The 230,686-nt window shown below is 46.7% G+C and carries 202 protein-coding genes, 2 tRNA genes and 6 rRNA genes (2 of these 210 only partly in view); 73 read left to right on the plus strand and 137 right to left on the minus strand.

Annotated elements, in window-relative coordinates; translation table 11 throughout:
• On the minus strand, nt 1-120 hold the beginning of the coding sequence (locus tag AABA11_RS14480) for a TRAP transporter substrate-binding protein (protein ID WP_265727239.1). It extends 912 nt beyond the left edge of the window; 120 of the gene's 1,032 nt are visible here — the first part of the coding sequence; it begins with the start codon at nt 118-120; its stop codon lies off the left edge, out of view.
• Between the two features lie 515 nt (nt 121-635).
• Here AABA11_RS14480 and AABA11_RS14485 point away from each other — a divergent pair.
• The gene (locus AABA11_RS14485; protein ID WP_265727238.1) at nt 636-968 is read left to right on the plus strand and encodes a PBPRA1643 family SWIM/SEC-C metal-binding motif protein; all 333 of its coding nucleotides are present in this window, start codon (nt 636-638) and stop codon (nt 966-968) included.
• Nucleotides 969-1,061: 93 nt separating this feature from the next.
• Here the strand turns inward: AABA11_RS14485 and pobA are convergent, their stop codons facing one another.
• A complete protein-coding gene (pobA, locus tag AABA11_RS14490) occupies nt 1,062-2,264 on the minus strand; it encodes a 4-hydroxybenzoate 3-monooxygenase (protein ID WP_265727237.1) in 1,203 nt (400 codons plus the stop codon).
• Nucleotides 2,265-2,560: 296 nt separating this feature from the next.
• Here pobA and AABA11_RS14495 point away from each other — a divergent pair, with 296 nt between their 5' ends.
• From AABA11_RS14495 to AABA11_RS14510, 4 genes are all read left to right on the plus strand, one after another.
• A complete protein-coding gene (locus tag AABA11_RS14495) occupies nt 2,561-3,451 on the plus strand; it encodes a helix-turn-helix domain-containing protein (protein WP_338269052.1) in 891 nt (296 codons plus the stop codon).
• A 106-nt stretch (nt 3,452-3,557) separates the two neighbouring features.
• Nucleotides 3,558-3,740 carry an RSP_7527 family protein gene (locus AABA11_RS14500; protein ID WP_265727235.1) on the plus strand — a complete coding sequence of 61 codons (183 nt, stop codon included), beginning with the start codon at nt 3,558-3,560 and terminating at the stop codon, nt 3,738-3,740.
• 322 nt (nt 3,741-4,062) lie between these two features.
• Nucleotides 4,063-5,835 carry a GGDEF domain-containing protein gene (locus AABA11_RS14505; RefSeq protein ID WP_338269054.1) on the plus strand — a complete coding sequence of 591 codons (1,773 nt, stop codon included), beginning with the start codon at nt 4,063-4,065 and terminating at the stop codon, nt 5,833-5,835.
• A gap of 89 nt (nt 5,836-5,924) precedes the next feature.
• Entirely contained in the window at nt 5,925-6,728 is an 804-nt protein-coding gene (locus AABA11_RS14510) for a UDP-2,3-diacylglucosamine diphosphatase (protein WP_338269055.1), read from the plus strand.
• Nucleotides 6,729-6,840: 112 nt separating this feature from the next.
• Here the strand turns inward: AABA11_RS14510 and AABA11_RS14515 are convergent, their stop codons facing one another.
• Complete coding sequence (locus tag AABA11_RS14515; RefSeq protein ID WP_338269058.1) at nt 6,841-7,503, minus strand: 3'-5' exonuclease; 663 nt, start codon at nt 7,501-7,503, stop codon at nt 6,841-6,843.
• Entirely contained in the window at nt 7,504-9,393 is a 1,890-nt protein-coding gene (locus AABA11_RS14520) for a DUF294 nucleotidyltransferase-like domain-containing protein (RefSeq protein ID WP_265727231.1), read from the minus strand. It abuts the gene before it with no gap.
• A gap of 350 nt (nt 9,394-9,743) precedes the next feature.
• Between AABA11_RS14520 and AABA11_RS14525 the strand changes: the two genes are divergently transcribed.
• From AABA11_RS14525 to AABA11_RS14570, 10 genes are all read left to right on the plus strand, one after another.
• Nucleotides 9,744-10,760 carry a TRAP transporter substrate-binding protein gene (locus tag AABA11_RS14525; protein WP_338269062.1) on the plus strand — a complete coding sequence of 339 codons (1,017 nt, stop codon included), beginning with the start codon at nt 9,744-9,746 and terminating at the stop codon, nt 10,758-10,760.
• Nucleotides 10,761-10,848: 88 nt separating this feature from the next.
• On the plus strand, nt 10,849-11,424 hold the full coding sequence (locus tag AABA11_RS14530; protein WP_265728596.1) for a TRAP transporter small permease subunit: 576 nt from the start codon (nt 10,849-10,851) through the stop codon (nt 11,422-11,424).
• Nucleotides 11,417-12,733, plus strand: coding sequence for a TRAP transporter large permease (locus tag AABA11_RS14535; RefSeq protein ID WP_265728597.1), 1,317 nt, complete (start codon nt 11,417-11,419; stop codon nt 12,731-12,733). Before AABA11_RS14530 ends, AABA11_RS14535 begins: the two co-directional genes overlap by 8 nt.
• An 82-nt stretch (nt 12,734-12,815) precedes the next feature.
• Nucleotides 12,816-13,316 (plus strand): gluconokinase, encoded by a 501-nt coding sequence (locus AABA11_RS14540; RefSeq protein ID WP_338269064.1) that lies wholly within the window; start codon nt 12,816-12,818, stop codon nt 13,314-13,316.
• A 222-nt stretch (nt 13,317-13,538) separates the two neighbouring features.
• Entirely contained in the window at nt 13,539-14,549 is a 1,011-nt protein-coding gene (gene gntR / locus AABA11_RS14545; RefSeq protein ID WP_420915704.1) for a gluconate operon transcriptional repressor GntR, read from the plus strand.
• A 110-nt stretch (nt 14,550-14,659) separates the two neighbouring features.
• Nucleotides 14,660-15,547 carry a Fe(3+) dicitrate ABC transporter substrate-binding protein gene (locus AABA11_RS14550; RefSeq protein ID WP_338269067.1) on the plus strand — a complete coding sequence of 296 codons (888 nt, stop codon included), beginning with the start codon at nt 14,660-14,662 and terminating at the stop codon, nt 15,545-15,547.
• Nucleotides 15,548-15,556: 9 nt separating this feature from the next.
• Nucleotides 15,557-16,564: an iron chelate uptake ABC transporter family permease subunit gene (locus AABA11_RS14555; RefSeq protein ID WP_338269069.1), complete on the plus strand. Its 1,008-nt coding sequence runs from the start codon at nt 15,557-15,559 to the stop codon at nt 16,562-16,564.
• Entirely contained in the window at nt 16,561-17,520 is a 960-nt protein-coding gene (gene fecD, locus AABA11_RS14560) for a Fe(3+) dicitrate ABC transporter permease subunit FecD (RefSeq protein ID WP_265728602.1), read from the plus strand. The genes AABA11_RS14555 and fecD overlap by 4 nt, the downstream gene beginning before the upstream one ends.
• A 3-nt stretch (nt 17,521-17,523) precedes the next feature.
• The gene (fecE, locus tag AABA11_RS14565; protein WP_338269071.1) at nt 17,524-18,291 is read left to right on the plus strand and encodes a Fe(3+) dicitrate ABC transporter ATP-binding protein FecE; all 768 of its coding nucleotides are present in this window, start codon (nt 17,524-17,526) and stop codon (nt 18,289-18,291) included.
• Between the two features lie 180 nt (nt 18,292-18,471).
• A complete protein-coding gene (locus tag AABA11_RS14570) occupies nt 18,472-19,806 on the plus strand; it encodes an aminotransferase class I/II-fold pyridoxal phosphate-dependent enzyme (protein ID WP_338269073.1) in 1,335 nt (444 codons plus the stop codon).
• 114 nt (nt 19,807-19,920) lie between these two features.
• Here the strand turns inward: AABA11_RS14570 and AABA11_RS14575 are convergent, their stop codons facing one another.
• The 13 genes from AABA11_RS14575 to AABA11_RS14635 all read right to left on the minus strand — a co-directional run bounded on the left by AABA11_RS14575 (nt 19,921) and on the right by AABA11_RS14635 (nt 35,780).
• Nucleotides 19,921-20,478 carry a cysteine hydrolase family protein gene (locus AABA11_RS14575; RefSeq protein ID WP_338269074.1) on the minus strand — a complete coding sequence of 186 codons (558 nt, stop codon included), beginning with the start codon at nt 20,476-20,478 and terminating at the stop codon, nt 19,921-19,923.
• Nucleotides 20,479-20,505: 27 nt separating this feature from the next.
• A complete protein-coding gene (locus AABA11_RS14580; RefSeq protein ID WP_338269077.1) occupies nt 20,506-20,865 on the minus strand; it encodes a hypothetical protein in 360 nt (119 codons plus the stop codon).
• Between the two features lie 142 nt (nt 20,866-21,007).
• Nucleotides 21,008-22,870, minus strand: coding sequence for a methyl-accepting chemotaxis protein (locus AABA11_RS14585; protein ID WP_338269079.1), 1,863 nt, complete (start codon nt 22,868-22,870; stop codon nt 21,008-21,010).
• Between the two features lie 375 nt (nt 22,871-23,245).
• Nucleotides 23,246-23,878: a response regulator transcription factor gene (locus AABA11_RS14590; RefSeq protein ID WP_338269081.1), complete on the minus strand. Its 633-nt coding sequence runs from the start codon at nt 23,876-23,878 to the stop codon at nt 23,246-23,248.
• 23 nt (nt 23,879-23,901) lie between these two features.
• Nucleotides 23,902-25,257 carry a cache domain-containing protein gene (locus AABA11_RS14595; protein WP_338269082.1) on the minus strand — a complete coding sequence of 452 codons (1,356 nt, stop codon included), beginning with the start codon at nt 25,255-25,257 and terminating at the stop codon, nt 23,902-23,904.
• A 132-nt stretch (nt 25,258-25,389) separates the two neighbouring features.
• Nucleotides 25,390-26,679, minus strand: coding sequence for a TRAP transporter large permease (locus AABA11_RS14600; RefSeq protein ID WP_265728624.1), 1,290 nt, complete (start codon nt 26,677-26,679; stop codon nt 25,390-25,392).
• 32 nt (nt 26,680-26,711) lie between these two features.
• Nucleotides 26,712-27,251, minus strand: coding sequence for a TRAP transporter small permease subunit (locus AABA11_RS14605; protein WP_338269085.1), 540 nt, complete (start codon nt 27,249-27,251; stop codon nt 26,712-26,714).
• A gap of 56 nt (nt 27,252-27,307) precedes the next feature.
• Nucleotides 27,308-28,393, minus strand: coding sequence for a TRAP transporter substrate-binding protein (locus AABA11_RS14610; protein WP_265728625.1), 1,086 nt, complete (start codon nt 28,391-28,393; stop codon nt 27,308-27,310).
• A 152-nt stretch (nt 28,394-28,545) separates the two neighbouring features.
• Nucleotides 28,546-29,211 (minus strand): GDSL-type esterase/lipase family protein, encoded by a 666-nt coding sequence (locus tag AABA11_RS14615; protein ID WP_338269087.1) that lies wholly within the window; start codon nt 29,209-29,211, stop codon nt 28,546-28,548.
• Nucleotides 29,212-29,388: 177 nt separating this feature from the next.
• A 5S ribosomal RNA gene (gene rrf, locus AABA11_RS14620) occupies nt 29,389-29,503 on the minus strand.
• Between the two features lie 235 nt (nt 29,504-29,738).
• A 23S ribosomal RNA gene (locus tag AABA11_RS14625) occupies nt 29,739-32,628 on the minus strand.
• Between the two features lie 329 nt (nt 32,629-32,957).
• Nucleotides 32,958-34,497: ribosomal RNA gene (locus AABA11_RS14630) — 16S ribosomal RNA — on the minus strand.
• The 16S, 23S and 5S rRNA genes sit together here, the layout of an rRNA operon.
• Before the next feature lie 419 nt (nt 34,498-34,916).
• The gene (locus AABA11_RS14635; RefSeq protein WP_338269089.1) at nt 34,917-35,780 is read right to left on the minus strand and encodes an urea carboxylase-associated family protein; all 864 of its coding nucleotides are present in this window, start codon (nt 35,778-35,780) and stop codon (nt 34,917-34,919) included.
• A gap of 106 nt (nt 35,781-35,886) precedes the next feature.
• Between AABA11_RS14635 and AABA11_RS14640 the strand changes: the two genes are divergently transcribed.
• A complete protein-coding gene (locus AABA11_RS14640) occupies nt 35,887-36,747 on the plus strand; it encodes a LysR family transcriptional regulator (RefSeq protein WP_338269091.1) in 861 nt (286 codons plus the stop codon).
• 60 nt (nt 36,748-36,807) lie between these two features.
• On the opposite strand, the gene purL is transcribed toward AABA11_RS14640, so the two are convergent.
• Nucleotides 36,808-40,707 (minus strand): phosphoribosylformylglycinamidine synthase, encoded by a 3,900-nt coding sequence (gene purL / locus AABA11_RS14645; protein WP_338269093.1) that lies wholly within the window; start codon nt 40,705-40,707, stop codon nt 36,808-36,810.
• 117 nt (nt 40,708-40,824) lie between these two features.
• Nucleotides 40,825-41,313: a tRNA adenosine(34) deaminase TadA gene (gene tadA, locus AABA11_RS14650; protein WP_265730299.1), complete on the minus strand. Its 489-nt coding sequence runs from the start codon at nt 41,311-41,313 to the stop codon at nt 40,825-40,827.
• Nucleotides 41,314-41,448: 135 nt separating this feature from the next.
• Between tadA and AABA11_RS14655 the strand changes: the two genes are divergently transcribed.
• Nucleotides 41,449-41,871: a CBS domain-containing protein gene (locus AABA11_RS14655; protein ID WP_265730300.1), complete on the plus strand. Its 423-nt coding sequence runs from the start codon at nt 41,449-41,451 to the stop codon at nt 41,869-41,871.
• An 8-nt stretch (nt 41,872-41,879) separates the two neighbouring features.
• On the opposite strand, the gene AABA11_RS14660 is transcribed toward AABA11_RS14655, so the two are convergent.
• From AABA11_RS14660 to AABA11_RS14675, 4 genes are all read right to left on the minus strand, one after another.
• Nucleotides 41,880-42,137 (minus strand): cold-shock protein, encoded by a 258-nt coding sequence (locus AABA11_RS14660; protein WP_265730301.1) that lies wholly within the window; start codon nt 42,135-42,137, stop codon nt 41,880-41,882.
• Nucleotides 42,138-42,226: 89 nt separating this feature from the next.
• Nucleotides 42,227-45,010, minus strand: coding sequence for a valine--tRNA ligase (locus AABA11_RS14665; RefSeq protein WP_265730302.1), 2,784 nt, complete (start codon nt 45,008-45,010; stop codon nt 42,227-42,229).
• A gap of 131 nt (nt 45,011-45,141) precedes the next feature.
• Entirely contained in the window at nt 45,142-45,546 is a 405-nt protein-coding gene (locus AABA11_RS14670; RefSeq protein WP_265730303.1) for a hypothetical protein, read from the minus strand.
• A 279-nt stretch (nt 45,547-45,825) separates the two neighbouring features.
• Nucleotides 45,826-47,289, minus strand: coding sequence for a leucyl aminopeptidase (locus tag AABA11_RS14675; protein WP_265730304.1), 1,464 nt, complete (start codon nt 47,287-47,289; stop codon nt 45,826-45,828).
• 121 nt (nt 47,290-47,410) lie between these two features.
• Between AABA11_RS14675 and lptF the strand changes: the two genes are divergently transcribed.
• Nucleotides 47,411-48,538, plus strand: a complete 1,128-nt coding sequence (gene lptF, locus AABA11_RS14680; protein ID WP_338269100.1) for an LPS export ABC transporter permease LptF — start codon at nt 47,411-47,413, stop codon at nt 48,536-48,538.
• Nucleotides 48,535-49,596 carry an LPS export ABC transporter permease LptG gene (lptG, locus tag AABA11_RS14685; RefSeq protein ID WP_265730306.1) on the plus strand — a complete coding sequence of 354 codons (1,062 nt, stop codon included), beginning with the start codon at nt 48,535-48,537 and terminating at the stop codon, nt 49,594-49,596. Before lptF ends, lptG begins: the two co-directional genes overlap by 4 nt.
• Nucleotides 49,597-49,630: 34 nt before the next feature.
• Here lptG and AABA11_RS14690 read toward each other — a convergent pair whose 3' ends face one another.
• Nucleotides 49,631-50,800, minus strand: a complete 1,170-nt coding sequence (locus tag AABA11_RS14690; protein WP_265730307.1) for an aminotransferase class I/II-fold pyridoxal phosphate-dependent enzyme — start codon at nt 50,798-50,800, stop codon at nt 49,631-49,633.
• 158 nt (nt 50,801-50,958) lie between these two features.
• Here AABA11_RS14690 and dksA point away from each other — a divergent pair, with 158 nt between their 5' ends.
• The 8 genes from dksA to pgi all read left to right on the plus strand — a co-directional run bounded on the left by dksA (nt 50,959) and on the right by pgi (nt 59,647).
• On the plus strand, nt 50,959-51,393 hold the full coding sequence (dksA, locus tag AABA11_RS14695) for an RNA polymerase-binding protein DksA (RefSeq protein WP_409371116.1): 435 nt from the start codon (nt 50,959-50,961) through the stop codon (nt 51,391-51,393).
• 5 nt (nt 51,394-51,398) lie between these two features.
• Complete coding sequence (gluQRS, locus tag AABA11_RS14700) at nt 51,399-52,298, plus strand: tRNA glutamyl-Q(34) synthetase GluQRS (RefSeq protein ID WP_265730309.1); 900 nt, start codon at nt 51,399-51,401, stop codon at nt 52,296-52,298.
• A 96-nt stretch (nt 52,299-52,394) separates the two neighbouring features.
• Nucleotides 52,395-53,786, plus strand: coding sequence for a sigma-54-dependent transcriptional regulator (locus AABA11_RS14705; RefSeq protein WP_265730310.1), 1,392 nt, complete (start codon nt 52,395-52,397; stop codon nt 53,784-53,786).
• A 556-nt stretch (nt 53,787-54,342) separates the two neighbouring features.
• Entirely contained in the window at nt 54,343-55,797 is a 1,455-nt protein-coding gene (pcnB, locus tag AABA11_RS14710) for a polynucleotide adenylyltransferase PcnB (protein ID WP_265730311.1), read from the plus strand.
• A gap of 14 nt (nt 55,798-55,811) precedes the next feature.
• Entirely contained in the window at nt 55,812-56,294 is a 483-nt protein-coding gene (gene folK / locus AABA11_RS14715) for a 2-amino-4-hydroxy-6-hydroxymethyldihydropteridine diphosphokinase (protein ID WP_265730324.1), read from the plus strand.
• 3 nt (nt 56,295-56,297) lie between these two features.
• On the plus strand, nt 56,298-57,122 hold the full coding sequence (gene panB, locus AABA11_RS14720) for a 3-methyl-2-oxobutanoate hydroxymethyltransferase (RefSeq protein WP_265730312.1): 825 nt from the start codon (nt 56,298-56,300) through the stop codon (nt 57,120-57,122).
• Nucleotides 57,122-57,973, plus strand: coding sequence for a pantoate--beta-alanine ligase (gene panC / locus AABA11_RS14725; protein WP_265730313.1), 852 nt, complete (start codon nt 57,122-57,124; stop codon nt 57,971-57,973). The genes panB and panC overlap by 1 nt, the downstream gene beginning before the upstream one ends.
• Nucleotides 57,974-58,000: 27 nt before the next feature.
• The gene (pgi, locus tag AABA11_RS14730) at nt 58,001-59,647 is read left to right on the plus strand and encodes a glucose-6-phosphate isomerase (RefSeq protein ID WP_338269107.1); all 1,647 of its coding nucleotides are present in this window, start codon (nt 58,001-58,003) and stop codon (nt 59,645-59,647) included.
• Between the two features lie 261 nt (nt 59,648-59,908).
• Here the strand turns inward: pgi and AABA11_RS14735 are convergent, their stop codons facing one another.
• Together AABA11_RS14735 and AABA11_RS14740 are read right to left on the minus strand one after the other, a co-directional pair.
• Nucleotides 59,909-60,163, minus strand: a complete 255-nt coding sequence (locus AABA11_RS14735; protein ID WP_338269109.1) for a Txe/YoeB family addiction module toxin — start codon at nt 60,161-60,163, stop codon at nt 59,909-59,911.
• Nucleotides 60,160-60,411, minus strand: coding sequence for a type II toxin-antitoxin system Phd/YefM family antitoxin (locus AABA11_RS14740; protein ID WP_338269699.1), 252 nt, complete (start codon nt 60,409-60,411; stop codon nt 60,160-60,162). The genes AABA11_RS14735 and AABA11_RS14740 overlap by 4 nt, the downstream gene beginning before the upstream one ends.
• Before the next feature lie 289 nt (nt 60,412-60,700).
• Between AABA11_RS14740 and AABA11_RS14745 the strand changes: the two genes are divergently transcribed.
• Together AABA11_RS14745 and AABA11_RS14750 are read left to right on the plus strand one after the other, a co-directional pair.
• Nucleotides 60,701-60,886 (plus strand): type II toxin-antitoxin system RelE/ParE family toxin, encoded by a 186-nt coding sequence (locus tag AABA11_RS14745; protein WP_338269111.1) that lies wholly within the window; start codon nt 60,701-60,703, stop codon nt 60,884-60,886.
• Complete coding sequence (locus AABA11_RS14750; protein WP_265730317.1) at nt 60,886-61,179, plus strand: HigA family addiction module antitoxin; 294 nt, start codon at nt 60,886-60,888, stop codon at nt 61,177-61,179. Before AABA11_RS14745 ends, AABA11_RS14750 begins: the two co-directional genes overlap by 1 nt.
• A 28-nt stretch (nt 61,180-61,207) precedes the next feature.
• Here the strand turns inward: AABA11_RS14750 and AABA11_RS14755 are convergent, their stop codons facing one another.
• From AABA11_RS14755 to AABA11_RS14785, 7 genes are all read right to left on the minus strand, one after another.
• Nucleotides 61,208-61,702, minus strand: a complete 495-nt coding sequence (locus AABA11_RS14755) for a Fic family protein (RefSeq protein WP_338269114.1) — start codon at nt 61,700-61,702, stop codon at nt 61,208-61,210.
• Between the two features lie 67 nt (nt 61,703-61,769).
• Nucleotides 61,770-62,246 (minus strand): transcription elongation factor GreA, encoded by a 477-nt coding sequence (gene greA / locus AABA11_RS14760; RefSeq protein ID WP_265730319.1) that lies wholly within the window; start codon nt 62,244-62,246, stop codon nt 61,770-61,772.
• Complete coding sequence (gene carB, locus AABA11_RS14765) at nt 62,246-65,461, minus strand: carbamoyl-phosphate synthase large subunit (protein WP_265730320.1); 3,216 nt, start codon at nt 65,459-65,461, stop codon at nt 62,246-62,248. The genes greA and carB overlap by 1 nt, the downstream gene beginning before the upstream one ends.
• A gap of 23 nt (nt 65,462-65,484) precedes the next feature.
• Nucleotides 65,485-66,615, minus strand: coding sequence for a glutamine-hydrolyzing carbamoyl-phosphate synthase small subunit (carA, locus tag AABA11_RS14770; protein WP_338269117.1), 1,131 nt, complete (start codon nt 66,613-66,615; stop codon nt 65,485-65,487).
• Nucleotides 66,616-66,878: 263 nt separating this feature from the next.
• Nucleotides 66,879-67,430 (minus strand): DJ-1 family glyoxalase III, encoded by a 552-nt coding sequence (locus tag AABA11_RS14775; protein WP_338269119.1) that lies wholly within the window; start codon nt 67,428-67,430, stop codon nt 66,879-66,881.
• Nucleotides 67,427-67,924, minus strand: coding sequence for a GNAT family N-acetyltransferase (locus tag AABA11_RS14780; RefSeq protein WP_338269121.1), 498 nt, complete (start codon nt 67,922-67,924; stop codon nt 67,427-67,429). Before AABA11_RS14780 ends, AABA11_RS14775 begins: the two co-directional genes overlap by 4 nt.
• Nucleotides 67,925-67,955: 31 nt before the next feature.
• On the minus strand, nt 67,956-68,777 hold the full coding sequence (locus AABA11_RS14785; RefSeq protein WP_338269123.1) for a hypothetical protein: 822 nt from the start codon (nt 68,775-68,777) through the stop codon (nt 67,956-67,958).
• A 214-nt stretch (nt 68,778-68,991) separates the two neighbouring features.
• On the opposite strand from AABA11_RS14785, the gene AABA11_RS14790 reads away from it, so the two are divergent.
• Together AABA11_RS14790 and AABA11_RS14795 are read left to right on the plus strand one after the other, a co-directional pair.
• Nucleotides 68,992-69,780, plus strand: coding sequence for a transporter substrate-binding domain-containing protein (locus tag AABA11_RS14790; protein WP_338269124.1), 789 nt, complete (start codon nt 68,992-68,994; stop codon nt 69,778-69,780).
• 112 nt (nt 69,781-69,892) lie between these two features.
• Complete coding sequence (locus tag AABA11_RS14795; RefSeq protein WP_338269125.1) at nt 69,893-70,699, plus strand: amino acid ABC transporter permease; 807 nt, start codon at nt 69,893-69,895, stop codon at nt 70,697-70,699.
• A gap of 350 nt (nt 70,700-71,049) precedes the next feature.
• On the opposite strand, the gene AABA11_RS14800 is transcribed toward AABA11_RS14795, so the two are convergent.
• The 8 genes from AABA11_RS14800 to AABA11_RS14835 form a co-directional block, all read right to left on the minus strand.
• Nucleotides 71,050-72,054, minus strand: a complete 1,005-nt coding sequence (locus tag AABA11_RS14800; protein WP_338269127.1) for a TIGR03842 family LLM class F420-dependent oxidoreductase — start codon at nt 72,052-72,054, stop codon at nt 71,050-71,052.
• Nucleotides 72,055-72,088: 34 nt separating this feature from the next.
• The gene (gene npdG, locus AABA11_RS14805; protein WP_338269129.1) at nt 72,089-72,787 is read right to left on the minus strand and encodes an NADPH-dependent F420 reductase; all 699 of its coding nucleotides are present in this window, start codon (nt 72,785-72,787) and stop codon (nt 72,089-72,091) included.
• Nucleotides 72,784-73,557, minus strand: a complete 774-nt coding sequence (gene cofE, locus AABA11_RS14810) for a coenzyme F420-0:L-glutamate ligase (protein ID WP_338269131.1) — start codon at nt 73,555-73,557, stop codon at nt 72,784-72,786. The genes npdG and cofE overlap by 4 nt, the downstream gene beginning before the upstream one ends.
• Nucleotides 73,550-74,266, minus strand: coding sequence for a 2-phospho-L-lactate guanylyltransferase (gene cofC / locus AABA11_RS14815; protein WP_338269134.1), 717 nt, complete (start codon nt 74,264-74,266; stop codon nt 73,550-73,552). Before cofC ends, cofE begins: the two co-directional genes overlap by 8 nt.
• Nucleotides 74,266-75,225, minus strand: a complete 960-nt coding sequence (gene cofD, locus AABA11_RS14820) for a 2-phospho-L-lactate transferase (protein ID WP_338269136.1) — start codon at nt 75,223-75,225, stop codon at nt 74,266-74,268. Before cofD ends, cofC begins: the two co-directional genes overlap by 1 nt.
• Nucleotides 75,225-76,430, minus strand: coding sequence for a 5-amino-6-(D-ribitylamino)uracil--L-tyrosine 4-hydroxyphenyl transferase CofH (cofH, locus tag AABA11_RS14825; protein WP_338269138.1), 1,206 nt, complete (start codon nt 76,428-76,430; stop codon nt 75,225-75,227). Before cofH ends, cofD begins: the two co-directional genes overlap by 1 nt.
• Nucleotides 76,427-77,557, minus strand: coding sequence for a 7,8-didemethyl-8-hydroxy-5-deazariboflavin synthase CofG (cofG, locus tag AABA11_RS14830; RefSeq protein WP_338269140.1), 1,131 nt, complete (start codon nt 77,555-77,557; stop codon nt 76,427-76,429). The genes cofH and cofG overlap by 4 nt, the downstream gene beginning before the upstream one ends.
• Nucleotides 77,558-77,828: 271 nt before the next feature.
• Nucleotides 77,829-78,476: a TetR family transcriptional regulator C-terminal domain-containing protein gene (locus tag AABA11_RS14835; protein ID WP_338269142.1), complete on the minus strand. Its 648-nt coding sequence runs from the start codon at nt 78,474-78,476 to the stop codon at nt 77,829-77,831.
• A gap of 248 nt (nt 78,477-78,724) precedes the next feature.
• On the opposite strand from AABA11_RS14835, the gene AABA11_RS14840 reads away from it, so the two are divergent.
• From AABA11_RS14840 to hydA, 3 genes are all read left to right on the plus strand, one after another.
• A complete protein-coding gene (locus tag AABA11_RS14840) occupies nt 78,725-79,969 on the plus strand; it encodes a Zn-dependent hydrolase (protein ID WP_338269144.1) in 1,245 nt (414 codons plus the stop codon).
• Between the two features lie 77 nt (nt 79,970-80,046).
• The gene (locus tag AABA11_RS14845; RefSeq protein WP_338269145.1) at nt 80,047-81,531 is read left to right on the plus strand and encodes an NCS1 family nucleobase:cation symporter-1; all 1,485 of its coding nucleotides are present in this window, start codon (nt 80,047-80,049) and stop codon (nt 81,529-81,531) included.
• A 64-nt stretch (nt 81,532-81,595) separates the two neighbouring features.
• The gene (gene hydA / locus AABA11_RS14850) at nt 81,596-83,038 is read left to right on the plus strand and encodes a dihydropyrimidinase (protein ID WP_338269147.1); all 1,443 of its coding nucleotides are present in this window, start codon (nt 81,596-81,598) and stop codon (nt 83,036-83,038) included.
• A gap of 110 nt (nt 83,039-83,148) precedes the next feature.
• On the opposite strand, the gene AABA11_RS14855 is transcribed toward hydA, so the two are convergent.
• From AABA11_RS14855 to nrdR, 9 genes are all read right to left on the minus strand, one after another.
• Nucleotides 83,149-83,631, minus strand: a complete 483-nt coding sequence (locus AABA11_RS14855; protein WP_265727180.1) for a phosphatidylglycerophosphatase A family protein — start codon at nt 83,629-83,631, stop codon at nt 83,149-83,151.
• A 29-nt stretch (nt 83,632-83,660) separates the two neighbouring features.
• A complete protein-coding gene (gene thiL, locus AABA11_RS14860; protein WP_338269150.1) occupies nt 83,661-84,611 on the minus strand; it encodes a thiamine-phosphate kinase in 951 nt (316 codons plus the stop codon).
• Nucleotides 84,612-84,781: 170 nt separating this feature from the next.
• Nucleotides 84,782-85,075, minus strand: coding sequence for a DUF6172 family protein (locus AABA11_RS14865; protein WP_265727178.1), 294 nt, complete (start codon nt 85,073-85,075; stop codon nt 84,782-84,784).
• A gap of 188 nt (nt 85,076-85,263) precedes the next feature.
• Nucleotides 85,264-86,553 (minus strand): MFS transporter, encoded by a 1,290-nt coding sequence (locus tag AABA11_RS14870; RefSeq protein WP_338269152.1) that lies wholly within the window; start codon nt 86,551-86,553, stop codon nt 85,264-85,266.
• Between the two features lie 231 nt (nt 86,554-86,784).
• A complete protein-coding gene (locus tag AABA11_RS14875; RefSeq protein ID WP_338266799.1) occupies nt 86,785-87,627 on the minus strand; it encodes an IS3 family transposase in 843 nt (280 codons plus the stop codon).
• Entirely contained in the window at nt 87,627-88,127 is a 501-nt protein-coding gene (locus tag AABA11_RS14880) for a hypothetical protein (RefSeq protein ID WP_338266801.1), read from the minus strand. Before AABA11_RS14880 ends, AABA11_RS14875 begins: the two co-directional genes overlap by 1 nt.
• 81 nt (nt 88,128-88,208) lie before the next feature.
• On the minus strand, nt 88,209-88,721 hold the full coding sequence (gene nusB / locus AABA11_RS14885; RefSeq protein WP_338269154.1) for a transcription antitermination factor NusB: 513 nt from the start codon (nt 88,719-88,721) through the stop codon (nt 88,209-88,211).
• A gap of 306 nt (nt 88,722-89,027) precedes the next feature.
• The gene (gene ribD, locus AABA11_RS14890) at nt 89,028-90,182 is read right to left on the minus strand and encodes a bifunctional diaminohydroxyphosphoribosylaminopyrimidine deaminase/5-amino-6-(5-phosphoribosylamino)uracil reductase RibD (RefSeq protein WP_338269155.1); all 1,155 of its coding nucleotides are present in this window, start codon (nt 90,180-90,182) and stop codon (nt 89,028-89,030) included.
• Entirely contained in the window at nt 90,179-90,691 is a 513-nt protein-coding gene (nrdR, locus tag AABA11_RS14895; RefSeq protein WP_338269157.1) for a transcriptional regulator NrdR, read from the minus strand. Before nrdR ends, ribD begins: the two co-directional genes overlap by 4 nt.
• A 162-nt stretch (nt 90,692-90,853) precedes the next feature.
• Here nrdR and AABA11_RS14900 point away from each other — a divergent pair, with 162 nt between their 5' ends.
• Both AABA11_RS14900 and ettA read left to right on the plus strand, forming a co-directional pair.
• On the plus strand, nt 90,854-91,759 hold the full coding sequence (locus AABA11_RS14900) for a DMT family transporter (protein ID WP_338269158.1): 906 nt from the start codon (nt 90,854-90,856) through the stop codon (nt 91,757-91,759).
• 115 nt (nt 91,760-91,874) lie between these two features.
• The gene (gene ettA / locus AABA11_RS14905) at nt 91,875-93,536 is read left to right on the plus strand and encodes an energy-dependent translational throttle protein EttA (protein ID WP_338269161.1); all 1,662 of its coding nucleotides are present in this window, start codon (nt 91,875-91,877) and stop codon (nt 93,534-93,536) included.
• 82 nt (nt 93,537-93,618) lie between these two features.
• Here the strand turns inward: ettA and AABA11_RS14910 are convergent, their stop codons facing one another.
• Together AABA11_RS14910 and AABA11_RS14915 are read right to left on the minus strand one after the other, a co-directional pair.
• On the minus strand, nt 93,619-94,566 hold the full coding sequence (locus AABA11_RS14910; RefSeq protein WP_265727709.1) for an Abi family protein: 948 nt from the start codon (nt 94,564-94,566) through the stop codon (nt 93,619-93,621).
• A 187-nt stretch (nt 94,567-94,753) separates the two neighbouring features.
• Entirely contained in the window at nt 94,754-95,710 is a 957-nt protein-coding gene (locus AABA11_RS14915) for a DMT family transporter (RefSeq protein ID WP_338269163.1), read from the minus strand.
• Nucleotides 95,711-95,846: 136 nt separating this feature from the next.
• On the opposite strand from AABA11_RS14915, the gene AABA11_RS14920 reads away from it, so the two are divergent.
• Complete coding sequence (locus AABA11_RS14920; RefSeq protein WP_338269165.1) at nt 95,847-96,311, plus strand: Lrp/AsnC family transcriptional regulator; 465 nt, start codon at nt 95,847-95,849, stop codon at nt 96,309-96,311.
• Between the two features lie 62 nt (nt 96,312-96,373).
• Here AABA11_RS14920 and AABA11_RS14925 read toward each other — a convergent pair whose 3' ends face one another.
• The gene (locus AABA11_RS14925; RefSeq protein ID WP_338269168.1) at nt 96,374-97,987 is read right to left on the minus strand and encodes a methyl-accepting chemotaxis protein; all 1,614 of its coding nucleotides are present in this window, start codon (nt 97,985-97,987) and stop codon (nt 96,374-96,376) included.
• A 267-nt stretch (nt 97,988-98,254) separates the two neighbouring features.
• Here AABA11_RS14925 and AABA11_RS14930 point away from each other — a divergent pair, with 267 nt between their 5' ends.
• Together AABA11_RS14930 and AABA11_RS14935 are read left to right on the plus strand one after the other, a co-directional pair.
• Nucleotides 98,255-99,577, plus strand: coding sequence for a DUF2868 domain-containing protein (locus AABA11_RS14930; RefSeq protein ID WP_338269169.1), 1,323 nt, complete (start codon nt 98,255-98,257; stop codon nt 99,575-99,577).
• Between the two features lie 3 nt (nt 99,578-99,580).
• Nucleotides 99,581-100,939, plus strand: a complete 1,359-nt coding sequence (locus AABA11_RS14935) for a DUF3482 domain-containing protein (RefSeq protein WP_338269170.1) — start codon at nt 99,581-99,583, stop codon at nt 100,937-100,939.
• 24 nt (nt 100,940-100,963) lie between these two features.
• Here the strand turns inward: AABA11_RS14935 and AABA11_RS14940 are convergent, their stop codons facing one another.
• The 4 genes from AABA11_RS14940 to AABA11_RS14955 form a co-directional block, all read right to left on the minus strand.
• Nucleotides 100,964-101,683, minus strand: a complete 720-nt coding sequence (locus tag AABA11_RS14940; RefSeq protein ID WP_338269171.1) for a 1-acylglycerol-3-phosphate O-acyltransferase — start codon at nt 101,681-101,683, stop codon at nt 100,964-100,966.
• Nucleotides 101,684-101,734: 51 nt separating this feature from the next.
• Nucleotides 101,735-104,041: a putative bifunctional diguanylate cyclase/phosphodiesterase gene (locus tag AABA11_RS14945; protein WP_338269173.1), complete on the minus strand. Its 2,307-nt coding sequence runs from the start codon at nt 104,039-104,041 to the stop codon at nt 101,735-101,737.
• A gap of 298 nt (nt 104,042-104,339) precedes the next feature.
• Nucleotides 104,340-105,323, minus strand: coding sequence for a 23S rRNA (adenine(1618)-N(6))-methyltransferase RlmF (gene rlmF / locus AABA11_RS14950; RefSeq protein ID WP_417537608.1), 984 nt, complete (start codon nt 105,321-105,323; stop codon nt 104,340-104,342).
• A gap of 74 nt (nt 105,324-105,397) precedes the next feature.
• Nucleotides 105,398-106,330, minus strand: coding sequence for a LysR family transcriptional regulator (locus tag AABA11_RS14955; RefSeq protein WP_338269176.1), 933 nt, complete (start codon nt 106,328-106,330; stop codon nt 105,398-105,400).
• Nucleotides 106,331-106,444: 114 nt separating this feature from the next.
• Between AABA11_RS14955 and AABA11_RS14960 the strand changes: the two genes are divergently transcribed.
• Nucleotides 106,445-107,410 carry a DMT family transporter gene (locus AABA11_RS14960; RefSeq protein WP_338269178.1) on the plus strand — a complete coding sequence of 322 codons (966 nt, stop codon included), beginning with the start codon at nt 106,445-106,447 and terminating at the stop codon, nt 107,408-107,410.
• Between the two features lie 15 nt (nt 107,411-107,425).
• Here AABA11_RS14960 and AABA11_RS14965 read toward each other — a convergent pair whose 3' ends face one another.
• The 10 genes from AABA11_RS14965 to AABA11_RS15010 all read right to left on the minus strand — a co-directional run bounded on the left by AABA11_RS14965 (nt 107,426) and on the right by AABA11_RS15010 (nt 116,130).
• On the minus strand, nt 107,426-107,776 hold the full coding sequence (locus tag AABA11_RS14965; RefSeq protein WP_265727621.1) for a DUF6164 family protein: 351 nt from the start codon (nt 107,774-107,776) through the stop codon (nt 107,426-107,428).
• A gap of 89 nt (nt 107,777-107,865) precedes the next feature.
• Nucleotides 107,866-109,428, minus strand: a complete 1,563-nt coding sequence (locus tag AABA11_RS14970; protein ID WP_338269182.1) for an EAL domain-containing protein — start codon at nt 109,426-109,428, stop codon at nt 107,866-107,868.
• A gap of 294 nt (nt 109,429-109,722) precedes the next feature.
• Nucleotides 109,723-110,268 carry a DUF3833 domain-containing protein gene (locus AABA11_RS14975; protein WP_265727623.1) on the minus strand — a complete coding sequence of 182 codons (546 nt, stop codon included), beginning with the start codon at nt 110,266-110,268 and terminating at the stop codon, nt 109,723-109,725.
• 31 nt (nt 110,269-110,299) lie between these two features.
• Nucleotides 110,300-111,010, minus strand: coding sequence for a hypothetical protein (locus AABA11_RS14980; RefSeq protein ID WP_338269184.1), 711 nt, complete (start codon nt 111,008-111,010; stop codon nt 110,300-110,302).
• A 1-nt stretch (nt 111,011) separates the two neighbouring features.
• Nucleotides 111,012-111,548: a DUF2878 domain-containing protein gene (locus tag AABA11_RS14985; RefSeq protein ID WP_338269186.1), complete on the minus strand. Its 537-nt coding sequence runs from the start codon at nt 111,546-111,548 to the stop codon at nt 111,012-111,014.
• A 14-nt stretch (nt 111,549-111,562) separates the two neighbouring features.
• Nucleotides 111,563-112,828 carry an SAM-dependent methyltransferase gene (locus AABA11_RS14990; protein WP_265727627.1) on the minus strand — a complete coding sequence of 422 codons (1,266 nt, stop codon included), beginning with the start codon at nt 112,826-112,828 and terminating at the stop codon, nt 111,563-111,565.
• A gap of 47 nt (nt 112,829-112,875) precedes the next feature.
• Entirely contained in the window at nt 112,876-113,655 is a 780-nt protein-coding gene (locus AABA11_RS14995; RefSeq protein ID WP_338269188.1) for a DUF1365 domain-containing protein, read from the minus strand.
• A complete protein-coding gene (locus tag AABA11_RS15000) occupies nt 113,649-114,899 on the minus strand; it encodes an NAD(P)/FAD-dependent oxidoreductase (protein ID WP_338269190.1) in 1,251 nt (416 codons plus the stop codon). The genes AABA11_RS14995 and AABA11_RS15000 overlap by 7 nt, the downstream gene beginning before the upstream one ends.
• Before the next feature lie 22 nt (nt 114,900-114,921).
• A complete protein-coding gene (locus AABA11_RS15005; protein ID WP_338269192.1) occupies nt 114,922-115,686 on the minus strand; it encodes an SDR family NAD(P)-dependent oxidoreductase in 765 nt (254 codons plus the stop codon).
• A 15-nt stretch (nt 115,687-115,701) separates the two neighbouring features.
• Nucleotides 115,702-116,130 carry a nuclear transport factor 2 family protein gene (locus AABA11_RS15010; protein ID WP_338269194.1) on the minus strand — a complete coding sequence of 143 codons (429 nt, stop codon included), beginning with the start codon at nt 116,128-116,130 and terminating at the stop codon, nt 115,702-115,704.
• 196 nt (nt 116,131-116,326) lie between these two features.
• Here AABA11_RS15010 and AABA11_RS15015 point away from each other — a divergent pair, with 196 nt between their 5' ends.
• From AABA11_RS15015 to AABA11_RS15025, 3 genes are all read left to right on the plus strand, one after another.
• A complete protein-coding gene (locus AABA11_RS15015) occupies nt 116,327-116,902 on the plus strand; it encodes a sigma-70 family RNA polymerase sigma factor (RefSeq protein WP_265727632.1) in 576 nt (191 codons plus the stop codon).
• A 5-nt stretch (nt 116,903-116,907) separates the two neighbouring features.
• Entirely contained in the window at nt 116,908-117,603 is a 696-nt protein-coding gene (locus AABA11_RS15020; protein WP_338269197.1) for a ChrR family anti-sigma-E factor, read from the plus strand.
• 130 nt (nt 117,604-117,733) lie between these two features.
• Nucleotides 117,734-117,916, plus strand: a complete 183-nt coding sequence (locus AABA11_RS15025) for a hypothetical protein (RefSeq protein WP_024025667.1) — start codon at nt 117,734-117,736, stop codon at nt 117,914-117,916.
• Between the two features lie 84 nt (nt 117,917-118,000).
• On the opposite strand, the gene AABA11_RS15030 is transcribed toward AABA11_RS15025, so the two are convergent.
• On the minus strand, nt 118,001-118,843 hold the full coding sequence (locus AABA11_RS15030; protein ID WP_148830836.1) for a MurR/RpiR family transcriptional regulator: 843 nt from the start codon (nt 118,841-118,843) through the stop codon (nt 118,001-118,003).
• Nucleotides 118,844-119,041: 198 nt separating this feature from the next.
• Between AABA11_RS15030 and AABA11_RS15035 the strand changes: the two genes are divergently transcribed.
• Nucleotides 119,042-119,236 carry a hypothetical protein gene (locus AABA11_RS15035; protein ID WP_148830835.1) on the plus strand — a complete coding sequence of 65 codons (195 nt, stop codon included), beginning with the start codon at nt 119,042-119,044 and terminating at the stop codon, nt 119,234-119,236.
• A gap of 64 nt (nt 119,237-119,300) precedes the next feature.
• The gene (locus AABA11_RS15040) at nt 119,301-120,335 is read left to right on the plus strand and encodes a LacI family DNA-binding transcriptional regulator (RefSeq protein WP_338269207.1); all 1,035 of its coding nucleotides are present in this window, start codon (nt 119,301-119,303) and stop codon (nt 120,333-120,335) included.
• A gap of 196 nt (nt 120,336-120,531) precedes the next feature.
• Here the strand turns inward: AABA11_RS15040 and AABA11_RS15045 are convergent, their stop codons facing one another.
• The 3 genes from AABA11_RS15045 to AABA11_RS15055 are packed head-to-tail and all read right to left on the minus strand — an operon-like array spanning nt 120,532 to nt 124,144.
• Entirely contained in the window at nt 120,532-121,554 is a 1,023-nt protein-coding gene (locus AABA11_RS15045) for an ABC transporter permease (protein WP_409371070.1), read from the minus strand.
• Between the two features lie 52 nt (nt 121,555-121,606).
• A complete protein-coding gene (locus AABA11_RS15050; protein ID WP_265727636.1) occupies nt 121,607-123,157 on the minus strand; it encodes a sugar ABC transporter ATP-binding protein in 1,551 nt (516 codons plus the stop codon).
• Nucleotides 123,158-123,217: 60 nt separating this feature from the next.
• Nucleotides 123,218-124,144: a sugar ABC transporter substrate-binding protein gene (locus tag AABA11_RS15055; RefSeq protein WP_265727637.1), complete on the minus strand. Its 927-nt coding sequence runs from the start codon at nt 124,142-124,144 to the stop codon at nt 123,218-123,220.
• Nucleotides 124,145-124,587: 443 nt separating this feature from the next.
• Between AABA11_RS15055 and AABA11_RS15060 the strand changes: the two genes are divergently transcribed.
• The 8 genes from AABA11_RS15060 to olsF all read left to right on the plus strand — a co-directional run bounded on the left by AABA11_RS15060 (nt 124,588) and on the right by olsF (nt 136,132).
• Nucleotides 124,588-125,394 (plus strand): TIM barrel protein, encoded by an 807-nt coding sequence (locus AABA11_RS15060; protein WP_187424832.1) that lies wholly within the window; start codon nt 124,588-124,590, stop codon nt 125,392-125,394.
• Between the two features lie 51 nt (nt 125,395-125,445).
• The gene (locus tag AABA11_RS15065; protein WP_148830830.1) at nt 125,446-126,342 is read left to right on the plus strand and encodes a sugar phosphate isomerase/epimerase family protein; all 897 of its coding nucleotides are present in this window, start codon (nt 125,446-125,448) and stop codon (nt 126,340-126,342) included.
• A 52-nt stretch (nt 126,343-126,394) separates the two neighbouring features.
• Nucleotides 126,395-127,405: a bifunctional inositol 2-dehydrogenase/D-chiro-inositol 1-dehydrogenase gene (iolG, locus tag AABA11_RS15070; RefSeq protein ID WP_265727639.1), complete on the plus strand. Its 1,011-nt coding sequence runs from the start codon at nt 126,395-126,397 to the stop codon at nt 127,403-127,405.
• 440 nt (nt 127,406-127,845) lie between these two features.
• Nucleotides 127,846-129,783, plus strand: coding sequence for a bifunctional 5-dehydro-2-deoxygluconokinase/5-dehydro-2-deoxyphosphogluconate aldolase (locus tag AABA11_RS15075; protein ID WP_265727640.1), 1,938 nt, complete (start codon nt 127,846-127,848; stop codon nt 129,781-129,783).
• 11 nt (nt 129,784-129,794) lie between these two features.
• Entirely contained in the window at nt 129,795-131,645 is a 1,851-nt protein-coding gene (gene iolD / locus AABA11_RS15080) for a 3D-(3,5/4)-trihydroxycyclohexane-1,2-dione acylhydrolase (decyclizing) (RefSeq protein ID WP_265727641.1), read from the plus strand.
• Between the two features lie 40 nt (nt 131,646-131,685).
• Complete coding sequence (gene iolE, locus AABA11_RS15085) at nt 131,686-132,585, plus strand: myo-inosose-2 dehydratase (protein ID WP_265727642.1); 900 nt, start codon at nt 131,686-131,688, stop codon at nt 132,583-132,585.
• A gap of 84 nt (nt 132,586-132,669) precedes the next feature.
• Entirely contained in the window at nt 132,670-134,172 is a 1,503-nt protein-coding gene (locus tag AABA11_RS15090) for a CoA-acylating methylmalonate-semialdehyde dehydrogenase (RefSeq protein ID WP_338269214.1), read from the plus strand.
• 241 nt (nt 134,173-134,413) lie between these two features.
• Nucleotides 134,414-136,132 carry a bifunctional ornithine lipid synthase OlsF gene (gene olsF / locus AABA11_RS15095; protein WP_338269216.1) on the plus strand — a complete coding sequence of 573 codons (1,719 nt, stop codon included), beginning with the start codon at nt 134,414-134,416 and terminating at the stop codon, nt 136,130-136,132.
• A 15-nt stretch (nt 136,133-136,147) separates the two neighbouring features.
• Here the strand turns inward: olsF and AABA11_RS15100 are convergent, their stop codons facing one another.
• Nucleotides 136,148-136,285 carry a hypothetical protein gene (locus AABA11_RS15100; RefSeq protein WP_187424830.1) on the minus strand — a complete coding sequence of 46 codons (138 nt, stop codon included), beginning with the start codon at nt 136,283-136,285 and terminating at the stop codon, nt 136,148-136,150.
• A 311-nt stretch (nt 136,286-136,596) separates the two neighbouring features.
• Here AABA11_RS15100 and AABA11_RS15105 point away from each other — a divergent pair, with 311 nt between their 5' ends.
• The 3 genes from AABA11_RS15105 to betA all read left to right on the plus strand — a co-directional run bounded on the left by AABA11_RS15105 (nt 136,597) and on the right by betA (nt 140,355).
• Entirely contained in the window at nt 136,597-136,902 is a 306-nt protein-coding gene (locus AABA11_RS15105; RefSeq protein ID WP_265727644.1) for an isoamylase early set domain-containing protein, read from the plus strand.
• A gap of 277 nt (nt 136,903-137,179) precedes the next feature.
• Nucleotides 137,180-138,637 carry a betaine-aldehyde dehydrogenase gene (betB, locus tag AABA11_RS15110; RefSeq protein ID WP_338269220.1) on the plus strand — a complete coding sequence of 486 codons (1,458 nt, stop codon included), beginning with the start codon at nt 137,180-137,182 and terminating at the stop codon, nt 138,635-138,637.
• Between the two features lie 35 nt (nt 138,638-138,672).
• On the plus strand, nt 138,673-140,355 hold the full coding sequence (gene betA, locus AABA11_RS15115) for a choline dehydrogenase (protein ID WP_265727646.1): 1,683 nt from the start codon (nt 138,673-138,675) through the stop codon (nt 140,353-140,355).
• A gap of 116 nt (nt 140,356-140,471) precedes the next feature.
• On the opposite strand, the gene AABA11_RS15120 is transcribed toward betA, so the two are convergent.
• Nucleotides 140,472-142,406 (minus strand): bifunctional 2',3'-cyclic-nucleotide 2'-phosphodiesterase/3'-nucleotidase, encoded by a 1,935-nt coding sequence (locus AABA11_RS15120; protein ID WP_338269222.1) that lies wholly within the window; start codon nt 142,404-142,406, stop codon nt 140,472-140,474.
• Between the two features lie 159 nt (nt 142,407-142,565).
• Nucleotides 142,566-143,243, minus strand: coding sequence for a zinc metallopeptidase (locus tag AABA11_RS15125; RefSeq protein ID WP_265728779.1), 678 nt, complete (start codon nt 143,241-143,243; stop codon nt 142,566-142,568).
• Nucleotides 143,244-143,356: 113 nt separating this feature from the next.
• Here AABA11_RS15125 and AABA11_RS15130 point away from each other — a divergent pair, with 113 nt between their 5' ends.
• Together AABA11_RS15130 and mltA are read left to right on the plus strand one after the other, a co-directional pair.
• A complete protein-coding gene (locus AABA11_RS15130) occupies nt 143,357-143,935 on the plus strand; it encodes a DNA-J related domain-containing protein (RefSeq protein WP_265728778.1) in 579 nt (192 codons plus the stop codon).
• A gap of 150 nt (nt 143,936-144,085) precedes the next feature.
• Nucleotides 144,086-145,273, plus strand: coding sequence for a murein transglycosylase A (mltA, locus tag AABA11_RS15135; RefSeq protein ID WP_338269226.1), 1,188 nt, complete (start codon nt 144,086-144,088; stop codon nt 145,271-145,273).
• A 59-nt stretch (nt 145,274-145,332) separates the two neighbouring features.
• On the opposite strand, the gene AABA11_RS15140 is transcribed toward mltA, so the two are convergent.
• The 9 genes from AABA11_RS15140 to AABA11_RS15180 all read right to left on the minus strand — a co-directional run bounded on the left by AABA11_RS15140 (nt 145,333) and on the right by AABA11_RS15180 (nt 153,263).
• Complete coding sequence (locus AABA11_RS15140) at nt 145,333-146,247, minus strand: energy transducer TonB (RefSeq protein WP_338269228.1); 915 nt, start codon at nt 146,245-146,247, stop codon at nt 145,333-145,335.
• Nucleotides 146,244-146,675: an ExbD/TolR family protein gene (locus AABA11_RS15145; protein ID WP_338269230.1), complete on the minus strand. Its 432-nt coding sequence runs from the start codon at nt 146,673-146,675 to the stop codon at nt 146,244-146,246. Before AABA11_RS15145 ends, AABA11_RS15140 begins: the two co-directional genes overlap by 4 nt.
• Complete coding sequence (locus AABA11_RS15150; RefSeq protein ID WP_338269232.1) at nt 146,672-147,094, minus strand: ExbD/TolR family protein; 423 nt, start codon at nt 147,092-147,094, stop codon at nt 146,672-146,674. Before AABA11_RS15150 ends, AABA11_RS15145 begins: the two co-directional genes overlap by 4 nt.
• Nucleotides 147,084-147,761, minus strand: a complete 678-nt coding sequence (locus AABA11_RS15155; protein WP_265728772.1) for a MotA/TolQ/ExbB proton channel family protein — start codon at nt 147,759-147,761, stop codon at nt 147,084-147,086. Before AABA11_RS15155 ends, AABA11_RS15150 begins: the two co-directional genes overlap by 11 nt.
• Before the next feature lie 206 nt (nt 147,762-147,967).
• Nucleotides 147,968-148,921: a magnesium/cobalt transporter CorA gene (gene corA, locus AABA11_RS15160; protein WP_265728771.1), complete on the minus strand. Its 954-nt coding sequence runs from the start codon at nt 148,919-148,921 to the stop codon at nt 147,968-147,970.
• Nucleotides 148,922-149,026: 105 nt separating this feature from the next.
• Nucleotides 149,027-149,608 (minus strand): LysE family translocator, encoded by a 582-nt coding sequence (locus tag AABA11_RS15165; RefSeq protein ID WP_265728770.1) that lies wholly within the window; start codon nt 149,606-149,608, stop codon nt 149,027-149,029.
• A gap of 62 nt (nt 149,609-149,670) precedes the next feature.
• Nucleotides 149,671-150,501: a helix-turn-helix domain-containing protein gene (locus AABA11_RS15170; RefSeq protein ID WP_338269237.1), complete on the minus strand. Its 831-nt coding sequence runs from the start codon at nt 150,499-150,501 to the stop codon at nt 149,671-149,673.
• Between the two features lie 91 nt (nt 150,502-150,592).
• Nucleotides 150,593-151,918 (minus strand): MATE family efflux transporter, encoded by a 1,326-nt coding sequence (locus tag AABA11_RS15175; protein ID WP_338269239.1) that lies wholly within the window; start codon nt 151,916-151,918, stop codon nt 150,593-150,595.
• A gap of 100 nt (nt 151,919-152,018) precedes the next feature.
• Entirely contained in the window at nt 152,019-153,263 is a 1,245-nt protein-coding gene (locus AABA11_RS15180) for a multidrug effflux MFS transporter (protein ID WP_338269241.1), read from the minus strand.
• A 150-nt stretch (nt 153,264-153,413) separates the two neighbouring features.
• Here AABA11_RS15180 and AABA11_RS15185 point away from each other — a divergent pair, with 150 nt between their 5' ends.
• Nucleotides 153,414-155,000, plus strand: coding sequence for a cation:proton antiporter family protein (locus AABA11_RS15185; protein ID WP_338269243.1), 1,587 nt, complete (start codon nt 153,414-153,416; stop codon nt 154,998-155,000).
• A gap of 49 nt (nt 155,001-155,049) precedes the next feature.
• On the opposite strand, the gene AABA11_RS15190 is transcribed toward AABA11_RS15185, so the two are convergent.
• From AABA11_RS15190 to AABA11_RS15230, 9 genes are all read right to left on the minus strand, one after another.
• Complete coding sequence (locus AABA11_RS15190; RefSeq protein WP_012071773.1) at nt 155,050-155,220, minus strand: DUF6435 family protein; 171 nt, start codon at nt 155,218-155,220, stop codon at nt 155,050-155,052.
• A 158-nt stretch (nt 155,221-155,378) separates the two neighbouring features.
• Nucleotides 155,379-156,800: an FAD-dependent oxidoreductase gene (locus AABA11_RS15195; protein ID WP_338269247.1), complete on the minus strand. Its 1,422-nt coding sequence runs from the start codon at nt 156,798-156,800 to the stop codon at nt 155,379-155,381.
• A 128-nt stretch (nt 156,801-156,928) separates the two neighbouring features.
• Nucleotides 156,929-161,380, minus strand: coding sequence for a glutamate synthase large subunit (gene gltB, locus AABA11_RS15200; RefSeq protein WP_338269248.1), 4,452 nt, complete (start codon nt 161,378-161,380; stop codon nt 156,929-156,931).
• Between the two features lie 451 nt (nt 161,381-161,831).
• The gene (locus AABA11_RS15205; protein ID WP_265728762.1) at nt 161,832-163,370 is read right to left on the minus strand and encodes an SPOR domain-containing protein; all 1,539 of its coding nucleotides are present in this window, start codon (nt 163,368-163,370) and stop codon (nt 161,832-161,834) included.
• Nucleotides 163,371-163,397: 27 nt separating this feature from the next.
• Entirely contained in the window at nt 163,398-164,510 is a 1,113-nt protein-coding gene (gene aroB, locus AABA11_RS15210; RefSeq protein ID WP_265728761.1) for a 3-dehydroquinate synthase, read from the minus strand.
• Nucleotides 164,510-165,058, minus strand: coding sequence for a shikimate kinase (locus AABA11_RS15215; RefSeq protein WP_265728760.1), 549 nt, complete (start codon nt 165,056-165,058; stop codon nt 164,510-164,512). Before AABA11_RS15215 ends, aroB begins: the two co-directional genes overlap by 1 nt.
• Before the next feature lie 42 nt (nt 165,059-165,100).
• The gene (locus tag AABA11_RS15220; protein WP_265728759.1) at nt 165,101-166,282 is read right to left on the minus strand and encodes a type IV pilus secretin PilQ; all 1,182 of its coding nucleotides are present in this window, start codon (nt 166,280-166,282) and stop codon (nt 165,101-165,103) included.
• Nucleotides 166,275-166,985, minus strand: a complete 711-nt coding sequence (locus AABA11_RS15225; RefSeq protein ID WP_265728758.1) for a hypothetical protein — start codon at nt 166,983-166,985, stop codon at nt 166,275-166,277. The genes AABA11_RS15220 and AABA11_RS15225 overlap by 8 nt, the downstream gene beginning before the upstream one ends.
• The gene (locus AABA11_RS15230; RefSeq protein WP_338269251.1) at nt 166,957-167,922 is read right to left on the minus strand and encodes a hypothetical protein; all 966 of its coding nucleotides are present in this window, start codon (nt 167,920-167,922) and stop codon (nt 166,957-166,959) included. The genes AABA11_RS15225 and AABA11_RS15230 overlap by 29 nt, the downstream gene beginning before the upstream one ends.
• Nucleotides 167,923-168,071: 149 nt before the next feature.
• Between AABA11_RS15230 and AABA11_RS15235 the strand changes: the two genes are divergently transcribed.
• A complete protein-coding gene (locus tag AABA11_RS15235) occupies nt 168,072-170,516 on the plus strand; it encodes a penicillin-binding protein 1A (protein ID WP_338269253.1) in 2,445 nt (814 codons plus the stop codon).
• An 80-nt stretch (nt 170,517-170,596) separates the two neighbouring features.
• Here the strand turns inward: AABA11_RS15235 and AABA11_RS15240 are convergent, their stop codons facing one another.
• The 3 genes from AABA11_RS15240 to rpmE all read right to left on the minus strand — a co-directional run bounded on the left by AABA11_RS15240 (nt 170,597) and on the right by rpmE (nt 173,042).
• Complete coding sequence (locus AABA11_RS15240) at nt 170,597-171,865, minus strand: malic enzyme-like NAD(P)-binding protein (RefSeq protein ID WP_265728754.1); 1,269 nt, start codon at nt 171,863-171,865, stop codon at nt 170,597-170,599.
• 170 nt (nt 171,866-172,035) lie between these two features.
• The gene (locus tag AABA11_RS15245) at nt 172,036-172,818 is read right to left on the minus strand and encodes a thermonuclease family protein (protein ID WP_265728753.1); all 783 of its coding nucleotides are present in this window, start codon (nt 172,816-172,818) and stop codon (nt 172,036-172,038) included.
• Nucleotides 172,819-172,826: 8 nt separating this feature from the next.
• The gene (gene rpmE, locus AABA11_RS15250) at nt 172,827-173,042 is read right to left on the minus strand and encodes a 50S ribosomal protein L31 (RefSeq protein ID WP_114411483.1); all 216 of its coding nucleotides are present in this window, start codon (nt 173,040-173,042) and stop codon (nt 172,827-172,829) included.
• A 267-nt stretch (nt 173,043-173,309) separates the two neighbouring features.
• Here rpmE and AABA11_RS15255 point away from each other — a divergent pair, with 267 nt between their 5' ends.
• From AABA11_RS15255 to AABA11_RS15280, 6 genes are all read left to right on the plus strand, one after another.
• Entirely contained in the window at nt 173,310-175,541 is a 2,232-nt protein-coding gene (locus AABA11_RS15255; protein WP_265728752.1) for a primosomal protein N', read from the plus strand.
• 65 nt (nt 175,542-175,606) lie between these two features.
• Nucleotides 175,607-176,218, plus strand: coding sequence for an SPOR domain-containing protein (locus tag AABA11_RS15260; RefSeq protein WP_265728751.1), 612 nt, complete (start codon nt 175,607-175,609; stop codon nt 176,216-176,218).
• A 119-nt stretch (nt 176,219-176,337) separates the two neighbouring features.
• Nucleotides 176,338-176,889 carry an ATP-dependent protease subunit HslV gene (gene hslV, locus AABA11_RS15265; RefSeq protein WP_265728750.1) on the plus strand — a complete coding sequence of 184 codons (552 nt, stop codon included), beginning with the start codon at nt 176,338-176,340 and terminating at the stop codon, nt 176,887-176,889.
• A 70-nt stretch (nt 176,890-176,959) separates the two neighbouring features.
• On the plus strand, nt 176,960-178,282 hold the full coding sequence (gene hslU / locus AABA11_RS15270; RefSeq protein WP_265728749.1) for an ATP-dependent protease ATPase subunit HslU: 1,323 nt from the start codon (nt 176,960-176,962) through the stop codon (nt 178,280-178,282).
• Nucleotides 178,283-178,337: 55 nt separating this feature from the next.
• Nucleotides 178,338-178,721: a gamma-butyrobetaine hydroxylase family protein gene (locus AABA11_RS15275; RefSeq protein WP_265728748.1), complete on the plus strand. Its 384-nt coding sequence runs from the start codon at nt 178,338-178,340 to the stop codon at nt 178,719-178,721.
• Between the two features lie 36 nt (nt 178,722-178,757).
• Nucleotides 178,758-179,372, plus strand: coding sequence for a ubiquinone biosynthesis accessory factor UbiJ (locus AABA11_RS15280; protein ID WP_265728747.1), 615 nt, complete (start codon nt 178,758-178,760; stop codon nt 179,370-179,372).
• A 48-nt stretch (nt 179,373-179,420) separates the two neighbouring features.
• Here the strand turns inward: AABA11_RS15280 and AABA11_RS15285 are convergent, their stop codons facing one another.
• The 11 genes from AABA11_RS15285 to ilvA all read right to left on the minus strand — a co-directional run bounded on the left by AABA11_RS15285 (nt 179,421) and on the right by ilvA (nt 190,809).
• On the minus strand, nt 179,421-180,557 hold the full coding sequence (locus AABA11_RS15285) for a murein transglycosylase domain-containing protein (RefSeq protein WP_338269265.1): 1,137 nt from the start codon (nt 180,555-180,557) through the stop codon (nt 179,421-179,423).
• A 46-nt stretch (nt 180,558-180,603) separates the two neighbouring features.
• Nucleotides 180,604-181,197 (minus strand): LPP20 family lipoprotein, encoded by a 594-nt coding sequence (locus tag AABA11_RS15290; RefSeq protein ID WP_265728745.1) that lies wholly within the window; start codon nt 181,195-181,197, stop codon nt 180,604-180,606.
• Between the two features lie 12 nt (nt 181,198-181,209).
• A complete protein-coding gene (locus AABA11_RS15295; protein ID WP_265728744.1) occupies nt 181,210-182,223 on the minus strand; it encodes a hypothetical protein in 1,014 nt (337 codons plus the stop codon).
• A 47-nt stretch (nt 182,224-182,270) separates the two neighbouring features.
• Nucleotides 182,271-183,218 carry an LPP20 family lipoprotein gene (locus AABA11_RS15300; RefSeq protein ID WP_338269268.1) on the minus strand — a complete coding sequence of 316 codons (948 nt, stop codon included), beginning with the start codon at nt 183,216-183,218 and terminating at the stop codon, nt 182,271-182,273.
• Nucleotides 183,218-183,970, minus strand: a complete 753-nt coding sequence (locus AABA11_RS15305; protein WP_338269269.1) for an ETEC_3214 domain-containing protein — start codon at nt 183,968-183,970, stop codon at nt 183,218-183,220. The genes AABA11_RS15300 and AABA11_RS15305 overlap by 1 nt, the downstream gene beginning before the upstream one ends.
• Before the next feature lie 277 nt (nt 183,971-184,247).
• Nucleotides 184,248-184,694 carry a DMT family transporter gene (locus AABA11_RS15310; protein ID WP_338269270.1) on the minus strand — a complete coding sequence of 149 codons (447 nt, stop codon included), beginning with the start codon at nt 184,692-184,694 and terminating at the stop codon, nt 184,248-184,250.
• Between the two features lie 149 nt (nt 184,695-184,843).
• Entirely contained in the window at nt 184,844-185,818 is a 975-nt protein-coding gene (locus AABA11_RS15315) for an IS5 family transposase (protein ID WP_338269637.1), read from the minus strand.
• A gap of 44 nt (nt 185,819-185,862) precedes the next feature.
• Entirely contained in the window at nt 185,863-186,303 is a 441-nt protein-coding gene (locus AABA11_RS15320) for a DMT family transporter (RefSeq protein WP_338269272.1), read from the minus strand.
• A gap of 23 nt (nt 186,304-186,326) precedes the next feature.
• The gene (locus AABA11_RS15325) at nt 186,327-187,310 is read right to left on the minus strand and encodes an asparaginase (RefSeq protein ID WP_338269274.1); all 984 of its coding nucleotides are present in this window, start codon (nt 187,308-187,310) and stop codon (nt 186,327-186,329) included.
• A 125-nt stretch (nt 187,311-187,435) separates the two neighbouring features.
• Nucleotides 187,436-189,169: an arginine--tRNA ligase gene (gene argS, locus AABA11_RS15330; RefSeq protein ID WP_338269275.1), complete on the minus strand. Its 1,734-nt coding sequence runs from the start codon at nt 189,167-189,169 to the stop codon at nt 187,436-187,438.
• Between the two features lie 134 nt (nt 189,170-189,303).
• On the minus strand, nt 189,304-190,809 hold the full coding sequence (ilvA, locus tag AABA11_RS15335) for a threonine ammonia-lyase, biosynthetic (protein WP_265728737.1): 1,506 nt from the start codon (nt 190,807-190,809) through the stop codon (nt 189,304-189,306).
• 267 nt (nt 190,810-191,076) lie between these two features.
• Here ilvA and rpiA point away from each other — a divergent pair, with 267 nt between their 5' ends.
• Entirely contained in the window at nt 191,077-191,748 is a 672-nt protein-coding gene (rpiA, locus tag AABA11_RS15340; RefSeq protein ID WP_265728736.1) for a ribose-5-phosphate isomerase RpiA, read from the plus strand.
• A 66-nt stretch (nt 191,749-191,814) separates the two neighbouring features.
• On the opposite strand, the gene AABA11_RS15345 is transcribed toward rpiA, so the two are convergent.
• Complete coding sequence (locus AABA11_RS15345) at nt 191,815-192,783, minus strand: zinc transporter ZntB (RefSeq protein ID WP_265728735.1); 969 nt, start codon at nt 192,781-192,783, stop codon at nt 191,815-191,817.
• A 146-nt stretch (nt 192,784-192,929) separates the two neighbouring features.
• On the opposite strand from AABA11_RS15345, the gene AABA11_RS15350 reads away from it, so the two are divergent.
• Nucleotides 192,930-193,889, plus strand: a complete 960-nt coding sequence (locus AABA11_RS15350; RefSeq protein ID WP_338269279.1) for a class 1 fructose-bisphosphatase — start codon at nt 192,930-192,932, stop codon at nt 193,887-193,889.
• Nucleotides 193,890-194,206: 317 nt separating this feature from the next.
• On the opposite strand, the gene rrf (AABA11_RS15355) is transcribed toward AABA11_RS15350, so the two are convergent.
• The 11 genes from rrf (AABA11_RS15355) to murJ form a co-directional block, all read right to left on the minus strand.
• A 5S ribosomal RNA gene (gene rrf / locus AABA11_RS15355) occupies nt 194,207-194,321 on the minus strand.
• Nucleotides 194,322-194,530: 209 nt separating this feature from the next.
• A 23S ribosomal RNA gene (locus AABA11_RS15360) occupies nt 194,531-197,420 on the minus strand.
• Nucleotides 197,421-197,756: 336 nt separating this feature from the next.
• Nucleotides 197,757-197,832 (minus strand) — tRNA-Ala (locus AABA11_RS15365).
• Nucleotides 197,833-197,852: 20 nt separating this feature from the next.
• Nucleotides 197,853-197,929, minus strand: a tRNA-Ile gene (locus AABA11_RS15370).
• A 97-nt stretch (nt 197,930-198,026) separates the two neighbouring features.
• Nucleotides 198,027-199,566, minus strand: a 16S ribosomal RNA gene (locus tag AABA11_RS15375).
• Between the two features lie 369 nt (nt 199,567-199,935).
• Complete coding sequence (gene ispH / locus AABA11_RS15380; RefSeq protein ID WP_338269281.1) at nt 199,936-200,889, minus strand: 4-hydroxy-3-methylbut-2-enyl diphosphate reductase; 954 nt, start codon at nt 200,887-200,889, stop codon at nt 199,936-199,938.
• The gene (locus AABA11_RS15385) at nt 200,886-201,317 is read right to left on the minus strand and encodes an FKBP-type peptidyl-prolyl cis-trans isomerase (protein ID WP_338269283.1); all 432 of its coding nucleotides are present in this window, start codon (nt 201,315-201,317) and stop codon (nt 200,886-200,888) included. The genes ispH and AABA11_RS15385 overlap by 4 nt, the downstream gene beginning before the upstream one ends.
• On the minus strand, nt 201,317-201,820 hold the full coding sequence (gene lspA / locus AABA11_RS15390; RefSeq protein WP_338269285.1) for a signal peptidase II: 504 nt from the start codon (nt 201,818-201,820) through the stop codon (nt 201,317-201,319). The genes AABA11_RS15385 and lspA overlap by 1 nt, the downstream gene beginning before the upstream one ends.
• Nucleotides 201,820-204,642, minus strand: a complete 2,823-nt coding sequence (gene ileS, locus AABA11_RS15395; RefSeq protein ID WP_338269287.1) for an isoleucine--tRNA ligase — start codon at nt 204,640-204,642, stop codon at nt 201,820-201,822. Before ileS ends, lspA begins: the two co-directional genes overlap by 1 nt.
• Nucleotides 204,643-204,674: 32 nt before the next feature.
• A complete protein-coding gene (ribF, locus tag AABA11_RS15400; protein ID WP_338269288.1) occupies nt 204,675-205,604 on the minus strand; it encodes a bifunctional riboflavin kinase/FAD synthetase in 930 nt (309 codons plus the stop codon).
• Nucleotides 205,605-205,732: 128 nt separating this feature from the next.
• Entirely contained in the window at nt 205,733-207,301 is a 1,569-nt protein-coding gene (murJ, locus tag AABA11_RS15405) for a murein biosynthesis integral membrane protein MurJ (protein ID WP_338269289.1), read from the minus strand.
• A gap of 230 nt (nt 207,302-207,531) precedes the next feature.
• Between murJ and rpsT the strand changes: the two genes are divergently transcribed.
• Nucleotides 207,532-207,795, plus strand: a complete 264-nt coding sequence (gene rpsT / locus AABA11_RS15410; RefSeq protein ID WP_111608659.1) for a 30S ribosomal protein S20 — start codon at nt 207,532-207,534, stop codon at nt 207,793-207,795.
• A gap of 64 nt (nt 207,796-207,859) precedes the next feature.
• On the opposite strand, the gene AABA11_RS15415 is transcribed toward rpsT, so the two are convergent.
• The 5 genes from AABA11_RS15415 to rplU all read right to left on the minus strand — a co-directional run bounded on the left by AABA11_RS15415 (nt 207,860) and on the right by rplU (nt 211,281).
• Nucleotides 207,860-208,222: a diacylglycerol kinase gene (locus AABA11_RS15415; protein WP_338269295.1), complete on the minus strand. Its 363-nt coding sequence runs from the start codon at nt 208,220-208,222 to the stop codon at nt 207,860-207,862.
• Nucleotides 208,223-208,233: 11 nt separating this feature from the next.
• A complete protein-coding gene (gene proB / locus AABA11_RS15420; RefSeq protein WP_338269296.1) occupies nt 208,234-209,358 on the minus strand; it encodes a glutamate 5-kinase in 1,125 nt (374 codons plus the stop codon).
• A gap of 26 nt (nt 209,359-209,384) precedes the next feature.
• Nucleotides 209,385-210,575 carry an Obg family GTPase CgtA gene (gene cgtA, locus AABA11_RS15425; protein ID WP_338269298.1) on the minus strand — a complete coding sequence of 397 codons (1,191 nt, stop codon included), beginning with the start codon at nt 210,573-210,575 and terminating at the stop codon, nt 209,385-209,387.
• A 108-nt stretch (nt 210,576-210,683) separates the two neighbouring features.
• On the minus strand, nt 210,684-210,941 hold the full coding sequence (gene rpmA / locus AABA11_RS15430) for a 50S ribosomal protein L27 (protein WP_265730332.1): 258 nt from the start codon (nt 210,939-210,941) through the stop codon (nt 210,684-210,686).
• Between the two features lie 31 nt (nt 210,942-210,972).
• The gene (rplU, locus tag AABA11_RS15435) at nt 210,973-211,281 is read right to left on the minus strand and encodes a 50S ribosomal protein L21 (RefSeq protein ID WP_012071898.1); all 309 of its coding nucleotides are present in this window, start codon (nt 211,279-211,281) and stop codon (nt 210,973-210,975) included.
• Between the two features lie 282 nt (nt 211,282-211,563).
• Here rplU and ispB point away from each other — a divergent pair, with 282 nt between their 5' ends.
• Nucleotides 211,564-212,544: an octaprenyl diphosphate synthase gene (gene ispB, locus AABA11_RS15440; protein WP_265730333.1), complete on the plus strand. Its 981-nt coding sequence runs from the start codon at nt 211,564-211,566 to the stop codon at nt 212,542-212,544.
• Nucleotides 212,545-212,606: 62 nt separating this feature from the next.
• On the opposite strand, the gene AABA11_RS15445 is transcribed toward ispB, so the two are convergent.
• Nucleotides 212,607-213,500, minus strand: coding sequence for an alpha/beta hydrolase (locus AABA11_RS15445; RefSeq protein WP_265730334.1), 894 nt, complete (start codon nt 213,498-213,500; stop codon nt 212,607-212,609).
• Between the two features lie 299 nt (nt 213,501-213,799).
• On the opposite strand from AABA11_RS15445, the gene fabA reads away from it, so the two are divergent.
• On the plus strand, nt 213,800-214,315 hold the full coding sequence (gene fabA / locus AABA11_RS15450; RefSeq protein WP_110577393.1) for a 3-hydroxyacyl-[acyl-carrier-protein] dehydratase FabA: 516 nt from the start codon (nt 213,800-213,802) through the stop codon (nt 214,313-214,315).
• Nucleotides 214,316-214,341: 26 nt separating this feature from the next.
• The gene (gene fabB, locus AABA11_RS15455; protein WP_265730335.1) at nt 214,342-215,556 is read left to right on the plus strand and encodes a beta-ketoacyl-ACP synthase I; all 1,215 of its coding nucleotides are present in this window, start codon (nt 214,342-214,344) and stop codon (nt 215,554-215,556) included.
• Between the two features lie 74 nt (nt 215,557-215,630).
• On the opposite strand, the gene AABA11_RS15460 is transcribed toward fabB, so the two are convergent.
• The 6 genes from AABA11_RS15460 to AABA11_RS15485 form a co-directional block, all read right to left on the minus strand.
• Complete coding sequence (locus tag AABA11_RS15460; RefSeq protein ID WP_265730336.1) at nt 215,631-216,386, minus strand: lysophospholipid acyltransferase family protein; 756 nt, start codon at nt 216,384-216,386, stop codon at nt 215,631-215,633.
• Between the two features lie 19 nt (nt 216,387-216,405).
• Nucleotides 216,406-217,512 carry a 1-acyl-sn-glycerol-3-phosphate acyltransferase gene (locus AABA11_RS15465; protein WP_265730337.1) on the minus strand — a complete coding sequence of 369 codons (1,107 nt, stop codon included), beginning with the start codon at nt 217,510-217,512 and terminating at the stop codon, nt 216,406-216,408.
• Between the two features lie 51 nt (nt 217,513-217,563).
• Complete coding sequence (locus AABA11_RS15470) at nt 217,564-220,485, minus strand: insulinase family protein (protein WP_265730338.1); 2,922 nt, start codon at nt 220,483-220,485, stop codon at nt 217,564-217,566.
• 168 nt (nt 220,486-220,653) lie between these two features.
• Complete coding sequence (gene smrA, locus AABA11_RS15475) at nt 220,654-221,280, minus strand: DNA endonuclease SmrA (RefSeq protein ID WP_338269306.1); 627 nt, start codon at nt 221,278-221,280, stop codon at nt 220,654-220,656.
• A gap of 73 nt (nt 221,281-221,353) precedes the next feature.
• A complete protein-coding gene (gene ssb, locus AABA11_RS15480; protein ID WP_265730340.1) occupies nt 221,354-222,073 on the minus strand; it encodes a single-stranded DNA-binding protein in 720 nt (239 codons plus the stop codon).
• A 37-nt stretch (nt 222,074-222,110) separates the two neighbouring features.
• Entirely contained in the window at nt 222,111-223,469 is a 1,359-nt protein-coding gene (locus tag AABA11_RS15485) for an MFS transporter (protein ID WP_265730341.1), read from the minus strand.
• Nucleotides 223,470-223,626: 157 nt separating this feature from the next.
• On the opposite strand from AABA11_RS15485, the gene uvrA reads away from it, so the two are divergent.
• Nucleotides 223,627-226,449, plus strand: a complete 2,823-nt coding sequence (gene uvrA, locus AABA11_RS15490; RefSeq protein ID WP_338269309.1) for an excinuclease ABC subunit UvrA — start codon at nt 223,627-223,629, stop codon at nt 226,447-226,449.
• A gap of 144 nt (nt 226,450-226,593) precedes the next feature.
• Here the strand turns inward: uvrA and rplQ are convergent, their stop codons facing one another.
• The 7 genes from rplQ to secY form a co-directional block, all read right to left on the minus strand.
• Nucleotides 226,594-226,971: a 50S ribosomal protein L17 gene (rplQ, locus tag AABA11_RS15495; RefSeq protein WP_110577384.1), complete on the minus strand. Its 378-nt coding sequence runs from the start codon at nt 226,969-226,971 to the stop codon at nt 226,594-226,596.
• A 42-nt stretch (nt 226,972-227,013) separates the two neighbouring features.
• A complete protein-coding gene (locus tag AABA11_RS15500) occupies nt 227,014-228,018 on the minus strand; it encodes a DNA-directed RNA polymerase subunit alpha (protein ID WP_265730343.1) in 1,005 nt (334 codons plus the stop codon).
• A 33-nt stretch (nt 228,019-228,051) separates the two neighbouring features.
• A complete protein-coding gene (gene rpsD / locus AABA11_RS15505) occupies nt 228,052-228,672 on the minus strand; it encodes a 30S ribosomal protein S4 (RefSeq protein WP_265730344.1) in 621 nt (206 codons plus the stop codon).
• A 16-nt stretch (nt 228,673-228,688) separates the two neighbouring features.
• Complete coding sequence (gene rpsK / locus AABA11_RS15510) at nt 228,689-229,081, minus strand: 30S ribosomal protein S11 (RefSeq protein ID WP_009836290.1); 393 nt, start codon at nt 229,079-229,081, stop codon at nt 228,689-228,691.
• A gap of 64 nt (nt 229,082-229,145) precedes the next feature.
• Nucleotides 229,146-229,502, minus strand: coding sequence for a 30S ribosomal protein S13 (rpsM, locus tag AABA11_RS15515; RefSeq protein ID WP_110577381.1), 357 nt, complete (start codon nt 229,500-229,502; stop codon nt 229,146-229,148).
• A 128-nt stretch (nt 229,503-229,630) separates the two neighbouring features.
• Complete coding sequence (gene rpmJ / locus AABA11_RS15520; protein WP_110577380.1) at nt 229,631-229,744, minus strand: 50S ribosomal protein L36; 114 nt, start codon at nt 229,742-229,744, stop codon at nt 229,631-229,633.
• A 19-nt stretch (nt 229,745-229,763) separates the two neighbouring features.
• Nucleotides 229,764-230,686 carry the 3' portion of a preprotein translocase subunit SecY gene (secY, locus tag AABA11_RS15525; RefSeq protein ID WP_265730345.1) on the minus strand. The gene runs 409 nt beyond the window's last position, so only the last 923 of its 1,332 coding nucleotides appear in the window; its start codon lies off the right edge, out of view; its stop codon occupies nt 229,764-229,766.

Genomic DNA, 230,686 nt, shown 5'->3' on the forward strand with positions numbered 1-230,686 from the left:
AACTTCTGGGAAAAAGTGACTAAAGCGCAACGTATATTCTGCGGATGCGTTTGCTTGAACACTGACAATTGCGGAAGCAGCGACTGCCGTGATGGCAGCATGCTTTATTATTTTTATCATGATCGACTCCAAAGTAGTCATGTTGTTTTTATTAACCAAACTTTTAGAACTTTCTGCGTTTTTGTAGACTAGCAAGCCACTCTTCAAAAAGGTAATTGATTATAAATGTAAGATATTGAAAAATTGGATAGCCACATTGTTTTTTTTGAGAAACGAAGCGTTTTCAGTCAATTCAAAAACAAAACACCGTGACATAAGCTATTGATATAAATTAATAAAAAATAAAAAAACGTTATTTAAAAAGAGACAAACACCTTTCATTTTTTCGCAAATTTAAATCAAAAAATGCCATTTAGCCCCCATTTTTATCGACAAAAATGACTCGTCCAAACAACAAAAACGCCGCTATCCTAGTCGGAATCGCTGTTGCGCCTTGCTAAATGCACCTGAAAAACGGCCCTATCAACGCCAAAATCTGCGCTTTCAAGACACGCGCTAAACACGGCAAATTCTGCTAAACTCCGCGCCATTAAACCGCTCGCCGTGAGTGGTTTTACACATCATTAGGAACAGCAGTGTCTAAATTCTTCTATCGTGGTCGACCCGATATCATGGGTAAACATAATCTAGGCAACTACCAGCCTAAACCCAACGTAAAATCTGGCAGTGAAGAAAACCCGCTGATCTTACACGTCCAAAGCACCGAGCGTGAAAGTGAAATCAACGCCCTATTATTAGCGAACGACTTAGTCGCAATTATTCATATTGACAGTGAAAAAGCGGAAGATATTACCGCGCTGGATATCGTACTGAATAAACCCACGACCAAAATAGTCGAAAAAACACCCCAGCGTAACGATCCCTGTTCCTGTGGAAGCAATAAAAAATACAAAAAGTGCTGCGGCTAAACACGCCAGCCAAACAACGGTTTCATTAACAACCTAACAAGAGACTGCCGCCGACGGTATAACATTTCCGGTGCAATCTCTTGTTATGGCTATTTAGGACAAATCCTCGTAAGGCAAGCCAACGTATTGCATCGCAATCACGCGACGACCTTCTTCGTTGTCGGTGTAAAAATTCAGCTCCGAACTCATGAATTTTTCATGCGTAGCGGCATCCGTATCGTGCACATCGCCCTGACCAAAATCGTGCAGCATACTGGTCATCCACCATGAGAAACGCTCACCGTGCCAAACACGACGTAAACAAATGTCGGAATATTGAGAGATACACTCTTTGTCGCCTTCTTTGTAAACGCGAGTCATCACTTTATACAAGGTCGCCACATCGGACGCGGCCAAGTTCAACCCTTTTGCCCCGGTTGGCGGTACGATATGCGCCGCGTCACCCACTAAGAACAAATTTCCGTATTGCATCGGTTCACACACAAACGAACGCAATGGCGCGATGCTTTTTTCGATACTTGGCCCGGTGACCAATTTTGCCGCCACATCATCCGGTAGACGACGCTTTAGCTCTGTCCAGAAGTCATCATCGCTCCAGTTTTCGACTTTGTCCGTTAACGGAACCTGAAGGTAGTAACGAGAACGTGTGGCAGACCGCATGCTGGTCATGGCAAAACCGCGATCCGTTTTGCAATAAATCAACTCATCATTCACCGGTGGTGTGTCAGACAGCACACCCAACCAGCCGAACGGATACACGCGTTCGTACTCCTTACGGGACGATTCCGGAATCGTTTGGCGAGACACACCATGGAAGCCATCACAACCGGCAATATAGTCACAATCAAGACGATGCTCGACGCCATTTTGCTCAAACGTCACATAAGGTGCATCGCTTTTCACATCGTGCAGCACCACATTACTGGATTCGTAATAAGTGGTTAGCCCCGCACTGTCACGCGCGTCCATTAAATCGCGGGTCACTTCGGTTTGGCCGTACACCATTACCGTGCTACCACCGGTTAATTTTTCTAGCTCAATTTTGACGCGCTTATTATTGAACGCCAGCTCGACACCATGATGCACTTGGCCTTCACGATCCATGCGTTCACCAACACCCGCTTCGCGCAATAAGTCCGTCATGCCTTGTTCTAATACACCGGCACGGATACGCCCAAGAATGTATTCACCGGACACACGTTCAATAATGATGTTGTCAATACCCTGTTTTGCTAACAATTGCCCCAACAACAAACCTGATGGGCCAGCACCAATAATGGCAACTTGTGTTTTCATATCTCTTCTCCAATTTATTGTTATTTTTCTATGCCCAAAGCCAGCAGCACAGGAATGAGGCCAATAATGAAAGATAAAAAACCAAGACGTTAGGTGATTTATGATCAAAAAATTGTACTTTTTGATCATTGGAGTGCTTTAATAAATTCATCTAATCTGTTTAAAAATGTTATTTTTCGATGTTTTTAGCCGATAAAACCCGCTTAAAAGGCGTATTTTCATCCAATCAATAAGATTGAATCATTAAAATAATAAAGTGCACATACTGTACATTGAGAGAGACAGCGACGAAAAATATGAAGCAATCAACGATCCCTCATTTCGGTCTGTACGGTGAATCCAGCTGGATCAACGACCCAGAGTTTTTTCATATCGAAGACATCGAATACCGCAGCAGTGACCTTGGTTGGAAAATAACCCCGCACCGCCATGCTCAGTTGTTTCAAATTCTGATATTGAAATCGGGCGAAGTAAAAGTACAACTCGATGAAAAACAGCACAAATTACAAGGCGCCTGGGCCATCATAGTACCGGCAGGCGTGGTGCATGGTTTTCGGTTTGCACCAGACACGGATGGCCGAGTGATCAGCATTGCCGAACCCCTTTTAGAAGAAACCCATCAAGAAAAAGCCACCAGCTTCATCAAACCTTTGCTTAGCCAGCCTTGCTACATAGACTTTAACGGACATCGCAACCTGTTTTCTGAACTCTGGCCGCTGATCCAGCAGTTAGAAAGTGAATCGACACGGATTCGTGAAGGTCGGGCCTTAATGAGTGAATATCTAATAAAAGCCATTCTGATTTTGCTGTACCGGCAGTTCCGTCATGACAGCAACAACACGACCAACAAAACCGAAACCAGCCATGCGCATCAGTTGAAAGAATTGATCGAAGCGCACTATCGCGAACACTGGACAAGCCACCAATACGCGGACGCACTGAGCATCTCTACCAGCCGCTTAAACCGCCTAAGCAAAACCACCTTTAACCAAAGTGTGCTCGACTTAATTCACGACCGAGTATTGTTAGAAGCGAAACGCAGCCTGATATACACAGCACGTTCGGTGGAAGAAATAAGTTACGATTTAGGCTTTAAAGACCCAGGGTATTTTTCGCGGTTTTTCAAGCGCTCCGCAGGGGTACCGCCCGGTAAATTTAGAGTACTGAGCAACCAACCTTCGATATGATGAATTTTTCTAACCTATCAACTGAAAATTGATCGTTTGCTGAATGATTGGTCAGATCCTATCATTAGCAACATCGAATACAACTTCACTTTTTAGGAGATTTACTATGAAAAACGATCTTAAATACGACGCATTCGGCAACCTTGATGCAGACTACTACGTAGAAAAAGCCTACGAATTACGCCGTGAATATTACGCTGAAATTGCTAAAAAAATGACCGCGAGCGTCAAAGCATTTTTTGCTAACCTAAGCGCTTCACGTTCTTTGAAATCTGCGTCTCAGCACTAAGTTAAATAGTATTTTGTCGTCTTTATTTGAACTGACTGTTACCGTTATCTCACGTTAAACAAAAAACCAAAATAGCCGTTTCAGCCGCAAACAAAGCAGCGACACAAAGAACCCAATGTTCCCGATGATCGAAAGGCAATAATAAAAAATCGATCCGGTAACGGGGCTTCCTCTTACTAGATCTCTTGTTTTCCCCTGTTTACTTTACCTATATTACTTATTACTTCGTCGTTTTCCTCTTAAAACCCGTCATCAAAATGTCACAAATATGACATAAAATCACTCTATACCCCTTGTTCAATTAAGAAGTATTAGAGAAATAATGAGCCCAACAAACAACATTACCTTGCTTGAAAAAATCCTTTCTAATGGGTTAATCACGCCATATTTCCAACCTATCTACGATTTGAACAACGGTGAAATCTACGGCCACGAAGCACTCTCACGCGGTCCAATGAACTCAGCTTTATTTTCTCCTGACCCTTTATTTACCCTGGCTCAGCAAGAAGGCAAGTTGCATAAATTAGAATTATTATGTCGAGAAAAAGCCTTATCAAAATTCGCGAAGCTAGCCTTAAAAGGGCGACTATTTCTCAACGTCAGTGCGTCCCTTTTGGGTTCCCCAGAACACCAATCTGGCATGACCCTCGCGATATTGAATGAGCTGGGGTTAGACCAAAAAGACATCGTCATTGAGCTGTCCGAACAACACCCATACGACCACAACGGGCTGCCACGAAGCAGTGTCGAACATTATCGGGAAATGGGCTTTCAAGTCGCCATCGACGACCTAGGTGTGGGGTATTCTGGGTTACAACTCTGGTCTGAATTGCAGCCCGACATTGTAAAAGTCGACAAGCATTTCATACAAGGCATCGACAAAGACGAAATAAAACGCGAGTTCGTGCGCTCTATTTTAACCATCGCCCAACGACTCAACTGCATCCTGATTGCTGAAGGCATAGAAACGCAACAAGAACTGGATCAATTGATCGAAATAGGCGTCACCTTAGGCCAAGGTTACTTCCTTGGTCGCCCAGTGGAAAACCCCGCTTTTTCCACGCACCCGTATTTGCAAAAGCAGGCTCAGAGGCGTTCACAATTTCAGGTGGATCACTCCGAGACTGTGCAGACATTGTGTCGCCCAACACCGTACTTACAAGAAAAGAACCTACTAGAAGACGCATCACAGCTCTTTAAGAAGCAGCCTGATTTAGTGGCTATTCCAGTGTTAAATAACAGCCAGCAGCCTCTTGGCGTAGTACGTCGTCACCAGCTGCACGAGTTGTTCTCTACACCGTATGGCCGAGCATTATACGAACACAAACCCGTGACTAATTTGCTCAGCACCGATGTATTGATTGTTGAAAGCAACGTGAGCTTATCCAGCGTGTCCACCCAAATGACCGACCAAGAAGCCGACACGCTAAATAATGAAATCATTGTCGTCAGAGAAGGGAAATTCATTGGCACAGGGCATTTAAAAGACCTGCTCAAGCGCATCACCGAATTAAAAATTCAAAACGCCACCTACTCCAACCCGCTTACCTTGCTACCGGGCAATGTGCCAATTCATCGAGAGGTCAGCCGCCGCTTGTCAGCGAATGAAGACTTCTATGTCGCGTATTTTGACCTTAACGACTTTAAACCCTTTAACGACTTTTTTGGCTATTCGATCGGGGACGAAGTTATACAGTTGGTTGGCGCCTTGATAAAAGAAGTGGTCTTACCCGACAATAACTTTATCGGACACATTGGCGGTGACGATTTTGTGGTGATCTTTGGTGATGACAATTGGCACCAACAATGCGAAGACATCCTAACGAAGTTTTCCCAACAAATACGCGCTTTCTACACAGAAGACACCTTACAAGAAGGGGGAGTGTGGACCAAAAACCGTCAAGGCGAAGTGCTATTTCACCCACTTCTGAGCCTCGCAATTGGCGTGGTTCACCCCAACCCAAGACAATGCAACAACCATCACCAAGTGGCGGAAATGGCGGCGCAGTCGAAAAAATCCGCCAAACAAAAAGGCGGCAATCACATCTTTTTGCAGCCTTACCAACAGGCCCAATCTCAAGAGCTAGCCTGCTAATATCTCCTTGTGACCGAACTGTCACAAAGCCCTCACAAGTCTGTCATAAAGTCACTTTACTCTGACTTTAGACAGTCTAGGAGGCGCTTATGCAGACGACATTTCGATCGGTTTTCATTTCTGATGTACACCTCGGCACAAAATCTTGCCAAGCCATACACTTACTCGATTTTTTGCAAACCATCAAAACCGATACCTTGTATCTGGTCGGTGACATTATCGACCTGCAAGAAATGCGTCATAAAGCTTACTTTGTCGATGCTCACCATCGCATCGTTGAACACATACTCGAAATGGCGAAATGCGGCACCAAAGTCATTTACATTCCGGGCAATCACGACGCCTTCTTTCGTCAGTTCGCGGGTCAAACCTTGTCGGGCATAGAGATCAAACTCAACGCGCGTCACAAAACCGCCAACGGGCGCACCTTTCACGTAAGCCACGGTGATGAATTTGATCAGATGGTAAAAATCAGCCCTCTGATGCTAGCCATCGGGGACAAAGCCCACGGGCTTATGTTGTCACTGAACCAATGGATAAACGGCGTGAGACGCTTTATCGGCTTACCGTATTGGTCACTGGCGGGTTACTTAAAAAGTCACATCAGCAAAGCAAAAGAATTCATCGATCGTTTTGAAACCGCTGCCATCAAATCCGCCAAAAACCAAAAAGTCGACGGCTACATTTGCGGCCACATCCACTTCGCCTCGTTCCAACAAAAGGACAACATCCTCTACTGCAACGACGGCGACTGGGTTGAACACTGCACCGCCCTAACCGAATCCGCCAGAGGCGAAATGAGCCTAATACATTGGTCGGAAAACCCAAGAGTCTTAGCCACCGAGCCAAAAGAAGAGAACTGGGGGCTGTCACCGCAACCAGCTCGGAGTTAGGAGTTAGGAGTTAGGAGTTAGGAGTTAGGAGTTAGGAGTTAGGAGTTAGGAGTTAGGAGTTAGGAGTTAGGAGTTAGTGGCTCAGGGTTACTAACACAAGGATCAGTTTCCCTTAGCGCGTCGCGAACCTGACCCTTCCCCCGCCAAGTTGTTTTAAATCTTGTAACCGGCAGTCGCGGCCTTGGTAAGCAATTTGAGCAAGCAGTAACTCTGCGGTGGCCAAGGCGTCGGTTAACGCGTCATGGCCTTGGTACTCGGGTAAACCGTAGCGCTCTCGGCAGGCGCCAAGGCGAAAGCCGCCATCTTGAATGGGTTGTTGAGATCGGTTGGCTTTGGTGCGCTCAATAGCGAGGGTGTCTAACCAACTGGCGGAAAACGCGGGCAAGGTTTCGTTTTGCCACGCCTGCTTTAAAAAGCTCAATTCCAATGGCGCATGATGCATCACCAAAACACGTTCCCGTAAGAGCTGCCTCAGGTATCGCAGTACGCTTTCTTGTTTTTTGCCCTGCTGACGCACATCGGCATCGGTGATCATGTGAATGCCGACATTGTCGCCAATTTCAGCACTGTCCAACACAATATGACGCGCGCTATCTAGGTCGATCACCCCGTTATGGATGCACACCCAACCAAAGCTGACGATGTGATCTTGCTTGGAATCTAATCCCGAGGTTTCGATGTCCAAGACGAGATAATCCCATTGCGACCACACTCGCTTGGCCGCTTGGCGAGACACATTCCACGCGGTGAGTGCCTGTAGGACATTAAACGCCATTTAGCTGTAACCTCTTAAAAATCGCTGCTGGGCGACGTCTTGCACATCACTGATGATGCCAAAGGTGGTCTTTAAATGTTTGCGCTCTAATGGGCTCAAGTCTTTCGGATCCAGATACGCGCTGGCTTTACCCGTAGCTTGCCAGTGGCGACTTTGCGCTTCAAGCCGCAAGCCGTTTAATTTGTCCCAAGCATCGATTAGGTTACGCGCGGTGTCAACGCTGATGAGTTTTTCTCGAATCGCTTGCTCGATTCGATCCAAGGTGCCTGCTCGGTAAGTTTTGCAGGATAAGCCATACAGGCGCGCGACGTCGTTGATGAGCGCCAAGCCTTGGTGTTTCAGGTCTAGCTGGTTTTTATGTTCACCTGACGATTCCAGTAAAAAATGACGAAAGAAACCCAATGGCGGTTTGGTCACCAGCGCGCTACGCGTCAAGGTCGCTAAAAACACGCTGTTTTGGGCAACGTATTGCTGCATGCTCTTAATTAAGCTTTTTACGGCCTCGCTGTCTCCTTTGTCTGTTAGCTGACGGCTGTCATACACACAACGGATGTCGAAGAAGATACTCGCATTCAGTAATGCGCTTGGCGCACTGCTTTTGATCCATTTTTCGAACGCTTTTCGCCAGCCTTCCTGAGTGCGTCGCCATTCTGGATTGCTCGCCATGATATTGCCAGGACACAAACGAATACCGCACAGCGCCAACCCTTGGCAGATGACGTCCGACAACGTCGCAAAATAGTGGTTTTCTTCTGCGGTCGGTTCGCGCTCTAACATCACACCATTGTCTTGATCACTGCCCAACGATTGATCGCGCCTTGCTTGTGATCCAAACACCAAAAACTGAAAGGCCATTGGCGCAGGACCGCATTGGTCCATGGCCAGTTCAATCACTCGTCGCGTCAGGTTGTCGCTCACGGTTGCCAACACTTTTCCGATATCGGCGGGTTTCATGTCGGTGACGATCAGATTGATGATCAAGGTCGGCCATTGTTTGCAGACTCGGGCGAGGCTTTCAATGGATTGTTGACGATGAATTTGATTGATCAAAAGTAAGGGACTGAGCTCTTGATGTCGCAGCAAGTCCGCCGCGGTTAACATGCCGACGGCGCGCTGCTCTTCGTCCACGATGGGTAAATGGTGGATGTTGCTTTCACTCATGATGGTTTGCGCTTGCATCACCAACGCATCAGGGCGCACATTGACTGGATCCACTGTCATGGTGTCTTTCACCAAAGAATCGGCTGAGCCGCCTAGCGCCAAAATGCGCGAACGTAAATCTCGATCCGTCACAATGCCAAGCAATCGCTCGTTTTCCACCACCAAAATAGAACTCACCCGCGCCGCGGTCATGCGCATGGCAATGGTTTGTATGGTTTCGTCCGGCGTCGCCAACACCAGCTGGCGCGTCATGATATTCGACACAGGGGTAGAAAGTTGTAACGCCGGCGACGCCAGTTCGTTGCTTTGACTACGAGACAATTTGCGCAGGCGATTGTGTTGTGTGTGCTCGAAGAACAGACCCAGCGCTTCGCTCTTTTCCAACAGTGCCATAAAATGCGCTTTGTCAAAGCGATACACCAAGCTGTCTTCCATCGCGACGACCTGCAAACCGTCTGGATTTTGCGCCATCACGCTGGACACACCAAAGCATTCCCCATCGGCAATTTGATCCACCAGCCCACCTTTTGGGGTGCGGATTTCACACGCTCCCCGACGAATCAGATGCAAAGTGGCCGCTTCGTCTTTTAACGCCAAGGTTTGGCCTTGCCTTACATACAGCATAGATACGCCAGTGAGTAACTGCTTACGTTCGAGCAAGTTTAAGCTCGAAAAAGGCGGCGTGGCTTCAATAAATTTATGAACTTCAGGAATGTCGATGGCGGCCATTTTATTATTCTCATTAAGGCGAGTTCAGCGACCCAAACTCATTTACCGATTGTCCAGAGTGTGCGCTTTTATCATAGACAACAAAACGCTTCTTAGACCAATGTCTAAAGCAAGGCTGCCGCATCGCGATGTTGCTCCTGTCGATTCGCCCCAAAAAAAGATCCCTTTAAATATCAATCATCTATCATTAACCGACGTTATTGCATGAATAAGGGGCTTGACTCAGGCAAAATGTTATCGGTAACATTACACCTTAGTTACCGGTAACATTTTCCGTAACTGATAAGCTATCGTTTAAAAACCGTTCTAACTAATGGCTTTTTCAAAAAATAATAATGGGAAGCAATACCATGAATAAATTCAGCACCACGCTATTGACCGCCACTATGGCCGGCATTCTATCTACGTCTGCAATCGCAGCGGATTACAACTTCAAGTTTCAATCCTCTGATCCTGCGGGCGACAAAAACTTCCAAGTACAAAAAGAATGGACGAAACGCGTCGAAACAATGACTGGCGGCCGTGTTCATATCGACTTGCTTCCTGTTGGCAGTATTTTCAAACACACTGAAACCCTAGATGGCATAAAAATGGGCATCCTAGATGGCCAGATCACAGCGACCGAATTTTTCTCGGGCAAAGATCCCGCTTTTGGCCTAATTGGTAACACAGTTGGTGCGTGGTCAAACACTCAGCAATTATTGCAATACGTTAACTACGGTGGCGGTTACGAGCTAATGAACGAACTTTACGCTCCTTATGGCGTGAAATTCATTGGCGGTTCTACGACCGGTGTGGAATCGTTTGTGTCTCGCGTGCCGCTTGATGGCGTTGAAGACCTAAAAGGTTTGAAGCTTCGCGCTCCTGAAGGTTTGGTTCAGCGCGTGTTCGCAGCAGCCGGTGCCGCACCCGTTAACCTACCAGGTTCTGAAGTGTTCACAGGGCTAAGCAAAGGCGTTATTGACGCGGCTGACTACACGGTTTTCTCTACTAACCAAAAAGCCGGTATGAACGACATTGCTCGTCACCCAGTTCAGCCTGGTTTCCACTCTTTGCCATTGATCGATATTTCAATGAACAAGAAAAAATGGGACAAGCTGCCAGCCGACATTCAAGCCATCTTAACCGTGTCTGTTCGTGACTTCGCAGAAGACATGACAACACAGTTACGCATTGCTGACCAAGCCGCGGTTAAAGCTGCGAAAGCCGATCCAAACATCACGATCCACGACTGGTCTGCGGATGAACGTAAGAAATTCCGTGCGATTGCTCGTACTCAGTGGGAAGAGTTCGCAAAAGGTTCTGCCAACGCTCAAAAAGTCTACGATTCTATTACGACGTACTTAGAAGCGAACGGCCTTCTTTAATTTTTCCTAGAAGCCTTTTTAACCCTGCAAAACAGGCGCGATGCATTGTCAGATGTTATCTGCGCCTGCTTTTCATTGGATCATGATCATGAAAAACGACACTCATCCAGACATTCTTGATAACGCAGAACAAATAGACCATTCGGAACAGCCCAGAAACGCGTTAGACCGTGTTATTTTCAATATTGGGAATTTCATCAGTTTGCTGTTTGTTTTTACGGTGGGCATTTCCTTTTACGAAGTCCTCATGCGTTATGTGTTTAACGCCCCGACTATTTGGGTACACGAAACCGCCTCATTTCTTGGTGGTTGTTTGTTCGTTTACGGCGGCATTTATGCGTTGTCGATTAACAAGCACGTTCGCGTGGTATTGATTTACGACATCGTGTCTGACCAAACCCGTCGTTGGTTAAATGTTTTTCATCACATCATGGGGCTGCTGTTTTCTGGCTTATTAAGCTGGGCAGCGTATCAAATGGTGCAAGACTCATGGTTTACGCCATTTGGTGATGTTCGTTTAGAGACCTCTGGTTCCGCTTGGAATCCTGTTTTCCCTGCCTTGGTAAAAGGCATGATATTCATGACGCTATGTATCATGTTTGTGCAGTTTTTCTTGCACCTAGTACAAGAATTAAATGGTTTAAGGAAACGCAAAGATGTTTGATTTATCCGCAATGGGCATCGGCTACGGCAGCCTGTTAATGCTCGGCTCTATGATTGTGTTGCTGTTAACCGGCATGCAATTGGCTTTCGTTACCGCTTTGGTGGCCTTGGTGTTTGCCATCGGTTGGTTCGGTGTGGGCGCATTGCCTTTGATCACCAGCCGTTTATACAGCTTTGTCGGGGGGTATGTTTTCCTTGCGGTGCCGATGTTTGTGCTGATGGCCGCCTTGTTGGATCGCTCCGGTATCGCCCGAGACCTGTTCGACGCGATGAAGGTATTTGGCCGTAAATTGCGCGGTGGCGTGGCGGTTCAAACGCTATTGGTTGCTATCGTTCTAGCGTCTATGTCTGGCGTTATCGGTGGTGAGACCGTGTTGCTAGGCATCTTAGCCTTACCGCAAATGCTGCGTCTTGGTTACAACCGCAAATTGGCTATTGGTGTGACCTGTGCTGGTGGCGCATTAGGCACCATGCTACCGCCTAGTATCGTGTTGATCATTTATGGCTTAACCGCCAGCGTGTCCATTGGCGACTTATTCAAAGCGGCGTTCTTGCCTGCGTTTATTCTGGCCTTCGCTTACATGGCGTATGTATTGGTCATTTGTCGACTTAATCCAGACTACGCGCCACTGCCAAGCGAAGAAGAATTGGCCTCTGAACGCGACGTCAATTATTTCAAAGCGCTGCTGTTTCCATTGCTGACGGTAATGATGGTGCTAGGCAGTATTTATACCGGTGTGGCCTCGGTGACAGAAGCGTCTGCGCTTGGTGTAGTCGGCATTATGATCAGTGCGGCGATTCGTGGCGAGCTGAATATAGCCATGCTAAAAGACAGCGCCAAAGCCACCATGAGCACCTGCGGGATGATCATTTGGATCGGTATTGGCGCCACGGCCTTGGTTGGCGTTTATAACTTAATGGGCGGCATCGACTTTGTTGAAGAAACCATTCTCGCCCTAAGCGGCGGCAGCGTGATGGGCACCATCATGATCATGATGCTGATTCTACTCGTCTTAGGCATGTTCTTAGATTGGGTCGGTGTGGCGTTATTAACCATGCCCATTTTCGTACCAATTATTACAGGCCTTGGCTTAGACCCTATTTGGTTTGGTGTGGTGTTCTGCTTAAACATGCAGGTGTCATTCTTGTCTCCTCCGTTTGGCCCAGCGGCGTTTTATTTGAAATCAGTGGCGCCAAAAGACATCAGTCTTGGCGAGATATTCAGCTCGTTGCTGCCTTTTATTGGTCTGCAAGTATTCGTGCTCGCGTTGGTCATATTCTTCCCTGAGCTGGCCCTTTGGTGGAAATAACCCATTGCGACCATGCCGTTCAATACGGCTTTTTGAACGACACAGCCTTGCTGGCTTCAGCAAGGCATGAGGACTAAAGAAGATGACAAAAAGAATTGTAGTATTAGGCGTATCAGGCTCTGGTAAATCCCTTATTGGTAAGAGCATCGCCGACACATTGGGCTATCCCTTTTTTGATGGCGATGACTTTCACAGCCAAGCCAATGTCGACAAAATGCGCCAAGGCACACCACTGAACGACGATGACAGAAAAGGTTGGTTAGCAACACTGAACGCTATATTGACCGACAACCCAAGCGCGGTAATTGCCTGTTCAGGGCTGAAACCAGAGTATCGTGCCATGCTTCGAAATGGCTTAGATGATGTCACCATGATCTACCTAAAAGGCAGCATCGACACCATTTGGCAACGCCACCAAAAGCGCGATGGCCATTATTTTAATGGTCGAGAAATGCTCGAAAGCCAGTTCGCGACCCTAGTTGAGCCAACAGAAGACGAAGCTTTAGTCATCGACATTTCTCAAAATGCCGATGCCGTATTGAAGGAAGCGCTCACGCTGTTAGCGAACTCGCCCACGCACTAAATCGCACAAAAGAGACACAACCTAGCGGTTCGTGTCTCTTTTATTTAAGACCAAATTCGATCCGCTTTTGCAGCTAACAAAGGCAAGATAGTAAACACTTACTTTCCCATTAATCTCTGTTTTTATTGCTTTTTCGCAAAGATATACGCACTTTTTTGTTTCTAGCCAAGAACGGCTTATGATAATGTTACTCGTAACAAAACATGGATATGTCCCTTTAATATGAAAAGCTCAGATATGAAAAAGAAGCGCCCTACCCTACAAGATGTTGCCGACTTAGTTGGTGTCACGAAAATGACGGTGAGCCGTTTTCTTCGTAATCCAGACCAAGTCTCTGTGCCCTTGCAGAGTAAAATCGCTGACGCTTTAGAAGATCTGGGCTACATTCCAAACCGAGCCCCCGACATCCTCTCCAAATCCAAAAGCCATGCGATTGGCGTCTTGCTGCCGTCATTAACCAACCAAGTCTTCGCTGAAGTCATTCGCGGGATTGAAACCGTTCTCGAACCAGCGGGTTACCAAACCATGTTGGCGCACTATGGTTACAGCAAAGAAGCCGAAGAAGCGCGCATCGCCACTCTGCTTTCCTACAGTGTCGATGGTTTGATTATTTCCGAGAGTTATCACACTGAGCGAGTGAGAAAAATGCTCGCCGTAGCAGGCATTCCGGTTATCGAAATCATGGACTCCGTGTCGCCGCCCATTGAACAAGCCATTGGTATCGACAACGAAGCCGCGGCCTACGCCATGACCGATTTTATGATCAAACGCGGGCGCCAAAAAATCGTTTATTTCGCCGCCCGAATGGACCAACGAACCCTCTTCAAAATCAAAGGTTACGAAAGCGCCATGCACGACAACGGCTTAACGCCTTTGTGCTTGAAAACCAATAGCGCGTCCTCTTTCACACTCGGCGCGACCTTCTTAAAAGACGCCCTGCAACAACAACCTGATACCGACGGCATCTTCTGCACCAACGATGACTTGGCCATCGGTGCGCTGTACGCGTGCCAGAAATCGGGAATTAAAGTGCCTGACGACATTAGCATCGCGGGGTTTCATGGCCACGACATTTCCCGTGCCATGGTGCCTTTGCTCGCCACGGTTATTACCCCTCGCGAAGAAATGGGACGTCTCGCGGCGGAGCACCTTTTGTCGCGCTTGCAAGGTCATCCTGTCTCCGAAAAAATCATCGATTTACCGTTTCAAATCGAGGCGGGCGAAAGTATTTAATCGCACCCCGTGATAAAAAGCTTCAAAACGCGTTTCGGCTAAGAAAACACTTAACACAGAAATGAGAAGTGTTACTATTATCGAAACTTTTAATAATGAAGACCTTGTCTATGAAACGTCTGCTGTCCCTTGCTGTTACCGCGCTCACGCTCTGTTTGTGTTCATTAGCTCATGCCGTCACCGTAGAAGACAGCAAAGGCCGTTTTTCGCTCGACTACACCCCAAAGCGTATTGTGGTTTTAGAGTTTTCTTTCGCTGACGCATTGGCAGCAGTGGGCGTCAGTCCTATTGGTATTGCCGACGACAAAGACCCTCAACGTGTGCTGAAACAAGTGCGAGACATCATTGGCGATTTTCAATCCGTAGGCACCCGCTCACAACCCAGCCTTGAAGTCATTGCGTCGCTAAAACCCGATTTGATCATTGCCGACATTGGCCGCCACGAAGGCGTGTATGACGATTTGAAAAAAATCGCCCCAACATTGATTTTACCATCACGCCGCGAAACCTATGAAGACAACTTAATAGCCGCAGCCACCATTGGCAAAGTCATCGGCAAGGACCAAGAAATGCAAGCGCGTTTAGCCAAACACAAAACTCTTATGCAAGGCTATGCAAAGCAACTGCCTAATAACGCGGAAGTGCAATTTACTGTGGCACGAAAAGATGATTTGTTCATTCACACTGCCGATTCTTACGCCGGTGGCGTTATCCATGCACTCGGGCTGAAAAACCCCGAGTTAAACCGCAGTGACAAACAGGCCAGCCGCCAAATTGGCTTGGAACAATTATTAGCCATTGACCCTGACTATTTAGTAGTGGGCGAATATGTCACACCAAACATCATCAATAAGTGGCAAAACGAACCTTTATGGTCGGTTTTACAAGTCGCTCGTAATCATCGCGTTTATAGGGTTGATGGCAATGTTTGGGCGCGCTGTCGTGGCATTATGGCGGCAGAAAGCATGGCCGAGGACTTGGTCAAGGTGTTTAATTAACCCACCTCCATGAAATCATTTTTGCAAAAACTGCCCTTTTTAGGACAATGCATCGCATTGTCCTTTCTGCTTTGTGTATTCGCTTGGCTGTCTCTTTTTACCTGGTCCATTATCCCCATCAGCGGGACACAAGCCTTATCAGCTCTCACGTCACCTAACCCTAACAACATCGCCCATCGCATCATTTTAGATTTACGTTTACCCAGAGTTCTGATTGCTGGCACGGTGGGAGCTTGCTTAGCGGTAGCGGGTGCCATCATGCAAGGACTCACTCGAAACCCATTGGCTTCGCCTTCTGTACTTGGTGTGAACGCTGGCGCCGCGTTGGGCATGGCAACCGTGTCGACTGTCGCGCCGTGGTTAGGGGTATTCGGCACCTCTGTCGCGGCCATCATCGGTGGGGCAATAACGTGGAGTCTGGTCATGATTCTGGGAACCGCATGGCGTGGTGGCAATGAACATGGTCGCCTTGTGTTAGCTGGAGTGGCTATTTCCGCCCTTTGTGCGGCCTTAACCAAAGCCATGATCATGCTGTACGAAGATCAAGCCGTTGGCGTAATGACATGGTTAGCAGGCAGCGTGGCTGACGCACGCTGGAATGATTGGCAACCACTGTGGCCTATGGCTCTGTTTGGATTAAGCGCGGCTTTTTTGGTCGGTCCAACCTTAAACTTACTGAATTTAGGCGAAGACAGTGCGCGCAGCCTGGGCGTAAAACTGGGTCTGGTTCGGATGATTTGCAGTGTTTTAGTATTAATACTTGTGGGGGCAGCGCTCAGCGCGGCAGGGGCCATTGCGTTCGTTGGCTTACTGGTTCCGCATATCGCCAGAGCCTTAACTGGGCAAGACTACCGCAAGATATTGCCATTGACCGCTATCATGGGCGCCACGTTAGTGGTGCTTGCTGACATAGTGAGTCGCGCCATTATTTTTCCGATGGAAACCCCAGCTGGAGCCATTATTGCGTTAATTGGCGCGCCTTTTTTCATCTATATGGTCAGGTCGAAAACGTCATGAAAACGCTGTCGCTCTCTGCTCTTTTGTTGTGTGTAATGTGTGTTTTGGTCATGATGAACCTGTCTTTTGGCGCGGTCAGCTTGACTTTCAATGACCTGCTATCAGGCTTTCAGCCAACATCAGAATTCTATTTCACCATTCATGAATACCGTTTACCTAGAACCCTGTTGGCCATGTTAGTCGGCGGTATGATGGCGCTGTCTGGCACCTTGGTACAAGGCGTCATTCGCAACCCGCTGGCCTCTCCCGATGTATTAGGTGTCAGTCATGGCGCTGGTTTGGCAGCGGTATTGCTCATGACCTTATACCCTGATGTGTCTGTGTATTGGCTACCTTGGACTGCCCTGTGCGGCGGATTGCTCGCGGCCTTGGTGTTGTGGCTGTTATGCGGTTCACACAGCAGTGCGATCAAATTAGCCATTACTGGTATTGCCTTAGCCACTTTGTACGGTAGTTTGGTCGACTTTCTCATGCTGACGCGCCCCTTAGAAATCAACAACGCGTTGTTGTGGTTAACGGGCAGTTTATGGGGGCGCGGATGGGATCAGGTCACCATGATCTTACCTTGGCTGATCTTAGTTCCCGTTGCTTTTTGGCTGGCAAAACGCATCAACCTTGTACAACTAGGCGATGATGTCGCCACCAGCTTGGGAGTTTCAATTCCCGTCACGCGTTTAGCGGTATTGGCGATTGCGGTGGGCATGACGGCGGCGTGCGTGTCTATTTGTGGGCCTATTGGATTTTTAGGTTTGGTCGCACCGCATCTGGCACGACGTTTGGTTGGTGGTCGTCATCAAATTCTTTTACCTTGCGCCATTCTAGTTGGCATGACCTTGTTGTTGTTAGCCGATCTGGTGGCACGCACGATTGATCCACCCATTGAATTGCCCGCAGGCATCATGACCGCCATTCTCGGCGCGCCGTATTTTCTTTGGCTACTGTTTAGGACGAAATGAATCATGTCTCTTAGCACGCATAATTTGTCTGTCGGTTATCACGATCACGTCATTGTGAAGCAGGTCAATCTCAACATTCCGGAAGGAAAAATCATTGCTCTGCTTGGACCCAACGGATGCGGTAAGTCGACTTTACTTAAATCATTGGCTCGCATTCTAAAGCCCATGTCAGGGGAAGTACGCTGGCAAGACAATAACTTGCATACACTTCCTGCCAATTTTCTCGCCAAAAACTTAGCATTGTTACCACAAACGCAACCGATTCCAGAAGGAATCAGCGTCCGGGATTTGGTGGCTTATGGTCGAAGTCCGTATACAGGGTTTTGGGGACGCCTTAACGCCGAAGACAAACGTATTATTCAGCAAGTTATGCAAGAAACAGAGATCATCAAGCTGGCAGACCAATGGGTCAGCGAGCTGTCTGGCGGGCAGCGCCAACGTGTCTGGCTCGCCATGACGCTGGCACAAGACACACCGTATTTATTGCTCGACGAACCCACTACCTACATGGACTTGAGCCATCAAGTTGAGCTTATGCACCTGTTGCGCAAGTTAAATTTGCAAGGCAAAACCATCATCACCGTGCTCCATGACATCAACCAAGCCGCACGATATTGCGACCACCTTATCGTAATGAAGCAGGGTCAAATCATCACCCAAGGTTCACCAGAGTCAGTACTCACTAAGGCCATGTTGAAAGACATATTTGCCTTGGATGCGCAGATTCACCAAGATCCCATTGCGAAGACGCCAATGTGTGTCGTAGAGTAAATCTCCAAAAAAGCAACGAGATACTGCTCACAGGACACATTCCCCTAAACCAAAATCTCACATCAATTTTTGAAATGATTACGTGAGAAATCCTCGCATTGAATGTCCAAAAGCTTTGTTTTATATGGGGTAACATATTCTCATTCGTTACGTTCACCCTTTATAAAGACGAGCAAAATAATGACAGCATTCTTTACAAATACAACAACACCGATTGATTTTGATAAGGTAACCCATGTGCTAAAAGAGGCTAACATCCCCTCTTTGGCACGAGCCTCCATACGAGAGCTCGTCGCGCTGGTCAATCGCATTGAAACGGCAACGGACCAATCGTTCATTCGTATGGAAATGGGCGTTCCTGGCTTGCCTGCGCCCTCTATTGGTATCGATGCCGAAATCGCGGCACTGAAAAGCGGCGTTGCTTCTAAATACCCTATGCTAGAAGGTATCCCATCGTTAAAAAATGAAATCAGCCGCTTCTGCTCCCTGTTTATGAACGTCAACGTCAGCCCAACAGGCTGCTTCCCTACGGTGGGTTCTGCTCAAGGCGCGTTGGCTTCATTTTTAGTCGGTAATCGCACCAAAGAAAACGGCGCCACCTTGTTTATTGATCCAGGATTCCCCAACCAGAAACGTCAACTGGATATGATTGGCCAACCGTGGGGCAGTTTTGATGTTTACCGTCACCGCGGCGCAGCGTTACGACCAGAGTTAGAAAAGCATTTATCCTCTGGAAAATACGCCACCTTGCTGTATTCCAATCCGAATAATCCTGCGTGGATTTGTTTTAATGAAGAAGAGTTACAGATCATTGCGGACGTCGCTGGCCGTTACAATGTTATCGTGATTGAGGACTTGGCTTACTTTGGTATGGACTACAGAGAAGACTATACCCTTCCCGGACAAGCACCTTATCAGCCAAGCATTGCGCATTATACGGACCAATATATTTTGCTGATTTCCAGCTCAAAAGTATTCAGTTACGCAGGACAACGCGTCGCCAGCTTGGTGATTTCTGATGCATTATTCCAGCAAGATTTCCCAACATTGAAAACCAACTTTGGGCAAACACAATTTGGTAAAGCTTTTACCTTCGGTGCCATGGGAGGCCTTTCGGCGGGCGTTACCCATTCTACCCAATACGGTTTAGCCGCCATGCTAAAAGCCGCCAATGATGGCGAATTGCCTTTTTTAGATTTGACCAAAGTCTATGGAAAACGCGCCGCGATAATGAAGACGCTGTTTGTCGAGCATGGTTTTGACATCGTGTACGCAGAAGACAATGGCAAAGCGCTGAGCGATGGATTCTATTTTACCTTTTCTTACCCAGGAATGGACGGTGACACATTGCTAGAAGCCTTGCTGTATCATGGAATCAGTGCAATTTCATTGACCAATACTGGATCAGAAAGAAGAGAAGGCGCTCGCGCGTGCGTATCGCAAGTCAGAGACGAGCAGCTGGCTGACCTAGCAACACGCTTAGCGGCGTTTCAACATCGATTCAGCCAAGCGTAAACAAGCACTCCCATTGATCGCGATGTGTTCTGTGTAGACAAAACGTTTTCTCTACACAGAAACATCGTGTTTTTTTGAAACCTATTAAGCGCAATAAATTAAAAACCTAAGACGCTAAGACACCAAACCAAAAGCGTCATCTTGACCAATGACCGTGGCGTATTCACCATGCAAGTTGGCCAGCGACATTGCATGAACCTCTTCAGCGCTGCGCGCTTGTCCAAAGAAATCTTCCTTCTCAAAAGCAAAGCACGCACTGCCAACCACATACGTCGTGAAGCCGAGATTACCCGCACTGCGAACGGTGGATTCCACCGAATTATTTGTGCTGCCCCCCACAATCACTAACGTTTGAAAATGTTGGTCGCGCAACCAATCGGCTAAGTCGGAATGGGTAAACGCATCGGGAACAGATTTTTCAATGACCTTTTCATCTAGCAAAGGCTGAAACGCGTCTTGAAAAAGCACCCCTTCTTGGTCTGGCCAAAACAATGAATCCGGCTCAGTCGAGAGGTGGCGAACATGAACAATTGGCGCATGGTTGGCTCGCCAATGTGCAATCAGCTCGGCCATTTCACGTTCCGCATTGGGGTTGTTGCGCACGCCAGCTTGTGGCCAAGACATACCTTGTTGCATATCAATGATGATTAATACCGCTGGTTTTTCTGTCATTGTCCGCTCCCTTGTCATGGTTTTAAGTTAATCGTCTTTATTCACAGCGCCAATCTCTTGGCGGTCTAAACGGCTTTCCAGCGCCGCTAAGCGTTTCTGTTGATGACGTAACCTGAAGAAGAAAACCACCAAAGACATACACAATAAAAAGGTCAAATTGCCTAAAAAATTCACACGGTATTCCAATGATTTAACGTGTGCCATTTTGGTAGACAGCGACTGATAATCGCCTAAAGACGCCGTAGATAATTGCAAAATGGCCACGCTGCGTTCAAGTTCAAACACCGTCTGTGCCAATTTTTTCTGATCCGCCGTGACGTCTTTTGCGGCCATAGAAGAAGACATAAAACCTGCTAAACACAGGCACAACACTATTTTATGTAACATGAGTCAGTCCTAACATCGCATCCAGTGATGTTCGCATCATAACGGTATCGTGACGCTAATAGCTAGAGTGGAACGTGAGTAGATAACTCACGTTCCAAGCAACGTAGACTAAGCCCTGTTCCATTCTGGCGTCGCAGATGCGTCAGACCCTGAAAATAGAAATGCTGCGATTCAAGGATTCTGCTTGGTTGGCAATGGCTTGACTCGCTTTGGAGTTCAAAGCCACCGATTCGGTGGTGTCTTCGGTAATTTCTCGAATGGTGTCGACGTTTTTGCTGATTTCATTGGCGGCAATCGTTTGCTGTTCGATCGCCGTCGATACTGACCCCGCCATGTCAGAAATCTCAACCACGTCCGTGATGATTTGCTCTAGAACACTGCCCGTTATGACGGCTTCGTCTCGGCTCAACGCACCATCCTGACGACACGCTTCCATCAAGGTGACAATCCCTTTGGTGCGTTCTTGCAAGGTTACTATGATGTCAGAAATTTCTTCCGTGGCGGAGTGCGTCCGGCTTGCCAGTGCTCGCACTTCATCGGCCACCACCGCAAAGCCTCGCCCTTGCTCACCAGCCCGAGCGGCTTCAATGGCTGCGTTGAGTGCCAGCAAATTGGTTTGTTCGGCAATGCCTTGTATCACGCTCAATACCGTGCCGATGCTCTCGCTTTCTTTGGCTAAAGCGCCGACGGTTTCCACCGAGCCCTCTAATCGATCTGACAATTGACGAATACGATCGATCGCAGAGTTCACTTTGGCTTGACCTTCACGAGCACTGCCTTGAGTAGAAAGCGCTTTTGACGCTGCCATTTCCATGCTACGAGAAATGTCTTCCACAGTACCAACCATTTCGGTCACGGAAACCGCTACCATATCGGTTTCTGCTCGTTGTTTGTGGGCGTCATCTGATGTTCTAGCGGCGTTTTTAGACAATTCAAGCGTGGTCGAATTCATCTCTTTTACGGTCTGATTGGCATTGGCGATCACTTGACTAAAATCCACCAACATATCGTTGATGCTCGCCGCGACAAATCCGATTTCATCATTAGGAGGCAGGTCAACACGCAAGCCAATGTTGTGCGTTGTTTGGATGTCTCGCATGGTGCTTTGGATCGTCTCAAGCGCGGCATTGATGGTTCGGTTAATTACCCAAGCAACCATGACGCCAATGATGATGATAACGCCACATAAAATTGTCGTGAGTAGCATGGCAAAAGAAGATTTATCGTCAATCACTTTGCTCAGCTGTGCTTCCAACGCATCCAATGCCGTTTCTGTTTTGTGAATCGATTCACGCATGACCAGCAGTTTTCCTTCTTTGCTGGTTAACCCCAGCGCTTTTTTGCCGTCAGCATACTGCGTGAAACCTTGACGATATTGATCCGCTAACGACAGCAAAAGCTGTGTTTTGTCTGCAGGCAAAGACGCACTGCGCAATGCGCTTTCCAGTTGGTCTAAGGTCTTGTTAAAAGATGCAATGTATTTTGGGTTGCTGCGCAACATAAAGTCTTTTTCATGGCGGCGAAGTTGCAGCATCATTACCAATAGAGCGTCTTGATTGAGGGCTGATAATTCGCTTTCAATGTTGTGAACCGCACCACGCAGCACTCCTTGCAACCCCGTTTCTGGCGTTAAACCTAATTCTGTCGAGGCATTGACCACAGCGTTAAAGTCGGTTTGATATTCTTTAAAGTCTTGAGTCAATTCAGACAAGATATTGGTGTCGATGGAAAACTCGGCCATGACGTCTGCGAGCTGATCCTGATCGGCAAACAAAGCGCTGATGGTCTCGTTAAATTGCTTTTCGTAGGACAAATCCAGACGCGCTAAAAAGTCTTTTTCATGTCGTCGTAAGGTAAGCATATTAACTTGCTGGTGAACAACCAAGTTCTTAGCGGAGTTGAGTTTTTCTAAGTTGCTCTCTGTGTTGTAAAACAATCCCAACATAGCGACTAAGGCCACTACAAGCAACGCGGTATTCAAAATCAGTTTGTGTTTAATGAGCACATGTGGCTCCTTTGCTTGAAAAAAGAAAACGATTCCTTACCTTTGTAAAAACCAATTCCTTCTTAACTCTAATGGTAGCTTAGAATAGGCTAAAGGTATTCGATAAATACCCTGCCAAAAAAACTTTCTACAAAACCACAACAATAAAAGCAAAGTGTGACAAAAATATTACAGGCTATTGTTTATCTCGTTCATTACACACCATCAACCCCAATCAAACACCATCAACCCCAATCAAACACCATCAACCCCAATCAAACACCATCAACCCCAATCAAACAAAATCATGCCATCTAAAATTGCCTCTATTTGCGCTTTTAACACCTCATATTTTGGGTGAGGTAACAAACCTTAAAAGGTCAATTTAACCCTAAATCAGTCAATCAAATGTTGTGCCAACGCATATTTTATCAAGCCTGCCGAGGTATGAATATCTAACTTGTTTTTTATATTCTGTCGGTGCGTTTCCACCGTTCTCACGCTGATATTCAATGCCTGCGCAATCTCTTTATTGGATAAACCAATGGCCAGCTCTTTCAGAACGGCGGTTTCTCGCTTGGTTAATTCTTCACACGGTGTGGAGGAAGATGCGAGCGAGAAGAGCGAGTCGGATGCGCCTGAGCTAAAATACGTTCCGCCTTGATACACGGTATTAATCGCTTGCACCAACTCTTCAGAAGACACATCTTTTAGCACGTATCCGTTTGCACCTGATTGCACTAAGGACAAAATATACTCTTTATCATTGTGCATACTGAGCATCAGTATTTTGACGTTTGGCTGCTCTACTTTAAAACGTTTGGTTGCTTCTAGACCATTTAACACTGGCATAGAAACGTCCATTAATATCAAATCAGGCTGCGTTTGCTTGGCTTTTTCCAGCGCTTCCAAGCCATTTGAAGCCGTTGCGATAATGTCGATATTGCCTTCCAGTTCCAAGCGAGCTTGCAGCCCGTCCAGCACCAAAATATGATCATCGACCAAAAGAACTCGAATATTTTTTGTCATTATTGTCTCGTTTCGCTCATGGGTTATGCGCGTTGTTCTAGTGGCAACAGTGCGTGTATTTTTGTACCTTTGCCCCGTTGTGATTCCAGCATGAAATCACCACCAATCAATTCTAGCCGTTCTCGCATGTTGATCAGACCAATCCCTGCTGTCAGCTCCGATTTGTGTGAAAAGCCTTTGCCATCGTCCAAGCATTCAAACACAACGTGTCGATAAGACTGGGTGACTTGCAGCGAAATGTGTTTGGCTTGTGCGTGCTTTTCAATATTGGTCAATGACTCTTGCGTCAAGCGGTATACCGTCATTTCAATTTCATCCGGTAAGGTAGAGGAAACCTCAAAACGATACGTAACTTGCACACCCGTTCTTTCCATAAACTGGTCAATTAAGGCTTTTAATGCGGTATCTAATCCTAAGTCGTCCAACAGCGTTGGTCTTAAATTGTGTGAAATTTGCCGCACTTCACTGATTGTTTGATTCATCAATTCACCGGCTTTAATCAGCTCTTGATGGATGACATCTTTGTCATGATCGCGCTTCAATTTGTTGCCCGCCAGCTCAATGCGAAACTTACAGCTCACCAACAATTGATTGATGCCGTCGTGAAGCTCTCGCGAAAAGCCCCGTCGTTCATTGACCTGAAAACGCATAAAGCGCTGAGCAAGCTCTTTTAATCTTGAGTCAGCCAGCTTGTGCTCATGCAAGTTTATCGCCAATCCCAATAAGATAACCAACACCACGGTCACCACAACAACAACGATCACCGTAAAAAAGCTGCGCTCTATATTGTCGTTCATGATGGCTTTGGTTTTTGCCAGCTCCGCGTAAATATCGTCCAGATACAGACCCGTCCCCATGATCCAGTTCCAACGATCAATCGCCTCCACGTAGCCCAGTTTGTCCTCTTGCTTCATCTGCGGCGGTTTTTCCCAAATATAGCGATGGTAGCCCCCACCTGCCTGTGCAGCACGAATCAGCCCCTGAATTAAGTAGTTACCAGTGCGATCCTGAAAATCCCAAAGGTTTTTTCCGACAAAATCAGGCTGAGTAGGATGAACCAAATTCACCCCTGTCATTTCATAGGCAAAGAAATAGCCATCGTCTTCATAGCTGAGTCCCGCCAGAATTTTTTTAACTTGCGTCTGTGCTTCGACATCGCTCAGTGCCGTGTCTTCTAAAATGGGACGAATCGCTGACATGGCGATATTGACGTGGTTTTTTAGTGCCAGTTTTTTTGCATTGACCAAATTAAACTCGTAAATGGACAGCTCTTGCGAGGCTAGGTCACGAGCAGACTGAAAACCCAAATAGGTGATGATGACGGTCGCGACAATCAATGGCGCCACAGCCAGTAAGATAATTTTGCTTTTTAACCCCACAAAGAAAGACCTTTTTTATTATTTTTGAGCCCGAGCTTCCCGGCAACATAGAGTAATCAGCGGCATAGAAAGGCCAACAAAAAAGCGGGAAATCATCCCCGCTTCTTTTTCGACTGCTTAGGCTCTTATAGATTAGTTCATTCCATACCATTCAGGAAAGACCATAATGCTGATCAAAACGAGGATCTGGATCAATATAAATGGCATTACGCCCTTATAAATATCCACAGTACGTATTGAACTCGGTGCTACCCCTTTTAAGTAGAATAAACTAAAGCCAAAAGGCGGGGTTAAGAACGACGTCTGTAAATTCATCGCAATCAAGATCGCAAACCACACCATGTTAATGCCTAACGCTTCAGCCACAGGCGCCAATATAGGAACGATGATAAAAGCAATCTCAACAAAATCGATGAAGAAGCCCAGTATTAAAATGGCAATCATCGCTAGAATAATAAAGCCCCATTTCTCACCTGGAAGATTCAGTAAGACTTCTTCCACGATGGCATCGCCACCCGTGTAGCTAAACGCCATTGAGAACGCGGTTGCCCCCATCAATATCGCAAACACCATCGCCGTAACTTTGACGGTTTCTAATCCGCTGTCATAAAGCATTTTCCAGCTGAATTGACGATACAGCAGAGCCAATACAATAGCGCCCATGCCACCCAATGCGGAAGATTCCGTTGGCGTTGCAATACCGGTAAAAATAGACCCAAGTACAATAAGCACCAACGCTAATGGTGGAATAATGGCTTTCAGAGCACTAATAACCTGTTGCGCACGTGTTTCATCCCCCAAGTCTTGAGGCATCGCTGGCGCCATATCGGGCTTCAAAAAGGTCAGGATCAAGATATAAACAATGTAGCAGCCAATCAAAATCATGCCTGGGAAAAGCGCAGCATGAAACAAATCGCCAACAGGAATGCCTAAAACATCCCCCAAAATGATCAAAATAATAGACGGCGGGATAATTTGTCCCAAGGTACCAGACGCACAAATAGTGCCGCACGCTAACGATTTGTTGTATTTGTATTTCAGCATAACCGGCAAGGAAATTAGCCCCATTGCCACCACACTCGCGCCAACCACGCCAGTCGATGCGGCTAAGAGCGCCCCCACTAAAATAGTCGAAATCGCTAAACCGCCACGAACACCACCAAACAGTTTGCCCATGGCCTCTAATAACTGCTCTGCTAGCCTCGTCTTTTGTAACACAATACCCATGAATACAAACAATGGCACAGCCATCATCACCGTATTTTCCATGTAGCTTTGAATGCGGAACGGCATAAAAGCGAACATGTCAAAACCTTCGGCAAACACACCAAAGATAAGCGCTATACCACCAAAGGTAAAAGCCACAGGAAACCCTAGTAACAACATCACCAGAGCAACAAAGAACATGATTATTCCAATCATAAAAAACCTATAAACTTAAAATGGAAACAGAATCAATGTTGAATAGGCGGATGTGAAAAACCGTCTTTACTGACGCCCCGCAATGCATTGATACAGCGAATCATCATTCCTAAACCACTGATGGTCATAGAGAAAAAGGCAAAAGGAATAACCGCTTTTATAATCCAGCGATAAGGCAAACCACCCGGATCACCACTGGTTTCACCAAGCGTAAAAGCCTCGTAAGAAAATCCAATGCCGTAATAACCAACCAACAAAGTAAAAGGCAAAAGAAAAAACACGCAACCACATAAGTCAATCCATGCTTTACCACGGATGGATAGGTTCTCGTAAATCAAATCAACACGCACATGACCGCCATGTTGAATACCATATGGTATGCCTAACAGAAAAATCGCCGCATACAAATGCCACTCTAATTCTTGCATGCCAATCGACACGTCATTAAAGGCGTAACGCATCAACACATCGTAAAAAACATTACACAGCAAGATAAGAAACAATACGGTAGAGACGACACCGAGTAGATTTGAAAAACGAGCAATGCCTCGTTCTAGGTGGATTAAAAACATTTCGAACTCCTAGAAAAAATCGGACAGATGCCAATCATCTGTCCGATTTAGAGGTTTTATTCCGCTAAGCTATCGACACTATCAAGGTAGGCACGATCAGAAATATTGGTCCAGACACGTACTTTTTTCATGTACGCGGCTTGGGATTCCAAAATTTCTTTCGCTAAAGGATCTTCGGCCGCTTTTTCGTCCAGCAGCTCTTGATTGGCTTTTTTCATTGCCACCAATACTTCTTTAGGGAAGGTTTTCACTTGGACATTTGGGTATTCCGTTTTCATTGTCGCCCAGTTTTCAGCGCTTTCATGATAAGACTGGATATACATGTCGTAGGAAGCCAATTTCATCGAAGTACGAAGAATTTCACGAAGATCGTCAGGTAGCTTTTTCCAAGTACGTTCGTTCACTAGGAATTGCAACTCGGTTGCTGGCTCATGCCATCCCGTGTAGTAGTACGGTGCGATTTTATGGAAGCCCATTCGTAAATCAAGAGAAGGTCCAACCCATTCCAACGCATCAATTGTACGACGCTCAAGCGCCGTGTATAGCTCACCTGCGGCAATGTTAGTCGGCTTAGCACCTAACTTCGCTAGAACTTCACCAGCAAAGCCAGGAATACGCATCTTCAGACCTTGAAGGTCATCAAGCGAGTTGATCTCTTTTTGGAACCAACCGCCCATTTGGTTACCTGTGTTACCGCCAGGGAAGGACAACAGGCCAAACGGCTGATATACCTTCTGCATCAGTTCCATACCACCACCGTAATAGAACCAACCGTATTGTTCCGGTGTGATCATGCCAAATGGCATTGTTGTAAAGTACAGAGTATTAGGGACTTTGCCTTTCCAATAATAGGATGCCGAGTGACCCATATCATATTGACCAGAACGAACCATATCAAACACACCCAAAGGCGCTTTGTGTTTGTTGGCGGAGTCGATAGTGATTTTCAAACGTCCATTAGACATTTCATCGGCGATACGCGCCATATTTCGTGGGGCATCACCAAAGATAGGAAAATTAGATGCCCAAGTTTCAGCCATCTTCAACTTATAAACTTTTTCTGCAGCAAGAGCAGGCAAAGAAAAAGCACTTAAAGCAACTGCGGTTGCAGCGACGAGCGTTGTGAGTTTTAAGGATTTCATTGTTTTTATCATCCTGTGGTCTTATTTTTTGTTATTTAAGATCGAGCAGGGGTGATAATCGCGCGGATAGAAAGTGCAAACAATTCGTACGAATACCGAATTGTAAGGTGGAAACTACGCATTGAAAGTAAGTATTTTTACGTAGATGTAAATCAGCTTTCTGACATAAGCCTAGCAATAGTCGGCTCAATCGCCTCAGCAAAAATTTGATACTGATTACGATTAGGGTGCAGAAAGTCGTTCATAATATCACTGGTCAAGCGCCCTTCTTCATCGAGAAAGCAGTGATTGATATTAAGAAAAGATACCTGATCATTGTCGCCAAACGAGCAAATGCGTTGGTTCACCTCTTCATTCAAAACTCTTAGTTTTTGGGTTGGTTTAGCGCTACGCGGAAATATTGCCAACAGTAGGATATTAGTCGTGGGAAGCTTTTCCACCAATAAAGATAAAATCCGCTTAATCCCTTCTGCAGTGTCTTCCGCACTGTCCATTCGGTGGCCAGTGTTATTGGTGCCAATCAATAAAATCAATAGCTTAGGTTGAATGTTATCGATTTCTCCATGCAAGAGTCGCCATAAAACATTCTCTGTTCTATCGCCATTGAAGCCAAGGTTCAATGCTTGCCTTGATTTATAAAAAGCATCCCACACAAGCGCCCCTTCTGTTTCCCATGCTTGCATAATAGAGTCTCCAAGAAACACCAAATCTACCTGCTCCATGGACACGCTTTCGGCAAGCTTACGTTCATGTCGAGGTAGCCACCAAATGGCATCCTGTTGAGCTGGCAGCACAGCCAATGCGTCTTGTTTAATCATACTGAGAGTTACTCTTTCTAAATAATGTGATTCGTCTTTTAATAGACAAACCTATCATAGAATCTTCTGATAAAACAAAATGAAGTCAGAGTAAGTAAAGCGAAGGAAAAATGAATATTCGCCCATAACGAAAAAACCCCACCCTGCATAGCAGGATGGGGTTTCTCTTTGTTTAAAGCTTGACGACGACCTACTCTCACATGGGATCTCCCACACTACCATCGGCGATGGCGCTTTTCACTTCTGAGTTCGGGATGGGATCAGGTGGTTCAACGCCTCTATGACCGTCAAGCAATTCGTTTTGCGTTTGTTCTGAGCTGCACTGTGTTGTGCGCTGACCTTTTAAGGTTAGCTTGACTCAAAACACGCGAATACGTGCTTGGATCTTTAACAATTCATTTTGAAATAGTGATAACCAAGTATCAAACCGATGCTCATCATTGCTGATGTTGTATCGTATCTGTGTCTTTGTCATTTTGATGATCTTGAGCTTTCACTCTCTTCATCTAAAACCACTTTGGTGTTATATGGTCAAGCCTCACGAGCAATTAGTATTGGTTAGCTCAATGCCTCACAGCACTTACACACCCAACCTATCAACGTCCTAGTCTCGAACGGCTCTTTAGGGGACTTATGTCCCAGTGAGATCTTATCTTAAGGGAGGCTTCCCGCTTAGATGCTTTCAGCGGTTATCCCGTCCGAACATAGCTACCCGGCAATGCCACTGGCGTGACAACCGGAACACCAGAGGTTCGTCCACTCCGGTCCTCTCGTACTAGGAGCAGCTCCTCTCAAATCTCAAACGTCCACGGCAGATAGGGACCGAACTGTCTCACGACGTTCTAAACCCAGCTCGCGTACCACTTTAAATGGCGAACAGCCATACCCTTGGGACCGGCTTCAGCCCCAGGATGTGATGAGCCGACATCGAGGTGCCAAACACCGCCGTCGATGTGAACTCTTGGGCGGTATCAGCCTGTTATCCCCGGAGTACCTTTTATCCGTTGAGCGATGGCCCTTCCATACAGAACCACCGGATCACTAAGACCTACTTTCGTACCTGCTCGACGTGTCTGTCTCGCAGTTAAGCGTGCTTTTGCCTTTACACTCTATGCATGATTTCCGACCATGCTGAGCACACCTTCGTGCTCCTCCGTTACTCTTTGGGAGGAGACCGCCCCAGTCAAACTACCCACCACACAGTGTCCTCGATCCGGATTACGGACCTGAGTTAGAACCTCAAACATACCAGGGTGGTATTTCAAGAGTGGCTCCATGCAAACTGGCGTCTGCACTTCAAAGCCTCCCACCTATCCTACACAAGTAGGTTCAAAGTTCACTGTGAAGCTATAGTAAAGGTTCACGGGGTCTTTCCGTCTAGCCGCGGATACACAGCATCTTCACTGCGATTTCAATTTCACTGAGTCTCGGGTGGAGACAGTGTGGCCATCGTTACGCCATTCGTGCAGGTCGGAACTTACCCGACAAGGAATTTCGCTACCTTAGGACCGTTATAGTTACGGCCGCCGTTTACTTGGGCTTCGATCAAGAGCTTCGCTTGCGCTAACCCCATCAATTAACCTTCAAGCACCGGGCAGGCGTCACACCCTATACGTCCACTTTCGTGTTTGCAGAGTGCTGTGTTTTTAATAAACAGTCGCAGCCACCTGGTATCTTCGACCGACTAGTGCTTACGGAGCAAGTCCTTCACACCGGCCGGCGTACCTTCTCCCGAAGTTACGGTACCATTTTGCCTAGTTCCTTCACCCGAGTTCTCTCAAGCGCCTTGGTATTCTCTACCTGACCACCTGTGTCGGTTTGGGGTACGGTTCCTGCATATCTGAAGCTTAGAAGTTTTTCCTGGAAGCATGGCATCAACCACTTCGCCCAAAAGAGGGCTCGTCATCAGTTCTCGGTCTTAAAAGGGCCCGGATTTGCCTAAGCCCTAAACCTACCGCCTTAAACACAGACAACCATCGCTGTGCTGGCCTAGCCTTCTCCGTCTCTCCATCGCAATATGCACGAGTACAGGAATATTAACCTGTTTCCCATCGACTACGCATTTCTGCCTCGCCTTAGGGGCCGACTCACCCTGCCCTGATTAACATGGGACAGGAAACCTTGGTCTTCCGGCGGGGGAGTTTTTCACTCCCCTTATCGTTACTCATGTCAACATTCGCACTTCTGATACCTCCAGCCTGCCTTACAGCTTGACCTTCAACGGCTTACAGAACGCTCCTCTACCATGCCTAGTAAACTAAGCATCCGTAGCTTCGGTGGCCAGTTTGAGCCCCGTTATATCTTCCGCGCAGGCCGACTCGACTAGTGAGCTATTACGCTTTCTTTAAAGGATGGCTGCTTCTAAGCCAACCTCCTAGCTGTCTAAGCCTTCCCACATCGTTTCCCACTTAACTGGCACTTTGGGACCTTAGCTGACGGTCTGGGTTGTTTCCCTTTCCACGACGGACGTTAGCACCCGCCGTGTGTCTCCCGTAATTGCACTCATTGGTATTCGGAGTTTGCATGGGGTTGGTAAGTCGGGATGACCCCCTAGCCCAAACAGTGCTCTACCCCCAATGGTGAGATACGAGGCGCTACCTAAATAGCTTTCGAGGAGAACCAGCTATCTCCGAGCTTGATTAGCCTTTCACTCCTATCCACAAGTCATCCCCAGCCTTTTCAACGGATGTGGGTTCGGTCCTCCAGTTAGTGTTACCCAACCTTCAACCTGCTCATGGATAGATCGCCCGGTTTCGGGTCTATTCCCAGCAACTAAACGCCCTATTAAGACTCGGTTTCCCTACGGCTCCACTAAACGCTTAACCTTGCTACTGAAAATAAGTCGTTGACCCATTATACAAAAGGTACGCAGTCACGGAACAAGTCCGCTCCCACTGCTTGTACGTACACGGTTTCAGGATCTATTTCACTCCCCTCACAGGGGTTCTTTTCGCCTTTCCCTCACGGTACTGGTTCACTATCGGTCAGTCAGGAGTATTTAGCCTTGGAGGATGGTCCCCCCATATTCAGACAGGATAACACGTGTCCCGTCCTACTCGTTTTCATGATTAAGGTGTTTTCGTATACGGGGCTATCACCCTTTACAGCGGCACTTTCCAGAGCCTTCTACTAACACCAAAACCACTTAAGGGCTAATCCCCTTTCGCTCGCCGCTACTTAGGGAATCTCGGTTGATTTCTTTTCCTCCGGGTACTTAGATGTTTCAGTTCCCCGGGTTCGCCTCCTCACAGCTATGTATTCACTGTGGGATACTCTACAAGTAGAGTGGGTTTCCCCATTCGGACATGTTCGGATCAAAGTCTGTTTATCGACTCCCCGAACCTTTTCGCAGATTACCACGTCCTTCATCGCCTCTGACTGCCAAGGCATCCACCGTGCACGCTTGGTCACTTGACCATATAACCCAAAATAGTTTTCACTCCGAGGAGTGTCATACTCAGATCACATACCAAAGGGCTTTTGTACCCCTCTGGATTTACGATTTAGAAAGTCACCTAGGTTAAAGGTGCTTTCCACCGGTTTGACGCTTGATTATCGTCTATTTCAAAATTTGAATTGTTAAAGAGCAAGTTTAGTGCAAAGCACTAAGTCAGATGCTTGATGGTGAGACCATTCAAACCTCTTGCTTAGAACTCTGTGCCACTGCTTTTAAGATAGATATCACTATGAAGAACTCATAGTCATCAGATAATTTGTGTGAACGCTCACCAGAGGTTTCTATCGTTTAAGGAGGTGATCCAGCCCCAGGTTCCCCTAGGGCTACCTTGTTACGACTTCACCCCAGTCATTGACCACTCCGTGGTAACCGCCATCCCCGAAGGGTTAAGCTAGCTACTTCTGGAGCAATCAACTCCCATGGTGTGACGGGCGGTGTGTACAAGGCCCGGGAACGTATTCACCGTGACATTCTGATTCACGATTACTAGCGATTCCGACTTCATGGAGTCGAGTTGCAGACTCCAATCCGGACTACGACGTACTTTCTGGGATTCGCTTACTCTCGCAAGTTCGCAGCCCTCTGTATACGCCATTGTAGCACGTGTGTAGCCCTACTCGTAAGGGCCATGATGACTTGACGTCGTCCCCACCTTCCTCCGGTTTGTCACCGGCAGTCTCCTTAAAGTTCCCACCCGAAGTGCTGGCAAATAAGGATAAGGGTTGCGCTCGTTACGGGACTTAACCCAACATTTCACAACACGAGCTGACGACAGCCATGCAGCACCTGTCTCAGTGTTCCCGAAGGCACCAAAGCATCTCTGCTAAGTTCACTGGATGTCAAGAGTAGGTAAGGTTCTTCGCGTTGCTTCGAATTAAACCACATGCTCCACCGCTTGTGCGGGCCCCCGTCAATTCATTTGAGTTTTAACCTTGCGGCCGTACTCCCCAGGCGGTCTACTTATTGCGTTAGCTGCGCCACTAAGTCATTACAACCCAACGGCTAGTAGACATCGTTTACGGCGTGGACTACCAGGGTATCTAATCCTGTTTGCTCCCCACGCTTTCGCACCTCAGTGTCAGTATCAGTCCAGGGTGTCGCCTTCGCCACTGATGTTCCTTCCTATATCTACGCATTTCACCGCTACACAGGAAATTCCACACCCCTCTACCGTACTCTAGCCTGCCAGTATCGGGTGCCATTCCAAGGTTGAGCCCTGGGATTTCACATCCGACTTAACAAACCACCTACGCGCGCTTTACGCCCAGTAATTCCGATTAACGCTTGCACCCTCTGTATTACCGCGGCTGCTGGCACAGAGTTAGCCGGTGCTTCTTCTGGGGCTAACGTCAAGATAATTGGGTATTAACCAATCACCCTTCCTCACCCCTGAAAGTGCTTTACAACCCTAAGGCCTTCTTCACACACGCGGCATGGCTGGATCAGGCTTCCGCCCATTGTCCAATATTCCCCACTGCTGCCTCCCGTAGGAGTCTGGGCCGTGTCTCAGTCCCAGTGTGACTGGTCATCCTCTCAGACCAGTTAGAGATCGTCGCCTTGGTAGGCCTTTACCCTACCAACTAGCTAATCTCACGCAGGCTCATCTAATAGCGGAAGGCTCCGAAAAGTCCCCTCCTTTCCCCCTCAGGGCGTATGCGGTATTAGCATGCGTTTCCACATGTTGTCCCCCTCTACTAGGCAGATTCCTACGCGTTACTCACCCGTCCGCCGCTCGTCAGCAGGAGCAAGCTCCCCTGTTACCGCTCGACTTGCATGTGTTAAGCCTGCCGCCAGCGTTCAATCTGAGCCATGATCAAACTCTTCAGTTAAAAAGTTTGCTTACTCAAAATCTATTACACTAACAATAACTTAATCATTTCATCGTCCCGAAGAACAACAAAACAACATAAAGCGAATTGACGTGTTAGACGTTTCGCAAGACTTCAATTTTTTTGATCGCTCACCCGCTAACAAGTTAGCCAATGTCGATCTTCTGAAGCCTCTAGCGAGCGCCCACACAAATTATCTGATTATCTATTTTAAAGAGCGTTGCCGTTACACTTAAGCCGCTTCGTTTCTCTGTGAGAGTGAAGCCCTGTCCGTGTCAGCGAGGGCGTATATTAAGGATCTACAGATTTTGTGCAACCCTTTTTCGAATATTTTTTAAAAATAATAGAAAAACCACCACACCTGATCGAATTTCAAACAACTCGATGTCATTTTGCTCATTTAACAAACAAAACGAGGCTCACAAGCCTCGTTTGACGCTCTCCCAATCTGTTGCAGGCGTCTGTAAACCATGACGCCCTTTATAGTCAGGACTTTTTGGCGATTGCCATTGCACCAAAGCAGCAGACTCTAATTTGTAGATATCCACTTCAAGCGGATGACAGGTAGAAAGAGGATCCACCCCATCCCGACCAAGAAAATCGACCGACAAGTCACCCCCAGGACAACAAGACATCGCGCACAACAAATCTATCTCCGCAAAAAATTCGAGATAATCACCTTTTTGAGCAGGGCATGGCTTCATAAAGTACTGATCGTCATTATTTAGACCTGTACACTGAAAAACATTCAAAACGTCATGCACATCAAACTCCGTTAAACCATGAGGAAGAATGGCTCTAACCAAGTTTGAATGACAATGGAAGTCAAAATCCTCCCCTGTAAGTAGGTAATTTATATATGGATCACAACGAGTACCTAATAAATCATGTACTCGTCCGCCGTCTTCATCCTTTCCATAATCTTCCAAAGTATCTTCAATAATGGTGGCCATAGGGCGCAAGAAAGGCAATGTCGACCACAATCTGTCATAGGTACTTACATGGGCACGCTGCAATTGACGAGTGCGCGACGCCCACATTCTTTCTCTTGGGTCATGCAAGTTCCACATATTGAAATCCCCTACTTGCGGCCCTTCCGAAACACGGATGCGAAACACATGCCCTGCGGGTACCTTCCACGCCAATCCTGAACGCATAGGAACCTTAACCGTTTCAACTAAAGTACGTTTGGCACCGCCTTCTTTTAACGAATCATAAAATGCGTTATTGACAGCAAGTGCTGACCCTTCACCCGACCTGTACGCCGCTTCTATATTGGCCATATTTTTCTCCAGATTGTATTTCCGTTTGACTTAGAGTAAAAAAAGCAAACACTGAAAAAAATAGACTTTTATCTTCAATACATGACAAAAATTTAAGAGTGACGTTATGAGTCTTCCCTACACTGCATTACACACCTTTCACCTCGCCGTCCGGTTCGGCAATCTAAAGCAAACCGCAGACCATTTAAACTTAACCGAATCCGCAGTTAGCCATCAGATAAAACGTCTAGAAGCGCAATTGGGCTACGCTCTTTTTTATAAATCAGGCCGACAACTTAAAACCACACCAGAGGGAACTCATCTTGCACAGGAGCTCGCCCACCCGTTTGATCATATTGACCAAACGCTTTCAAACACTAAAAGGCAAGCACACAACACCATTACCATTTATTGTCTACCTTCTTTAATAGAGCTCTGGTTACTCCCTAAATTACTGACGTTCAAGCAACACTATCCAGAATACAATTTGATTATTCGCTATCACTCCTCTTCCCCAGACTATCTGGATGAGCATTGCCTAAGAATCGGCAGCCATGAAAAAGAGAGCCATTCACCTTATCTCACACACACTCTCTTTTCGGCCGAAACCATCCCTGTCTGCAGCCCCATTTATTTAAGCCAACACGCAGAACTGTCCGATGAACGCCACTTACGAAAAGCCGACCTATTACACGACCATTCAGAAGCAAGTTGGTTCGACTGGTTTTTAAAGCAAGGCCTCAGCGCACCACCTTCCTCAAAAATCTTATATGAAGACTTTCATTTGTTAAAAATGGCCACCCTTGCCGCACAAGGCGTTGCACTTTGCCCAGAAATATTGATTCAACAAGACCTAAAAAGCGGCGCACTCATCGCACTATCCTCGCAAAAAGGCAACATAGGTCGCTACTATGCAATAGAGCAAAACCGTTACGCCCATTCCAATGTACGCTTGCTGATCGACCATATTGGTCTTGACCAAGCATAAAAAAAGCCCCCTAACTTACGTTAGAGGGCTTTCATCAAAAAGAGGCATTAATCTAATCGATTAACCCAACCACTTTCTCGCATTTTGGAACAAACGTAGCCAAGGTGCTTGCTCTTGCCATTCGCTTGGGTGCCAACTGTGCTGAACCGTACGATAAACACGCTCTGGGTGAGGCATCATAATCGTCACTCGACCATCTTCTGACGTCAATCCAGTCACGCCTTGAGCAGAACCATTCGGGTTAAATGGGTAACGCTCTGTCGCTTGGCCGTAGTTATCCACATAGCGCAAAGCGATTTGATTCGCCGCTGCCAACGCAGACATATCCTGGTCATCACGGTATTCCGTTTGACCTTCACCGTGAGCCACAGCAATGGGCATACGTGAACCTTCCATACCAGCAAGCAAGATAGAGTTCGATTTTTGAACTTCTACTTGCACAAGACGTGCTTCAAACTGAGAAGATTGGTTACGAACAAACTTCGGCCAATGCCCTGCACCAGGAATCAATTCATATAAATTCGACAACATCTGACAACCGTTGCACACACCAAGTGTGAAGGTATCAGGACGATTGAAGAATGTTTCGAATTGCTCACGAGCAATAGGGTTGAAAAGAATAGACTTCGCCCAACCTTCACCCGCCCCCAATACGTCACCGTATGAGAAACCACCACAGGCGACCAAACCGCTGAATTGATCTAGCGTAGTACGACCAGACAAGATATCACTCATGTGAACATCCACTGGCGTGAAGCCCGCTTTATGGAAAGCGGCTGCCATTTCCACTTGACCGTTAACGCCTTGCTCACGTAGAACAGCAATCTTAGGCTTAATACTAGAAGCAATAAATGCCGCAACAATGTCTTCATTCTGATCAAAGCTTACCTTAGCGGATAAGCCTGGGTCTTTCGCGTCTAGCAAATTATCAAATTCTTGCTGTGCAGAATCAGGGTTATCTCGTAGTGCCTGAATACGGTAGCTAGTTTCAGACCATACTCGCTGCCAGTTAATACGCGATTCTTCCAATACCGTTTCACCTGAGAAACGCACTCGAATGCTATCATCACCAGACAAGGTCGCAATAGAGGTCACTGTCACACCCGCTTTTGCATAAGCAGCAACAATAGCGGCTACATCGGATTCATTAACCTGAATCACTGCACCCAATTCTTCGTTAAACAAAGCAGGGGCTACATCGGAACGATTTGCTACTGTTGCATCAAGATCGATATTCAATCCCAGATGACTGGCGAAAGACATTTCCGTTAATGTGGCAAACGCACCACCATCAGATCGGTCATGGTAAGCCAACAATTTTCCTTCCGCGTTCAATGCTTGCGTGGTGTCAAAGAAGCCAGCCAATGCCGCAGCATCATCCACATCAGGAGCCTGCTGACCCAGCTTGTTGTAAACCTGAGCAATAACAGAACCACCAAGACGATTTTTACCCGCACCCAAATCAATCAATAACAAACGCGTATCCGCTTTGTTTTGCAATTCTGGCGTCAATGTCTTACGAACATCAGCGACAGGAGCAAAGGCCGAGATAACCAAAGAAAGCGGAGACGTCACGGCTTTTTCTTGACCGTCTTCTTTCCATACAGTTTTCATCGACATGGAGTCTTTACCCACTGGAATGGCGATATCCAATGCTGGACACAACTCCATACCAACAGCCTTAACCGTTTGATAGAGTTTTTCGTCTTCACCTTCGTGACCCGCCGCCGCCATCCAATTCGCAGACAACTTAATGTTGCTACGCTTAGTAATCAACGCGGCAGCCAAGTTCGTTAACGCTTCACCGACAGCCATACGGCCAGAGGCTGGCGCGTCCAACAAAGCAACGGGCGTACGTTCGCCCATTGTCATGGCTTCACCCGTGTAGCTTTCTAGGGAAGACGTTGTTACCGCCACATCCGCGACTGGCACTTGCCAAGGCCCCACCATTTGATCACGAGCAACCATGCCTGTGATTGAGCGATCACCAATAGTGATTAGGAAATTTTTGCTAGCCACCGTTGGTAGGCTAAGAACACGGTTTGCCGCATCCGCAAGATCCACGTCAACCGCAGTAAAATCATCACCCGCAATCACCGCTTTGGTTGCTTCGCGATGCATTTTAGGTGGCTTGCCAAACAACACAGACATCGGCAAATCAACAGGATTGTTACCAAAATGCTCATCCGCCACTTGCAAATGCAGCTCTTCTTTGGCATCACCAACGATAGCGAAAGGGCAACGCTCGCGTTCACAGATCGCAGTAAACTCTTCAATACGATCAGGAGAAACAGCCATCACATAACGCTCTTGCGATTCGTTACACCAGATTTCTAATGGCGACATGCCAGGCTCATCATTAAGAACCTTACGCAAATCAAAGTTACCGCCGCGCTCGCCGTCTTTTACCAACTCAGGCAAAGCGTTAGACAAACCACCAGCACCCACATCATGAATAAAACTGATTGGGTTCTTATCGCCAAGCTGCCAACAACGGTCGATCACTTCCTGACAACGACGCTCCATTTCTGGATTACCACGCTGTACAGAGGCAAAATCAAGATCTTCATTACCGTCAGCAGACGCCATGGAAGACGCCGCGCCGCCACCTAGACCGATCAACATGGCAGGGCCACCAAGCACAATTAACTTAGCACCCACTTTGATCTCTTGTTTTTCCACGTGCTCACGGCGAATGTTACCAATACCACCCGCTAACATGATTGGCTTGTGGTAACCGCGCACTTCTTCTTGCGAAGCGCCTTGGATTTTTTGCTCGTAAGTACGGAAATAGCCCAATAAATTAGGGCGGCCAAATTCGTTGTTAAACGCAGCGCCACCGATAGGCCCTTCGATCATAATATCCAAAGGCGTCACGATACGAGAAGGCTTACCGTAGTAACTTTCCCATGGCTGTTCAAAACCAGGAATTTTAAGGTCGGATACTGTGTAACCACTCAACCCCGCTTTTGGTTTAGCGCCAATACCCGTCGCGCCTTCATCACGAATCTCACCACCAGAACCGGTTGCCGCCCCAGAAAACGGTGCAATCGCCGTTGGGTGGTTATGGGTTTCTACCTTCATCAATATATCGATGTTTTCATGACTGAAATCGTATTCGCGAGTTTCAGCCGATGGGAAGAAACGTCCACCAAAGTGACCTTCCATCACAGCGGCGTTGTCTTTGTATGCTGACAAGGTGCCATGTGGATTATGCTCGTGGGTATTCTTGATCATCTTAAACAAAGAGCGCTCTTGCTCTTCGCCGTCAATGGTCCAAGACGCATTAAAAATTTTGTGACGACAATGCTCTGAGTTTGCCTGTGCAAACATCATTAGCTCAACATCGATTGGATTGCGACCCAACTCAATGAAAGACTCAACAAGGTAATCAATTTCGTCGTCAGCAAGAGCAAGACCTAGCGTTTGGTTTGCCTCAACCAACGCCGCTCGTCCACCTCCTAATACGTCAACACTGGCCATCGGCGCAGGTTCCGCATGAGAAAACATGTCAGTCGCGTCGCTTAATGCCGGAAGCACGCTTTCTGTCATGCGGTCATGCAACATAGCCGACAGCAGATCTAGCTCTTCAAGCGCCAGTGGCGCAGAGCTATGAATAAAATACTCAACGCCACGTTCGACGCGAGAAACGGCGGCAAGACCGCAGTTATGAAGAATATCGGTTGCTTTCGATGACCAAGGTGAAATTGTTCCTAAACGAGGAACCACAAGAACACTTTGATCAGATGAACTGACTTGGGAGGATTTAGGACCGTAGGCCAAAGCACGTTGAAGAACAGTTTCCTGTTCTGCGGTCAGCGTTTGATTATCAGCCAACTCCACGAAATGGAGAAATTGAGCGTCAACATCCGTAACAGACGGAATAGATGCTTGCATATTGGCTAATAACTTTGCCTTGCGAAACGCTGAAAGCGCTGCGGAACCATGCAGGGTTAGCATGTTGAGTATTGCCTCACTTGGTAGTTTTGGGGAAATGGTGCGGGTATTTTAAATCAATGAGGCAAATAGAGGCTAGCAGAGTATGAAATTTCTACACAAAATGACGGAATAATTCGTCTAAATCGCCTTTTTTGCCTGTTCTTTGAGCTTCTTTTTTTGCTCTCGACGGTATTGGAAGAACTGGGTGAGCTGCATAGACGCTGTTTCAGCCAAAACGCCAGACTCAGTAAACACTTTGTGATTCAGAAAGGGCAAATCGAAAAACGCCGACTGACTTTCGACTACGCCACTTTTAGGTTCAGTTGCCGCATACACAACTCGATCAATACGCGAATGCACAATTGCACCAGCGCACATGGAACAGGGCTCCAAGGTGACGTATAACGTTGCACCAGGCAATCGATAATTATTCATCGTTTTACACGCCATACGGATGGCTTGGATTTCAGCGTGGGCGGTTGGGTCACACAAGGATATGGGCGAGTTATAGCCTTCGCCTATGATGTTATCGTTCAAAACCACAATAGCACCAACCGGAATTTCGTTTTCCGAAGCGGCTACGCTGGCCAATTCAATCGCCCGCGCCATCCATTCTTGGTCTGTCATTCTTGATCTACCTCAAGGCGGCTAAATTGCCTCAATTACACGATTGCCTTCGATGGGCAATCCGCTCTACACTCAATAATAGTGTCAAATATCACGCTAGAATAACAACGCAGAGAAACAAAAGGAGATTCATTCATGCGCACAGTGGCCGACCTGATGATCACCAACTTGGTGACCTTGAAAGAAAACGACTCTTTAGCAAAAGCCAAAGCGTTAATGCAGGAAAAAAACATTCGTAACATTCCCATCGTAAACGACGACAATGAATGCGTCGGCATGCTAACGCAACGAGAATACTTGCGTCATGCCTTTCATCTGGTTAGTCAGTTCGGCACACAACAAATATCCAAAAAAGAACAACAGACGCCCATCGCCAATGCCATGAACAAAGACATTCTAACCGTCAGCCCAGACACCGATTTAGACATGGCCGCTGAGTTCTTTATTGAAAACAAATACGGCAGCCTTCCCGTTACCGAGAACAACAAACTCGTTGGCATTATCACACCCGTCGATTTTGTGAAGCTGGCTCACAAGATGCTACAAGAATCCAAATAATGCCCGAGTTAAGCATCAACTAACTGCTTATTAGAGTGAGAGGCCAGTGATGACGCCTCTTTCTCTAATTGCACATCCATTGCTTGCAAGCCGAAATCCGTAGTGGACAAAAAGAAACTCACCGACTGCCCTTTTCTTAGGCTTTTATGACCATCACAAGCAATCGACTTGTAATGCACGAACACATCACTGTCTTCTTCTCTCTTGATAAAACCCACGCCTTTTGCGTCGTTAAACCACTTCACTTTTCCAGTTAATCGTTCCATTACAGAATCGCCTCTTTTTTATTTTTATTAAGTAAGCGAGAGATCAGAAGTCGAGTGACTTCTGATCTCTGGGTAACAGCACTGTCTATTTATAAAGACTCAATGCTGCTTTTTTGTTCTTCCAACTTAGTCACCGCAAGCTGCAAATCGTCACACTTAGCACGCTCTTTCTCAACCACTTCAACTGGCGCTTTCGCCACAAAGCTGTCATTCGAAAGCTTGCCTTGAATGCGCTGCAATTCTTTGGATGCTTTGTCGATTTCTTTCTGCAAACGTGCCAGTTCTGCTTCTTTATCAATCAAACCGGCCATTGGCACCAACACTTCCATATCACCCACCAACGCCGTTGCCGACATTGGCGCTTCATCGCCCGCATTCAACCAAGTCACAGACTCTAATTTCGCCAAAGTTTGCAAGAAGGTTAAATTCGCTTCCAAACGCGCTTTATCTTGCTCAGAACCATTTCGGAACAAAATAGTCAGAGGCTTAGAAGGAGAAATATTCATTTCACCACGGATATTACGAATCCCTTCAATCACCCCTTTCAGCCACTCAACATCGGCTTCTGCTTGCGAATCCACTTTGGCGTCATTGGCAACAGGATACTCACCCAACATGATGGTGTCACCTTCGATACCAGCCAGCGGTGCAACACGCTGCCAAATTTCTTCGGTCAAGAATGGCATCATTGGGTGAGCAAGGCGAAGGAAGGCTTCCAACACACGAACCAAAGTACGACGCGTGCCCGTCAATTGCGCAGCCGTTGCGTTTTCGTCCCACAGTACCGGCTTAGATAACTCCAAGTACCAATCACAGTATTCGTGCCACATAAATTCATAAAGCGCTTGAGCCGCCAAATCAAAGCGGTGCGTATCGAATGCGCGGTTTACCGCTTCTTCTGCGTGCTGTAAGCGAGAAATAATCCATTTATCAGCAAGAGACAATGCTACTTCTGCGCCATTTTGACCACAATCCTGATCCTCTGTGTTCATCAAGACATAACGCGTCGCGTTCCAAATCTTGTTACAGAAGTTGCGATAACCTTCCAAGCGATTCAAATCAAATTTGATATCACGACCACCGGACGCCAATGAACAAAGCGTAAAACGCAAAGCATCCGTACCGTAGGCCTGAATGCCTTCTGGGTAAGTTTCACGAGTATTCTTTTCGACTTTTTCAGCCAATCGTGGCTGCATCATGCCGTAAGTTCGCTTCGCCACCAAAGACTCGATATCAATACCATTGATCAAATCTAATGGATCAATAACATTCCCTTTGGACTTCGACATTTTATCGCCGCGCTCATCACGAATAAGCCCTGTGATGTAAACGGTTTTGAAAGGAACTTTATTGGTAAACTTCAGCGTCATCATGATCATTCTGGCCACCCAGAAGAAAATAATATCAAACCCTGTTACCAACACATCCGACTCACTGAATTCAGCAAAATCTTGTGTTTCTTCTGGCCAGCCTTGTGTAGCAAAGGTCCAAAGTGCAGAAGAAAACCACGTATCCAATACGTCTTCGTCTTGCGTCAATTCAACGTCGGCGCCTAGGCTGTATTTGGCACGAACCTCTTCTTCGTTCTTACCAACGTAATGTTTGCCTTCCGCATCGTACCAAGCAGGGATTTGATGCCCCCACCAAAGTTGACGAGAGATACACCAATCCTGAAGATCGCGCATCCAAGCAAAGTAGGTGTTTTCCCATTGCTTAGGGACAAATTGAATGTCGCCATTTTCAACGGCTTCGATCGCAGGCTTAGCCAAAGACTCGACCGCCACATACCACTGTTGTGTCAGGTAAGGTTCAATAACGGTATTACCTCGTTCACCGCGAGGCACTTTCAACTTATGGTCGGCCACTTTTTCAAGCAAACCAAGTGCATCAAAATCGGCAACAACCGCTTTACGCGCATCAAAGCGATCCATACCACGGTATTTTTCGGGCGCCGTATCATTGATTGCTGCATCGTCAGTGAAAATATTAATCAATGGCATATCGTGGCGCTTGCCCACTTCATAGTCATTGAAATCGTGAGCAGGCGTGATTTTCACACAACCCGTACCGAATTCTTTGTCTACGTATTCGTCAGCCACAATCGGAATACGACGACCAACTAGTGGCAACTCTACAAACTTACCTACCAAATCCGTGAAACGCTCATCGTCTAGAGCCACCGCAACCGCCGCGTCACCAAACATCGTTTCTGGGCGCGTAGTGGCCACAACAATGTAATCTTTGCCATCGGCTGTTTTTACGCCATCCGCTAATGGATAACGGAAGTACCACATGAAGCCGTTTTCTTCTTCAGAAACCACTTCAAGATCAGAAATTGCCGTGTGCAAAACTGGATCCCAGTTTACCAAGCGCTGACCTCGGTAAATGATGCCTTCATCAAACAAGCGAACAAACACTTCCTGAACGGCCGCAGACATACCAGGGTCCATCGTGAAGCGCTCTTTATCCCACGCAACCGAGTCGCCCAAAACACGCATTTGGTCTGAAATAGTACCGCCAGATTGCGCTTTCCATTCCCACACTTTTTCAAGGAATTTTTCACGGCCAAGGTCATGACGAGTCACATTTTGTGCTGCCAATTGACGTTCAACCACCATTTGCGTAGCAATACCCGCGTGGTCACAGCCCGGCTGCCACAATGTACGGCTGCCTTTCATACGCTCACGACGAATCATTGCGTCCATCAAGGAATGCTGGAAAGCATGCCCCATGTGCAAACTTCCTGTGACATTTGGTGGTGGAATCATGATGGAGAAAGGCGTTCCGTTGCCTTGAGGTGTGAAATATCCACTCTCTTCCCAACGTTGATAAATAGGTTGTTCAATACTCTGAGGTTGGTAGGTCTTTTCCATTATGGTGTCTTAAGGCTCTTATGTAGCGGTCAATTGTAATGTGAAGAATTATAACGTGTCATAACAAGATAAAGAATAACACGCACATAATTAAGACGTTCGTCTGGCAATTGATTGCCTGATCGCGCGGTCTACTCTTCGCTGTGTGGTTCTTGTTTACTTGGCGTAGTTGTCATGGACGATGTTTGCAGCACCTGCATCACCTCTTGAACGATCTCAGGCAGACGTTTGGCCAGTACTTCAGAAATAGCGGCGGCTATACACTCTAGTGATGCTACTTCGTGAATCTGTGCTTGTTGTGAAGACGCCTTCGCTTCAGAGCAGGAAGTCACTAAAGAATCAGCCTGCGTATCTTGCTCAGGCGCATCGCTCAAAGACTGGGCAAAATGCGCTTCTTGGCTTGTGGAAATGGACACTTGCTCTTCAACAACATCCATTAAAATCGGAATATCGTCCTGATTTCGTAAAGCTGACATCAATGTTTCTTCATCTGGTTCGAAAACACCATCATCATGCTGCGTAGCGAGATTTGACATAGGAAAAACCAACGTTAAGAACACACAATACAACACGCAAAATACCGCAGACGGTTTTGCACATTGCTCTTAATAGCCCTCAACTTTCGCACTGACAAACACAAAAGTCCACCCTCTAACCACATAGGCTGCGCTCTATTCGAATCAGAGTAAAAATAACACCTTGATCAGGCTAATGTTTCCTTGGATATTTCCTATAAAAAAAGCAGTGATGAAACCTCATCACTGCTTTAGAAAACAACGAATACCCTTGTCAACACCCGTATTGCTGTTAAAAAATTACGCCTCTTTGCTAAGCAAATAACGCGTCAACAAGGCAACAGGGCGACCACTTGCGCCTTTCGTTGCGCCGCCAGCCCATGCCGTCCCAGCAATATCCAAATGCGCCCAAGGGTAAGAACCCGTAAAGCGAGAGAGGAAACACGCCGCCGTCACCGAGCCCGCTTCAGGACCGCCAATGTTGGCAATGTCTGCAAAGTTGCTGTCCAACTGCTGCTGGTATTCTTCATCTAAAGGCATTTGCCAAAGCTTATCGGCAGACACTTGGCTCGCTGTTTTCAATTCTGACGCCAAATCATCGTTGTTTGCGTACATGCCGGAGTTAACACTTCCCAACGCAACCACGCAAGCGCCCGTTAGAGTCGCGATATCAACCACCGACTTAGGCTTGAAGCGCTCGATGTAAGTCAAAGCATCGCAAAGCACCAAACGACCTTCTGCGTCGGTATTCAATATTTCTACCGTCTGGCCAGACATGGTTTTCACAATATCGCCTGGCTTCGTCGCGCGACCGCTTGGCATATTTTCAGCGGCGGCAATAACCGCCGTGAAGTTTAGCTTTGGTTTTAGCTCGCAAATCGCTTTCATCGTGCCAAAGACACTGGCCGCACCACACATGTCGTACTTCATCTCATCCATTTTTGGGCCAGGTTTCAAAGAAATACCGCCCGTGTCGAACGTAATACCTTTACCAAGCAACACATGAGGCGCATCGCCCTCTTCGCCACCACGGTAATTCATCACGATCAAGTAACTTGGTTGATCGCTACCATGCCCCACAGACAACAGACAGTGCATGCCCAGTTCGTCCATTTTACTTTCATCCAATAACTCAACACCGATACTGTATTCTTCGCCCAGCTGTTGTGCTTTGGACGCAAGATAGCTTGGCGTACACACGTTACCAGGAAGATTCCCCAGTTGACGCGCAAAGGCCGACCCTTTCGCTGTCGCCGTACCAATAGCCAATGCGGCTTCATCTGTGCCTTCTAGCAACAAAGACGTCACTTTGGTGGTTTTCTCGGCATCGTCTTTTTTGAAGCCAAGAAAGTTGTAAAAACCTTCATTTAGCCATTGCGCCACTAGCGCCAACGTGTCAGATTCTGAACGCCGCTTAATCGCAAGACCCGCGTTTGCTACGGCAACGGACGCAAACGGTAAACCTTTAATTTGAGCGGCAATCGCGGCCACCACTTTGCGTGCCTGCATATCACTCAGCGTCGCATCTTTACCAATACCAACCAACAACACCGCTTGTGCAAACTCTTGCGACACGCCTGGCAACAATAACGTTTGCGCCACGCCGCCTTTAAAAACACCACTTTCACGTAACTGAGCAATCTGCCCATTGGCATTTGCGTCAAGCCACGCGGTGGACTCAGAAAAATCCCCTTCACTCGGCACAAAGGCAACGAGCAAATCAGCTTGTACTGTCGACAAGCGATCAAATAACGCCATATTCATGAAAAAACCCTCAAACAATAACTTTTTAAAAAAAACTGGATAATGTCCTTCTTACCACGAGATAATGGGGGCTTTAGATGTGTAATCAACTCTACGCTTAGAAAGCAAGATTCATCCAGAGGTGACTTTGAGACTATTCAAATACTTAGCGAAAGAAGTGCTGGTGTCAACAGCAGGCGTGACGCTAATTTTACTGCTCGTCATTCTAAGTGGCCGTTTTTCGTTTTACTTGAGTCAAATTGCCGACGGCAACATGACGTTCGAATTTTTGTTCATCATACTTGGCTATCACATCCCCAGCTTCATTCAGATGATTTTACCGCTGGCCTTCTTTCTGTCGTTATTACTCGCTTTTGGTCGGCTTTACATTGAAAACGAAATGTCCGTGTTATTTTCCAGCGGCATCAGCAAGATCAAATTAGCAGGCTACACGCTCGGCATCGCTTGTTTGATTAGCCTTGCCAGCGCCACGATTAACCTTTGGCTTGCACCCTATAGTGAATACAAAGCCGCCGAAGCGTACCAAGCAAAGAACCAACTGTCTGCCTTTGACTTTTTAAAGCCCGGCCGCTTCGAAGGCAGCGGACAACGCACTACCTATATAGACAGTTTTACCCCGAAAGAAGGCTGGATGAATCAGGTGTTTTTATCTGACATTGTGCGCAAAAAAGAAGGTAACATTCCCATCCAGACATTAGCCGCCTACGCGGAACAGCTGGAAGTCAGCTCAGAAGACAATCAGAAATACCTCGTTTTTAAAAATGGCACACGCTATGAAGGCAAGCCTGGCTCGGCGAACTACCGTATTACCCAATTCGACACGTATGCTGTTCGCATGGAAAATAAAGACGCCAGTGTCATTGATGAACCTTACACCAAAAGCACACTTAGCCTTATTCAAAGCGACAATCGATTGGAAAAAATAGAACTACAGTGGCGCATTTCTCTGGTGGTTATCATTCCTATTTTAGCCATCATTGGCTTGTCACTGAGTCAAGTAAACCCAAGACAAGGTCGATTCTTTAAAATGCTTCCGGCCATTCTGTTGATGATTTTTTATATTGCCATGCTAATTTGGGGGCGAACGGCACTTGAAAAAGAAAAGCTCCCAATGACGCTGGGACTATGGTGGATTCATGGCATTTTCATCGTCATTGCCGCACTGTTGTTTGCTCAGTTCAACCAGTTATTTGAAAGACGTAAAGCCCGACTTCCCAAGATTGACGATAAAAGCGAGCAACCCCTATGACTAAAATAGACCGATACATTGGCAACAGTGTTTTGTGGGCTTTCTTGATCGTCGCCGTTGTGCTGCTTGGGCTCGATTTTGCACTGACCTTTATCGAACAAATCAAAAAGGTCAACGACCACTATACCCTTCAGTCTCTACTGCAAGTGATTCTGTACCGTCTGCCGGGAAAACTGGCTGAATACATACCAATCGCCTCCCTTATCGGCACATTAATGGGGCTAGGCACTCTGGCTGCCACCTCCGAGCTAACGGTGATGCGTGCCGCTGGCATGCCCATTTGGCGAATCGGTTTTGCGGCTTGCCAGCCGATCTTGCTTGTGTCTTTGTTGGGCATGGGCATTTCTGAATATATCGCCCCAGCAGCCGCGCAAAAAGCCAACCTGATCGAAAAATTTAAAAACCAAGAAAGCGGCACATTTTCACTAACTGGTGGCGTTTGGCTAAAAGCAGACAATAACTTCGTCTATATCGATGCCGTGGATGGCAACGGCAAACTCTATAACATTCAGATTTTCTCTCCCGAAGGGCAAACACTTCAAAACATCAAAACCGCCAGCAGCGCAGAACACATCGAAGGCACTCAATGGCAATTAAACAACGTCACCGAAACCCTCTTTGCGGCCGATCATGTCGAGAAAAAGACCATGGCAAAAGCAAATTGGGACGTCAGTATAACGCCAGAACACCTGTTTCTGGCGGCTCAAGATCCTGACACACTGTCTTTGAGCCAACTGAAAAACTATCAACACTATTTAAGGGAGCAAAAGCTCGACAGCTCACAATACGAACTGGAGTTTTGGATAACGGCATTACGCCCGATCGCCTCATTGGCTCTGGTATTGGTGGCGCTGTCCAGTGTGTTCGGCCCACTTAGATCGTCGACTATGGGCAGCCGTATTTTCTCAGGGGTTATTATCGGGCTGGCGTTTCAAAACGCCCTCAACTTGTTTGGCCGTATGAGTGTCGCCATTAGCTTTCCACCTGTGATTGGTGTCAGCATTCCGATCATTATTTGTTTGCTGGCTGGCATCGTACTAATAAGACGCAGAGGCTAACTCTGCGCCTTTAATTAGTACGTAAAGACTGTTCCTATTTACACTCGATAAAGCGTTCAATTCTTGCCAACGCCTGCTTTAACCTTTCCTCATCGCAAGTATAAGCAAAGCGAACGTATTTATGAGCGTCCTTAACCCCAAAATCCGCGCCCGGAGTTAGCGCTACTTTTTCTTGTTCAAGCAAGGCCAAGCACCAGGTCATGGCATCTTGAGTAATACCGGAAACATCCACATACACATAAAATGCGCCATGCGCGGGTGCAACCACAGGCAAACCTAACTCACGCAAACCATCAAGCAATACCCGTCGACGCGCGTTTAGTGTCTGCCTGCGCGCTTCACACTCCGCCAACACATCGGCATTAAATGCGCGAACTGCAGCGTATTGCGACACACTGGGCGCCGAAATGAATAAATTTTGCGCCAGCTTGGTTGCGCCTTCAATCGCCCACTCTGGGACAACAATCCAACCGAGTCGCCAGCCAGTCATCGCAAAATATTTTGAAAAACTGTTAATCACAAAAATATCGTCTGCTACAGACAAGGCCGAGAAATCCTCACCCTCGTAAACCAAGCCTTGGTAAATTTCATCCACCAATAAATGCCCGCCTAACGACCGTACTTTTTGCCACGCTTCTTCTATATAAGCCCTGCTCAACACCGCACCGGTCGGATTCGAAGGGGATGCCAACCAAAGCCCAGACGTTTTCTCAGACCAATACCCAGCCAGCTTTTGCAATGACAACTCAAAGCCATTTTTAGCGTCTGTGTCCACCAACGTAGCCATTGCGCCAACCTGCGTTAAGAAATGTCGATTACAGGGATAGCATGGATCTGGCATCAGCACTTCATCACCGGCGTTAACCATCAAGGACGCCATCAGCAACAGCGCACCAGAAGCGCCAGGCGTAATAATAATCCTCTCTGGAGAAACATCGACTTGATAGCGACGCAGATAATCTTCGCTAATCGCCTTCTTTAACTCAGGCAGCCCTGTGGCGGAGGTATAACCCGTTTTTCCCTCTTGAATGGCCGACACACCGGCATCACCTACCGCGTCCACAGCCACAAAATCGGGCTCACCAATTTCAAGATGGATGACATCGTCACCCTGAGCTTCCAGCTGTTTCGCACGCGCCAGAACCGCCATGACTTGAAAGGGCGCAATTTGCCCTACTCGTGTCGCCAACTTCTGCTTTTCCATTCCACTTTCTCTACTTAATTCAAAAATATCGCGACATTTTGCGCAAAAAATGTGGTTAAGCGCCACATTATCTGGTAAGTTTCCGCCCGAAAATAAATCACCTAATTTTATTGGTTACAGGCTACCACAATGGAAACCTGCGAAGTGAGGCAATGCGTATGCCAAAAATGAACCCTGAGTCATTAATGAAAGACTTCACTCCTTATGTTGCTAAGGATGGCGAAGAATACATGAACGAGAACCAGTTGGCGCACTTTAAAAGCATCCTACTCAACTGGAAGCAAAACCTTATGGAAGAGGTTGACCGTACTGTTCACCACCTAAAAGAAGAAGCGGTGAACTACGCGGATCCAAATGATCGTGCTAGCCAAGAAGAAGAATTTAGCCTAGAACTTCGCGCTCGTGATCGCGAACGCAAGCTGGTTAAGAAAATCTCTCAGACGATTGAGCTTATCGACGCTGATGATTATGGCTATTGCGAAGAGTGCGGCATTGAAATCGGCATTCGCCGACTAGAAGCGCGCCCAACAGCCACTATGTGTATCGATTGCAAAACATTGGCTGAAATCAAAGAGAAGCAAATCGGCGGCTAACTCTGGTGTCTCACCATGTTACCCCCACACCGACTCTCTATCGTGGCCGATTTGCACCATCGCCAACCGGCCCACTCCATTTCGGCTCGCTAGTCAGCGCATTAGCGAGCTATCTGGATGCAAAAAAACACCAAGGCTGCTGGATCATTCGCATCGAAGATGTTGATGGAACACGTTGCAAACCTGTGTTCGCAGAACAAATCCTAGAGACATTAAACAGCTACCAGCTTTTTTCTGACGAACCCGTTCGCACCCAAAGCCACCACACAGACACCTACGAACAACACCTGCAACATCTAAAAGACCAACATCAAGCTTTCCCCTGCAATTGCACTCGTCAGTCTCTTGCTCAATCTGCTGGCAATCATCCACTCGAATGCGATAGCACCACCGCAGAGCCCCACTCATGGCGTCTCAAACCCAGCGATCTGGTGTACCAATATAAGGATGAAATACAAGGCACGTTAGTCTTCACTGACGACCTAAAAAACAATAGCCCCGTTCTAAAAAGAAAAGACGGTTACTTCTCTTACCAAATCGCCGTGGTTGTCGACGACCACTTACAGAACATCAACCATCTAGTAAGAGGCGCCGATCTAATAGAAACAACAGCTCAACAGCTTCATCTCTATCACCTTTTTGGCTGGACGCCGCCCAGCATTTGCCACATTCCACTCATAACCAATGATGTTGGCGACAAAATCAGCAAGCAAAATCACGCCAAAGCCATACCAAATGGCGACCTACCCACATTACTGCGCGCATTGCATTACCTAAAGATCGACCTAAACCAGCCAAAAAACATTCATGAAGCCCTTACCTTAGCGATCAAGGCGTGGAATCCAAGCCAATTGACCGGTATTCAATCTTCCCCACTAGAAGAACAAGACCTACCTCTTATCTAACGTTGAAAAACAGTCTCTCGCTATCCCGTCATCCACCTCGACCAAACAGACCGTTTGTGTATAATCGTTACACTAGTTACAAGAGGTGACAACACCATGCACAGCATCATGATCATTTGCCCAGACAACTCACCACTAAAAGAATCCGAAAAGTGGCTGTCTCGCTATGGTTTTCAGGTCAATACAAGCCACTCATTAGAACAAGCCAACCGATATTACGAGCTTACTGAGTTTCACCTTTTACTGATCGATAACGACACCATCAAAGATCAAAAAACAGACATTCAATCGACGCCTCCAAGAATCATTCTGGACGCAAAGCCCAGCCTTAGCACTGGCGTCAACAGCATGTCAAAAGGAGCCCTTTACTACCTTCCGCTTCCAACCGACTCAGAAACGCTACTGAATCATGTCGTCAACGCACTAGAGCAGCAAGATCATCCCGCAACAGCCCTAGCCGAAGCGACCCCAACCACCACGTCCCGCACACCAAAAGAAGAAACGCTCACATTAGGAACGGAAGGCAGCGGCATCATTGGCCAATGTCAGCCGATGCAAGAGCTCTTTAGTGACATGCGCAAGATTGCTGGCACCGATGTAACCGTATTGATTCGAGGGGAATCGGGCACAGGTAAAGAACTGGTTGCCAAAGCGCTTCATAATTTAAGCCTTAGACACAATCACCCAATCATCAGTGTTAACTGTGCTGCCATTCCAGAAAACCTCATCGAATCCGAGCTATTCGGCCACGAAAAAGGCGCTTTCACTGGTGCTAGCGCGGCACACGACGGTCTTATCTTCGCGGCAGACAAAGGCACGCTATTTCTAGATGAGATAGGCGAATTACCACTGGAAGCCCAAGCAAGACTATTGCGCGTTTTGCAAGAAGGCGAGATACGCAGAGTGGGTGCCACTCAATCAACAAAAGTAAACATCAGACTCATTACCGCCACCCATAGAAACCTCATGGCCATGGTAAAACAAGGGCTGTTTCGTGAGGATTTATACTACCGACTTTACGTCATGGAACTCTTACTTCCACCACTAAGAGCAAGGGGAGACGACATTTCCATACTCGCCAAAAGTTTGCTGGAGAAGACCTGCCAAAAACACAACAAGCCCATTTACCAGTACAACAAAGCCTTCGACAAAGCCATACGTTCGCATGACTGGCCAGGCAATGTTCGAGAGCTTGAAAACGCCATAGAACGAGCCGTCATTCTAAGCCCTCAAGAGCGCGTAGACGCGTCAAACCTAAAACTGGCAAGCAAACAGAACACAAACACTTCAGAAGGACAGACAAGCGCTCACAACAGCGACACATTAGTAGGGACAACCCTTGATGACTACTTCAAGCACTTTGTTCTTACGCACCAACACAAGATGACAGAAACACAACTTGCACATTCTTTGGGCATATCCAGAAAAAGCCTCTGGGAAAGACGACAGAAGCTCGCCATACCCAAAAAAGTAACACCAGAAAAGTAACACTTGATACCAAAATACCCAAAAAATAAGCAAGAGTTTGTAAAGAAAACGAACAAAAATACACCTAAAGGCAATAAAATCAGTAGTTTATGTTTTTTGGCACAACAAATGCCTTATACATGGCACAACGATAAGAAGATTGACCAAGAATAAAAATAAGTTAATCGTCGTATGTGAGTTCTTAAGAATAAAAACAACAAATAGGAACACCGTGACCTCTTCAAACAAAAATAAAAATTTGAGGTCATGGATGGAAAATCGCTTTGGATAATTGATTTTTTTAGATATATAAGCCTTCGGGCAATGAAAACAATGCAATAATAAAAATAAAACCTGAGTAGAACTGCAGAAGCAGCACCCACTTTGTTTTCGGAACTAGTATCTTCATGTATCCAAAGCGATTATTTTATTTACTCTCTTGTAAATCCCAATCGCTTCCGTCATCTCTTCACAACAGCAACAAACCAATTTCAAACAAACAACCCCTTTATTCGTGTAATTTTAGTACCATCACGTGTAGAATGCCCTTTTCGTTAACTTTAAAATTTGTTGTCTAATGCTCACAGGATTAAAATCTCTGGTACGTAAAGCTACCTCTCTGTTCGCCTCCCCAAAGGCACAGACTTACCCTATTATCATACCTCGCAGCGAGCACAGCTTATCTCGACAAGACTTAAGCCCCAATGCTGTCAAAGTATTGTATCGCCTTAATAAAGCAGGCTATGACGCCTACCTAGTCGGTGGCTGTATCCGAGATCACCTAATTGGCATTGAACCAAAAGATTTCGACGTTGTAACCAACGCGACACCAGAACAAGTTCACAGTATTTTTTCGAACTCCAGACTCATTGGTCGTCGTTTCAAACTGGTTCACGTTACCTTCGGACGTGAGATCATCGAAGTATCTACTTTCAGAGCCAATACAGCTCAAGATGACAACGACGATGAAACTGAAAACACCTCACAAAAATCGTTGAAGGGACTCGACTCCGCGCGCTCTGCTCATGGCATCGTACTGCGTGACAATGTCTATGGCAGCATTGAAGAAGACGCCGAACGTCGCGACTTCACTTTCAACGCACTGTACTACAATGTTCAAGACTTCAGCATCCACGACTATTGTGGCGGCCTAAAAGACATTGAAAACAAACAAATTCGCATCATTGGTGACGCTCGCCAGCGCTACCAAGAAGACCCCGTTCGAATGCTCCGCGCCATCCGTTTTGCCGGCAAACTTGGGTTTCAAATCGAAGCCGAAACCGCGGCGCCTATCAAAGAAATGGCTCACCTGCTGGATCACATTCCGCCGGCACGTTTATTCGAAGAAGTATTAAAACTGTTAGGCAGCGGTAATGGCATCGAAACGTTTGCCCTACTTCGCCAGTACGGCTTATTCCGTTATTTATTCCCAGACACAGACGCCCTTTTGCAAAGTGGCTGGAAGCGCAATGACATCGACCCTGAAGCGTTCATTTTGCAAGGTCTAAAAAATACCGACGACCGAATCCAAAGTGGAAAAACGACAGCGCCTTACTTCCTATACGCCGTTTTGCTATGGCCAAGCGTTGCGCTTCGCCACGAAGAGTTTCAAGCGCAAGGTATGCCAGCCACACCCGCATTGCACCAGGCGGCCAACATGGTATTGGACAACCAAGTCGCCTCCACGGCCATTCCACGTCGATTCTCTACACCAATGCGTGAAATCTGGGACATGCAATACCGCTTACCAAAACGCTATGGAAAACGTGCATTTCTGCTATTAGAACACCCTCGTTTTCGTGCTGCTTTTGACTTCTTATTGATTCGTGAGTTAAGCGGCACTGAATTGGATGGACTGGGCGATTGGTGGGAAAAATTCCAGCACGGCACAGAAAACCAGCAAAGGGACCTTATTAAAAGTATCGACTCATTTGCAAAAGAAAAAGATGGCCCCAAAAAACGCCGTCCACGTCGTCGCAGAAAGAGCAACAGCAATACCACATCGCCACAAAGAGAAACCTTTGACGAATAAGAGGATGCGTCTTGATACACGCTTATATTGGTCTTGGCAGCAATCTTGAAAACCCAATGGCGCAACTCGATTGCGCCATTAGCACATTAAAGAATCACGACGACCTGCACAATGTTCGCATCTCTTCTATATACGGAAGCAAGCCGGTTGGCCCTCAAGACCAACCAGACTACATTAACGCCGTCGCCACATTCGACACACACCTTTCCCCTATCGACCTACTTGACCTACTGCAAAGCATTGAACAGTCGCAGCGCAGAGTCAGAGAACGCCATTGGGGACCACGCACCCTAGACTTAGATCTGCTATTGTATGGCCAAGAAACAATAGCGCTACCTAGGTTAACCGTCCCACATCCATTTATGTTGGAGCGCGGTTTTGTTATAAAACCCCTTAGCGATCTGGCACCAGATATGCTCTTAACAAATGGCAACACCGTTACCGAGCAGTTACAGCAACTTGATACCAGTGATTTGGTCTTTATCAAAGAAGAATAAACTATGTATTCAGATAACTCTCAACGAAAACTCACCAAACCAGTAACCCTCTCTACGCTGAAAAAAATGAAAGCGGAGAAAGAGAAAATCACCTGCCTAACAAGCTATGACGCCTCGTTTACGAATGTCATGAACGTGGCCGGTGTGGAAACTATTTTGGTCGGGGATTCTTTAGGCATGGTCGTACAAGGCCAAGACAGCACGTTACCCGTTACCATCGAAGACATGTGCTATCACACCGCCGCCGTAAAACGAGGCAACACCAACGCCTTCATTCTCGCGGATATGTCTTTTATGAGTTACAGCAAGCCAGAGCAAGCGCTTGATAACGCCGCAAAACTCATGCAAGCCGGCGCCAACATGGTCAAACTGGAAGGCGGCAGCTGGCTCGCAGACACAGTAAAACTGTTAAGCCAACGCGGCATTCCAGTGTGTGCGCACCTAGGCCTTACACCTCAATCTGTGCATAAATTTGGTGGCTACAAAGTCCAAGGCAAAAGCCAAGACGCCGCCGATTTGCTTCTGCAAGAGTCTCTGGATCTTGTCGCCGCTGGCGCAGACATCCTACTGTACGAATGCATTCCAACAGAGCTCGGTAAAACATTAACCGAAGCGGTTCCTGTCCCTACTATCGGCATTGGCGCGGGACATCATACAGACGGACAAGTCTTGGTCATGCACGACATGCTCGGCATCAACCTAGGCCACACACCCAAATTCGTTAAAAATTTCTTAACCGATGGTCGCAATGTCACCGAAGCCTTTGAAGCCTACGTCAAAGAAGTAAAAGACATGACATTCCCAGGACTTGAGCACGGATTCAAATAATGCACACTTTTCACACGGTTGCTGAGCTGCGCGCTGCGCTAAAAAAAGAACGCCTACAAGACAAGCACATTGCCTTTGTTCCAACGATGGGCAATTTGCACGACGGCCACATGTCATTGATCCGTAGAGCAAAAGAAGAAGGCGACGTTGTTGTATCGTCAATCTTTGTTAATCCGATGCAATTCTCGGCCAACGAAGATTTAGAGCGCTACCCCAAGACACTAGAAGAAGACAAAAAAGTTCTAGAAGCCAATGGTTGTGATTACCTATTCGCACCAGATGCCTTGGAAATGTACCCAGACGGCAAACGCAGCCAGACTCAAATCGAAGTCATGGGCTTATCCGACATTTTGTGTGGCGCGTCACGCCCAGGCCATTTTGTCGGTGTTTCTACCGTCGTGACAAAATTGTTTAATATTGTTCAGCCAGACTGTGCCATATTCGGAAACAAAGACTTTCAACAACTGAAAGTCATCGAAGACATGGTCAGAGACCTCAGCTCCAATGTCAAAGTGATCGGCGTTGACACCGCTCGAAATGACGATGGCCTAGCAATGAGCTCACGAAATGGCTACTTAACAGAAGAAGAAAGACGCATTGCACCGACAATGTATCAAACCCTGCTATGGGCGAAAGAGGCGCTTCTAGCAAACCGTGCGAGTCACGAGGACATACGCGAACAAGCTCAACAGAAGCTTGAAGCGGCTGGTTTCCGTCGTGATTATTTCGAAATCCGCGCACAAGACAATTTACAAACACCGTCAGAGGAAGAGAAACGCCTAGTCATTTTGGCTGCGGCACAACTTGGCAGCGCACGCTTAATCGATAACTTGCGTGTTGAACTTGCTTAATTCACTTTGAGATCTAGGGAGATTGTAATGAGCTCACCCACAGAATTGGCTGCTTGGCAGGCGCTAACAGCACACCAACAAGAAATGGCGTCTGTTAGCATGACATCCTTGTTTGAAAACGACGCTCACCGCGCAGAGAAATACTGCGCTCACGCTGCTGGCTGGACATTGGATTACGCAAAAAACCGCGCCAACGACAAAACCCTCTCGCTACTGACCGAATTGGCAAAAGAAGCGGGGCTTGAAAGCGCCATCAAAGGCATGTTCAGCGGTGCGCACATCAACAACACCGAAGATCGTTCCGTATTGCACATTGCGTTGCGAGCAAGCCAAGCACAAGAAACACTCATGGTCGACGGCGTTAACGTCTTGGCCGAAGTGCGTGCGACACTAAAGCAAATGGAACAGTTTGTTGCGCAACTACACAGTGGTGAATGGAAAGGCTACAGTGGTAAAACTATCACAGACGTTGTCTCCATCGGCATCGGCGGCTCGTACCTTGGCCCCAAAGTAGTTGCCGAAGCCCTTACGCCGTACAAAAAAGACGGCATCAAGGTTCACTTCGTAGCCAACATCGATGGCTCAGACATCACCGGCAAACTGAAGCAACTGAACCCAGAAACCACGGTTTTTGTGATTTCGTCTAAAACCTTCGGCACGTTAGAAACCTTATCAAACGCCAACGCGGCGCGTGATTGGTTCCTAAGCAACGGAGGCTCACAAGACAACGTCAGCAAACACTTTGCTGCGGTTAGTTCCAACGTGAAAAAAGCCGTTGATTTTGGCATGGCAGAAGAAAACATTTTCCCAATGTGGGACTGGGTTGGCGGACGCTACTCCCTTTGGTCTGCGATTGGCTTGCCAGTTGCTATTGCCGTTGGCATGGACAACTTCTATGCCTTGTTAGATGGCGCTCACCAAATGGACGAGCACTTCCGTACCGCTCCATTTGAAGAAAACCTACCCGTCATCATGGGCGCGCTTGGCGTGTGGTATATCAACTTCCACAATGCGCAAACGCACGCCTTGATTCCTTACGACCATTACCTACGCGCCATGCCTGCTCACATCCAGCAGCTTGATATGGAAAGTAACGGTAAGGCAAATCTTTTGAATGGCGACGGCGTAGCAACCGACACAGGCCCAATCATCTGGGGCGGTGCTGGCACCAACGGCCAACACGCTTACCACCAGCTATTGCATCAGGGTACCCGCCTTGTGCCAGTGGACTTCATTGCACCACTGACCAGCCACAATCCAATTGGTGAACATCACGTTCATTTAATTGCTAACTGCCTAAGCCAATCGCAAGCCTTAATGGTCGGCAAAACCTTAGAGCAAGCCAAGCAAGAATTGCGTGATGCAGGTGCCAGCGAAGATCAAGTGGAAGCGGTTGCGCCACACAAAGTAATTCAAGGTAACCGTCCTAGTAACACTCTGTTTACGGATAAAATGACACCAGCCACCGTTGGTGCCTTGATCGCCCTCTACGAGCACCGTACTTTTGTACAAGGCACCATCTGGGGTATCAACTCATTCGACCAATGGGGCGTAGAACTAGGAAAAGTATTGGGCACAGACATCTACAACCGCCTTGTTAGCAACAGCGACAACAGCGCACTGGATGCTTCTACCCAAGCACTGATCAAAGCGTTCAAAAAAGCTCAACCTTAACCGTTTAGCTTTTTATACAGCGCTAACAAAAACACCAGCCTCGGCTGGTGTTTTTGTTTTTATACCCTCCCCTTCTCTTCAAGGGTTAGGGAGGGGTTCTGAAAGCGAAGCTTTCATGCAAGTCGCGCCTTCAGGCCGACACAGACGTTTGTACATGACACCAAGCCAAGCGGCGTTTCTCTCTCGAAACTAGCGCCTACCTCATCGAAACGCCGCTTGGCTTAATGAAAATAATTATCAGCAACGAGCTAAAATAAAAACCTAATAGTGATATCTTAACTGAGCGATCAAAATCGCATCATCTTGATATTTATAAACAATTCGGTGCTCATCATTGATGCGACGAGACCAATAACCAGCAAGGCCATGCTTTAAAGGTTCTGGTTTGCCAATCCCTTCATAAGGCTCTCGTTGAATATCTTTGATTAGTAAGTTTATCCGCTCTAATACTTTCTTATCTGTGCTCTGCCAGTAAAGATACTGATCCCACGCAGCGGTTGAAAAAGTGAGTCTCACTCGACTAACTCTCTTTCAACACCCTTACCCGCTTCCAATTCAGCAATAGACTCCAACAAAATTCTGGCGTTCGCTGGTGAACGTAGCAAGTAGGTAGTTTCTTGCATGGCCTCATAATCTTCTAACGACATCATCACAACTGGGCTCTCACTTTTGCGCGTGATAATCACTGGCGAGTGATCATCACAAACCTTAGCCATTGTCTTAGCCAAGTTAGCCCGAGCAGTGGTATAACTGATCGCATCCATCATTCATTTCCTGTACTTAATTCTGTACCACTGAGTATAAAGTAAACACCCAAAGCAAATCAACAACTCACCCGTAGGTAGTTATCAGTAAAACCAGCCTAATCAGGTAGCGCTCCTGCTACCACCTTCTAGGCGACATAAACAACTTTTTAAACCAAGTCTCCAAATTCATGGGGCTTTAGCTACAGTCAATAACATGATCTTTTTCATTGAGTAGTGATGCGCATCACGCTACACTTTATACATGATTAAATCATTTAAACACAAAAAGCATAAAGGTAAGTTACGTATGCAACTTACTGCGGTTGATACCGCCCAAGAAATTGATGATATCGATTTACCCGGTTTTAAGTTACATCCCTTAAAAGGTGATCGTGATGGGATTTGGTCTATTACTGTAAACGGTAATTGGCGCATTACTTTCGAGTTTATTGATGGCAATGCTTATATTCTCAACTATGAGGACTACCACTGATGAGTATGCATAACCCTCCGCACCCAGGTGAGTTCATATATGAGGTCTATCTTGAGCCAGCAGGCTTAAGTTGTCGGTATTTAGCCAAACAACTGGACGTAGCCTCTTCGACGTTGAATCGAGTTTTAAAAGGTCAAAGTGCTGTATCACCAGAAATGGCCTTGCGTTTATCAAAAGCATTAGGTCGAACACCCGAAAGCTGGTTAGCTATGCAAGACAATTATGATCTCTGGCATGCAAAGCAGCATCTAAATTTAGCCAATGTACATGAAGTCAATTTTACAATGACTTGAACCTTAGAAAGCTAGGCTATTAGCTCATTCAAATAGCCAATCCATGCCTCGCGTTTCTGCCACCACCTTCTAGGCGATATAAACAATCTTTCTCGACTGAGTCGCTGAGGTCTAGGGTGGCAGTGGCTTTGGAGCTACTGGTGATGCTGATGTATTTTTTGGCGCTGAGTCCGCCTTCAAAGCCATCCGGTCCTGCGTTGTCGACGAACCATGTCACCCAGTCGGTAATATCTAGATTAAATTGGCTGGCTTTGTTTAGTCCATCGTAATAGGCGTTTTTGTCTTTCTCGATTATCGTCGACAAGCTGAGCAATAGCGGTCGGTTGAGGTCTTGAGCCAATGCCATTTCGGCAATGGCTCGCCCTACTCGGCCGTTGCCATCTTCAAATGGGTGGATGGTTTCAAACCATAAATGCGCGATGGCTGCGCGAACCGGTACAGCAAGAGCAATGTCTCGCTCTGCGTTTAATGGGTTAGAAGGATTAAGCGAATCATTCGACTCATATTGATGTATGTATGCCACAAAATTCAGGCATAAAAAAACCACGATACTTTCGTACCGTGGTTTTTAAAAGCTCGTATTACATTCATTAAATGTATTCGACGCTTTCGATTTCGTATGTTGCTTCACCACTTGGAATTTTAACGATGACTTCGTCACCTTCTTGTTTCCCAATAATGGCTTTTGCAATCGGTGATGCGTAAGAGATTTTCTTGTCTTTTACATCCGCTTCGTCATCGCCTACGATGCGGTACGTTACCGTTGCTTCAGTATCCACGTTAAACAAGGTTACCGTGGTACCAAAAACCACTTTGCCAGTCGCTGGCATGGTTTTCACATCAATCACTTGTGAGTCAGCAAGTTTGCCTTCGATCTCTTTAATTCGACCTTCAGCAAAGCCCTGCTCTTCACGAGCTGCATGATATTCTGCGTTTTCTTTTAAGTCGCCGTGCTCACGTGCCGTTGCGATGTCAGCAATTACGCGAGGACGAACGACGGTTTTTAGGTGGTTTAGCTCTTCACGAAGACGAGCCTCACCTTCAACCGTCATTGGTACTTTTTTCATTATTTCCCCAAGTGCAAATCTTGCAGTCTTCTGACTTTGGTTTCCCCTTTCAAGCTGATTGCCATACTAGCAGCTTCAGCTCCGGCCAATGTCGTAGTGTAACAAACCTTGCGCTGCAATGCTGTACGACGAATCACAGAAGAGTCTGCAATCGCTTGCGTACCAGACGTGGTGTTAATAATGTAGTCGATTTCGCCGTTTTTCATCATATCAACGATGTGCGGACGACCTTCGTTTACTTTGTTCACTTTGCGAACATCAACACCATGGTCAGTTAGGTATTTCGCCGTGCCTTCTGTACCAACAAGGTCAAACCCTAGCTCAGCCAAGCGACGCGCAACGTCTACCGCCCCTTCTTTGTCCATATCGCGAACACTGATGAAAGCACAACCAGACGTTGGCAATTCAGTACCACCACCAAGCACCGCTTTACCGAACGCTTCAGCGAAAGTATCGCCTACACCCATTACTTCGCCCGTAGACTTCATTTCAGGCCCAAGAATCGGGTCAACGCCTTGGAACTTGTTGAATGGGAAAACGGCTTCTTTCACGCTGTAGTAAGAAGGGATGATTTCTTCTGTGAAACCAAGCTCTTCCAGTGTCTTACCCGCCATAACCAAGGCCGCCACTTGCGCCAAAGAGCGACCAATACACTTAGACACGAAAGGCACAGTACGTGATGCACGAGGGTTCACCTCGATCACATAAATTTCGCCATCTTGAACCGCAAGCTGAGTGTTCATCAAGCCCACAACGCCAAGCTCTAGCGCCATGTTCTTAATCATCTCACGAATGTCGTCCTGTACTTCTTTTGACAAAGAGTAAGGTGGCAAAGAACACGCCGAGTCACCAGAGTGAACACCCGCTTGTTCAATGTGCTGCATAATGCCGCCGATAACCACTTGATTACCATCGCTGATACAGTCGATATCGATCTCAATCGCCGCATTCAAGAAGTGATCTAGCAACACAGGGCTGTCGTTAGACACTTTCACAGCGCTGGTCATGTAACGCATCAATTCTTTTTCGTTGTACACGATTTCCATCGCGCGGCCGCCCAATACGTAAGATGGACGAACCACAAGTGGGTAGCCGATAACAGCCGCTTTCGCTGCCGCTTGCTCAACGCTGCGCACAGTCGCGTTATGAGGCTGTTTGTAACCCAAACGCTGGATCATGCTTTGGAAACGTTCACGGTCTTCTGCACGGTCGATAGACTCAGGCGTTGTACCAATGATTGGCACGCCTTCGTTTTGCAATGCACGAGCGATTTTCAGTGGCGTTTGACCACCGAACTGAACGATAACGCCTTTTGGTTTTTCTTTGCGAACGATTTCTAACACGTCTTCTAGCGTTACTGGCTCGAAGTACAAACGGTCAGAAGTGTCGTAGTCAGTCGATACGGTTTCAGGGTTACAGTTCACCATGATGGTCTCGTAACCGTCTTCACGTAGACCTAGTGCCGCGTGCACACAGCAATAGTCAAATTCGATACCTTGACCGATACGGTTTGGGCCACCGCCAAGAATGATCACTTTCTCGCGATCCGTTGGCGCCGCTTCACACTCGTCTTCGTACGTTGAGTACATGTACGCGGTGTTAGTGGCAAATTCTGCCGCACACGTATCCACGCGCTTATACACTGGGTGAACGTTCATCAAGTAACGGCGTTCACGCATGGACTTTTCAGTCACACTTAAAAGGCTAGCAAGACGCGCGTCAGAGAAACCTTTACGCTTCAAACGACGAATCACGTCGTAGGTCATATCGACAAGGCCTTTATCAGCCAACGCTGCTTCTTCTTTGATCAAGTCTTCGATCTGTACCAAGAACCAGTGATCAACACCGGTTGCGTCATACACTTCGTCAACGGTCATGCCAGAACGGAAGGCATCGCCAATGTACCAAATACGGTCAGAACCCGGAGATTGAAGCTCGTAAGCCAATTTCTCTTTGCTGTTTTCTTCCGCGAAATCCAACTGAGGATTGAAACCATCTGAACCCACTTCCAAACCGCGTAAGGCTTTTTGCAAAGACTCTTGGAAAGTACGGCCAATCGCCATGACTTCACCAACGGATTTCATTTGCGTCGTTAAACGATCATTAGCGGTTGGGAATTTCTCGAAGGTGAAACGAGGAATCTTAGTGACAACGTAGTCGATTGCTGGCTCGAAGCTCGCTGGAGTTTGGCCACCTGTGATGTCGTTTTGCAACTCATCAAGCGTGTAACCAATCGCCAATTTCGCCGCGATTTTTGCAATTGGGAAACCGGTTGCTTTCGATGCCAACGCAGACGAACGCGATACACGAGGGTTCATCTCGATAACCACAAGACGACCTGTTTTTGGGTCCATACCGAACTGTACGTTAGAACCACCCGTTTCTACGCCGATCTCACGCAATACCGCCAAAGAAGCGTTACGCATGATTTGATATTCTTTATCTGTCAAAGTTTGTGCTGGCGCAACCGTGATGGAGTCACCCGTGTGAACCCCCATTGCGTCGAAGTTTTCAATCGCACAAACGATGATGCAGTTGTCTTTTTTGTCACGGACAACTTCCATTTCGTACTCTTTCCAACCGATCAAAGATTCATCGATTAGCAATTCGTTGGTTGGAGACAAATCCAAACCACGAGTACAAATTTCGTCAAACTCTTCCATGTTGTACGCGATACCGCCACCAGTACCACCCATGGTGAAGGAAGGGCGAATGATACAAGGGAAGCCTACTTCCGCTTGAACTTTAAGCGCTTCTTCCATGTTGTGAGCAATGCCCGCACGTGGACACTCAAGGCCAATGGACTTCATGGCTTTATCGAAACGATTACGGTCTTCCGCTTTGTCGATCGCGTCAGCCGTCGCACCAATCATCTCAACATTGTATTTTTCGAGCACGCCGTGACGTTCAAGATCCAACGCACAGTTCAATGCAGTCTGGCCACCCATAGTCGGTAGAACCGCATCTGGACGCTCTTTTTCAATGATTTTCTCTACGGTTTTCCACTCGATTGGTTCGATGTAAGTGGCATCCGCCATCACTGGATCTGTCATGATGGTCGCTGGGTTTGAATTCACCAGAATAACGCGAAAGCCTTCTTCACGAAGTGCTTTACATGCTTGCGCACCAGAATAGTCAAACTCACAAGCCTGACCGATAACAATAGGACCTGCACCTAAAATTAAGACGCTTTTTATGTCAGTACGTTTTGGCATAATATTTCGCTCCGCTCCTACTTTTAGGCTTTAGTGACTTTGATGTTTTCAATGAACTGATCGAACAAAGGTGCAACATCGTGTGGACCTGGGCTCGCTTCAGGGTGACCTTGGAAGCTGAAGGCGCTCTTATCTGTACGTGCGATGCCTTGCAAAGAACCATCGAACAACGACTTGTGCGTCATCACAAGGTTCGCAGGCAATGTTGTTTCATCAACCGCAAAACCGTGGTTTTGGCTGGTGATCATCACTGTGCCTTTTTCGATCGCTTGTACTGGGTGGTTGGCACCGTGGTGACCAAACTTCATTTTCTTCGTCTTCGCACCAGACGCCAATGCCAATAGCTGATGACCAAGACAGATACCAAAGACAGGAATGTCAGTCTCTAAAATCTCTTTAATGGCTTGAATAGCATAGTCACAAGGCTCTGGATCACCTGGTCCGTTGGACAGGAATACGCCATCTGGTTTCAGCGCCAACACATCACTTGCTGGTGTTTTCGCAGGCACAACCGTCAAGCGGCAACCGCGCTCAACCATCATACGAAGGATGTTACGTTTCACACCGAAATCATAAGCAACAACATGGAACTCAGAAGAGTCTGGCGTTGTGTGTCCGTCAACAAGATCCCACGTTGATTCTGTCCACTCATAGGCTTTCTCAACGGTGACTTCTTTGGCTAGATCCATGCCTTTCAAACCAGGAAACGCTTTCGCTGCAGCAACCGCCGCCGCCTCATCTAGGTTTTCACCCGCCATGATGCAACCTGCTTGCGCGCCTTTTTCACGTAGAATACGAGTCAGCTTACGAGTATCGATATCGGCAATGCCAACCACGCCTTTGCGCTTCAAGTAAGAATCTAAAGACTCTTCTGAACGCCAGCTGCTAGCAACCAAAGGAAGATCACGAATGATCAGACCTTCACACCACACTTTATCGGATTCTTCATCTTCAGAGTTAACGCCAGTATTCCCGATGTGGGGATAGGTCAAGGTGACCATTTGTCGAGCATAGGAAGGATCAGTAAGAATTTCTTGATAACCGGTCATCGAGGTGTTAAATACTACCTCGGCCGTTGAGGAGCCATCTGCTCCGATCGACACCCCTTTAAAAATAGTGCCGTCTTCCAGAGCCAGAATCGCTGATGTTGCCAAAGGAACCTCCCATTTAGAGACTATCAGGTTGCAAAAAAGCGAGACAAACCGGCGGCTCATCTCGCTTTTAAGAAATTGCGTTTTTGCCGTTCTTTCATCGATGGATAATCAATGAAACTCGCGTTCAAAAAATCTGCCTAATTCTACTCTGATACAGCTTTTGCGTCCACCGAATTGCCGAGAAAACAGGCAAAAACACACAATTTGACCACATTTTTTCTTGACTTATTAGTCAGGAATAATATCAACCTAATCGAACCCGATTAACACAACAAACCATCAGCCACACTTTGTGCTGTTTCATAGCCTTTTAGATTGCCTAACACCGTCAATGCGAAAATCATCGCGGTCGCTGGCCCTTTGGCTGTCAGGACATTACCATCCATCACCACAGGTTCGTTAGGCATATATTCAGCGCCTGTTAAACCACTCTCAAAACCGGGATAGCACGTGGCTTGTTTGTCGACCACAAAACCATGAGTCCCGAACACCACCGCTGGCGACGCACAAATCGCCGCGAGCAGCGAATCTTGAATGTCATGCTTTTCCAACATATCAATCAAGAGATCGCAATCTCGCAAATGCTCCGCTCCCGGCATGCCACCTGCCAACACAACCGCATCAAAAATTTGATCCGCAACGTCTGTCAGCAACACGTCGGCTTCAACTTTATTACCATGCGCCATTTCGACCTGTTTCGATTCATGAATGCTGGCAACCGTGACCGCCACACCACCACGACGCAATACGTCAATGATAGTAATCGCTTCGATGTCTTCGTTGCCATTGGCAATAGGGACCAGTACTGTGCTCATAGTTCGCCTCTTTCACAGGAGATTGTTAACGTAAACAGGCACGCCGCTTCGCGACCTGGCTCTGTTTGTCCTTTTTTGTCTATTTGATAGTAATTTTTACGACGACCCACTTGCTCAAATCCCAACGATTCATACAAGGCGATCGCCGCTTCATTCGATTCTCGGACTTCCAACAAGCATTCGCAAACGGCTTGCTGCGCGCTGGACTCCAACCAAGACATCATCAACTTTCTGGCCAGCCCTTGTCTACGGACAGAGCAATCAACCACAATTAATTCTAATTCGGATTGATCCAGTACCACCGATGCCGTTAACCAACCAACCAGCGATTTTTGCGTCGCATCACCCAGCTCAACCACCCAATTTTTACGTGTTTGTAGAGCATCGGCAATCAAGCCGCGCCCCCAAGGATAAGGGTTAGATAAAGCATCCAGTTGGGTAATAGCAGGCAAATCTGACTCAGTAGCCAGACGCATAACAATAGAAGGAATCATAAAATTGAACGCCTCATTACAGGCAAATACATTAACGGAAAAAGCGCGACTGCATTTCTTGCCACGCTTCTTTACGCAATTCTGGAATGCGATACAATTCAGGCAAACTCACAATACGCGCGGTGGGATAACGCTTTAATGGACTTTCGGGGGGTAAATCGGCCACCAGCTGAGTTACGTTCGCCCCCGCTAGCACCAACATTGGGGCATCTGAAAAGCCTTTCACTAAACGCCCCACATAACTTTCCAGCGCGCCAAACAACCAATCCGTGCGCGTCAGAAAATGTGGATTTTTTAAGGCTCCCGGCCAAGAAAACGCACTGCCCTGCCATTCATCTATAGGGTGTTTTAACAAAGCTTGCGCCATTTTTAACGCCAAACGCTCAACCTCTTCCGCTTGCGTAAACACATGCGGAACATCGCTTAAAATCAGCAATTTATTCGACAAAGCATAAGCACGTATATCGAGGCGAGTAATCTGAGTATTGACCGCCAGATCTGGTTCAATATCAATATCCACAGCCAATTCTTCGATTGGCTGCAAATCTTCCACAACGATTTCTGGCCCCGCGTTTAACTGCTCACGAAGATGGTGAACCAGCGGTTCTGCTTCCTCAGCAGGACGACTTTTAGACGGCGCTGGCTCCGTATCCTTAAAGCCGGTCGAACGCGACGAAGGGGCTTGACTTGTGGCAGACAAAGACTCCGTTTGCACCACATTCATCGGCCAAGGCTGCACAGGCATAAAAACCGTACCAGACACAGTGTCCGTGGACGACAACCAAGACACCACCCCCATTTGCGCTAAGCAATGGGTCTGAAAAGCGTGTTGAGAAGATAATTCACGAGACATAAAAACCTTAATCGCCACCTATAAGCAGAGGACTGCAACAGATGCATTCATCGATTTGAACAAGAAGCTGCAAATATACTCGTTTACGTCTCGACTTGCCACTTGATGGCCTAAAGCTTGCTAGAGATCTTTGCTTAACGGCTGTGTATAATCGCTGGCCAAATTGCATACAAGCATCGTCTTTTATCGAACACATTATAAAAGGTAAAAACTCATGGTTTCTCTTCTCTCTCGTTTGGTCGCTATTGCCGTTATTGCAATGAGCAGCCACAGTTTCGCAGACAGCTTGCCCGATCTAAAAGGTCGTACTATTTTAGCCGTCACCGAAAATGCCTACACGCCACTTAACTTTGTCGACCCAGCAACAGGCGAAGGCATAGGTTGGGAATACGACGCCATGAACGAAATTGGCAAACGCTTAAACGCCAACATCGAATGGCACCTAAGCAGCTGGGACACCATGATCCAAGCCGTCAAACAAGGCCAATATGATGTCGGTATGGACGGAATTACCATTAATGAAGAACGTGCCGAACAAATCGACTTCACTATTCCTTATATGACGTCCCAGCAGTTCATGTTGGTTCGCGCTGATGAAGACCGTTTTAATGATGCAACATCCTTTGCCGCCAACCCAGACCTGCATTTTGGCGCACAAGCAGGAACCACCAACTTTTATGTGGCCGTTTACGATGTACTGGATGGTGACGAAGGCAACCCTCGCATCACCTTGTTAGACACTTTCGGTGCGTCCGTTCAAGCGCTTAAATCGGGCGACGTCGACAGCGTACTAATGGACGCCGCATCGGCTCGTGGTTACATCGGTGCCAACCCGGGTTCGTTTAAAATCGTTGGTGGCCCGCTGGGTTCGGAAGACTTTGGCTTTATCCTAACGCCGGGATCAGACCTTTTAGCCCCAATCAACGCTGCTATCGAAAGTATGAAACAAGACGGCACCTTAGAAGCACTGAACAAAAAATGGTTCTTCGACTATAACCAGTAAGAAGCACAGCCCTAAAAGAGTGATATAACACACAGTAACGGATCGTCTATTTATTAGACTGTCCGTTTTTTACTTAAAGACGACCAAGGAATGGTCTAGCTATGAATTGATTATGCCCTTTAAAAAAACCGTAGAACGCACGCCTTGGTGGCTCGTCACCATCCTTATTATCGCTCTGATTCTGTTATGGAATATGGTGGCGGACGAAAGCTACCAACGCATCGCGGGCGCACTAAGTGAAGGCTTGCTGACCACAATTGGCGTCACCTTCACCGCTTTTATATTAGCAAGCTTACTTGGGTTATTAATTGCACTGGCAGGATTTTCTCGTCATCGTATTCTGCGTGAATTCGCCCGTTTTTATGTCGAAATCTTCCGCGGCGTACCCGTTCTCGTACTGCTGTTCTACATCGCCTTTGTTGGCGCACCCGAAATGGTCAAACTCTACAACTGGGCGTTACAAATACCGATTGAAGCGGGCTGGATAGAAAAAGCTCGCACACGAGATTTCACCCTACTGTGGCGCGCCATCATTGCCCTAGCCATCAGCTACAGCGCCTTCATTGCCGAAGTCTTCCGCGCAGGCATTCAAGAAGTTGGCAAAGGCCAAATCGAAGCCGCCAAAGCCCTCGGCTTATCCAACTGGCACCGCTTCCGCCTTATCACCCTGCCCCAAGCCATGCGCAAAATCTTACCGCCCCTTGGCAACGACCTCGTCGCCATGATCAAAGACTCCGCACTCGTCTCGGTATTAGGCGTACAAGACATCACCCAGCTTGGCAAAGTCTTCAGCTCCTCCACCTTCCAATTCTTCGAAACCTACAACGTCGTCGCCTTCATGTACCTTGTACTCACACTCAGCTTATCGCTAATGATCCGCGCCTTTGAAGCACATCTAAGACGTAATGATCATCATTGAGTAAAGACATATCCGCTGATGGCCTAAACATCATGAGCGAATAACATTTCGGCGAGGGAGGCGGTAGTTTCGAGAAGGAATGTTATTCGGTCGGTGGAAGCCAAAGCAGTTCAAGTAACAAGAGCAACCCCATCCTAACCTTCCCCTTGGAAGAAAAAAGGGGAAGGAACAGAGACGTATTCGCAGACAACCTAAACATCATGGGCGAATAACATTCCGACGAGGGAGGCGGTAGTTTCGAGGAGGAATGTTATTCGGTCGGTGGAAGCCAAAGCAGTTCAAGTAACAAGAGCAACCCCATCCTAACCTTCCCCTTGGAAGACAAAAGCGGAAGGGACAGTGACAGCAGCTTAGCCATTAAACACGGGGATGATCTCTCTGCCGTATTTGGCGATGATTTCTTCTTCATCACCGCTGTCTAGGTAGATGTTAAATTGCGTAGTGCCTGCTGTTTCTAGGTCTTTGATCTTGGCAATATGGTCTTCAACGGTTCCCAATACACAGAAGCTTTTCACTATGTCTTCGGTGATGAAGTCCAAGAATGGGTTGTCGCTTTGACCATGTTTCGAGTAATCGTAACCACGACGTTTTTCGATGTAATCCGTTAAGCTTTTCGGCACTAAACCAGAATCACTGCCGTATTTTTCAACGATGTCTGCTACGTGATTGCCGACCATGGCAGGGAACCATTTGGTATGTTCAATACAATAATCCATGTCACCAAAATACGCAGGTGCCGCGGCTTGGACTTTGAAGTTAGACATATCACGTCCAGCCGCTTCACCTGCAGCAAGAGATTGATCTTTAAACCATTTAACCAAATCTGGGTCGCCAATTTGCAAAATCAAACCATCACCCACTTCACCAGCAGTAGCCAAGGCTTTCGGGCCATAAGCGCCAATCCAAACAGGTAATTCATAGCCTGTCGCCCAAGGCAGTTTAACGGGTTCAGGACATTCGCCATATTCCACTTCTTCACCGCGCACCATGGCTTTTACCTTTGTGGTAAATTCCGCAAGACGCGCGAGTGTCGCTGGTTTTTTTCCCATTACTCGCATGGAAGAATCGCCACGACCAAGACCAATGTCGAAACGACCGTTACTTTGATGCGCCAAACTCGCGTATAAGCTGGCTGACAAAGACCAATCACGAATATTCGGGTTGGTTACACAAGGGCCAAAACGCATGGTTTTAGTGTGCTCCATGCACATTGCCATAGCGACAAACGACTCACGCCAAAGAATGTGAGAATCGTAAAACCAGCAATAAGTGAAGCCAGCCGCTTCCGCCTGACGAACCAGATTTCGCGCGCGATCTGGGCTGACGAAGCCTTTAAACGTAATGCCAAATTCCATAATGTGTTCCTCTTGTGATTATGTTTTTAATAAATTAATGCGCAACGTTTGGAGGGGAAATTCGTATTCCCGCGTGCGAAAACGGCACCTCTTTCGAAATATTCAATCGAATCAAAATTGGCGTGAGTGCTTCTACACAGCGAGCACTTTCTGCCAAGCCTGCGTTGTAGGCTTTGGTGCCCATTTTTTCGATCAAGTCCATAACGCGTTTTTTCGCGTCAAGGTCATTGCCACACACCAAGATGTCGCAGTTGATGCCACGTGATAAATCATTCAAGGTCACCGCGGAGACATTATGTAAGGCTCCGACAACTGGGATGTCATCACCCAATAACAACTGAGCCGATTCTGTCACCGAGCCGGCTTCTGGCATTAGCACGGCTTTCGGATTGCCTGGTGCCAATGGCACGACGATATCGACCAAGGTTTTACCAACCAGCAATGGTGCCAACATCATTAGGGTGTCGTCATGCCCACTGTAAGGCACAGACAAAATGACTAAATCGTCTGCGGCTTTGGTGGCGTCTTTCATCGACAGGCCCGTAATGTCTGCCTGACAATCCTGTTCCGCCAATATCGCAATAAGTTGCTGTGCGGTTTCTTCTGCCTTGGCAGGATCACGAGAACCTAATACCACGCTGACACCAGCCAGCGCCAAACGCAGGGCCAGTCCTTTCCCTTGCGGGCCAGTTCCGCCAATAATGGCGACTTTATTACTTACGTCGTTTTTCATCTAAAAAGATCCTCGTTATGAGCACGAATCAGGTCACGGCTCGAACTGTCGGTTTTTGACCAAGATAGGCCACGAAAAATAATCACTGGCGATTTCGCACTTTTCTCCATTAACAACCCAGACGCCGCCGCAACCTCATCGGCAAAGGCGGGCGCGGTAACACTCAAAGGTCGTCCATACGCATCTAACTCACCCAACATGTGCATCACGCCCGGCACATTCGCCAAGCCAATCGCCACGTTGGTTTGCCCTAATCGCCAAGGTCGACCAAAGGTATCACTGATAATCACACCCAAATCACAGCCAAAATGGGCTTCTAATTTGTGACACAACAAACGCGCACTTTTGTCAGGATCGTCGGGTAATAAAATCAGCTGACCAGGATGGTCGGCATTGGATTCATCCACCGCTGCGTTGGCGCAGATGTAACCATTTTTGTGTTCGGCGATCAGTACGCCTTCTTCTTGATCTGGCCGTTTCATTGCTCGCACAATTCGGTTTGATTGAGAGAGAATCACCTCGACTTTTCGTGGGTCTTTATTAACGGTTTTTGCCAGTTCTATGGCTTCTTCGCTGGGGGTAATGTCGTCCAAATAGGCAAAAGCACCTTCGCTTTTTGACACTACTTTTTGAGCAATCACCAAGATGTCGCCAGCTACCAGCGTTTGATTTTGTGCCGTTAAGGTATCAATAATTTTTTGCGCTAAATCATCACCCGCCTGAAAATTGGGCAAGCCCATTAGGCGGAACATACTCATAGAATCAGGCATAGTGGCGCTCCTTAATGAGCGATTTTTTTATGAATGGCGACACACTGTCGCGCCATGCTTTGAAGCGTTCGGGCTGGCGAGTCACAGCGACATTAAGGTCGTCGCCTCGATCAATATCCAAGGCAAGATTGCGAAGGTGAAGACTGCGACAAGCCAGTCGGTTATTCAGTGCGTTGGCTTGGTGAGCCGATGCGGAATCACAACCGTATTCAAATTGAATGGCATCCGGTGGCGATGTCAGCAAGGCATTGGTGCCGCCATCTTTGGCGACTGCTATAACGACGCTGGCGTCATTTGCAGCCGACATCAGCGCGACAAACTCCGCAGGATCGAGCATGGCAATATCGCTCGGTACAATCAACATGCTGTCGTAACCCGTCTGTTTTACCCAATCACAAGCAAAATCCAACGCGCCGTTTAAGCCATTTTCCCCATCATCAAATAAGGTATTGGCTTCATAAGTCTGAGCAATCGCCAACACATCAAGAGACTCGCTGACCACCAGCACATCTAACATGGGAAAGTGACGTTGGAAAAACACCAAGGTGTTTTCAAAAAGCGTTAGAGACAAACTTTCACGGGCTGTATCAGACAAGCTACCAACCAGTCTTTGCTTGGAGCGCATTGGCGATTTCATCGGAATCACCACGCAGAGCTTGTCTATAAAAAAAGGCGCCATTAAAGAAGGTGTTTTTAAAAAAGAAGTCATTAGGCTGCCCTCTGCTTTTTATGAGACAAAGCAAACTCAACCACCTTGGTAAGTAACGCCGTTTTGTCTTCAGGGTTTGTCATTAGGGTTGGCGTTACCAACACATCCAGACTTTGCCCTTGCAACCACGCGGCATCTTGCTGATCAATATCGTCAATCACCATGGCCTGCAAGAAGGTGTTGTAACAGTCGTAAATACCTTTCGAATCGATACTTTTCCCAGCGCTTTCGAGCATTTTATCCGCTGGGCCTTTTACTGTTTTTCCGCCAATTAAAGGCGAAATAGCAATAATATAAGCGCCGCTTTTTTCCACCGCTTGCTGAATTTCCGGCACAGCGAGAATGGCGCCAATACTGACAATAGGATTGCTCGGCGCGATGATAATCAGGTCACTATTGGCAATTTGCTCTAAAGCTTGGGGGGTTGGTTTGGCATCGGCAATGCCGTGATATTCGATATCCAGCACGTCAGACTGACAATGCTCGCGCACAAAAAATTCTTGGAAAGACAGCCAGCCTTGTGGTGTCTTCACTCGAGTTTGCACTACATCGTCCGTTGGCAACAAAATCGGTACGCTAACTCCATGACGTTTTGCCAATTGTTCGGTTATGTCACTAGCGCTGACGCCTTGGTGTTTTAAATTCGTTCGGTAAATATGCGTGGCGAGATCCAAATCGCCCAAGGTCATCCAAGTGTCTTGCCCTAAGGATTTTAGCTCAGTCAGCACTTGGTGAGTTTCGTTTTTACGTCCCCAGCCTTGCTGGCGGTCGATCTGATCGCCCAAGGAATAAATCAGCGTATCGATATCTGGCGAGACCCAAAGACCGTGAAATTCATCGTCGTCAGCAATGTTGCCAATGATCTTGGTCGCGCTGGCGTATTGGCTTTTTGCCAAACCTTCGGCAGCTTTTGCGCCACCAACACCGCCCGCTAGCAATGTGATATTTAAACCACTCATTACGCCACTCCTTGAATCGCAATGCGGTTCGTCAATGGCGCTTTGATAGTATTGGCGACGATTGGATAGTCTTTTACGACGTCATATTTGGTGCTGCGCTGTACCGCATGCAAACCCGCCGCTTGGATATTGGCGACCATGTCTTCTGGAAACACTTCTTGCCCATGAGTGGCTCCTGCTGCGCGGGAAATACTTTCATTCATCAAGGTGCCGCCCAAATCATTGGCTCCTGAACGCAGCATCCTAGCGGCTACATCGGGGCCCATTTTTACCCATGACGCTTGAATATTATCGATATGACCTTGCAGCATCAGGCGAGCAATGGCGTGCATTTTAAAATGCTCGTCTTGCGTTGGGCCAGGACGAACCTTGTCTGGGTTGTCCTTGTATAAACGGGTTTCGTAATGGATAAAGCCCAACGGTACGAACTCCGTAAAACCGCCAGTTTCCTTTTGAATATCGCGCAATAATTTGAGGTGATTCGCCCAATGAATCGGCTGATCCACATGGCCGTACATGATGGTAGAAGTCGTCGGCACGCCAACAGAATGGGCAGCTTTGATAATGCGCACCCACTCTTCTGTGGTGAGTTTATTCTTGGTCAATTGCTTGCGCACTTCAGTGTCTAGAATCTCTGCCGCCGTGCCCGGCATAGAACCCAAACCAAGATTTTTTAACTCGGTCAAAAAGGCTTCTGGCTCAAGGCGGCCTTTTTTACAACCGTACCAAATTTCAAATGGAGAAAAGGCGTGAATGTGAATCTCTGGCACTCGTTTTTTCACTGCGATGATTAACTCACGGTAATAATCTGCACCAATGTCTGGGTGCAATCCGCCTTGAATACACACTTCTGTCGCACCGCGATGCCAAGCCTCTTCCGCTCGATCAGCCACTTGTTCGACCGTTAGGAATTCCGCTTCTTTGTCGCCTTTTTCTTTGGCGAAATTACAAAATCGGCAGCCCATGTAACATACGTTAGTGAAATTGATATTGCGCGTAATAACAAAGGTTCCGACATTGCCGACGCGTTTTTCACGTACTTTATCAGCGGTGTCTAACACGGCTTGGGCTTCTGCACCTTGCGTAGCAAACAGAACACAAGCGTCTTCGATACTCAGCTCTTCGCCCAATAAAGACTTATCCAAAATTGTTCGAACGGATTCGCTCACTTGGGCATTGTTTGGTGTTAAAGGAAATAGGTTCATGCGATGACTCCTCCACTTACTTGAGCAGCACGGTTAACCAGCGACGCGACTCGTTGCGTTAAATTAGGGGTTAGATATTTGCTGTCCTGATGCTGGAAACGGTCATAAATGGTCAATCGTTCAGCCAGCGAATAACCCAGTCCTTTACAAGCTTGCGCGACACTGCTGATCTGCGGCCAGGCTCTTTCTGGATTGATAAAGTCTTTGGTCAAAGGCGAGATGCCGCCCCAATCGTTGATGCCCGCATTGATGTAACTGCCGTACTCCACTTCCAAATTAGGCGGGGCCTGTATGCTGATGTCGTCAGGTAAAATCAAACGAGCAATAGCGATGGTGCGTTTCATGTCGTCTAAATTCGGCTCTTGATAATCGGCCATGGCGGTGCCTGCTTTGGCACGAAAATTCTGAATGATGACTTCTTGAATGTGACCATAAGCAAGATGACGGTCACGTATGGCGATAAGACTCTTCACTCGATCTGTCCAGCTTTCACCGATGCCAATCAAAATTCCTGTGGTAAAAGCGATATCAAGGCGACCTGCTTGCTCTATGGTGTCGAGTCGACGTTTTGGGGTTTTGTCTGGGCAAGCATGATGGGCTTGGCCTTTTTTGAGTAAATCATTGGAGACGTTTTCCAACATCATGCCCATGCTAGCGGCAACCGGCTTTAGGCGTTTCAGCTCATCGAAAGACAAAGCACCTGCATTGATGTGAGGTAATAAACTGGTGTGCGTTAAAACACTTTCACATTGGTCATGCAGATAATCCAAGGTGCTGACGTAGCCAAGATTGGCCAACTTATCGCGCGCTTTCTGATGACGTTCTTCTGGTCGCTCGCCCAAACTAAACAAGGCTTCTTTGCAATCTAACGCGGCGCCTTCGTGCGCGGTTTTTAGCACTTGCTCTGGCGTCATGTAATTGGCGTGAGGGGAATCTGGCGACTGTACAAAGGTGCAATAACCGCAGGTGTCGCGACACATATTCGTCAGCGGAATAAACACTTTTTTTGAATAAGTCAGCTGTTTACCCCACGCATTGTCACGCGCTGTCGCGGCTTCTTGGCAGAGTGAATATAAGTCTGGCCCAGTCGCAAACTCATAAGATATGGCTTCAGAATCAGAGATCATAGTCACTCCACGCTTTAATAATTAGATGAGATAAATTAACTTTTTTACCATTTGGTATAAAAATTAATAGCAATCATTTTGCGTAGAGTAAATTGTTTTTATTAGTGCAAAACACGCACCGATAAAGGGCTAGCGCCCTAACGTTCAGTTAAGTAAAAAGTTAACCAAGAGGTTAAGATGATGAAAAGTGGCGTTTTTTTGCACATTTAAACCGTACAAAAAACACACACCAAACCATATGGCAAAGAAGAAAATCAGCCTGAAATTATTTTTAACTATTTTTTTTGGCACCAAGAGCGCGCACAACAAAGTCGGTCACCGCTAATTCCGCTCGCTCAAAGTCTTCTTCATCCAAACGATGTTTGCCTAATAGCACTTCCATTTGTACCGAAAAATCCGCATAGGTTTGTGTCGCCGCCCAAATAGTAAAAAACAAATGCTCTGGGTCTATATCATCGACTAATCCCTTATTTATCCATGACTTAACCAATTCCACGTCACGATCAAACTGAGGTTTTAAATGGCTAATGAGGTACTCTTTTAAGACCGGCGCGCCGCTGATAATTTCATGGGCGAAGACTTTGGATCCGTTCGGATAGAGTCGTGAAAGCTGCATTTTTTCACGCACATAACGACGTATCACCGCTTCGGGTGTGTCGCCTTGAGTTTCTAGGAAGGAAAGCTTTTCTATCCAGATATCGAGCATTTCTTTCAACACTCGTTGGTAGAGTAACTCTTTGTTTGCAAAGTAATAAATCAGGTTTTGTTTGGAAATACTGGCGGCAGCCGCAATGGCTTCCATCGACGAACCGTTATAGCCTTTTTCGGCAAACACCACCTCGGCACAACGCAATATCCGCGACTCTAATTCTTCTCGATTAATCGACTGCTTGGTACGTTTTGTTTTCTTCTCGAGCAAAATTCGATCCGCCTATTATAAAAACATTCACATTACTAATGAGTATTATAAGACCCTGTTTTTATTGCACATTATCTTATTTTTAAATTTTAAAATAGCACACTCGGATGACTCAACGAAGTTTTTATCAGCAAACTTGATTAAAACTTGGCCTGCTTATTGCTGACCAGAAAGACAAGTTGTTTATATTTTTTTATCGACATTTTTTACCTTTTGGTAAAGGTATTGAAAAGCAGTAGGAGCAAGCTATGCAAGACCTTCGTATCAACGAGCAGCGCCTTTGGGACACCTTAATGGAAATGGGCGACATTGGCGGTACAGAAAAAGGCGGTTGTAACCGTCTTGCAGGAACAGACTTAGACAAGCAAGCCCGCGACCTTTTTGTCTCTTGGTGCAAAGCCTGCGGTTGTACAATTGACGTTGATAAAATCGGCAATATCTTCGCCCGTCGCGCGGGAACAAACAATGATTTACCTGCTGTCGGCACTGGCAGTCACCTTGATACTCAACCAACAGGCGGCAAGTTCGACGGTGTCTTCGGCGTTCTTTCTGGCGTTGAAGTCTTACGCACACTTCATGAAAACAACATTGAAACGCCCACCGCAATGGAATTCTCCGTTTGGACCAACGAAGAAGGGTCACGTTTCCAACCCGCTATGCAGGGCTCAGGAACCTATGTCGGTCGCTTCGATCTGGAAACCGAATTAAACAAAACCGACGTCAATGGCATTCGCCTTGGCGACGAACTGGAACGCATTGGTTACTTGGGGGAAATGGAACTGGGTAGCCGACACATGGGCGCATTTTTCGAAGCGCACATCGAACAAGGACCAATTTTAGAAGACGAAGAAAAAGCCATTGGCATAGTGCGACTAGGCCAAGGCATTCGCTGGTACAACATCGAAGTAGTCGGTCGCCCTTCTCACTCTGGCACCACGCCTATGCATCTTCGCAAAGATGCCATGTTAGTGGCCTCAGCCATTGTGACCGAAATGAATGCCATCGCACTTCGCCATGAAAACGGCTTAGGCACGGTAGGCTTTATGCAAGTTTGGCCAAACTCACGCAACACCATTCCAGGCAATGTGAAATTCAGCGCAGACCTGCGCAACCCTAAACCGGATGTCTTGCTCACCATGCACGAAGAACTCGTGACGTTTTGCAAGGAAATCGCCCTCAATCATGGCGTTGAAGTGAACGTCGATCCTTTCTGGTATTTCGCACCTGTTGAGTTTAACGCTTCCGACGACGTAAAAGCCGCCACAGAAAAGCTTGGTTATAGCCATATGGACATCTACGCTGGAGCAGGACACGACGCCTGCTACATGGCGGATCTCGTTCCCACAGGAATGATTTTTACACCTTGTTTGAATGGCATCAGTCATAACGAAGCAGAATACAGTTCGCCAGAAGAATGTGCCGCTGGCGCCAACGTGCTACTGCACGCCATGCTCGAAGCCAGTGAGCGCATCGCTAAAGAACATCAAAAATAAGCAATGCTAAGAGAAGAAAACAAAGAACCATTGAATGAACACAACCCCATAATCAAAAAGTAGAAGAGGTGGAAATCATGACCAGCAAGTCGGTTAAACAAGGTGAGTTTTATGAGCTGGAGATCGACAGCGATCTCCAGCAAAGTTCAGCGTATAACGACGATTTAGCACCAACCAAAGTAAAAGATCGCACATGGAGCAAATGGAATATCGCCGCGTTATGGGTCGGTATGTCGATTTGTGTGCCGACTTATACCTTGGGCGGAGTGTTGACCGCCTACTTCGGATTGTCGGTAATGGAGGCCTTATTTACCATTCTTATCGCTAACATTATCTTGCTGGTGCCACTGACACTAAACGCTTACCCAGGCACAAAGTTCGGTATCCCCTTCCCTGTGTTATTACGTTCATCCTTTGGCATGATTGGTTCTAACATTCCTTGTTTGATCCGAGCCTTGGTAGCCTGTGGTTGGTTCGGTATTCAAACCATGTTCGGTGGTTTGGCGATTCATTTATTCTTGTCTGCCGTGTCTGATGGCTGGGCAAGTTTGGGTGGTGTCGGCGAGGTCATTGGCTTCTTCATTTTCTGGGCGCTGAACATGTACGTAGTGATCCGTGGTGCAGAGTCGATTAAATGGATGGAAACCTTATCCGCGCCACTACTATTGCTCGTTGCCATTGGCCTAATGTTTTGGGCAAGCGACAAGGTATCTTTTACTGAACTACTGGCCACACCAGCAAGCCGTCCTGAAGACGCTGGTTTTATGGGGTATTTTCTAGGCGGCCTAACGGCCATGGTTGGCTTCTGGGCGACCTTGTCGCTGAACATTCCAGACTTTAGCCGCTATGCAAAATCACAAAAAGATCAGGTCATTGGGCAGATCGTTGGCTTGCCTATCACCATGTTCCTCTTCGCCGCTTTAGGCGTGGTACTCACCGCAGCATCGACAACGTTGGTGGGTGAAACCATTTCAGATCCGATATCGTTGATTGGTAAAATCGATAGCCCATTTTGGGTGGCTGTTGCGATGATCTTGATCGTCATTGCGACACTGTCTACCAACACCGCTGCTAACGTGGTTTCCCCTACTAATGACTTCCAAAACATTGCACCAAAGCTGATTAATCATACTCGTGGCGCTTTGCTCACAGGCTTGATTGGCATTTTGCTGATGGGTTGGGAATTACTCAAAAAGTTAGGTCTATTGGAATCTGATGTCAGTGTTGAAGGCATGTATTCCAACTGGCTGCTGGGCTATTCAAGCTTACTTGGCCCTATCGCTGGTATCATGATTGTCGATTACTTTTTGATAAAACGTCAGCATTTGGATTTGGTTGCACTGTATACCAAAGACAGCCTTTACCCTGCCTTCAATAGCGCAGGTCTGATTGCTTTTGCGGTTCCGGTATTGATTACGCTCGTAGCACTGAATATGCCTGCGCTTGGCTGGTTCTACAACTACGGCTGGTTCACTGGCGCATTTACGGGTGCGATTGTGTACTTCGTACTGGCCAACATGCAAACCGCTTCTGCCACTCAAACTGACGCATTGCAGTCATAACCCTCACTCCCTCAGCGGCATCGCTTGATGCCGCTTGTATTTTTCAACTGGAAAAGGACGACACATGAGTAGTCTATTAATAAAAGGTGGGACGATCGTCACCCACGAAGAAAGCTTCAAAGCGGACATTCTTTGCAAAGACAGCAAAATCGTCGAGATTGGCGACATCAGTGTACTGCCAAAAGACGTTGAAACCATTGATGCCACGGGCAAACTCATTATGCCCGGCGGGATTGATCCACATACTCACATGCAATTGCCTTTTATGGGCACAGTCGCAAAAGACGACTTTGCTTCGGGCACCGTCGCTGCGTTGGCAGGCGGTACCACGACGATAATCGACTTCGTGATTCCCAATCCTCAACAGTCATTATTAGATGCCTACCATCAATGGCGTGATTGGGCGAAAAAAGCCCATTCAAACTACACCTTTCATGTGGCGATTACATGGTGGGATGATACCGTTGCAGAAGAAATGAATATTCTGGTACGCGATCATGGCGTAAACAGCTTCAAACATTTTATGGCTTACAAAAATGCCATCATGGCAACCGACGACATTCTAGTGTCGAGCTTCACCAAATGCTTGGAACTTGGCGCTATTCCTACTGTTCACGCCGAAAATGGTGAGCTAGTTTATCACTTACAAAACAAACTCATGGCCGAAGGCCTGACGGGGCCGGAAGCGCATCCTCTGTCTCGCCCTTCTTCAGTAGAAGGGGAAGCCGCGAACAGAGCCATTAGCATCGCCAACACACTCGGCGCGCCTATTTATCTTGTCCATGTTTCCACCGAAGAAGCGGTCGACGCCATTCGCTATGCAAAAGATCACGGTCAAACCGTATTCGGCGAAGTGCTGGCGGGACACCTTACGGTAGACGAAAGCGTTTATCAGAACCCCGATTGGGCAACGGCCGCAGCGCATGTGATGAGTCCTCCGTTTAGACCCAAACACCACCAAGACGCGCTTTGGAAGGGTGTACAAGCGGGAACATTGCAAACCACCGCCACCGACCACTGCGCCTTTTGTGCCGAACAAAAAGCCATGGGCAAAGACAACTTCGCGCAAATCCCTAACGGCACAGCGGGGGTAGAAGAACGCATGATGGTATTATGGGAGAAAGGCGTCAACGAAGGCAAAATCACCATGAATGAGTTTGTTGCCTTAACCTCGACCAACACCGCCAAAATCTTCAACATGTATCCAAACAAAGGCTGCATTCGTGTCGGCGCTGATGCCGATTTGGTGATTTGGAACCCTGACGCAAGCAAAACGATTTCAGCAAAAACCCACCACTCGAAAATCGAACACAGTATTTTTGAAGGCATGGAAATCCACGGTGTGCCTGAAACGACTATTTGTAACGGCAAACTTGCGTGGCATGACAATGTGCTACTCGCGCAATCTGGCGATGGAAAATACATAGATCGTCCAGCTTACGCGCCTTACTACGAAGCTCTAAGAAAACGTAAAGAATTGAATAAACCTAGAGCGGTTGTGCGTTAAAGATAAGCAAAAACAACCCCATCCTAGCCTTCCCCTTGGAAGTAATAAGGGGAAGGAACAGTTCAGGTCTGCTCCTCCCCCTTGTGTCTTTAAGGGGGAAGAACTAAGAACTAAAAAACGAAGGTAACCAAAGCTTGCAGTACGATAAAAGACATAATGCCGGCCAAGATATCATCCAGCATGATGCCGAAGCCGCCGTGGACGTTTTTATCCACCCATGAGATAGGCCAAGGTTTCAAAATATCGAATAAGCGAAACAACACAAAGCCGAGCACGATATAGAACCAACCCGCTGGCGCTAGCCACATGGTAATCCAAAAGCCAACGAATTCGTCCCAGACGATGCCAGCATGATCATGAACACCCATGTCTTTTGAGGTTTTGCCGCATAGGTAGATTCCTACCAACGACGTTACCACCAGCACAGCAAGATACGCCATTGCACTTAAGTCTTGTAATAACCAAATAAAAATTGGCACGGCTGCCAGCGTACCAAAAGTACCTGGGGCTTTTGGCGCGGCACCAGAACCAAGACCAAATGCCAAAAAGTGAATTGGGTTACGCCATACCGACGCTGGGGCAGAGTTTGCCATTTATTGTCACCTATCAGTAAAATTAAAATTTAGAAGTGTTGCCAACCGGTTACCTCACCATCATAACGCTGAATGTTAAAACCGTCTGAGGTGATTTCCCCTATTTTGCTGCATGACAAGCTTAGAGTCTGCGTAATTAACGCGATCTCAGCGGCTTGTTCTTTGGGCGCCGTAAAACACAATTCGTAGTCATCTCCCCCCGTCAAAGCCAGTGTCAGCGCAGATTCAGGTTGCCACTGGCTTAATTCCGCTGAGATGGGCAAACGGCTCGCGTCTATGTTCGCACCTACGCCGGAGGCTTTGAGTATATGTTGGATATCTTGAGCCAGACCATCGGAAATATCCATCATCGAATGCACCACACGTTTTAAGGCCATCCCAACGAATAAGCGAGGTTTTGGGCGCCAGAAGCGCTCATAAAAATAATCAAAGCGTTCACTTGATACTTGTAATTCACCCGTCACAATCGGCACCGCAGCCGCAGCATCGCCGAGCAATCCCGTAACATAAATATCGTCACCCACTTTTGCGCCACTGCGTTTTACCGCCATGTCCGGTTCTACATAGCCATGCACTTGCAGCGTAATGGTTAACGGTCCTTTGGTGGTATCACCGCCCACCAAGGCCAATCCGATTGGCTCCGCCAGTTCGGCCATACCTTGCGCCAACCCCGCTAACCACTGTGGGTCAGAATGTGGAATCGTCAATCCCAAGGTAAAAAATGCCGGCTTCGCCCCCATGGCCGCCAAATCACTGACACAAGTCGCTATCGCACGATAACCAATATCTACGGGGTCGGCATCAAAAGGAAAGTGTCGCCCCTCGACCAAGGTATCCATAGAAAACACCAAGCTCTGACCTTGTGGTACTTGCACCTGGGCACAATCATCACCAATACCCAATAAAAGATCTCCACGCCCCTGTGTGCTTGCCATCACAGACGCTTGGAAGATGTTTTGTATCAACTCAAATTCTTTCAAAAAACGGTCCTTTTATTGATCCTTTTATGGCAACAGCACGGCACATAGAACACCGAAAAGACAACCAAGAGGATACCGTATTACAGACGGGATGTCAGAAGCAAAACAGGGCAGATTACACATCGTAATCTGCCCTGTTTTAATTGTACTTTTTAACGCCAAGTACGCGCTTAATCTTCTGAGCGTTTGGCTCGAGTCTTTGGTGTTGGAATCACTTCTAAATAAAAAGACTTCCAATGCTGACTTTGCGCAGAGCTAATATTGGTATTGATGTCGCCCTCATGAATGGATCTTGCTTTGTCAGCCGTTTGACCAAACTTACAGTTGAATCCCCAAAAATCCGCGCCTTCTGGCAATGCCTTAGTGCGTTCTTGCTTGATGTATTTTTTCACCTCATTTTTCGCTTCTTCGACAATGCGCTGATACGGTTTTTTTGGGTGAGACAAAACAAAGTTCTTTTTCATTATGATCCTAAAAATATTGAGTAAGGCAGCGTAACAACCACCTTGATACCCTTCTATGATAGCGGGTTAAGAATAAACCAGCCATTCATATGAAGAATATTCCCAACTTTTCTTTGCGCTTTGCTCTGACTTGGTGAAACCCAAAGAAACAGTAACGCGCAGCGTATTTTCAAAGAGGGAAAATCACCTTAATTAGAGCGGTTTTCCTCATTTTGCCGTTCTTCCACATCCGCTTGATGCTCAGCATGATCAATGGCCCATTCATTGGCCGCCTCTACCGCAACCACAGAAGTCGTCGGTAACACGCCAAGATAACTGTCCGTATCTTCAACGGCAATTTGTTCGCCCTGCTGAGCCATGCTAAACATGGCAAAACTTGCAATACCTAAGAACGTTATTCCAAGCACAATCCAAAATGCGTCAGGCCCAAGTACCTGCATACACCAACCGCTTAGCAAAGGGCCTGCAATAGCGCCTAAACCAAAGGTAAACACCAATCCGCCAGACGCTGCAGGCATATCACTGGGGGAAAGAGAGTCGTTGGTATACGCCAGAAATAACGCATACAGTGGCGTTGTTACACCCCCCGCAAAAAATGCGGACGCCATCAAAGGCCAAAAAGCCCCATGACTCATCCAACCAAACGCACACGAAGCACCACCAAGACAAGAAGCCCAAAAGATCAATTTGCTGCGGCTTACTCGGTCAGACAACCACCCAATTGGGTACTGCATCACCAGAGCGCCAGCAAACAACATGGCAACAAACAGAGCGATGCTGTTTGCAGAAAGCCCTACTTGGCTGCCGAAAACAGCCCCCATGCCTGATTGCGTGGCATAAACACACCCCAATAAAAATATGCCGACGGTTCCCAGCGGCGAGATTTTGAGTAACGCCCAAAGTGACATGGGTTTTGACACCTCGACCGCTGGAACAACGGCGGCAGACAACAAAATGGGAGCAAAAGACACCGAGACCAAAATAGAAGCGCCAATAAATAATACCGAGGTGCCCGCGTCTCCTAGCATCAGCAGACCTTGAGCGCCGATAATGCCCAGTGTCTGCGCCATCATGTAAGCAGAAAGCACCTTGCCTCGGGTGTCATTTGTGGCGGCATCATTCAACCAACTTTCGGCCGCAACATAAATGCCTGACATACAAAAGCCCAATAACACACGAATCAGCGTCCACGCCCAAGGGTCAGTCATCAATGGGAAAGAAATAAGCCCTGCAGACATAAAACTGCCCAGCGCGGCAAAGACACGAACATGGCCTACTCGACGAATCAATAAAGGCGTAAACCGAGCACCGGACAAAAAACCAACATAGTAACCCGAGGTAATGATCGCCAGTTCCGCGGACGAGAACCCCTCAATCCCACCTCTTAGGCCGATCAAGGTGAAATGCATACCATTGCCCAACATAATGAGCACGATTCCAAGCAACAAAGCCCAAACCTTTGTCAGTACCTGAACCATTTTTCCAACCCCGCCGTTTATACAGACCGCCCACTATCAGGCTTCACCCATTCGTCATTCAGGTGGCATCTCGTATTACGACACTATTCCTATTTCTCCCCGCATTACCGCCCAACAACGCCATAATATTGTTCACAAACGCCAAAACCTTCCACGCCATCGCAAAATAAAAGCATAAAAAAACCCCGTTATTAGCTATGTTGAAGTGACCCCATAAAGTTGGACTCATTTCTAAGCAGCTAGCAAGGCCTGATTTCGATATTCAATCGGACTCAGGCCTTTTAGTTTCTGTTTAATTCGCTCGTTGTTATAGTAATCGATGTATTCTTTGATTTTCTCAATAAGATCATCGGCATTTCTAAACACGTTATTGTGGAACATTTCTGTCTTCAGTATGCCGAAAAAGCTCTCTGCAACGGCATTATCCAAACAGTTTCCTTTGCGTGACATACTTTGTATTAATCCCTTTTCTCTAAGCTGGTTTTGATACTGTCGATTCTGATATTGCCAACCTTGATCTGAGTGAACAATGGGCTTCTCATGCGATTTTAATTTATCTGTCGCGCTCTTCAACATATCTGTGACTAAGGAGAGCTTCACCGATTGACGTACTTCATAGCTCACTACTTCTCGGTTAAAAAGATCAATAATAGGAGACAGGTAAACCTTCTTGTCTCCCACTTTAAATTCAGTGACATCCGTTACCCATTTCTGGTTAGGCCTATTTGCCACAAATTCTCTATTAACGAGATTTGGAGCTATTCTTCCTACATGCCCTTTATAAGATCTATATCGCTTCGGTCGAACTTTTGATTTGAGCCCTAGTTCATTCATAAGGCGTTGAACTCGCTTATGGTTAATAAGAGTACCTGCTGAACGTAATGCCAGTGTGATTCTACGGTATCCATATCGACCTTTGTGTTGATGGTAAATATCTTGTATTTGCGCCTTTAGCCCTGCATCAGACCCAACAACAGCTAGCATCTTACGATGATAGTAGTAAACGCTTCTAGGTAACCCTGTCGCTTTAAGCAAACAAGATAAGTTAAATTCTGCCTTGAGCTCATTGACCACTAGAGTCTTTTCTTTGCTTTTTTCTTTTTGGCTTGAGCCAAGGCTTCTAACTTTTTTAAAACGGCATTCTCAGCACGTAAATACTCTAATTCTTCTCTCAGTTCTTTTTCGGTCATTTGTTCTGAGGGAGTTGGAGTAGTCGAAGAATGATTCATGTTAGATTTGCCTTTTTTTCGTGAAGTAAGTCGTAGAGTACCTTCACGAGAATAAAGGGATCGCCATTGAAATAAAATACCTGGAGAAGATAAATCAAAGTACGCACAGCAGTAAGCAAGAGACCATTTATTTGCTTGCATGGACTTCACTGCGTTTAACTTGAAGTGAGATGAATAAGGATGGCCTTCATGACGAAAACTTTCAACGCCATGTATTTGAAAAACTAATGACCAGTAACGGATTTGTCCTGATGACACTCCGAATTTACGACCGAGTTCTCTTGAACTTTCATGTTGAGCAAGTTTGGCTAATTTTAACTTAAACGCTCTGTGGTATTTAGACATAAAAAGACCCCCAGTAATTGGATAGTCCAACTATTGGGGGTCACTTCATGTAATAACGGGGTTTTTAGTGATCTTATTTGCTTATTTGTTGGCTTCACGACGAGCGGCGATTTCTTCGCGGCGCACGCGCTGTGCAAGCTTATCTAGAATGCCATTCACGTATTTGTGGCTCTCTGTCGCACCGAAACCTTTTGCAAGCTCAACACTTTCGTTGATCGCAACTCGGTATGGTACATCCAAACGTTGAGACAACTCATATGAACCAATACGCATTACCGCCAATTCGATTGGGTCCAGTTCGCTCAACGGGCGATCTAGTAGCTCTTCAAATAAAGCGTCCAATTTTTTGGCGCTGGCTGTTACACCTTGTAGTAATTCGCGGAAGTAGACTTTGTCACAAGAATCCATTTCTTGATCTTGATTCATCACGAATTGAGTTTCGATCTCGCTCACCGCAGATTGGTTCATCTGCCATTGGTAGACCGCTTGTAATGCCAAACGACGAGAAGCACTGCGCAATTGCGAACGTGAAGGTTTTTTGTCCTTACGTTTTGGTGCTGGAGTTTGGTCGTTGGTTGTTTCCACTTCGCTCATTTTTTGCCTCAATTGTCCAGACTACGCCGCCTTATGGGCTGACGCTTTGGCCTGTTTGGCTTTTGTCTGTTTGGCTTTTGTTTATTTAGAAAATACCCTTGGTTGTTAAAGAGCTACCAAATACGGCTTTTAGACAGCATCTGAGTCATATCGACCAAAGGTACGAATATATGGGTTATCTTGGTCGGCGATTATAGCAACATTTATTCTAGGATTCTCGGCAAAATTGGCGAAATATAAGTAAGAAAAACCTATTTTCAGGCTTTTCTTAAAAAAAGCCTGAAAAAGCAATCACTCAGCTTTTGGCTATTCCTCAAAATCGTCTTCAAAATCTTCGTCTAGGTATTTGGGTACATACACCAAACGCACATCTTGCCCAACTTGGCGAACGGATTTAAGCGTTAGCTCAACCGCTTCATCCATTTCTTCTAAGGGCAATTTAAACAAAGGTCGCGCGCTGGAACCCAGTAATTTCGGAGCCATGTACACGACGATTTCGTCTATTAAACCGGCTTCTAAAAAACCACCAGCCAACTCAGCGCCCGCTTCCAACAAGACTTCATTAATGCCTGCGTCAGCAAGTTGTTCCATGGCATCCAACAAGTCCAACCTACCATCCAGCCCGCGAGGGGCAAATCGAACCGTCACGCCTTTTTTCGTCAGCAGAGCAAGGTGCTCTTCTTCCACCTCTTCTTCCACAGAAAACACCCATGCTTGATTCGTTGGGTAAAGAATTTTTGCTTCTGGAAGAACAGACAAAGCCGTGTCCATTACCACACGAATCGGCTGACGCACGCTTTTCGGGTCGGCTTCTTGATCGTTATTATCAATGCGAACCGTCATGCTTGGATTGTCAGCCAACACCGAACCAATGCCCGTCACGATCGCGTCACTTTGCGCACGCAAACGCTGAACATCCAAACGCGCCGCTGTGTCGGTAATCCATTGGCTTTCGCCAGATTCCATTGCTGTGCGGCCGTCCATACTCATGGCAAGCTTAACGCGAACATAAGGAAGCCCCTCGCGCATGCGTTTGATAAAGCCAGGGTTAAGCGCTTCGCATTCCGCTTCCAAAACAGGACCTATAATCTCGATGCCGGCTTTTTTGATTTTCGCTAAGCCGTTGCCAGACACTTCTGGATTCGGATCTTGCATACCGTAGACCACGCGCGCGACGCCCGCTTTGATCAAGGCATCGGCACAAGGCGGCGTTTTGCCTTGGTGACTGCACGGCTCCAAGGTGACATACGCGGTCGCACCAACAGCGTCTTGGTTGGCGTCCGCCAAAGCATTGACCTCGGCATGACCTTCGCCGGCTTTCACATGAAAGCCTTGACCGATGATTTGTTGGTCTTTTACCAACACGCACCCAACGCGAGGATTAGGGTGAGTGGTGTAGCGACCTTTTTTCGCCAGTTGAATGGCTTTGGCCATCCAGTATTCGTGATTATAAACGGTCATGCTTTGTCTTCTTGTTCCGATTCTGGGGCGTTTTGTTTTGCATCTGGAGCAATAACGCAGTGGTTTTCTAGGCGGTCTATCGCTTCGCGGAATTCGCTGATGTCTTTGAAGCTTCTGTACACAGAGGCAAAACGCACATAAGCCACTTGATCGAGGCGTTGTAACTCTTCCATTACGGCTTCGCCTGTCCAACGAGACGGCAACTCGCGCTCGCCCGTAGCTTGCATTTTTTCTTTGATTCGAGTGATGGCGGTTTCGACTGCTTCAATGCTGACAGGGCGTTTCTCGATGGCTTTGATAATGCCATTGCGCAGTTTGTCTTCGTCAAAGGCTTCTCGGCTGCCATCGCTTTTGATCAATTTAGGCATTTGCAATTCAGCCACTTCAAAGGTGGTGAAGCGCTCTTGGCAATGTATACAGGTTCTGCGACGGCGAACTTGTGCGCCTTCAGACACCAGTCGAGAGTCCACTACTTTAGTATCTTGAGTTCCACAAAAAGGGCATCGCATGGCGCTTCCAATATGACTAATTTGGTGTAAGAATGCCTCGAATAAGGCCTTCACTTTCTGGCTCAAATAATAACAACCCCGCCATAATTTAGCTACCAAGCTACCGTGTGCGCTTGAATCATTCCTAAGTATTGTGGAATGAGTAAGTTTATAAGGATTTATATGCCGTTCGCAGAATTATCAGGCTTGGTTGCCGCCCTGTGTTGGACCGTTTCAAGCCTGATGGCGCCAGGGCTTATTCAACGCTTTGGCACCATGCGCTTTAATACTTTTCGTATCGTTATCGCCAGCTCCATATTGGTATTAATTTGCCTTGTCACACAACGTTTCAATGCGACACTGTGGCTGCACGCCGAGGTCGTCATGCTGTCTGGGCTATTGGGCATTTTCATTGGCGACACCATGCTGTTTACCGCCGTGCACCGCCTTGGCCCTCGCCGTACAGGGGTGCTGTTTGCCACCAATGCGCCGATGTCGATTCTATTGAGTTGGTTGTTTTTAGGAGAAAACCTTTCTTTCGGTCAGCTCTTTGCCTGTGGCTTAGTTTTGATCGGCGTGGTGATTGCCATTTTGTTTGGTCGCAAAAATAACCTTCATGCGTGGGAGCAAACCAAGGGCAAATTAAGCAGTGGCATTCTTCTGGCTCTTGGTGCGGCGTTAGGGCAAGCCAGTGGTGCGTTGTTAAGCAAACCGGCTTTGCTTGATGGCGCTGATCCTATTGCCGTTTCAGCCTTGAGGGTGGGCACCGGAGCCTTAGCACTTGTTTTGGCTTATGGCTTGTTCTATCGACACAAACAACCTGCTGACGCCGTTCCTTTTACACAGCTGACACGCTTTGACTTTATGGGCATCGCGACCCTTGCCACCATTGGTATGGTCATCGGCATGAGTGTCTTGGTGTGGGGCGTCGGCAACGCCAACGTCGGCATTGTCACGACATTGTCCGCCGTTGTTCCCGTATTGATTTTACCGGGGTTGTGGATCACCACAGGACAACGCCCTGCTGTTGGCGCGTGGATTGGGGCTATTTTCGTTGTCGCTGGCGCCGCGTTGATTATTCTGAAATAGCCACGATTGTGCTATTCTTAACGCACTCAATTTTCAATCGGCTCTCCATTGATTCACCCGTTTTGTATTTGGCGAATCATGGAGCGTTTTTTAATCTAGGATAAGTGGCATTTCTATGGCTCAGTTCGTATACAGCATGAACCGCGTTGGGAAAGTTGTTCCCCCAAAACGCGAAATTCTTAAAGACATTTCCCTTTCATTCTTCCCGGGCGCTAAGATCGGTGTATTGGGTCTTAACGGTTCTGGTAAATCGACGCTACTTCGCATCATGGCGGGTGTGGATACCGAGCATAACGGTGAAGCACGCCCAATGCCTGGCATCAAAATCGGCTACTTGGAACAAGAACCTCACCTTGATCCAGAAAAAAACGTGCGCGGCATTGTGGAAGAAGCGTTCGCTGACGTGATTGAAGCCATGGCACGTTTGGATGCGGTTTACGCAGAATACGCAGAGCCAGACGCAGACTTTGATGCCCTAGCAAAAGAACAAGGCCAACTTGAAGCTTTGATCGAAGCGAAAGAAGGTCACAACCTAGAACGCGCCCTTGAAGTAGCTGCTGATGCGCTACGCCTTCCTCATTGGGATGCAAAAGTAGAACATCTTTCTGGTGGTGAGCGTCGTCGTGTTGCGCTTTGTCGTTTGCTATTAAACAAGCCTGATATGATTCTTCTAGACGAGCCAACCAACCATTTGGATGCTGAATCCGTCGCTTGGCTAGAGCGCTTCTTAAAAGATTACCCAGGCACCGTTGTGGCGATTACCCACGACCGTTACTTCCTAGATAACGCCGCTGGCTGGATCCTAGAACTTGACCGTGGCCACGGTATTCCATACGAAGGTAACTACTCTTCTTGGTTGGAACAAAAAGACGCGCGTCTACAAACCGAAGCGAAGCAACAAGCCTCTCACCAGAAAGCCATTAAATCGGAACTTGAGTGGGTTCGCCAAAACGCCAAAGGCCGTCAGTCTAAATCCAAAGCCCGTTTGGCTCGATTCGAAGAAATGAACTCGCAAGAGTTCCAAGATCGTAACGAAACCAACGAATTGTACATTCCACCAGGACCACGTCTGGGTAACAAAGTCATCGAAATCGAAGGCGTTAGCAAAAGCTTCGAACACAAGATGCTACTAGAAGACTTCAACATGGTGGTGCCACAAGGCGCGATCGTTGGTGTTGTGGGTGGTAACGGTGCGGGTAAATCAACCCTATTCAAAATGATCGCTGGCATCGAGCAACCAGACACAGGCACTGTCACCATAGGTGAAACCGTACAGCTTGCTTACGTTGATCAAATGCGCGAACTCGACGGCGACAAAACGGTCTTTGAAGAAATCGCTGATGGCCAAGACATGATCACGGTTCACAACTACAAAGTGCCGTCTCGTGCTTACATTGGTCGCTTTAACTTCAAAGGGTCGGATCAACAAAAATTGGTTAAGCATTTGTCAGGTGGTGAGCGTAACCGTTTACACCTTGCAAAACTGCTTAAAGAAGGCGGCAACGTATTGCTACTGGATGAGCCGACCAACGACCTTGACGTAGAAACCTTACGTGCACTGGAAGACGCGCTACTGGCCTTCCCAGGCGCCGCGATTGTTATTTCCCATGACCGTTGGTTCCTAGACCGTATCGCGACACACATCCTAGCGTACGAAGGCGATTCTAAAGCCGTCTTCTTCGAAGGTAACTACGCAGAATACGAAGCCGACTACAAAGCTCGTACTGGTAACGAAGCGACACCAACTCGTATCAAATACAAACGTATTGATGCGTAATTATATTTACTAGGATTGGTTGGCTTAAATGGAAAGCCGCTTATCGGAAGGTAAGCGGTTTTTTTATTGCAGAGCATTAAGATCAAGACCAAATAGGATCATCATACCAATCTACTGGAAAACCAGCAGAATGAGCTCTAGCTTTGGACTCAGGGTACTTGTCAAATAAACTCAAAAGATAGTGCTTCACCTGAAACCGCATTGATAAATGGTCATCCATTCTCTTAAGTAAAATACAAAACAAATAGATTTTATTCGGGTTCGTTGGCGGGTAACTAGAATGTAACCTATTTAATACTCCACTAGCCTGCCTATGATTAGCGTTCCAAACCCTAGAATGGTGTGCACATCTATTACGGACGTCTCGTATGGCTATAATCCAATTATTAAGTTCTTTTAAATTTCTTGCCCCAAATTCATTAGCTAAAGCATCTAACTTATTCGAATTCTTAACACCTTGAAACTGAGCCTTATCTAAAGAATTGTAAATAATGGGAATTTGCCCAAAAGTCGCTAATTCACTAATCACCCAGAAAGGTGGTAATTGCTTAAAGTCACTATTTGTGTCGTTATAATAGTTGTTTTTAAAGTGGTTAGAGAAATCGTCTTTTGACCGAAGAAAGTTAGCGGACAGATTTGTCCTAACGCCATCAATGGTACGATGGGTGTTTTTAAGGAATAACGTATTATCTAGATACCAAAACGGATTATTAGTATGAGAAGCAACAACCTGATCTAGCTTAGAGCGCAGCTTAATCTCGATTCGACAAATTATAGAAAAGATATAATTACGTAGCTCCTCATCGAAACGATAAAGCTCGACACCTTGTTCAAAGCTTGATGGCGATAAGTAAAACGCCAAATTTTCATCGAGAAAAGGCCAAAGGTAGGCTTTAAAACGATAGTAATTAACATTTTCAATAAATCGCTTTGCTTCATATTCACTCGCTACAGACAATCCCTTTGTTTGCATATATAGCACGAGCTCTTCAGGGGATTTATACTCTTTATTGTAATAACGATATGGCATGATATTTCCCTTATCATAGACATAAAAAAGCCCACTGACTTCTTAAGAATAAGAGTAGCGGGCGTTGTTATTACTCATAATATACTCGGTCTAATAGACTGTCAAACTGAGCAAACATACAATAACGACTTACCTTATAAGTTCAGTCGTTGACTTCTTAACTTGCTCAGGTGTGAAACCAACAAAACTACCGCTTCCTCAAGATCCCGCTAGCAATAACAACACCGATGCTGACTAGAATGAGTCCGGCGATGGAGTAGCCTTCTAGCTGTTCGCCAAGTACAGGGATGGCGATGAGAGCAGCAAGCACTGGGGTGAAGGCGCCGATGGCGGCCATGTTTTCAGCGCCGAGTTTTTGGATGGCGTAGCCGTAGGAAAATCCTGTCATTAAGCCAACCAGTAGGCTTTGTACTAATACTTGTCCGGCGATCATTTCCCATGAGGCTTGCGCTAGACCGCTGGATACCAGCCCCGTTGCCCCAAGAACTATCAGTGCAAGCAGCGAGACCAACCCCATTAGAGCGGTTGATACCAGCGGCGGCAATCCTGCGATTCGTAAACTGACGGTGTAAACAGCCCAAAAGAAGCTAGCAGCCAATAACAACAGATCGCCTTTCCATGTGCCTTCAGGTGCGGTTAATAGCGACAAACTGAGCAATACCACAACGCCAAAACACACCAAACTCAAGCCAATTTTTCGTTCCCGACTGACTTTCTCTTGATAGAAAAGAACGGCTAACAACGTCACAAAAAAAGGAAACGCGCCCAAAATTAACAGACCAGCATGAGATGCTGGAGCGTATTTCAAACCGGTCGCGCTCAAATAGAAAAACGGCAGTCCAGCACCACACACAATACCCAACAGCAAAATCGGCGACACCGCTCGAACTGTCGCGCGCGCGCGCCACAAGAAAGGAAACAACAGCAATGCCGGTGGCGAATAACGCAGCACACCCAGATCAAAAGCCGTCAAGGTGTTCGTTACGCCAGCGCGCATACTCACCAACCACGAAGCCCAAATAAGGATACTGACAAACGCAGCCAGCAAGCCCAAACGAAAACCCCAACCAGTGGCGTATTGTTTGTATTGTGGTGGCGTTTGCGTCAACGTGGATTGAGAGTCGTGTGAATAAACTTGGGACATAGCTACCTCGAAGGAAATCATCAAGCTAATTATCAACCCTGAAGCGCGAGCATGTCCTTGCTATTTACCCTTAAAAAAGGCGAGTATTTAGCACATAACGCCCCTAAAAATTAAATATGATACCAAGTGTGCCAATATGGATAAAATCGACTTAGACATTCTTTCTCATCTGCAATCTGATGGCCGCCTTACCAATGTGGCATTGGCAGAAGAAATTCACTTATCGCCCTCACCTTGTTTGCGCCGTGTTAAACAACTAGAGGACTCTGGGGTGATCGAGGGTTATCACGCTCGCATTGACCGTCAAAAAGCCGGTTTTTCCATGACGGTGTTTGTGGAAGTACGCTTAAAAAGCCACGCTGGGGACAAACATATTGTGTTTGAAAATGCGATTCTGGAGATGGAAGACATCATCAGCGCACACCTTGTTTCTGGCATCGCCGATTACCGTCTGGAAGTGGTCGCGGTGGATTTACAAGACTACGAACGTATTCTCAAAGCCTTGCAATCTTTGCCCCATGTGAAAGACATTCAGAGCCATTTTGCCATTCGTTCAGTAAAGACGTCCGCACCGCTGCCGCTGAAAAAGCCACGAGCATGATGCAAAAAAGCCGCTTATCTTGCGATAAGCGGCTGAGCATTACAGGCTTTGGTCTGAGCGAATTAGACTTTAAAGCTGCCTACTTGCTGATCAAGCGATTTGTACAGTTTAGTAATGTCTTGCGCTTGTTGCTGGATCAAGTCGGACACAGACTGCACCGAATCACTTTGTTCTTTTAGTGACACCATGTTTTGGTTGATGTCGTTGGCCACAATGGATTGTTCCTGTGTGGCTTGCGCCGTGTGAGCCGCCATTTCTTGAACCTTACCAAAGGAAGTCTGCAAGCTGGTAAAGATGGTCGTTACTTCGCCAAAGTTATTGACGGTAAACTCAGCATTGTCACGGCTGTTTTGAATCGCTTTAGACGACTCTGCAACGTTGACTTTTAGCTTTTCAATCATCGATTCAATTTCATTTGTACTGTCTTGGGTACGTGTTGCCAATGTACGAACTTCGTCGGCGACAACCGCAAAACCTCGACCTTGTTCACCCGCACGGGCCGCTTCGATGGCTGCGTTCAAGGCCAACAGGTTGGTTTGCTCGGCAATGTTACGAATCACTTCCAATACAGACGCAATACTTTCAGAGCTTTTTTGCAGTTCATCAGAACGACTTAAGGCGAGTTCAATATCAGATACCAATTCCGTCACCGCGTGCTGAGATTTATTCACCGCAGCCATACCGCTTTGCGTTAACGTGTTGGAGTTTTTGGCTTCATCCGCCGTGTCTCGCGCCACTGTCGCCATTTGTTGGTTAGACATGTCCATTTCATGGCCCGCACTGACAATAGAGGCCGATGCGTTTGCTAACCCTGTAGTGATACCAGATGTTTGTGTTGCTGCGTTGTTAAGCTGAACCGTCATTTTGCCCAACGCATCCGATTGCTTGTGTATGCTGCCGATAATGCCACGTAGACGGTTGACGAATTCGTTAAATTCATTCGCAAGATCGCCCAGTTCATCTTTTGTTGAGAATTCAATTTTTTGCGTTAGGTCACCATCGCCTTCGGAAATTTCACGAATACGCTGCCCTAAATAACGCACCTGATGAGACAATGTTTTCGGTGTTTTGTAACTGAACCAAACGGCGATCAATAACCCCACAACCACAATAATAAATGCAAATTGTTTGAAATTTGCGACCTTTTCTTCAATCACTGTTTTTGTTGATGCCGCGTGCTTATTCACTGCCTCACCGGCTTTGTCCAAAATGCCTCTCAACGCAGAAAAATCGGCATTGGATTTTTGCTCAGCCGTGGCAAAATTTGGGGCATTTTTATCCAGCGCCACAAACGCATTCGATGCGTTCAGCCACGTCGTAAAGGCTTTATCAAAATCGCCCAATGACTGGTACACCTTAGGCTCTTTCGATAAATACTGTCTGAACAAATTAAAACGGTCTTTAACTTGTTGAGCATTTTCAAGGCGATCAGCGTCTTCGGATTTAGGATCACCAAAGCCATCCACAATACGTTGTTCAGCCAATTTTGCTTGATACAAGTCACGGTCAGCATTCAGTATGACGGATGTTGCCTTAGCATAAGAATCTGCCTGCACATTCAGTGCGGCGGTCAACTGATTAATAATGTGTCCCATCGAGAGCAAAGCAACGATAAACGTGACGCTCATGACTAAAACGGGCAAAGAACTTTTTACCCTAATGGAATTTAAACGCATGGCTTTGTCTCCTACTACGAACGACCCAATTTATGATTGATTTGGGTATATTAGAGTTAGTTGTGGTAAGTAATCAATTGGGTTTAACAATTACCTACATATATGCAAAGTTTGATAACCTATTAAAACCTTTGCATTGTTACAAATCATAAAGATCTATCGTTTTTCTGCTAACTTATTGTCTTAACATGATTAAAAATTATAGCGCTTTGTAACAGCACCCATTCGCTCATCAAAGCCCATTCACTAAAAGAGTAACGTAATACCATGACCTTCCCGACACAAGGTGCCAAACTTACTCTGGCAGCATGGCTAGAAACACATTCCGATTTTCGGCTGCCTGCCCATGCCAGTGATGTAAAAACCGCGTTAATGACGCTTGATACATCGCCCAGCCCTGTCAGTTATTCGGCACAGTTTGCAACGCTAAAACGCTACTTCAATCGCGCTGTCTTGGTGTTGATGGTGTGCTGTGCATTATTAGGCTTCATGGCCGTGCCTTCGGCCTTCGCCATGAACCAAGCCAATCAGGTCAATATTTTTTGGTTGTTTCTTGTCTTGTTGGGGTTTCATGGGTTGAATGTCATCGTGTGGTTGATCACCATGGTGGCAACGTCAAAACGTCCCTCTGATAGCAAAGGCGTTTTGCTGACACTTTTGATTTTCCTAAACAAAAAGATAAGTAAGTATTCACATTTCAATGACGCCGTTAGCGCGGCTTATCTTCATTGGCAATGCCCTCCCCATTCGAATAAATGGCTCATCAGCAGTTTGTCTCATGGCGCGTGGGGCTGTTATCTGCTGGCAGGATGGGTGATGACATTGCTCTTGCTACTCACCAATCAGGTCAATTTTGCGTGGGAAACTACACTATTGAGTGATGCGGCATTTATTCAGCTTACACAGACCTTGAGTGTCATTCCGCAGTGGTTTGGCATCGCGCTACCAAATCAATTGGATATTTTAGCCAGCCGTGTCGACCTTATTCAACAATCAGCGTCCACCAGACAGCATTGGGCGAATTTTTTACTCGCCAGCATATTGATCTACGGTGTTTTACCTCGACTGATATTCACCCTAATCTGCGTGGCGCTGTATCAAATAACACGCAAAACGCACCCGTTAAGCACGCAAGAACAGATTATCCAGAATCGTTATCGTCAACCAGAACAACAAAGTCGACTTGTGCTTGACGCTGATGCTTATCCTAAAACGCTAGGAACACATAACACCAACGCAAAAAATGATGTTTTATCCGATCAGGCTTTTTCACAACAATGGGCATTGTTTGAGTGGAGCGGAGAAAAGCCGAGTCAATTACAGCCTGTTGGTTCTGCGGTAATGCTCAATAGCAGAGAAGAACAGGCCCGCTTTTTGGCCTCACCCAGTCACGAGGCGATGTTTTTGTTGGTCGATGCCAACCAAAGCCCTGACCGCGGTACTAGGCGATTTTTGAACCAAGCTCGTGCGGTGCATTCCGCACTCACCTTGGTCATTTACCAAGATACTAACAGCCAATTTCACGACGACTGGTATCGCCTTGCGCGAGAGACAAACATACCATCTAACACACTGCCCAAAGAGGAGTAAGCCGTGTCTATTGCCCTTTTAGTCGTTGGTCATGCGAATACAGGAAAAACCTCATTGGTTCGAACCTTGTTGCGCAAACATGACTTCGGACAAGTCAGCAACCAAGCGGGCACAACTCGTCATGTGGAAAGTGTGAAGATAAAAATCGGCCAACATTCGATCATCACCCTCACGGACACCCCAGGCTTTGAAGACTCAGTAGGACTGTGGCAAGCCAGACATTCGGCTCCGTTTAGCGATCATCAAGGCGCAGATTGGCTGCTGCCTTTTTGTGACAGCCCACTGGCACAAAGCGACTTCGAACAAGAAGCTAAAATCCTCAAACAGCTGACCCACACAGACATTATTTTGTATGTCATCGACTTGCGGCAAGCCCCTTTGGGGAAATACTTAGACGAACTCGATCTCTTAGCAAGTGCCAACAAGCCGATCGTCCCAATCCTCAATTTTAGCGCAACCGCAAGCCCACATGCAGACGCATGGCGTAAAGTCTTAGCCGAGCGCCACCTCCACGCGGTCATAAAATACGACACTGTGGCATTTTATTTTGAAGACGAAAAACGCTTATATCAGAGCATTCAAAGCCTCATGCCGGACAAATACGACGCCATCAAACAATTGATTCAATCACGTGAAGACGCCGCTAAACTGCGCCGCAGCATGGCCTGTAACCTGTTGGCCGAATTGATCATCAAAGCCGCCAGCACGCGCCTTGAATGCTCCCATTATCCGCCAGAAGCCGAAGACTCAAATCGTTTTGAAAACAGCATACGCACGCTGGAAAATCACTTCATGGAGCAACTGTTACGTCTTTACGAATTTCGGCAAGAAGACCTGATCGCCACCCCATTAGCCATAAAAAATGACCGCTGGCAGCAGGACATCTTTGCCACAGACACATTAAAAGAATGGGGAATAGACACGGGCACTAGCGCGCTAACAGGTGCAGCCATCGGCGCAGGAATAGATGTGATGTCCGCGGGACTGACGCTGGGAACCGCTACCACTATTGGAGCGTTTCTGGGTGCCACGTGGAAAACCGGACAGCATTACAAAGACACGCTAAAAAGCAAAATTACCAAGCGCCATCATCTGTGTTTGGATAGCGCCACACTCACGCTTTTGAGCGTGCGAGGATTGAGTGCAATCCAGCACTTTCATCAACGAGGTCACGCGGCTCAAGACGCGTTTCAGCTGTCGAATTTGCCTTCTGACTCGGGGCTAGTCGACCGTATTAAACCTTATTGGAAACAAGCACAACAACACCCCGAATGGTCAACGCACGCTTTGCCCGATGAACATCCAAGCAAACTCGGAATAAAGCGCCAGTTCGAAGACGTATTGGATTTGGCCACGACCTAAACTAGCCACACCAGAGCCCCGTCTTTAAGCCCTTGCTAGTTCTTGATCTAAGCGCTGCTTTGTTTGATGCATCAGCGCTTCGCATGATTCGAGCAGTTCAACCACATCGGTTTCCTGCAGCCCCGTTGTGTCGATGGGTGGCAGCATTTCAACAATCACCTTGCCATTGCGCCAACGGTTTAATCCGACTTGATTGTGAGTATTACTACAGACCACAGGAATGATGGGGACGCCCGCTTGCACCGCCGCATGAAAAGCCCCCCGTTTAAAGGGCAACCAACCACGCCCACGGCTGCGAGTCCCTTCAGGAAACATCCAAATAGACAGGCCGGTTTTTTTCATTTTCGTCACAATCTGCTCTATCGTCGCAATTGCTTGCTTACGATTTTCTCGATCAATCAAAAAATTACCACTGAGCCAATACAACACACCAAAAAACGGAATCCAGCGCAGGCTCTTCTTACCAACGGTCACAACGCCTGCTGGCACAACCGATGCTAACGTGAACAAATCGAAATTATTTTGATGGTTGGCGACATACACAGCCTGAGGTACCTGTTTTGCCGCTTCAGAGACTCGACCTTCTACCGACAATCCGAAAAGCGACGCAACGTGTGCGAACACTCGCCCCAAATGGTAGACGCGATTTTTAGATCGTAAGGTAAACAAACAAAATACGATACCAAACACAGTGACACTGATAATTAATAAAGCAAGCAGCGCCATGCGCAGCAAAAACAACATATAGAAAAACCTCACATAGATAGCGTGTAAGATTCGTGGTGACGCATTCGTTTATCGGTTATGAAATGTTTCACGCCATTGAAAAAACTCTTCTGCCACCAAGGGCTTAGAGAAGAAATATCCCTGTATCTTATCACAATGATATTGCCTTAAAAGCGCCACCCCTTCGGCATTCTCGGCACCTTCAGCCGTGACTTGAAAACCAAGACTGTGAGACAAGCCAATCGTTGCGTTGGTGATAAATTCATCGCCTTTGTTGGTATCAATATACTGAATAAACGCACGGTCGATTTTGACTTCATTAACCGGCAATTCACGCAAATAAGAGAGTGACGATTGTCCCGTACCAAAATCATCAATCGCCAAATGCACGCCCATTTCTTGGAGTGCGTTTAGCACCTTGATAACCTTGCTTCTGTCCTTCATCACCGCGCTTTCGGTCACTTCTAACGCCAACGCTCGTACCGGTAGGCCATTTACTTTTAGCGCTTTGGCCACAATGGAAGGCAATCTTTCATCCAACAAATCGAGCGCAGACAAATTCACGGCCACTCGTATCTCATGACCTTTCTTCCACCATTGGCTAAGTTGCGACAACACGGTATTGAGCACCCATTTGGTCAACTGCTGAATGCTGCCCGCGTGCTCTAAAATGGCAATAAACTCGTCCGGTGGCAAAAAGCCCAATTCCGGGTGAATCCACCGAATCAGCGCTTCGGCCTCATGACAGTCATCCGACGCAACACCTACTTTTGGCTGATACACCACGAACAGTTGATTCTTTTCCAGAGCCGATGGCAAATCACGAATGATGGTCAGCTGACGACGATGGCTTTCATCTTGGCCGACTTCATAAAACACACACACATTGCTTTCTTCACGAGCCTTATCGGCCACAATCTCTAAACGACGCATAGCACTGTTTGCGCTCGCGGTAGCGTGCTCGAAAGGAAGTATGCCGATACTGATATCAAGGCGAATATTGGAGCCTTTTTCTACTTCAAATTCGATACTGAATAACTGCTTTAAATCTCGGCAATCCTGCCCCGTGATTTGGCGATCAAATATCACCAAAAATTTATCACCCGACAATCTCGCCAACATGTGTGCATCGTGTCCCCATAATTGAAGACGTTCGGCCACTTTCGATAACATGGCGTTCCCCACGTCAAAGCCGAGCATATTGTTGATGCGTTTGAAATGTCTAACATTGACACTCACCAGCGCACCTTGCTCTTTGGGCAACACGTCATTCAAATACAGCTCGACCGAGCTGTTATTAAACAGCCCCGTTAATTGATCGTGCGATGCCCTGTACGTCAGTTCCTCTTCACGATTAATAATGGAGTCTTGCATGGTTTGCATGGTATTCGATAACACACCAAATTCACCGTCAATCTCTGGCGCTTTGACTTTTTCTTTGTTCACACCCAAACCAATCTGAGTTGCGTAGTCCACCAATCGACCAATCGGACGCGTCATGTTTCGAGCCAAAGCAATACCAAACAACAGCGCCAACGCCAACGCACCAGTAAAAATTAAGATCAACTGATTGCGCGTATAGTTGTAGCTCATCAACCAAGGCCCATAAGGCAGGTGAATTATCCCCCACTGATCTTTCATGCCTAGATCAACGCCTAAAGACAGGTACTTTTCATCGTTCGAAAACACTGGGGATTTTAAGATATTTTGGATGCTGAGGATGTCTTTGAATAACACGTCTTTTTCAGCCGTAGGTAAAGTTGATGCGCCCGATAACATATGAGTGTCACTGGTTTCAAAAACAAAACTGATGTCCAGCCCGGTTACGTTCTTAATTTGCTCTGCTAACGCCTGATCCAGCAAGAAAGCCATGCCGACCCAAGCCACCACATTCGGTGCTTTAATCGGCACCAACACCAACTGATACGCACGGTTGTCCAAGGCTATCATCGTGCTGATCGACGAGCCACCCGAACGACGAGCGGCAAACACTAACTCAGAGACCGTCTCGCTGATATTCAATGGTTGCGTCGCGGTAATCAACTCGCCACGCGGTGACACTAACAGAGAAACGTCGGCGTTAATCCGAGCGCCATGATTCTGCAGAACCGATTGAATCGTCCCTGTTTCCCGGGTCGCCACGGCTTGTTTGAAACCAAAATCTGAGGTCAAAATTTCAACCCCTTTGGTTAATTGCTCAGCACGCGCTTCAAGAAACAAATCAAAGACATTGCGAGATACGTCGATGGAATGCACGCCTTGTTTATAATTGTCTTCTTTTAGTGACGTCAACACGGCCAACGCCGTTCCTAACTGAACCAGCGCAAGCAACACCAAAACAAACATAATCAATCGTGCTTGAAAGCTTTTTAACACCTTAAAACCTCTTAAATGCTAATAACATAGGCGACGCAGCATAAATCCCAAAAACGCAAATAATGTTTAAGAATAATAGGGCTTATAACACTTTTATGCCATCGAACCTAATGTACTTCTTGTTCTATTAAAATTTAGCACGACAATATGCCAATAATTTTGTTTCCAATAGAAGGCGAACAAAACGGATGGCAAAAAGCCATCCTTGGTGAATTTGGTCTGTTTTACTGGGGTGAAATGGGAAAGGGAGTCGTGATCTGAGCTATAAATGGGTATTCAATGCGAACAGGGTGCGCGGCTAACTTTGCCAATAATTGTCTTTCCAGTAATCAATTTGATCGTCACCAAGAAAGCTCCACGCAATAAAGCGACTGATTTTCTGACCTTGCGCCATTTCAATGGTCTTTACTTGGCGTACACCAACTTCTTTTAAGGTGCGATAGATGGCGTCTACATTGCCCTGACGCGCTACCAATGAGGTAAACCAGAAACAACGATCAGCGTATTGCACGCTTTCTTTGACCATACGAGACACAAAACCCGCTTCGCCGCCATCACACCACAACTCTGCCGCGGTGCCACCAAAATTTAATACGGGCTTAGCCGTTTGCGCTGATTTACCTTTCACACCACGCCATTTTCGCTGAGATTCGTCGATCATTGCGGATTCACTGGTATGGAACGGAGGGTTACACAGCGTCAAGTCAAAGCGGTCTTTTTCTTTCCATACGCCGTCAAACAGCTTCGCTGCTTGTGTTTGCAGGCGCACACTGATGGCACCTTTTAAGCAAGCGTTGGATTTCACTATGGTATCGCACGTTGCTACCGCCACCGGATTCACGTCCGAGCCAACAAACTGCCAGCCATATTCTTGATGCCCAATAATCGGGTAGACGCAGTTCGCACCCACACCCACATCCAACACCTTTACCCCTTTTCCACGAGGAATGATGCCTTGGTTACTGTCGGCTAATAAATCAGCAAGATAATGAATGTAATCCGCTCTACCGGGAATCGGCGGACAAAGATAGCCCGGTGGAATATCCCAAAAAGCAACGCCATAGAAGTGACTTAATAAAGCTCGGTTTAACGTTTTCACAGCCTCGGGATTCGCAAAATCGACCGATTCGTTACCGTATTGATTCAGTTGAATAAAACCTGAGAGTTCAGGGCAAGAATCCGCCAACAGAGCAAAGTCATAACGCGCACGATGCGGGTTACGAGGGTGAAGCTCTAGTTTGTTCGGACGTTTGCTTTTCGTATTCTTGCTTTTTAAGACCACTGCCATGCCATTGTTTCAAACCAAAAGACGAGTATAACCGAATAAATGAATTTGGACTAAAGCCTGTACCGCTCTCAATACTCAGGATAAGGAATTAATCGTCGAATCACTTGTTCGCAAATCCCTCTAAACCAAATCACACCAGGATCGTTGCCAATCGACTTCGGCCAGCAGGAATAATACTGAATAAAAGGAAAATCCATCGGTAAATCTTTGATAACCAAACCGAACTGTTGACGAAAGCGTTCTGGTAACAGACCACTGTTGCTCATCAATAACGAGGTGCGCCCGACCGTTTCAAGTGCCGCCAACATATAAGGCGTGCGAAACGCAAAATGTCGTTCGCGGGCACGCTCTCCTAATAAAGCGTCACTGATCACCGGGTTGGAGCCGCCTAAATTCACTAGCACATGTGAATAAGCCAAATAGTCATCCAACGTCAGGCAGTCCTTACTGGCGAGCTCATGATTGGCCGACATCACACAGCGAAATTTTTCACGGCCCAATAGGTTCTTTTCAAAGCGGTTTGGCAACTGAATGTAATCGCTGCATAACGCCAAATCCAGAGAGTGCTCTTCTTGGCTGAGCAAACTGGTTTCGGTCAGCGTGCTGGTTTCAAGCGAGGCAAACGGCGCTTCTCGATAGAAGTGTTCGGCGATCGCAGGCATATAGGCTTGTGCTTGATAATGCGTCGTTTGCACACGAAATGTGCGGTAACTGCTCTGTGGTTGGAACTCAGATTCCGTCCACAATCCCGCCATTTGCTCCAGCATCAGCTTTAATGGCGCTTCTAGCGCTAACGCTTTTGAGGTGGGCACCATGCCTTTTGAGGTGCGAATAAACAAAGGATCATCAAACGCATCCCGCAACCTATTAAGCAGCCGACTCATGGCGGATTGACTCAAGTACAAGCGATCCGCCGCACGCCCAACATTTCGCTCTTCTAGTAAATACAACAGTCCCGTTAGAGATTTCAGGTCTAAATGTTGGAGCGAAGATGGGATCATGACTAAATTCCGCTTTATGCATAATGATTAGACCTATTATGCATTGGCTTTCGCTCACAATGAAAGCCATTATGAAAAATCTCATTATCCTCCTCTTTATGAAAGGGAACCGCCATGCCAACCGCCAGACAGACTTTTTTATACGGCCTATTTTTCAGCTCTATTACCGTCTTATTTTGGGGCATGTTGCCGATTGCGCTCAAATTATCTGGCGGATTTTCTGACCCCATTACGTTAACTTGGCTGAGATTTTCAGTCGCCGCCGTCATTTTAGGCTTATGGCAATGGCAGCGAGGTGTATTGGGTGAATTCAAAGCACTGGCGCGCAAAGACTGGCTACGCTTGTTTGCTGCCGGTACCTTTTTGATCGTCAATTACACCAGTTTTGCTTGGAGTTTAAACTTTTTACTGCCCGGTTCCGCTCAGCTAAGCTTCCAAGTCGCACCTTTGTTTCTTGCATTAGGTGGTATGTTTTTTCTTAAAGAGGTTATCAACTGGCAGCAGTGGTTGTGCTTTGTGGGTATCGGCGTGGGCATGCTGGTGTTCTTCCACCCTATTTTTGCGCAAGGTGGTCAGGGTTCTATTTGGTTTGGCTTTGGTATCGTACAATTGTCTGCGGCCGCATGGTCTATGTACGCGTTACTGCAAAAATCGTTATTTAAGCGTTTAGCACCTTCCAATATTTTATTGGCCATCTATGTTTATGCTTTGGTGGTAATGCTGCCATTTTCAACACCCAGCGCGTTGCTGTCGATGTCAGCGGACGATATATGGATTGCCGCATTCTGTTGTATTAACACTGTGATTGCGTACGGGGCATTTGCTCAAGCTATGCGCTATTGGCAAACCGTGCAAGTCAGTGCTTCGGTCGCTTTGACGCCAGTCATGGCCTTCATTCTTACCGAGCTTTGCGTGGTTTTCGGGTGGTGGACGGACAGCATCAGTTCATCCCATGCGGATATCTTGAGTTTGTTTGGTATGTTAATCGTGGTCGCAAGCGCCATTAACGTGCAATTGATCAGCGCCCGCGTTCAACGCAAAGCCGCTCTGCTGGCTAAGCCCTTAACCGAAGCTGTGTAACCAACCCGTAATGCATCACACCCAAAGGGCGAAAGGTAAGATAGAGATACCCAAGATGAGCAACACGGCTATCAGGGTAAAGAGGGCTTCGGCTGGGTTCTGACGGGCGTGCTGCAGATAACCCAGCACCCACTGCCCAGCACTGATTGGTCGCATGGCTTGTGCTCGGGCGATTTGGTCTTCTCGAATAAGGGCCTGCGCTTTGACGGCCTGCTCCTTGTCTCTGACCCACAGTCCTGCCATGGAGATTTGCCAACGCCCTGCGCTCGTTTCATAAAAGGCAATATCATGATCCGTGAGTAATTGACGGATCTCATCCGCTTCTTCATCTGGAACATACTTAAGCCGAAAAACCAGAGTCGCCATGCGCACACAACCTTTAACCGAAAAATTAAGCGCCCAAGAGTAAGAGAAGCCATCTAAGAATACAATCGTGGATTGCTCTATCGCCTAGATTAAGCCGGGCTCACGTTTCGACAATGTCGTTCCACCCACGCAATCACTTGGTCCTTGGGAAGCGGTTGACTAAAGTAATAGCCTTGAACTTTGTCTACACCTAACGCTTTGACCGCATCCAATTGGTCTTGACGCTCCACGCCTTCGGCAACCAAATCCATCCCTAATTCTTTGGCAAGTTGAGTCACCGAAGTAAGCACTTGTCGTGTAAATGGGTCGTCTATATTGGCAATAAAAATTTGGTCCAGTTTTAACGTGTCGTAAGGGAAACGCCTTAAGAAATCCAATCCTGAATACCCTGTACCAAAGTCATCCACAGATAAACCAACGCCAAGTGCTTTAAGATGTTCAAAACGACTGACCATCAGAGGCAACTCCTGAGCATTTAGTGCGCTGTTCTCAGTCACCTCAAGACCCAACTTGCCCTTCAGTTCTGGATACTCTTCTAAAATCCCAGCCAACGTAGGCGCAAAGTTTTCCTTCAATAGACTAAAGCGATCCACGTTTACCGCGGTGTTTATTCCACTGAGCACTTCTGGATATTCACGATAAAACGCCCCCACTTTGCGTATTACCAGCCACGTAAGTTCGTCCATCATGCCCAGTTGCTCTGCGATGTTCACAATCACCAAGGGCGACACTTGTCCATGATGTGCCGAACGCCAGCGCAACAGAGCTTCCATTTCAGGGGCTTTGCTGGTGCTTAATGACACAATCGGTTGAAAATACACGTCCAGTGTTCCGCTCTTTATGGCTCGTCGGACACAATGGCGCAATGAGCGGCGATAGTACACACTGACCAAATGCCCTGCGTAAAATACAAAGAACAAAACCGCCCACGCGATGACCATAAACGGCACTAAGGTTGGTAAGCGTTGCCAATATAAATTCGAAGGAAAAAATACATCCAATGTCATCGCCCAATCGTCTAATGACACGGTGGTTCTTTTCCATACATCAGAGTCAATGCCGTCTCGATTCGATGACAGTACCTGCCTACCGATGGTGAGCTCATAAAAGTATTCAGGTAACAGCACCGAATCCACCAGCCTAGAAAAACGTTCTGGCGGCGCCAAGCCATTCACCCCGATGCCATTTTCACCTTGATAAAAGGCAAAAAAAGTAGAATCACCCAATGTATTAGAACGCATAAGCGAAACAGTTTTTCGATCGTTGCTACTTTCTATACGAGCCACAATCGTTGAATAAATTGGGATATTCACCATCCCAAAGTTAGAACAGTACACTCTAAAATTATCACCAAATAAACCAAGTTCTTTGAACGTTGGTGAGTTAAACGTCGCACGTCTTAACTGCGTTATATCGTCGTTGTAACAGGCTCCACTGGCGTCATCCGTAATGTGTTTGAGCTCTTCAAAAATGTCGGCCATTTGATCGGTAAGTAATGTTTTTGCTAAGCGTGTTTTACGCTCTAAATCAGTGGACAAATAAACATAAAGGCCCACAACAAACAGCGCTATACTCAAAGCTAAAGACAGGCACGCGTACCAAAGCACAACCTTGTTTTTAGCAGGTAGTAATGCCGTAATACTGTTTAACATGTCGTGGCTTTCCTCCGTACTGATTCATGTAAGCAAACGGCAACCGATGCCATTTCCCCTACTTGCTTCGCGGCGGTCAGTACGTCTAGACCAACACTTAAAACGCGCATAAAAAAAGACCGCCAAGCAGCAGTCTTTCATATATAACATAAACTATATGGTGTTTTCTCGACCTATTGAGAATGACTCACGATAATTTTTACGTGCTATTAGTCAAAATTATAGTAGTGACGAAATTGAGCATTAATACAAAAATAATTCATCACTACTTCTATATTTATTAATAATCTTCAACTAGTTTTTTTGTATCACAATCGATAAATAACCAACCTCGACACCAAACTTAGTCATCACCGACTCATTAATCACCACACCCTCTTTTACCATATACATGCGGTCATCCACATTCACCTCTAACAGATCGCCATCGTAAGGCACTTTCAAAACATACTTCATAAACAAGGCATTTCCCGCCATGTTAATCGCACCAGATCCGACAACATCGTTCGCAGTGGCCGAGTATTCACCACGCTCATTGGGAGTCATAATCCACGTTCTCTCTTGGACTTCACCGTCATCAAAAACAAACCGCTCCGCCAGTACTCCCACACCGCCTTTCCAGCTGCCTTCTAACGTGGCGTTAAAGTAACGAATCACTTCGCCACTGCGGTTTTTCAAAATGCCGTGCGCCGTCAATGACCCGGAAAAAAACTCTTGCAGCTCAAATTTAGGATCGTTCTTCGCATACAAAGACACGTCTGGGGTGGAACAGGCCGTAAGTAATACAGCACACAGTAATAAGGTTAACTTGGTTTTAAAAGCTCGGTATATGCGATTCATAGTCATGATCCTAAGTGCCTAAATAAAAGAATTACAGGTACTGATATTGAATGTCGACTTGTTCGTATTTGCCTTTCGTATCGCAAATATTGGCTCGTCCCGTAAAACGCAGTAACCGTTTATCTTGTGAGTCGTACGCCACGACAATCGGATCGACAGCCATTTTCACCAACCAAGACGTCGGCGTCAGAGAAAAACACAGCGCTCCGTTTTGTGTGCCATCCAAACATGTGGCTTTGCTAACACGAAAACCAAACGTCGTTTGTTTGCTGGGTACCAGATAGTCCACATCCAATTCTTTTCCCGTTACCAACGCTTGCCAATATTGCTTCACAAACTCGTCAAAACCCGCGTCAACGATCATCCCGCCTTCTAACGCGACCGATTCGGTTTCTTCTTTTGCGTCTCGGTTTTCTAGGTAATTGACGGTCAACTGACGGCCCAGTTGTTTAACATCAATGCGTTCACCATTACGTTCATTCAGCTGCAAAAAACTCGGCGTGATTTTTGACTGAGAAAAATCCAGGGTTTTGTGCGCAAATACCTCGCCATTGGGTTCGGAATATTCGACGCTGTATGCGCTGTCATTGATTTGCTGATGTGTTTCTCGATACAACAACTCACCCGTTTTCACACTGTAAGCACTGCCAATAATTTGCGCCATGGCAGTGTTAGCAAAGCCAAGCAGTACGGTCACAGTCAACAAGCCGATTCGCAACAAACACACTCGAAAACACGCCATTTCAACTCTCTCCCGAAGTAGAAAATAAAGTCCATTGTTCACTCAACCAAATGCCCAGGGGCAAGATCAACGACCATATTAAGGCCACCACCAAGGCGCTCAGTAAGGTTGGCTCAGCAAGGGTAATACCGGATAAATTTGCCCCCGCAAGATAACTGAATGTAGGGCCTATGGCGCCCAAAAGTGCGCTCAAAGCATATCGAGAACGCAACATCGCCAAACTGTGAGCAAACAAACTGCCCACACTTATCCAAAGGCACAACAACCAAATCGGGGGCAAGTTGGCCGTCAGAGAAGGTTGAGCAAGCGTCGATGCATGGTTTATTGAAAACAAACCTATCTGAAACAATGCGCCATCGACCAGCAAACCTAACCCTAAAAATACCGCCAACAACCGCCACTCTCGGCGACTGTTCATAAAATAGCGGTCATGCACAAACAGATACACTGCGGTTGCGACCACAGCCCAAATGTTGCCGGCCAACACGCACACAAACCAAATGATTTGAAACAAGATGGCATTCGCCAAACGTTTCATACCATCCGCTCCCATTAGCGTTGCTCGATCGTCAAACGATGGTCTGGCTTGGCGAAAACAAACTGCCCTGTGCTGATTGCGCGTTCTTTAAAACCACCTTCGCAATACGCTAGGTAGAAATCCCACATACGACAAAAAACATCGTCAAAGCCCATGTCGGTGACTTCACGACGGGCGGCATGAAAGCGCGTTCGCCAATCAGCCAGGGTTTTTGCGTAATGCTCGGTAATGTCTTCTAACCCCACGATTTGCATGTCAGTTTTAGAAGCAATCTTATGTGCGATCACTTGATTGGAAGGCAAACAGCCACCAGGAAAAATGTAACGCTGAATAAAATCGACAGAGCGGCGGGCGTAATCATAGCGTTGATCCGCAATCGTTATGGCTTGAATCACCATGACACCATGCGGTTTGAGTAACTGACTGCATTTAGAAAAATAACTGTCGTAGTATTCATGACCTACCGCTTCGATCATTTCGATCGACACCAGTTTGTCGTATTGCCCTTGTAAATCACGGTAATCCTCAAGCAACAAGGTAATTTTGTCTTGTAACCCTTCGGCTTCTACCCGTGCTTTCGCAAACTCATACTGTTCTTTAGAAATCGTCGTTGTCGTCACTTGGCAGCCATAATGCTTCGCCGCATGAATCGCCATACCGCCCCAACCTGTTCCAATTTCCAATAAATGGTCGTTTTCTTTGAGTTGTAGTTTTTGGCAAATACGATCTAATTTATGCACAGACGCTTCTTCTAACGACGCATTGTGTTGTGGGTATACTGCCGCGGAATACATCATGGTGGGATCTAAAAACAAAGAGAAAAAGTCGTTACCTAAGTCGTAATGAGCTGAAATATTTTCCTTTGAACCTTGCTTCGTATTGGCGTTCAGCTTGTGCATGATCTTGGCACCGATACGACTCCATATCGGCCTTTTGGCGTCCATCTTATTGATCAAGTTCAGATTGGCCACCATCAAACGTATCACAGCCACCACATCAGACGACGACCACCAACCTTTCATATAGGCTTCACCCGCCCCAATGCTACTGTTCAAAAACACATCTCGGTAAGTATGAATGTCGTGAACTTGGATATGAGCGATGTACTGGGTATCGTCTTTTGGCTCACCGAAGGAATGGATTTCGCCGTTTTCCTCTACCGTAAGATGACCAACTTCCAATCGGCCCAACATAGTAAACACCATCTTACGGGCTAGATTATCAAACCAAGTTGCTGTGCGATTTTTCACTTTTTGATTACTCATACTGACGGAGTTCATAAAGGTTGGTCTCCTAATGTGTTATATGACTGATTTACAAAGTCGTCTTATTTTGTGGTCGCGCTTGATGAATTCGGGTGAGAATAAAAAGGCACCTTCTTCATCCAAAGCTTAAGAGCTTGCCAATAAATTCCGAACGCCACTTTCATTGTCATTACTGGATAACGAAACAACACGCTCGCCATCGAACGCGACGTTAATGGCATTCGAGTCAGTGACAAGGTGGCGTCGAACACGCATTGCTCACCCTCAATTTCTCTATTCTGCATGTGCACTGCCAGTTTTTGATCCGGAGCATTACTCCGCCAATCATAAAAGTGCGTCATAGGATGAAACGGCGACACATGCATGTCCTTATTAAATTGGATACGTTGCATTGCTTGGCTTGGATCACACTTTAAAACATAGGCCACTTTTTCTTTCCAAGGTGTGTTCGTGACTTCCAAAAGCATGGCCTGCAATTGCTCGTTGTCATCAAAGCAGTAATAAATCGTGATGGGATTAATGATAAAACCGAAATAACGACAATTGGTCAGCATGCGCACCGATCCAGACAGCGTTAATCCCAAGCGATCATTCACCTCGGACAATACAGCCTGCTTGATCGGCAAAGCGTCATCACCGAAGTAATCCTGACGGGAAAATCGCGCAAGCGACCAAGTCTTCATTGACCACCAAGGGCTCATTGCCAACACGTCGTCCAACTCATCCAAATCAAAATACATCATGAAAACACGATATCGAAAGGCATGAGACCGCGGTGAAAACCTACGATGACGTACCATGCCATGATAAACAGCGCTGTGTTTGGGCTCGAAACCTACCATGAGACACCAAGTCCATTTGCCACACGTACGCCACTCCAACAACCATCTTCATGAAAACCATTGCGCCAGTACGCACCACAAAACCAAGTTTTGTTGACGCCATTGATCTCTGCCCAACGGTCCTGAGCCTTTATGCCATCTAAGGTAAAAGTAGGATGAGCATACTGAAAGCGCCCAACTATTTTGTCTTCCGCAATCATGTCTGTTTGATTCAACGTCACAACGTAAGTGGTCTCACTGTCGAAGTGTTGCAGAATATTCATGTTGTAGCTCAACGTTGCCGGCTTTGTTCGGTCTTCACCAAGGTGATAATTCCAGCTCGACCACGCCAACTGTTTCTTTGGTAAAAGTCGAGTATCGGTGTGCAACACCACGTCGTTATTACGATACGGAATGGCGGACAAAATTGCGTGTTCTTCAGCAGAAGGGTTCGCTAACAAAGCCAACGCCTCGTCGCTATGACAAGCAAAGACCACCTGATCAAATGTTTGCTGTGAACCGTCCGCAAAATCAATCAACACTTCACTGTCCAAACGATGCACTTTGGCTATGTCCGCACCAAGCTGAATTCTGTCATTAAACTTCGCCACCAAAGGGGATAAATAAGCCGATGAACCGCCCTCGATGACTCGCCATTGTGGGCGATCATTCACACTCAATAATCCATGATTTTTAAAGAATCGGACAAAAAACACCAAGGGAAATTCCATCATTTCATCCAGTGTCGACGACCAAATCGCGCTGCCCATCGGGATCAAATAATGGCTGGCGAAACGGCTTCCATAGCCCTTTTCTTTTAGGTATTCGCCCAATGTGACGCCTTCTTTTAACTCTCCGCTTTCTAGGTCTTGGATGGCTTCTTTATTGAAACGTAGAATGTCTTTTAACATTCCTATGAATGAGACATTTAACAAATTACGACGTTGTGCAAACAAGGTGTTTAGGTTATTTCCACCGTATTCCAACCCTGTGCGCTGACAACTCACACTAAAGCTCATTTCTGTCGCTTTGGATTTCACGCCCAATTCGTCCATCAGACGAATGAAGTTCGGGTAAGTCCAGTCATTAAAAACAATAAAGCCAGTGTCGATCGCTCTCACACTGCCCGCTTCAGGAACCTCCACCGTCGCCGTATGACCGCCGATTCGTTTAGCCGACTCAAACACGGTCACATCATGTTCTTTCTGCAATAAATACGCACTGGTCAAACCAGAAATCCCAGACCCTATGATGGCTATCTTCACTTACTGACTCCTTAAAAAATAATTATTGGCCGTTTGGCTTAGGGGCAAGTTTGGCAAGCCACCATTTAGGAAAATGTCGTCCAGCCCACAAAATGGCGGACAAGCGTTTTGGAAAAGCGTACTCAAATGGTCGAGAATCTAAGGCCGAAAACATCCGCTTTGCGGCCTCATCAGCAGACATAAGAAACGGCATATCAAAGGTGTTTTTCTGAGTAAGAGGCGTATCCACAAAACCCGGCATTAAGCAGGTCACATCAATATTGAAAGGTTTTAAATCCATCCTTAAGGACGATAAGAAATACCGCACGGCCGCTTTGCTGGCGCCATAGGCTTCCGCCTGAGGAAACGCCGCTTGCACCGCCTGCGAGCTGACACCGACCAAATGCGGACGCGCCGCTTTTTTCAACAAAGGCAAACACGTTTCCACGCTGTTTACCAAACCAATAAAATTCACCGACATGATGCGATCCATCATTTTCCAATCTGGGTCCGTGTCCGACATGTCTAAATATTCACACGTTCCAGCGTTAAGCAACGCACAATCCAGCACATCAGTATGCGCCATCAGCGCCGCTTGCACCTCGCTGACTTGGCTTGCATCGGCAATATCAAAAGGAATGAAATGAAGTTGTTCATGTTGACTGAGCAAAGGCGTCAGACCACCTTGCCCTCTTGCGCTGGCTAATACCTTCCAACCGGCATCCAAAAACTGCTTGGTGAGTGCCAAGCCAATGCCTGAGCTGGCTCCCGTAATCCACACCACGCCTTGATTCTTTGTACGATTCATCAGAGTCTCCTTACGTTACTTCGCTAGACGCTTTTTTAATCCCTTTACGAAGAACCCCAACAAAGGAACATGTTCGTATATTAGCTGCCCTAAATCATACACATCCTCGTGGAAGTAGATACGCTCGTTGAATTGCACCTGGCTAATCCCACGCACTGTGATGGTTTCATTGCCTAATTTAGGGTGTTTAAAGTGCATGTTCCATTTAATGTACGCCGTGTTTTCGGACACAGTCTGATCTAAATATTCAAAACGACCGCTGTGAACGTTTACGCACATTTCTGATAAATACGCATGCAGCGCTTCACTGCCACGCAGCTCATGGACGGGATCTCTAAACAAAACATCCTCCGTGTACACATCGTCAATTTTGTCCAGCTGAGGATGCTTCACATCGAGATAGAATGCTTTAAAGCGCTCTATTAACAAAGAACTGGGATCCATCGTAGCGTCCACCATATTCATCACTTACCTTGGCTGTTACCTTTTCAGGCGATTCGTTATGTGAATTAAACGCACACAAAAGTATTTCGGATCATTCTTTTTTAATCCTTTAAAGTGATCCACACTAACATTGCCTGCGTAAATAAAGTATTACGCCAATACAGCGTCGACACAGCCGTCAGTTCTGGAGCCTTAAATGGAACGCGCAACCCCATTAGATTATGACGAAACACGAGTAGCAGACATGTTCGCTGTCGCTCAAGCGAGAGACCAAGCGGCTCTTGCTCGCCTATTTGACTATTACGTCCCCAAGGTAAGGTCATTTTGCTTAGCGGCTCAGCCGGGTGCCAACTTAATGGCCGACGACATTGCCCAAGAAGTGATGATCCGCATTTGGAACAAAGCACACACATACAAGCCAGAGTCAGCGTCACTCAATACGTGGGTGTTCACTTTAGCTCGAAATGCTCGTATTGATTATTTGCGCAAAAACAGCCGACATCAATCGGATATCGATCCGGAATTCCTATGGCAAAACGTGGTCGACGAAAACGCGGATCCATTTAAAGACGCTCAACAAAAGCGCGATCAAGAGCGGATTCAACAAGGTTTAGACAAACTGCCCGCGGACCAAAAGCAGGTGTTGGCAAAAGTCTATTTGGAAGGCAAAACGCACAAGGAAGCGGCGGAAGAGCTCTCTCTTCCTCTTGGCACAATAAAGTCAAGAGTCCGCTTAGCTTTGCACAAACTCACTATTTACGTTAAGAGGTAGTATCGATGATTCACTACCATCCATCGATTGAAACACTAACCGACTACGCGGCCGGTTCCTTACCACTGACCCATGCCTTGTGCGTGTCCACGCACATCGAGCATTGTCACGAATGCCAACAACAAATCCGCAAGCTAGAAATGCTCGGATCGCATCTGTTTGACCAAACCAAACTCGAAAGCCGCCGCCTTAACAGTTTAAAGGACAGTTTTTTTGAAAAATTGGCCGAACAGCCCACTCAAGAAAGTGACGAAACAAGGTCACCGAAAGAATCAAAAAACACCAGTTGGGAAGCGCAATACGCCGTACCAAACAGCCTACGTCAGTTTATTAAACAAGGCTATGACGAACTGAATTGGATGCGTTTGTCACCGTCGTTTAAAATTGCCACGCTTTACAATGAAGAGGGCGGAGCACAAGTCGCGCTGACCCGAGTTAAAGCGGGAGCACACATGCCCACGCACACTCATACCGGTGACGAAATCACCTTGGTACTTGAAGGTGCGTTCTCTGACGAATCGGGAGTGTATCGACAAGGCGATTTTATTAACCGTGATGCGAGTCACAAACATAAGCCCATTGTCACCAAAGACGCCGAATGCATTTGCTTAACCGTACTAGACGCTCCGATTGAGTTTACCGGCTGGTTAGCACGATTGCTCAACCCAATCATTCGTCGATATCACCCTCATTCACACTGAGAAAAAGCCCATGGCCACCGTCTGCAGCGTAAACGATAGACACACGATTGCAGACGTTAGCCAATAACAAGCAAATTTTATGAAATTCTGGTATAGTCCTTGCTCAATCTAAAAACAAGGACTATTTATCATGGCAACTAAGAAGAAACAGCCGGCAGCTTCGGAAACTTCGGAATCCATAGAAAAGCAAATGCAAGAGTTTCTTGCTCGCGGTGGACAGATAGATAAAATCGATTCAGGGGTTAGCGGTCAATCACAGCTAACAGGATCACGTCATATTTCCCTAGGAAATAGCAAAACGAAAGCACAATAAGCCTTCGTTTTTTATCGGACCAAGTTCGGTAGGTACACAAAAGATAACGCAGACTTGGCTTCTGAAACTAAGCCCGGAGCCAGTCTAAGCGTTCTTCCTTTCTAATTCATAAGCCAATCCAATCGACAGCGCCTGCGCCAAACACAACGACGAAGACAAAGAACGGAACGAATCGATTTCGGCTTCTTTCACCACAAAACACACAGACGCAATGGATGCTAACGGGCTGATTTGATTATCTGTAATGACAATTAAAGGTACATTTTTCTCTGCTGCGGCTTTGGCGACACTTTGCGTTTCTTCTGCGTATGGATAAAAACTGACAGCGATCAGCACATCATTCTGATCCAAAGAACTGCCTTGTTCTTTGAACATGCCACCCACGCCATCCACCAAATACGCTTTTTGATTAATATGACGTAACGCATAAGCAAAATAACTCGCCACAACAAAAGCGCGCCTTACGCCCACAATATGAGCAGCATGAGCTTGCGATAAAATCTGGATGGCCTTGTCCAGATCCTCTGGAGCGGTTGTCTCCCCCAAATGTCCTAACGCAATCGCATTAGCGTGAGAAAAACGACTCAACAATTGCGCTGGTGACTGATCACTTCCTTCATCACCAAACACTTCTCGTGCCATACGAATTCGATCTTGGTAATTCGGCGCCTCTTCCATCAATTTCTGTTGAAACAGTTTTTGCATTTCACTAAAGCCACTAAAGCCAAACGCGTTCGCAAAACGTACCCATGTGGACGGATGAACGCCTGCGTCTTTAGATAGCACGGCCACCGTACCAAACGCCACATCACTCGGAGCATCAAGAACAAACTCAGCCACTTGACGCAAGCGCTTGCTTAATTTGGGGTAATGCAATTTTATGGTTTCTTTCAAATCGGAGAGGGATTCTGGTGCCGTATCAATCATGACATATTCTCTGTATCAAAGTTCTCTCTAAAACAGCGAATATCAACCATACCGAAAGGTCTGTAGGTTTATCGTGAGAGAAGAAATTATTGCAATTTTGGAATAAAAATTCTAACTTAGTGATTACTAACATGTCTAGTAATCCGACGCTTTAAGAACACAACTTTATACAAAAAATTATCAAATAGGACATTTCCCTTGAACGAAACAGACCGCAAGTTTTTTCAACCTAAATGGCGTCGTGTCGCCGCTACTCTCTTTTGTTTTGCTTGGACATTAGTAGAATGGCTATCTGGTGAACCCTTCTGGGGAATCATTGCTGCAGGCATCAGTTTCTACTGTTTATGGAATTTTTTCTATCAATTTGACGAGAAGAATGACTCAGCAGAATAAAGTGCCATCGTAAACAACCGGCTCAAATAACAATAATATACCCCAGAGTATCAGGCTATTTTCTATGTCAAAAAGACCCACTATTCATGATTTAGCAGAAGCGGCGGGCGTCAGTATCGCCACTGTGGATAGAGTATTGAATAAGCGCTCCAAAGTTCGTGAATCCACCTCACAACGAGTGCTTATCGCGGCGGAAGACATTGGCTACCATGCCACAGGATTACTGAAAAAGCGTGTACGGGAATCTAAGCCATTCAAACGCTTATCTATTTTATTGCAACGCAGCAACGATGAGTTTTACGAAGGGTTAGGTGCCGCTATTCGCTCTGCTTGCTCTCAAGAGACTCAATTTCAATTTGAAGTGAATGTGGTTTTCATGGACGAAGTGACGCCAGAATACATCACAGAGCAAATAATCAAAGAGAGCAAACACGCCGACGGTATTGCCTTGGTCGCGCTTGATGATCATATACTTAATCGACATATTGAACAGCTCACCGCAAACAACACACCTGTTTTTACCATTTTATCCCCCCTGTCGACGAATACCTGTACTGGCCACATTGGCGTGGACAACAGAAAAGCTGGACGAACGGCAGCTTGGGCCATTTCCAGGTTGACAAAAAAGGCAGGGAAAGTGGGCATACTGTTAGGCAGCCACCGCTACCTGAATCAAGACATTGCAGAAATTAGCTTCATCTCTTATTTTCGAGAAATTAAACACTCGTATGAGCTACTTTCTCCACTAACGAATCTGGATGATGATACATTGGCTTATCAAGCAACGAAGACATTGCTGAATAACCACCCTGATGATTTAACCGCCATTTATAGCGCTGGCGGCGGTGTGAAAGGCATTATTAAAGCCCTAAAAGAGGCTGGGAAAAGCAAGCAAACCACGCTAATTTGCAATGAATTAACCTCCTATACTCGCCTTGCCTTAAGCGATGGCACGATCGACATGATCATCGCCACCCCCGTACAAAAACTCGCCTCCCGTTTAGCTGAATTATTTTCAGAGTCCTTTAGCAGTAAAAAATGCCACCCTCTTGCTCCTGTTCAATTAAGCGTCGACCTCCATGTAGCAGAAAACCTATAAATTCAACAATAGGGCTTTATAGGTTATCTATTCAATACTTTATTCAATCCACTTGAACATTCAGCGCGCTCAACGCATTCACTTAAGCAAAACACTTAAAAACTCATTAACACCACGCATAAAAAAGCAGCTCAATGTTAAAAAAACAAAGAGCTGCAACTGGGCGTTCAGATACCCGACAGAGACGATAAATACCTTAAGTGGTTTTCTTACGCTTATTCTGACGCTGCTGATCAATCACTACCGCCACGACAATAATCGCGCCTTTAATGATGTCTTGATAATAAGCATCAATTCGCAAGAAGGTAAAACCAGATAACATCACACCTAAAATAAGTGCACCGATCACCGTACCAGCAATACGACCACGACCACCAGACAAGGACACACCGCCAATAACCGCTGCAGCAATCGCATCCAACTCATACATTAGACCCATGCCCGCTTGCGCTGTTTTAATACGGGCAATCGCAACCATAGCCGCTAAACCAACCAGCAAACCGGCAATGGTGTAGACCTTAATAAGGTGGCGATCAATGTTAATACCAGAAACACGTGCCGCCTGAGGGTTAGCACCAATGGCATAAGTAAATTTACCAAAGCGAGTGTAACGCATCACTACATGAAAAATGATCGCCACGACAATGAAGATAACCACTGGCATCCAACGATCCAACGCATTACCCAACATAGCAAATTCTTTTGTGAAACCAGACACAGGGCTACCATCGGTATACCAGCGTGCCACACCACGTGCTGACACCATCATCCCTAAAGTGGCAATAAACGGTGGAATCTTAGTTTTAGTAATCAACCAGCCATTCACAAAACCCGCCAATGCACCAACGGCCAAACCAACAATTAATGGCACCACAAATGGCAAATCTGTCAAAGTCGGAAACAATACTTTTGGCCAGCTACTTGATTGAGCAAACGTCGCTGCAATCATGGCTGACATGGCCACAACGGAACCGGACGATAAATCGATGCCTCCCGTTATAATGACCATGGTGACCCCGATGGCAATAATGCCAATAACAGAGACCTGCAAAACGATAATTTGGAGGCGACTCATGTTCATCAAAAAGCTTTGACCAACAAAAATCCAACCCAGTATTTCGAACATGATAGAAATACCAATCAAGACCAGTAATATACTGATCTCAGAAGGAATCTTTCTTTTTTTCTTAATACCCTGACTTTCTTTTTCCAAGTTCATGGTGTCATTTAACGTAGTCATAAAAACCTCTTATTTTTTTCTAATTCTTATTCTATTGAGCGGCCAAATTCATTACCGATACTTGGTCAGCTTCGGAACGATCCAATATTCCTGTTACATGCCCTTCATGCATCACCAACACCCTGTCACTCATGCCTAACACTTCTGGCAATTCGGACGAAATCATAATCACCGCCACTCCTTTATGAGCGAGCTGCGTGACCAAAGAATGGATCTCGGATTTAGCGCCAACATCAATTCCTCGAGTGGGTTCATCCAAGATCAAAATACGAGGGTGAGTCAACAACCAACGAGCTATCAGCACTTTTTGCTGATTGCCCCCAGAAAGATTTTCAATCGCCTCTTCCATATTCGGCGTCTTAACACGAAGCTTTTGACACAGTGCTTCGGATTCTTCATTCAGCTTAACTTGGTCAACAAAGCCACCACCATTGACGAAGTTTTCATGCAATACCGCCGACTGAATATTTTCTTGAATATCCAAAGACAGAAAGCAGCCAGTCTCTTTGCGGTCTTCCGTTAAAAATGCCATGCCTTGCATGATCGCGTCATTTGGGGTCTTGATATGAACTTCTTCCCCCTCAATCCAAACGCTGCCAGAATCCGCCGGCGTAACGCCAAAAATGGCTTCAGCCACATTTGAACGACCAGAGCCAACCAATCCGGCAAACCCCAAAATTTCACCCGCTCTCACGTCAAACGATACATCTTGAAAAACACCTTCTAGAGTCAGATTTTTTACAGAGAGCAACACGTCACCCAATTCGACGTCTTCTTTAGGAAACATTTGGTCAACACTTCGACCAACCATCATTTGAATAATGTCATCACGAGTGACATCACTGGACGCGTGCGTTCCAATGTACTTCCCATCACGAAAAACAGAAAATTCATCCGCGATTTCAAACAATTCATTCATTTTATGGGTGATATAAACGATACCGATGCCTTGTTTACGGAGGCTGCGGATAATATCAAAAAGGTGAGCCACCTCCGTCTCGGTAATCGCGGAGGTCGGTTCGTCCATGATCAGAACATCGGAGTTAAAAGAAACCGCCTTTGCAATTTCCACCATCTGCCTATTTGCAACGGACAATGTGCTGATTTCAGCGTCTGGATCAAGATGAATATTTAGACGATCAAACAGATCCTCTGTCATCTTATGCATTTCAGAGTGATCGATTAAACCAAAGGTATTTTTAGGCTCACGGCGAATCCAAATATTCTCAGCCACTGTCATTTGATTCATCAACAGTAACTCTTGATGGATCATGGCAATACCAGATTCTTGAGCTTTAAGAGGATTTTCTAAGGTAATGGTTTCGCCTCTCAGCTTAACCTCACCACTATCGGGCTGGTAAATCCCCGCAATCACTTTCATTAGCGTTGATTTACCCGCTCCATTCTCCCCCATCAGTGCATGCACCGTGCCGGGGCGAATTTTTAACTCCACATTGTCCAATGCCAACACGCCAGGAAACTCCTTACGAACATTGACAACTTCCAATACATATTCAAACGATTGATCTCGGGGAATTGCGCCATTTACAGGCACTGCTTCCTCAACTGCTGCGCTATTCATAACGCAATCCCTCCAATTTTTATTTTAATTTAACGGGGTTAATTTTTTGCTTTGGCACACTTACTTCATATAATTATGAAGATTTTTAGGGGTCACCAATTCAAATGGCACCCACACTTTACGATCGACACTCTGACCATTAATCAGTTTGACTGCCGTATTAACAGCACCACGACCTTGGCCATCAGCGCTTTGGAATACCGTAACATCAAGCTCACCCGCTTTCATGGCAGCCAACGCATCTGTCGTCGCATCAATCCCAGCGATCACGACATCATCCATTGAACGACCGGACGCTTTAAGCGCTTGAACCGCACCTATCGCCATTTCGTCATTGTTGGCAATAACCGCGTCAAACTGAATACCAGCAGCGATCCAGTTAGTCATCAAGTCACTGCCTTTCGTACGAGACCATTCAGCTGTTTGCTGCTGAACAATTTTCAGCCCTGAACACTCAGGCGTTGCAATCACATCATGAATATCTTGAGTACGTTGCAATGCGGCCTGATTCGTTAGTTCGCCCATCATCACAACAACGCTACCTTTGCCATTTAGTAAGCGACAAACTTCTTGTGTTTGAAGCGTACCTGACACTTTCTCATCAGACGCCACAAAAGCCTGATCATCAGGGAGCAAATCCACATTAATTGGTTGGCGATTAACATAAATGAGTGGGATGCCAGCGGCTTGGGCATCATCAGAAATAGAGACCGTTGCATCAGTATCAACAGGGTTAACGATGATGGCGTCCACCCCAGAAGCAATAAAGTTCTGCACTTGATTCAACTGATTACCAACGCCATTTTTGGCATCTTCGATTTGGACATCAACGCCCTGCTCTTTAGCAGCCGATTGAATACCATTACGCAAAGTGGTTAGAAAGTTGTCATCAAAAAGAGCCATAGACACGCCAATTTTTAAATCAGCGGCAGAAACAGACGTTGCAATAACTGAAGAAGCTATAGCGGTAAGCAGTAATTTTTTCATTGTGCGATTTCCTCGAAAATAAGCGTTTATACGCTCTAGTTGTTTTTATTTTTTCCGGTAAAGCGTGTCTAGAAGCAAGGGGCTCGACAGACTCAACAAAGCTCTTTCCCTCTAAACTATCGGATCAATCATCGCATTCCGTTCGCATAATCAATTCGAATATATATATTCCATAAAACTTAAATATGGAATATACGTTCCAATTTGATCCATATGGCTTATTTTGTCAAGTCCAAAGTTTTAATTTCATTAGGATTTACGATTATCCCTATAAATGATGTTTTTTGATAGTTAATGAGTGATTTATAACAATCTTGATTGACGATTTTTTTTTCTCAGCGCTACTATGCAAGCACTAAAAATAACTCTAAAAATCACGTTCTCATTCTGCTCTTTGAATTACTAAAGAGAAAGTACGAGACTCTACAGAAAGGTATAAAAGCATGTCTATGTTACCGAAATTCGGTTTGAACCATATGGTCTGTCCTTCTTATTCTATCAAAGAATTTCTCACTCTCTCGTCACAACTCGGCGCGCAAACCGTTGAATTTCGTAATGATGTTGGCGATAACAGCCTAACCGATTTGGCTTCTGCTCAAATGGCAGGTCAACTCGCAAACGAATTAAACATCAAAGTATTGTCTATAAATGCCCTATATCCTTTCAACGTATGGAATGAAGAACGTGCCCAACAAGCTCGTGAAATGGCGACACTAGCGAAAGCCGCAAAGGCGGAAGGCTTGGTTGTTTGCCCTTTAAATGATGGCAATGAGGTAAGTTTCGAAGACCTCAAATTCGCGCTTTCTGAACTGGCAAAAATACTCGAAGAGTTCGATTTAAAAGGTTTTGTAGAACCATTAGGTTTTCCGATTTCTTCACTTCGCTCCAAACGTGTCGCTTTAGACGCCATAGATGCGGTTGGCCAGCAAGATAGATTCTCTCTTGTTCACGACACCTTCCACCATAAGGGCGCTGGCGAAGATGAATTCTTCCCCGAACGCACAGGACTCATACATATCTCAGGTCTAGAAGACGACATTACCTTTAATGACATGCTAGATGGTGATCGCGTCCTCGTAGGCCCTGAAGACCGCTTGGACAATGTGGAGCAGCTTCGTACTTTATTGGCGGCAGGATATTCGGGGCCCGTGTCATTCGAACCTTTCTCTAAAAAAGTGTGGGATCTTTCAAACCCAAAGCAAGCGGTTCAAGACAGTATTGATTTTGTTAACCAATCTTTAGCTCAGTAATTGCTGACCGAATTCATTTTTTAAAAATACATAAAATAGGTTTTTATTATTATGAAAATTGCACTCGATCCTTACATGCACCGCCACCTTTCTTTGGAAGCGCTGTGCCGAGCCACGAAAGACATGGGCTACGACCACATTGAACTGTCCCCTCGGGCTGATTTTTTGCAATGGTGGACTCGTCCTCGCGTTTACCCAGAGCGCTTGCAAAGCTTTAAAAAAGCCATGAAAGATCACGACGTTTCACTGTCCACTCTCCAGCCTATGTATCGTTGGTCAAGCCCATACGAAGACGAATGGAAAATGGCCATGGACAATTGGAAACGTACCATTGAAATCGCCGTTGAGTTGGATAACCCATTGCTGATTTCTGAGTTTGGTCGAGGCGGTTCTCCTGAACGTTCCAATGCAGACCGTCAGGGCATTCACACACCAGAAGCTTGTGAAAATGCCTTTTGGCGTTCAATGGATGTGCTTGTCCCTCTGCTAGAAAAAGAAGGCTTAACCTTGTGTGTGGAGCCTCATCCGGAAGATTGGATAGAAGAGATGGCTCCTGCGGTCGACATCATCAAAACCATCAATTCTCCTGCGGTTCAATGCTCTTATATCGCTCCGCATTCTTTCTACTATGGGGAGGATTTAGCCGAGACGATTCGATCAACAAAAGGCATCTTGCAACATGCGCGAGTGGCCGACACCTACAACCATAAAGGGTCTTCACAGCTACGTTATATCGTCAACCCACCTGGCTCTAATGCTCGCGTCCACCAGCATCTAGACCTAGGCGAAGGCGAAGTCGATTGGGATACCTTCTTTAAGACTCTGCATGACATTGGTTTTGATGGTGTGCTGTCAAGCTGTGTCTTTGCATGGGATGAAAGAGCGGAGCAATCGTCACGCTTTATGCGCGATGAAATCCAGCGTTATGTCGACAAGTATTGGAAATAATCAACCGTTATAAACAACCAGCGCGATTAAAATAATGATAAAGGAAAACAGCATGACACTTAAAATTGGCGTAATTGGCACGGGCGCCATCGGCGCAGACCACACTCGACGCATCACTAATGCACTAACCGGTGCAGAAGTCATTGCTCTGACAGACGTAAACCAAGAGCAAGCAGAAAAAGTAAAACAGTCTCTAGGACTAAATGCGACCATATATAAAGACGGTCATGAACTTATCGAAAAAGGCCGCGTAGATGCCGTGTTGGTTACATCATGGGGCGGCACTCATGAAGAATATGTTCTAGCAGCCATCAAAGCCGGCAAATACGTCTTCTGCGAAAAACCACTAGCAACCACAGCCCAAGGCTGTCAGAACATCGTAGACGCCGAAATGGCCGCAGGAAAACGTCTTGTGCAAGTTGGCTTCATGCGCCCGTACGACTCTGGTTACAAAATGCTAAAACAAGCCATTGACTCTGGAGCTATCGGCGAACCATTAATGATTCACGCAGCACACCGCAACCCAAGCGTGCCAGAAATGTACATCACACCAATGGCTATTCATGACACGCTTATCCACGAATTGGATGTATTCCGCTGGCTACTAGATGACGAATATGTATCTGCCCAAGTCGTTTTCCCTCGTAAATCAAAATACGCTCACAGTAAAGTTGCTGACCCACAAATCGTCATGCTGGAAACGAAGAAAGGCACTCGCATAGACGTAGAAGTATTCGTAAACTGCCAATACGGCTACGACATCCAATGTTCAGTAGTGGGTGAAGAAGGTGTCGCGAATTTGCCTGAGCCTCAAGCTCTTAGCATGCGTAAAAACGCCAACTTAGGACAATCCATCCTAACCGACTGGAAAGACCGCTTTATTGAGTCCTATGATGTGGAACTGCAAGACTTCATTAATGGTGTTCAAGCAGGCAAATTAACCGGTCCTTCGTCTTGGAATGGCCTAGCGGCTGCGGTATCTGGCGATGCCTGTGTGAAAGCACAAGAAAGTGGCTTGATTGAGCCAATCAACTTACCAGATCGTCCAGCGTTTTATGACTAAACGTAAAACACAAATCCCGCCTTAACTTAGATTAAGGCGGGATTTTTTCATTATTTCCCAATGAATAGATGATCAGCAGCGTTCATTTGGTCGTTATACATATTATTAGAAGCAACCGAGCTCACACACCTAACAAGTTATAGATTTTCCGCTTAAAACATAAAAAAAACGTTTTTTGAAAAATTAAAATATTTGTTTCATTTTTCTGGCATGAAAACGCGAGAAAAACACCAAAGAAAACACCCAAGCATTTGTTTTTAAATAATTTTTATACTTACAAATCTATATGGAATATTTTATTCCAAAGTATTGAAAATGTAGAACATATATTCTAATATCGTTTTAGATATATTTAACAATAAAAAAAACAGCCATCTCATTTTCGACAAAGTACGGATTCACCTTGTTGTCATATCGGCTGATACGGGAGATGTAGAACCATGCACAAAGATAAAACGTTAGATCTCATTTGTCTTGGACGCGCCGCTGTCGATATGTATTCAGAACAAATAGGTAGTCGCTTAGAAGACGTTAGCAGTTTTGCTAAATACCTTGGCGGCTCTTCTGGCAACATGGCATTTGGCACTGCACGACTTGGTCTAAAAAGCGCCATGTTGACGCGTGTTGGTAATGAGCACATGGGGCGTTTCGTCAAAGAAGAATTAGCCCGTGCTGGTGTCGATACCAGCCATGTCATCACAGACCCAGAACGTCTAACCGCTTTAGTCGTTCTCGGCATCAAAGACCAAGACACTTTTCCACTGATTTTCTACCGCAACGATTGCGCCGACATGGCGGTAAGTAAAGACGATTTTGACGCTGAGTTTATTGGTTCAGCAAAAGCGCTTGTTATTACTGGCACTCACTTCTCTACAGAAAGCACTTACGAAACCAGTAAACAAGCTATTGCCTACGCTAAACAAGCAGGCACAAAATGCGCTTTGGACATCGACTACCGCCCTGTTCTTTGGGGTTTAACAAACCCTGGTGACGGTGAAACACGTTTTATTTCCAATGAAAAAGTATCGGCACACATGCAAAGTATTTTGGCTGATTTTGATCTTATCGTTGGGACAGAAGAAGAAGTGCATATTGCCGGTGGCAGCACAGACACGATTACCGCCCTGAAAAAAATCCGTGAACTCAGTAACGCCACTATCGTTCTGAAACTTGGCTCTCAGGGCTGTACGGTGCTTGAAGGCGCGATCCCTGACTCTATGGATGCGTTTGAGCTACATGTTGGCGTTCGTGTAGATGTACTCAACGTTCTTGGTGCTGGCGATGCTTTCATGAGTGGTTTCTTGCGCGGCTGGATTCGAGGCGAGTCAGCAGAACAATCTTGCACTTATGCCAATGCATGTGGCGCGTTGGTTGTCTCTCGACATGGTTGTGCTCCAGCGATTCCAAGTGCCGAAGAATTAGATAATTACATTGCTCGTGCTGAACAAATTAAGCGTCCAGACTTAGATCGTGAACTGAATCATTTACATCGAGTCACCACAGAAAGATTGCCGTACGACTGGCAAGACCTATGTATTTTTGCTTTTGATCATCGTAAACAACTCTTTGATATGGCTCGTGAAGAAGGCGCAGACCCTTCACGCATTAAAAGACTAAAACGCTTGTTGGTTGATGCATTAGATGTCGGTGCTCGCGAATTAAACGGCAGCCAATACGGTGTATTGATCGACGACACATATGGTCAAGATGCACTAAACGCTGTTACCGGACGCGGCCTTTGGATTGGCCGCCCTGTCGAGTTACCAAGCTCTCGTCCTATTGAACTAGAAGGTGGGCGCAGCATCGGTTCACGCCTAAAAAATTGGCCAAAAGAACACATCGTGAAATGCCTTGTTTTCTATCACTCTAAAGACGAAATAGAAATGCGAGCAGCACAAGAACGTCAGGTGATCGAGCTTTATAAAGCATGTTGCGCCTCAGGGCATGAGCTTCTTCTAGAAATCATTCCACCACGCGACAAGGACTTTGATGACAGCCTATTCACAGACTCAATCAAACGCTTCTATCATCTAGATGTGCGCCCAGATTGGTGGAAGTTACCGCCTCAGTCCAAAGCCAACTGGCAGGCCATTACCGACATAGTAGAGCACCACGATAAGCACTGCCGCGGTGTCGTGATGCTCGGGTTGGATGCGCCGATGAATGAACTAAAAGAAGGTTTTGCCAATAGTGCAGGATTCGATATTTGTAAAGGTTTTGCCGTTGGTCGCTCCATTTTCAGCGAGCCAAGCCGCGCGTGGTTAGGAAATCGTTTTAATGACCAGCAGCTGATCGACGCCATCGTATCGAACTACTTGGAATTAGTATCCTACTGGAAAGAACGCCACAACCATCAGCCACAGCAGAAGCAGGCTTAAAGGAAACCAAGATGAAAACAATAAAACTCACTATGGCGCAAGCCGTCGTCCGATTCATGATGGCGCAGAAAATAGAAACAGATAATGGCGTTCAACCTATGTTTGCCGGTGTCTGGGGGATTTTTGGGCACGGTAACGTGGCCGGTCTTGGCGAAGCGCTTTACCACGTAAAAGACAAACTTCCGACTTATCGTGCACACAATGAACAAGGCATGGCACACGCTGCTATTGCCTACGCAAAAACCAAAAACCGCCAACAGATGATGGCCTGCACTGCGTCTGCAGGTCCAGGTGCGGTGAATATGGTAACCGCAGCGGCCGTCGCACATGTTAACCGAATCCCTGTTTTGTTTCTTCCTGGTGATACCTTTGCGACTCGTATGCCCGACCCGGTATTGCAGCAAGTAGAAAACTTTCAAGATATGACCATCACCTCAAATGATTGTTTTCGCCCTGTCAGTCGATTCTTCGACCGTATTACGCGTCCAGAACAACTGCTCACAGCATTGCCTCAAGCCATGCGTATTTTGACCGACCCCATCGAATGTGGACCTGCCACCTTAGCCTTACCGCAAGACGTGCAAACCATGGCATTTGATTATCCAGTGAGCTTTTTCGATGAAAAAATTCACCGCCTACGTCGTCAAACGCCGGACTTTTATGAGCTTAATGATGCACTTAAACTTATCAGGCAAGCGAAAAAGCCTGTCGTCATTGCTGGCGGTGGTCTTCATTATTCTGGCGCATTAAAAGAATTTGACGCCTTTGTCAGTCAATTTCAATTACCTGTGGGCGAAACGCAAGCTGGCAAAGGCGCACTCCCTTGGGATCATCAACAAAATATGGGCACTATTGGGGTGACAGGCGCAGCATCAACAAACACCTTATGCGCTGAATCAGACCTTATTATTGCTGTTGGCACACGTCTTGGCGACTTCGCCTCTGGCTCTCGTTCTCTGATAAACCCTGACGCAAAAATCGTCAGTCTAAACGTGGCGTCCTTTGACGCAATCAAGCACAAGAGCCAAGCATTAGTCGGCGACGCGAAACTCACTCTGCCACTGCTAAGCAAAGCTCTACAAGGCTGGAAAATAGAACCTTCTTGGATCAAAAAAGCCGAAACAGAACGCGTCAAGTGGCAACAAGTTGTCGACAAAGTGACCACGGATCGAGGTACAGATTTGCCCAGTGATGCGGAAGTCGTGGGCGCTGTAAACCGCGCTGCTGGCGAAAAAGACATGGTGGTTTGTGCTGCTGGCGGGTTACCAGGTGAGCTCCAAAAACTGTGGCGTACTCGTTATCACCGTGGTTATCACATGGAGTACGGCTATTCCTGCATGGGCTATGAATTAGCGGGCGGTTTGGGTGCCAAAATGGCCAGCCCAGAGTCCGAGGTCTTTGTCATGGTCGGTGACGGTTCTTACTTAATGCTGAACTCTGAAATTGCCACGTCGGTCATGCTCGGCCAAAAAATTATTATGGTCGTACTGGATAACCGAGGTTTTGGTTGCATCCATCGCTTGCAGCAATTCTGCGGTGGCCCTGGTTTTAACAATATGCTGGACGACTGCCTCACTACACCAGAAGGCGCACCAAAAACCAACTTTGCTGCTCACGCTAAAGCGCTCGGAGCAAACTCTGAAAAAGTTAGCAACATTACCGAATTAGAAGCCGCATTGGAGCGCGCAAAAGCGTCACCAATCAGCTACTTAATTACACTCGACACAGACCCTGCCATTGTCACTGAAGGTGGCGGTCATTGGTGGGATGTGGCGGTGCCAGAAGTATCTGAGCGCGAACAAGTTCGCCAAGCAAGAAAAAACTACGACGCTCATAAAGAACGCCAGTTTAAAAATTTATAACTATCCATTTTTTACCATTTACTGATCGGAGAATAATAATATGAGCGTCAGAATCGGCATTAACCCATTAACATGGACAAACGACGACCTACCAACACTGGGAGCAGAAACCTCGCTTGAAACTTGCTTAACAGAAGGTAAGCAGGCTGGATTTAGTGGCTTTGAATTGGGTCAAAAATTTCCACGTACACCTGAAGTACTCGGTCCAATTTTAGAAAACCATGGTCTTAATTTGGTGTCTGGATGGTTCAGTGGCGAATTATTGACTCGTAGTGTAGAAGAAGAAATAGAAGCCATTAAACCTCATCTTCACTTGTTAAAATCCCTTGGCGCAAAAGCCATGGTGTATTGCGAAGTCACTGGCTGCATCCATGGACAAATCGAGACACCATTGTCGCACCGCCCTATTATCAGCGAAGAAAAGATCGCTGAAATGAGTAAGAAGCTGACTCAAGTCGCAGACTACTGCTTATCTGAAGGTGTTCAAATTGCTTACCACCATCACATGGGAACCGTCATTGAAAGCCAACACGAAGTTGACTTACTAATGAAACACACAGGACCTTCTGTCGGACTATTGCTAGACACAGGTCATATGACGTTTGCAGGCGGAAATCCATTAGAAGTTCAAGCAAAACACGCGGACCGTATCATTCACGTTCACTGTAAAGATCTTCGCCCTGAGATTTTAAAAGACGCCAAGAACCGCGACATCAGCTTTTTAAATGCGATGTTAAACGGTGTGTTTACCGTGCCTGGTGACGGTTTTATCGATTACAGCAGTTTATTCAAACAACTGAAAGCCAGTAACTATTCAGGCTGGTTAGTGGTAGAAGCAGAACAAGATCCTGCCGTTGCGCACCCGTTAACCTACGCAACTCTTGGGGCCAACAACTTAAAGGCGCTCTGCGCTGAATCAGGGTTAGACATCGTCCAATAAGCGCTCTTTTTCTATGAGGCCAACGCTAGACACTAGATAAACAGTGTTCGCCTCAACAAACACATACAAACGCTAGGTACTCTCATGAAAACTTTAGGTAACTACATTAACGGTCAGCAAATTGCCAGCCAAAGCGGTCGCACAGGTCCAGTCTATAACCCAGCCACTGGCGCACAAAGTCTTAGTGTTGCGCTTTCGAGCGCAGACGAAACTCGCACTGCGATTGAATCAGCACAAGAAGCGTTCAAAACATGGAGCAAGGTCACGCCACTTAACCGCGCTCGTGTCATGTTTAAATTTAAAGCCCTACTAGAACAACACGCCGACGAAATCGCAGAAATGATCACCAGCGAGCATGGCAAAGTATTTTCCGACGCAAAAGGTGAATTAACTCGCGGCATCGAAGTGGTTGAGTTTGCTTGCGGCATCCCACACCTTCAAAAAGGCGAACACAGCCTAAATGTCGGTCGCGGCGTAGACAGCATGTCTTTGATGCAACCTCTTGGTGTGTGCGCGGGTATTTCGCCGTTCAACTTCCCAGCTATGGTTCCTATGTGGATGTTCCCTGTTGCCATTGCCAGCGGTAACACTTTTGTGATGAAACCATCAGAAAAAGACCCTTCTGTGCCGCTTCGCTTGGCTGAGTTGCTTACGGAGGCCGGCTTGCCAGATGGCGTATTTAACATCGTTAATGGTGATAAAGAAGCCGTCGACGTATTGCTAGCGGATGAACGAGTTCAAGCGGTTAGTTTTGTCGGTTCCACACCGATTGCTGAATACATTTATGCAACGGCCTCTGCTCACGGTAAACGCGTTCAAGCACTTGGCGGGGCCAAAAATCACATGATCGTCATGCCAGATGCGGATCCAAGCCAAGTGGTTGGTTCTCTAATGGGAGCAGCATACGGTTCAGCGGGCGAGCGTTGCATGGCGATTTCTGTTGCGGTCTGTGTGGGCGATGACGTTGCTGATAACCTCATCGACAGCTTAAGTATCGAAATCGACGGAATGCGCGTCGGCCCAGGTGTTGGACTACCAGAAGAGGCTCATATGGGCCCAGTTATTTCCAAAGAACATTGCGCAAAAATCAAAGACTACATCAGCATTGGTGTGGAAGAAGGCGCAACCTTGGTGCGTGATGGGCGTGATTTTGTCTATCCAGGCAACGAAAATGGTTACTTCGTCGGACCCACTTTGTTCGACAATGTGAAACAAGGCATGCGTGTTTACAACGAAGAAATTTTCGGCCCTGTATTATGTGTTGTGCGCGCAAATAGCTATCAAGAAGCGCTGCAAATGATCAACGAACATGAATACGGCAACGGCACTTCAATTTTCACTCGTGATGGTGATACCGCTCGTCAATTCTGTGAAGACGTGCAAGTGGGCATGGTGGGTGTAAACGTGCCTATCCCTGTACCAATGGCATTTCACAGCTTTGGTGGCTGGAAACGCTCTTTGTTCGGTCCATTGCACATGCACGGTCCAGACGGCGTACGTTTCTACACTCGGATGAAAACCATCACTGCACGCTGGCCAACAGGACTTCGCGCTGGCGCAGAGTTTTCAATGCCAACGATGAAGTAACAGATTCTTTCCCTATATACCGTCTAGTAATGGGAAAACCCTAGCTCAGTCGCAGATTGTTTATTGTCTAACTCTCTAGTCAGCGGCTTTTTGGCCCACCGTTTGGTGGGCTTTTTTTTGTGTCGTATTTTGACTATTGGAATGATCATATCTCCGCCACATAAACGTCACATCTTTGTCATATTGACACTCTACTCTGATTAATAAGACATCTAAAAAATTATTAAAGCGGAGCACCACTGTGATACAAGTCGAGCAAATGATTGCCAGTAAATCTCCTCAGTTTTTCGACAAAAGCCCTCTTATCACTCGCCCGACGTTAAGCGTGTTAAAGCGCTTATTCCACGAAAGTGAAGTAAACCAATTCCTGGAAAAAAACCACGGCTGTGTCGGCTTCGAATTTATTGATCGAGTGCTTGATCACTTCAATTTCAGCTATCAAGTCAGCCAAGTTGATCGTCGCAATATTCCCGCAAGCGGACGTGTAATGATCATCGCCAACCACCCTCTTGGCGCCTTGGATGGTCTCGCTTTGCTGCGACTAATCGGTGAAATTCGCCCTGACGTTAAGATAGTAGCAAACGACTTGTTGATGGGCTTTGATGGATTAAAACAGCTGGTTCTTCCCGTTGATAATCTTGGTGGAAAAACCGGACGCCAACAACTCAAAGCCATCATGAGCTGCTTACACAATGAAGAAGCGATTATCATTTTCCCAGCGGGGGAAGTGTCTCGTATGTCACCTAGTGGCGTAAAAGACCAGCAGTGGAATCAGAACTATCTGAAGCTGGCACAAAAGACCAACAGTCCGTTATTGCCGGTTCACATTGGTGGCCGTAACTCTATGTTGTTTTACACAAGCTCCATTTTATACCGTCCGTTGTCGACGATTCAGCTTGCAAATGAAATGTTTCGCCAACGCAATCGCAAGATCCCCATGCAGGTTGGTCAAGCGATTCCAATTCAAGAATTAGCCAAACTGCCATTGAGCGACAAAGAAAAAAACAAATTAGTAAAACGTCATTTGTACCGGATCGCTAAGGGCAAAAAACCGCTTCTTAAAACCGAGAAAACGGTAGAACACCCGCAAAACAGACAGATGATCAAACAAGAGCTGAAAGTCTCAGAGCACCTTGGCAGCACCAAAGACAACAAGCAAATTTACCTATTTGACTACGACCCAATGTCCGTGACCATGAAAGAGATCGGGCGTTTGCGTGAGATTGCCTTCCGCAAAGTCGGCGAAGGCACTGGCGAGCGTTCGGACTTAGATAAGTTCGACCAATATTACCGCCATTTGATTTTATGGGATGAAGAAGAACTGGAAATTGTGGGCGCTTATCGCATCGGCGAAGTCGCTCGCTACATGAAAGAAGACAAACCAAACCGCATTTACAGCGCCGAACTGTTCAAATACTCCTGCGACATGGAACCGTATTTTGAACAAGGCATCGAGCTAGGCCGCAGCTTCATCCAACCAAAATACTGGGGCAAACGCAGCTTAGATTATTTGTGGTACGGCATTGGGGCTTACTTAGATAAGCACCCTGACATTCGTTACATGTTTGGCCCTGTCAGCCTAAGCAACAGCTACCCTCAAGTGGCCAAAGACTTCATTGTGTCTTTTTACACGCTTTACTTTGCCGACAAAGAACACCTAGCGCGCTCTTTCACGCCGTATCAGGTAAACGCCGAACACAATGACATTATTGCAAACATGTTCAGCGGTGACGATTACGAAGAAGATTTTAGAGTGCTAAAAGAACAACTCAGCCATTTTGGAGCGAGTGTGCCTACGTTGTTCAAGCAATACAGTGAATTGTGTGAGCCGGGCGGGGTTCGCTTCTTAGACTTTGGTGTCGATGCCGACTTTGGCTACTGTGTGGACGGATTAGTCCTAGTAGACCTAAATACAGTCAAAGAAGCGAAAAACAAACGCTACCGTGGTCACAACCAATAACACGACGCCTGACAACTATGAGTCGTGATGGTGATTTGAATGATGCGCATGGTGATGGTCTTGTTGTTCTGGTCGTTTAAAAAACGCCAAATAGATGATCTTAATAACAAGCATCACACTTAACACAATGAGAACGCCCATTTGAATGTCCATACAAACACCTCATTATTTTTGTTGTCATTTGAGTGTAGGACATTTAGAGCAAGCGAATTGTGAATTTACGTCTTTAAATTGTACCCTTTGGTAAGCCCAAAAATGGCGCACCCGTACACGGTTTTAAGGCAAATTTGGCTCATAAATTCGACAGCACACGCTCTCACATTGTTTTTCTGATTGAAAATTAAGCGGTTAGAAAGTTTGGCGTAAGCCTTGCTTATGCTCTACCAAGAAGCTATTTCATCGTCCCTCAGGCTTTTGCAGTAGCCTAACTATTATTTGTCTATCGCTAGACCATGGAGCTGGAAATGATTGAAAAAACCTATTTGAAAACCAAGCCAGAATGCAAAGTAAAGTTCGCGATTCCTGTAGAGGCAGTAGGTGACGCGAAAAACGTTGCCTTGGTGGGCGACTTCAATAATTGGGATTGCACCGCTAATCTGATGAAGAAACAGAAGTCCGGTGTTTATGCTTCAACGCTTAATCTGGATATCGATACGGCTTATCAGTTCAGATACGTCATTGACGGCACAGAATGGCTAAACGACGAAATGGCAGACGATTACGTGCCAAGCCCGATCAGTTACGACACCAACGGTGTCATTAGCCTTTAATTTTCTGTTTTAAAGTGTCTTATTTCGCCTCTGCTTTCCTGTAGAGGCGGCTCATTCTTATTGCCATTTTTTCACCCATCTTAGCCACCCATAAGCCCTCATTTTATCGGCTCTATAACGTCATCTTTTTGCCCCAAAATCACTAATTCTTGGATTCGAGCTGCAATTTAAAGTCAAAATCTGTACAATTGTTTTTATTAAACGCGCGTTTAATAAAAAATCTACCTATCTCAATGTCCTCAAACGGCTCATTGAAACAGACTTAAAGAGGCACATCATGGCACATCAGCAGCAATACATTCATGGCCGCTACCATGCATCCACCAGCGGTGAACATTTTGAAACAATCAACCCAGCGACAGGCGAAGTGATTGCAACAATAGAGCACGCAGGACAAGCTGAACTCGATGCTGCTATTGAATCCGCAAAGCAAGGTCAAAAAGTATGGGCGGCAATGAGCGCCGTTGAACGCGGGCGCATTCTTAAAAAAGCCGCCGATTTATTACGTGAAAATAACGAAGAGCTTGCTCGTCTCGAAGTACTGGACACTGGCAAGCCACTTCAAGAGGCCATTTGCGTAGACATTCAAACGGGCGCTGACGTAATCGAATATTACGCAGGTCTAACCGATAAAATCCAAGGCGATTACCAAGACCTTGGCAATGGCAACTTCTTCTACACTCGTCGTGAGCCGCTAGGCATTTGCGCAGGCATCGGCGCATGGAACTACCCTATTCAAATCGCCATGTGGAAATCTGGCCCAGCCCTAGCCGCTGGTAACGCAATGATCTTCAAGCCTTCGGAAGAAACACCGCTTACCGCCCTTAAACTGGCCGAAATCTTTACCCAAGCAGGCTTGCCAGATGGCGTATTCAACGTCATCCAAGGCGATGCCAGAACAGGCCAAATGATCACCGCACACCCAGAGATCGCCAAAGTCTCGTTCACTGGCGAAGTGGGCACAGGCAAAAAAGTCATGGCCGCTTCGGCGCAATCTTTGAAACAGGTAACCATGGAACTGGGTGGTAAATCGCCCATGATCATCTTCCCTGATATGCCAGTGGATCAAGCCGTTTCGGCCGCCATGCTCGCCAATTTCTACACCCAAGGTGAAGTGTGCACCAACGGCACTCGTGTATTCGTGCACGCTGACATGCTGGACGCCTTCACTAAAGAATTGAAAGAACGCACTGAAGCCATGATCATTGGCGATCCAATGGACATGAGCACTCAAGTTGGCGCTCTGATTTCAAAAGACCATATGAAAAAAGTCTTGGGCTACATTCAAGCGGCCAAAGACGCTGGCGCAACCTTATTGTGTGGCGGTTACCAAGTCACTGAAAACGGCTTAGACAAAGGCGCATTCGTTGCTCCGACTGTCTTCACTGATTGCACCGACGACATGCCTCAAGTGCGTGATGAAATCTTCGGCCCTGTGATGTCTGTGCTTAGCTTCACCGACGAAGACGAAGTCATTGCGCGCGCTAATGACACCAAGCTTGGTTTAGCCGCGGGCGTATTTACCAAAGACTTCGCCCGCGCACACCGCGTTATTGGTCAAATGCAGGCAGGGATTTGCTGGATCAACGCATGGGGGTCTTCTCCTGCTGAAATGCCAGTGGGCGGTTACAAAGAATCTGGCATTGGTCGTGAAAACGGCATCGAAACCTTATACCACTACACACAAACCAAGAGTGTTTTTGTCGACCTAAACGACATTCAAAGCCCTTACTAAGCGGGACGCTTAACTCTTAATAGATGAGAACAGTCATGGCAAACGAAACGTACGATTACATCATCGTCGGTGCTGGCTCCGCAGGGTGTGTGCTGGCAGACCGACTGACAGAAAGCGGCGAACACAAGGTATTGTTACTGGAAATGGGCGGCTCGGATAAGAGCGTCTTTATCCAAATGCCAACCGCTTTGTCTTATCCAATGAACACTGAAAAATACGCGTGGCAATTTCACACGGACAAAGAGCCTGGTCTTGATGGCCGTGAAATGCATTGTCCACGTGGCAAAGTATTAGGCGGTTCATCGTCTATCAACGGCATGGTTTATGTGCGTGGTCACGCCTGTGATTTCGACCAGTGGGAAGAAAACGGCGCCAAAGGTTGGAACTACCAAACTTGCCTGCCCTACTTCAAAAAAGCCGAAACATGGAAAGGTGGTGCGGATTTATACCGTGGTGGCGATGGCCCATTGTCGACCAATAACGGCAACGACATGACCTACAACCCGCTTTACCAAGCCTTTATTGATGCGGGTGAAGAAGCCGGCTACAGCAAAACCGACGATTATAACGGTCATCGCCAAGAAGGCTTTGGCGCAATGCACATGACGGTAAAAAATGGCGTGCGTGCTTCTACGTCTAACGCCTATTTACGTCGTGCCATGCAACGCCCTAACCTAACGCTTAAAACTGGCGTGTTAAGCCATAAAGTCCTCTTTGAAAATGGAAAGACCGATGGCAAAACCGCCACAGGCATTGAGTTCAGCAAAAACGGTCAAACTCAGCAAGCTACCGCCAGCAAAGAAGTTATCTTGTCAGCGGGTTCGGTGGGGTCGCCACAGTTATTACAACTGTCTGGAGTCGGTCCAAAAGACGTCTTGGAAAAAGCGGACGTTCCTCTAGTTCACGAACTACCTGGGGTGGGTGAAAACCTGCAAGACCATTTGGAAGTCTACTTCCAGTACTACTGTAAACAGCCTGTGACGCTAAACAGCAAACTTGGCTTGATCAGCAAAGGCCTAATCGGTACGCGTTGGATGCTGTTTAAAACAGGCCTTGGCGCGACGAACCACTTTGAATCTTGCGGTTTTATTCGCTCTCGTGCGGGTCTTAAATGGCCAAACATCCAATACCACTTCTTACCAGCAGCGATGCGTTACGATGGTCAAGCCGCGGTGGAAGGCCATGGTTTTCAAGTGCACGTTGGCCCTAATAAACCAGAAAGTCGCGGTAAGTTATGGATCGAGTCTGCTGACCCAGCGGCCAAACCGCGTATCTTGTTCAACTACATTTCGACCGAGCAAGACAAGCAAGACTGGCGCGATACGATTCGCCTAACTCGTGAAGTACTGCAACAGTCGGCACTGGACGATTACCGTGGCGATGAAATTCAGCCAGGCATGAACATCCAAAGCGATGAAGAAATCGACCAATGGGTAAAAGAAAACGTGGAAAGTGCTTACCACCCTTCTTGTACCTGTAAGATGGGCGACGACAACGACCCAATGGCCGTGCTGAACGAGCAATGCCAAGTGCGCGGCATCGAAAGCCTACGCGTGGTGGATTCGTCTATCTTCCCGACCATCACCAACGGCAACTTGAATGCACCAACTATCATGGTAGCGGAAAAAGCCGCCGACATGATTCTTGGCAAAGCAGCGTTACCAAGCCTAGATGCACCCGTTTGGATTCACCCAGAGTTTGAAACGAAACAGCGTTAATAACAAAGCAAAAAAGCCCATAAAAAAACGCCTGCTAGATATTAGCAGGCGTTTTTCATTTAGGCGCTTCGTTCTATTTCAATAGCCGTTATTGCAACTCAGCTATTTCATCTGATCTATTTGATCTGAAACACCGCAAAGCCATTGTCGTCTAAAGACTGGTACGTCATATTTTTGCCCGCCGCGCCTTTGGCTTTTGGTGAGGTGGTAAAGGACACATTTGCCTTACCGAAACTTGCAAACGCCCAATTACCATCAGCTTCTGGATTGATGGTTTTTTGGCTCAATAAGTAATTTGCGACCACGTCACGGTTTTTGTCTGGTGCATCAATCACGATGGTTTCACCATTCAAATTTGGGAAATGGCCGCCACCGCCCGCGCGATAATTGTTGGTCGCCACCAAGAATTCGTCTTTCATTCTTAATGGTTCGCCGTTAAACATCGCCTTAGTAATACGGTGAGCGTCTTTGTTTACCACTTCCCCATCACCATTATAACGAGCGGGTTGGGTGACATCGATTCGGTAAGAAATGCCGTCGATCACATCGAAGTTATAAGTCGGGAAAGACGCATTCACCAATTCTTGTGGCTTAGTGGAAGTCCCATCGATCTGATTAAACTGCCCAGCCGCGGCTTCTAACCATTCAACCACTTGCGCGCCCGTTAACTTCACGACTTTTAAATCGTTTGGATAAATGTACAAATCGCTGACGTTTTTCAGCGCGATATCGCCTTTTGGCACATCCGTGTAATAGTCTGGACCACCGCGACCACCAGCCTTAAACGGCGCTGCCGCAGATAAAATAGGCAAGCCTTCATAGGACGTACCGCGAACAATATTTTCCACATACCAAATCTGCGCATTGTTGACGATCTGAATAGATGGATCATCTTGCACCAACGCAAAGAAACTATTGATATCAGCTGTCGATTCACCGACTTTGCGACGCATGTACGCCAACGTACCTTCGTGCTCAGTTTCTACCGCTTTATTAATATTCGTATCCGCTTCCACCAAAGGTATCGTGGTTCGGCCTTCACGACGAGAAATAGCACGCACTTCAGCTTTGCCATCCGCCACTTTCCAACCATTGCCAGCTGGCTCAAGTTTTAAATCAATCACCCCAAGGTGAGAACCCCAAAAGCCGGGCATGGTCGCAGGCTTACCAAGTACCGTACCTTTTTCGCCATCCACACCGTCAAAGACGTCTAAGGCTTTATCGCCTGGAAATATTCGATGCGAGTGACCAAACAAAATCGCATCAATGCCATCGACTTTCGCAAGATGATAAGAGGCGTTTTCTTCGCCTTTCATATAAGGCGAATTCATCATGCCACTGTGCGGAATCGCGATAATCACATCCGCGCCTTTGGCTTTCATTTCAGGAATGTATTTGTTGGCGGTTTCGATAATGTCTTTGGCGATGACTTTATGGGTTAAATTGTCTTTATCCCACGTCATAATTTGTGGTGGCACAAAGCCAATGTAACCTACTTTGACCGTTTGTTCTTTGCCGTCAGAATCAACGAAGGTTTTGTCTTTAATAATATAAGGCTGGAAATAAGGCTGATCGTTAGACGCATCGTTGTCGCCATCGTCCACATAGACATTCGAGTTAATGTATGGGAAATTCGCGCCGCTTAAGCTTTTCATCAAAAAGTCTAAGCCATAGTTAAATTCGTGGTTACCGATATTACCCACATCGTAATCCAACAAGTTCATCGCTTTAAACGCAGGATGCGTCTCACCAAAGCGCAACACGCGACCTTTCGCTACATAATCGCCCAACGGCGTGCCCTGTAATAAATCACCGTTATCCACCAAGACAGAGTTCGTCACCTCGGCACGGGCCGCTTTAATCAAGGTTGCCACACGAGACAAACCCACCGCATCGCTTTGTTTATCGCCGTAGTAATCGTAATCCACCAGATTCATGTGAATATCCGTGGTTTCCATGACTCGCAAGTCAATGGTAGAAGCCTGCGCCATCGCCGCAAACAGCAAAGAAGAGGCGAACATCGTCGCGCCCTTAGGAACAAAAAACGTCATTTTCTTTTACTCCGCTCAATTGGATCATCTTGTTATATTAAAATACTAACCAAAAAGTCAGCTTTTGATAGTAAGACGATTTTATGCGAAGTTCATGCCTTTTTTGTGACAAATTTAGAGAAGGCTTTGTGTATGCGAGTCATGTGGAAAGACAAAGCGCTACCGCTTAAACCAACGCCACACGAGGAGTACTTTGATTAACGCGGCGGCGACGTAAGTCATGGCGCAGGCGGTGAGGATTTTCTTCACTTTAGGTAGGTCTTCCTGTGGGATATAGTGGCCTTCTCTCAAAAGGGGGAGCGCTTTGTTAAAACTGGCGTCCCACTCTTCGGGCAAGATAACCACTTGTACCAACACAGCGAGTAAACCCGATAAGCCAACCACGAGCGCATGCAAAGGTACGGCGTAAGGCAAGTGCAACATCACCGAGATCAGTGGCCACCCCAATAATAAGCCTGCCGTCACGCGGCGAAGCCCATGTGCCAAAGGCAAATAACGTGTGCTAAGTCGCGCAATTTTTTCTTTTTTTTCATGGGCTATGGCGTGCCCAACTTCATGCGCTGCAACCGCAACCGCGGTTAAAGATCGTCCATTCAGCACACTTGGGCTAAGCCGCACAACATGTTGGCCATAATCAAAGTGGTCACGGCCTTCTTGTGTCGCTTCGATTTTTACCTCGCTCAATTCGAAACGCTTTACTAAATGTGTTGCCAGTTCGCCACCCGTTCCGGGTAAATCTGGACGATCGGCCGCATAGCGCTTCAAGGTGAATTTTACCCACGCACTGGGTCCAACGATCAACAAAACAACCAACACAATTCCAATGATCCACAACATAACTTTGTCTTTGACACTATCCCGTTATTAAAAAATACCCGTCGCAACTTTGACCCTTTTCAGGTTCGTAACATACACTGTAATCAATAAATGCCTAAGCAGACGAGACAGATATGAAAAATCCTTTAGTCGGCCCGATTCTCGCGATTCTGAAAAACAATCCAAATGGCATCAGTGAATTCGATATTCTCAAAGCGCTAAAAGACCAATTGCCCGAGTTCAGTCAGCTGGCCGACGACGTCAATCTACAACTTTTTCGCCAACACTTTCTGATCATGAATGCGTTATACCAATTACAGCGCAGTCTTTGGCAAGAAGAAAGCCTAATGCTAGACATCAGCGCGCTGCGGATCAATCTTCTCAGCGCAGCGCAAATTCAGACCGCATCCGGAACCCATGTCAGCGACAGTGTCGACGCAAAACTGGCGGCTTATTATCTCGACTGGGAAGAATACGAAAAAACCGATGCAGACGAAGTCTCTCGCTTGCTCGACAGTTTTTACAAAGGTATCAGCCTGCCGGGCAACCGTGACTCGGCGCTCAAGACCCTACAAATAGACAGCCGTAATCCCACAAAGTTAGTGATCAAACAACAATATCGAAAACTCGCCCAGCAGCATCACCCAGACCGTGGCGGCGACCAAGATGTGTTTATTGGGTTACGACAAGCCTATGAATTTCTCATGTTTTAAATGGCATAAAACAACGAGCTGAAGAGTGTAAAGCTCCATTCCAAGCATTGCTTTCACCACTATAAAAACTCAAGATGAACCTCGCTCTGCGCTTGTGGTCAAAATACCGCAATGCCTACTTTATCGATTCATTTTATAGAACTGGGGCTTATGACTTTTTCTTCTTTTTTAACGTATTTTTCACCCTCAAAAACACCCGCCCGTTACTTGCTGCGCCCTCTCTGTCTGGTGTCTTTTGCCTTGTTGACCAGTTGCAGCTTAACGGAAATAGACAGCTCGAACGATTTTGCCAACAACGGTCGAGACACCACGGCACTCAAACGCGATACCTTATATTTAAAAGAAAGCCTGCCGCCTGGGCTGCCTTTACCGGATGCCAGCTTTCAAGCTGGATTAGAGCAGCAAATCGCCTATCTAAACCGCCTGCAAGACAAACCCTACCTGCTGGAAAACACCCAAACCAGCGTCGCGGATCTGAAACGGGTCGCCTCCGAAATCAACGATTGGCTACACAATCCAGCCCAACAACCACAGTTAATCGCACATCAATTGGCAGGACAAGACCAACGCGGCAACGTACAAATAACGGGCTACTACGTGCCTATTCTGCCTGTTCGCCATACCCCCGATGACGTCTATCGCTACCCTCTTTACCGCAAGCCAACCCAGCGCAATGCCGAAGGAAAATTTCCCTCACGAGAGGAAATTGATTTTGAAAGCGCCTTAGCTGGACAAGGCTTGGAAATTGCTTACACATCCAGTTTGGTCGACAACTTTTTCTTGCATGTGCAAGGTTCTGGCGTGGTGGAATACGAGAATGGCGAACGCAAGCTGTTATCGTGGGGTGGCGTCAATGGTCATGCTTATCGCAGCTTAGGGAAAGAGTTGATTGAGCGAGGCGAGATCGACCGCGCCCATATTTCCGCGCAAAGCATCCGCCAATGGCTAAGCGATCATCCAGATCGAAACCGTGAAATCCTATCCACCAACCCCAGCTATTTGTTCTTTAGTGAAGGGCCAGAAAACCCTGTAGGTGCAGCGAACGTTTCATTAACACCGTTATATTCGGCGGCGGTTGATCCTAGCGTGATTCCGCTTGGCTCTATTTTATTGGCTCAGGTACCCAAGCTCGACCCCTATGGGAATTTGATTGGTCATGAATTTCGCCTGTTGTTGGCGCAAGACAAAGGCGGCGCAATAAAAGGCCCTGGACACATAGATTGGTATCAAGGCATTGGGGAAGAAGCGCACTTCCATGCAGGGCAATTAAAACACTTTGGTAAAGTGTGGTTGTTACTGCCAAAGACCCCCGCCCCACAGATCTTAATTGCCCAATAACAAAAAAGCGCCATGTCTACGATGAGATATGGCGCCGATTTTTTGCGTTATCGTGTGGACTAGCGGTAATCGCTTAACTTAAACGATACGGGCAGATTTATCCTCAACTCGCTTTCTACCATGCCTTTGGTAAAGACTGGCAAGGGTACCGAGCGTTTGATCATGTCTAACACCGCGTTATCCAGACGTTTGTAGCCAGAACTCTTAGTGATGCTCACATCAGACACTGAACCATCCGCATGCGCCACAAACGACAGAGAGACAACACCTTCTTCGTTACGGCGGCGCGACGCTCTTGGGTAACGTTTATTGTGCGCCAATACCGATTTAAGTTGCGTAAAGTAGTTTGCTTTAGCGCCTGGGTTGCCACCACTTGTTGCGGCATTTGAGCTACCGGTTGTGGCTTTTTGGTTCGCAGCTGATGGCGGCGCAACCTGTTTTGGCGTTGTTTTTGCGACGACAGCCTCAACTTTTTTCGGTTTTGGCTTCGGCTCGGGCTTTGGTTTTGGCTTCGGCTCGGGCTTCGGCTCAGGCTTTGGTTTCGGCTCAGGCTTTGGTTCTGGTTTTGGCTCAGGTTTCTTTACCTCTATCGGAGAAACTTGCTTTACCTCGACGGGCTCTGGCTCCTTCACGATTTCCGGTTCCATCACGGGCTCAGGTTCAACAATAGGTTCAGGCTCTGGCTCTGGCTCCGGTTCGACAATAGGCTCTTCTACCACGTCGGGCTCAACGACCTCTTGAACGTCTTCTACGGGGTCTTCTATGGCTTCTTCAACTTCTTTGACCTCTTCCTGGGCAACCGTTGTTTGTACGGATGCACCGAGATCGCCCACCATTCCCAAATCAAACTCAATGCCTTGAGAGCCTGCAGATTGACTGCCTGCCGTTGGCGCATAAAATGCCGCGTAGAAAGCACCAACGTGTACCGATACCGCCAAACCACCCGCGATAATCCAATGACGCGTGGAAATCATTCGTTCCCTCGCTCTAACTGTGTTGCCAAACTCACTTTCGTCAGTCCTGCCAGGCGCACTTGATTAAACACTGGACGTAGCTTTTCCAAAGAAATCGCACCGTCGGCTTTAATTTGTACCCAAAAAGTGTCTTTATCGACTGTTGCAGCAAACTGTTTTTCTAAATAGGCCTGAACGTCATCCATTACGAACAAGACATCGTCGACATAAAGGCTGTTATCCGCGCCTAACACGATTTCAATATTCGGGTCTGTTTCGGCTCGATTGCCATTCACAGACTGAGGTGGAATCACCGCAATAGGGTCGGCTTTTTGAATCTGTCCTGCGACCATAAAAAACACCAACATCAAAAATACCACGTTGATCAGTGGCACCATGTTGTCATCACTGCTGGTGTTTCTCGCGGCGTATTTTGCGCCTATTTTCATTTCGTCTCCGGCATAGCAAACGCATTCGCAATAGATACTGTTTTGGCGCCATTTAGCTTCAAACGATCCGCCAGGTGCATCAAGGTTTGCAGCGTTACCCCTGCGTCGGCCTGAATGATAAATACACCTTCGTTATGTTCTTCGATCAAGGCGTGAAAGCGGCTTTGATCGGAAAAACGAATGACTTGATCATTGGCCCAAACCTGATCGTCGTTGTGTTTTAGCGTCAGAATAAGATTGGCTTTTTCTTCAAGCGGCTTCTGCTGATCCGCTGCAACTGACAAAGGCGTGTCCACAAGGCGCCACGGCACAAAGGTCGACGTCAGCATGAAGAACAGCAACAAGATAAACACCACATCAATCAATGGCGTTAAGCTGATCGCGTTTTTACGCTTTGGCTGGGATAGGTTAAGCGGCATGCAACATCTCTTTTGCGGCCTGCTCAACCAAATGCTTTGCTTCTTTGCTGGTGAACACTTGCGTAACCGCATCGTTCATATTGTGTGCGATGCGCTCCACTTTGCGCTCCAACCAGCTTTGTAATGTCACCACTGGGATCGCCACGGCCAAACCGACTGCGGTGGTAAGCAACGCTTGCCAAATCCCGCCCGATAATACGGATGGATCCACTTGGTTGCCCGCGCCTTCCATTTGTTGAAACGCTGTGATCATGCCCAATACCGTACCGAGCAAACCCAGTAAAGGGCTCAACGTGGCAATGATTTCTAACGGGCGAAGATAAGAGCGAAGTTGGTTTAATTGATTCATCGCACGGCGTTCTACTTCTTCACGGATCAAATCCGCTCTCGTATTGGTCGCCAACAAAGCTCGCATGGTATAGCCCACAAGCGCATCAATGGGACGTTTTTCATTAAGCGGCTCAAGGGCACGTTCCCCGCCGTTTTTGCGCCACTCTTCTAAAGCCAAGTTGGCTGTCTTTAGGCTTTCCGCACGCAACGAAGACAGCTGCCATAGCTTTAATAGAACGATGGTGAGTGCGACGACAGAAAACACCATCAATATCCACACGACAGGCCCACCGACCTGCAAAAAGTCGACTATTTTCTGCTGTACTGAATTTTCCACGACACACTCCAATGATTTTAGAAAAACAATATATAAATGGTAGTCATTCTCAACACTATTTACAATAATTAATTGGAGCGCAGTAAGGAGTAAAATAAGCGAAAAACCATGAAAAAAGGATAAAAACTATAATTAACAATAAGATAGGACGATCACAATGAATTCATTGTGATCGTTGGTAGAAATAAGGAAATGAATAAGAGGCGTTATAGCCAACCGCGGTGTTTGAAATACCAGTAAGGCGCAAACGCAGAAAACACCATAAGCCCTAACGCGGCAGGATAACCAAAGTCAAAACCCAACTCTGGCATGAGTTTGAAATTCATCCCGTAAATACTGGCAACCAAAGTAGGCGGTAAAAATACCACAGACGCGATGGAGAAAATCTTGATGATTTTGTTCTGTTCAATGTTGATAAATCCCTGTGTCGAGTCCATCAAAAAGTTGATTTTATCGAACAAGAATGTCGTATGTGACATCAGAGTTTCCACATCACGCATTACTTCGCGTAACGTTTCCGAGTAATCTTGTCGGTTAGGCAAGTGACGTAACAAGAAGGAAATATTGCGTTGCGTGTCCATCAAACACAGACGAATTTTGCCGTTACTGTCTTCTAGACGCGCCAACTTTTCAATGATCGTGTCCAGCTCTGTTTCATCATCCTCTAGCACCAAATGACTGACGTCTTCCAACTGGCGATGAGAATCTTCCAGTGTGTCCGCGTGGTTCTCTACTTTGTTCTCCAGCAAGGTCACCAACAAATGCGCAGGGGAATCAACAAGGATGTGACCTCGGCGAGCGCGCATTCGCAACAACCTAAAATCCGCCAGCTCTGTTTCTCTAATGGTAATTAGTCGATCTTGCTGCAAGATACAAGCAACCGTTGACGTCTTGTGTCGGCCTTCCGTTTGGTTCAAGAACAAAGAGTGAACATGAATACCAGCTTGGTCGACAAAACAGCGAGCCGATGCTTCAATCTCTTCTACGTCGTCAGACTCAGGAAGGTCAGTGCGTAATAACGCCTTTAGTTGCAAGCGCTCTTCGTCATCCGGTTCAGCCGCATCAATCCAATTCGCTTCTTTTTGAAGCGTGGCAAAATTCTCGTCCTCTTTTTTAATCTCTTTAATCAATCCATTTGTGATTTTGAAAAATCTTAACATGCTACACCCTCGATATAATCAGCATCTTGTGGCCATTATACCTAGGTTATGTCTCACGTCTGTGACAAATCAAATCCATTAAACACGTCTGGTCTTAAAGCCATACTAGAAAACAATAAACCGATATGCCACATAGAATAACAACAACGCCATGACTCGATTCACCCACACCATGACGACCGGATTCATCGCGGCTTTTTTCAATCGAGAACCGGCCAACAAATACACGCTTGGCGCGCCACACGCCATCATCGACAGCACCAACGACCAGACTGCGATTTGCGTGCCTTCTACCGGTATTCGAGGAAATTGCACCGTCACAATGGGCACAATCGCCACCAAGGATTTTGGATTACAAAGCTGCAGAATCAGCCCGGTTCTGAAACTCACCGTGGTGTTTTGGGCATGAATTGAGGTCTGCTGGAAACTGGCTTGAAAGATTTTCACCCCCAAATACGCAATATAAAGCCCACCGATCAAGGCAATCGCAGACTGATATTCTTCGGGAATAATGTCCCCGCCCACATACCCGATCAGTAAAAACAAGATCAACATGGCCACGCCAACCCCCGTGCAATACAAAAAAGCGCGCCAGCCTTGCCCGTTTACACCCGCCAATAACGCCAGCATGTTTGCCGGCCCAGGGCTGTACATGACACCAAAGGCGTAAATGAATATTTCAAGCATAGAGAACCCTCAAAAGACAATTTGATCATGTTTAAAAACAGAAGAATGGGAATAATTAGTGACTAAGTACGCTGTAAATGGCGTCTAAACTGGTAAGGCGTCAGCCCAAACATCGGTTTAAAGCGACGATTAAAATAGCTTAAATCGGTAAAGCCGAAGGTGAATGCGGCATCCGCGGGCGTCATGCCCAGCTCAAGCGCTTCCTTGGCACGGTTCATTCGATAGTTTTGCCAATATTGATGAGGGGTCATCCCGAAATAATCACGAAAACAACGCAATAAGTGGTATTTCGACAGATGCGCCACTTGGCTGAGCGCATCGAGCGACACCTCTTCACTGACATGAGCATGCAAATAGTCACGCACACGCTCAAAGACAGGGTCTTTCTTACGGACATTGGATTCAATGTGAACCCCTTTTTGGCCAGCAAGGTATTCGGCAAATTCAAACAACGCCGACGAATATTCCAACGCCGATGTGCTGTTACTTTCGATCAACGCCGCAAGCCGTAAAATATGCGTCTGCAATACGGCGTCTTGCTGTACGACTTGATCAACACGAAAGTGATCCGCGTGGCGAATACCCGCACTTTGCAGCATTGGCGTCAGTTGATCTGGGTGCACATAAAGCATTTTGTAGTGCAACGGATCGGCCACACCGGAATGACCGTCGTGCGCGTCTTCAGGGTTGAACACAATGACATGATTCGCGTGGCTTTTATGATGCTCGCCCAAGGCAAAAAAGTCTTGTCGACCCGACAATGTCACACCAAAAGAAAACTCCTCATGCGCATGAGTGCCGTAGGAAAAGTCGTTCATCGACGCTTCCAGCAGCATCACCTCATCCAGGATCGCACTCTTGGCAAATTGAAAACGGTTTTCTGTCGACATCATACCCTTCTACCTCTAACCCAATAACAATAGGTTAGCGGATGATCAATCAAAAAGATTGGACGATATTGCGGAAGTATCCTCTTTACTAGGTTTATAGATTGGCTTCCACCTTGGCCAATGCGCGTAAATACATGCGCCAAGCACACCAACCAGCCAGCACATTGCCAACAAAAACACCCATAAAAATGCCCGTTAATCCAGCCAGTTCAGAACCAATCCACAAACAAGGCAGAAAGAAAGCAAACAGGCGTAATGCTGAAATCGTCAGCGCGGTGTAAGACTTACCCAAAGCATTGGACACAGACACCATCAGCATGCAAATTCCCAACGCCCCGAGGCTCACTGGCACCAACAACAAATGCCACTGCAAGATGTCAGACGCCTCCATTTCGCTGGTCATAAGGCGAGAAAGTGGGCCGGATGCCAGCAAAGTAGCGATCGCCACCAACAGCTGAAAAGCCAAAATAAAGCGACACGCAATGGACACAACCTGACGAATATCATCGGTTTTTTTCGCGCCTAACAAACGCCCCACCATAGGCGGCATAGACATCGTCAGCGCCAACACCGCCACAATTGAGAAAAACTCAAAACGCGAACCCAGCGCCCAAGACGCCACCGCCGCCGTTCCAAAACCCGCAATCAATTTTGTTGCCAAGACAGAAGACACAGGCGGCAACAACTGACTGATCATCGCGGGTCCCATAATATGACCAATCGATGCCAAACTTTTACCAATATGCAGGTCTTGCCAATCGAACGTCACCCAGTGTTTGCGAGCCACTTGCGGCGCAACAATCAACACACCCAAACCAAACGCCACGGTCGTCGCCATGGCGGCACCGTTCAACCCCAAATCAAACGTAAAAATAAAAATAGGATCCAACACCAAGTTCAGCACACTGGTCACTATCATCATAATGCCGGGCAGCATAGTGTTGCCATTGGAACGGCAAATGCTGTAATAAAAATAGATCAGCGCGCCAACCCAAGCGCTGAGCAACCAATGAGGCCAATAAGCATCGATAACAGGGTAAACCGACTCTGGCGCGCTTAATAACGCTAAGATGGGATGACGGCAAAACCAAATGACGAGACTAAAAAAGGCAATACCAACACTGCCCATAACCAAAATCAGTCCACCTAATTGCTTGGCGTAACGTCTATTTTCAGCGCCCAAGGCTCGGGAAATAATCGCCGTTGTGGCAATTCCTAAGCCGACTTGCAGACCAATCACAATCATCTGAATCGGCAAGGTAAACCCCTGCGCCGCCAAGGGCAAAATACCCAACTGACCAATAAACGCACTGTCCACCAGCTGAAAACTCATCAACGACAAAATGCCAAACATCATTGGCCATGTCATGGAAAAAAGCTGTTTTGCTAACGAATCAGACTGAGATATTTGAGAGGGCATACAGACGCTCATGCTAAAAAACTGAACGCCCATTCTACCCTATTTTGTTGAAGGCTGGATGACACTCACTACCGCCAAATACAGGATGCGATAAAAAGCCTTATTCGTCGGTCTGACGCAGACTGTATTGATGTCCATATTTCAGCATCAGCAAAGCCACGATAGAAAAAATCACAAAACCACTCGCCAATGGTGTAACCGTAAAATGATAAAACTGCCCTACCAAAGTCGACAAAATAATCGCCAAAAAACTCGACAACGAAGAGATCAAAGACGCACCCAAGCCCGCCATGTTACCTAACGGCTCCATCGCCATGGCGTTAACGTTACCAAACACCATACCGAAGCAAGAAAACATCACCATGCCCAGGCCCATAAACAGCACAAAAGGCGGCACACCGTCAAAATACCACGTGGCTAACAACAGTAAAAAAGACGAGCTTAACAATACCGCCAATGCGCCAATCACACAGCGCAACATACCCACCCGCAGGACAATTTTTCCATTGGAGAAGTTAATAATCGAAGAGCCAATAGCGAGCATGGCAAAGAACAACGGGAAGCGATCACCCGTTTGATACACATCCTGAAAAAGCGATTGCGCAGTACTGATGTGCAGCATCAAGCCAGCAAAAATACACCCCAACAGCACCGTAAACGCCATGACATCACGACGCGCTAAAATGATTCGCACATCGGCCATTAAGCGCTTTCGGTTCAACGGAATACGGTTTTCTTTGGCCAGCGTTTCAGGCTGACGCAACAACAACCAAACGCCAGCAATGGTGGCTTGCATCATCAACAAGCCAAAAATCCAGCGCCAATCAGCCACTTGCAACACCAGCTGCCCCACCGATGGGGCCAACAAAGGCACCAAGATAAACACCATCATCACAAACGACATGATCCTCGCCATCGCCGCGCCTTTGTACATATCACGAATCAAGGCACGGGACGCAATTTTCGGCCCTGCCACACCAAACCCTTGGATCATACGCCCCAGCAAAAACGTCTCGATCGACGACGCCATCAACGCCACCACAGAACCGACTATGTAAACGACAATACCAAACAAAATACTTTTCTTGCGACCGATGGCATCCGACAAAGGGCCAAAGAAAATCTCACCAAACACCATCCCCAGAATCATCGCAGACACAATCCACTGGGTTTTCTGGTAATCCACAATGGCCAACGACTCAGCAATAAATGGAAACGCTGGCAACATGGCGTCCATACTCAACGCCGTCAGCGACATCATCAAAGCAAACAACGCCACCAGTTCCCTTTCAGGCAATGGTTTTACAGAAGTATGGGAAGGTGATCGAGTGTCTGACAGAGACATCCTTTTCCTTAACATTGAGTCAAATGGATCAATAGTCTACTCGCCTTTTTCAGTATCAGGCAATCAATTAAAAGCTACTGCGAAGAGCGCATAAATTTCGTATGATGATTCTTCCCCTTGTTACCTTACCCAGCCAAACAGAAGGATTATATGGAATTTATTTGGATACTGTTCGCATTTGCCTGCGGACTGGTCGTGAAGCTTATTAACTTGCCGCCGCTGATCGGATTTTTATTAGCGGGCTTTTTATTAAATTACGCTGGCTTAGAGCCAAGCAGTACGCTGGATTCACTGGCCAATATTGGTATCACCCTGATGCTGTTCAGCATCGGTTTGAAACTGCATGTAAAAGACTTACTGAAACGTGAAGTCTGGGCGTCAACGTTAAGCCACATGGGAATAAGCACGCTCGTTTTTGCGGGTATTGCCCTTGTTCTAGGCACATTAAGCCTGCCTTATTTTGGTGTGTTGGATTTCAAAACCGCGGCCTTACTTGGCTTCGCGCTGAGTTTTTCCAGCACGGTTTGTGTGATGAAATTGCTCGAAGAAAGCAGTGAACTTAAAACACGCCACGGCCAACTATCGCTCGGCATACTGGTCATGCAAGATATCGTCGCGGTGATTTTCCTTGTTGCGGCAACGGGTAAAGTGCCATCTATTTGGGCACTCGGATTGTTTGGTTTATTGCTCATTCGCCCCATCATCAATAAAGTCGTGGACAAAGCCGGACACGGTGAAATGCTGCCATTAACAGGTCTTTTCCTTGCGCTTGGCGGTTATGAGCTGTTTTATCTTGTCGGCGTAAAGGGGGATTTAGGCGCACTGATCTTTGGTATTTTATTGGCGTCCCACTCTAAAGCCGCCGAAATGAATAAGTCGTTGATGAACTTTAAAGACTTGTTCTTAATCGGCTTTTTCTTATCCATCGGTTTCACTGCATTGCCCACGCTCAGCATGATCGGCATCAGTTTGATCGTCACCCTTGTGATTTTGGCCAAATTCGCACTGTTCTTCGTGCTGTTAACCAAAATGAAACTTCGTGGACGAACGTCGTTTTTATCCTCTATGATTCTGTCCAACTACAGTGAATTCGGTCTTATCGTCGTGGCGCTGAGCGTGGCTAATGGCTGGTTAGAAAAAGAATGGCTGGTTGTTTTGGCTCTCGCCGTGTCGTTCTCTTTTGTTATTACCAGCGTGCTGTATCGCAATGTGCATCGCATGTACCGTAAAAACAAAGATTTCATTCGTCGTTTTGAAAGCACAGACTGTTTACCTGAAGACCGCTTCGTACAGCCGGTTAATAGCGACATTCTGGTGGTCGGATTGGGTCGAGTTGGACGCGGGGCGTTTGAGTCATTGAAAGGTTTCGTGGGCGACACGGTGGCGGGTATGGACGCAGATCGAAACCGTATTAACCAAATGCAAGCCGACCAAGAAAACGTCTTTTACGGCGACGGTGAAGATGCCGACCTATGGGAACGCTTAGACACCTCCAGAATCGAACTGGTTTTGTTGGCTTTGCCAGCGGCAGAAGATACTACTAATGTCGCCATACAGCTGCGTAAAGCCAATTACACAGGTCAAATCGCTGCCATTGCGCGTTATCAAGATGAAAGGGAAATCCTCATCAATAGCGGCATAGACAACGTCTTCAACTTCTATACAGAAGCAGGTACAGGCTTCGCTGAAGAGAGTTTAGGGTTGATTCGGCCAATGGAAAACGCTATGCCGTCTTAGTCATTAAAAACGCGGTGCCGTGTTCCTAGCGCCGCGTTTTTGAACCAACTTATGCCGACCGAGCTTCGTCTATTTTGGCTTTCACCGCTTCCGCTTTTTCCGTCAATTCTGAATACAAGCGAATATCACCGCCACGTTGGGCTTGCATGGCTTTTTCCAATAATTCGCCATATTCTTTGTCGAGTTTTTTGATCGGGTCGGATTTAAGAAAAGAAAACATAATTAGCCTGTTATTGTGAGTGGATAGAGTTGATACGGCCGGGACTGAGATTTAGATCGTTTTCCATACCCAGTCACCAAAACAAAAGCGCCAATCAGATTGCTCTGATTGGCGCTTTGACTTAAAACTCAACAAGGTCGCGAGCGAAGCCGTCGCGTTTACACGTCTAGGAAATCCATAATCCCTTCCGCTGCCTTACGACCTTCATCAATAGCTGTTACCACTAAGTCAGAACCACGCACCATGTCGCCACCAGCAAAGATCTTCTCGTTGGTAGTCTGGAACATGAATTTTCCGTTCTTCGGTGCGACCACTCGACCACGAGCGTCGGTCTCGATGCCGAATTTCTCGAACCAAGGCGCAGGGCTTGCTTGGAAACCAAAGGCGATCAATACGGTATCAGCAGGAATGATTTGCTCACTGCCTTCCACAATCTCCGCTGTGCGGCGACCGTTTTCGTCTGGCTCACCCATTTGTGTTTCGACCACCTTGATTCCTTCTACTTTACCATCACCAATGATTTCCACTGGTTGACGATTGAAAAGGAACTGTACGCCCTCTTCTTTGGCATTCTGCACTTCTTTACGAGAGCCTGGCATGTTTTCTTGGTCTCGACGGTATGCACACGTTACGCTTTTCGCGCCTTGACGAATCGCTGTACGGTTACAGTCCATCGCCGTATCACCACCACCCAAGACAACGACTTGCTTGCCTTTTAGGTTCACGTAGTCCGCTTCGTCTTCTTCGAAGTCTAGGCAATGATTAACGTTAGAAATCAGGTAATCCAAAGCATCGTGAACACCTGGTAAATCTTCACCTGGGAAACCGCCTTTCATGTATTTGTAAGTACCCATGCCAAGGAACACGGCATCGTACTCTTCCAATACATGCTCAAATGGCACATCGTCACCAACAGACGTTCCAAGTACAAACTCAACGCCCATTTCTTCAAAAATTTCACGACGGCGTGTCATAACGCTTTTTTCCAGTTTGAATTCTGGAATACCAAACGTCAGCAAGCCGCCGATTTCTGGGTACTTATCAAATACGACTGGTTTGATGCCGTTACGCACCAAGATGTCGGCACAAGCAAGACCGGCAGGGCCTGCACCAACGATCGCCACGGTTTTATTAACCGGTACAACGTTGGACATATCTGGACGCCAGCCCAAAGCAAACGCGGTGTCTGTGATGTATTTTTCAACAGAACCGATTGTCACCGCACCAAAACCACCTTCGCCAAGTGTACAAGCGCCTTCACAAAGACGATCTTGTGGACAAACTCGACCACAGACTTCTGGCAAGGAGTTGGTTTGATGGCTCAACTCGGCCGCTTCTAAAATGCTGCCTTCACTGACCAGCTTCAGCCAATTTGGAATGTAGTTATGTACAGGACACTTCCATTCACAGTATGGGTTGCCGCACTCTAAGCAACGGTGAGACTGATCTTTCGCGTTGGCTTCTTCAAAAGGTTTATAAATTTCGACGAATTGCGCCTTACGTGTAATTAAAGGCTTTTTCTTCGGATCTTTACGATCTACTTCGACGAATTGAAATACGTTGTTCAAGCGCTCAGACATAAGCTGCTATCTCCTTGGCTGCTTGCGAACAAGCAGCGCTTCTCTCAAATGGGTCAGACTGATTCGTGTACCGCGCTTGGTAAGGTGCATTCTTGAGGCCACCTGACCAAGCGCCATAACAGCGTGTTTTATTCCGGACGTTGACGAGTGTTTGCCAATAGCGCGCCTAAGCTGGCGGCTTTTGGTTTGACTAGCCAGAACTTGCCAATGTAGTCATAGAAGTTTTCTAAGATCTCTTGGCCCCATTCGCTGTCAGTTTCTCGGACGTATTCTTCGATCACAGAGCGAAGGTGTGAACGATATTCTTCCGTCAATTCCGTACCGATACGGTGAATTTCCACCAATTCGTGGTTGTACTTATCCACGAAAGTACGGTCCAAATCGAGTACGTAAGCGAAACCGCCTGTCATACCCGCACCAAAGTTGTAACCTGTATTACCAAGCACAGTAACCATACCACCCGTCATGTATTCACAGCAGTGATCGCCTGCGCCTTCGATAACGGTGTGCGTACCGGAGTTACGCACGGCAAAACGCTCACCCGCTGTACCTGCCGCAAACAATTTACCGCCCGTTGCACCGTACAAACAGGTGTTACCAATAATGGCAGAGTTCTGTGACTTGAAGATCGAGCCTTTTGGTGGGCGAATCACCAGCTTACCGCCGGTCATGCCTTTGCCCACGTAATCGTTGGCATCGCCTTCTAGGTACATGTTCAAACCACCCGCGTTCCAGACACCGAAACTCTGACCCGCTGTACCGGTCAGTTTCAATGTAAGCGGCGTATCAGACATGCCTTGGTTGCCATAACGCTTCGCAATCTCACCTGACAAACGCGCACCGATAGAACGGTCACAGTTGGTGACGTCAAAAGCAAACTCGCCGCCTTCTTTTTCTTCCACAACGTCTTTTACCGTGTCCCACATTTTAATCGCCAATAGGCCTTTATCGTGTGGTGGGTTAAACGGTGTTTCACAGTATTGCGCTTTGTCTGCTGGGATCGCATCGTTTTTCAGGATCGGAGACAAATCCAAATTGCGCTGTTTGTCCGTTTCACCGGCCAAAATAGTCAATAAGTCGGTACGACCGATCAAGTCTTGTAAACGAGCCACGCCCAATTTCGCTAGCCACTGGCGCGTGTCTTCAGCCATAAAGCGGAAGAAATTTTTGATCATTTCAACCGTACCGATGAAATGCTCATCGCGCAGCATTTGATCCTGAGTAGCAACCCCCGTTGCACAGTTGTTCAAATGACAAATACGCAAGAACTTACACCCCATGGCGACCATTGGTGTGGTACCAAAACCGAAACTTTCCGCACCCAAAATCGCCGCTTTCACTACATCTAGACCGGTTTTTAAACCGCCATCTGTTTGTAGGCGAATTTTGCCACGAAGGTCGTTAGAACGAAGCGCTTGTTGCGCTTCAGCCAAGCCTAATTCCCAAGGTGAACCCGCATGGCGAATAGAGGTGATTGGCGACGCCGCTGTACCACCGTCATAACCAGAAATGGTGATCAAATCCGCGTACGCTTTCGCGACACCAGCGGCAATCGTGCCAACACCCGGTTCAGAAACCAGTTTCACCGACACCAAGGCGTCTGGGTTCACTTGTTTCAAATCGAAAATCAACTGCGCCAAATCTTCGATCGAATAAATATCGTGATGCGGTGGCGGTGAAATCAAGGTCACACCCGGAACCGCATAACGTAGACGAGCAATTAAACCGTTTACCTTACCGCCAGGTAACTGACCACCTTCACCGGGTTTCGCACCTTGTGCCACTTTAATTTGTAGCACTTCTGCGTTGACCAAATATTCTGGCGTCACACCAAAGCGGCCAGACGCGATTTGCTTAATCTTAGAACGACGCTCTGTACCGTGACGAGCTGGATCCTCACCACCCTCACCAGAGTTAGAACGACAACCTAGTTCATTCATCGCTTGCGCTAGCGCTTCGTGAGCTTCTGGAGACAAAGCCCCCAAAGACATGCCTGCAGAGTCGAAACGAGGCAAAATTTCCTCGACCGATTCCACTTTGTCCAATGCAATCGCTTTGGCTTTATCAGACAAAGTAAACAAATCACGCAACATAGACGCTGGGCGGTTATTCACAAGCTCGGTGTATTTGGTGAAATCCTCAAAGCGCCCGCTGCCCACTGCCGTCTGCAAATTACGAACCACATCTGGGTTAAACGCGTGGTACTCCGCTTCGTGAACGTATTTTAAATAGCCGCCTTGCTGGATTGGTTTACGCAATTTCCACGCGTTGTTCGCAATACTTTGCTGATCCTGTTGGAAATCTTCAAAACGTGCGCCTTTAATGCGACTTGGCACGCCTTTGAAACACAGATCAACCACTTTCGTATCCAAACCAACGGCTTCAAACAATTGCGCACCACGGTAAGACGCGATGGTTGAAATCCCCATTTTGGAAATGATCTTCATCAAGCCCTTGTTAATGCCTTTACGGTATTTCACGTGGCACGAAATTGGGTCGCCCAACACTTCGCCTCGATCGATCATGTCGTTGATTAAACGATAAGAAAGATATGGGTACACCGCCGTCGCACCAAAGCCTAACAACACGGCAAATTGATGAGGATCACGAGCAAAGCCCGTGTCTGCAATGATGTTGGAATCACAACGTAAGCCTTGTTTAGACAAATGATGGTGTACCGCACCAACGGCCATTGGGGCAGGAATCGGCAAATGGCCCTTTTCAATGTCTCGGTCCGTTAGAACCACAATCACCGCACCATTACGAACTACTTCTTCTGCTTTTAACTGCAGGTCTTTAATCGCTTGCTCAAGCGATACATCAGCAGGGTTGTAGTTCGTATTCAATCGGATCAAACGGAAACGGTGGTCATCCAGAGCCAACAAACGGCTGTATTTACGTGCCGATAACACAGGAGACGACAAGATAATACGGTTTGCATGCTTTGGCGTTTCTTCAAATAAGTTACGCTCAACACCAATGCAGGTTTCCAACGACATCACCACAGATTCGCGCAGCGGATCGATAGGTGGGTTGGTAACCTGTGCAAATTTCTGACGGAAATAATCTGTCACTGGGCGAGTCTGACTAGACATAACGGCCATCGGTGTATCATCACCCATAGAGCCAACCGCCTCATGACCACTTTCTGCCAATGGACGGAAAATTTGCTCACGTTCTTCAAAAGACACTTGGAACATCTTCTGATAAGTCAGCATTTCTTCTTTGGTGAACGGTTCGAACTCCAGAGACGATTCTTCTAACAAAGACTCGATACGAATCGCTTCCTGCTTCAGCCATTTTTTGTATGGGTGCATGGATTTAAGACGGTTATCGATGTCATCCGTGTGCAACACTTGGCCGTTTTGTGTGTCGATCACCAGCATTTGACCAGGACCTACACGGCCTTTGGATACAACGTCTTCTGACTTGTAGCCGTAAGTACCCACTTCCGACGCCAACGTAATAAAGCCGTTTTTAGTAATTACCCAACGCGCAGGGCGCAAGCCGTTACGGTCAAGCATACAGATAGCATGACGACCATCGGTCATTACCAAGCCTGCTGGGCCGTCCCAAGGGTCCATGTGCATCGAGTTGTACTGGTAGAAAGCACGCAACTCTGGGTCCATGTTTTCAACGTTTTGCCACGCCGGTGGAATGATCAAACGCGCAGCACGGAAAATATCCACACCTCCGGTTACCAAGACTTCCAACATGTTATCCATGGAAGAAGAGTCGGAACCCGTCAGGTTAACAATTGGCTGGAGATCTTGCAGTTCAGGAATAAGCGGCGTGCGTAGTTTACTGCTGCGCGCCAATGCCCAATTACGGTTACCTTCAATGGTATTGATCTCACCGTTGTGCGCCAACATGCGGAAAGGTTGTGCCAAAGGCCACTTAGGCAGTGTATTGGTAGAGAAACGTTGGTGGAAAACACAAATCGCGGTTTGCATTTTTTCGTTGCCCAAATCTTTATAAAAGAATGGCAAATCCACTGGCATCATCAAGCCTTTGTAGGCCAACACTTTATCGGACAAAGAACAGATGTAGAAATTTTCGTATTGCGCTAACGCGATTTCAGTTTGGCGACGGGCAACAAACAAACGCGTAGCGAAGGTACGAGCATCCATACGGTTGCTATCAACAAAGACTTGCTCGATGCGAGGCAAGCAATCCATCGCAATCATACCCAAGCAAGACGCGTCGATCGGCACTTCACGCCAACCCACTACGTTCAACCCTTCTGCGGTAAGTTTTTCTGTTAAGACCTTGCGCTGTTCGCTCGCTAATGCTTCGTCTTGATCCAGAAACACCATGCCGATACCGTAAAGGTCAGACAAGGTGTGATTAAATAAAGCGTGTGCTTCGCCACGTAAAAATAGATCTGGCTTTTGGATCAGAAGACCACAGCCGTCACCTGTTTTGCCATCAGCGGCGATGCCGCCACGGTGTGTCATACATGTCAAAGATTCAATGGCGGTTTTCAATAATTCGTGGCTAGTATTGCCTTCCATATGCGCAATTAAGCCAAAGCCACAGTTGTCTTTGAACTCGCCAGGACGATAAAGGCCTGCATTCATACACCAACTCCCACAGTTGAAACGTAATAATAAAAATCAGATATAAATTCGACTATTAGATGGCAGGGTTAAAAAGCGAAGTGTTTCAGATACAGCTTCGAGAATGACTATCATCTACCCTAAATACCATCGAAATGGACGATCATACTACCCTGCCGATGCAGACTACTCAAACTGGCCTAAGCCTGTTTTATGTTATTTTGGCGTTTTTTAAAGGGGTTTTAGCGGCAATTAACGAGGACTTAGAGAATTATCTATGGCTGGGGTTTTTTCAAACAGAAAATTCCACTGTTCATTCATGTTTTTCAGGGAATTACAGTGATTTTTACTAAATTTAGAGATTTCCCATACAAAAGGCTCATGAAAAGCGCTTTTAGTGAGATTTTATACACCGCTTGTAAGAGAAAAATGCTTCTAATAGAAAATACAGCAAAGAAAAGCGCAGTGAATTCTACTGCGCTTTTCTAATATCGTCTTGAATGCCACGGGCGCTTCTTGCCCAAGGGTTCAAATCGCGAATGTCTCTTGGAAGCGTTTCAGCGGCGGCAATGGCTTCGCTGCGATTTCGATACGTTCCGTACACCACCACGAACCAGTCTTTACCATTATGCTTCGACTTAAAGTAACCAAACGCCTCCACACCACCTTGGTCACGAATAAAGTCCTGCACCGTCCCGCGATTATGCGTGCCCAAAAGCTGCAAGGTATAACGGTTAGGGTTTTGAGAAAGCCACCACTCTGTTTTATCAAATGGGTCTTGGGTGACTTTTAAGTTGGCTTGCTCCGTTTTAGGCGCTTCGACTTCTGGCGTCTCCACTATGGGAGCCGGCTCAGCGATAGGCGCTTCCGAGCGAATCGGTGCCGTCGATATGGCGGGTGCCGTCATGGATGGCGTATTGACTGGCAACGCCCTCGAAGTACTGATAGCGGGTAAAGAAGTGCCAGCAGGAATTGGCGGTAATATAATGTCACCTTCTTGGCCAATTTTACGCTGCATTGCATCAATTCGAGCGATGGTTTCCGCTGAAGACTGCCCCTGCCTTGGGCTTAATGGAATCACATTGCTAGTTCTGTCTGTCGTTGCGTTAGGGGGTTCAGGCTTATCTGAAAACAACACCGCCACCAAAATCCCCAGCATCACCACAGACAGCAGCGCCATGTGCGCCAATGGAAACCCCATCGCGAGGTTAAAACGCATTCCCGATTTCGCAGGCTTAGTGCCATTGCCCATCATCGTTTGTGCTGATTGATTGATTCGCCCAGGATAGCCACCAGACTCTTGATGGATTTGTTTCACTTGTTTGTCATTAAATGGCAAATTGATTCCGCCACCCACCGCACGCACTCGATGCAATAAATACGCTTTGGTTTGCTCCAAAGAATAAGGTGCTAACGTAAACGAGTGGCTAAGTTGTTCATAGCGAGAGCGCTGATACGCATCGAGATTTCTCGACAAGGAATATTCACTAAATAACACCACATGAGGCACGGTTTGGCTTTCTGTGGCTAATGACATCATATCCAGCAACATACTGACGGCATCGGTATTCAGTTCTTGGGCGTTATCAATAAGCACCAACGCGGCTTGGCCTTTTTCCTCTAAGTCATGGGAAAACTTAAGCAAAGGCCCAAACGTAGTTTCATTAGGAGGTTGGGTAAAATGACTGGAAAAGCCCGCATAAATGGCTTGAAGCAATTGACCTGCTGTCATCAGCATAGTGCCTTTGACGTGACTGACGACGGTGGTGTCATCTTGGTGGCGGGCAAACTCCATTAAGAAACGACTTTTGCCACTGCCCTGTGGCCCTTGTACGACAGACAACAAATTGCTGTAGCGACTCAAATGCTCCAGCAAAGCCAATTGTTGATTGCCCTCTTCAGAGGCAAAATAAACGGATGCGTCCTTCGAGCCAAAAGGGTCCCTCAGCGTTGCTTTTGGCGGCTGATTAAGCGCGTCCTCTAAATCAAACTGAAAGTCTGGCTTTGCCATAAGGATCCTTTTAACAATAAGTGGCTATCAAGAAACAGCAAGGCTCGCTTGTTTGCTCGCTTCCAGTGCGTCCAAAAGGCAAGCATTGAAGTCTTCCATGGGAAAATCGGATGTGACGATCGCCTCACCCAATGCCCCCAATAATACCAAGCGCAAACTGCCATCCAACACTTTTTTGTCCAATGTCATGCGCTGTGTAAAGTGGTCAAGTGTCATTTCGGCAGGCGGCAATACGGGTAAGTTCGCCGCCTGAAACAAGGCCACGGAACGACTAAAGTCGCCATCTGTAACATTACCCATGCGCCAAGAAAGGTCCATTGCTAACACACTACCAGCGGCAACCGCTTCACCGTGTAACCAATTACCGTACCCCATTTGCGTTTCGATAGCGTGACCGAAAGTATGACCCAGATTGAGAATAGCGCGGATACCGCCTTCTCTTTCATCTTGAGCAACCACGGTCGCTTTTGCCAAACAAGAGCGGTAAATCGCATCACTGATTTTGTCATTATCCAATGCCATTAACACAGGCATTTCTTGCTCTAACCAATCAAAGAACGGCACATCGCAAATCAAACCGTATTTAATGACTTCCGCCATGCCCGCTGACAGCTCGCGCTGCGGTAAGCTCGACAAGGTATCCGTATCAATAATCACCGCTTGCGGTTGATAAAACGCACCGATCATATTCTTACCAAGCGGATGGTTAACGCCCGTTTTTCCACCGACAGAAGAATCCACTTGTGACAATAAGGTTGTTGGCACCTGAATGAATGGCACTCCACGCTGGTACGTGGCCGCCGCAAAACCTGCCATATCGCCTACCACACCACCACCTAAAGCAATCACCGTCGTGGTGCGGTTATGTTTTGCTTCCAGCAATGACGTCATGATCATGCTGTAGGTCTCTAAAGTTTTGTACACTTCGCCATCTGGCAGAATACAGGTATCGACTTTATAGTCTGCTGACAGCATGGTCACCATGGCATCTAGATACAAAGGCGCAATGGTTTCATTGGTGACAATCATGACCTGTTTGCCGCGAATGGCATCGTCAAACAGAGCTTTCTGCTGGCGAATACCATTGCCAATATAAATCGGGTAGCTGCGATCACCTAGATCAACGGTTAATGTACGCATTAGGATACAGTGGTCTCCTCTTTCAAATGACGTTTAATGGCATCAAGCACTTTATTCGCGACGGAGCGTGGATGGCGAGCGTCTGTCTCTATGATCAAAGTCGCCACATCTCGATAAAGAGGATCGCGGACTTCAAACAGCTTCTTGAGCGTTGCTTTAGGATCGCCAGTTTGTAACAGTGGGCGATGGGTACTTTTAGACGTGCGATACAATTGCTGAGCAATGGAAGCGTACAAATACACCACCAACGCATTATCGCGAAGAATCTCTCGATTCTCTTCACGCATCACAATGCCTCCGCCCGTTGCCAAGACGCTATCGCCCGTATCGGACTGAGCAATGGACGCTAACGCTTGGGTTTCGCGTTTACGAAACCCATCTTCGCCTTCCCGTTCAAAAATCCAAGGAATATCGGCGCCAGCATTGTCTTCTATGACTTTATCAAGATCATAAAAGTCTTTGCCCAGCGATTGTGAAATCAAACGGCCTATTGTCGTTTTTCCTGCGCCCATCGGGCCTACTAAAATAATATTGGGGGCTTTTATCATTGTATTCAATTACATCGGAATTATGCAGATTTAGACTGCGGCCTAGTTAACTGACATTTGTAGCAGCTTTGGCGTAATAAATACAAGTAATTCAACCTTTTCTTGCTGTTCTGATCGCCTTTTAAACAGCTCCCCCAGCCATGGTATCGCACTCAAGAAGGGCACCCTGCTCTCATATTCAAAGCGCTCTTCACGAAAAATCCCCCCTAAAACAAGCGTTTCTTGGTTTTTCACCACCACCTGAGTTTTTAAGCGGTTGGTTTTTAAACTTGGTACGCCGTTAATCAAGTCTCCCACAGAGTCTTGATGGATCGTTAACGACAATAAAATATGCTCGCCGTCTTTTACAAAGGGGGTCACCTCTAACATCAGCGCAGCTTGACGAAACTCTATACTCACCTTGTCATCATTGACCGTTTGATAAGGAAACTCCGTTCCAGACTCAATGCGTGCAGGCTGCCCTTCCGACGTGACAATTTTTGGTTTCGACACCACGTTTGCGTAGCCTTCACTTTCCATCATATCCAACGTGAGCGCCAGCAACCCAGAACCGCCCGAATTTGAAAAGCTCACACTGGTCGACGGCGTTAATGCGCCCAAGTCCACCGCACCACCAAGGGACGAACGCACACCATCGGACAATGAGGTTTGCCAGTTCACGCCGAATTGAGATTGTGCGGTGCGACTCACTTGAGCGATTTGTGCACTGATTTCCACCTGCCTAAGGGGGGCGTCCAACCACGCCAAGGTGTCGAGAATCCCATCGAGCGAATCGCACGTCGAGGCGACGATGGAGTTTGTTCGTTTATCAACAATAAGAGAAAGCGATGGGTATAAGGTTTGCAAGTGCTCACCCACAATGTCCGCTTTCGCATGTTTTAGCAGCCAATACGCACGCTGGCACAACGCTTCTTGAGCGTCTGCGCTCACCTCATCGGTTATTCGATTCGGCATCAGTACCGCCACCGAACCTTGCCACTCGAGCCGCAAATGCGGTTGCTGGGCAATGGCCTCCATCACGTCTTTCCAACTCGCGTTTTTGATCGATAACGTCAACACATCCTGTATGTCGGGGCTGATAATCACGCTTTCGTTCATTTGTGACGCCAACCATGGCAGCACTTCTTGCAACGAGCGCGACTCAAAATACACATCCATAGCACTCACAGAACGCCCGATCATCAGCATCAAAAGTAATAGGCTCGCTTTGATAAATTTACTCACCAACACCTCCGAAATCGCGAATCAACAGCGTTTGCAACGCACCGCCTTTTTCCACCAATGTCACCTGACCCAGCGCCACAGAACGAACCGACAAACCAGCATCCGGTAGCCAACTGCCGGCTTGTACCCAGTGCCGCCGATGTTTGTATTCAATCAATGCGGAAGTGCTTTTCGCTGTTCGCATGGTCGACAGCAGCAGCCAATCCGCTGGAATAAAACGCGTATCGTCCAATCGTGTAGGCAGCCAGTTGTGGAAACTTCGGTTCGCCTTTGGGGCTTGTATAGCGAACCGCAACACGCCATGCCACTGCGCGTTTTTCTCTCGTTCCCAAGAAACCGTTAACACACTTAACGAAAACCGACGCTGCACCTCCTCCAATAAAGATCGCCATTGCACCAAAGTCTGTGACCCTTCGATTCTCCATTGCGTCGCCACATTCGCTTTACGTGCAACAATTCGGTGTTCTAGCCAGGCGTACTCGCCAAAGCGAACATTTTCCAACGCAATGGCTTGCCTTTGTATCGCTTGCCATTCGCTGACCGCCTGATTTTTCAACCTCGTCTGACGACGAATGTCATCATGCGCTTGAGATAACCACGGGTACCAAAGTGATATCTGCAACAGCGATAACAAGGCCACTGTAGAGTAGCGTAGAGCCGGAAGAGGACGCCTTTTAAGGCTCAAAAACATGGATTGAAACATCGACCACCTCCGTTCGATTCGAAGCAGAAACAACGGTTGATTCTATACGCCATTGCCATGTGGGCGTTTGGCTTTGCCACTGATTCAATAGGTCCGTTAACACCTGCTGCGGTAACGTCATCAGGAGTGTTGCATTGGCATCAACGTGGGTCATAGACACGATCCGAACTGAGCGCGGCAGAGATTGAACCATGGCCAACAATGTTTCAATAAATGGGTGGTCGACACGCGACGAAGACCAAGTCGTTTGCTGGTTTAAGATTTGCTGACGTTCAATCAACGTCTGTGCTGATTGTTGCTGTAGCGCCAGAAAATACGCAGAGGCACTTCCGTTAATCAGCACGCTCGCCATCAATAGACTCCACCACAATAAACGATTCACTCGACGCTGCGGTTTATCCGGCTGATAAGTGGCCAGGGCTTTTTTTTGGCATTGAGACCAAGAACGCGACCTCTCGGACATAGAATTCCACTGACTGAAGGGTATGAGAAGGCACTGATGTGAGGGCCGTTTAAAGGGTTCGCAAAGCTGTTTACGCCATTCATTGGAGCAGGCAAAGATCGCCAATTCCGCGAATTTATTAGGCAGAGAGTGTTGCTGAAAGCTAAAACTCAAGGTTTCTGGTGGCAAGAAAGTGGTTTCTACTGCGTAGCTTAGCGCCGCCAGTGGCAACAACGAAACGGGCACCAAATGATCGATCTGGCATTGCGATGTCGACAGCCATGCATCCGGAACCAATACGATGAGACGAGTCGGCTTGTTTTTACGTCTAGTGACGATAGTGGATTGAATTAACGCCAATTGATGGGAGTCAGGGCGTATGTCCTGCGAGAAGAATGGGTCTAATCTCGCCAGAGCTGGCGCTGTAGACGATTCATAAAACGTACAATATTCTGCGTGGTACACAGCCACAGAATAGGCAGAAGTGAGCCTCATTATTCATCCTTGAATGGGTAAGCTTTTTTGATTTGACGTCCATGCCAAATTTTTCTCAAGATAACACGATTTGATGCAAAGTTAAGCGCCTATTCTCTGATCATCTTAGGTATAATGGCTTTTTTTCACTCAGTACTTATTAGATTCATATGGCCAAGACACTCAAAATTCTCTTCTTTCTCGGTCTTTTTGGGGCGCTGAGCGCTGCAGGAATAACCTACGCGATTTACTACAGCGTAAAAGACCGCATTCCAACCGTAGAAGAACTAAAAGACATTGAGCTGAAAATACCGTTACGCATTTACACCGCCGACAACCAACTCATCGGCGAATTTGGCGATCAGCGCCGTACCCCCATCAATTATGCTGAGATTCCACAAAATCTAGAACACGCTATTCTAGCCGCCGAAGACACCAACTTTTATCACCACCCAGGCGTCGACATTTTGGGCTTAGGTCGTGCTGTCGTGCAACTGATTACCACCGGACAAAAACAAGGTGGTGGCAGTACCATCACCATGCAGGTCGCTCGAAACTACTTTTTGTCTTTCGAACAAACCTTCACGCGTAAATTCACAGAAATCTTCATCTCTTTAAAGATGGAAAGAGAACTCAGTAAACATGAGATTCTTGAGCTTTACGTCAATAAAATTTATTTAGGAAACCGCGCCTACGGCTTTGAAGCCGCCGCCCAAGTCTACTATGGCAAAACACTGAGCGAATTAGACCTTGCTCAACTCGCGATGATTGCCGGCTTACCCAAGGCGCCCTCTCGGTTTAACCCTGTTGTGAACCCATCACGCGCGCTCATTCGCCGCAATTGGATCCTACAACGCATGCTGTCTTTGGGCATGATCGATAAAGACGCGTATCAAACCGCCGTAGAAGCCCCGATCACCGCAAAAAACCACGGCGTTATGCCTGATATTGAAGCGGGCTATATTGCTGAAATGGTGCGTTCAGAGCTCTACAACACCTTCGGCGACGACTTGTACAGCACCGGAATGACCGTCTACACCACCATCGACGCCTCCCGCCAAAAGGCGGCTAACGCAGCGGTTTTTAATGGTGTATTGAGCTACGACATGCGACACGGCTACCGCGGTTCGATTGAAACCCGTACCGACTTGGTTGATGCGCCATTGGAAGAACAAGAAAAAGCCCTACAAGATATTGAGCGTTTCTCCGATTGGCAAACCGCATTGGTCATCACCACCAGCGATGTCAGTGCAGACGTTCGGCTTGCTAACGGCAAGCGCGCCACCCTTGCATGGGATGCTATCAAGTGGGCTCGCCCTTACATCGACGAAGATTCGCAAGGCCCCGTGCCGTCGAACGTTGCCGATGTGTTGGTACCGGGCGACATTGTACGTTTACGCCCTGACACGCAGCTTGGCTGGATCTTGGCGCAAAAGCCTACAGTACAGAGCGCGTTAATTTCATTGAACAGCAAAGACGGTGCGATCCAAGCATTAGTCGGTGGCTTCAACTTCTATGAAAATAAATTCAACCGTATCACGCAGTCCAAGCGCCAACCGGGTTCCAACTTCAAACCCTTTATTTACGCCAGCGCGTTAGACCGCGGTTATACCGCCGCCAGCATTATCAATGACGCCCCTGTGGTATTTAACGATACCAACCTTGCTTCTGCATGGCGCCCTACTAATGACGGTGGCAAGTTCTACGGCCCGACTCGTTTGCGTCAGGCATTGTATCGCTCTCAGAATATTGTCTCGGTTCGCTTGCTTGATGAGCTGGGCATTCGTCCCACACTCAACTTTTTGAGACGTTTTGGTTTTGATCCAAACGAGCTGCCGAATAACTTGTCCTTGTCTTTAGGCAGCGCCAACTTGTCTCCATTGCAAATCGCAACAGGCTATGCGGTCTTCTCTAATGGCGGCTACCAAGTTCAGCCATATCTGATTGATAGAGTCGTCGATAGAAACAACGAAACATTGTTTCAGGCCAATCCGATTACCGTTTGTGTCACCTGCACCTTATTGGAAAAGACACAAGACAACGAGCCTCAGATGGGGTTATTCAACACCCAAGAAGGCATTCGAAGCTTACCAGTTGCACCACAAGTATTGGACCCAGAAGTGAATTACATCACTTACGATATGATGAGAGACGTCATCAAATACGGTACGGGTCGACGAGCTCGCGTTCTACAACGTGATGATATTGCAGGCAAAACAGGCACCACAAACGATGGCCGCGATGCGTGGTTCTCGGGCTTTAATGGCGAGATTGTGACCTCCGTCTGGAGTGGCTTTGACAACTCATCATCATTGGGTCGCGGTGAATGGGGTGGGTCTGTGTCGCTACCGGCTTGGATAGATTACATGCGCGAAGCGCTAAGAGGCACAGAGCCTTCGTATGTGTATAAACCGTCCTCTTTGGTCACCGTCAGAATCGATCCCAATACAGGAGAGCGCGCGTTGCCGGGACAGTCCAATGCCATTTTTGAAATATTCAGAAAGAACCATGTGCCACCACAACGCGACCTAAACCTACCGGCTTCCAACAACAATTCGAGCAACGATGCACAAGTTGAGAAGCAAGAAAATAACGTATTAGAAAACTTGTTCTAAGCACTCTCACAGCAACAAATGAACATAAAAAAAGGCGACTCCCGAACAAGGAGTCGCCTTTTTATTGGAACTTAATTCGATTAAGCACCGAAGTGGTCAAGATTCTCTAGTGGGTAGAAATCTGGGTATGGAAGCATTGCCACACCAGAATCAACCGCTGCACGAGCAACCGCTGCAGACACTACGTTCAGCAAACGAGAGTCCATTGGTTTTGGCAAAATGTACTCTTTGCCGAAGCTCAATGGTGCGCCGCCGTAGGCCGCGACAACGTCTGCTGGCGCGTCTTCTTTCGCAAGATCTTTAAGCGCATGAACCGCTGCCACTTTCATTTCTTCGTTGATCTTAGTCGCGCGAACGTCTAATGCACCACGGAAGATGAATGGGAAGCCAAGAACGTTGTTTACTTGGTTAGGGTAATCAGAACGGCCTGTTGCCATGATCAAGTCATCACGAGTGGCACGAGCAAGCTCTGGATTGATTTCTGGATCTGGGTTTGAACAAGCAAACACGATTGGGTTCGCCGCCATTTTAGCCAACTGGTCAGCAGACAATAGATCTGGACCAGATACACCGATGAATACATCAGCGCCATCAATGGCATCGTCCAAGTTGCGCTTATCTGTATCGATCGCAAACATGGCTTTAAATTGGTTCAAGTCTGTACGACCAGAATGAATCACACCGTTACGGTCAAGAACGAAAATGTTTTCGCGTTGTGCACCACATGCAATGATTAGCTTCATGCACGCTGTCGCCGCTGCACCAGCACCTAGACAAACGATTTTCGCATCAGCAATGTTTTTGCCTTGCAGCTCAAGGGCATTCAAAAGACCCGCTGCGGTTACGATTGCAGTACCGTGCTGGTCATCGTGGAACACAGGAATAGAACAACGCTCGATCAATTGACGTTCGATTTCGAAACACTCAGGAGCCTTGATGTCTTCTAGGTTGATGCCGCCATATGTGTTGGCAATACGGGCAACCGTGTCGATGAACGCTTGTGGGCTTTCAGATTCTACTTCCACATCAACAGAGTTAATGCCGGCGAAGCGCTTAAACAACAAGCCTTTACCTTCCATAACGGGCTTACTGGCCAATGGACCTAAATTGCCCAAACCAAGGATCGCAGAGCCGTCAGAGATAACCGCTACTAGGTTACCTTTACCAGTATAACGGTAAGCATTTTCTGGGTCTTTTGCGATTTCACGGCAAGGCTCAGCCACACCAGGGCTATAAGCAAGAGAAAGGTCACGAGCGGTTGCTGTCGGTTTTGTGATCGTTACGCTCAATTTTCCTGGAACTGGATATTCATGGTAATCCAACGCCGCTTGTTTTATATCTTCAGCCATTATTATGTTTCCGTCTATTTGGTGTAAGTAATTAGTTTTATCATAGCCAAACTGGGCCTTGTTCCCAAGCCTACAAAAGCTTCGAAAGTGGCACCTTATAATTTTGAGTCGCCAGAATAATCGATCTACCCCGTACTTTAAAGCGTAAAACCATAGGAATATTCTATCAATCAACTATTGAAAGAGTCTTTGATTTCAAGCAAATCATTCGGATGCTTTACAGAAAGAACCCAAGATTTAAAGTCAGAGTGACGACTTTTCCTTTGATGCTGCCAACCTCGCACTTCTATTGTTTTGCCCTCAAGTGAAAACACTTTTTGAGCAGGCCAATAGTCGACCGCGCTGGATGGCAAGTTGATTACTAGATCCTGATCGGTTTCTAGCCACCAACCACCTCTGTTTTGAGTAATGGAAGTGATGTTAACACGAGAGATTGCAAAGCCAGCTTTTGGCTGCCAGTGCAAAGGTTGCTGCCATAATTTCTTATGGGCACTGCGAGCTGAGTTCTCAGCCGCCTCAAAACAAGCTTGATACGCAAGATTTGGAGGGATGGCAATTCGATAACCAAGCCCTTCGGATAGTAACTGACTTGTCAGTGAAAGACGATCTTTATCGAAGAGATAGTATAATTTTCGACCGTATCTATCTTGATCGTTTTTTGCTCTTTGTAGGTAAACAAATGACCCAAGGCGTGCACGTAAGAAACGGGTCGCTTCTACCGCATAGCCTTCATGGTTGCCTTTTTCATGATCAAGCTCTGGTGTATTGATACCCACCAGCCGAACTTTTCGGCCATCGGCAAGGTGAATGGTATCACCATCGACCACTCTTTTTATCTGAGCTTTTTCCAATGCGCCAGTCGCTTTACACAGTTCGCTGGCTTGAATGGCACAGGACAAAAACAAAAAAAGCGCCAAGAAAACTTGGCGCTTTTTTAATCCGATCACAGTCATGCCACCAATTACTTAGTAGTACGACGCGCTCCGAAACGCTTGTTGAAGCGATCAACACGACCACCTGTGTCCAACATTTTTTGTTGGCCAGTGTAGAATGGGTGACAGTTGCTACATACGTCGATGTGCATGTCTTTACCGTGTGTTGAGTTTAGGTTCAGAGTGTTACCACAAGTACAAGTTGCAGTAAGTGCAGAGTAAGTTGGGTGGATATCTTTTTTCATCGTAGTTACCTTAAAGTTTGGTGTGCCGCCACTTGATCAATATTAATGGGCTATTGCCTTGCCAAGCACCGCACGTTTCGTTGTACAGACATTGTACAGTGGATCCAAGAGTGGCGTATTTTAGGGATCTATGACCTAATCAGCAACCTTTTTATCGCGCTTTGCCTATAAAATTGTGGCTCGCGCCAACCCATCACTCTGACGTACACTTAGTCATTATCTAAGATCTCTACTTTTTGCTTTACTAAACAAGGTTTAACCTAACGCATGTCTGAAGCGCTGCTCACACTTCACCCATACATCAAAGTCGCTCTACCTGTGCCGATGCGGACATTATTTGACTACAAAGTTCCGAAAGCCATTGCGTTAAGGCACGAACTCAAACCGGGTATGCGAGTCAAAGTACTGTTTGGAAAAAGCAGCCGATTGGGCGTCATTGTCGCACTGAGTGACACCAGCGATTGGGACCCAGAGCAGGTAAAGCCACTGACATCGCTACAAGATGAAAGACCCGTTATCACCCAAGAGTTGATGGCATTGTGCGAATGGGCTGCCCGCTATTACCACCACCCAATTGGCGATGTGATTTTTCACGCTCTACCCGTTTTGCTGCGCAAAGGCGAAAACGCCGAATTTCGAACCGAAAATTGGTGGTTCACGACGCCACAAGGACAACAACTGCCGCTTGAACAGCTCAGCCGTGCGCCTCGCCAGCAAGATTTTTTAAAAGCCGTACAACAACACCCTCATGGCTTGAGCCAACACGCGGCATCGGTACTGGATCTTGCGCCAGCAGCAGGCAAGACACTAGAAGAAAAGGGCTTGTTGCGCAGAGAACCTCGTTCCTTCAACAAAGGCGGTGAAAAACACGCACATCAAACACAAGTACCGCCCACACTGAACCCAGAGCAAATGCACGCCACCGAGCATTTACTCGATCATCGCCATGAATTCAATGTGGCCTTGTTAGACGGCGTGACGGGCAGCGGCAAAACCGAAGTTTTTTTACGCGTCATGGCGCGTTTGATCGAAGAAGGCAAGCAAGTGCTGGTCATGGTACCGGAAATCGGCCTAACGCCCCAAACGCTAAAGCGCTTTGAAATTCGTTTCAATACCGACATCGTCCTCATGCACTCCAACATGAGTGACCGCGAGCGTCTGGACGCTTGGTTATTGGCCGCAAGCGGTCACGCCAAAATCATCATAGGCACTCGCTCCGCGGCGTTCATTCCGGCACCAAACCTGGGCATGATCGTCATTGATGAAGAACACGACACCTCTTATAAACAGCATGAAGGTTTCCGCTATCACGCTCGTGATTTGGCGATTAAACGGGCGCAAGCTTTGAACATTCCGGTTCTGCTTGCCTCAGCAACACCGTCCTATGAAAGCTTAACCAATGGACTACAAAAGCGTTTTGCTTGGCTCAAACTGCGTCAACGAGCAGGCAATGCGCACATCCCAGAAATGGAAAGAGTTGACCTTCGCGGAAAAACGCTCGTGCATGGTTTCAGTGAACAGGCACTTGCGAACATGACGTTGTGTTTAGAACGCAAAGAACAAGTGCTGATTTTTTTAAACCGCCGCGGCTACGCCCCCACCTTGATGTGCCATCAATGTGGCTGGATTGCTGCGTGCGACCACTGTGACGTCAACCTCACCGTACACAAACGCGCTAATAAGCTGCATTGCCATCATTGTGACACCCAAAAAGCACTGATCCATACTTGCCCTGAATGCCAGTCAGAAGAGCTGTTTACGGTCGGAGAAGGAACGGAGCAAATAGAAACGCAGCTCAGTACTTTGTTCAAAGATGTGCCTATTTTACGCATCGATCGAGACAGCACACAGCGTAAATCCGCCATGGCAAAACTCACGCAAAAGATCCACGAACATGATCAAGCGATTCTCATTGGCACGCAAATGCTGGCAAAAGGTCACCATTTCCCCAATGTCACCTTGGTCATCATCATGGACGCCGACGCTGGGTTGTTCTCATCCGATTTTCGCGGAATGGAGCGCACTGCCCAGCTAATCACACAAGTTGCGGGGCGAGCGGGGCGCGCCAAAAAGCCGGGGCACGTACTGCTGCAAACCTACCATCCAGACCATGCGGCTATCGAATGTTTATGCAACCTCGGTTACGAGCATTTTGCGATTGATGGCTTAGCAGAACGGAAATCCCTATCACTGCCGCCGTTTTATCATCAAGTGATCGTGCGTGCCGAATCGGGAAATGAGCATGAAGCCATGCAACTTTTGGCGGCCATGAGAAACGACCTTGAGCCATTGTTCTCAAAAGACGTGTATCTGGTTGGCCCCTATGCGGCCATCATCGTTCGCAAAGCAGGACAACACAGGGCGCTCATTTCCATCAAATCGGCTCACCGTGTGCCCCTACATCAAGCCACGCAAATGATGAGCGACTGGCTGGAGCAATCAACACGTCAACATCGGATTCGATTCGCTATCGACGTCGATCCACTGGAAACTTACTGATCTTGCACGCATAATGTGCACACTCATTCAGCGCCCTATTTATACGATACCCAAAAGCCCAAATTATGTTTAACCCGATCCAGATTGCAGCAAAAGGAAGTCGCCCAAGAAAAGGGGCGACACGAAGAACACCCCCACCACAAAAACGCAAAACAGCATGGTGGTTGTGGCTGCTGGTTCCCGCGATTTTGATTGCATTTATTTACGCACTCACACAGCTCAATCAAGTGGCCCCCAAAGCGGCACCCGCACCGGTAGAAAAACCCAAAGTCGCACAAAAGCCCAAACCAGCAGCGCCAAAAAAAGTCGAAGAAACCACAAAGGGCGTCCCTAAGAAAGACACCTTTGAGTTCTACCAAATACTGCAAAACAGTGAAGTGGATACCAGTCATGTCGATGCTTATCAATCCACACCTCGTGGCGAACAAGACTTCTACTACATGCTACAAGCTGCTTCATTCAGAAACCCAGAAGACGCCGATCGCATGCGCGCCAAACTGATTCTGTCTGGCATGGTTGAGACCAATATTCGCAAAACCATTGGCCAAGGTGATCAACCTTGGTATCGCGTCGTGCTTGGCCCTTATGAATCTCGTTCGAAAATGAACCGCGCGGAAGACAAACTCGTGTCCATGGACATCTCGTCTTACTCCTATAAAGTCAAAAAAGACCAATAACCACTTTCAGATAATCGTCCAGATTGCATACAGAAAATGAAAGCCTTCTCTGTGTGCAATCCTCGCTTGAAATCCGACCGCTCGCCCCCATTTCGTTAGTATCGAAACGGGAGTAGACCATGACAACGATTCTTACTGTACGCAAAGGCAACCAAGTCGTCGTAGGCGGCGATGGGCAAGTATCTTTAGGCAACACTGTGATGAAAGGCAATGCACGTAAAGTGCGTCGTTTGTATCGAGGTGAAGTCATTGCTGGCTTTGCTGGCGGTACAGCCGACGCATTTACACTGTTCGAACGCTTTGAAGGCCAGCTTGAAAAGCACCAAGGGCATCTTGTGCGCGCCGCGGTAGATCTCGCTAAAGATTGGCGATCCGACCGCGCGTTACGCAAATTAGAAGCCATGCTGATCGTTGCTAACAAAGAAAGCACGCTGATCATCACGGGCACTGGCGATGTGGTTGAGCCACAACACGGCGCATTGGCCATTGGCTCTGGTGGTAACTTTGCCGAAGCGGCCGCTCGCGCCTTGATTGATAACACAGAGTTATCGGCCAAAGAGATCGTTGAGAAAAGCCTCAACATCGCCGCGGACATTTGTGTGTTCACCAACCACAGTTTGACCATAGAAGACATCACCATCGACCCGCAGCTTGAAGACCAGTCTAAATAAGGTTTTCCAAAAAGCGACGCAACCATCATTCAAGAACGTAGCATTCAAGAACATAGAAGAGAATTCATCAATGAGTAGCATGACCCCAAGAGAGACGGTTAACGCCTTAGACAATCACATCATTGGCCAACAAAAAGCAAAACGTGCCGTGGCGATTGCGCTGCGCAACCGTTGGCGTCGCATGCAGCTGCCTGAAGACATGCGCGCAGAAGTGACACCAAAAAATATTTTGATGATTGGCCCCACGGGCGTAGGTAAAACCGAAATCGCTCGCCGCTTAGCAAAATTGTCTAATGCGCCTTTTATCAAAATCGAAGCCACCAAGTTTACCGAAGTCGGTTACGTCGGCCGCGATGTGGAATCCATTATTCGTGACCTGGTCGAAATGGCGATCAAAATGCTGCGCGAACAAGAAACAGCCAAGCTGCGTCACAAAGCCGAAGACGCTGCTGAAGACCGCATTCTTGATGTGCTATTGCCACCCGCTCGTGGCGGTGACCCTGAATTAGCAGACAACAGCACACGTCAGACATTCCGTAAAAAGTTACGCGAAGGCCAACTGGACGACAAAGAAATCGACATTGATGTCGCCGACTCGCCAATGGGTGTCGAAATCATGACGCCACCTGGTATGGAAGAAATGACCAGCCAGTTGCAAAACATGTTTTCTAGCTTCGGTTCTCAAAAGACGAAAAAACGCAAGCTGAAAGTCAAAGAAGCCTTGCGCCAAGTTCGTGACGAAGAAGCGGCAAAGCTGGTTAATGAAGAAGAGTTAAAAGCCCGTGCTGTAGAAGCGGTTGAGCAAAACGGCATCGTGTTCTTAGATGAAATCGATAAAGTGGCAAAAAGCTCAGAACGTTCTGGCGGCGAAGTGTCCCGTGAAGGTGTACAGCGCGACCTATTACCATTAGTCGAAGGTTGTACGGTGAGCACCAAATACGGCATGATCAAAACCGACCACATTTTGTTCATCGCATCGGGTGCGTTTCATCTGTCTAAGCCATCGGATTTGATTCCTGAACTGCAAGGTCGCTTACCTATTCGCGTTGAGCTAGACGCACTCACCGTCGACGACTTCAAACGTATTCTGGTCGAGCCAAGCGCGTCTCTCACGAAGCAATACGTGGCGCTCGCGAAAACAGAAAACATCAATTTGAACTTCACCGAGGAAGGCATTCATCGCATTGCTGAGATCGCTTTCCAAGTAAACGAGCGCACAGAGAACATCGGTGCTCGTCGCCTGCACACGGTACTTGAACGCTTGCTTGAAGAAGTGTCCTATTCCGCCAGTGATATGCCTGACGATCAAACCGTCGACATTACGGCCGCCTATGTCGATGAGCAACTTGGGGAAATCGCCGAAAACGAAGACCTAAGCCAATACATCCTATAATTGATTTCATCGTATAACACGCCCCTTCAATGAAGGGGCTTCATAGGACAAAACAATGGCAACGCCTGCGCCCACGTCGATCAACTACCACAAACAATCCCGAGAATTAGCCATCGCTTTTGCGGATGGACAATGCTTTCGCCTGAGCGCGGAATACCTTCGGGTTCACTCACCCTCTGCGGAAGTCCGAGGGCACGGTTTGCAAATGCCGATATTACAATACGGTAAAAAAAACGTGGCTATCCATAATATCGAAGGCGCTGGAAATTATGCGCTCAAAATATCCTTTGACGATGGTCATGACACAGGACTTTACACGTGGGAATACCTCTACAATATTGGTAAAAACCATGATGAACTCTGGCAGATGTACCTAGATCGTCTTGAAAAAGAAGGGCAAACACGGGACACTTCTGTTATTCAAATCCACCAGCTTTAGTGACAACACTTAAGCCGCCATGATCGAGACGTTTTTATGGGTTCACTGACATTATCGGCACTTAGCGCGATTGAAAACGCCATTAACCTCGCCCTGAAACAAGACACACCTTCCCAAAATCGCCTAAGCAAATTGGCAGGACAACAAGTCTTTCTTTACGTGGAGGACTTCGACTTTATTCTGCAGATTCACATTCTTGAACAAGGCGTCATGCTCAACAGACCCGAAAGTATAGAAGAGATAGAGCTTGATCCGCGATTAGATACCCTAGTGCAAGGACCGAGCGCCGCGTACCGGAAACTGCTCGAAGGCGATGGTTTCTTTGACGGTGACTTACGCATTCAGGGCAACGCTCAAGCCTTGATGACATTGCATAAAGTGATGGAAAACTTTGAATTGGATTGGGAAGGATTGCTTGCTGATCACATTGGCGATTTATCCGCCGCCGCTTTGGCTCGTCTGCTACGCGCTCAGTGGTCTTGGAGCAAAGAATTCGCCACCAGCACCAGAATGCAACTGGTTCAACATCTACAAACCGACAGCCAACTTCTGCCAAGCAAAATTGAATTCGACCACTTCGTCGATGAAATGGAACGCTTCGGCACCTTAATAGATCGCGCTGAAGCTAGGTTGAGGTTGTTAGCGAAATAACGAAGATGGACTCAAGAACAGAATCGAAAATGAGTCCATCGTTACCGACTATCCTTGATCCGCAGCCTGATACTGAGCCAACGCTGTTGTGACCTTTTTTAAATACACTCTAGTTTCATTGTAAGGCAACTGGGTGACAAGACGCTGATACACTTCTTCTGATGATAAGCTGTTTATCACGTCTATCGCGGGGTTCATGACCTTGCGACGCTGAGGGTGAAACACGCTCGCCACATTTCCAGCACCCGTATTATAAGCCGCAATCATACAATACAGCCGGCTTCTTTCATCTTTGATATCTTTTAGGTATCGAGTATCAAGCAAATGTAAATAGCCCGTTCCGAAGCCGATGTTGTCTTTCGGCTGAAAGAGCAAAGACGCTTCAGGGCTGTCACTTTTGCTATTAAGCATTTGGTTCACATCCAGTCCTGCAGAGTCTGGCACTATTTGCATAAGACCAAAGGCAGGAATAGGAGACTGAGCTAACGGGTTAAAACTCGATTCTGTTTGCGCTATAGCAAGAATCAGGTTTTTATCTACATCGTATTTCTCACCCATCGCCACCGCTGTAGGCATAAATGGCGACGCTCTTTTTAAGAACACATTCTCTGGTAAGTTGATACGAACCCTGCTTATACGTTTGCTTATGGCACTTTGCGGCACATCTGACGCCCCCTGCCCCATTTTTTGTAGAAGAGGAGGCACAACAGCCGTATCCGTTTCTGTTGTGTTATTTTTTGCAAGATCAGCCAGTGTGCTGTCATCGCTTATGCTTTTTAACAAAGAATCAGACGCGTGTTTAATCGCCACTTTGGATAATACAGGATCATTGGCTAACGCCTGATTAACCGAGGTATTTTGCAATGCCAATAGCGCTTGCTCTACATCAGGCGCCTCATCTGAAAGCGACTCAACAATAATTTCATTGTTTTCATAATCGAGCACCGTTCGCTGTTCGAGATCATCACTGTAAACAACGTATTGGTGTTGCCCTGAAAGAGCGGTTTTATCGCCCCACTTGCCCGTTACTTTATTCTTAAACGCCATATAACGAGCTTGGTATTGCGTTTTAAACTCTTTATAACTTGTCTGACGGCTCGCTTTCCATTCGGCATAACTGCTAGCACCAACAGAAAAGGAGCCAAAACATATAAAAAGCAGTACGAATTGAGAAACTTTTTTCATTTTATAGGCACCAAAAAAAGGGGCTACGAATAGCCCCCTTATCATTTTATTTACCGCCGAGCTCCTGACGGACTTGATCCAGTGACTTGTCACTTTCTTCCATCAAGAATTGACGATACAGCTCAGGAGAATCATCATTCAAAGCCGTGTTCACTAAGGCTTCCATGTTTTCCGCATAAGCCGCCTTATTGAGACCGACTAGGACATACATGTTGCCCTTGGGGCTCGTTTGAGTGCGATAAATGCGAGACTTTGTCAGCGTCATCGTCGCCAAGGTTTTCTGAATCCGTTCAGAAACATCTGCGTTTGTCGTGCCTTCTTCTGTTTGGCTGTCGGTCGTTAGTCTAGACAAGCGCGTCTTCACTTCCGAAGCAAAATACCCAGTTAAACGAGCTCTGGCTTCAGTTGTTGCAACATCCGTCATCATGCCAGGGCCTGATGCTAGCTTCCTAGAATAGCCAACAGCCTGAATTTCTAGGTCATCGACTGGATGATTACAAACCCAATTTGGGGCCACTACATCCAAGTTATCTGGATATTTACACCCATCATTTACGAGGTCTTTAGTAAGTACAGATGAACAACCTGCCAGTGCAAAAACCGATAACGTCACAACCCCAGCTTTCAGTAAACGCATCATAATATCCCTATATTAAAAGCTTGGTAATTTGACACAAGAACCAAATACTTCAGACTCGCCTACGTCACACTTTCCATGATCCAATCGTGCGATGTCTCCGATCTTTAGTTCGTTGATCAATTCTTCGTCGCCCACATACACATAAGCGCCTTGACCGTCGATGCCTTCAGCGATCATTTCACCTTCGCCCAATAAGGACTTTTCAATACGAACCTCATTGGTGATTGGAGTGATATGGCTTTTCTTACGGTAAAACTTCACAGTAGCCCCTTCCATAGCGCCCGATTTTTTGCCAATCGTGACACGGAAAAGCGCTTTTGAAGCGTCTTCGTTGTCTCTACGCTCGATAACGTAAGCCGCTGGCGCTAAATCATTTAATGTTTCACCTGAGCCTGACTTGATCGCATCATTTAATGCTTTAGTCATAAGCCCTCTTGCTGCTGCTTCTGAGATTGGGCAATTAGAACGTGTTGTATCAGTCGAAAAACTGGATGAGCCTTCATACTCATAGGTATTGATTAGTTCCATGGATGGTACTTTATAGGCACGGACATACAGCTGACCTTGGCTGGAAAAACGACAGTAAGCATCCGACTTGTGGTACTTACCTTTCTTATCCTGCCAAGTGTTGGCTTCATGGAATGTTGAGCCGTATTTTACGCTCGCAATTTTGGTCATGATGGCAATATCAGCAACCGCAGGACCGGAGGTGCGAAATTTACCTGATGCCTCAGCCGCCAAAAGCTCACTTTTCAATTTAGTGGCCAACGTACGATCTACAACGATGTTCCCAGACTTCAATAGTCGCTGTGAAATATCATCGTATACATCATTTGCGAATACCTTGTCGTAATCATCGCTGTATTCAACAGGAGAAAGGATAATCTTGTAGCCGTGACCACTCATTTGAGCTTTTAACTCTTCTTGAGTCGGTGCCATTTCAGCATGAGGCACAACAACAGGCGTTGTATCCTTAGGCTTTAAATTTCCGCCCATACAACCAGTCAGTAAAGTGGCACCCATCATTGTTGCACCAAGGAGAACGTTTTTCTTGAACATATATAAGACTCTATCTATTTAGTTTCCATACCGAAGACCTTCCAAAGACCTTCACCCTTTATTTTCTGAACAGCCATTGACTGGGTGGCATTTTTGCCTACATCCAATCCAGAAACTGAAGCGGCACTGACCTTCCAATGGCTTGAAGACACAACTCCTGAGCCATCGGTTAACGTGCCAACGAAATCCATTTTTACTATGTTCTCACCAAACAAAACGCTTGAACTAAACTGGGTATCGTAATCAATAATAAGGTCGCATTTTTTACAGTCGTCTACTCTTAAACCTTGCGAGAGTAAGTCGGCGATAAGTGCACGATTGATCAGCGTCCGATCACCTTTAATCTTTACCGAGAGGGGGTGTTGTGACGTAGCATGACGAAGCTTCTGAGCAAGATAAGGAGTAATATCTTTGCTCGTAAGACCAGATATTAACGAGGCCAATTTATCGCCTTCCTCAGCTCGCGATACAAAATGGCGGGTCGCAACCCACCACTGAAAACGGCTGATTTGTTGATTCGCTAAAAGCTTAGCCAATTCATTCTCGATCGTATTTAGCTGACGAGACCAATTATTAACCAAAGCGTCTTTATCAACGCGAACCAGAACCATAACGCGGTCAGAAATTGTGTCTGTTTTAACGATTTCAAAATGGCTTAAGGAGACTTTTTCTATTTCAGATGAAAGCTGACGATCAATGTAATCGGATGTGGAGATGGTTGTTTCTTGAGTGCGCCGGGACAAAGAAGCACTGATAGTCGTCTGAAGCTTTCCAGCTATGTTTGATAATGCTTGCTGATTTGCAGCGTTGAGATGAGCGCCTTCACCTAAACCATATAGCCATTTAGAGTTATCCTCCGGTGGAGATACCCACCAGTCTGGCATGCTAGGCTCAAATCCTGGGAAGCTTTGACAGGCAGACAACATCAAGGCGATAAGACTGCAAATAAGATAGCGTGTCATCACTCGTCCTTGAAGTACGCTGCGTATTCATATCGAGTCACTAACATGTCTGCAGCAGTGGATGCGTCTATATCACCTACGGAGAAAACATTCGGTTTAATCGCGCCCCGCAGTGAGTTAAGAACATCAGACGATTGATCCTGCCCATTTTTGAGAAGACTGTCATTCAATTCCGCAATTTGATTTCCACTCATTGTCGACTCACTGTATGCCGCACCGTACCCAACATAAGCGACAAACTGATTAAAAAACAGACCAGCACGCCCTAACGAGTGGCTTTCTAAATAATAGGTTAAGTTGGCATCATCCGAACGGATTTCATCAAAATAAGGTGAGTATTCAGCATAAACAAAACGACCAAGTTCCTTCCCTGAAAATGGCAATACAGGGTAAAAAGAACGATCTAAACTGATGATTTGATAACCCTTAATATAATTATTCTGCGTCGCAACCGTGAGAATATATTTTGAATTAGGGTAATAGCGATATTCTAATTCTTTATTCGTTTGTGATTCTTTTATAACAGTGGCAATGCCAAAGGTTTGCTCTATGAAGTGGATATTACCGCCCACTTTCACTTTAGAAAGCTGCTCTAATTCAATTTTATCGGTGAATTTGGCAATAAAGCCTTCGTACATTTCAATTGACATTTGCTTAGTATCCGACCATTGGCCAATAGAAAGCATAATTGCAGCAATTGTGAAAATGACACTTTGAACACGCTTAATAAAGCGTGGTTTTTCAGTAGGCACATATTCCATGTGTTTAAATTAAATCCATTTACATTGTAAAGAAATCGCATTAAACACCACAAATTCCTTATAGATCAAGCAAAAAAAGACACTATCCTGACATTTCTAGTCTTTTTTGACGTTTTTTTTCGAAACGTCCAAGTTTTGTTTATTTCACAACCAGAATAAAACTCAACGTAGTGTCTGCAATGAGACCTTAAATATCACATCCATTTTGGGAGGGTGGTTACTATATTTAGATTATGTAAAACGCCTTTTTATTTAAATAGCCAATGTTTTATCGACTAGTCCCAGTTCTACTAAAATACACACCAACAATCGTAATCACAAAACCAATAATTTGAATCATCGTCATAGATTCGCTGAACAGAAAGTAACTTTCTACCGCAGCTAACGGCGGAGCCAGTAACAACATAGTAGAAACTTGTGATGCTCGGACTTTTCTTAATAACCACACCATTAAAAAAACACCGCCGCCAGATAAAACCAGTACACCCCAAATGACGAGCAAGAAAGATTCCAACTGCACGGCAAATAAGGTTTCACCAAGTAACAACATAAAGCCAATCGAGACAACACTCGCGGCGAGGTTTTGAATCGCCATGGAACTGAAAATATCAGACGATGATATCGACATTTTTTGATAAGTCACACCAAGAGACAAAGCCAATATCGCAACGCAAGCCAAGGTAAACGTCAGTAACGTAATGCCCCCATGACTCATATCTAGGGAACGTGCGATTAAGTCAGATTATTAGCACTAAGTCGCAGCTGGCCTGATTCGCTCTTTAATTTACTAAAAACCTCGGTTTTTAGTGTGTCTTATTCCCTAGTTGGAGGCTTAAAAGCTCCAACTACCACCATCAAGACGGATTAACCCCGTGCAGACCTTATCATCTGATCCACTCGCAGTATGTTTCCCAGTGCAAACAACACCGCGAGCTTGTTGTCATTTTTTGATAGACCTTTATAGACCACTTTGCGGAAGCCAAACTGGCACTTCAGTATCCGAAACGGGTGCTCTACTTTTGCTCTGATGCTCGCTTTTATGTACTCAGTATTGATGGGGATTTTATTAATACGGGGATGCTTTTTCCATTCCCGAACCTTGCTTGGCATCTCCGCAATCAACCACTCCAACGTCTTATCTTTTGTTTCCTCACGTTTTTCCACGCCACGGTAGCCCGAGTCAGCAGAGACAAACGTCTCATCGCCATGCATGAGCTCAGTGATTTGGTTTAGGTCGTGTTCATTGGCAGAAGTGGTGGTGAAACTATGCACCAAGCCACGTTTAGCATCGACTCCAATATGTGCTTTTAATCCGAAGAACCATTGGTTTCCCTTCTTAGTTTGGTGCATTTCTGGATCACGTGATTTGGCTTTATTTTTGGTCGAGCTAGCGGCTTCAATAATAGTCGCGTCAACGATGGTGCCTTCTTTGAAGTAAATACCTGAGTCTGATAGCCATTTATGGACTTCTTTAAATAGTTTTCGTCCAAGCTTATGCTTTTCCAGTAAGTGCCTGAAATTCATAATAGTTGTGTGATCAGGTATCGCACCTTCTAAGGATAACCCAGCAAAAAGCCGCATAGAGGTAATCTCATAAAGAGCGTCTTCCATTGCAGGGTCTCCCATGTTGTACCAGTTCTGCATAAAGTGAATGCGCAACATGGTAGACAAAGGATATGGGCGACGTCCATTACCTGCTTTTGGATAGAAGGGTTCAATTTGGGCTTCAAGCTGCTGCCAAGGAATCAATTCATCCATTCGACCAAGAAAGAGTTCTTTGCGAGTCTTGCGGCGTTTGCTGGTAAATTCGGTGTCGGCGAAGGAAAGCTGGTTCATGATCGGTAGGCGTCGTAGTTGTCTTAAGTCGGCGAGATTATCTCATGTTACCGACTTAATCGCATGTTCCCTAGCTCTAGCGCTGGACTGATAACCAAAACTAACCCAACTATGCCAACCAACATGCCGATGACACCTTTCAAGGACGTTTTTTCTTTGATCAACAAGAAGGCAAGCAAGGTCACTAACGCTGGTTGCAATGCGCCAATTAAAGCCATAACGCCAGCGGGCAACCCTTTTGCTATGGCAACATAGGCAAAGCCCAAGTAAAAGCCATTCATCAACATACCGGCAATAATGTGCTTTGGTAATTCATTCCACGCAGGAAAGCGTCGACGCTGCCACAAGGCAATGGCAAGAAACAGCAAGCCTGCTAAAACAAAACGAACACTCAAAAAAACATTAGGATCGATCAAACCGACGATAAGTTTGCCGGTGATAAAGCCTGTTGACCAAATCAGCACCAAGAGCACATATAAAAATGCCATACAAAATCCCTTTTAACTTCTCGTTATGAGAAGCAATTTTTAATTTCTTCGCTCGAAGAACCTAAACCTATCAAAAAGCTCAACTTCACAAACGCGGCTTCGTAAGTCATGTCTTTGCCTGAAATCACGCCCGCTTTAACCAAAGCAGAACCCGCAGCATAAGCACCAGCGGCTACGCTTCCAGCACCGCACTGGCTCACATTAACAATAACAACACCGCGGTCTGTTGCGGCTTTTAGAAGCGCTAAAAGAGCGGGATCCTTATCGGGCGCATTGCCAGCACCATAACTTAATAACACCGCCCCTTTTACATTTTCACTTAATAAGCCTAACCAATGCGAAGCTTGAACGCCGGGAAACACAGGCAAAATGGTCACAGCGCCCTCCTCCATCTCTGGGATACGAACGTTCATCGATTTTTGTGTACTGTCGGTCACAGCCCAGCGCCAATCGATGCCTAGCACCCCTCGCTCTGGGCAGTTCGGAGAACTGAACGCTTGCCAGTCACTGGTGTGCGCCTTATGTGCGCGGTCGCCTTCGATGAGTCGACCAGCGAAAAATAAAAACACACCATTGTGATGCTTTACACAATTAAGCGCTTCACAAGCAGAGATGGCGCCCATTACATTGATCATGGCATCCGTGCGAACTTTATACATAGGCACTTGTGAGCCAGTGACAATAATCGGCTTATCACCGTTCTCAAACATACAAGACAACGCCGACGCGGTGTACGCCATGGTGTCTGTACCATGTAAGACAATAAACGCATCAAAGTCCTGCCACCTGCTTTCAATGTCTCGGGCAATGGTTTGCCAGTCTTTTGGCGTGGCATTGGAAGAATCAATTAAGCTTAGGTAACTTGCTATCACAAAGTCATGAGTAAGTTCATCGGATGCATTTAAGTGTTGGGCAAGATGGTCAGCAAACGCGGCATCAGGTGTTAGCCCTTGCTCGGAAGGCACCATGCCAATCGTGCCGCCCGTATAAGCAATATAAATCTTCATTTGCTGCTTGTTCCTCTTTGTTTGTTTCATTTGGCCATGAATTATGTCACTTAACGCTGAAAACACAAAAGGCGCTCTTCGACTAGAAAAGCGCCTTTTAATTTACACATGAAAGCGTAGAAAAATCACATACGCTCTAGCGTTTCGATACCTAACAAAGACAAGCCAAGCTTCAGCGTTGAAGCCGTATTTAACGCCAATTGCAGACGGCTATGTTTCACGTCATCTTCGGCGTTCAGGATAGGACAGGCTTCGTAGAAAGTCATAAAGGTACCTGCTAAATCGTACAGGTAAGAACACAAGAAGTGCGGCATACCGTCATTAGCGACCTGCTGAATCGCTTCTTCAAACTGACACAACTTCACTGCTAGAGCACGCTCTTGTGGTTCCTCAAGTGCAATGTCACCCGTCAAGCTCGCCACGTCCATCTCTGAACGTTTTACGATACTTGCTACGCGAGAATAAGCGTACAACAAATAAGGCGCCGTGTTGCCTTCAAAGCTCAGCATGGTGTCCCAGTTGAACACGTAATCACTGGTGCGGTTTTTCGATAAGTCAGCGTATTTGACCGACGCAATACCAACCACACGGCCGATGTTACGCAGCTCTTCTTCGCTCATTTCTGGGTTCTTCGACGCCACCAATTGGTATGCACGCTCTTGTGCCTCTTCCAATAAAGAAGACAATTTTGCTACGCCGCCAGAACGAGTTTTGAATGGTTTTCCATCGCTGCCCATTACCGTACCAAACGGCATGTGCTCCAATTGTGTTTCTGGTTTCACAAAGCCGGCTTTACGAGACAAGGTAAAAATTTGTTGGAAATGCAAAGACTGACGTGCATCCACAAAATACAACACGCGATTGGCATTCAAGGTATGTTGACGGAAACGCACCGCCGCTAAATCCGTTGTCGCATACAAAAAACCACCGCCGGTTTTCTGCACGATGATTGGCGTAATCTCGTCTTCTTTGTTAGCAAACTCTTCCATAAACACACACTGTGCGCCATTGGATTCTTGCAACAAACCTTGCTCTTTAAGCTCGCTGACCACATTGGCCAAATCATCGTTATAGGCACTTTCAGGCATGACGTGCTGACGCTCTAAAGACACACCAAGCATTTTGTAGGTTTCTTCACAGTGCGCCATAGAGATTTCGATAAACTCGTCCCAAAGCGCCAAGCACCCTTCGTCACCGGACTGCAACTCAACCACCAACTCACGAGCACGAGTAGCAAAAGCCTCATCATCGTCAAAGCAGGTTTTAGCGGCACGATAGAAGCTTTCAAGATCAGAAAGCGCCATGCTAATTTTGGCGTTTTCGGCACGTAAGCGTTCCATGTACGCCAGCAACATACCGAATTGTGTTCCCCAGTCACCAACATGATTTTGACGAACCACATGATGGCCAAAAAACTCCAGAGTGCGAACCACCGCGTCACCAATTACCGTCGAGCGCAAATGGCCGACGTGCATTTCTTTGGCTAGGTTTGGCGCTGAATAATCCACGACCACCGTTTCAGGTTCTAACACTTCACTAACATCCAAACGCTCACTACCGCGTAACGTCGCTAACTCTTTGCTGAGCCAAACATTTTTCAAGAAAATATTGATAAAACCTGGGCCCGCGATTTCAACTTTATCGGCGACATCTGACAAGTCCAATTTCTCTAATGTGGCTTGAGCAAAATCACGAGGATTCATTTTTAAGGCTTTCGCCGCGCCCATGATGCCGTTAGCTTGGTAATCACCAAATTGAACTTTTGCCGATTGACGAACTAACGCGGCGGCCGTATCCGACGCACCAGCGGCAACCATGGCGGCTTGAATGCGCTGATTTAAAAGAGTTTGAATATTCACAAGGGAGACCTTTAAACAGTAAATATGTCACTAAAAATAGCGACATATTAGAATCACACAGCCCTCTCACTGTCACCAATGAGAGGGCTGAATTCAAAAAATAATGGCACTAATGATAACCGATTTTCGCGCTTTTAGCGAAAGAACAGCTTGCAAGCGTCGTTGTTATTTTCGTCTTGATAAGGATAACCAAGCTCATCCAAGAAATGTGTCACGTCCGTTTCTTCGCCGACCGCTTGCAAGCCCACCAAAACGCGACCATAAGCATCACCATGATTGCGGTAATGGAACATGGAAATATTCCATTGGCCACCAAGCGTGTTTAAGAATTTTAGCAACGCGCCTGGACGTTCTGGGAATTCAAAGCTATAAAGCAACTCGCCTTTATCGCTGCGCAAATGCCCACCAATCATATGGCGAACATGTACTTTAGCGGTTTCATCATCAGTCAAATCCACGATTTCATAGTCTTTCAAATCGTCTAAAAGCTCTTTACGGCTATGGGGGCTGCCACCTAAGGCAACGCCAACAAAGATTACCGCCTCTTGGTCATCGCCATAACGATAGTTGAATTCTGTAATATTACGACCAACCAAGGCTTGGCAGAAGTCTTTAAAACTACCAGGGTGCTCAGGAATTTTCACCGCAATAATGGCTTCGCGTTTTTCACCTAATTCTGCGCGTTCTGATACATGGCGCAAGCGATCAAAGTTGACGTTCGCGCCACTGTTGATGGCAATGAGCGTTTGGCCTTTTGCGTCTTCGCGCTCAATGTACTTTTTCAAGCCAGCCAAGGCGCAGGCACCTGCAGGTTCGGTAATCGCACGCGTGTCGTCGTAGATGTCTTTAATCGCTGCACACATTTCGTCTGTGGTTACAGTGATTACTTCATCAACGGTGTCTTTGGCAATCGCAAAGGTATTTTGACCAATTTCAGCCACCGCAACACCTTCAGCAAAAATGCCCACCGTCGATAATCGAGTAGGCTGGCCTTTTTCTAAGGCAATTTTCAAACACGCCGCATCTTGTGGCTCAACACCGATAATCTTGATGTCTGGACGCAGGTATTTTATGTAAGCTGCGACACCGGCAATTAAACCACCGCCACCAACAGGGATAAAAATCGCATCAATATTGCCTTCATGTTGATGAAGGATTTCCATGCCGATGGTTCCTTGACCTGCGATTGTGTCTAAGTCATCGAAAGGATGCACATAAACTTGGCCGGTTTTTTCCATAATTTCACGAGATTTTGCCGACGCTTCATCAAAAGCATCACCAAACAACACCACTTCCGCACCATGATTTCGCACCGCGCTGACTTTCACTTCCGGTGTGGTTGCTGGCATCACAATCGTGGCTTGAATACCCAGCTTTTTCGCCGCCAAAGCCAAACCTTGTGCATGATTTCCTGCCGATGCGGCAATCACGCCACGGGCGCGTTCTTCCGGTGTTAACTGACAAATTTTGTTGTATGCCCCACGAATTTTGAAGGAGAAAACAGGCTGTAAGTCTTCTCGCTTCAAAATAATCTCGTTGCCCAATCGATTCGACAATTGATTGGCACGAGACAGTGGTGTTTCTACGGCGACGTCATAAACGCGTGCCTGTAGAATCTTTTTGATCATGGTATGGGGCATAATATTTCCTAAACGAATATAGATCGACAACGCGGTATTCTTAACGGCACCTACGCTGACTGCTAGTCAAAAAAAACCGAGTAGGAAATATACTCTTTCACCCCTCGAGGCGCAAAGACCGAAGCCCTCTATATACACATCAAAATCGCATAAAATCCGTAAATGGCGGAGTAAGTCAGGGTAACAATCAATAGATGAAGCGATTATAATGTGATCTCAAACACCATTTCCCCCTAGCAAAAACTACAATAGAAGATGAACATCACCATGACTCAAGATGAATTAAAACAAGCGGTTGCAGAAGCGGCGGTTGCCTACATTCTTCCTATGCTAGAAACCGATACCATTGTCGGCGTTGGCACAGGTTCAACGGCCAACCTCTTCATTGACGAATTGGCTAAGCACAAAGGGCTATTTGACGGCACAGTTGCCAGCTCAGAAGCTTCTGCGGAGCGTCTAAAAAAACATGGCATTCCTGTCTTTGACCTGAACAGCGTTGACAGCATACGTGTGTATGTCGATGGTGCTGATGAATCGAATGACAACCTTCATTTGATCAAAGGCGGCGGTGCGGCGTTAACTCGTGAGAAAATCGTCGCGGCTTGCAGTGATGAATTTGTCTGTATTGCCGATGAATCGAAGCTTGTTAATGTGCTTGGTGACTTCCCGCTTCCTGTAGAAATTATTCCAATGGCACGCGGCCATGTAGCACGTGAACTGGTAAAATTAGGCGGTGATCCGGTTTATCGTGAAGGCGTTGTTACCGACAATGGCAACCATATTTTGGATGTCTACAATCTAGAAATTCTAGACCCAGTCGCCTTAGAGAAAAGCATCGACGGTATTGTTGGTGTGGTAACAAATGGCTTGTTCGCCAAACGTTCCGCGGATGTGCTTTTGCTTGCAACCAAAGACGGTATCAAGACGCTAAAGAAATAGTACAGCCGATTCAACTCCTCGACACAGCGAGGAGTTGAATCAAGCTAAATCATTTAAAATATGTCCTTAAAACCAGCGACTTTTTCGCATTAACACGAACTGACCACCGCCTAAGACCACCAAAACTACGCAAAACAGCCAGAAGGCCATGCTGCTTTCCGTACCGGGCATTCCACCAATGTTGATACCAAACAAGCCCGTTAAAAAACCTAGCGGCATAAAAATACCAGATAGGATGGACAAGACATACATTCGTGCGTTCATCTTTTCTGACTGTAAGTTGGCAAACTCTTCTTGCATCAGCAAACAACGTTCACGCAAGGATTCCAGCCCTTCCACATAGCGAGTGATATCGTTGGCAGCTTCTTGCACCTGTGCTGTTTGCTCTGGTGTCATCCACGCAATAGATTCCTGCGCCAATTTATTGATGGCTTCTTTCTGAGGCACCAAAAATCGTCTCAGTCGAATGGTTTCCAATCGACGCTGCACCAATGAGTCTCGCTGCCCAGCTTCAATTCCTTCTCCAATGCTTTCTTCTAAATCCGCCAACTCATCTTCTAAGCCAGTAATGACTTTTGCCATTCGGCCTGTTAGCGTTTCCGTCAAGGTCGCTACAATATCAGCGGTATTAACTGGCCCCTCATTATTGGATAGATCTTTTACGACATCTTGAACGGACAATAGTTTTCGACGTCGGCTTGATACAATGAAATGAGGCGTCACCCAAAGGCGCAGTGAGACCATATCGGACGGATTAGACTCAGGGTTTAAGTTCACTCCACGTAAGGTTAATAATAAACCTTTGCCCATTTTCACCGTGCGTGGACGAGTTTCTTCGGCAAACAACGCTTCAACGGCCGTTTCTGGTATATCATTCAAACTAGATAGCCACACTCGACCTTCTTCTTCACTGCAATCTAAATGCACCCACCGACAGCCCTGGCTCGGCAAAGTGGTCGGAAGCTCGGCTGAGGTGAGTTGAGTTGCACCACCTAAACCATCAAGCTCTAAGTTATGTATAACAAATGACGACATATCCTTTCCTCTCATTTTTTGCGTAGATTATCCGAAAACAGTCGATTTCCCTATTTATTTTGCTCTCATCTCACCCGCTTGGCTGACACTTAATAACGAGAATGGCATAATTTCAACAACCTCAAATAACAAGGACCAGTCAAACCATGCCAAACCTAACCGATGTTTTAGCATCCAGCGCGACACCTCAATCTCTACAAACAGTATTAACGGTCACGACCAATACTTGTATCGACATTTCTGATGCGCTGAAACAAGGCTCTCTTGCTGGTATTTTAGGCATGGCTGGCAATGAAAACGTTCAAGGTGAAGAGCAAAAAAAATTAGACGTTATTTCAAATGATATGTTAAAAGACGCCTTGCTTGCTTGCCCTGCTGTAAGAGCAATTGCATCCGAGGAAGAAGACTACATCGTTCCTGCTAATACAGATGGGGAATACTTCATTGCCTTTGACCCATTAGACGGCTCTTCTAACATCGACATCAACGCTATGGTTGGCACTATTTTTTCGATCTATCGACAAACAGGTGACAAACCAGCAACTGAAGCTGATTTCTTAATTCCAGGCAAAGAGCAAGTCGCTGCGGGTTATGTTCTGTATGGCCCATCAACCATGCTGGTTCTAACAACAGGCAATGGCGTTAACATGTTCACTTATGACACAACGAACCATGTTTTCACATTAACGACTGAAAACGTTAAAGTAGCGAATGAAACACAAGAGTTTGCCATCAATATGTCCAATCAAAGGTTCTGGTCAGCAAATATCCAAAACTATGTAAATGATCTTGTACAAGGTCGAGATGGATCTCGTGACAAAAACTTCAACATGCGATGGGTAGCCGCTATGGTCGGCGATGTTCACCGTATTCTTTGTCGTGGTGGTATTTTCATCTACCCTTGGGACAGCAAGGACCCGTCTAAAGCTGGCAAATTACGCTTAATGTACGAAGCCAACCCAATGGCCATGCTTCTTGAGCAAGCTGGCGGCAAAGCGCATACACATACTCAACGTATCCTAGATATTCAACCAGAAGCCATTCATCAACGTGTAGCGGTTATTTTAGGTGCAGCAAACGAAGTGGATAAGTGTTTAACTTATTAACATACAAAAGGGTGTATTTTTTATTTTGAGTGCATAACTTAACGAGTTAATAACAAAAGGTCGCCTACGCGGCCTTTTTTATTGTCTAATAACTCTATCCCCACACGATAGAAGCAAATACGCCATTTACTTATCATCGGACTCAAGTGAAGAACGGTATGAATCGCCACTAGTTCAGTAGGCATGCTAACAATGGCATGTGTGTCCCAGCATGAGCTTCATATAGTGCCTCACGCGTGGTGAAAGTGATGTTGATGACTGCCCATAACGAAAAAACCCCACCCTGCATAGCAGGATGGGGTTTCTCTTTGTTTAAAGCTTGACGACGACCTACTCTCACATGGGATCTCCCACACTACCATCGGCGATGGCGCTTTTCACTTCTGAGTTCGGGATGGGATCAGGTGGTTCAACGCCTCTATGACCGTCAAGCAATTCGTTTTGCGTTTGTTCTGAGCTGCACTGTGTTGTGCGCTGACCTTTTAAGGTTAGCTTGACTCAAAACACGCGAATACGTGCTTGGATCTTTAACAATTCTTTTTTGAAATAGCGATAACCAAGTATCAAACCGATGCTCATCATTGCTGATGCTGTATCGTAATCTGTGTCTGCGATTTTTTAAAAAACCACTTTGGTGTTATATGGTCAAGCCTCACGAGCAATTAGTATTGGTTAGCTCAATGCCTCACAGCACTTACACACCCAACCTATCAACGTCCTAGTCTCGAACGGCTCTTTAGGGGACTTATGTCCCAGTGAGATCTTATCTTAAGGGAGGCTTCCCGCTTAGATGCTTTCAGCGGTTATCCCGTCCGAACATAGCTACCCGGCAATGCCACTGGCGTGACAACCGGAACACCAGAGGTTCGTCCACTCCGGTCCTCTCGTACTAGGAGCAGCTCCTCTCAAATCTCAAACGTCCACGGCAGATAGGGACCGAACTGTCTCACGACGTTCTAAACCCAGCTCGCGTACCACTTTAAATGGCGAACAGCCATACCCTTGGGACCGGCTTCAGCCCCAGGATGTGATGAGCCGACATCGAGGTGCCAAACACCGCCGTCGATGTGAACTCTTGGGCGGTATCAGCCTGTTATCCCCGGAGTACCTTTTATCCGTTGAGCGATGGCCCTTCCATACAGAACCACCGGATCACTAAGACCTACTTTCGTACCTGCTCGACGTGTCTGTCTCGCAGTTAAGCGTGCTTTTGCCTTTACACTCTATGCATGATTTCCGACCATGCTGAGCACACCTTCGTGCTCCTCCGTTACTCTTTGGGAGGAGACCGCCCCAGTCAAACTACCCACCACACAGTGTCCTCGATCCGGATTACGGACCTGAGTTAGAACCTCAAACATACCAGGGTGGTATTTCAAGAGTGGCTCCATGCAAACTGGCGTCTGCACTTCAAAGCCTCCCACCTATCCTACACAAGTAGGTTCAAAGTTCACTGTGAAGCTATAGTAAAGGTTCACGGGGTCTTTCCGTCTAGCCGCGGATACACAGCATCTTCACTGCGATTTCAATTTCACTGAGTCTCGGGTGGAGACAGTGTGGCCATCGTTACGCCATTCGTGCAGGTCGGAACTTACCCGACAAGGAATTTCGCTACCTTAGGACCGTTATAGTTACGGCCGCCGTTTACTTGGGCTTCGATCAAGAGCTTCGCTTGCGCTAACCCCATCAATTAACCTTCAAGCACCGGGCAGGCGTCACACCCTATACGTCCACTTTCGTGTTTGCAGAGTGCTGTGTTTTTAATAAACAGTCGCAGCCACCTGGTATCTTCGACCGACTAGTGCTTACGGAGCAAGTCCTTCACACCGGCCGGCGTACCTTCTCCCGAAGTTACGGTACCATTTTGCCTAGTTCCTTCACCCGAGTTCTCTCAAGCGCCTTGGTATTCTCTACCTGACCACCTGTGTCGGTTTGGGGTACGGTTCCTGCATATCTGAAGCTTAGAAGTTTTTCCTGGAAGCATGGCATCAACCACTTCGCCCAAAAGAGGGCTCGTCATCAGTTCTCGGTCTTAAAAGGGCCCGGATTTGCCTAAGCCCTAAACCTACCGCCTTAAACACAGACAACCATCGCTGTGCTGGCCTAGCCTTCTCCGTCTCTCCATCGCAATATGCACGAGTACAGGAATATTAACCTGTTTCCCATCGACTACGCATTTCTGCCTCGCCTTAGGGGCCGACTCACCCTGCCCTGATTAACATGGGACAGGAAACCTTGGTCTTCCGGCGGGGGAGTTTTTCACTCCCCTTATCGTTACTCATGTCAACATTCGCACTTCTGATACCTCCAGCCTGCCTTACAGCTTGACCTTCAACGGCTTACAGAACGCTCCTCTACCATGCCTAGTAAACTAAGCATCCGTAGCTTCGGTGGCCAGTTTGAGCCCCGTTATATCTTCCGCGCAGGCCGACTCGACTAGTGAGCTATTACGCTTTCTTTAAAGGATGGCTGCTTCTAAGCCAACCTCCTAGCTGTCTAAGCCTTCCCACATCGTTTCCCACTTAACTGGCACTTTGGGACCTTAGCTGACGGTCTGGGTTGTTTCCCTTTCCACGACGGACGTTAGCACCCGCCGTGTGTCTCCCGTAATTGCACTCATTGGTATTCGGAGTTTGCATGGGGTTGGTAAGTCGGGATGACCCCCTAGCCCAAACAGTGCTCTACCCCCAATGGTGAGATACGAGGCGCTACCTAAATAGCTTTCGAGGAGAACCAGCTATCTCCGAGCTTGATTAGCCTTTCACTCCTATCCACAAGTCATCCCCAGCCTTTTCAACGGATGTGGGTTCGGTCCTCCAGTTAGTGTTACCCAACCTTCAACCTGCTCATGGATAGATCGCCCGGTTTCGGGTCTATTCCCAGCAACTAAACGCCCTATTAAGACTCGGTTTCCCTACGGCTCCACTAAACGCTTAACCTTGCTACTGAAAATAAGTCGTTGACCCATTATACAAAAGGTACGCAGTCACGGAACAAGTCCGCTCCCACTGCTTGTACGTACACGGTTTCAGGATCTATTTCACTCCCCTCACAGGGGTTCTTTTCGCCTTTCCCTCACGGTACTGGTTCACTATCGGTCAGTCAGGAGTATTTAGCCTTGGAGGATGGTCCCCCCATATTCAGACAGGATAACACGTGTCCCGTCCTACTCGTTTTCATGATTAAGGTGTTTTCGTATACGGGGCTATCACCCTTTACAGCGGCACTTTCCAGAGCCTTCTACTAACACCAAAACCACTTAAGGGCTAATCCCCTTTCGCTCGCCGCTACTTAGGGAATCTCGGTTGATTTCTTTTCCTCCGGGTACTTAGATGTTTCAGTTCCCCGGGTTCGCCTCCTCACAGCTATGTATTCACTGTGGGATACTCTACAAGTAGAGTGGGTTTCCCCATTCGGACATGTTCGGATCAAAGTCTGTTTATCGACTCCCCGAACCTTTTCGCAGATTACCACGTCCTTCATCGCCTCTGACTGCCAAGGCATCCACCGTGCACGCTTGGTCACTTGACCATATAACCCAAAATAGTTTTCTAATTCCCGACTCTAAGAAGAGTCAGTATTAAAACAACACTCAGATCACATACCAAAGGGCTTTTGTTCCCCTCTGGATTTACGATTTAGAAAGTCACCTAGGTTAAAGGTGCTTTCCACCGGTTTGACGCTTGATTATCGTCTATTTCAAAATTTGAATTGTTAAAGAGCAAGTTTAGTGCAAAGCACTAAGTCAGAGACTAAAAACCAGAAACACATTAAGAACGTTAGAATCTTAATTTGGTTTCTTTTTTTTTAGCGTCTTGCTTAGGACTCTAGCTAAAGCTTTTACACAGAATGATCATGAACCGTAAATGGTGGAGCTATGCGGGATCGAACCGCAGACCTCCTGCGTGCAAAGCAGGCGCTCTCCCAGCTGAGCTATAGCCCCATTACTTACTTGATCGTATTTGGTGGGTCTGGGCCGATTTGAACGGCCGACCTCACCCTTATCAGGGGTGCGCTCTAACCAACTGAGCTACAGACCCAAATACTTTCTGTGCTTCTTATAAAGTAGATATCACTATGAAGAACTCATAGTCATCAGATAATTTGTGTGAACGCTCACCAGAGGTTTCTATCGTTTAAGGAGGTGATCCAGCCCCAGGTTCCCCTAGGGCTACCTTGTTACGACTTCACCCCAGTCATTGACCACTCCGTGGTAACCGCCATCCCCGAAGGGTTAAGCTAGCTACTTCTGGAGCAATCAACTCCCATGGTGTGACGGGCGGTGTGTACAAGGCCCGGGAACGTATTCACCGTGACATTCTGATTCACGATTACTAGCGATTCCGACTTCATGGAGTCGAGTTGCAGACTCCAATCCGGACTACGACGTACTTTCTGGGATTCGCTTACTCTCGCAAGTTCGCAGCCCTCTGTATACGCCATTGTAGCACGTGTGTAGCCCTACTCGTAAGGGCCATGATGACTTGACGTCGTCCCCACCTTCCTCCGGTTTGTCACCGGCAGTCTCCTTAAAGTTCCCACCCGAAGTGCTGGCAAATAAGGATAAGGGTTGCGCTCGTTACGGGACTTAACCCAACATTTCACAACACGAGCTGACGACAGCCATGCAGCACCTGTCTCAGTGTTCCCGAAGGCACCAAAGCATCTCTGCTAAGTTCACTGGATGTCAAGAGTAGGTAAGGTTCTTCGCGTTGCTTCGAATTAAACCACATGCTCCACCGCTTGTGCGGGCCCCCGTCAATTCATTTGAGTTTTAACCTTGCGGCCGTACTCCCCAGGCGGTCTACTTATTGCGTTAGCTGCGCCACTAAGTCATTACAACCCAACGGCTAGTAGACATCGTTTACGGCGTGGACTACCAGGGTATCTAATCCTGTTTGCTCCCCACGCTTTCGCACCTCAGTGTCAGTATCAGTCCAGGGTGTCGCCTTCGCCACTGATGTTCCTTCCTATATCTACGCATTTCACCGCTACACAGGAAATTCCACACCCCTCTACCGTACTCTAGCCTGCCAGTATCGGGTGCCATTCCAAGGTTGAGCCCTGGGATTTCACATCCGACTTAACAAACCACCTACGCGCGCTTTACGCCCAGTAATTCCGATTAACGCTTGCACCCTCTGTATTACCGCGGCTGCTGGCACAGAGTTAGCCGGTGCTTCTTCTGGGGCTAACGTCAAGATAATTGGGTATTAACCAATCACCCTTCCTCACCCCTGAAAGTGCTTTACAACCCTAAGGCCTTCTTCACACACGCGGCATGGCTGGATCAGGCTTCCGCCCATTGTCCAATATTCCCCACTGCTGCCTCCCGTAGGAGTCTGGGCCGTGTCTCAGTCCCAGTGTGACTGGTCATCCTCTCAGACCAGTTAGAGATCGTCGCCTTGGTAGGCCTTTACCCTACCAACTAGCTAATCTCACGCAGGCTCATCTAATAGCGGAAGGCTCCGAAAAGTCCCCTCCTTTCCCCCTCAGGGCGTATGCGGTATTAGCATGCGTTTCCACATGTTGTCCCCCTCTACTAGGCAGATTCCTACGCGTTACTCACCCGTCCGCCGCTCGTCAGCAGGAGCAAGCTCCCCTGTTACCGCTCGACTTGCATGTGTTAAGCCTGCCGCCAGCGTTCAATCTGAGCCATGATCAAACTCTTCAGTTAAAAAGTTTGCTTACTCAAAATCTATTACACTAACAATAACTTAATCGACTCATCATTCCTAAAAACAACAAGCCAACATAAAGCGAATTGACGTGTTAGACGTTTCGCAAGACTTCAATTTTTTTGATCGCTCATTCACTAACAAGTAGTCAATGTCAATCTTCTGAAGCCTCCAGCGAGCGCCCACACAAATTATCTGATTATCTATTTTAAAGAGCGTGCTAACCTGAATTGCTAACTATATTTCTAGTTAGTTGAACTTGGTCTTCGTTGCTCTGAAGCCTTGTCCGTGTCAGCGAGGGCGTATATTAAGGATCTACAGATTTTGTGCAACCCTTTTTTAAATTAATTTTGAAATTAATTAAAAATCTATCGAACCTCAACAATACGAAGTTCTTTCGGCATTGAGAAAGACACGTTCTCTTCTCTACCTTGTAATTCTTGTGGAGCATCACCACCCTCTTTAATAAGGCGCTCAATCACTTCGTTAATCAAGACTTCTGGTGCAGACGCTCCAGCCGTAACCCCAACACTATCCACATCCTGCAACCAAGCGGAGTCAATCTCGCTGGCATTATCAATTAAATAAGCTTTTGCACCCATTCTCTGTGCTAATTCGCGAAGACGATTGGAGTTAGAGCTATTAACAGAACCAACAACCAACACTAGCTTGGACTCTTCCGCCAAGGTTTTCACTGCGTCTTGACGATTTTGAGTGGCATAGCAAATATCATCCTTTTTAGGACCACTGATTTTCGGAAAGTACTGGCGCAGCGCATCAATAACAATCGATGTATCATCCATAGACAATGTCGTCTGTGTAACAAAAGCAAGACGCTCAGGATTTTTCACTTTAAGAGTCTCGACATCTTCAGGACTTTCCACTAAATAAATAGCGCCACCCTGTCGATTATCGTACTGCCCCATCGTTCCTTCCACTTCGGGATGCCCGTCGTGACCGATTAAAATGCACTCCATACCATCTCGAGAGTAGCGCAAGACTTCTAAGTGAACCTTTGTCACCAAAGGACAAGTCGCATCAAAAACCTTCAACCCACGATTGGCTGCTTCATCTCGAACCGCTTTTGATACACCATGCGCACTAAAAATAACAATATTGTCGTCTGGTACTTGATCCAATTCATCAACAAACACAGCCCCGCGAGCTTTTAGTGACTCCACAACAAATTTATTGTGAACCACTTCATGACGAACATAAATTGGTGACTCAAACAGATCCAAGCAACGATTGACGATATCAATTGCTCTATCTACGCCAGCACAAAAGCCGCGTGGGTTCGCTAATTGAATAGCAAAGCTCATGCAACCTCCTCTACATCAACAATCTGAGCTCGAAATGTTAGCGAGCGCCCAGCAAGAGGATGATTAAAATCAACGATCACTTCCTGCTCACCAATTTCAGCGATAACACCTGGCAGCTCGTTTTTGCTCATATCGGCAAAAGACACAACCATGCCTTCTTCTAGGTCCATTGAAAACTGAGACCGAGGCATACGCTGGATATTGCTTTCGTTATGCGCACCGAAAGCTTTTTCTGGGTGCATAACAAAAGAGGCCTCTTGTCCTGCAGACATACCTAATAAAGCCGCTTCAAAGTCCGGCAACAAACTCCCATCACCGAAAACAAAAGTCGCAGGCGCCTGAGAAAAGTTAGAATCAACAATTTGTCCATCTTCGAGAGACAGCTCAAAGTGCAAAGTGACTCGACTTGCGGATGTAATTACATTCATTATTTTGCACCTTCCTGCTTTTTCGTCACAACACTTTCAAGCAGCATTAAAATCACACCAAGGGTAATTGCACTGTCCGCTAAGTTGAAGGCAGGAAAATACCAAGATTGCTGCCAATGAAACTGCAGAAAATCCACTACATGCCCATAAACCAAACGGTCATAAAGATTACCAACCGCACCACCCAAAATAAAAGTAAGAGCAAAGGACTCTAAGCGATTTGAATCGGCAATTTTAACCAAACGCCAGCTAATACCAACAACCACAGCGAATGCGATAAAAGAGAAGAACCAACGCTGCCATCCACCCGCTTGCGCAAGAAAACTAAAAGCAGCGCCCGTGTTGTATCTCAATGTCAGATCAAAGAATGGAAAAACAGCAATTTCTTGTCCATAGAATAAATTGGACTCAATAGCTTGTTTTGTTAACCAATCCAAAACAAAAAGAATCAGAGCCAGCGCCCACCAGCGCTGAACTCGTTTCCATATAATCAAAGCCGTCATTAAGCGTAAAGGCGCTGTTCACCTTCCCCGTCAGGCAAGTTAGCAATGCAACGATCGCACAATTCTGGATGCGCAGCTCGTTTACCCACTTCTTCACGATGATGCCAGCAACGTACACATTTAGTGAACTTACTTAGCTCGACAGTCACTTTAAGGCCATCAAGATCTGTTGCTACAGCATCGTCACCTGCTTGAGACAATGGCAACACCTTCACATCAGAAGCAATCAAAACAAAGCGCAGTTCTTGATCAAGGCGATTCAATGTTGCTTGCAAAGCATCATCACAATAAAGTGTGATTTCAGCACTTAAGCTCGCTTTCATTTTACCTTCGCTTCGTGCCGCTTCTAATACTTTATTCGTCGCCACTTTAGCTTCAAGAACTTGCTTCCAAAATTCACGCCCCATTGGCTCATCACCAGATAGTTCTTCTAGGCCTTCGTACCATGTTTCCAAGAAAACAGACTCGCCACGCTCACCTGGTAATGTTTGCCAGATCTCATCGGCCGTAAAGCTCAAGATAGGTGCAACCCAACGAGAGAAGGCTTCCATCACATGATACAGAGCCGTCTGCGCAGAACGACGCGCCAAGCTGTCTTCTTGCGTTGTGTACTGACGGTCTTTGATGACATCCAGATAGAAACCACCCAAATCCACTGAACAGAAGTTTTGAATTTTCTGATTCACCGTATGGAATTGATATTCGTTGTACGCCGTGTTCAATTCTTTTTGCAACAAAGCAGCACGATCCACAATCCAACGATCCAATGCAATCATGTCTTTAGAAGACACCATATCCGTCGCTGGATTAAAGCCGTTCAAGTTCGCCATCATGAAGCGCGCCGTATTACGAATACGACGATAAGAATCCGCCACACGTTTAAGGATCTCATCAGACACCGTCATTTCAGTGGTGTAATCGGTTGCTGCAACCCACAGACGAATGATATCCGCACCCAACGTGTCCATCACTTTCTGAGGCGACAATACGTTGCCCAAAGACTTCGACATTTTGCGACCATCACCATCGACAGTAAAACCGTGTGTCAGCACTTGTTTATACGGTGGCACCCCACGAATCGCGATAGACGTTTTTAACGAAGACTGGAACCAGCCACGATGCTGATCTGAACCTTCTAGGTACAAATCGGCAGGGAAGTTCAATTCGTCACGCTGATCGATAACAGAATAATGCGTCACACCAGAGTCAAACCAAACATCCAGCGTATCCGTAACCTTGCTGTATTTTTCAGCATCGGCTCCTAACAACTCTTCTGCTTCCATCTCAAACCAAGCGTCGATGCCTTCCACTTCGATTCGCTTGGCGACTTCTTCGATCAAACGCGGTGTTTCAGGATGAAGCTCTTGCGTTTCTTTATTGATAAACAGCGCAATCGGCACACCCCAAGTACGCTGACGAGACACACACCAGTCAGGGCTGTTATTCAACATCCCTTCCATACGGTTTTGCCCCCAACTTGGTACCCACTTCACACCTTCAACAGCATGCTTGGCAGCATCCAACAAACCTTCTTTGGTCATACTGATAAACCACTGCGGCGTCGCGCGAAAGATCAGTGGCGTTTTAGTGCGCCAGCAATGTGGGTAACTATGAAAGATCTTAGACTCAAACACCAAAGCGTTATTATGATTTAGCGCTTCGAGTACCGCACCATCTACCTTGTAGACGTGTAAACCAGCAAACTCACCAGCCGCATCGGAATAAACACCGTTATCTTGAACAAGATTGATTGTACCTATGCCATTTTCACGACCCACATTAAAGTCGTCTACGCCATGGTCTGGTGCCGTATGAACGCAGCCAGTACCCGCTTCCGTTGTTACGTGCTCACCCAAAATAACGGGAATATCGCGTTCTAGGAACGGGTGATTCAATACCGTACCCGCTAATTCAGCACCCACTGCACGACCAACAATACGGAAATCTGCCACACCATAGCGAGACATCACACCTTCAACCATGTCTTCAGCAACAATCAAGCGCTCTTTGCCCAAGCCCATATCGACTTCAACTAACGCATAGTTAAATTCAGGGTGTACAGAGACCGCTTGACTCGCAGGAAGCGTCCAAGGCGTGGTTGTCCAAATAACAACAGAAACCTTACCTTCACCTTCCACATCAGAAAACTTCGACAATAAAGCCGCTTCGTCTTGAGGCGCATAACGCACATCCAAAGACAAAGACGTTTTATCTTGGTATTCCACTTCCGCTTCCGCCAAAGCAGAACCGCCAACCACGCTCCAGTAAACTGGCTTAAAGCCTTTCACCAAATGACCGTTTTCAGCGATTTTGCCTAAAGCACGAACAATGTTCGCTTCCGTTTGGAAGTTCATGGTCAGATAAGGATTTTCCCAATCCCCCATCACACCCAAACGGATAAAGTCTTTTTTCTGCTCTTCGATTTGCGAATAAGCGTATTCACGGCATTTCGCGCGAAACTCTTTAAACGAAACCTTATCGCCCGCTTTACCGATCAGCTGCTCAACTTTGTGTTCGATTGGCAAGCCATGACAATCCCAACCCGGAATATAAGGCGCATCAAAACCACTAACAGTTTTGGACTTAACAATAATATCTTTGAGGATTTTGTTAACCGCGTGACCAATGTGAATACTACCATTTGCGTATGGAGGACCATCATGAAGAACAAAAGACTTACGCCCTTTGCTCACTTCGCGCACCTTGTTGTACAGATCCATATCCTGCCAACGCTTCAGCATTGCAGGTTCACGTTTTGCCAAATCTCCACGCATAGGGAAATCAGTATCAGGCAAATTCAGTGTCGGTTTATAATCACTCATGGTTTTTCGATTTATCCTCAAAGATCATCTTTTCACTGATTAGCAAAGAAGCGTAACGCTTCTTCTTTATCACATTGAATTTGTGTTTCCAGCTCACTTAAGCCAGCCATTTTTCGCTCTGCCCTAATAAACTGACAGAAAGTCACCTGCACATACTTATCGTACAAATCACCATTAAAATCTAACAAGTGCACTTCCAAAACAGGAGTTTTCCCCTGAACGGTTGGTCGCACACCGATATTCGCAACCCCATCGTGTGACACACCGTCCACCAAAAAGGTAACCGCATACACCCCAGACAAGGCCGACTTAACGCCTTTAAGGTGGACATTCGCAGTCGGAAAACCCAGTTTTCGTCCCAACTGCTGCCCATGAACCACTCGACCACTCAATGTGACCGAATGCCCCATATTCATTTGCGCGGCCGCAATATCGCCGTTTTCTAGCGCCTGCCTAACCACCGTACTGCTAATTCGCTCACCCACCGCATTCAGCACCGAGGGAGTATTCTCCACATCAAAGCCCTGCTGGTTGCCAAACTCTTGTAGGTAATAAAAGTCGCCCTGTCGATCACAGCCAAAGCGAAAATCATCGCCTACCACCAAATGCTTTACTGACAAACCGTCCAATAAAATCTGCTGACAAAATGCCTGTGCATTCAATTGCTGCAACTTGGGGTTAAAAGGCATACAAAGAACATAGTCAATGCCTTGCCCTTCCAGCAACTTCACTTTATCTCGCAAACGACCAATACGACCGGGCGCAGATTCAGGAGAAAAAAACTCTCGTGGCTGAGGCTCAAAAATCATAATACCAGCCGGCGAATGATACTGCTTAGCCAAGGCTTTTACGCGAGCCAATATAGCACTGTGTCCTAAATGAACACCGTCAAAATTCCCTATCGTCAGCACACACTCTTTATGCTTTGAACGGATATTATGAATACCGCGAATTAACTCCATAGAACCCCGTACAAAACAATTAAACCCAGCGTCGAAAAAATATCATGGATTATATAGCAGTTAACCTAATGACGGTAGGCCAGAACTTGCACAAGCAGTGCAAACCACAAATCAACCCAAGATCACAATCAATGCTTCAAAATAGAAGGACGCAACCCCGCAACAGCCGCCACCGCCAAATACACAAACACGCCAGAGACCACAACAAACAAGGTATACCCCACCCTAGTTAAATCGGCCATCTGAGTCCATTGCCACCCTTGAATTAGAAACAGATACAAACACACACCCAACGCAAAAGTCGCACTGATCAATATGCGCAATAAGCGCCCCCATTGAACAGAAAACACATGATGCTGCTGTTTATACAAACCACGCCACAACAAAAAAGCATTCAAACCGGCTGAAAGACTGGTCGCCAACGCCAAACCCACATGCCCCAACGGCCACACCAAAATCAAGTTCAGCACCATATTCGACACCATGGCAATAATACCGATACGCACAGGCGTCTTCGTGTCTTGCCTTGCATAATAGCCAGGAGCCAACACCTTAATCAGCATCATAAACACCAAGCCCAACGAATACGCCTGCAAACTCTGCGCCGCCATGTGCACATCATTCACCGTCAGCTCGCCGCGATAAAAAATCGTCGCAATCAAAGGCTCCGCCAACATAAACAAAGCAAGAGAAGACGGAACAGCGATCAATAATAAAATGCGTAACGCCCAATCCAACGTCTCAGAAAATCTAGATGACTCACCACCAGAAAAGCTACGAGACAACGAGGGCAAAATCACCGTGCTGATCGCAATCGCAAAAACACCCAACGGCAGCTCATACAATCGATCAGACAAATACAGCCAAGTAATACTGCCTGTTTGAAGAAAAGAGGCCAAAACCGTATCCAACAGCAAATTAATCTGACTGACCGACACCCCAAACAATGCCGGCCCCATCAAAAGCAAAATCCGCTTCACTCCCGGATGACGAAAACCCAACGTCGGCAAAGGCAGAAGACGCAGTCGAGCCAGAAACGGCACCTGAAACATCAATTGAATCAACCCTGCGAAAAACACCCCCCACGCCACAGCAGTTTCAGCCTGTGCCGCCGTACGCGCAAAAAACACCGTCGCCACGATAAGCGAGATATTTAAAAAAATAGGGGTTATGGCCGGCACCGCGTATTCGCCGTGGGCATTTAATATCCCTCCAGCCAACGCCGTTAAAGAAATAAACATCAAATAGGGGAAAGTAATCACCAACAAATTTGATGCCAACGCAGTCTGACCATCGTCTCCCGCAAAACCCGGAGCAAAAACGTACACAACCCACGGTGCGCACACCATAAACAAGACAGTAATGCACAACAAAACCAACGCAAGAGAACCCGACACCGCCGAAATAAGCGCGCGCACCTCTTCCTTACTCTCTTTGACACGATATTCACTCAACACAGGAACAAAGGCTTGTGCAAACGCGCCCTCTGCAAATAAGCGTCGAAAAAAATTAGGGATTTTAAAAGCAACGTAAAACGCATCCGCACTGCCGCTTGCCCCTAAGACATACGCTAACGCCGCGTCTCTCACCAACCCAAGAATACGAGAAAGAAAGGTACAAATAGAAACCAGGACACCAGAACGCAATAAAGACAAAGACTTAGGCTCTTTATTAGCGGCGATCTTTTTTTCAGACATAAGAAATTACGACTTAGACAATAGACATATGCGCCAAGAATAACACCTGCCGCTACTACAGCGCAGCCAAATATATACGCTCATTTGATTAATTTTTGTATAATAGGGTTGTGACTGCGCTAAAAACTGGTAAAATCCGCCGCGAGATTTCAAAGTTAAAACTTGACATTAATTTCATGACACAGCACAGTGCTGGGTCATTACTTATTCCAAATTAAAGGAGCCAGACCGTGGCAAATTCCGCCGGTTCAAAAAAACGCGCGCGCCAAGCAATCAAAAGCCGCGCTCACAATGGTAGCCTTCGTTCAATGGTTCGCACATACTTGAAAAAAGTAGATGCAGCTATCGAAGCAGGCAATCAAGCTGACGCACAAGCAGCTTACGTTCTAGCAACTTCTAAGCTAGACAAAGCCGCTGACAAAGGCCTATATCACAAAAACAAAGCTGCTCGTCATAAGAGCCGCTTGAGTGCTAAAATCAAAGCACTGGCCTAATACCTATAAAAAAACCGGCAAACGCCGGTTTTTTTATGTCTTGCAAAACTCCGACTGCGCCATTCTACCCCAGTAACACCACCAGCCAAACAACAGCAGCCAACGCCAAAGCCAACATCACCGCCGCAGAACCCAAGTCCTTAGCGCGACCAGACAATTCATGATGCTCATGACTGATTCTATCAACCACAGCTTCAACGCTGGAGTTTAGCGTCTCAACGATCAACACCATACCCACTGAAAAAATCAGCACCGCACGCTCTAGCCCCGTATCACCAAGCCAAATCGCAAAAGGCAAAGCAATCAAAAATAAGAAAAACTCTTGGCGAAAAGCCGCTTCATGCTTCCATTGAGCCCGCAAACCTTGATATGAATATTTTGACGCACTCAACACGCGCTCTAGACCTGCTTTACCCGGCTTCGCCATAACAACCCCTTTTAAATAATAACCAAATCATCGCGATGAATAAGCTCAGGCTCACCTTTGTAACCCAAAATATCACCAATATTGGACGACGCCTGACCAAGCAACTTAAGCGTCTCTGCCACACTGTAGTTCACTAATCCGCGAGCAACCAAACCACCTTGCAGATCAACACAAAGCACCATATCACCACGAGAGAAAGTCCCTTGTGCATCCCTTACACCGACCGGCAAGAGGCTCGTACCTTCTTTGCGCAGCGCCTTTACCGCACCGTCATCCAAAATCAACGCGCCACGACTCTTCAAATGCCCAGCCAACCACTGCTTGCGAGCCGCCACCCGACCATGCTCCGGCTGCAACCACGTTCCCAGCAATTCACCTGATGCCACTCGAGTAATCACACTCTCCTCACGGCCAGAAGCAATTAAAGTATCCGCCCCGGATCGCGCCGCCAAACGCGCTGCACGTACTTTCGTTAGCATTCCACCGCTACCCAATACGCCAGCACCGCCGCTTGCCATGGATTCCAAACGCTCATCCGATGCTGAAATATGCGATATTAATGTTGCATCTTGATGATCACGTGGATTTTTATCAAACAAACCGTGCTGATCCGTCAAAATAATCAGCACATCCGCTTCCACTAAGTTCGCAACCAACGCCCCTAGCGTGTCGTTATCACCAAAACGAATCTCATCGGTTACAACCGTATCGTTTTCATTAACAATGGGTACAACTCCAAAACCAAGCAGCGTACGCAACGAAGATCGTGCGTTTAAGTAGCGGCGTCGGTTAGATAAGTCATCATGGGTCAGCAAAATTTGCGCAGTACATAAACCATGTTTCTCAAAATGAGATTCATACACTCCCACCAGCTCCATTTGACCAACGGCTGCGGCCGCCTGAAGCTCATTAACCTGAGTGGGGCGAGCAGAAAAACCAAGACGCTTCATGCCAGCCGCAATAGAACCAGAAGACACCAATACGACTTCCTTGCCTTGCGCTCGCAATTCAGCAATTTGAGCAACCCAAAGACCAATACGAGCAACATCCAACCCTTGCCCATCATTCGTCAATAATGCACTGCCGATTTTAACAACAACACGTTGCGCCTTCGCTATTTTCTCTCGCATTTCCATGATACTGCTTTTTCCTACCAATCAGATTAACTTACGTATTCCACTTCAACATCGTAATCATCTTCATCGAAATCATCATCGTCGACCATTTTGCCAGCCAAACGACGCTTTTCACGCAATGACATAATACGATTTCGACCTTCTTCGTCGATCAACGCACGAACGGCTTTCTCTTTTTCGCGCGCCTCTGGGCTCTCCATCAACAACTCACGCTGCTCATCAAGCGCCGTCATCAAGTCCAAGCACAACACCTCTGTACCCTCGCCCGAAATAGCCGAAATACGGTACGCTTTGCCTTCCCATCCAAGCGCATCGATCACACTTTGACAACGCTCTTCTAATTCGTCTTCTGGTACCATGTCGGTTTTATTCAAAACCAACCAACGATCACGCTCTGCTAAAGCAGGGCTAAACTGATGCAATTCGTTTACCGCAATAACTGCCGCTTCTGCTGGGGTGATTTCATCCCAAGGTGCCAAATCAACAATGTGCAACAAAATTCGGTTACGCACCAAGTGCTTCAAGAAACGAATACCAAGACCCGCACCTTCAGATGCGCCTTCGATAATTCCAGGAATGTCGGCAATAACAAAGCTCTGATGCTTCTTAACCTTTACCACGCCCAAATTTGGCACCAAGGTCGTGAACGGATAATCCGCCACTTTTGGCTTAGCAGAAGACACCGCACGAATAAACGTCGATTTACCGGCATTAGGCAAACCAAGCAAGCCAACATCGGCCAAGACTTTCATCTCTAACTTCAACGTACGTTCTTCGCCCACCGTGCCTTTTGTTGTCTGTCGCGGAGCACGGTTGGTACTGGATTTAAATCGAGTATTCCCCAATCCATGATGACCACCTTGAGCGACTTTTAACTTTTGGCCATCACGAACAAGATCGCCCAGCGTCTCGCCAGTGTCATCATCAATAACTGTCGTCCCTACTGGCACCTTGATCTCAAGATCCGCACCTTTAGAACCCGTCATATCTCGCCCTTGGCCAGACTCTCCGCTTTCAGCGATGTATTTTTTCGTAAAACGAAAATCGATCAGCGTGTTCAACGCCTCATCAGCCACCAGCAACACACTGCCGCCGTTGCCGCCGTCACCGCCATCAGGGCCACCTTTGGCCACAAACTTTTCACGCCAAAAACTCAACGCACCATTACCGCCTTTACCCGCTCTTACGTAGATACTGGCTTCATCAACAAATTTCACAGATACACCTCATAGGTGGATTATCAGAATCAACAGACTCTGATTATAGAATTCTTCCAAAAAAAAAGCCCCGCGTCGCGGAGCTTTTTTTAAGTTTTTAGTAAGCGATTAAGCAGCTACGACAGAAACTGTACGACGCTTCAACTTACCTTTCACTTCAAACTTCACTTGGCCTTCAACAACAGCGAACAAAGTGTGATCTTTACCAATTTGAACACCTGCACCAGGGTGGAACTGAGTACCACGCTGACGAACAAGGATGTTACCTGGGATCACAACTTGACCACCAAAACGTTTGACACCTAATCGTTTCGACTCGGAATCGCGACCGTTACGAGTACTACCACCCGCCTTTTTATGAGCCATGACTTACTCCTTAAATTTGAATAGTTAGCGCTTAGTTAATACCAGTAATTTTCACTTCCGTGAACCACTGACGATGACCCATACGCTTCATAGAGTGCTTACGACGACGGAATTTCAAGATTTTAACTTTATCTCCGCGACCATGTGCAACAACTTCCGCTGTTACTTTAGCGCCTTCTACAACTGGTGCACCAACTTTAACGTCGTCGCCGTTGCAAACAAGAAGAACGTCGTCGAATTGAATCGCGCCACCTTCTTCAACAGCTAATTTCTCAACCTTAAGGGTTTGGCCTTCTTCTACACGGTATTGCTTACCGCCAGTTTTGATCACTGCAAACATGTTCTTCTCCAATTAGATTTACCCGGCTACTGAAATTGAATTTGACCTACTTCTAGTGGCAATAACGTTCTGACCGAATCGGACAAAAATCACTAACCATATGATAGGGAGCAAAATGTGGGTAAATCGGACGCGAGATTGTACAAAATCACACCAACCAATACAAGCGAAAAGCAATAGCTTTATACATTTTTCGTATTTTAGGTTGACCCTGACACAAGCCTTACCTAGCATGAGGCACACTTGCTGATCAGCTTGAGACTACTTAGCTTCGGAAATTGCATGCAACCTATACAAATACACGATGTTGTGGCCAATGAATTTGGCCAAGTGAACGACTATATTATGTCACAACTTAGCAGTGACATTCCTCTCATTGAACAAATTGGCTACTACATCATTAGCAACGGAGGAAAGCGCTTAAGACCACTACTGGTTTTACTTGCTGCCAGAGCCAGCTCAGAGTTAGACAAGCAAAAACTCGATCACACCATTCAAATGGCCACCATCATTGAGTTTATTCATACCTCCACACTACTCCATGACGATGTTGTTGATGAGTCGGACATGCGTCGCGGCAAAAAAACCGCCAACGAAGAATGGGGAAATGCCCCCAGCGTACTGGTCGGTGACTTTCTTTATTCTCGCGCCTTCCAAATCATGGTCGATGTTGGCAGCATGCAATGCATGAGCATTCTTGCTAAAACGACCAATATTATTGCCGAAGGTGAAGTGCAACAACTTATTAACTGTGGCGATCCAGACACTACCGAAGAAAGCTATTTAAAAGTCATTCAATACAAAACTGCCAAACTGTTTGAAGGTGCCGCACTCTGTGGCGCCGTCATAGCCAATGCCAGCACAGAACATCAGGAAGCACTAAGACAGTTCGGCATGTACGTAGGAACGGCGTTCCAACTGATTGATGACGTAATGGATTACACCAGCACCGCAGAAGAAATGGGGAAAAGCGTCGGCGATGACCTTGCTGAAGGCAAACCCACTTTACCGCTTATCTTCACCATGAAGCATGGCCCTCAAGACGCAATAGAACGCGTAAGACAAGCCATTCTCACTGGCGGCCTTGAGCAGCTAGAAGCCATAGTGAATGATGTGCAACATTGCGGAGCGATTGAATACACCCAGCAAAAAGCACAAGAGCAAGCTGACCTTGCCATTAAAGCCATTATGCCGCTACCAGAATCCGACTACAAAGCCGCACTAATTGCCTTGGCTGAGGCTTCGGTGAAGCGTCGTCATTAATCGCTCTTGAGCAAACCAAACAAGACAACCTCTTTGTTTGGTTTGCGATCTACGGCGCGAATTTACTCTTTTTTCAATATATCCATGACAACCTGCGCTGTCGCACTCGAATTCTGCTGCATAAAACAATGACCACCCTCAACATCGATCAGCTGAATATTGGGGTTAAGTTTCGCCGCTAACCGGTACGCCTCTTTAAAATAATCAAAGGTATCCTTTCCTTGCACGATGTAAGTAGGAACCGAAATATTCGCAATAGCACGCCACAATCGTTTCGGGTAACTCGAAAAAATGGCCGCTTCCATCCAAGGTGGGCAACCTAATTGATAGTGCCCCTTTTCATCCTGCTTGATGGAGGCGTCGATGTAATCATCTAAACATGCAGGCTCCCAACCTTTAAAAGTCCCTCTTTCAAAAAAGCTATTTTTTACTTGGGCCAAACTTTCCCACTGCGTGCGTCGGCGGCGAGCCTGTCTCGCTAATGGAATCTGGCTTTTTAAACCAGACAGTTTCACGCCACGCATCATCCAAATCAGTCGGGGCGGGAAAAGAGCAGGATCCAACAACACCAAACGATCAAACAACGCAGGCGTTTGCTCACTCATTAAAGCCGTCATGCAACCGCCAAAACTGTGCCCCATTCCAATCAATCTCGTGTTAGGCAAAGAAGACTGTCGCGACTGCAAAGCCGCCACAAAACGCGAAGCCGTTCTGTTCCAGCCGATAAAGGACTCTCCTGCTGAGGATTCACCATGGCCGGCGGCGTCTTGCATAATCAAATTGTACCCTTCCAGTTTCGACAAAAAATGCGAATACGTCTTCACTGAAAAGCCATTACCATGAAGGAAATGAATGGTTGGTTGATGCGGCTCTAACGCGCTCGCATAACCTTGCAGATGCCCGCCTTCGACTGGGTACTGCCACGCGGTTACATTTAGCTCTTTTTGTGACTTCATAAAAACACTCGAAGCGAATAAAACAAGACGAAAGCACACATACTACCAGAAAAAACATCAGCAAATGACGCCACCTAGCATCATTAAAAGTCTGTTTGCGCCTTGCTACAAACGGCTAACCTGCTGAAATATCATAAAAATGATCAATTTTCAGGCAGGTAATTTGCTTTTTTTCCGTTCAAACATTCATATTAGAGTTCCAAACCGATATAATCAGCTGGATTTTCTACTGCAAACTGGACCACAACAATCCACCAGACTATTTTGAGTCACCGGCTGGATGTGGATATAGGACTATAATGACTACAGCTTCATCTTTTGAAAAAGACGAACTATTAAAATGCGGCCACGGTGAAATGTTTGGTGCAGGCAATGCCCAACTTCCTGTCGGCAATATGCTAATGATGGATCGCATTACTCACATCTCGACTGAAGGCGGTGAGCACGGCAAAGGCGAAATTATCGCTGAGCTAGACATCCACCCAGACCTATGGTTTTTTGCTTGTCACTTTCCTGGTGATCCAGTTATGCCTGGTTGCCTAGGCTTAGATGCGATGTGGCAGCTAGTAGGGTTCTTCCTTGGCTGGAAGGGCAATAAAGGGCGCGGACGCGCACTGGGTTCAGGCGAAGTAAAATTCACCGGACAAATCCTTCCAACCGCGAAAAAAGTAACTTTCCACATTCACCTGAAGCGCGTTATCGAACGCAAACTTGTGATGGGAATTGCAGACGGAAGCGTTAAAGTTGATGGTCGTGAGATTTATACTGCAAAAGATTTGCGTGTAGGTTTGTTTACGTCAACAGATAACTTCTAAAGATTAAGAATGAAAGAGGCACATTTATGCGTCGTGTAGTAGTAACAGGTCTTGGCATTGTCAGCTGCCTAGGTAATGACAAAGATAGCGTTCTAAACTCGTTACGCGAGGGTCAGTCTGGTATCCGTTTCGCCGAAGATTACAAAGAACATGGCTTTCGTAGCCACGTTTGTGGTCGTATTGATCTAGATGCAGAAAGCATTGACCGCAAAGTTCGCCGTTTCATGGGCGATGCGGCCACTTACGCTTATGTTTCCATGCAGCAAGCTATTGTGGACGCTGGATTAACAGAAGACCAAGTATCTAATATCCGTACCGGCCTAGTAGCAGGCTCTGGCGGTGCATCTGCCCAAAACCTAGTTGATGCAGCAGACACGCTACGCGAAAAAGGCGTTAAGCGCGTTGGACCATACCGAGTTACTCAAACTATGGGCAGCACGGTTTCTGCTTGTTTGGCAACGCCATTCAAAATCAAAGGCGTAAACTACTCAATCACATCCGCTTGTTCTACTAGTGCGCATTGTATTGGTAACGCAATGGAGCTGATTCAGCTAGGCAAACAAGACATCGTTTTTGCTGGCGGTGGCGAAGAAGAAAGCTGGACTCAAACATGCATGTTTGATGCGATGGGCGCTCTGTCTTCTAAGTACAACGAAACGCCAGAAAAAGCGTCTCGTGCATACGACGCAAACCGTGACGGCTTTGTTATTGCTGGCGGTGGCGGTATGTTGGTCATCGAGGAGCTTGAACACGCTAAAGCTCGCGGCGCTAAAATCTACGCAGAATTAGTAGGTTACGGTGCAACATCCGATGGCTACGACATGGTGGCTCCTTCTGGTGAAGGCGCAGTACGCTGCATGCAGATGGCAATGAGCACAATCGATGGTGACATTGACTACATCAATACGCACGGTACAAGTACACCTGCAGGCGACATGAAAGAGCTTCAAGCGGTTAATGAAACATTTGGTGACAATATCCCATTGATCAGCTCAACTAAATCCTTGTCTGGCCACTCTTTAGGCGCGGCGGGTGTTCATGAAGCAATCTACTGCTTGCTAATGATGGAGAATAACTTCATCGCCGCATCAGCAAACGTAGACGATCTTGATCCTGCAGCGGGCAATATCCCAGTAGTGACAACTCGTAAAGACAATGCTGATCTGAACATGATCATGTCTAATAGCTTTGGATTCGGCGGAACAAACGCCAGCCTAGTATTCAAAAAATACTCTGCATAAACCCTATTCCAAGCCACAAAAAAAGCCGCATCACATGATGCGGCTTTTTTATGCGTAGTTGGCCGTAAAAATACTTACTGAAAAAGAACGTCATTTCCTTTAGGAAGCTTCGCCATTTCGGCACGCATCCACACGTCCATTTCATCGTGCAATGCGGATGTCTTTTTACCTTCAGATTCAATAATAGGGCCAATCACTACTCGTATTGAGCCTGGGTATTTACGCCATTTCTTACCTGGCCAAGTGTAACCTGCATTATGCACAACAGGCAGAATTGGCACGCCTGCCGACGTTGCGAGCATAGCTGCCCCTTTATTGAACGCTTGCTCTTGATTGGGTGCTATACGCGTGCCTTCGGGAAAAATAAGCACAGAGCGACCATCGTCCAAACGCTCTTTACCTTGACTGATAATTTGCTTCAGTGCGTTCGTACGCTGTGAACGATCAATCGCAATCGGCTGAACCATGCGCAACCCCCAACCGAAGAAAGGCACCGACAACAGCTCTTTCTTTAATACCGTTGAAACAGGCGCCATCAGCACCTGTAGCACATAGGTTTCCCATTCGCTTTGGTGGTTGGCAACCAAAACAACAGGGCGATCTTTGTTGATATTCTCGCGACCTAATATTTCGACCTTCACGCCACACATAACACGAAAGACAAACAACAAACCTTTATTGTGTAAATTTAGGACTGGCTGTCGGAAGTTCTTCGGTAACAACACCGTGGCAAAAGGCGCTAACACACCAAAGACGATGGTAGATACCATATAGTAAACGGCAAATACGGATGAGCCGATCCACGACCGCAATGACCCCAATATGCTCATTAACACCCTACTCCCTATGCTATTTGTTCAAGTATGTTTGCTGCTGTTTCAATGGATTCGCATACATTGCCAGCACGGTTTCTTTTAGGTTATCAGGACAGCGCTCCAAGTAACTTGCAAAAGCACTATCCGTTGTTGGCAATCCTTGCTGCAGAGCCAAAGCCGCTTCATTCGTCGATTGGATGGCGTAATTTGTAATGATTTGACGATCGACTTCCGCAACGAACTCTTCCGGTGTGTCAAAGCCGTCTTTGATAACGTCACCAAATGTCACAACAACCTTGCCTTTTTGACCGACAATGCCATTTTTGATGCTGTCTATGTCTTCAAATTCGGCTTTTTCATAATTCCCTGTCGTCGATTTTTGATGAAGCTCGCGCGCCTTGTCAAAAGCACAAGGGTCGTATTCATACGAAATGGACACAGGCACGATCTTTAAGTTTGCCATCGCATCAGTGAAAGGCACTTTTTCTTTCTTCTGGCTCATGTAAAACATCTTAATAATCGCCGGATCAGTTTGATCTAAGCCATCTTTGGCACGCCCTTCTTTTTGCGCGATCCAAATATTCGCTTGATCCGTCATGAGAGAGGACGAGATGTACGCCGATAGCTGACCAAAAGCGGCCATCATTTCACGAATACCGTTCGCTGAACGCTTCACAATAAAACTTTTATTCAGACGCATCAGATCCGACACGAAAGGGCGACGCAACAAGTTATCACCAATCGCGATACGCACAGTGTCTAACCCTGCCAAATACAAACCATAATTCACAAACGCAGGGTCCATCGCAATATCTCGATGGTTTGATAAAAACAAATACCCTACGCCTTTCTCTAATTTTTCAATGCCTCTGTATTCCACGTTGGTGGTCGTGGTTTTTATCATGCGCTCCATATAACTGGCGACACGCATTTGGAACTCATGAACATTAGAGATATTGGCGATTTGGCGCTTCAAGGCAAACTTAACCGCAAAGGCTAATGGCGCTTTTAGAAACGCAGGCCATTTCGCAAAACGAAAACCAATAATGGTATTAATGAAATCTGGAGTATCTACCAGATTGTTCAGCACCTCGGCGACTTCATCGTCGTTGTAGGGGCGTATATCGTGAAACTGATCCATTTAATTTTCCATCAGTAAAAACTGTTTTTGTATTTTTGTTATTCGCTATTGTTAAAGGGTCTGAATATCAAACCCTAAGCTTTCCAATTCCGCACGTTTTGATGTCGCAGTAACGACCGCTACGTTCTCATTCGCTTTCGTTAAATACGTCTTCGTCACACGCTGCAGCTGCTCAATCGTGACCGCCAGCACTTTGGCACGAAACGCTTCTCTGTACGCCAAACTGCGTCCGTGTAGTTGCACGTAGAAATCACTCTGCGCCTCTCCCGCTGGGGAACTTGGCTTATCCATAGAACCGATAACACCCAAGATCGCTTCTTCCAATGCATCTTCACCGTGAGTTTCATTCAACATCCACTCAATAGACGCATCAAAATCGGCCAAAGTCTCCGTCAAACGAGGATCTCGGTAAGAGTAAAAACGGAACGAGCCAATGCTACCATCAAATGTAGCACCACCACCGTAAGCGCCACCTTGCTCTCGAATCACTCGGTGCAAGAAACCATTGCGTAGGAAACCACCCAATACAGTCAATGCCGCCACATCAGGATGATCGCCATAGGCCGTACGAAATGCCTTACTGCAGAAGCTCACTTGGGTTGACGTCAACCACGCCACTTTCACTTGCGCGTCCACTGGCGCCATGACAAACGCCGTCTTTGCACCGCCTACCGGCAAATCCGCAAACACAGATTGCGCTTCACTCAATACCGCCGCTTCATGCTGAGGTTCAGCAACCAGCAATAGCTGCTTATTAGCTTGTAGCAATTTACTGTGTAGGCGTTTAAAAATAGCCAACACCTTCTCGGCAGCCTTGCTGTCGGCCTTCATTGCATCATCTAGAGCAATAGCAGTACGAATGCCTGACATACCACTCCATTTTTCTTGCTGTGCAGCCAAACCTGACAATGCGCTGGAAGCGGCCGTCATGGCAAGAGAATGACCTTGCCCTGTAATAGATTGTTCACGACGAGCTCGACGTTGCGCCACCAGCTCTTTGACTCGGCTTACTTCATCAAAGCGCACGTTAAGCATCGTGTCTTTTAACAACTCACTCATGGCTTTCACGTTTGGCACCAAAGCTTTCGATGACAAAATAAAATACCCATTGAGTTCTTGGCGATCAGCAATCGTAGCGCGAATCGAATTCGACGCTCCCAAGCCACCACACACCTGAGCTTGGCGCTCTTGAACCGCAAGATAGTCATCTTCCCCAATGCCCAATTCGGTCATCATTGAAGAGAATAACGGCAAGTACTCGATTTCTTCTTCATCAAGCGCTGGCAAGTCCATCACCAACTGCTGATATACCAAACCGTTGGTGCCTTGAGGGTAAAAAGTAACAGGCAATGCGCCCGCAACTTTTTGATTGTCATATTCTGGCAGACGCGCCGGCACATCTTCTAAGCCCACTTTCGGCAGAATACTCATGTCGTCCACTTGCGATTGACGTGTTTTTAATGCCGCACTGCGCTCAATGATTTGCTGTTTATCTGCATCAGACAAGGCCGCTTTGATCTTACTCAAACGGTCTTTCTCTGCCTGATTACGGCGTGCTTCAAGTGCATCATCAGGGCTTAATGTTAATGTCACTCGATGGGCATTAGACAACAACAAGCTGTTGATCAAATTCGGAATGTACGCGGGATCCTGTATTTTTTCACGCATTGCGTTAATAACCGGATCCAGATCAAGCTGAGCAATCACATCACCCGCATGAACCGCCGTCGACAAACCCGCTAAAATAAGCTGCAATCCATAAGGATAGCTGCCGCCGCCGATTTCACGTTGGCTCAATTCTAATTGGTGCAACATGGCCTCCACCATGTCTTGTGGCACGCCTTTTTCAGCAATGCTTTCTAATGTCGACAACACCAATGCTTCTACTTTTGGGGCGTCTTCGCGTTTTACCCCTTCCAGCCCGCACATAAAGCTCATTTCTTTATTGCTGTCTTCAAGACCACACATTGGCGAAGGTGCACGACCTAGATCGCTGTTTTCCAACACTCTCATCAGCGGTGAGGCACTGTTGTCTAGCAACACACTAGACAACAATTGCGCTTCGAACTGCTGATTCAAATCCGTACTCTCACCCAACAACCAACCCACTACAACATGACTGCCATCTTCTTTTACTTCTTCCGCAGCGTAACCTTCCTCTACTCGCACTGGAGAGAAATACCGCTTCGCGTTCGGCACACTGACCTGTTCTTCCAATCGCTCAAAACGACTCAGTACTTTGTCTTCGAATTCGGCCTGCAGTGTTTCCGCAGGAATATCACCAAACGTCATAAAAACAGCATTAGAGGGGTGATAATGAGTACGATAAAACGCCAATAAATCTTGGTAAGACAAATCCGGAATGTCCGTTGGCTCGCCACCAGAATTAAAATGGTAAGTGTTGTTTGGGAACAAATACTTGGTCAGAGTTTGCCACAGTACCGACGTCGTTGAACTCATCGCACCTTTCATCTCGTTAAAGACAACGCCTTTGAACGTCAATTCTGACTCAGCATTGTCAGGCTCGGCGAATTCTAAGCGATGGCCTTCTTGGGAAAAATCCAACTCGTCTAAACGAGAAAAGAACACGGCGTCTAAATACACACCCAACAAGTTGTTGAAATCTTTTTTGTTCTTGCTGGCGAATGGATACGCGGTCCAATCAGACGACGTGAACGCATTCATAAAAGTATTCAGCGAACGACGGATCATCATGAAAAAAGGATCGCGGACAGGAAAACGCTCAGATCCACACAACACGGTATGCTCTAGAATATGAGCAACGCCACAAGAATCGGTTGGAACCGTCTTCAAGCCAACGAGAAAAACATTCTCGTCATTTTCAGAAGCGATATGAAAATGTTTAGCACCTGTAACGGTGTGTTCAAACTCTTGAACGGTCACATTCAGAGCATCGATAAACTCACTGCGAAGAAACGTAAACGCAGGATGGTGTGCGGTGCTATTTGCCATTCTCGACCTCGATAAAATTAGAATACGATAATTACAATATTTTGGGGCCGCTTGGACACTCTCAAGACAACATAAGTCCAAGACAGCAAAGTGGCGGAATTATAGCAAAAACATGGCTTTTACTGCACGAACTAACGTGAACCCTTTCGTTTTGATGAGCCTCAAAAACTAACGTTTTTGGTGCTTTTCCCAGTTTTCCAAGCGGGCTTTCTCGCTTTTTTTGAACAAGACGTACACGGCTCCCAAACCACCATGATGGCGCTGTGCGCTATGAAACGCCATGACATTATCCAAATCTCTTAACCACTTATTTATATAACTCTTGATCATCGCCTGACTATCGGGATCTGGTGTACGATCCCCTTTACCATGGACAATAATCGCCACTCGAATATCATTACGCACACAATCTTCAGCAAACTGATACACCTGCTCTCGAGCCTGAGCCACCGTACGTCGGTGTAAATCCAACCGAGCCTCAATGCCATATTTTCCTTGTCGAAGTCGCTTAAACACCCCTTCCTGCACGCCTGCGTTCTTGTACTCGAGCATGTCATTGGGTTCTACCTTCTCCACATAATCATGAGATAAGTGGTTATTGTCTGCTTCATTAGCGATCAAAGCGGCACGCTGACGAACCGAAAAATCGACCTCTGGCCCTTTTTTGCCGAGATACACTTCGCTTTTTTTCAGTGGTCGAATCCCCGCCACTTCTTGAGCAAACAAAGACGTTTCATCTTCGTCATTCACAACCAATACCTCATCAAACCAATCGCATTCGCTAAGCGCTAACATAGAACAATAAAGGCCCCAATAGGAGCCTTTATTTCTTCAACCTTAGACAGGCCTATTCTAATTTATGTAGGAATCAGAACGGGATGTCATCGTCGAAATCATCAAAGTTTGGTGCTTGCTGAGGCTTTGGCTCAGGTGCGCGCTGCGGCGCAGGTTGTTGTGGCGCGCGTTGTTGCGGGGCGGCTTGAGCTGGTGCTTGTTGTGGCGCATTTCCCCAGCTACCGAAAGACTGTGGCGCAGCTTGTTGTGGTGCCGCTTGCTGAGGGGCAGCTTGATGCGCTGGCGCTTGTCCATAACCACTTTGTGGTTGGTTAAAACCTTGTGGCGCAGCCTGCTGAGGCGCTTGGCCGTAGCCACCTTGTTGTGGTGCAGATTGTTGCGGTGCTTGACCGTAGCCACCACCTTGCATTGAATCGTAACCACCACCTTGTTGGCCAGCATTATCACCACGACCGTCTAATAATTGCATTTCATTCGCAATGATTTCGGTTGTATAACGCTTAATACCGTCTTTTTCCCATTCGCGTGTACGCAATGAACCTTCTACGTAGACTTTTGACCCTTTTTTAATAAAGTCTCCAGCAATCTGGCCCAAGCGGAAGTTACCGCGGTCCATGAAAGAGACACGGTGCCACTCTGTACGTTCTTGCATTTGACCTGTTTGCTTGTCACGCCAGCTTTCTGTTGTTGCCAAGTTAACGTTTGCAACCGCACCGCCAGAAGGCATGAAACGCACTTCTGCGTCGTTGCCCGCGTTACCAATCAAGATTACTTTGTTTATTCCACGTGCCATGACGCTTTTCTCCAGCTAAAAATAGAATCGTGTTTTTCTAAATACGCGCTTGTGGCGCTAAACGCAGTAATGCGTCTTTATCCAATAATTTCTTGTCCACTTTAAGATAAGCGGTTTGCTCATCTTTAAAAATCTGCATATCTTCCACTCCTTGGATAGTTAAAAGTTCGTCCGCCATCTTAGATACTTCATCATGGGTCATGCTGGACACGCTGAATGCCAAACTGCTCAATTGGCGCGGCGCAGGTTGAGCCAAGCACACAAGAGACCAAGCCAAAAACACGATCCCTACAACCCAAAAAACACCACCATGTGAGTGATGTTGCAGTAACCAACCACCGCTAATGCCACCGAAAAACGACCCCATAAACTGATGCGTTGAAAACACACCCATCGCGGTACCACGATAGCCAACAGGAGCCAGTTTACTCACCAGTGACGGCAGCACTGCTTCCAGCGAATTAAAACCAACAAAATAGACCCATAGTAGGACACCAAAAGCCCACAGATAAGGTGCCCATTGCAGCCCAATGGCGCTTATCCCCAGCAACAACATAATGGCAATTAGGACGCCCTTCATCTTGCCTTTGGCTTCCGCAATAATCACTAATGGTAACATACCTGCAAAGGCAAAACCCATGATCGCCAAGTATAACCAACTGTGTTGAGCCAATGGCAAATCATACCGCTCGATGAGTAAATTCGGCACCGTAACAAACAACGCGGTCAAGCTTGCGTGCAACAACAAAACACTGACATTTAAGAAGCGTAATTTTGAGTCTTTCAACACCAAACCCAACGCCAAAAGACTCGGTGTTGTGTCTCGCTTAAAGGTATGTTGCACAATATTTGGCACAGCAAATAGGATCAAGACGATCCCAAGTAAAGATAGCGCAAATGACAAATAAAACAGCCCAGACAATCCAACCAAAGCAAAAATCCAAGGTCCAAGCACCAACGACAACATAAAAGACGCGCCAATACTAATACCCACGATCGCCATCGCTTTCGTACGATTTTGCTCTCGCGTCACATCACTCAATAACGCCATCAAAGTACTGGCAATCGCCCCAGCCCCTTGCACAGCTCGCCCAACAATTAAAACCATAATACTTTCTGCATTTGCGCAAATCAGGCTACCAACGGCAAACAACAATAAGCCAATCACGATCACACGCTTACGGCCAATTTTGTCAGACCACATGCCCATCGGAATTTGTAAGCTCGCTTGAGTCAGACCATAAATACCAATGGCGGTACCGATCAACGCGGCATCAGCACCGGTTAAACCATCCGCCGCAACGCTGATAACAGGCATAATTAGGAATAAACCTAACATTCTAAAAAGATAAATCAGCGCTAACGCAAGAACTGAACGACGTTCGAGTAGATCCATAAGGAGGTTTCAACCGTTTAACTTGGATGGTTAAGAAAAAGATTGTCAATTTTACAAAAAATACCGTTGAAGCTCCATTTCAACTACTGTAAAAATAGACAGTTATTTAATTTACTGGCAGATTTCTTTCTGTTGATCAACTTCACACTGGAGACTCATGGATACCATTACCATACGCGGGGCCCGAACTCACAATCTAAAAAATGTGGACCTAGACATCCCAAGAGACAAACTTGTGGTGATAACTGGCCTATCCGGCTCAGGTAAATCCTCTCTTGCTTTTGATACATTATACGCAGAAGGCCAACGTCGTTACGTAGAATCTCTTTCAACTTACGCTAGACAATTTTTGTCTATGATGGAAAAACCCGACATCGATCACATCGAAGGTCTCTCTCCAGCCATCTCCATCGAACAGAAATCTACCTCTCACAACCCGAGATCAACCGTTGGTACAATAACAGAAATATACGATTATCTACGATTGTTATTTGCTCGTGCAGGACAACCTCGTTGCCCAGATCATGGCGAGCCATTAGAGGCGCAAACCATATCACAAATGGTTGATAAAGTGATCTCGCTCCCAGAAGAAACCAAAATGATGCTGCTTGCTCCCATCGTTAAAGACCGTAAAGGTGAGCATTTACACACGATTAGCGACTTACTTTCTAAAGGTTTTATTCGCGCACGGATTGATGGCATTGTTGTGGATTTAGATGATGCGCCGACACTGGAAAAAAACAAAAAGCACACCATTGAAGTGGTCATCGATCGCTTCAAAGTACGTCCTGATTTACAGCTACGCTTAGCTGAGTCCTTTGAAACCTGCCTTGGACTATCAGATGGTATTGCTAAAGCCATCAATATGGATGACGAGAATGAAGAGTATATCTTCTCTAGTAAGTTTGCCTGCCCTGTGTGCGGCTACAGCTTAACTGAGCTAGAACCTCGACTCTTCTCATTCAACAACCCCAATGGCGCTTGCCAGACGTGCGACGGGCTGGGTACGCATCAAATGTTTGACCCAGAGCGCATTATCCAAGATGAAACACTGACCCTTGCGGAAGGCGCTATTCGTGGCTGGGGGCGACGCAGTATTTTTTATTACCAACAGCTAAGCGCTCTCGCCAAGCATTATGAATTTGACATCGACTCAAAGTACAAAGACATTCCAAGTGAATTCAAAAAACGCATTTTACAAGGCTCTGGCAAAGACAAAATAGATTTCGTTTATATCAACGAACGTGGCGATAAAATGACCCGATCACATGCGTTCGAGGGGGTCATTCCTAATTTACAACGTCGTTATCATGAAACCGAATCCGACAGCGTGCGGGATGATTTGTCACAATACATTAGCATACAGCCATGCCCTGACTGCAAAGGCTCACGACTGAATCGATCAGCCCGAAATGTCTTCATTGCCGATCAAACGCTACCTGAAGTTGTTACCTACCCAATCGTAGAGTGCTTAAACTATTTTGAGGCCCTTGAATTACCCGGAGCCCGCGGTGAAATCGCGTCAAAAATATTAAAAGAGATACGTGATCGATTAACTTTCCTAGTGAACGTGGGTCTTGAATACCTCACACTGGATCGTAAGGCCGACTCCCTATCGGGCGGTGAGGCACAACGAATAAGACTTGCCAGCCAAATTGGTGCAGGGCTCGTTGGAGTGATGTACATCCTTGATGAACCCTCAATTGGTCTACACCAACGTGACAATGAAAGGCTCATCGCCACACTGACAAGACTCAGAGACTTAGGCAACACTGTTATTGTGGTAGAACATGATGAAGATGCCATTCGCATCGCAGACTTTGTGGTTGATATTGGGCCCGGAGCAGGTGTTCACGGCGGTCAAATCATTGCGAGCGGCACCCCACAGGACATAATGGCGTGCCCTGAATCCGTTACAGGACAGTATTTAACCGGCAAACGTAAAATTGACATACCTACCATTCGCCATCCCGCTAAAGATGAAAAATACCTAAACCTTATAGGCGCAACAGGTAATAACCTAAACACCGTAGACCTGAAGATTCCTGTTGGTGTAATGACCTGCATAACCGGTGTTTCTGGCTCAGGAAAATCGACGTTAATTAACGGCACATTATACCCACTTGCGGCGACAGCGCTTAATGGTGCAACCACTCTAAAAGCGGCGCCCCATGAGCGAATTGAGGGTTTGGATTTATTCGATAAATGTGTCGACATTGACCAGAGCCCTATCGGGCGCACACCCAGATCCAACCCTGCCACCTACACCGGTATTTTCACCCCCATGAGGGAATTATTTTCGGCCACACAAGAATCACGCTCACGCGGCTATAAGCCAGGACGATTCAGTTTTAACGTCAAAGGTGGTCGCTGTGAAGCCTGCCAAGGCGATGGCGTGATCAAAGTTGAAATGCACTTTTTACCTGATGTGTATGTGCCATGTGATACTTGTAAAGGCAAACGATACAATCGTGAGACCTTAGAAATTCATTACAAAGGCAAAAATATTCACGAGTGTTTGGAAATGACCATTGAGGATGCTCGCGAGTTCTTTGACCCGGTTCCTTCTATCGCCAGAAAACTGCAAACACTTATCGATGTGGGACTAGGCTACATTCGTCTAGGGCAGGCAGCAACAACACTGTCGGGCGGCGAAGCACAACGCGTTAAACTCGCAAAAGAGCTGTCAAAACGCGACACCGGAACCACACTCTACATCTTAGACGAACCGACGACAGGCTTGCACTTTGCTGATATCGAGCAGCTATTAAAAGTACTGCATAGACTGCGTGATCACGGCAACACCGTGGTGGTGATTGAACACAATCTTGATGTCATCAAAACCGCAGACTGGATCGTAGACCTAGGACCCGAAGGTGGAAGTGGTGGTGGGTACATCATTGCAGAAGGCACACCTGAAACGATTGCTCAAGCAGATGTATCTCACACAGGTAGATTCTTGAAACAAATGCTAAAGTAACGGATCGATGAATTAACTGATCAATGAAAATACAAATGCCGAATTAGTCAGAACTGATTCGGCATTTTTGCTTAAACATCCATATAAATTATTAGGCAAAAAAAAGCCGAGCTAATAGCTCGGCTTTTTTATTACAAACTGATGTTACTCAGCGGCTTCTGCAACTGGACGATCGACCAATTCAACATAAGCCATAGGCGCATTGTCACCCGCACGGAAGCCACATTTTAAAATGCGAACATAACCGCCAGGACGAGCTTGGTAACGAGGACCAAGTTCAGAGAACAATTTACCTACTGCATCTTTGCTACGAGTACGAGCAAAGGCAAGGCGACGATTCGCAACAGAATCAACTTTCGCCAATGTGATTAACGGCTCAGCAACACGACGTAGTTCTTTAGCTTTCGGCAACGTAGTTTTAATAACTTCGTGTTCGAACAAAGAAGCAGCCATATTTTTAAACATCGCTTTACGATGTGAGCTAGTACGGTTTAAGTGACGTCCACTCTTACGATGACGCATTATACATTCCTTACCAAACTACGGTGGTCAGGGAACAATGACCTAGCGAGCTAGAACTTTGCTATCGTCTTTCAAACTAGCTGGTGGCCAGTTCTCTAAACGCATTCCCAAAGACAAACCACGCTGTGCTAAAACATCTTTGATTTCAGTTAACGACTTCTTACCTAGGTTAGGCGTCTTAAGAAGCTCAACCTCAGTACGTTGAATCAAATCACCGATGTAATAAATGTTCTCTGCTTTCAAACAGTTAGCACTGCGAACGGTCAATTCAAGATCATCAACCGGGCGTAGCAAAATTGGATCAATCTCATCCTCTTCTTCTACAACAGGCGCTTCGCTCTCGCTTTCAAGGGCAACGAACACAGCAATTTGTTGTTGTAGAATAGTCGCTGCGCGACGTATTGCTTCTTCAGGATCGATCGTACCATTGGATTCGATGTCTAAGACTAACTTATCCAAATCTGTACGTTGCTCTACACGAGCATTATCGACGCTGTAAGCCACACGACGAACAGGGCTGAATGAGGCATCCAGCTGCAAGCGACCAATTGGACGAGTCTCATCGTCGCCAGCAACACGAGCATCAGCAGGCTCATAACCACGACCACGTGCGACTTTGATCTGCATAGTTAACTCTGCAGTGTCATCTAAGTGCGCAATGATATGATCAGGGTTAGCGATCTCTGCATCAGCAACCAACTGGATATCTCCAGCTGTTACGATACCAGGACCTTTTTTACTTAGAGTAAGAGTTGCCTCATCTTGCCCGTGTAGAGCGATCGCAACTCCTTTCAGGTTAAGAAGAATTTCAATTACATCTTCTTTAACCCCTTCGATTGCGCTGTATTCGTGTAATACACCGTCGATTTCGACTTCAACAATCGCACAACCTGGCATTGAAGACAAAAGAATACGACGCAACGCGTTACCCAAAGTATGACCAAAACCACGTTCTAGCGGTTGCAGTGTAACTTTAGCGCGAGTATTGCCTAATTCCTGAACTTCAATGTTGCGTGGGGTTAACAATTCGCTCACTGAACGCTGCATAGATCCACCTATTTCTTAATCCTAATCACCGACTTACTTAGAGTAAAGTTCGACAATTAGGTTCTCATTAATTTCAGCTGATAAATCGGCACGCTCTGGAGCAGCTTTGTAAGTTGCTTCCAATTTAGTTGAATCAACTTCGATCCAGTGGATCGGTGCACGATTTTTAGATAGCTCTAGTGCGCTTTGTACACGCAATTGCTTCTTAGCTTTTTCACGGATTGACACTACGTCACCAGCTTTAACTTGGTAAGACGGGATGTTAACCGTAGCGCCATTTACTAGAATACCTTTATGGCCAACTAGTTGACGAGCTTCCGCACGTGTAGAACCAAAACCTGCGCGGTATACAACGTTATCTAAACGTGATTCTAAAAGTTGAAGAAGGTTTTCACCTGTAGCACCTTTTAGACGAGCAGCAGATTTGTAGTAATTACGAAATTGCTTTTCAAGAACGCCGTACATACGACGTACTTTTTGTTTCTCACGTAACTGCAAGCCGTAATCAGATAGACGTCCGCGACGTGCGCCATGCACACCAGGAACGGTTTCTACTTTACATTTCGACTCAAGAGCGCGTGAACCGCTCTTCAATTGCAAGTCGGTACCTTCACGACGAGACAACTTACAAGTTGGACCTATATAACGAGCCATGTATCTGTCTCCTCAATTAAACGCGACGTTTCTTAGGTGGACGGCAACCGTTGTGCGGGATTGGCGTCACATCTGTGATGTTATTGATACGCAAGCCCAATGCATTCAATGCACGAACTGCGGACTCACGACCAGGACCAGGGCCCTTGATCATTACGTCAACGTTTTTAAGGCCGAACTCTTGTGCGACAGCACCGGCACGTTCCGCGGCTACCTGAGCTGCGAAAGGAGTACTTTTACGAGATCCGCGAAAACCAGAACCACCGGCAGTAGCCCAAGACAAAGCGTTGCCTTGACGGTCAGTGATAGTCACGATCGTATTGTTAAATGACGCGTGTACATGAGCAACACCGTCGACAACCGTCTTTTTGACTTTTTTCTTGGTGTTGCGCGTAGCTGGCTTAGCCATATTGCACTTTCCTATTTAATGCTCAGCTCTAGCAAACTTGTGGCTAGAGCGAAACGCGTTTAAATTACTTACGAATTGGCTTACGAGGGCCTTTTCGTGTACGGGCGTTCGTTTTGGTACGTTGACCACGAACTGGTAGGCTGCGGCGATGACGAATCCCGCGGTTGCAACCCAAGTCCATCAAACGTTTGATAGACATACTGACTTCACGACGTAAGTCACCCTCTACAGTATACTTAGCAACTTCGCCACGAAGTTCATCAAGGATTTCATCACTTAATGAACCGATTTTCGCAGTTTCTGCAACACCTGTAGCAGCGCAAATAGCGCGTGAACGAGTGCGACCAATTCCGAAGATGTAAGTCAGAGAAATGACCGCATGTTTATTGTCAGGAATATTGACACCGGCTATACGAGCCATTCACTTTACTCCGTTGTTATTGATGATTAAATGTTAATTCATCACTTTACTTTCATGAGGGCGGCTGATTATGCCTATCTTTAGGACATAAATCAACCACCCTTACCTATCATCGAGCAAACTCGCAATTAACCTTGACGCTGTTTGTGACGAGGCTCAATGCAAATCACTCGAACTGAACCGTTACGACGAACGATTTTACAGTTACGACAGATTTTCTTTACAGATGCACGTACTTTCATGTTCAACTCCAACCTACGCTTAACGCATTAGGCCATTTGGACCATAACCAGTCAGATTAGATTTCTTCATTAACGACTCGTATTGCTGACTCATCAAATGACTTTGCACTTGCGACATAAAGTCCATGACAACTACCACTACGATCAACATAGAAGTACCGCCAAAGTAGAATGGAACATTCCACGCAACAACAAAGAACTGAGGCATCAGAGACACTAGAGTGATGTACAAAGCACCAAACAATGTCAAACGAGTCATTACACCATCAATATATCGAGCTGTATGATCGCCTGGACGAATACCCGGCAAAAAAGCACCGGATTTTTTCAAGTTATCTGCCACATCTTTAGGGTTGAACACTAGCGCCGTATAGAAGAAGCAAAAGAAAACGATTGCTATCGCAAACAACAGCACATAGAGCGGTTGCCCAGGAGCTAGAGCCAAAGAGATATTCTGCAACCATTCCATCCCCTCACCTTGACCAAACCACTGTCCGATCGAAGCAGGAAACAAAAGGATACTTGAAGCAAATATAGGTGGAATTACACCAGCCATATTCACTTTAAGTGGCAAATGACTCTTTTGTGCAGCAAATACTTTTTTACCTTGTTGACGCTTGGCGTAGTTAACCGTTATACGACGTTGACCACGTTCGATGAAAACAACAAACGCAATCGTCGCAATGGCCAATATACCAATCAACAACAAAGCTAAAATATTGATATCGCCTTGACGAGCCGACTCAAACGAACGACCTAAAGCAGAAGGCAGACCAGCAACGATACCAGCAAAGATAAGAATGGAAATACCATTACCAATACCTTTCTCCGTTACCTGCTCACCTAACCACATCAAGAAAACAGTACCAGCAACAAGAGTAACAACAGCAACGGCATAAAATTCAATACCACTACTAAATGAAATCCCTTGACTTGCCAAGC

This window comes from Marinomonas pontica, assembly GCF_036322735.1.
Classification (GTDB): domain Bacteria; phylum Pseudomonadota; class Gammaproteobacteria; order Pseudomonadales; family Marinomonadaceae; genus Marinomonas; species Marinomonas pontica.

Bases quoted from the DNA above. Each gene is read 5' to 3' on its own strand.
- pobA (WP_265727237.1), bottom strand. From the start codon at position 2,264: ATGAAAACACAAGTTGCCATTATTGGTGCTGGCCCATCAGGTTTGTTG.
- AABA11_RS14495 (WP_338269052.1), top strand. From the start codon at position 2,561: ATGAAGCAATCAACGATCCCTCATTTCGGTCTGTACGGTGAATCCAGC.
- AABA11_RS14500 (WP_265727235.1), top strand. From the start codon at position 3,558: ATGAAAAACGATCTTAAATACGACGCATTCGGCAACCTTGATGCAGAC.
- AABA11_RS14505 (WP_338269054.1), top strand. From the start codon at position 4,063: ATGAGCCCAACAAACAACATTACCTTGCTTGAAAAAATCCTTTCTAAT.
- AABA11_RS14510 (WP_338269055.1), top strand. From the start codon at position 5,925: ATGCAGACGACATTTCGATCGGTTTTCATTTCTGATGTACACCTCGGC.
- AABA11_RS14515 (WP_338269058.1), bottom strand. From the start codon at position 7,503: ATGGCGTTTAATGTCCTACAGGCACTCACCGCGTGGAATGTGTCTCGC.
- AABA11_RS14520 (WP_265727231.1), bottom strand. From the start codon at position 9,393: ATGGCCGCCATCGACATTCCTGAAGTTCATAAATTTATTGAAGCCACG.
- AABA11_RS14525 (WP_338269062.1), top strand. From the start codon at position 9,744: ATGAATAAATTCAGCACCACGCTATTGACCGCCACTATGGCCGGCATT.
- AABA11_RS14530 (WP_265728596.1), top strand. From the start codon at position 10,849: ATGAAAAACGACACTCATCCAGACATTCTTGATAACGCAGAACAAATA.
- AABA11_RS14535 (WP_265728597.1), top strand. From the start codon at position 11,417: ATGTTTGATTTATCCGCAATGGGCATCGGCTACGGCAGCCTGTTAATG.
- AABA11_RS14540 (WP_338269064.1), top strand. From the start codon at position 12,816: ATGACAAAAAGAATTGTAGTATTAGGCGTATCAGGCTCTGGTAAATCC.
- gntR (WP_420915704.1), top strand. From the start codon at position 13,539: ATGAAAAGCTCAGATATGAAAAAGAAGCGCCCTACCCTACAAGATGTT.
- AABA11_RS14550 (WP_338269067.1), top strand. From the start codon at position 14,660: ATGAAACGTCTGCTGTCCCTTGCTGTTACCGCGCTCACGCTCTGTTTG.
- AABA11_RS14555 (WP_338269069.1), top strand. From the start codon at position 15,557: ATGAAATCATTTTTGCAAAAACTGCCCTTTTTAGGACAATGCATCGCA.
- fecD (WP_265728602.1), top strand. From the start codon at position 16,561: ATGAAAACGCTGTCGCTCTCTGCTCTTTTGTTGTGTGTAATGTGTGTT.
- fecE (WP_338269071.1), top strand. From the start codon at position 17,524: ATGTCTCTTAGCACGCATAATTTGTCTGTCGGTTATCACGATCACGTC.
- AABA11_RS14570 (WP_338269073.1), top strand. From the start codon at position 18,472: ATGACAGCATTCTTTACAAATACAACAACACCGATTGATTTTGATAAG.
- AABA11_RS14575 (WP_338269074.1), bottom strand. From the start codon at position 20,478: ATGACAGAAAAACCAGCGGTATTAATCATCATTGATATGCAACAAGGT.
- AABA11_RS14580 (WP_338269077.1), bottom strand. From the start codon at position 20,865: ATGTTACATAAAATAGTGTTGTGCCTGTGTTTAGCAGGTTTTATGTCT.
- AABA11_RS14590 (WP_338269081.1), bottom strand. From the start codon at position 23,878: ATGACAAAAAATATTCGAGTTCTTTTGGTCGATGATCATATTTTGGTG.
- AABA11_RS14600 (WP_265728624.1), bottom strand. From the start codon at position 26,679: ATGATTGGAATAATCATGTTCTTTGTTGCTCTGGTGATGTTGTTACTA.
- AABA11_RS14605 (WP_338269085.1), bottom strand. From the start codon at position 27,251: ATGTTTTTAATCCACCTAGAACGAGGCATTGCTCGTTTTTCAAATCTA.
- AABA11_RS14610 (WP_265728625.1), bottom strand. From the start codon at position 28,393: ATGAAATCCTTAAAACTCACAACGCTCGTCGCTGCAACCGCAGTTGCT.
- AABA11_RS14615 (WP_338269087.1), bottom strand. From the start codon at position 29,211: ATGATTAAACAAGACGCATTGGCTGTGCTGCCAGCTCAACAGGATGCC.
- AABA11_RS14635 (WP_338269089.1), bottom strand. From the start codon at position 35,780: ATGGCCAATATAGAAGCGGCGTACAGGTCGGGTGAAGGGTCAGCACTT.
- AABA11_RS14640 (WP_338269091.1), top strand. From the start codon at position 35,887: ATGAGTCTTCCCTACACTGCATTACACACCTTTCACCTCGCCGTCCGG.
- purL (WP_338269093.1), bottom strand. From the start codon at position 40,707: ATGCTAACCCTGCATGGTTCCGCAGCGCTTTCAGCGTTTCGCAAGGCA.
- tadA (WP_265730299.1), bottom strand. From the start codon at position 41,313: ATGACAGACCAAGAATGGATGGCGCGGGCGATTGAATTGGCCAGCGTA.
- AABA11_RS14655 (WP_265730300.1), top strand. From the start codon at position 41,449: ATGCGCACAGTGGCCGACCTGATGATCACCAACTTGGTGACCTTGAAA.
- AABA11_RS14660 (WP_265730301.1), bottom strand. From the start codon at position 42,137: ATGGAACGATTAACTGGAAAAGTGAAGTGGTTTAACGACGCAAAAGGC.
- AABA11_RS14665 (WP_265730302.1), bottom strand. From the start codon at position 45,010: ATGGAAAAGACCTACCAACCTCAGAGTATTGAACAACCTATTTATCAA.
- AABA11_RS14670 (WP_265730303.1), bottom strand. From the start codon at position 45,546: ATGTCAAATCTCGCTACGCAGCATGATGATGGTGTTTTCGAACCAGAT.
- AABA11_RS14675 (WP_265730304.1), bottom strand. From the start codon at position 47,289: ATGAATATGGCGTTATTTGATCGCTTGTCGACAGTACAAGCTGATTTG.
- lptG (WP_265730306.1), top strand. From the start codon at position 48,535: ATGACTAAAATAGACCGATACATTGGCAACAGTGTTTTGTGGGCTTTC.
- AABA11_RS14690 (WP_265730307.1), bottom strand. From the start codon at position 50,800: ATGGAAAAGCAGAAGTTGGCGACACGAGTAGGGCAAATTGCGCCCTTT.
- dksA (WP_409371116.1), top strand. From the start codon at position 50,959: ATGCCAAAAATGAACCCTGAGTCATTAATGAAAGACTTCACTCCTTAT.
- AABA11_RS14705 (WP_265730310.1), top strand. From the start codon at position 52,395: ATGCACAGCATCATGATCATTTGCCCAGACAACTCACCACTAAAAGAA.
- pcnB (WP_265730311.1), top strand. From the start codon at position 54,343: ATGCTCACAGGATTAAAATCTCTGGTACGTAAAGCTACCTCTCTGTTC.
- panB (WP_265730312.1), top strand. From the start codon at position 56,298: ATGTATTCAGATAACTCTCAACGAAAACTCACCAAACCAGTAACCCTC.
- panC (WP_265730313.1), top strand. From the start codon at position 57,122: ATGCACACTTTTCACACGGTTGCTGAGCTGCGCGCTGCGCTAAAAAAA.
- pgi (WP_338269107.1), top strand. From the start codon at position 58,001: ATGAGCTCACCCACAGAATTGGCTGCTTGGCAGGCGCTAACAGCACAC.
- AABA11_RS14740 (WP_338269699.1), bottom strand. From the start codon at position 60,411: ATGGATGCGATCAGTTATACCACTGCTCGGGCTAACTTGGCTAAGACA.
- AABA11_RS14745 (WP_338269111.1), top strand. From the start codon at position 60,701: ATGCAACTTACTGCGGTTGATACCGCCCAAGAAATTGATGATATCGAT.
- AABA11_RS14750 (WP_265730317.1), top strand. From the start codon at position 60,886: ATGAGTATGCATAACCCTCCGCACCCAGGTGAGTTCATATATGAGGTC.
- greA (WP_265730319.1), bottom strand. From the start codon at position 62,246: ATGAAAAAAGTACCAATGACGGTTGAAGGTGAGGCTCGTCTTCGTGAA.
- carB (WP_265730320.1), bottom strand. From the start codon at position 65,461: ATGCCAAAACGTACTGACATAAAAAGCGTCTTAATTTTAGGTGCAGGT.
- AABA11_RS14775 (WP_338269119.1), bottom strand. From the start codon at position 67,430: ATGAGCACAGTACTGGTCCCTATTGCCAATGGCAACGAAGACATCGAA.
- AABA11_RS14780 (WP_338269121.1), bottom strand. From the start codon at position 67,924: ATGATTCCTTCTATTGTTATGCGTCTGGCTACTGAGTCAGATTTGCCT.
- AABA11_RS14785 (WP_338269123.1), bottom strand. From the start codon at position 68,777: ATGTCTCGTGAATTATCTTCTCAACACGCTTTTCAGACCCATTGCTTA.
- AABA11_RS14790 (WP_338269124.1), top strand. From the start codon at position 68,992: ATGGTTTCTCTTCTCTCTCGTTTGGTCGCTATTGCCGTTATTGCAATG.
- AABA11_RS14795 (WP_338269125.1), top strand. From the start codon at position 69,893: ATGCCCTTTAAAAAAACCGTAGAACGCACGCCTTGGTGGCTCGTCACC.
- AABA11_RS14800 (WP_338269127.1), bottom strand. From the start codon at position 72,054: ATGGAATTTGGCATTACGTTTAAAGGCTTCGTCAGCCCAGATCGCGCG.
- npdG (WP_338269129.1), bottom strand. From the start codon at position 72,787: ATGAAAAACGACGTAAGTAATAAAGTCGCCATTATTGGCGGAACTGGC.
- cofE (WP_338269131.1), bottom strand. From the start codon at position 73,557: ATGCCTGATTCTATGAGTATGTTCCGCCTAATGGGCTTGCCCAATTTT.
- cofC (WP_338269134.1), bottom strand. From the start codon at position 74,266: ATGACTTCTTTTTTAAAAACACCTTCTTTAATGGCGCCTTTTTTTATA.
- cofD (WP_338269136.1), bottom strand. From the start codon at position 75,225: ATGAGTGGTTTAAATATCACATTGCTAGCGGGCGGTGTTGGTGGCGCA.
- cofH (WP_338269138.1), bottom strand. From the start codon at position 76,430: ATGAACCTATTTCCTTTAACACCAAACAATGCCCAAGTGAGCGAATCC.
- cofG (WP_338269140.1), bottom strand. From the start codon at position 77,557: ATGATCTCTGATTCTGAAGCCATATCTTATGAGTTTGCGACTGGGCCA.
- AABA11_RS14840 (WP_338269144.1), top strand. From the start codon at position 78,725: ATGCAAGACCTTCGTATCAACGAGCAGCGCCTTTGGGACACCTTAATG.
- AABA11_RS14845 (WP_338269145.1), top strand. From the start codon at position 80,047: ATGACCAGCAAGTCGGTTAAACAAGGTGAGTTTTATGAGCTGGAGATC.
- hydA (WP_338269147.1), top strand. From the start codon at position 81,596: ATGAGTAGTCTATTAATAAAAGGTGGGACGATCGTCACCCACGAAGAA.
- AABA11_RS14855 (WP_265727180.1), bottom strand. From the start codon at position 83,631: ATGGCAAACTCTGCCCCAGCGTCGGTATGGCGTAACCCAATTCACTTT.
- AABA11_RS14865 (WP_265727178.1), bottom strand. From the start codon at position 85,075: ATGAAAAAGAACTTTGTTTTGTCTCACCCAAAAAAACCGTATCAGCGC.
- AABA11_RS14870 (WP_338269152.1), bottom strand. From the start codon at position 86,553: ATGGTTCAGGTACTGACAAAGGTTTGGGCTTTGTTGCTTGGAATCGTG.
- AABA11_RS14880 (WP_338266801.1), bottom strand. From the start codon at position 88,127: ATGTCTAAATACCACAGAGCGTTTAAGTTAAAATTAGCCAAACTTGCT.
- nusB (WP_338269154.1), bottom strand. From the start codon at position 88,721: ATGAGCGAAGTGGAAACAACCAACGACCAAACTCCAGCACCAAAACGT.
- ribD (WP_338269155.1), bottom strand. From the start codon at position 90,182: ATGACCGTTTATAATCACGAATACTGGATGGCCAAAGCCATTCAACTG.
- nrdR (WP_338269157.1), bottom strand. From the start codon at position 90,691: ATGCGATGCCCTTTTTGTGGAACTCAAGATACTAAAGTAGTGGACTCT.
- AABA11_RS14900 (WP_338269158.1), top strand. From the start codon at position 90,854: ATGCCGTTCGCAGAATTATCAGGCTTGGTTGCCGCCCTGTGTTGGACC.
- ettA (WP_338269161.1), top strand. From the start codon at position 91,875: ATGGCTCAGTTCGTATACAGCATGAACCGCGTTGGGAAAGTTGTTCCC.
- AABA11_RS14910 (WP_265727709.1), bottom strand. From the start codon at position 94,566: ATGCCATATCGTTATTACAATAAAGAGTATAAATCCCCTGAAGAGCTC.
- AABA11_RS14915 (WP_338269163.1), bottom strand. From the start codon at position 95,710: ATGTCCCAAGTTTATTCACACGACTCTCAATCCACGTTGACGCAAACG.
- AABA11_RS14920 (WP_338269165.1), top strand. From the start codon at position 95,847: ATGGATAAAATCGACTTAGACATTCTTTCTCATCTGCAATCTGATGGC.
- AABA11_RS14925 (WP_338269168.1), bottom strand. From the start codon at position 97,987: ATGCGTTTAAATTCCATTAGGGTAAAAAGTTCTTTGCCCGTTTTAGTC.
- AABA11_RS14930 (WP_338269169.1), top strand. From the start codon at position 98,255: ATGACCTTCCCGACACAAGGTGCCAAACTTACTCTGGCAGCATGGCTA.
- AABA11_RS14940 (WP_338269171.1), bottom strand. From the start codon at position 101,683: ATGTTGTTTTTGCTGCGCATGGCGCTGCTTGCTTTATTAATTATCAGT.
- AABA11_RS14955 (WP_338269176.1), bottom strand. From the start codon at position 106,330: ATGATCCCATCTTCGCTCCAACATTTAGACCTGAAATCTCTAACGGGA.
- AABA11_RS14960 (WP_338269178.1), top strand. From the start codon at position 106,445: ATGCCAACCGCCAGACAGACTTTTTTATACGGCCTATTTTTCAGCTCT.
- AABA11_RS14965 (WP_265727621.1), bottom strand. From the start codon at position 107,776: ATGGCGACTCTGGTTTTTCGGCTTAAGTATGTTCCAGATGAAGAAGCG.
- AABA11_RS14970 (WP_338269182.1), bottom strand. From the start codon at position 109,428: ATGTTAAACAGTATTACGGCATTACTACCTGCTAAAAACAAGGTTGTG.
- AABA11_RS14975 (WP_265727623.1), bottom strand. From the start codon at position 110,268: ATGAATCGCATATACCGAGCTTTTAAAACCAAGTTAACCTTATTACTG.
- AABA11_RS14980 (WP_338269184.1), bottom strand. From the start codon at position 111,010: ATGGCGTGTTTTCGAGTGTGTTTGTTGCGAATCGGCTTGTTGACTGTG.
- AABA11_RS14985 (WP_338269186.1), bottom strand. From the start codon at position 111,548: ATGAAACGTTTGGCGAATGCCATCTTGTTTCAAATCATTTGGTTTGTG.
- AABA11_RS14990 (WP_265727627.1), bottom strand. From the start codon at position 112,828: ATGAACTCCGTCAGTATGAGTAATCAAAAAGTGAAAAATCGCACAGCA.
- AABA11_RS14995 (WP_338269188.1), bottom strand. From the start codon at position 113,655: ATGGTAGGTTTCGAGCCCAAACACAGCGCTGTTTATCATGGCATGGTA.
- AABA11_RS15005 (WP_338269192.1), bottom strand. From the start codon at position 115,686: ATGAATCGTACAAAGAATCAAGGCGTGGTGTGGATTACGGGAGCCAGC.
- AABA11_RS15010 (WP_338269194.1), bottom strand. From the start codon at position 116,130: ATGGATCCCAGTTCTTTGTTAATAGAGCGCTTTAAAGCATTCTATCTC.
- AABA11_RS15015 (WP_265727632.1), top strand. From the start codon at position 116,327: ATGGAACGCGCAACCCCATTAGATTATGACGAAACACGAGTAGCAGAC.
- AABA11_RS15020 (WP_338269197.1), top strand. From the start codon at position 116,908: ATGATTCACTACCATCCATCGATTGAAACACTAACCGACTACGCGGCC.
- AABA11_RS15025 (WP_024025667.1), top strand. From the start codon at position 117,734: ATGGCAACTAAGAAGAAACAGCCGGCAGCTTCGGAAACTTCGGAATCC.
- AABA11_RS15030 (WP_148830836.1), bottom strand. From the start codon at position 118,843: ATGATTGATACGGCACCAGAATCCCTCTCCGATTTGAAAGAAACCATA.
- AABA11_RS15040 (WP_338269207.1), top strand. From the start codon at position 119,301: ATGTCAAAAAGACCCACTATTCATGATTTAGCAGAAGCGGCGGGCGTC.
- AABA11_RS15045 (WP_409371070.1), bottom strand. From the start codon at position 121,554: ATGAACTTGGAAAAAGAAAGTCAGGGTATTAAGAAAAAAAGAAAGATT.
- AABA11_RS15050 (WP_265727636.1), bottom strand. From the start codon at position 123,157: ATGAATAGCGCAGCAGTTGAGGAAGCAGTGCCTGTAAATGGCGCAATT.
- AABA11_RS15055 (WP_265727637.1), bottom strand. From the start codon at position 124,144: ATGAAAAAATTACTGCTTACCGCTATAGCTTCTTCAGTTATTGCAACG.
- AABA11_RS15060 (WP_187424832.1), top strand. From the start codon at position 124,588: ATGTCTATGTTACCGAAATTCGGTTTGAACCATATGGTCTGTCCTTCT.
- AABA11_RS15065 (WP_148830830.1), top strand. From the start codon at position 125,446: ATGAAAATTGCACTCGATCCTTACATGCACCGCCACCTTTCTTTGGAA.
- iolG (WP_265727639.1), top strand. From the start codon at position 126,395: ATGACACTTAAAATTGGCGTAATTGGCACGGGCGCCATCGGCGCAGAC.
- AABA11_RS15075 (WP_265727640.1), top strand. From the start codon at position 127,846: ATGCACAAAGATAAAACGTTAGATCTCATTTGTCTTGGACGCGCCGCT.
- iolD (WP_265727641.1), top strand. From the start codon at position 129,795: ATGAAAACAATAAAACTCACTATGGCGCAAGCCGTCGTCCGATTCATG.
- iolE (WP_265727642.1), top strand. From the start codon at position 131,686: ATGAGCGTCAGAATCGGCATTAACCCATTAACATGGACAAACGACGAC.
- AABA11_RS15090 (WP_338269214.1), top strand. From the start codon at position 132,670: ATGAAAACTTTAGGTAACTACATTAACGGTCAGCAAATTGCCAGCCAA.
- AABA11_RS15100 (WP_187424830.1), bottom strand. From the start codon at position 136,285: ATGGACATTCAAATGGGCGTTCTCATTGTGTTAAGTGTGATGCTTGTT.
- AABA11_RS15105 (WP_265727644.1), top strand. From the start codon at position 136,597: ATGATTGAAAAAACCTATTTGAAAACCAAGCCAGAATGCAAAGTAAAG.
- betB (WP_338269220.1), top strand. From the start codon at position 137,180: ATGGCACATCAGCAGCAATACATTCATGGCCGCTACCATGCATCCACC.
- betA (WP_265727646.1), top strand. From the start codon at position 138,673: ATGGCAAACGAAACGTACGATTACATCATCGTCGGTGCTGGCTCCGCA.
- AABA11_RS15120 (WP_338269222.1), bottom strand. From the start codon at position 142,406: ATGACGTTTTTTGTTCCTAAGGGCGCGACGATGTTCGCCTCTTCTTTG.
- AABA11_RS15125 (WP_265728779.1), bottom strand. From the start codon at position 143,243: ATGTTGTGGATCATTGGAATTGTGTTGGTTGTTTTGTTGATCGTTGGA.
- AABA11_RS15130 (WP_265728778.1), top strand. From the start codon at position 143,357: ATGAAAAATCCTTTAGTCGGCCCGATTCTCGCGATTCTGAAAAACAAT.
- mltA (WP_338269226.1), top strand. From the start codon at position 144,086: ATGACTTTTTCTTCTTTTTTAACGTATTTTTCACCCTCAAAAACACCC.
- AABA11_RS15140 (WP_338269228.1), bottom strand. From the start codon at position 146,247: ATGATTTCCACGCGTCATTGGATTATCGCGGGTGGTTTGGCGGTATCG.
- AABA11_RS15145 (WP_338269230.1), bottom strand. From the start codon at position 146,675: ATGAAAATAGGCGCAAAATACGCCGCGAGAAACACCAGCAGTGATGAC.
- AABA11_RS15150 (WP_338269232.1), bottom strand. From the start codon at position 147,094: ATGCCGCTTAACCTATCCCAGCCAAAGCGTAAAAACGCGATCAGCTTA.
- corA (WP_265728771.1), bottom strand. From the start codon at position 148,921: ATGTTAAGATTTTTCAAAATCACAAATGGATTGATTAAAGAGATTAAA.
- AABA11_RS15165 (WP_265728770.1), bottom strand. From the start codon at position 149,608: ATGCTTGAAATATTCATTTACGCCTTTGGTGTCATGTACAGCCCTGGG.
- AABA11_RS15170 (WP_338269237.1), bottom strand. From the start codon at position 150,501: ATGATGTCGACAGAAAACCGTTTTCAATTTGCCAAGAGTGCGATCCTG.
- AABA11_RS15175 (WP_338269239.1), bottom strand. From the start codon at position 151,918: ATGCCCTCTCAAATATCTCAGTCTGATTCGTTAGCAAAACAGCTTTTT.
- AABA11_RS15180 (WP_338269241.1), bottom strand. From the start codon at position 153,263: ATGTCTCTGTCAGACACTCGATCACCTTCCCATACTTCTGTAAAACCA.
- AABA11_RS15185 (WP_338269243.1), top strand. From the start codon at position 153,414: ATGGAATTTATTTGGATACTGTTCGCATTTGCCTGCGGACTGGTCGTG.
- AABA11_RS15190 (WP_012071773.1), bottom strand. From the start codon at position 155,220: ATGTTTTCTTTTCTTAAATCCGACCCGATCAAAAAACTCGACAAAGAA.
- AABA11_RS15195 (WP_338269247.1), bottom strand. From the start codon at position 156,800: ATGTCTGAGCGCTTGAACAACGTATTTCAATTCGTCGAAGTAGATCGT.
- gltB (WP_338269248.1), bottom strand. From the start codon at position 161,380: ATGAATGCAGGCCTTTATCGTCCTGGCGAGTTCAAAGACAACTGTGGC.
- AABA11_RS15205 (WP_265728762.1), bottom strand. From the start codon at position 163,370: ATGGCAAAGCCAGACTTTCAGTTTGATTTAGAGGACGCGCTTAATCAG.
- aroB (WP_265728761.1), bottom strand. From the start codon at position 164,510: ATGCGTACATTAACCGTTGATCTAGGTGATCGCAGCTACCCGATTTAT.
- AABA11_RS15215 (WP_265728760.1), bottom strand. From the start codon at position 165,058: ATGATAAAAGCCCCCAATATTATTTTAGTAGGCCCGATGGGCGCAGGA.
- AABA11_RS15225 (WP_265728758.1), bottom strand. From the start codon at position 166,985: ATGTTTCAATCCATGTTTTTGAGCCTTAAAAGGCGTCCTCTTCCGGCT.
- AABA11_RS15230 (WP_338269251.1), bottom strand. From the start codon at position 167,922: ATGAGGCTCACTTCTGCCTATTCTGTGGCTGTGTACCACGCAGAATAT.
- AABA11_RS15235 (WP_338269253.1), top strand. From the start codon at position 168,072: ATGGCCAAGACACTCAAAATTCTCTTCTTTCTCGGTCTTTTTGGGGCG.
- AABA11_RS15240 (WP_265728754.1), bottom strand. From the start codon at position 171,865: ATGGCTGAAGATATAAAACAAGCGGCGTTGGATTACCATGAATATCCA.
- AABA11_RS15245 (WP_265728753.1), bottom strand. From the start codon at position 172,818: ATGACTGTGATCGGATTAAAAAAGCGCCAAGTTTTCTTGGCGCTTTTT.
- rpmE (WP_114411483.1), bottom strand. From the start codon at position 173,042: ATGAAAAAAGATATCCACCCAACTTACTCTGCACTTACTGCAACTTGT.
- AABA11_RS15255 (WP_265728752.1), top strand. From the start codon at position 173,310: ATGTCTGAAGCGCTGCTCACACTTCACCCATACATCAAAGTCGCTCTA.
- AABA11_RS15260 (WP_265728751.1), top strand. From the start codon at position 175,607: ATGTTTAACCCGATCCAGATTGCAGCAAAAGGAAGTCGCCCAAGAAAA.
- hslV (WP_265728750.1), top strand. From the start codon at position 176,338: ATGACAACGATTCTTACTGTACGCAAAGGCAACCAAGTCGTCGTAGGC.
- hslU (WP_265728749.1), top strand. From the start codon at position 176,960: ATGAGTAGCATGACCCCAAGAGAGACGGTTAACGCCTTAGACAATCAC.
- AABA11_RS15275 (WP_265728748.1), top strand. From the start codon at position 178,338: ATGGCAACGCCTGCGCCCACGTCGATCAACTACCACAAACAATCCCGA.
- AABA11_RS15280 (WP_265728747.1), top strand. From the start codon at position 178,758: ATGGGTTCACTGACATTATCGGCACTTAGCGCGATTGAAAACGCCATT.
- AABA11_RS15285 (WP_338269265.1), bottom strand. From the start codon at position 180,557: ATGAAAAAAGTTTCTCAATTCGTACTGCTTTTTATATGTTTTGGCTCC.
- AABA11_RS15290 (WP_265728745.1), bottom strand. From the start codon at position 181,197: ATGATGCGTTTACTGAAAGCTGGGGTTGTGACGTTATCGGTTTTTGCA.
- AABA11_RS15295 (WP_265728744.1), bottom strand. From the start codon at position 182,223: ATGATGGGTGCCACTTTACTGACTGGTTGTATGGGCGGAAATTTAAAG.
- AABA11_RS15300 (WP_338269268.1), bottom strand. From the start codon at position 183,218: ATGACACGCTATCTTATTTGCAGTCTTATCGCCTTGATGTTGTCTGCC.
- AABA11_RS15310 (WP_338269270.1), bottom strand. From the start codon at position 184,694: ATGAGTCATGGGGGCATTACGTTACTGACGTTTACCTTGGCTTGCGTT.
- AABA11_RS15320 (WP_338269272.1), bottom strand. From the start codon at position 186,303: ATGGCATTTTTATATGTGCTCTTGGTGCTGATTTGGTCAACAGGCTTT.
- AABA11_RS15325 (WP_338269274.1), bottom strand. From the start codon at position 187,310: ATGAAGATTTATATTGCTTATACGGGCGGCACGATTGGCATGGTGCCT.
- ilvA (WP_265728737.1), bottom strand. From the start codon at position 190,809: ATGCCCCATACCATGATCAAAAAGATTCTACAGGCACGCGTTTATGAC.
- rpiA (WP_265728736.1), top strand. From the start codon at position 191,077: ATGACTCAAGATGAATTAAAACAAGCGGTTGCAGAAGCGGCGGTTGCC.
- AABA11_RS15345 (WP_265728735.1), bottom strand. From the start codon at position 192,783: ATGTCGTCATTTGTTATACATAACTTAGAGCTTGATGGTTTAGGTGGT.
- AABA11_RS15350 (WP_338269279.1), top strand. From the start codon at position 192,930: ATGCCAAACCTAACCGATGTTTTAGCATCCAGCGCGACACCTCAATCT.
- ispH (WP_338269281.1), bottom strand. From the start codon at position 200,889: ATGAGCTTTGCTATTCAATTAGCGAACCCACGCGGCTTTTGTGCTGGC.
- AABA11_RS15385 (WP_338269283.1), bottom strand. From the start codon at position 201,317: ATGAATGTAATTACATCCGCAAGTCGAGTCACTTTGCACTTTGAGCTG.
- lspA (WP_338269285.1), bottom strand. From the start codon at position 201,820: ATGACGGCTTTGATTATATGGAAACGAGTTCAGCGCTGGTGGGCGCTG.
- ileS (WP_338269287.1), bottom strand. From the start codon at position 204,642: ATGAGTGATTATAAACCGACACTGAATTTGCCTGATACTGATTTCCCT.
- ribF (WP_338269288.1), bottom strand. From the start codon at position 205,604: ATGGAGTTAATTCGCGGTATTCATAATATCCGTTCAAAGCATAAAGAG.
- murJ (WP_338269289.1), bottom strand. From the start codon at position 207,301: ATGTCTGAAAAAAAGATCGCCGCTAATAAAGAGCCTAAGTCTTTGTCT.
- AABA11_RS15415 (WP_338269295.1), bottom strand. From the start codon at position 208,222: ATGGCGAAGCCGGGTAAAGCAGGTCTAGAGCGCGTGTTGAGTGCGTCA.
- proB (WP_338269296.1), bottom strand. From the start codon at position 209,358: ATGGAAATGCGAGAGAAAATAGCGAAGGCGCAACGTGTTGTTGTTAAA.
- rpmA (WP_265730332.1), bottom strand. From the start codon at position 210,941: ATGGCTCATAAAAAGGCGGGTGGTAGTACTCGTAACGGTCGCGATTCC.
- rplU (WP_012071898.1), bottom strand. From the start codon at position 211,281: ATGTTTGCAGTGATCAAAACTGGCGGTAAGCAATACCGTGTAGAAGAA.
- ispB (WP_265730333.1), top strand. From the start codon at position 211,564: ATGCAACCTATACAAATACACGATGTTGTGGCCAATGAATTTGGCCAA.
- AABA11_RS15445 (WP_265730334.1), bottom strand. From the start codon at position 213,500: ATGAAGTCACAAAAAGAGCTAAATGTAACCGCGTGGCAGTACCCAGTC.
- fabA (WP_110577393.1), top strand. From the start codon at position 213,800: ATGACTACAGCTTCATCTTTTGAAAAAGACGAACTATTAAAATGCGGC.
- fabB (WP_265730335.1), top strand. From the start codon at position 214,342: ATGCGTCGTGTAGTAGTAACAGGTCTTGGCATTGTCAGCTGCCTAGGT.
- AABA11_RS15460 (WP_265730336.1), bottom strand. From the start codon at position 216,386: ATGAGCATATTGGGGTCATTGCGGTCGTGGATCGGCTCATCCGTATTT.
- AABA11_RS15465 (WP_265730337.1), bottom strand. From the start codon at position 217,512: ATGGATCAGTTTCACGATATACGCCCCTACAACGACGATGAAGTCGCC.
- AABA11_RS15470 (WP_265730338.1), bottom strand. From the start codon at position 220,485: ATGGCAAATAGCACCGCACACCATCCTGCGTTTACGTTTCTTCGCAGT.
- smrA (WP_338269306.1), bottom strand. From the start codon at position 221,280: ATGTTAGCGCTTAGCGAATGCGATTGGTTTGATGAGGTATTGGTTGTG.
- ssb (WP_265730340.1), bottom strand. From the start codon at position 222,073: ATGGCACGTGGAATAAACAAAGTAATCTTGATTGGTAACGCGGGCAAC.
- AABA11_RS15485 (WP_265730341.1), bottom strand. From the start codon at position 223,469: ATGGATCTACTCGAACGTCGTTCAGTTCTTGCGTTAGCGCTGATTTAT.
- uvrA (WP_338269309.1), top strand. From the start codon at position 223,627: ATGGATACCATTACCATACGCGGGGCCCGAACTCACAATCTAAAAAAT.
- rplQ (WP_110577384.1), bottom strand. From the start codon at position 226,971: ATGCGTCATCGTAAGAGTGGACGTCACTTAAACCGTACTAGCTCACAT.
- AABA11_RS15500 (WP_265730343.1), bottom strand. From the start codon at position 228,018: ATGCAGCGTTCAGTGAGCGAATTGTTAACCCCACGCAACATTGAAGTT.
- rpsD (WP_265730344.1), bottom strand. From the start codon at position 228,672: ATGGCTCGTTATATAGGTCCAACTTGTAAGTTGTCTCGTCGTGAAGGT.
- rpsK (WP_009836290.1), bottom strand. From the start codon at position 229,081: ATGGCTAAGCCAGCTACGCGCAACACCAAGAAAAAAGTCAAAAAGACG.
- rpsM (WP_110577381.1), bottom strand. From the start codon at position 229,502: ATGGCTCGTATAGCCGGTGTCAATATTCCTGACAATAAACATGCGGTC.
- rpmJ (WP_110577380.1), bottom strand. From the start codon at position 229,744: ATGAAAGTACGTGCATCTGTAAAGAAAATCTGTCGTAACTGTAAAATC.